The 230,686-nt window shown below is 72.3% G+C and carries 202 protein-coding genes and 4 pseudogenes (1 of these 206 running past the window's edge); 113 read left to right on the top strand and 93 right to left on the bottom strand.

The features are described 5' to 3' along the window. Positions 1–442: the 3' end of a peptide chain release factor 1 gene (gene prfA, locus C6361_RS20595; RefSeq protein ID WP_107260467.1), read on the top strand. It extends 647 nt beyond the left edge of the window; only the last 442 of its 1,089 coding nucleotides appear in the window; the start codon falls outside the window, past its left edge; its stop codon occupies positions 440–442. A gap of 30 nt (positions 443–472) precedes the next feature. Here the strand turns inward: prfA and C6361_RS20600 are convergent, their stop codons facing one another. Further along, positions 473–2,032: a GGDEF domain-containing protein gene (locus tag C6361_RS20600; RefSeq protein WP_107260465.1), complete on the bottom strand. Its 1,560-nt coding sequence runs from the start codon at positions 2,030–2,032 to the stop codon at positions 473–475. 175 nt (positions 2,033–2,207) lie between these two features. Between C6361_RS20600 and prmC the strand changes: the two genes are divergently transcribed. From prmC to C6361_RS20690, 18 genes are all read left to right on the top strand, one after another. Further along, the gene (gene prmC, locus C6361_RS20605; RefSeq protein ID WP_107268703.1) at positions 2,208–3,149 is read left to right on the top strand and encodes a peptide chain release factor N(5)-glutamine methyltransferase; all 942 of its coding nucleotides are present in this window, start codon (positions 2,208–2,210) and stop codon (positions 3,147–3,149) included. 59 nt (positions 3,150–3,208) lie between these two features. Beyond that, on the top strand, positions 3,209–3,853 hold the full coding sequence (locus C6361_RS20610) for an L-threonylcarbamoyladenylate synthase (RefSeq protein ID WP_107264210.1): 645 nt from the start codon (positions 3,209–3,211) through the stop codon (positions 3,851–3,853). After that, a complete protein-coding gene (locus C6361_RS20615; RefSeq protein WP_107260464.1) occupies positions 3,854–4,471 on the top strand; it encodes a phosphotyrosine protein phosphatase in 618 nt (205 codons plus the stop codon). It begins immediately after the preceding gene. A gap of 264 nt (positions 4,472–4,735) precedes the next feature. Continuing rightward, entirely contained in the window at positions 4,736–7,087 is a 2,352-nt protein-coding gene (locus tag C6361_RS20620; protein ID WP_107268704.1) for a transglycosylase domain-containing protein, read from the top strand. A gap of 127 nt (positions 7,088–7,214) precedes the next feature. After that, positions 7,215–8,534, top strand: coding sequence for a serine hydroxymethyltransferase (gene glyA / locus C6361_RS20625; RefSeq protein ID WP_304598401.1), 1,320 nt, complete (start codon positions 7,215–7,217; stop codon positions 8,532–8,534). Further along, positions 8,527–9,042, top strand: a complete 516-nt coding sequence (locus tag C6361_RS20630) for a hypothetical protein (RefSeq protein ID WP_369930230.1) — start codon at positions 8,527–8,529, stop codon at positions 9,040–9,042. Before glyA ends, C6361_RS20630 begins: the two co-directional genes overlap by 8 nt. Before the next feature lie 217 nt (positions 9,043–9,259). After that, complete coding sequence (locus tag C6361_RS20635) at positions 9,260–9,490, top strand: AtpZ/AtpI family protein (RefSeq protein WP_107268705.1); 231 nt, start codon at positions 9,260–9,262, stop codon at positions 9,488–9,490. Between the two features lie 12 nt (positions 9,491–9,502). After that, positions 9,503–10,303 (top strand): F0F1 ATP synthase subunit A, encoded by an 801-nt coding sequence (gene atpB, locus C6361_RS20640; protein ID WP_107268706.1) that lies wholly within the window; start codon positions 9,503–9,505, stop codon positions 10,301–10,303. Between the two features lie 92 nt (positions 10,304–10,395). Beyond that, positions 10,396–10,635: a F0F1 ATP synthase subunit C gene (locus tag C6361_RS20645; RefSeq protein WP_107268707.1), complete on the top strand. Its 240-nt coding sequence runs from the start codon at positions 10,396–10,398 to the stop codon at positions 10,633–10,635. Positions 10,636–10,661: 26 nt separating this feature from the next. Further along, entirely contained in the window at positions 10,662–11,237 is a 576-nt protein-coding gene (locus C6361_RS20650) for a F0F1 ATP synthase subunit B (protein WP_107268708.1), read from the top strand. After that, positions 11,237–12,058, top strand: a complete 822-nt coding sequence (locus C6361_RS20655) for a F0F1 ATP synthase subunit delta (RefSeq protein WP_107268709.1) — start codon at positions 11,237–11,239, stop codon at positions 12,056–12,058. Before C6361_RS20650 ends, C6361_RS20655 begins: the two co-directional genes overlap by 1 nt. Positions 12,059–12,142: 84 nt before the next feature. Continuing rightward, positions 12,143–13,795: a F0F1 ATP synthase subunit alpha gene (atpA, locus tag C6361_RS20660; RefSeq protein WP_107260452.1), complete on the top strand. Its 1,653-nt coding sequence runs from the start codon at positions 12,143–12,145 to the stop codon at positions 13,793–13,795. A 9-nt stretch (positions 13,796–13,804) separates the two neighbouring features. Further along, positions 13,805–14,743 (top strand): F0F1 ATP synthase subunit gamma, encoded by a 939-nt coding sequence (locus tag C6361_RS20665; RefSeq protein ID WP_107260450.1) that lies wholly within the window; start codon positions 13,805–13,807, stop codon positions 14,741–14,743. Continuing rightward, positions 14,743–16,179 carry a F0F1 ATP synthase subunit beta gene (atpD, locus tag C6361_RS20670; RefSeq protein WP_107260448.1) on the top strand — a complete coding sequence of 479 codons (1,437 nt, stop codon included), beginning with the start codon at positions 14,743–14,745 and terminating at the stop codon, positions 16,177–16,179. Before C6361_RS20665 ends, atpD begins: the two co-directional genes overlap by 1 nt. Positions 16,180–16,437: 258 nt before the next feature. Beyond that, positions 16,438–17,661, top strand: a complete 1,224-nt coding sequence (locus C6361_RS20675; RefSeq protein WP_234358915.1) for an LCP family protein — start codon at positions 16,438–16,440, stop codon at positions 17,659–17,661. A 279-nt stretch (positions 17,662–17,940) separates the two neighbouring features. Then, positions 17,941–19,089 (top strand): LCP family protein, encoded by a 1,149-nt coding sequence (locus tag C6361_RS20680; protein ID WP_369931445.1) that lies wholly within the window; start codon positions 17,941–17,943, stop codon positions 19,087–19,089. A gap of 103 nt (positions 19,090–19,192) precedes the next feature. Next, positions 19,193–19,474 carry a F0F1 ATP synthase subunit epsilon gene (locus C6361_RS20685; RefSeq protein ID WP_107260444.1) on the top strand — a complete coding sequence of 94 codons (282 nt, stop codon included), beginning with the start codon at positions 19,193–19,195 and terminating at the stop codon, positions 19,472–19,474. Between the two features lie 12 nt (positions 19,475–19,486). Next, the gene (locus tag C6361_RS20690; protein ID WP_107260442.1) at positions 19,487–19,927 is read left to right on the top strand and encodes a DUF2550 domain-containing protein; all 441 of its coding nucleotides are present in this window, start codon (positions 19,487–19,489) and stop codon (positions 19,925–19,927) included. A gap of 60 nt (positions 19,928–19,987) precedes the next feature. On the opposite strand, the gene C6361_RS20695 is transcribed toward C6361_RS20690, so the two are convergent. Then, the gene (locus tag C6361_RS20695) at positions 19,988–20,677 is read right to left on the bottom strand and encodes a class I SAM-dependent methyltransferase (RefSeq protein WP_199853029.1); all 690 of its coding nucleotides are present in this window, start codon (positions 20,675–20,677) and stop codon (positions 19,988–19,990) included. 130 nt (positions 20,678–20,807) lie between these two features. Between C6361_RS20695 and C6361_RS20700 the strand changes: the two genes are divergently transcribed. The 3 genes from C6361_RS20700 to C6361_RS20710 all read left to right on the top strand — a co-directional run bounded on the left by C6361_RS20700 (position 20,808) and on the right by C6361_RS20710 (position 23,771). Then, positions 20,808–22,040: a sensor histidine kinase gene (locus C6361_RS20700; protein WP_159079396.1), complete on the top strand. Its 1,233-nt coding sequence runs from the start codon at positions 20,808–20,810 to the stop codon at positions 22,038–22,040. After that, the gene (locus C6361_RS20705) at positions 22,037–22,792 is read left to right on the top strand and encodes a response regulator transcription factor (protein WP_107260438.1); all 756 of its coding nucleotides are present in this window, start codon (positions 22,037–22,039) and stop codon (positions 22,790–22,792) included. The genes C6361_RS20700 and C6361_RS20705 overlap by 4 nt, the downstream gene beginning before the upstream one ends. Positions 22,793–22,904: 112 nt before the next feature. After that, complete coding sequence (locus C6361_RS20710) at positions 22,905–23,771, top strand: DedA family protein (RefSeq protein ID WP_107268712.1); 867 nt, start codon at positions 22,905–22,907, stop codon at positions 23,769–23,771. Here C6361_RS20710 and C6361_RS20715 read toward each other — a convergent pair. Beyond that, positions 23,748–24,182: a VOC family protein gene (locus C6361_RS20715; RefSeq protein WP_234359641.1), complete on the bottom strand. Its 435-nt coding sequence runs from the start codon at positions 24,180–24,182 to the stop codon at positions 23,748–23,750. The genes C6361_RS20710 and C6361_RS20715 overlap by 24 nt on opposite strands. Positions 24,183–24,213: 31 nt before the next feature. Then, entirely contained in the window at positions 24,214–24,786 is a 573-nt protein-coding gene (locus C6361_RS20720; RefSeq protein ID WP_107271065.1) for a cob(I)yrinic acid a,c-diamide adenosyltransferase, read from the bottom strand. Between C6361_RS20720 and murA the strand changes: the two genes are divergently transcribed. After that, positions 24,785–26,227 carry a UDP-N-acetylglucosamine 1-carboxyvinyltransferase gene (murA, locus tag C6361_RS20725; RefSeq protein WP_107260432.1) on the top strand — a complete coding sequence of 481 codons (1,443 nt, stop codon included), beginning with the start codon at positions 24,785–24,787 and terminating at the stop codon, positions 26,225–26,227. The two genes, C6361_RS20720 and murA, sit on opposite strands and share 2 nt — an antisense overlap. A 17-nt stretch (positions 26,228–26,244) precedes the next feature. Here murA and C6361_RS20730 read toward each other — a convergent pair whose 3' ends face one another. Further along, positions 26,245–26,739 (bottom strand): MarR family winged helix-turn-helix transcriptional regulator, encoded by a 495-nt coding sequence (locus C6361_RS20730; protein ID WP_107271066.1) that lies wholly within the window; start codon positions 26,737–26,739, stop codon positions 26,245–26,247. Positions 26,740–26,845: 106 nt separating this feature from the next. Here C6361_RS20730 and C6361_RS20735 point away from each other — a divergent pair, with 106 nt between their 5' ends. After that, complete coding sequence (locus C6361_RS20735; RefSeq protein WP_107260428.1) at positions 26,846–27,406, top strand: NADPH-dependent FMN reductase; 561 nt, start codon at positions 26,846–26,848, stop codon at positions 27,404–27,406. Between the two features lie 155 nt (positions 27,407–27,561). Continuing rightward, entirely contained in the window at positions 27,562–28,410 is an 849-nt protein-coding gene (locus tag C6361_RS20740) for a 3-hydroxyacyl-CoA dehydrogenase family protein (RefSeq protein WP_107260426.1), read from the top strand. Between the two features lie 11 nt (positions 28,411–28,421). Here the strand turns inward: C6361_RS20740 and C6361_RS20745 are convergent, their stop codons facing one another. The 4 genes from C6361_RS20745 to C6361_RS20760 all read right to left on the bottom strand — a co-directional run bounded on the left by C6361_RS20745 (position 28,422) and on the right by C6361_RS20760 (position 31,857). Then, positions 28,422–29,273 (bottom strand): ABC transporter permease, encoded by an 852-nt coding sequence (locus tag C6361_RS20745; RefSeq protein ID WP_107268714.1) that lies wholly within the window; start codon positions 29,271–29,273, stop codon positions 28,422–28,424. Positions 29,274–29,275: 2 nt separating this feature from the next. Further along, complete coding sequence (locus C6361_RS20750; protein ID WP_107260422.1) at positions 29,276–30,124, bottom strand: ABC transporter ATP-binding protein; 849 nt, start codon at positions 30,122–30,124, stop codon at positions 29,276–29,278. Between the two features lie 79 nt (positions 30,125–30,203). Next, positions 30,204–31,154, bottom strand: coding sequence for a polysaccharide deacetylase family protein (locus C6361_RS20755; protein ID WP_234358916.1), 951 nt, complete (start codon positions 31,152–31,154; stop codon positions 30,204–30,206). Positions 31,155–31,224: 70 nt separating this feature from the next. Further along, complete coding sequence (locus C6361_RS20760) at positions 31,225–31,857, bottom strand: DUF4126 domain-containing protein (protein WP_107260420.1); 633 nt, start codon at positions 31,855–31,857, stop codon at positions 31,225–31,227. 73 nt (positions 31,858–31,930) lie between these two features. Here C6361_RS20760 and nucS point away from each other — a divergent pair, with 73 nt between their 5' ends. Further along, positions 31,931–32,590 (top strand): endonuclease NucS, encoded by a 660-nt coding sequence (gene nucS / locus C6361_RS20765; protein WP_107260418.1) that lies wholly within the window; start codon positions 31,931–31,933, stop codon positions 32,588–32,590. 39 nt (positions 32,591–32,629) lie between these two features. Here nucS and C6361_RS20770 read toward each other — a convergent pair whose 3' ends face one another. Further along, positions 32,630–33,820 carry a winged helix DNA-binding domain-containing protein gene (locus C6361_RS20770; RefSeq protein WP_107268715.1) on the bottom strand — a complete coding sequence of 397 codons (1,191 nt, stop codon included), beginning with the start codon at positions 33,818–33,820 and terminating at the stop codon, positions 32,630–32,632. A gap of 200 nt (positions 33,821–34,020) precedes the next feature. Between C6361_RS20770 and C6361_RS20775 the strand changes: the two genes are divergently transcribed. From C6361_RS20775 to C6361_RS20785, 3 genes are all read left to right on the top strand, one after another. Continuing rightward, a complete protein-coding gene (locus C6361_RS20775) occupies positions 34,021–34,431 on the top strand; it encodes a hypothetical protein (RefSeq protein ID WP_107260414.1) in 411 nt (136 codons plus the stop codon). 13 nt (positions 34,432–34,444) lie between these two features. Next, complete coding sequence (locus C6361_RS20780; protein ID WP_107260412.1) at positions 34,445–35,047, top strand: cell wall protein; 603 nt, start codon at positions 34,445–34,447, stop codon at positions 35,045–35,047. Positions 35,048–35,115: 68 nt separating this feature from the next. After that, entirely contained in the window at positions 35,116–35,958 is an 843-nt protein-coding gene (locus C6361_RS20785; protein ID WP_107268716.1) for a MauE/DoxX family redox-associated membrane protein, read from the top strand. 9 nt (positions 35,959–35,967) lie between these two features. Here C6361_RS20785 and C6361_RS20790 read toward each other — a convergent pair whose 3' ends face one another. Together C6361_RS20790 and C6361_RS20795 are read right to left on the bottom strand one after the other, a co-directional pair. Then, a complete protein-coding gene (locus C6361_RS20790; RefSeq protein WP_107268717.1) occupies positions 35,968–36,627 on the bottom strand; it encodes a class I SAM-dependent methyltransferase in 660 nt (219 codons plus the stop codon). A gap of 79 nt (positions 36,628–36,706) precedes the next feature. Continuing rightward, positions 36,707–38,203 carry an aldehyde dehydrogenase family protein gene (locus C6361_RS20795; RefSeq protein ID WP_107268718.1) on the bottom strand — a complete coding sequence of 499 codons (1,497 nt, stop codon included), beginning with the start codon at positions 38,201–38,203 and terminating at the stop codon, positions 36,707–36,709. Positions 38,204–38,416: 213 nt separating this feature from the next. On the opposite strand from C6361_RS20795, the gene C6361_RS20800 reads away from it, so the two are divergent. The 3 genes from C6361_RS20800 to C6361_RS20810 all read left to right on the top strand — a co-directional run bounded on the left by C6361_RS20800 (position 38,417) and on the right by C6361_RS20810 (position 42,040). After that, positions 38,417–38,923, top strand: a complete 507-nt coding sequence (locus tag C6361_RS20800; protein ID WP_199853030.1) for an FHA domain-containing protein — start codon at positions 38,417–38,419, stop codon at positions 38,921–38,923. A 156-nt stretch (positions 38,924–39,079) separates the two neighbouring features. Then, a complete protein-coding gene (locus C6361_RS20805) occupies positions 39,080–40,129 on the top strand; it encodes an alpha/beta fold hydrolase (RefSeq protein ID WP_107268719.1) in 1,050 nt (349 codons plus the stop codon). Between the two features lie 219 nt (positions 40,130–40,348). Continuing rightward, positions 40,349–42,040 carry a 3-hydroxyacyl-CoA dehydrogenase family protein gene (locus C6361_RS20810; RefSeq protein ID WP_304598497.1) on the top strand — a complete coding sequence of 564 codons (1,692 nt, stop codon included), beginning with the start codon at positions 40,349–40,351 and terminating at the stop codon, positions 42,038–42,040. On the opposite strand, the gene C6361_RS20815 is transcribed toward C6361_RS20810, so the two are convergent. From C6361_RS20815 to C6361_RS20840, 6 genes are all read right to left on the bottom strand, one after another. Continuing rightward, positions 42,018–43,109, bottom strand: coding sequence for an FG-GAP-like repeat-containing protein (locus C6361_RS20815; RefSeq protein ID WP_107268720.1), 1,092 nt, complete (start codon positions 43,107–43,109; stop codon positions 42,018–42,020). The two genes, C6361_RS20810 and C6361_RS20815, sit on opposite strands and share 23 nt — an antisense overlap. A 166-nt stretch (positions 43,110–43,275) precedes the next feature. Continuing rightward, positions 43,276–44,376, bottom strand: coding sequence for an FG-GAP-like repeat-containing protein (locus tag C6361_RS20820; protein WP_159079397.1), 1,101 nt, complete (start codon positions 44,374–44,376; stop codon positions 43,276–43,278). Positions 44,377–44,422: 46 nt separating this feature from the next. After that, positions 44,423–45,532, bottom strand: coding sequence for an FG-GAP-like repeat-containing protein (locus tag C6361_RS20825; RefSeq protein ID WP_159079398.1), 1,110 nt, complete (start codon positions 45,530–45,532; stop codon positions 44,423–44,425). A 40-nt stretch (positions 45,533–45,572) separates the two neighbouring features. After that, positions 45,573–46,700, bottom strand: a complete 1,128-nt coding sequence (locus C6361_RS20830; RefSeq protein ID WP_107268723.1) for an FG-GAP-like repeat-containing protein — start codon at positions 46,698–46,700, stop codon at positions 45,573–45,575. A gap of 455 nt (positions 46,701–47,155) precedes the next feature. Beyond that, a complete protein-coding gene (locus tag C6361_RS20835) occupies positions 47,156–48,274 on the bottom strand; it encodes an Ig-like domain-containing protein (protein ID WP_107268724.1) in 1,119 nt (372 codons plus the stop codon). 74 nt (positions 48,275–48,348) lie between these two features. Beyond that, positions 48,349–49,443 carry an Ig-like domain-containing protein gene (locus tag C6361_RS20840; protein ID WP_107268725.1) on the bottom strand — a complete coding sequence of 365 codons (1,095 nt, stop codon included), beginning with the start codon at positions 49,441–49,443 and terminating at the stop codon, positions 48,349–48,351. 474 nt (positions 49,444–49,917) lie between these two features. Here C6361_RS20840 and C6361_RS20845 point away from each other — a divergent pair, with 474 nt between their 5' ends. Continuing rightward, on the top strand, positions 49,918–50,199 hold the full coding sequence (locus tag C6361_RS20845; RefSeq protein ID WP_369931446.1) for a hypothetical protein: 282 nt from the start codon (positions 49,918–49,920) through the stop codon (positions 50,197–50,199). 83 nt (positions 50,200–50,282) lie between these two features. Next, the gene (locus C6361_RS20850) at positions 50,283–51,083 is read left to right on the top strand and encodes an alpha/beta hydrolase (protein WP_107268726.1); all 801 of its coding nucleotides are present in this window, start codon (positions 50,283–50,285) and stop codon (positions 51,081–51,083) included. Between the two features lie 10 nt (positions 51,084–51,093). Here the strand turns inward: C6361_RS20850 and C6361_RS20855 are convergent, their stop codons facing one another. Genes C6361_RS20855 through C6361_RS20880 form a run of 6 tightly spaced genes read right to left on the bottom strand, consistent with a single transcriptional unit; the run spans position 51,094 to position 57,538 of the window. Then, positions 51,094–52,080 (bottom strand): glycosyltransferase family 2 protein, encoded by a 987-nt coding sequence (locus tag C6361_RS20855; RefSeq protein WP_159079399.1) that lies wholly within the window; start codon positions 52,078–52,080, stop codon positions 51,094–51,096. Then, the gene (locus C6361_RS20860) at positions 52,077–52,937 is read right to left on the bottom strand and encodes a glycosyltransferase (RefSeq protein WP_107271069.1); all 861 of its coding nucleotides are present in this window, start codon (positions 52,935–52,937) and stop codon (positions 52,077–52,079) included. Before C6361_RS20860 ends, C6361_RS20855 begins: the two co-directional genes overlap by 4 nt. Next, positions 52,934–53,785, bottom strand: a complete 852-nt coding sequence (locus C6361_RS20865) for a glycosyltransferase family 2 protein (protein ID WP_107264201.1) — start codon at positions 53,783–53,785, stop codon at positions 52,934–52,936. Before C6361_RS20865 ends, C6361_RS20860 begins: the two co-directional genes overlap by 4 nt. Before the next feature lie 58 nt (positions 53,786–53,843). Continuing rightward, entirely contained in the window at positions 53,844–55,250 is a 1,407-nt protein-coding gene (locus C6361_RS20870) for an O-antigen ligase (RefSeq protein WP_159079400.1), read from the bottom strand. Positions 55,251–55,303: 53 nt separating this feature from the next. Next, on the bottom strand, positions 55,304–56,275 hold the full coding sequence (locus C6361_RS20875; RefSeq protein WP_107268728.1) for a hypothetical protein: 972 nt from the start codon (positions 56,273–56,275) through the stop codon (positions 55,304–55,306). 42 nt (positions 56,276–56,317) lie between these two features. After that, a complete protein-coding gene (locus C6361_RS20880; RefSeq protein WP_159079401.1) occupies positions 56,318–57,538 on the bottom strand; it encodes a glycosyltransferase family 4 protein in 1,221 nt (406 codons plus the stop codon). 500 nt (positions 57,539–58,038) lie between these two features. On the opposite strand from C6361_RS20880, the gene C6361_RS20885 reads away from it, so the two are divergent. From C6361_RS20885 to C6361_RS20910, 6 genes and pseudogenes are all read left to right on the top strand, one after another. Then, the gene (locus C6361_RS20885; protein ID WP_107268730.1) at positions 58,039–60,933 is read left to right on the top strand and encodes a PQQ-dependent sugar dehydrogenase; all 2,895 of its coding nucleotides are present in this window, start codon (positions 58,039–58,041) and stop codon (positions 60,931–60,933) included. A 162-nt stretch (positions 60,934–61,095) separates the two neighbouring features. Continuing rightward, complete coding sequence (locus C6361_RS20890) at positions 61,096–63,966, top strand: PQQ-dependent sugar dehydrogenase (protein ID WP_107268731.1); 2,871 nt, start codon at positions 61,096–61,098, stop codon at positions 63,964–63,966. Between the two features lie 436 nt (positions 63,967–64,402). After that, positions 64,403–65,083: a uridylate kinase gene (locus tag C6361_RS20895; protein WP_199853031.1), complete on the top strand. Its 681-nt coding sequence runs from the start codon at positions 64,403–64,405 to the stop codon at positions 65,081–65,083. Between the two features lie 85 nt (positions 65,084–65,168). Continuing rightward, positions 65,169–65,592: pseudogene (locus C6361_RS20900) on the top strand (DUF4865 family protein). 65 nt (positions 65,593–65,657) lie between these two features. After that, positions 65,658–66,161 (top strand): excisionase family DNA-binding protein, encoded by a 504-nt coding sequence (locus C6361_RS20905; protein ID WP_234358917.1) that lies wholly within the window; start codon positions 65,658–65,660, stop codon positions 66,159–66,161. Next, entirely contained in the window at positions 66,158–66,697 is a 540-nt protein-coding gene (locus C6361_RS20910) for a DUF6036 family nucleotidyltransferase (RefSeq protein WP_107271072.1), read from the top strand. The genes C6361_RS20905 and C6361_RS20910 overlap by 4 nt, the downstream gene beginning before the upstream one ends. A 41-nt stretch (positions 66,698–66,738) precedes the next feature. On the opposite strand, the gene C6361_RS20915 is transcribed toward C6361_RS20910, so the two are convergent. Genes C6361_RS20915 through C6361_RS20930 form a run of 4 tightly spaced genes read right to left on the bottom strand, consistent with a single transcriptional unit; the run spans position 66,739 to position 71,493 of the window. Then, entirely contained in the window at positions 66,739–68,301 is a 1,563-nt protein-coding gene (locus C6361_RS20915) for a lipopolysaccharide biosynthesis protein (RefSeq protein ID WP_159079402.1), read from the bottom strand. Position 68,302: 1 nt separating this feature from the next. Beyond that, on the bottom strand, positions 68,303–69,235 hold the full coding sequence (locus tag C6361_RS20920) for a glycosyltransferase family 2 protein (RefSeq protein WP_107260369.1): 933 nt from the start codon (positions 69,233–69,235) through the stop codon (positions 68,303–68,305). 12 nt (positions 69,236–69,247) lie between these two features. Next, positions 69,248–70,465, bottom strand: coding sequence for a class I SAM-dependent methyltransferase (locus tag C6361_RS20925; protein ID WP_107260368.1), 1,218 nt, complete (start codon positions 70,463–70,465; stop codon positions 69,248–69,250). After that, a complete protein-coding gene (locus C6361_RS20930; protein ID WP_107268733.1) occupies positions 70,462–71,493 on the bottom strand; it encodes an NAD(P)-dependent oxidoreductase in 1,032 nt (343 codons plus the stop codon). Before C6361_RS20930 ends, C6361_RS20925 begins: the two co-directional genes overlap by 4 nt. Before the next feature lie 179 nt (positions 71,494–71,672). Here C6361_RS20930 and C6361_RS20935 point away from each other — a divergent pair, with 179 nt between their 5' ends. Genes C6361_RS20935 through C6361_RS20955 form a run of 5 tightly spaced genes read left to right on the top strand, consistent with a single transcriptional unit; the run spans position 71,673 to position 77,092 of the window. Continuing rightward, positions 71,673–72,902 (top strand): class I SAM-dependent methyltransferase, encoded by a 1,230-nt coding sequence (locus C6361_RS20935; RefSeq protein ID WP_107260364.1) that lies wholly within the window; start codon positions 71,673–71,675, stop codon positions 72,900–72,902. Next, positions 72,902–73,771: a glucose-1-phosphate cytidylyltransferase gene (locus C6361_RS20940; protein WP_234358919.1), complete on the top strand. Its 870-nt coding sequence runs from the start codon at positions 72,902–72,904 to the stop codon at positions 73,769–73,771. The genes C6361_RS20935 and C6361_RS20940 overlap by 1 nt, the downstream gene beginning before the upstream one ends. Further along, positions 73,771–74,406, top strand: a complete 636-nt coding sequence (locus C6361_RS20945) for a PIG-L deacetylase family protein (protein ID WP_107260362.1) — start codon at positions 73,771–73,773, stop codon at positions 74,404–74,406. The genes C6361_RS20940 and C6361_RS20945 overlap by 1 nt, the downstream gene beginning before the upstream one ends. Then, positions 74,403–75,737, top strand: coding sequence for a polysaccharide pyruvyl transferase family protein (locus C6361_RS20950; RefSeq protein WP_107268734.1), 1,335 nt, complete (start codon positions 74,403–74,405; stop codon positions 75,735–75,737). Before C6361_RS20945 ends, C6361_RS20950 begins: the two co-directional genes overlap by 4 nt. After that, on the top strand, positions 75,737–77,092 hold the full coding sequence (locus C6361_RS20955; RefSeq protein ID WP_107268735.1) for a Coenzyme F420 hydrogenase/dehydrogenase, beta subunit C-terminal domain: 1,356 nt from the start codon (positions 75,737–75,739) through the stop codon (positions 77,090–77,092). The genes C6361_RS20950 and C6361_RS20955 overlap by 1 nt, the downstream gene beginning before the upstream one ends. Here the strand turns inward: C6361_RS20955 and C6361_RS20960 are convergent. The 5 genes from C6361_RS20960 to C6361_RS20980 form a co-directional block, all read right to left on the bottom strand. After that, the gene (locus tag C6361_RS20960; RefSeq protein ID WP_107268736.1) at positions 77,077–78,423 is read right to left on the bottom strand and encodes a hypothetical protein; all 1,347 of its coding nucleotides are present in this window, start codon (positions 78,421–78,423) and stop codon (positions 77,077–77,079) included. The genes C6361_RS20955 and C6361_RS20960 overlap by 16 nt on opposite strands. A gap of 285 nt (positions 78,424–78,708) precedes the next feature. Continuing rightward, positions 78,709–79,875 (bottom strand): AI-2E family transporter, encoded by a 1,167-nt coding sequence (locus tag C6361_RS20965; protein WP_234358920.1) that lies wholly within the window; start codon positions 79,873–79,875, stop codon positions 78,709–78,711. A 149-nt stretch (positions 79,876–80,024) separates the two neighbouring features. Then, on the bottom strand, positions 80,025–82,247 hold the full coding sequence (locus tag C6361_RS20970) for a hypothetical protein (protein ID WP_107268738.1): 2,223 nt from the start codon (positions 82,245–82,247) through the stop codon (positions 80,025–80,027). Positions 82,248–82,439: 192 nt separating this feature from the next. Further along, a complete protein-coding gene (locus C6361_RS20975) occupies positions 82,440–83,711 on the bottom strand; it encodes a cell division protein DivIVA (protein ID WP_107260351.1) in 1,272 nt (423 codons plus the stop codon). Between the two features lie 191 nt (positions 83,712–83,902). Next, positions 83,903–84,943: a TIGR03621 family F420-dependent LLM class oxidoreductase gene (locus C6361_RS20980; protein ID WP_107268739.1), complete on the bottom strand. Its 1,041-nt coding sequence runs from the start codon at positions 84,941–84,943 to the stop codon at positions 83,903–83,905. A gap of 153 nt (positions 84,944–85,096) precedes the next feature. On the opposite strand from C6361_RS20980, the gene C6361_RS20985 reads away from it, so the two are divergent. Further along, complete coding sequence (locus C6361_RS20985; RefSeq protein ID WP_234358921.1) at positions 85,097–86,026, top strand: hypothetical protein; 930 nt, start codon at positions 85,097–85,099, stop codon at positions 86,024–86,026. A gap of 12 nt (positions 86,027–86,038) precedes the next feature. On the opposite strand, the gene mce is transcribed toward C6361_RS20985, so the two are convergent. Beyond that, positions 86,039–86,509 carry a methylmalonyl-CoA epimerase gene (gene mce / locus C6361_RS20990; RefSeq protein ID WP_107268740.1) on the bottom strand — a complete coding sequence of 157 codons (471 nt, stop codon included), beginning with the start codon at positions 86,507–86,509 and terminating at the stop codon, positions 86,039–86,041. A 65-nt stretch (positions 86,510–86,574) separates the two neighbouring features. Here mce and C6361_RS20995 point away from each other — a divergent pair, with 65 nt between their 5' ends. Further along, entirely contained in the window at positions 86,575–87,774 is a 1,200-nt protein-coding gene (locus C6361_RS20995; protein ID WP_107260343.1) for an acetyl-CoA C-acetyltransferase, read from the top strand. Positions 87,775–87,905: 131 nt separating this feature from the next. Continuing rightward, on the top strand, positions 87,906–88,850 hold the full coding sequence (gene meaB, locus C6361_RS21000) for a methylmalonyl Co-A mutase-associated GTPase MeaB (protein ID WP_107271073.1): 945 nt from the start codon (positions 87,906–87,908) through the stop codon (positions 88,848–88,850). A 32-nt stretch (positions 88,851–88,882) separates the two neighbouring features. Here the strand turns inward: meaB and C6361_RS21005 are convergent, their stop codons facing one another. After that, a complete protein-coding gene (locus C6361_RS21005; RefSeq protein ID WP_107260341.1) occupies positions 88,883–89,335 on the bottom strand; it encodes a DUF2000 domain-containing protein in 453 nt (150 codons plus the stop codon). A gap of 213 nt (positions 89,336–89,548) precedes the next feature. On the opposite strand from C6361_RS21005, the gene C6361_RS21010 reads away from it, so the two are divergent. The 6 genes and pseudogenes from C6361_RS21010 (at position 89,549) to C6361_RS21035 (ending at position 95,638) form a co-directional block, all read left to right on the top strand. After that, complete coding sequence (locus C6361_RS21010; RefSeq protein WP_107268741.1) at positions 89,549–89,983, top strand: Asp23/Gls24 family envelope stress response protein; 435 nt, start codon at positions 89,549–89,551, stop codon at positions 89,981–89,983. A gap of 185 nt (positions 89,984–90,168) precedes the next feature. Next, the gene (locus tag C6361_RS21015; RefSeq protein WP_107260337.1) at positions 90,169–91,857 is read left to right on the top strand and encodes a methylmalonyl-CoA mutase; all 1,689 of its coding nucleotides are present in this window, start codon (positions 90,169–90,171) and stop codon (positions 91,855–91,857) included. A gap of 103 nt (positions 91,858–91,960) precedes the next feature. Further along, complete coding sequence (locus tag C6361_RS21020; RefSeq protein ID WP_107268742.1) at positions 91,961–92,899, top strand: tetratricopeptide repeat protein; 939 nt, start codon at positions 91,961–91,963, stop codon at positions 92,897–92,899. Between the two features lie 66 nt (positions 92,900–92,965). Beyond that, a pseudogene (locus C6361_RS21025) lies at positions 92,966–94,024 on the top strand (arginase family protein); the annotation flags it as partial. Between the two features lie 716 nt (positions 94,025–94,740). Beyond that, positions 94,741–95,298: a TetR/AcrR family transcriptional regulator gene (locus C6361_RS21030; RefSeq protein ID WP_199853032.1), complete on the top strand. Its 558-nt coding sequence runs from the start codon at positions 94,741–94,743 to the stop codon at positions 95,296–95,298. A 106-nt stretch (positions 95,299–95,404) separates the two neighbouring features. Beyond that, positions 95,405–95,638 (top strand): TM2 domain-containing protein, encoded by a 234-nt coding sequence (locus tag C6361_RS21035; RefSeq protein WP_107260331.1) that lies wholly within the window; start codon positions 95,405–95,407, stop codon positions 95,636–95,638. 82 nt (positions 95,639–95,720) lie between these two features. Here C6361_RS21035 and C6361_RS21040 read toward each other — a convergent pair whose 3' ends face one another. After that, on the bottom strand, positions 95,721–97,685 hold the full coding sequence (locus tag C6361_RS21040) for a penicillin-binding transpeptidase domain-containing protein (protein ID WP_107268743.1): 1,965 nt from the start codon (positions 97,683–97,685) through the stop codon (positions 95,721–95,723). 393 nt (positions 97,686–98,078) lie between these two features. Here C6361_RS21040 and C6361_RS21045 point away from each other — a divergent pair, with 393 nt between their 5' ends. Continuing rightward, the gene (locus C6361_RS21045) at positions 98,079–103,130 is read left to right on the top strand and encodes an NAD-glutamate dehydrogenase (protein WP_107268744.1); all 5,052 of its coding nucleotides are present in this window, start codon (positions 98,079–98,081) and stop codon (positions 103,128–103,130) included. 100 nt (positions 103,131–103,230) lie between these two features. Here the strand turns inward: C6361_RS21045 and C6361_RS21050 are convergent, their stop codons facing one another. From C6361_RS21050 to C6361_RS21065, 4 genes are all read right to left on the bottom strand, one after another. Beyond that, a complete protein-coding gene (locus C6361_RS21050) occupies positions 103,231–103,974 on the bottom strand; it encodes a class F sortase (protein ID WP_107268745.1) in 744 nt (247 codons plus the stop codon). A 1-nt stretch (position 103,975) separates the two neighbouring features. Beyond that, positions 103,976–104,722 carry a hypothetical protein gene (locus C6361_RS21055; protein ID WP_159079403.1) on the bottom strand — a complete coding sequence of 249 codons (747 nt, stop codon included), beginning with the start codon at positions 104,720–104,722 and terminating at the stop codon, positions 103,976–103,978. 250 nt (positions 104,723–104,972) lie between these two features. Next, the gene (locus tag C6361_RS21060) at positions 104,973–105,737 is read right to left on the bottom strand and encodes a class F sortase (protein ID WP_107268747.1); all 765 of its coding nucleotides are present in this window, start codon (positions 105,735–105,737) and stop codon (positions 104,973–104,975) included. Next, entirely contained in the window at positions 105,721–106,824 is a 1,104-nt protein-coding gene (locus C6361_RS21065; RefSeq protein WP_107268748.1) for a hypothetical protein, read from the bottom strand. The genes C6361_RS21060 and C6361_RS21065 overlap by 17 nt, the downstream gene beginning before the upstream one ends. A 935-nt stretch (positions 106,825–107,759) precedes the next feature. Between C6361_RS21065 and C6361_RS21070 the strand changes: the two genes are divergently transcribed. Continuing rightward, positions 107,760–109,511 (top strand): glycoside hydrolase family 6 protein, encoded by a 1,752-nt coding sequence (locus C6361_RS21070; RefSeq protein ID WP_107271074.1) that lies wholly within the window; start codon positions 107,760–107,762, stop codon positions 109,509–109,511. A gap of 123 nt (positions 109,512–109,634) precedes the next feature. On the opposite strand, the gene C6361_RS21075 is transcribed toward C6361_RS21070, so the two are convergent. The 5 genes from C6361_RS21075 to C6361_RS21095 form a co-directional block, all read right to left on the bottom strand. Next, positions 109,635–110,003, bottom strand: a complete 369-nt coding sequence (locus C6361_RS21075; protein ID WP_107268749.1) for a hypothetical protein — start codon at positions 110,001–110,003, stop codon at positions 109,635–109,637. A 211-nt stretch (positions 110,004–110,214) separates the two neighbouring features. After that, positions 110,215–110,493: a hypothetical protein gene (locus C6361_RS21080; RefSeq protein ID WP_107268750.1), complete on the bottom strand. Its 279-nt coding sequence runs from the start codon at positions 110,491–110,493 to the stop codon at positions 110,215–110,217. 64 nt (positions 110,494–110,557) lie between these two features. Further along, positions 110,558–112,189 (bottom strand): sodium:solute symporter family protein, encoded by a 1,632-nt coding sequence (locus tag C6361_RS21085; RefSeq protein WP_107271075.1) that lies wholly within the window; start codon positions 112,187–112,189, stop codon positions 110,558–110,560. A gap of 224 nt (positions 112,190–112,413) precedes the next feature. Next, positions 112,414–113,883, bottom strand: a complete 1,470-nt coding sequence (locus C6361_RS37095) for a hypothetical protein (RefSeq protein WP_159079405.1) — start codon at positions 113,881–113,883, stop codon at positions 112,414–112,416. Positions 113,884–113,897: 14 nt separating this feature from the next. Then, a complete protein-coding gene (locus C6361_RS21095; protein ID WP_107260311.1) occupies positions 113,898–114,488 on the bottom strand; it encodes a hypothetical protein in 591 nt (196 codons plus the stop codon). A gap of 537 nt (positions 114,489–115,025) precedes the next feature. Here C6361_RS21095 and C6361_RS21100 point away from each other — a divergent pair. The 6 genes from C6361_RS21100 to C6361_RS21125 all read left to right on the top strand — a co-directional run bounded on the left by C6361_RS21100 (position 115,026) and on the right by C6361_RS21125 (position 122,630). Beyond that, a complete protein-coding gene (locus C6361_RS21100) occupies positions 115,026–116,516 on the top strand; it encodes a catalase (protein WP_107268752.1) in 1,491 nt (496 codons plus the stop codon). A 240-nt stretch (positions 116,517–116,756) separates the two neighbouring features. After that, positions 116,757–118,094: an MFS transporter gene (locus C6361_RS21105; protein ID WP_107268753.1), complete on the top strand. Its 1,338-nt coding sequence runs from the start codon at positions 116,757–116,759 to the stop codon at positions 118,092–118,094. Between the two features lie 295 nt (positions 118,095–118,389). Beyond that, positions 118,390–121,242 carry a nitrate- and nitrite sensing domain-containing protein gene (locus C6361_RS21110; RefSeq protein ID WP_107268754.1) on the top strand — a complete coding sequence of 951 codons (2,853 nt, stop codon included), beginning with the start codon at positions 118,390–118,392 and terminating at the stop codon, positions 121,240–121,242. After that, positions 121,243–121,665, top strand: coding sequence for a roadblock/LC7 domain-containing protein (locus tag C6361_RS21115; RefSeq protein WP_107260304.1), 423 nt, complete (start codon positions 121,243–121,245; stop codon positions 121,663–121,665). Continuing rightward, positions 121,655–122,047 carry a DUF742 domain-containing protein gene (locus C6361_RS21120; RefSeq protein ID WP_107268755.1) on the top strand — a complete coding sequence of 131 codons (393 nt, stop codon included), beginning with the start codon at positions 121,655–121,657 and terminating at the stop codon, positions 122,045–122,047. Before C6361_RS21115 ends, C6361_RS21120 begins: the two co-directional genes overlap by 11 nt. Next, positions 122,028–122,630, top strand: coding sequence for an ATP/GTP-binding protein (locus C6361_RS21125; protein WP_107260300.1), 603 nt, complete (start codon positions 122,028–122,030; stop codon positions 122,628–122,630). Before C6361_RS21120 ends, C6361_RS21125 begins: the two co-directional genes overlap by 20 nt. Before the next feature lie 49 nt (positions 122,631–122,679). Here the strand turns inward: C6361_RS21125 and C6361_RS21130 are convergent, their stop codons facing one another. The 4 genes from C6361_RS21130 to C6361_RS21145 are packed head-to-tail and all read right to left on the bottom strand — an operon-like array spanning position 122,680 to position 126,255. Further along, positions 122,680–123,333, bottom strand: coding sequence for an LUD domain-containing protein (locus C6361_RS21130; protein ID WP_107268756.1), 654 nt, complete (start codon positions 123,331–123,333; stop codon positions 122,680–122,682). Next, complete coding sequence (locus C6361_RS21135) at positions 123,333–124,802, bottom strand: lactate utilization protein B (protein ID WP_107268757.1); 1,470 nt, start codon at positions 124,800–124,802, stop codon at positions 123,333–123,335. Before C6361_RS21135 ends, C6361_RS21130 begins: the two co-directional genes overlap by 1 nt. Beyond that, the gene (locus C6361_RS21140; protein WP_107268758.1) at positions 124,799–125,542 is read right to left on the bottom strand and encodes a (Fe-S)-binding protein; all 744 of its coding nucleotides are present in this window, start codon (positions 125,540–125,542) and stop codon (positions 124,799–124,801) included. The genes C6361_RS21135 and C6361_RS21140 overlap by 4 nt, the downstream gene beginning before the upstream one ends. Further along, entirely contained in the window at positions 125,533–126,255 is a 723-nt protein-coding gene (locus C6361_RS21145; RefSeq protein ID WP_234358923.1) for a GntR family transcriptional regulator, read from the bottom strand. The genes C6361_RS21140 and C6361_RS21145 overlap by 10 nt, the downstream gene beginning before the upstream one ends. 146 nt (positions 126,256–126,401) lie before the next feature. Here C6361_RS21145 and C6361_RS21150 point away from each other — a divergent pair, with 146 nt between their 5' ends. From C6361_RS21150 to C6361_RS21160, 3 genes are all read left to right on the top strand, one after another. After that, positions 126,402–127,454: a lactonase family protein gene (locus C6361_RS21150; protein ID WP_107268759.1), complete on the top strand. Its 1,053-nt coding sequence runs from the start codon at positions 126,402–126,404 to the stop codon at positions 127,452–127,454. A gap of 240 nt (positions 127,455–127,694) precedes the next feature. Next, positions 127,695–129,407, top strand: a complete 1,713-nt coding sequence (locus C6361_RS21155; RefSeq protein ID WP_234358924.1) for a substrate-binding domain-containing protein — start codon at positions 127,695–127,697, stop codon at positions 129,405–129,407. 267 nt (positions 129,408–129,674) lie between these two features. Beyond that, positions 129,675–131,159 (top strand): sugar transferase, encoded by a 1,485-nt coding sequence (locus C6361_RS21160; protein WP_369930251.1) that lies wholly within the window; start codon positions 129,675–129,677, stop codon positions 131,157–131,159. Positions 131,160–131,190: 31 nt separating this feature from the next. Here the strand turns inward: C6361_RS21160 and C6361_RS21165 are convergent, their stop codons facing one another. Continuing rightward, complete coding sequence (locus C6361_RS21165; RefSeq protein ID WP_107260287.1) at positions 131,191–132,315, bottom strand: PP2C family protein-serine/threonine phosphatase; 1,125 nt, start codon at positions 132,313–132,315, stop codon at positions 131,191–131,193. A 116-nt stretch (positions 132,316–132,431) separates the two neighbouring features. On the opposite strand from C6361_RS21165, the gene C6361_RS21170 reads away from it, so the two are divergent. Continuing rightward, positions 132,432–132,908, top strand: a complete 477-nt coding sequence (locus C6361_RS21170; protein WP_107260285.1) for a MarR family winged helix-turn-helix transcriptional regulator — start codon at positions 132,432–132,434, stop codon at positions 132,906–132,908. A gap of 426 nt (positions 132,909–133,334) precedes the next feature. On the opposite strand, the gene C6361_RS21180 is transcribed toward C6361_RS21170, so the two are convergent. After that, positions 133,335–134,609, bottom strand: a complete 1,275-nt coding sequence (locus C6361_RS21180; protein WP_234358925.1) for an ROK family protein — start codon at positions 134,607–134,609, stop codon at positions 133,335–133,337. A gap of 133 nt (positions 134,610–134,742) precedes the next feature. Between C6361_RS21180 and xylA the strand changes: the two genes are divergently transcribed. The 6 genes from xylA to C6361_RS21210 all read left to right on the top strand — a co-directional run bounded on the left by xylA (position 134,743) and on the right by C6361_RS21210 (position 143,623). Further along, a complete protein-coding gene (xylA, locus tag C6361_RS21185; RefSeq protein WP_107260281.1) occupies positions 134,743–135,930 on the top strand; it encodes a xylose isomerase in 1,188 nt (395 codons plus the stop codon). Between the two features lie 104 nt (positions 135,931–136,034). Further along, positions 136,035–137,450 (top strand): xylulokinase, encoded by a 1,416-nt coding sequence (xylB, locus tag C6361_RS21190; RefSeq protein ID WP_107268760.1) that lies wholly within the window; start codon positions 136,035–136,037, stop codon positions 137,448–137,450. A gap of 145 nt (positions 137,451–137,595) precedes the next feature. Beyond that, entirely contained in the window at positions 137,596–139,053 is a 1,458-nt protein-coding gene (locus tag C6361_RS21195; RefSeq protein ID WP_107268761.1) for a hypothetical protein, read from the top strand. A gap of 144 nt (positions 139,054–139,197) precedes the next feature. Beyond that, the gene (locus C6361_RS21200; RefSeq protein WP_107260278.1) at positions 139,198–140,256 is read left to right on the top strand and encodes a hypothetical protein; all 1,059 of its coding nucleotides are present in this window, start codon (positions 139,198–139,200) and stop codon (positions 140,254–140,256) included. A 60-nt stretch (positions 140,257–140,316) separates the two neighbouring features. Further along, positions 140,317–141,819, top strand: a complete 1,503-nt coding sequence (locus C6361_RS21205; RefSeq protein ID WP_159079406.1) for an oxidoreductase — start codon at positions 140,317–140,319, stop codon at positions 141,817–141,819. 181 nt (positions 141,820–142,000) lie between these two features. Continuing rightward, positions 142,001–143,623: an amidase family protein gene (locus C6361_RS21210; protein WP_199853033.1), complete on the top strand. Its 1,623-nt coding sequence runs from the start codon at positions 142,001–142,003 to the stop codon at positions 143,621–143,623. Between the two features lie 59 nt (positions 143,624–143,682). On the opposite strand, the gene C6361_RS21215 is transcribed toward C6361_RS21210, so the two are convergent. Then, positions 143,683–143,871 carry a DUF397 domain-containing protein gene (locus tag C6361_RS21215; protein WP_107268763.1) on the bottom strand — a complete coding sequence of 63 codons (189 nt, stop codon included), beginning with the start codon at positions 143,869–143,871 and terminating at the stop codon, positions 143,683–143,685. A 464-nt stretch (positions 143,872–144,335) separates the two neighbouring features. On the opposite strand from C6361_RS21215, the gene C6361_RS21220 reads away from it, so the two are divergent. Beyond that, positions 144,336–144,611 (top strand): DUF6458 family protein, encoded by a 276-nt coding sequence (locus tag C6361_RS21220; protein WP_107268764.1) that lies wholly within the window; start codon positions 144,336–144,338, stop codon positions 144,609–144,611. Positions 144,612–144,737: 126 nt separating this feature from the next. Here C6361_RS21220 and C6361_RS39025 read toward each other — a convergent pair whose 3' ends face one another. Further along, the gene (locus C6361_RS39025) at positions 144,738–146,792 is read right to left on the bottom strand and encodes an ABC transporter ATP-binding protein (protein ID WP_304598498.1); all 2,055 of its coding nucleotides are present in this window, start codon (positions 146,790–146,792) and stop codon (positions 144,738–144,740) included. A gap of 137 nt (positions 146,793–146,929) precedes the next feature. Between C6361_RS39025 and C6361_RS21230 the strand changes: the two genes are divergently transcribed. Then, entirely contained in the window at positions 146,930–148,399 is a 1,470-nt protein-coding gene (locus C6361_RS21230; protein WP_107268765.1) for an MFS transporter, read from the top strand. Positions 148,400–148,597: 198 nt separating this feature from the next. Here the strand turns inward: C6361_RS21230 and C6361_RS21235 are convergent, their stop codons facing one another. The 6 genes from C6361_RS21235 to C6361_RS21260 form a co-directional block, all read right to left on the bottom strand. Continuing rightward, on the bottom strand, positions 148,598–150,226 hold the full coding sequence (locus tag C6361_RS21235; protein ID WP_199853522.1) for a glycoside hydrolase family 13 protein: 1,629 nt from the start codon (positions 150,224–150,226) through the stop codon (positions 148,598–148,600). A gap of 164 nt (positions 150,227–150,390) precedes the next feature. Further along, on the bottom strand, positions 150,391–151,416 hold the full coding sequence (locus C6361_RS21240) for a LacI family DNA-binding transcriptional regulator (protein WP_107268767.1): 1,026 nt from the start codon (positions 151,414–151,416) through the stop codon (positions 150,391–150,393). A gap of 104 nt (positions 151,417–151,520) precedes the next feature. Then, entirely contained in the window at positions 151,521–152,489 is a 969-nt protein-coding gene (locus C6361_RS21245; protein WP_107260263.1) for a carbohydrate ABC transporter permease, read from the bottom strand. Position 152,490: 1 nt separating this feature from the next. Further along, positions 152,491–153,558: a carbohydrate ABC transporter permease gene (locus tag C6361_RS21250; RefSeq protein WP_107264191.1), complete on the bottom strand. Its 1,068-nt coding sequence runs from the start codon at positions 153,556–153,558 to the stop codon at positions 152,491–152,493. Between the two features lie 76 nt (positions 153,559–153,634). Beyond that, on the bottom strand, positions 153,635–154,978 hold the full coding sequence (locus C6361_RS21255; RefSeq protein WP_107260261.1) for an ABC transporter substrate-binding protein: 1,344 nt from the start codon (positions 154,976–154,978) through the stop codon (positions 153,635–153,637). Between the two features lie 170 nt (positions 154,979–155,148). Beyond that, complete coding sequence (locus tag C6361_RS21260) at positions 155,149–155,904, bottom strand: HD domain-containing protein (protein WP_107268768.1); 756 nt, start codon at positions 155,902–155,904, stop codon at positions 155,149–155,151. A 127-nt stretch (positions 155,905–156,031) separates the two neighbouring features. Between C6361_RS21260 and C6361_RS21265 the strand changes: the two genes are divergently transcribed. After that, the gene (locus C6361_RS21265) at positions 156,032–156,811 is read left to right on the top strand and encodes a M23 family metallopeptidase (protein WP_234358926.1); all 780 of its coding nucleotides are present in this window, start codon (positions 156,032–156,034) and stop codon (positions 156,809–156,811) included. A gap of 175 nt (positions 156,812–156,986) precedes the next feature. Here C6361_RS21265 and C6361_RS37670 read toward each other — a convergent pair whose 3' ends face one another. The 4 genes and pseudogenes from C6361_RS37670 to C6361_RS21280 all read right to left on the bottom strand — a co-directional run. Next, positions 156,987–157,133 carry a GPGG-motif small membrane protein gene (locus C6361_RS37670; RefSeq protein WP_199853034.1) on the bottom strand — a complete coding sequence of 49 codons (147 nt, stop codon included), beginning with the start codon at positions 157,131–157,133 and terminating at the stop codon, positions 156,987–156,989. Positions 157,134–157,136: 3 nt separating this feature from the next. Next, on the bottom strand, positions 157,137–157,910 hold the full coding sequence (locus C6361_RS21270) for a metallophosphoesterase (protein ID WP_107268769.1): 774 nt from the start codon (positions 157,908–157,910) through the stop codon (positions 157,137–157,139). Positions 157,911–157,923: 13 nt separating this feature from the next. After that, positions 157,924–158,199, bottom strand: coding sequence for a hypothetical protein (locus C6361_RS21275; protein WP_107260253.1), 276 nt, complete (start codon positions 158,197–158,199; stop codon positions 157,924–157,926). Between the two features lie 65 nt (positions 158,200–158,264). Continuing rightward, positions 158,265–158,837, bottom strand: a pseudogene (locus tag C6361_RS21280) (nucleotidyltransferase); the annotation flags it as partial. 270 nt (positions 158,838–159,107) lie between these two features. Between C6361_RS21280 and C6361_RS21285 the strand changes: the two are divergent. Then, a pseudogene (locus C6361_RS21285) lies at positions 159,108–159,758 on the top strand (dTMP kinase); the annotation flags it as partial. A gap of 256 nt (positions 159,759–160,014) precedes the next feature. On the opposite strand, the gene C6361_RS21290 reads toward C6361_RS21285, so the two are convergent. Beyond that, entirely contained in the window at positions 160,015–160,722 is a 708-nt protein-coding gene (locus C6361_RS21290) for an SDR family NAD(P)-dependent oxidoreductase (protein WP_107260249.1), read from the bottom strand. A 337-nt stretch (positions 160,723–161,059) separates the two neighbouring features. Between C6361_RS21290 and C6361_RS21295 the strand changes: the two genes are divergently transcribed. From C6361_RS21295 to C6361_RS21315, 5 genes are all read left to right on the top strand, one after another. Next, a complete protein-coding gene (locus C6361_RS21295; protein WP_107268770.1) occupies positions 161,060–161,968 on the top strand; it encodes a MurR/RpiR family transcriptional regulator in 909 nt (302 codons plus the stop codon). A gap of 117 nt (positions 161,969–162,085) precedes the next feature. Continuing rightward, complete coding sequence (locus C6361_RS21300; protein WP_107268771.1) at positions 162,086–163,156, top strand: N-acetylmuramic acid 6-phosphate etherase; 1,071 nt, start codon at positions 162,086–162,088, stop codon at positions 163,154–163,156. Between the two features lie 458 nt (positions 163,157–163,614). Then, entirely contained in the window at positions 163,615–164,613 is a 999-nt protein-coding gene (locus tag C6361_RS21305) for an RNA polymerase sigma factor RpoD/SigA (RefSeq protein ID WP_369930258.1), read from the top strand. Between the two features lie 224 nt (positions 164,614–164,837). Then, complete coding sequence (locus C6361_RS21310) at positions 164,838–165,692, top strand: helix-turn-helix transcriptional regulator (RefSeq protein ID WP_159079407.1); 855 nt, start codon at positions 164,838–164,840, stop codon at positions 165,690–165,692. 16 nt (positions 165,693–165,708) lie between these two features. Continuing rightward, the gene (locus C6361_RS21315) at positions 165,709–165,915 is read left to right on the top strand and encodes a DUF397 domain-containing protein (protein ID WP_107260240.1); all 207 of its coding nucleotides are present in this window, start codon (positions 165,709–165,711) and stop codon (positions 165,913–165,915) included. 53 nt (positions 165,916–165,968) lie between these two features. On the opposite strand, the gene C6361_RS21320 is transcribed toward C6361_RS21315, so the two are convergent. Then, positions 165,969–167,084, bottom strand: a complete 1,116-nt coding sequence (locus tag C6361_RS21320; protein WP_107268772.1) for a DUF1648 domain-containing protein — start codon at positions 167,082–167,084, stop codon at positions 165,969–165,971. Beyond that, positions 167,081–167,491, bottom strand: coding sequence for a GntR family transcriptional regulator (locus tag C6361_RS21325; RefSeq protein WP_234358927.1), 411 nt, complete (start codon positions 167,489–167,491; stop codon positions 167,081–167,083). Before C6361_RS21325 ends, C6361_RS21320 begins: the two co-directional genes overlap by 4 nt. 194 nt (positions 167,492–167,685) lie before the next feature. On the opposite strand from C6361_RS21325, the gene C6361_RS21330 reads away from it, so the two are divergent. From C6361_RS21330 to C6361_RS21340, 3 genes are read left to right on the top strand one after another with little or no spacing between them, the layout of a single operon-like run. Continuing rightward, positions 167,686–168,066: a hypothetical protein gene (locus C6361_RS21330; RefSeq protein WP_107268773.1), complete on the top strand. Its 381-nt coding sequence runs from the start codon at positions 167,686–167,688 to the stop codon at positions 168,064–168,066. Continuing rightward, complete coding sequence (locus tag C6361_RS21335) at positions 168,063–168,836, top strand: ABC transporter ATP-binding protein (RefSeq protein ID WP_107268774.1); 774 nt, start codon at positions 168,063–168,065, stop codon at positions 168,834–168,836. The genes C6361_RS21330 and C6361_RS21335 overlap by 4 nt, the downstream gene beginning before the upstream one ends. Next, on the top strand, positions 168,833–169,630 hold the full coding sequence (locus C6361_RS21340) for an ABC transporter permease (RefSeq protein WP_107260232.1): 798 nt from the start codon (positions 168,833–168,835) through the stop codon (positions 169,628–169,630). Before C6361_RS21335 ends, C6361_RS21340 begins: the two co-directional genes overlap by 4 nt. A 53-nt stretch (positions 169,631–169,683) precedes the next feature. On the opposite strand, the gene C6361_RS21345 is transcribed toward C6361_RS21340, so the two are convergent. Further along, a complete protein-coding gene (locus C6361_RS21345) occupies positions 169,684–170,361 on the bottom strand; it encodes a hypothetical protein (RefSeq protein WP_107260231.1) in 678 nt (225 codons plus the stop codon). Positions 170,362–170,513: 152 nt separating this feature from the next. Here C6361_RS21345 and alr point away from each other — a divergent pair, with 152 nt between their 5' ends. Both alr and C6361_RS21355 read left to right on the top strand, forming a co-directional pair. Beyond that, complete coding sequence (gene alr, locus C6361_RS21350) at positions 170,514–171,692, top strand: alanine racemase (RefSeq protein WP_234358928.1); 1,179 nt, start codon at positions 170,514–170,516, stop codon at positions 171,690–171,692. Continuing rightward, positions 171,685–172,719 carry a D-alanine--D-alanine ligase family protein gene (locus C6361_RS21355; RefSeq protein WP_304598499.1) on the top strand — a complete coding sequence of 345 codons (1,035 nt, stop codon included), beginning with the start codon at positions 171,685–171,687 and terminating at the stop codon, positions 172,717–172,719. Before alr ends, C6361_RS21355 begins: the two co-directional genes overlap by 8 nt. A 68-nt stretch (positions 172,720–172,787) precedes the next feature. On the opposite strand, the gene C6361_RS21360 is transcribed toward C6361_RS21355, so the two are convergent. After that, the gene (locus C6361_RS21360) at positions 172,788–173,750 is read right to left on the bottom strand and encodes a C40 family peptidase (RefSeq protein ID WP_107260229.1); all 963 of its coding nucleotides are present in this window, start codon (positions 173,748–173,750) and stop codon (positions 172,788–172,790) included. A 670-nt stretch (positions 173,751–174,420) separates the two neighbouring features. On the opposite strand from C6361_RS21360, the gene C6361_RS21365 reads away from it, so the two are divergent. Further along, positions 174,421–174,960 (top strand): DUF6232 family protein, encoded by a 540-nt coding sequence (locus C6361_RS21365; RefSeq protein ID WP_234358929.1) that lies wholly within the window; start codon positions 174,421–174,423, stop codon positions 174,958–174,960. 85 nt (positions 174,961–175,045) lie between these two features. On the opposite strand, the gene C6361_RS21370 is transcribed toward C6361_RS21365, so the two are convergent. Continuing rightward, positions 175,046–175,912 carry a helix-turn-helix transcriptional regulator gene (locus tag C6361_RS21370; protein ID WP_107268776.1) on the bottom strand — a complete coding sequence of 289 codons (867 nt, stop codon included), beginning with the start codon at positions 175,910–175,912 and terminating at the stop codon, positions 175,046–175,048. 311 nt (positions 175,913–176,223) lie between these two features. Between C6361_RS21370 and C6361_RS21375 the strand changes: the two genes are divergently transcribed. Then, positions 176,224–176,409, top strand: a complete 186-nt coding sequence (locus C6361_RS21375; protein WP_107268777.1) for a DUF397 domain-containing protein — start codon at positions 176,224–176,226, stop codon at positions 176,407–176,409. Positions 176,410–176,564: 155 nt separating this feature from the next. Here the strand turns inward: C6361_RS21375 and C6361_RS21380 are convergent, their stop codons facing one another. Together C6361_RS21380 and C6361_RS21385 are read right to left on the bottom strand one after the other, a co-directional pair. After that, positions 176,565–176,876 (bottom strand): DUF3817 domain-containing protein, encoded by a 312-nt coding sequence (locus tag C6361_RS21380; protein ID WP_107268778.1) that lies wholly within the window; start codon positions 176,874–176,876, stop codon positions 176,565–176,567. A gap of 3 nt (positions 176,877–176,879) precedes the next feature. Then, complete coding sequence (locus tag C6361_RS21385; protein WP_107260222.1) at positions 176,880–177,302, bottom strand: hypothetical protein; 423 nt, start codon at positions 177,300–177,302, stop codon at positions 176,880–176,882. A 136-nt stretch (positions 177,303–177,438) separates the two neighbouring features. On the opposite strand from C6361_RS21385, the gene C6361_RS21390 reads away from it, so the two are divergent. The 3 genes from C6361_RS21390 to C6361_RS21400 all read left to right on the top strand — a co-directional run bounded on the left by C6361_RS21390 (position 177,439) and on the right by C6361_RS21400 (position 178,747). Next, positions 177,439–177,801, top strand: coding sequence for a DUF6158 family protein (locus C6361_RS21390; protein WP_234358930.1), 363 nt, complete (start codon positions 177,439–177,441; stop codon positions 177,799–177,801). Continuing rightward, the gene (locus C6361_RS21395) at positions 177,795–178,136 is read left to right on the top strand and encodes a hypothetical protein (protein WP_107268779.1); all 342 of its coding nucleotides are present in this window, start codon (positions 177,795–177,797) and stop codon (positions 178,134–178,136) included. The genes C6361_RS21390 and C6361_RS21395 overlap by 7 nt, the downstream gene beginning before the upstream one ends. A 95-nt stretch (positions 178,137–178,231) precedes the next feature. Continuing rightward, positions 178,232–178,747 (top strand): DUF1360 domain-containing protein, encoded by a 516-nt coding sequence (locus C6361_RS21400; protein ID WP_107268780.1) that lies wholly within the window; start codon positions 178,232–178,234, stop codon positions 178,745–178,747. A gap of 43 nt (positions 178,748–178,790) precedes the next feature. Here the strand turns inward: C6361_RS21400 and C6361_RS21405 are convergent, their stop codons facing one another. The 9 genes from C6361_RS21405 to C6361_RS21445 all read right to left on the bottom strand — a co-directional run bounded on the left by C6361_RS21405 (position 178,791) and on the right by C6361_RS21445 (position 192,311). Then, complete coding sequence (locus C6361_RS21405; RefSeq protein WP_107260218.1) at positions 178,791–178,985, bottom strand: hypothetical protein; 195 nt, start codon at positions 178,983–178,985, stop codon at positions 178,791–178,793. 24 nt (positions 178,986–179,009) lie between these two features. After that, positions 179,010–179,240, bottom strand: a complete 231-nt coding sequence (locus C6361_RS21410; RefSeq protein ID WP_199853526.1) for a hypothetical protein — start codon at positions 179,238–179,240, stop codon at positions 179,010–179,012. Between the two features lie 300 nt (positions 179,241–179,540). Continuing rightward, entirely contained in the window at positions 179,541–181,982 is a 2,442-nt protein-coding gene (locus C6361_RS21415; protein WP_107268781.1) for a penicillin-binding protein, read from the bottom strand. A 229-nt stretch (positions 181,983–182,211) separates the two neighbouring features. Then, complete coding sequence (locus C6361_RS21420; protein ID WP_107260212.1) at positions 182,212–183,306, bottom strand: 3-deoxy-7-phosphoheptulonate synthase; 1,095 nt, start codon at positions 183,304–183,306, stop codon at positions 182,212–182,214. A gap of 250 nt (positions 183,307–183,556) precedes the next feature. Continuing rightward, positions 183,557–184,030: a TspO/MBR family protein gene (locus C6361_RS21425; protein WP_107268782.1), complete on the bottom strand. Its 474-nt coding sequence runs from the start codon at positions 184,028–184,030 to the stop codon at positions 183,557–183,559. Between the two features lie 538 nt (positions 184,031–184,568). Beyond that, positions 184,569–186,014 (bottom strand): glycoside hydrolase family 43 protein, encoded by a 1,446-nt coding sequence (locus C6361_RS21430; protein WP_107268783.1) that lies wholly within the window; start codon positions 186,012–186,014, stop codon positions 184,569–184,571. A 19-nt stretch (positions 186,015–186,033) separates the two neighbouring features. Next, on the bottom strand, positions 186,034–187,431 hold the full coding sequence (locus C6361_RS21435) for a family 43 glycosylhydrolase (protein WP_199853035.1): 1,398 nt from the start codon (positions 187,429–187,431) through the stop codon (positions 186,034–186,036). A 237-nt stretch (positions 187,432–187,668) separates the two neighbouring features. Continuing rightward, positions 187,669–189,555, bottom strand: coding sequence for a hypothetical protein (locus C6361_RS21440; protein ID WP_199853036.1), 1,887 nt, complete (start codon positions 189,553–189,555; stop codon positions 187,669–187,671). Further along, positions 189,552–192,311 (bottom strand): Tat pathway signal sequence domain protein, encoded by a 2,760-nt coding sequence (locus C6361_RS21445; RefSeq protein ID WP_107268785.1) that lies wholly within the window; start codon positions 192,309–192,311, stop codon positions 189,552–189,554. The genes C6361_RS21440 and C6361_RS21445 overlap by 4 nt, the downstream gene beginning before the upstream one ends. 155 nt (positions 192,312–192,466) lie before the next feature. Between C6361_RS21445 and C6361_RS21450 the strand changes: the two genes are divergently transcribed. Together C6361_RS21450 and C6361_RS21455 are read left to right on the top strand one after the other, a co-directional pair. After that, complete coding sequence (locus C6361_RS21450; RefSeq protein ID WP_107268786.1) at positions 192,467–194,422, top strand: DUF2264 domain-containing protein; 1,956 nt, start codon at positions 192,467–192,469, stop codon at positions 194,420–194,422. A gap of 56 nt (positions 194,423–194,478) precedes the next feature. Then, positions 194,479–195,546 (top strand): LacI family DNA-binding transcriptional regulator, encoded by a 1,068-nt coding sequence (locus C6361_RS21455; RefSeq protein ID WP_107258825.1) that lies wholly within the window; start codon positions 194,479–194,481, stop codon positions 195,544–195,546. A 24-nt stretch (positions 195,547–195,570) separates the two neighbouring features. On the opposite strand, the gene C6361_RS21460 is transcribed toward C6361_RS21455, so the two are convergent. The 3 genes from C6361_RS21460 to C6361_RS21470 are packed head-to-tail and all read right to left on the bottom strand — an operon-like array spanning position 195,571 to position 199,122. Beyond that, positions 195,571–197,211 (bottom strand): extracellular solute-binding protein, encoded by a 1,641-nt coding sequence (locus C6361_RS21460; protein WP_159079408.1) that lies wholly within the window; start codon positions 197,209–197,211, stop codon positions 195,571–195,573. 28 nt (positions 197,212–197,239) lie between these two features. Continuing rightward, positions 197,240–198,139: a carbohydrate ABC transporter permease gene (locus C6361_RS21465; protein ID WP_107268788.1), complete on the bottom strand. Its 900-nt coding sequence runs from the start codon at positions 198,137–198,139 to the stop codon at positions 197,240–197,242. Beyond that, positions 198,136–199,122 (bottom strand): sugar ABC transporter permease, encoded by a 987-nt coding sequence (locus C6361_RS21470; RefSeq protein WP_234358931.1) that lies wholly within the window; start codon positions 199,120–199,122, stop codon positions 198,136–198,138. Before C6361_RS21470 ends, C6361_RS21465 begins: the two co-directional genes overlap by 4 nt. Before the next feature lie 163 nt (positions 199,123–199,285). Between C6361_RS21470 and C6361_RS21475 the strand changes: the two genes are divergently transcribed. After that, positions 199,286–200,293 (top strand): hydroxyacid dehydrogenase, encoded by a 1,008-nt coding sequence (locus C6361_RS21475; RefSeq protein WP_234358932.1) that lies wholly within the window; start codon positions 199,286–199,288, stop codon positions 200,291–200,293. A gap of 84 nt (positions 200,294–200,377) precedes the next feature. Here C6361_RS21475 and C6361_RS21480 read toward each other — a convergent pair whose 3' ends face one another. Then, on the bottom strand, positions 200,378–200,893 hold the full coding sequence (locus C6361_RS21480; protein WP_107271084.1) for a MarR family winged helix-turn-helix transcriptional regulator: 516 nt from the start codon (positions 200,891–200,893) through the stop codon (positions 200,378–200,380). Positions 200,894–201,186: 293 nt separating this feature from the next. Between C6361_RS21480 and C6361_RS21485 the strand changes: the two genes are divergently transcribed. From C6361_RS21485 to C6361_RS21530, 10 genes are all read left to right on the top strand, one after another. Beyond that, the gene (locus C6361_RS21485) at positions 201,187–203,307 is read left to right on the top strand and encodes an acetate--CoA ligase family protein (RefSeq protein WP_107268789.1); all 2,121 of its coding nucleotides are present in this window, start codon (positions 201,187–201,189) and stop codon (positions 203,305–203,307) included. Further along, a complete protein-coding gene (locus C6361_RS21490) occupies positions 203,304–204,134 on the top strand; it encodes a citryl-CoA lyase (RefSeq protein WP_107268790.1) in 831 nt (276 codons plus the stop codon). The genes C6361_RS21485 and C6361_RS21490 overlap by 4 nt, the downstream gene beginning before the upstream one ends. Next, the gene (locus C6361_RS21495) at positions 204,127–205,092 is read left to right on the top strand and encodes a MaoC family dehydratase N-terminal domain-containing protein (protein ID WP_159079409.1); all 966 of its coding nucleotides are present in this window, start codon (positions 204,127–204,129) and stop codon (positions 205,090–205,092) included. Before C6361_RS21490 ends, C6361_RS21495 begins: the two co-directional genes overlap by 8 nt. A gap of 5 nt (positions 205,093–205,097) precedes the next feature. After that, on the top strand, positions 205,098–206,579 hold the full coding sequence (locus C6361_RS21500) for an NAD-dependent succinate-semialdehyde dehydrogenase (protein WP_234358933.1): 1,482 nt from the start codon (positions 205,098–205,100) through the stop codon (positions 206,577–206,579). Between the two features lie 132 nt (positions 206,580–206,711). Then, positions 206,712–207,881 carry an ABC transporter substrate-binding protein gene (locus tag C6361_RS21505; RefSeq protein WP_107268792.1) on the top strand — a complete coding sequence of 390 codons (1,170 nt, stop codon included), beginning with the start codon at positions 206,712–206,714 and terminating at the stop codon, positions 207,879–207,881. A gap of 11 nt (positions 207,882–207,892) precedes the next feature. Further along, positions 207,893–208,777 carry a branched-chain amino acid ABC transporter permease gene (locus C6361_RS21510; protein WP_107258832.1) on the top strand — a complete coding sequence of 295 codons (885 nt, stop codon included), beginning with the start codon at positions 207,893–207,895 and terminating at the stop codon, positions 208,775–208,777. Continuing rightward, the gene (locus C6361_RS21515; RefSeq protein WP_107258833.1) at positions 208,777–209,751 is read left to right on the top strand and encodes a branched-chain amino acid ABC transporter permease; all 975 of its coding nucleotides are present in this window, start codon (positions 208,777–208,779) and stop codon (positions 209,749–209,751) included. Before C6361_RS21510 ends, C6361_RS21515 begins: the two co-directional genes overlap by 1 nt. Then, a complete protein-coding gene (locus tag C6361_RS21520; protein WP_107258834.1) occupies positions 209,748–210,530 on the top strand; it encodes an ABC transporter ATP-binding protein in 783 nt (260 codons plus the stop codon). The genes C6361_RS21515 and C6361_RS21520 overlap by 4 nt, the downstream gene beginning before the upstream one ends. Beyond that, entirely contained in the window at positions 210,527–211,366 is an 840-nt protein-coding gene (locus C6361_RS21525) for an ABC transporter ATP-binding protein (RefSeq protein WP_107268793.1), read from the top strand. Before C6361_RS21520 ends, C6361_RS21525 begins: the two co-directional genes overlap by 4 nt. Next, positions 211,366–212,601, top strand: coding sequence for an iron-containing alcohol dehydrogenase family protein (locus C6361_RS21530; protein ID WP_107268794.1), 1,236 nt, complete (start codon positions 211,366–211,368; stop codon positions 212,599–212,601). The genes C6361_RS21525 and C6361_RS21530 overlap by 1 nt, the downstream gene beginning before the upstream one ends. A 77-nt stretch (positions 212,602–212,678) precedes the next feature. Here the strand turns inward: C6361_RS21530 and C6361_RS21535 are convergent, their stop codons facing one another. Further along, positions 212,679–213,419, bottom strand: coding sequence for a polysaccharide deacetylase family protein (locus C6361_RS21535; RefSeq protein ID WP_107268795.1), 741 nt, complete (start codon positions 213,417–213,419; stop codon positions 212,679–212,681). 330 nt (positions 213,420–213,749) lie between these two features. Here C6361_RS21535 and C6361_RS21540 point away from each other — a divergent pair, with 330 nt between their 5' ends. Genes C6361_RS21540 through C6361_RS21560 form a run of 5 tightly spaced genes read left to right on the top strand, consistent with a single transcriptional unit; the run spans position 213,750 to position 219,685 of the window. After that, positions 213,750–214,502: an AfsA-related hotdog domain-containing protein gene (locus tag C6361_RS21540; protein ID WP_159079410.1), complete on the top strand. Its 753-nt coding sequence runs from the start codon at positions 213,750–213,752 to the stop codon at positions 214,500–214,502. After that, positions 214,499–215,146 carry an isoprenylcysteine carboxylmethyltransferase family protein gene (locus C6361_RS21545; RefSeq protein WP_107268797.1) on the top strand — a complete coding sequence of 216 codons (648 nt, stop codon included), beginning with the start codon at positions 214,499–214,501 and terminating at the stop codon, positions 215,144–215,146. Before C6361_RS21540 ends, C6361_RS21545 begins: the two co-directional genes overlap by 4 nt. A gap of 5 nt (positions 215,147–215,151) precedes the next feature. Then, complete coding sequence (locus C6361_RS21550) at positions 215,152–217,806, top strand: PEP/pyruvate-binding domain-containing protein (protein WP_107268798.1); 2,655 nt, start codon at positions 215,152–215,154, stop codon at positions 217,804–217,806. Beyond that, on the top strand, positions 217,803–218,765 hold the full coding sequence (locus C6361_RS21555) for a hypothetical protein (RefSeq protein WP_107268799.1): 963 nt from the start codon (positions 217,803–217,805) through the stop codon (positions 218,763–218,765). The genes C6361_RS21550 and C6361_RS21555 overlap by 4 nt, the downstream gene beginning before the upstream one ends. Beyond that, positions 218,753–219,685: an NAD(P)-dependent oxidoreductase gene (locus C6361_RS21560; protein WP_159079411.1), complete on the top strand. Its 933-nt coding sequence runs from the start codon at positions 218,753–218,755 to the stop codon at positions 219,683–219,685. The genes C6361_RS21555 and C6361_RS21560 overlap by 13 nt, the downstream gene beginning before the upstream one ends. A 162-nt stretch (positions 219,686–219,847) precedes the next feature. Here C6361_RS21560 and C6361_RS21565 read toward each other — a convergent pair whose 3' ends face one another. The 8 genes from C6361_RS21565 to C6361_RS21600 form a co-directional block, all read right to left on the bottom strand. Beyond that, the gene (locus C6361_RS21565; protein WP_107258841.1) at positions 219,848–220,063 is read right to left on the bottom strand and encodes a hypothetical protein; all 216 of its coding nucleotides are present in this window, start codon (positions 220,061–220,063) and stop codon (positions 219,848–219,850) included. A 61-nt stretch (positions 220,064–220,124) separates the two neighbouring features. Further along, positions 220,125–220,493, bottom strand: a complete 369-nt coding sequence (locus C6361_RS21570) for a hypothetical protein (RefSeq protein ID WP_107268801.1) — start codon at positions 220,491–220,493, stop codon at positions 220,125–220,127. A gap of 238 nt (positions 220,494–220,731) precedes the next feature. Continuing rightward, complete coding sequence (locus C6361_RS21575; RefSeq protein ID WP_107268802.1) at positions 220,732–222,141, bottom strand: ABC transporter substrate-binding protein; 1,410 nt, start codon at positions 222,139–222,141, stop codon at positions 220,732–220,734. 41 nt (positions 222,142–222,182) lie between these two features. Further along, complete coding sequence (locus C6361_RS21580) at positions 222,183–223,013, bottom strand: carbohydrate ABC transporter permease (RefSeq protein ID WP_107268803.1); 831 nt, start codon at positions 223,011–223,013, stop codon at positions 222,183–222,185. Further along, a complete protein-coding gene (locus C6361_RS21585) occupies positions 223,010–223,834 on the bottom strand; it encodes a carbohydrate ABC transporter permease (protein WP_199853037.1) in 825 nt (274 codons plus the stop codon). The genes C6361_RS21580 and C6361_RS21585 overlap by 4 nt, the downstream gene beginning before the upstream one ends. A gap of 211 nt (positions 223,835–224,045) precedes the next feature. Beyond that, positions 224,046–224,864 carry an endonuclease/exonuclease/phosphatase family protein gene (locus tag C6361_RS21590; protein WP_107268805.1) on the bottom strand — a complete coding sequence of 273 codons (819 nt, stop codon included), beginning with the start codon at positions 224,862–224,864 and terminating at the stop codon, positions 224,046–224,048. A 156-nt stretch (positions 224,865–225,020) separates the two neighbouring features. After that, entirely contained in the window at positions 225,021–225,227 is a 207-nt protein-coding gene (locus C6361_RS21595; RefSeq protein WP_107271086.1) for a DUF3072 domain-containing protein, read from the bottom strand. Positions 225,228–225,347: 120 nt separating this feature from the next. After that, positions 225,348–226,070: a class I SAM-dependent methyltransferase gene (locus C6361_RS21600; protein ID WP_107268806.1), complete on the bottom strand. Its 723-nt coding sequence runs from the start codon at positions 226,068–226,070 to the stop codon at positions 225,348–225,350. Positions 226,071–226,786: 716 nt separating this feature from the next. Here C6361_RS21600 and C6361_RS21605 point away from each other — a divergent pair. The 4 genes from C6361_RS21605 to C6361_RS21615 all read left to right on the top strand — a co-directional run bounded on the left by C6361_RS21605 (position 226,787) and on the right by C6361_RS21615 (position 230,212). Continuing rightward, entirely contained in the window at positions 226,787–227,641 is an 855-nt protein-coding gene (locus C6361_RS21605; RefSeq protein ID WP_159079412.1) for a CBS domain-containing protein, read from the top strand. A 1-nt stretch (position 227,642) separates the two neighbouring features. Beyond that, a complete protein-coding gene (locus C6361_RS37100; RefSeq protein ID WP_159079413.1) occupies positions 227,643–227,870 on the top strand; it encodes a hypothetical protein in 228 nt (75 codons plus the stop codon). A 205-nt stretch (positions 227,871–228,075) separates the two neighbouring features. Next, a complete protein-coding gene (locus C6361_RS21610; protein ID WP_107268808.1) occupies positions 228,076–229,206 on the top strand; it encodes a hypothetical protein in 1,131 nt (376 codons plus the stop codon). Between the two features lie 637 nt (positions 229,207–229,843). Next, positions 229,844–230,212 carry a conjugal transfer protein TraR gene (locus tag C6361_RS21615; RefSeq protein ID WP_107268809.1) on the top strand — a complete coding sequence of 123 codons (369 nt, stop codon included), beginning with the start codon at positions 229,844–229,846 and terminating at the stop codon, positions 230,210–230,212. The last annotated feature ends 474 nt before the right edge of the window (positions 230,213–230,686 follow it).

The following is a 230,686-nucleotide window of genomic DNA, read 5'->3' on the forward strand; positions in this document are numbered from 1 at the left end:
CATCGACCCGAACGAGTTGCGGATCGACGTGTTCCGCTCCTCCGGGCCGGGCGGCCAGTCGGTGAACACCACCGACTCGGCGGTGCGGATCACCCACCTGCCGACCGGGATCGTGGTCTCCTGCCAGAACGAGAAGTCCCAGTTGCAGAACCGGGAACAGGCGATGCGGATCCTCCGGGCCCGGCTGCTGGCCAACGCGCAGGAGCAGGCCGACGCCGCCGCCTCGGACGCCCGCCGCTCCCAGGTGCGTACCGTCGACCGCTCCGAGCGGATCCGGACGTACAACTTCCCGCAGAACCGGATCACCGACCACCGGATCGGCTACACGGCGTACAACCTCGACCTGGCGCTCGCCGGTGAGCTGGACGGGGTGCTCGACGCGCTCGCCGAGGCGGACCGCTCGGCCCGGCTGGCCGGCGAGACGGAGCTGTCCCGCCGCTGAGCCGCGCCCGGTGGCGCCGCCGGCACCCGCTCAGCGTGCCGTCGCCGGCCCGGTCGCGGCCTGCGGTCGCTCCCCGGCGGCCAGCTCGAAGGCGGCGCGCAGCGCGTCCCGTGGCCCGGCGCCCGAGCCGTGCACCTCGGCGAAGCCGACGCTCACCCCGACCCGGATGCCGGGGACGATCGACTCCCAGTCCTCGGCGGCGACCGCCGCGCTGATCCGCCGGCCCACCTCACCCGCCTCGGCCATCCCGGCGCCGGGCAGCACCACCACGAACTCGTCGCCGCCGTACCGGGCCACGAAGTCGCCGCGCCGCATCACCCGGTTGATCACTCCGGCGATCCGTTGCAGCACCAGGTCGCCGCAGTGCCGGCCGTGCGCGGTGTTCACCGCCCGGAAACCGTCGAGGTCGCAGACCCCGATCACGGCCCGTTCGCCCCGGCCGGCCATCCCGGCAACGTACCGCTCCAACCGGCGGCGGTTCGGCAGCCCGGTGAGCGGGTCGGTCAGCGCCTCGCCCTCGTGCCGGACCGCCTCCCGGCGCATCTCCTCGTGCTCGATCCGGGCCGCGATGCCGTCGACGTAGACGTCCCGGAGCCGGTCGTTGCGCTGGGTCGCCAGCCGGAACGCGTACCGGTCGGCCCGGTGCGCCGCCGCGTGGTCGCCGACCCCGGCGTACGCCAGGCTGGAGAGCCGGGCGTGCTCGGCCGCGCCCAGCGTCTCGGCCGAGACGTGCACCGTCTCCAGCCGGGCCAGCGCCTCGGCGGGCCGGCCGGCGGCGATCGCCAGGCACGCCCCGCCGAGCTGCCGCATGTCCCGGGTACGCGCGCTGTCCCCGCCGTCGCGGAGCAGCCGGTCGGGGTCGAGTTCGGGTACGGCCGACCGGCCGGTCGTGGCGCCGAGGGCAGCCCGCCGGGCGAGCGCGTACCCGTACGCCGCCCGGCCGCTCGGCCGCAACCGGCCCGCCGTGCCGGCCCCGACGAAGCGTTCCAGGTCGGCGCCGACGTCCCTGAGCACCCGGAGGCAGCCGTCGCTGTCCCCGTGGTGGTCCAGCGCGACCGCGTTGCGCAGCCGGATGCCGGGTGCGGCGAAGGTCTCCTCGGGGATGCCGACGGCCAGCCCCAGCCGGCGGGCCCGCTCGATGGCGCCGAGCGCGTAGCCGTGGAAGCCGAGGTAGGAGTAGGCCATCGCCAGGTCGTGCCAGCCCCAGGCGGTCTCCCGGTCGGGCTCGTCCACCGAGCCGAGCGCCCGGGCGCCCCGGACCAGGTGGGTGACGCAGCGGTCCAGCGCGCCCTGGTTGTGCGCGGCCAGCGCGGCCAGCGCGTGCAGGTGGCCGTGCAGGTAGGGGTCGGGCAGGTCCCGGGCGGCGTCGAACGCCTGCTCCACCGCCCGGGTGTACTCGGCGGTGCGGCCCAGGTTGAGGATCGCGGAGAGTCGCTGGAGCAACGCCTCGGCCCGGGAGTACGGGTCGTCGGTGGTGTCGAGCACGCGTTCGAAGACCAGGCACGCCTCGGCGGAGCGGCTGCTCTCCATCAGGGAACGGGCGTGTCTCAACTCCTCGGCCCGGTCACCGACCCGGTCGAGCCAACTCACGCACAACCTCCATCGCCGTCGCCAGCCAGACCCCCGCGAAAGTCGAGGAGCCGACCGGTCGCCCGGAGGCACGGTGCCCTCCGGGGACGCTCGACCGGTCTGAGCACCCAGTCGATCCGGGTCGGAAACGCGCCCGCGACGCGATGATTCCCGGCCGACGTTTCATGATTATGTCGTGACGCGTATTCCCCGGCATCCCCGTGAAGCGACAGAACGGACCCGACCGTCGGTCGCGGTCGCGGCGGCGACGTCCGCGCTGGCCCGGGCCGGCGTCGGGCCGGCCAGGACCGAGGCGGAGCTTCTGGTGGCGTACGTCCTCGGCGTGTCGCGCGGGGCGCTGGCCGTGGCCGGGCCGCTCACCGGCGAGCAGTACGACCGGCTGACGGAGCTGGTCGAGCGGCGTACCCGGCACGAGCCGTTGCAGTACCTGCTCGGCTCGGCGGCGTTCCGCTACCTGGAGCTGGCGGTCGGCCCCGGGGTCTTCGTGCCCCGGCCGGAGACGGAACTGCTGGCCGGCTGGGGCGTCGAGCAGGCCCGGCGGCTCGGCGGACCCGGGACCGGCAGCGACCCGGCCGGGGCGGGACCGCTGGTCGTCGACCTGTGCAGCGGCAGCGGCGCGATCGCGCTCTCGGTCGCCGGGGAGGTGCCGGCGGCCCGGGTGGTCGCGGTGGAGCGGTCCGCGGCGGCGCTGGACTGGTTGCGCCGCAACGCCGCCGAGCGGGCCGCTGCCGGCGACCCGCCGATCGAGGTGGTGGCCGGGGACGTCGCCGACCCGGAGCTGCTGGCCGGGTACGCCGGCCGGGTGGACGTGCTGCTCTGCAACCCGCCGTACGTGCCGGACGACACCCCGGTACCCCCGGACGTGGCCGGGCACGACCCGGCGGACGCGGTCTTCGGCGGCCCGGACGGGCTGGCGGTGATCCGGCTGGTACTCGACCGGGCGGCCGGGCTGCTGCGCCCCGGCGGGGTCTTCGGGGTGGAGCACGACGACACGCACGGCACGGCGGTTCCGGAGCTGCTGCGTGCCGACGGCCGGTTCGTCGAGATCGCGGACCATCCCGACCTGGTCGGGCGGCCCCGTTTCGCCACCGCCCGCCGGGCCGACGCCGTCCCGTAACCGGCCGGAAGTCCCCGTGCCACGGTGGGCGCTCCGGCGTGGCAGACTGGCTCCTCGTGATGCTCTACGACTGCCGGTCGCTGGCGGACCGTGACCGAGGCATCGCCGCGGCCGTCGAGGCGGTCAAGAACGGCGAGCTGGTCGTGATCCCGACCGACACGGTCTACGGGGTCGGCGCGGACGCGTTCACCCCCTACGCCGTCAAGGCGCTGCTCAACGCGAAGGGTCGGGACCGGCAGCATCCGCCGCCGGTGCTGGTCGGCTCCCGGCGCACGCTGGACGGGCTGGTCTTCATGCTGCCGAGCACCGCCCGGGACCTGGCCGACGCGTTCTGGCCCGGCGCGCTGACGATCGTCGTCGAGCACTCGCCCAGCCTCCAGTGGGACATCGGCGACACCGCCGGCACGGTCGCGGTGCGGATGCCGCTGCACCCGGTCGCCCTGGAGGTGCTCCGGGAGACCGGGCCGATGGCCGTCTCGTCGGCGAACAAGACCGGCCAGCCGGCGGCGGTGACCGCCGAGGAGGCGCGCGAGCAGCTCGGCTACGCGGTGCGGGCCTACCTGGAGGCCGGGCCCTGTCCGGAGCCGGTGCCGAGCACCATCGTCGACGTGACCGGCGAGGTGCCCCGGGTGCTGCGCCAGGGCGCGATCCCGCTGGAGAAGCTCCGTGACGTCGTACCGGACATCCAGGGCCAGGTGACCTGAGTGCCGCCGTTCACGGTCCTGCACGTCTGCCTGGGCAACATCTGCCGGTCGCCGATGGCGGAGCGGCTGCTCGCGCTGGCCGTACGGGAACGGTTGGCCCGCCGGGGTGCGGACGACGCGGACGACGCCGACCGGCTGGTGCACAGCCACAGCGCCGGCACCGGCGGCTGGCACGCGGGTGAGGAGATGAACCCGCCGGCCGCCCGCCAGGTGCGCTCCCGGGGCGGGGACGTCGCCGACTTCGGCGCCCGCAAGCTCCGCTCGGAGCACATCGACGCGGCCGACCTGGTGTTGACGGCAACCGCCGACCAGCAGGAATACGTGGTGGCGCTGCGTCCCGACGCCGCCGACCGCACCTTCGTGCTCGGCGAGTTCGGCCGGCTGCTGCCCACCGTGGACGCCGCGGTCCTGCCTCCGGCCGACCTGGCCGACCCGGACGCGGTCTACGCCCGGGGCACCGCGCTGGTGGCCGCGGTGGCGGCGGCCCGGAGCGGGTCGTCCCCGCTGCCCGGCGACGACCTCGACGACCCGTGGGGCCGGGGCGACCAGTGTTTCAGCCGGGTCGCCGACGAGATCGAGGACGCCGTCCGGCCGCTCGCCGCCGTCCTGCTGCCCTGACCCGGGGCGCAGCCCGCCCCTGAGGCGACGCGGCGGCCCTGAACCGCGCACGGTCCGCTCTGACGCGACCCGGCCCGCCCTGACGCGGGCGCGGCCCGCCCTGCGGCGGGGGAGATTCCGCCGTGGTCACTCCGGCTTGTGAATCTGAACCGGTTTGCCGTGAAACGGGTGCGGCGCCCGAAATCAGCCGGCAGGCTGACGGAGTCCCCGAGCCCGGCCGTTTGTCCGGGTCGCGTCGATCGTGTCCCGCCCGGGAGGTACCGCATGCTCCGGCTGCGGCTGAACCAGCTCTGGACCCTGACCCTGGCCGGAATCCTGGCCGGGACGATCCTGGCCGCCGCCGCGCTGCCGGCCTCGGTCCTGGCGGCGGTGGGGCTCAAGTCGATCGGCGCCCGCTACGAGGACCTGCCGCAGGACCTGCGTACCCCGCCGACCGCCCAGCGCTCCTACCTCTTCGCCGCCGACGGCCGTACCCCGATCACCTCGTTCTACGACGAGAACCGGACGAACGTGCCGCTGTCCCAGGTCGCCGAGGTGATGCGGCAGGCGACGGTGGCGGCCGAGGACGCCCGCTTCTACTCGCACGGCGGCGTCGACCTGAGGGGTGTGCTCCGGGCCGCCGTGGCAAACCGGGTGGGTGGCGAGGTGCGGCAGGGCGCCTCGACGCTGACCATGCAGTACGTCCGCAACGTGCTCAAGAGCGACCCCGGACTCACCGCGAAACAGCGTGCCGAGGCGACCGAAACCAGCGCCGGCCGCAAGATCCAGGAGATGCGGTACGCGCTCGCGCTGGAGCGCCGGCTCAGCAAGGACGAGATCCTCAGCCGCTACCTGAACATCGCCTACTTCGGTGCCGGGGCGTACGGCGTCGCCGCCGCCAGCCAGCGGTACTTCTCCAAGCCGGCCGGGCAGTTGACCCTGGCCGAGGCGGCCCTGCTGGCCGGGCTGGTCCGCTCGCCGGAGACGGACAGCCCGATCGGTGGCGACACGGAGGCCGCGCTGGCCCGCCGGGGCTACGTACTGCGGCAGATGGCGGAGACCGGGGTGATCTCCGCCGAGGCCGTCACCCGTACCCAGTCGGAGCCGATCAGGCTGCGGCCCGGCGCCGAGCCGAACGACTGCGCCGGCATCCCGGACGGGCGCTCCGACTGGGGCTTCTTCTGCGACTACTTCCGGCAGTGGTGGAACGCGAACCCGGCGTTCGGGCTCACCGTCGACGAGCGGCAGCAGACGCTGCGCCGGGGCGGCTACCGGATCACCACCTCGCTCGACCCGGCGATCCAGGCCACCGCGCTGCGGCAGACCCTGACCGTCTACGACTACGCCGACCGCCGGGCCGCGCCGATGGCCGTGGTGCAGCCCGGCACCGGCCGGGTACTCGCGATGGCGGTCAACCGGCACTACTCGCTCGATCCGAACCCCCGGGGGCAGCGCAACCACCCGAACACGGTCAACCAGTTGATCGCCGGTGGCGGCGGCATCGACGGCTACCAGGCCGGCTCCACGTTCAAGATCTTCACCATGCTGGCCGCGCTGGAGGAGGGGATGCCGCTGGCCTCGGGCTACCTGGCGCCGTCCCGGCTGGTGACCAGCTATCCGGTCGACGGGCCCAACGCGTGCGGCGGCTACTGGTGTCCGGCCAACGCCAACCCGGAGTGGATGAACGGCCACCGCACGATGTGGACCGGTTTCGGGCGGTCGGTCAACACCTACTTCGTGGCGCTGCAACAGCGGATCGGCGCGGACCGTGTGGTGCGGATGGCCGAGCGGCTGGGCATCGTGTTCCGGGCCGACAACGACGCGCGGCTGGCCACGTACGGGGCGGAGGGCTGGGGGGCGTTCACCCTCGGGGTCTCCGCCAGCACGCCGCTGGACCTGGCGAACGCCTACGCGACGCTGGCGGCCGAGGGGACGTACTGCAAGCCGCTGCCGGTGCTCTCGATCGTCGACGCCACCGGCCGGGCGCTGCCCGCCGCCGCACCGAGCTGCGGAAAGATGCTCAGGGCGGAGGTGGCGAGGGCGGCGACCGACGCGGCCCGCTGCCCGGTCGGCGGCCAGTCGGCGTACGCCCAGTGCGACGGCGGCAGCGCGCCCGAGGTGACGAGGATCCTCGGCGACCAGCCGGTGGCCGGCAAGACCGGCAGCGCGGAGGGGTACGCCACGGAAACCTTCGTCGGCTTCACCCCGCAGCTCGCGGCGGCGGCCATCGCCGCGAACCCGGACGACCCGAGTGACGCGGTCGGCCAGCCGGTGCAGCGGAAGGTCATCGCGGCGGTCGCCACCACCATGGCCACCGCGCTGAAGGGCAGCCCCCGGCGGGACTTCACCCCGCCGGGGCGGGAGATCGCCTTCGGTGACGGCCCGGACGACCTCGGTCCCGCCCCGGCCGGGCCGGGGCAGGACCCGTTCGCCCCGGCCCCGGTGGTGCCGGCGCCCGTGCCGGCGCCGCCGGCCCCGGCGCCCACCGCCGTGGTACCCCGGCCGACGCCGCCGCCGGTCCCGCCCCGGCCCACCGCCACCGTGCCGCGTCCGGTACGCCCGGTGCCGACCTCGCCCCGGCCGGGGGTGGTACCCAGGCCGACGCCGCCGGCCCCGCCCCCACCCACGTCCCGCTGAGCGGCCCCGCCCCCGGCTGAGCGGCCCCGACTCGTCGGCGGGTGCCGGCAGGTCGTCGGGCGTCCTCCCGGGTGCCCCCATAGACTCGGAGCCGGCCCAATGCCGAGCGCGACGAGAAGGTGCCGGGGTGAGCGAGCTAATCGAGCGGGCAGGTCGGCCCGGTGCGGGGGAGCCGACCTTCTGGGGGCCGGACTTCGACGAGCTGGCCGGCACCGATCCGGAGATCGCCGAGGTGCTGCTGGACGAACTCGACCGGCTGCGCGGCGGGTTGCAGTTGATCGCCAGCGAGAACCTCACCTCGCCGGCGGTACTGGCGGCGCTCGGCTCGACCCTGACCAACAAGTACGCCGAGGGTTATCCGGGCCGGCGCTACTACGGCGGCTGCGCCGAGGTGGACCGGGCCGAGCAGATCGGCATCGACCGGGCCAAGGCACTCTTCGGGGCCGAGCACGCCAACCTCCAGCCGCACTCCGGGGCGAGCGCCAACCTGGCCGCGTACGCCGCGCTGGTGCAGCCCGGCGACACGGTGCTGGCGATGGACCTGCCGCACGGCGGCCACCTGACCCACGGCAGCCGGGTCAACTTCTCCGGCAAGTGGTTCGCCCCGGTCGGCTACCAGGTGCGCCGGGACACCGAGCTGATCGACTACGACGAGGTACGCGAGCTGGCCCTGGCACACCGGCCCAAGATGATCATCTGCGGTGCCACCGCGTACCCGAGGCTGATCGACTTCGCCCGGTTCCGGGAGATCGCCGACGAGGTCGACGCCTACCTGATGGTGGACGCGGCGCACTTCATCGGGCTGGTCGCCGGGCGGGCGATCCCGTCCCCGGTGCCCTACGCCGACGTGGTCTGCGCCACCACGCACAAGGTGCTGCGGGGGCCCCGGGGCGGCATGATCCTGTGCCGGGAGTCACTCGCCGAGCGGATCGACAAGGCGGTCTTCCCGTTCACTCAGGGCGGCCCGCTGATGCATTCGGTGGCGGCCAAGGCGGTCGCGCTGCGCGAAGCGGCGTCTCCGGCCTTCCAGGCGTACGCTGCCCAGGTGGTTTCGAACGCGCAGGCGCTGGCCGCCGCCCTCGCCGCGGAGGGGATGCGTCCGGTCTCCGGTGGCACCGACACCCATCTCGCGCTGATCGACCTGGGCGAGGTCGGGATCACCGGTAGGGACGCCGAGGCGCGCTGCGACGCCGCCGCGATCACCCTGAACAAGAACGCGATCCCGTACGACCCGCAGAAGCCGATGGTCGCCTCCGGCATCCGGGTCGGCACCCCGAGCGTCACCACCCAGGGCATGGGGGTGGCGGAGATGCGCCGGATCGCCGACCTGATCTCCCGTGCCGTCCGGACCGACCCGGCCGCGCCCGGCGGTACCGCCGCGCTGGCGGAGATCCGTGCCGACGTCGCCGATCTGGTGGCCGCGTTCCCGGCGTACCCCCGTGGTTGAGCGGGAGCCGGTCGAGGTGGCCGACCGGCCGGCGGAGCCGGACCTGACCGCTCCGGACGCCCCCGCCGGCTCGCCGACCCCGGCCGCCGGCCCCGGCGCGGCGGACCGGCACTGGCGGCTGGCCCACCTGCCGGTGGTGCTCGGCGCCTCGGTCGGGCTGCTCCTCCTCGCCACCGCGCTCGGTGCGCTGCTCGGCGGTGGAATCGGCGCGGCCGGAGCCGCGGCCGGGGTCGGGGTGGTGACGGTGAGTTATCTGGCCTCCACGCTGGTGATCGCCTGGGCCGACTCCGTCAACCCGGCCCTGGTGCTGCCGTTCGGCGTGGCGATGTACGTCGCCAAGTTCAGCGTGCTCGGTGTGGTGATGGCCGGGGTCGCCGGCCGGGGCTGGGCCGGGCTGGAAGCGTTCGGCTGGGGCGTCGTCGCCGGTGTGGTGGCCTGGACCGGCGCGAACATCTGGTGGATCGTCACCGTGCACGCCGTACGGACGCACCGGCCGCCGCAGGCGTGATCCCAGGCGTGATCCAGGTCACCCACCTCAGGGCGGACCTGGGCCGAGTCCCGTGCACGGGACGGCACAGGAAACTGTCAGTGATCGGTCATTTTCCCGGTGGCGGAACCGGAGTAGCGTGCCCACAGACGACGCGCCCGCCCACCGGCCCACACAACCACGTTGTGCGGGGGGTGAGGCACAGCCTCGTATCCCCGGCTGATATCGTTCGGCCGTCATGACCGGTGACCAAACCCCCCAACCCCCCGGCGGCTCGGGCGCTCCCGAAGCCGGCGAGGGTTGGACCGCGCTGGCATACCTCATCGGAGGTCTGACGGTGTGGGGCTTCATCGGTTGGTTGGTCGACCAGTGGCTCGAAACCGATGGCCTGGCCACCGGGATCGGGTTCCTGCTCGGCGGGGCCGGGGGCGTTTACCTGGTCATCCGCCGGCTCGGCACCCCTAGCTAGGGAAGGGACGCGGTGATCGGACAGTCGGTCGTCCTCGCGGAGGGCGAAGTTCCGTTTCCACCCAGCGTGGAAGACTTCTTTCTGCCGAGCATCGTGCCGTGGGGCGCGCACAACTCATACTGGATCACGAAGTTCACCGCGCTGATCTGGCTGGGCGTCGCGCTGCTGATCATTTTCTTCCTGGTCACGTACCGGAAGCCGAAGTTGGTGCCGACGAAGGGCCAGTGGATCGCGGAGTCGATCTACGGATTCGTCCGGAACAACATCGCGGTCGACATGATCGGTCACCGGGGTGTGGCCTTCGCGCCGTACCTCACGACGCTCTTCCTCTTCATCTTCATCAACAACCTGTGGCAGATCATTCCGTTCGTGCAGATCTCGCCGATGGCGCACATCGCGTTTCCGGCGTTCCTGGCGATCATCAGTTACGTGATGTTCATCTGGGTGGGCATCCGGCACCACGGTTTCGCAAAGTTCTTCAAGCATTCGCTGATGCCGCCGGCGCCGTGGTTCATGCAGCCGCTGCTGATTCCGATCGAACTGTTCTCCACGTTCATCGCCCGGCCGGTGTCGCTGGCGCTGCGGTTGTTCGCCAACCTGTTCGCCGGGCACATCATCCTGCTGGTCTTCACCCTCGGCGGCTTCGTCCTGCTGAACGCGGACTCGTTCTTCCTGAAGCCGATCTCGGTGCTCTCCTGGGCGGTGTCGATCGCGATCACCTTCCTGGAGGCGCTGGTCATCGTCCTGCAGGCCTACATCTTCACCGTGCTGACCGCCAGCTACGTGCAGGGCGCGCTCGCCGACGAACACTGAGCCGCACCCGACGAACACCGACCCGCACACAACCGCACACCCGTTGTCGTCCCGCGTGAGCCGTCACGCGTGATTTCAGGAGGAACCAACCAATGTTGTCGTCGACCCTCGCCGCCGTCGAAATTACCGGCAGCCTCAGCGCCATCGGCTACGGCCTCGCGGCCATCGGTCCGGGTATCGGTGTCGGCCTGGTCTTCAGCGCCTACATCCAGTCGACCGCCCGGCAGCCGGAGTCGTCCCGGATCACCCTGCCGTACGTCTGGATCGGCTTCGCCGTCATCGAGCTGCTGGCACTGCTGGGCATCGCCTTCGGCTACGCCTTCGGCGCATAACCGTCCCCTCGAAACGGGAGGTTCCGATGTATTTCATCTTCGCCGCGGAGGGCGGCACCGAGCACAATCCGATCATCCCGCTCTGGCAGGAGATCGTCGTTGGCTCGATCGCCTTCGCCATCCTCTGCTTCATGCTGATGAAGTTCGTCTTCCCGCGGATGGAGCAGACCTTCCAGGCTCGGGTGGACGCGATCGAGGGCGGGATCAAGCGCGCCGAGGCCGCCCAGGCCGAGGCCAACCAGCTCCTCGAGCAGTACCGTGCGCAGCTCGCCGAGGCGCGGACCGACGCGGCGAAGATCCGCGACGACGCCCGGGCCGACGCCGAGGGCATCCGGCAGGACGTCCTGGCCAAGGCCCGGGAGGAGTCCGACCGGATCATCGCGGCCGGCAAGGAGCAGCTGGCCGCCGAGCGGGCCACCATCGTGCGCGAGCTGCGTACCGAGGTGGGCACGATCGCGGTCGACCTGGCCAGCCGGATCGTCGGCGAGTCGCTGGCCGACGAGGCCCGCCGCAAGGGCACCGTCGAGCGGTTCCTGACCGACCTGGAGAGCGTCGGCGCCGGCAACGGCTCGCCCAACGGCTCTGCCGTACGGACGAGCTGATGCAGGCCGCCAGCCGGGAGTCGTACGCCGCCGCACGGCAGCGTCTCGACGCGTACGCCGGCCAGACGGACGGGGACCGGATCTCCGTCACCGGTGACGAGCTGGGCTGGGTCGCCGGGCTGCTGCGGCGTGAGCCGAGGCTGCGCCGGGCGCTCTCCGACCCGGCGCGCTCCGGCGAGGACCGGGCCGCGCTGCTGGAGTCGCTGGTCGGCGACAAGGTGGGCCAGGACGCCAGGGAGCTGCTCGGCGTGCTGGTCTCCGGCCGCTGGTCGGCGCCGTCCCAGCTGCTCGAGGCCACCGAGCGGCTCGGCGTGGAGGCGCTGCTGGCCAGCGCCGACCGGGCCGGTGAACTGGGTGAGGTCGAGGACGAGCTGTTCCGCTTCGGTCAGGTGGTCGCCGCCGACGCGGAGCTGAGCAACACGCTCTCCGACCCGATCGCGCCGGTGGCGCAGCGGGCCGAGCTGACCGGCGCGCTGCTGCGCGGCAAGGCCAGGCCAGTGACGGTCAAGCTGGTCGAGGTGGCGCTCGCCGGGTTCGGCGGACGTTCCTTCTCCGGCGGGTTGACCCGGCTGGTCGAACTGGCCGCCGACCGGCGGGACCGTCAGGTGGCGTACGTCACCGTAGCGGCCCCGTTGGTCGAGGAGGAGGAGCAACGGTTGGGACGCAAGCTCGCCGCGCTATACGGTCGAGAGGTCACCGTCAAGCAGACGGTGGACCCGACCGTACTGGGCGGGCTGCGTGTCCAGATCGGTTCCGATCTCTACGACGGCACGATCCTGCGCCGCCTCACCGACACCAGAAACGCGCTCGCGCGGGGCTGAGCAGCACCGACGCCTCATGCGCAGCGCCGAGAAAGACATCCACGCCGTTCCGGTTAACCGGGCCCTGAATAGAGGAAGAAGAGGATGGCCGAGCTGACCATCTCGTCGGAGGAGATCCGCGGCGCGCTGGAGCGCTACGTCTCCTCCTATTCGCCCGACGTCTCCCGTGAGGAGGTCGGCACCGTCGCCGACGCCGGTGACGGCATCGCCCACGTCGAGGGCCTCCCCTCGACCATGACCAACGAGCTGCTGGAGTTCGAGGACGGCACCCTCGGCCTGGCGCTCAACCTCGACGTCCGGGACATCGGCGTCGTGGTGCTCGGCGACTACGGCGGGATCGAGGAGGGCCAGCGGGTCAAGCGCACCGGCCGGGTCCTCTCGGTGCCGGTCGGCGACGCGTTCCTCGGCCGGGTGGTCAACCCGCTCGGCCAGCCGATCGACGGCCTCGGCGACATCGCCAACGAGGGCTACCGCGAGCTGGAGCTCCAGGCGCCGAACGTGATGGCCCGGCAGAGCGTCAGCGAGGCGCTGCAGACCGGCATCAAGGCGATCGACGCGATGACGGCGATCGGCCGGGGCCAGCGGCAGCTGATCATCGGTGACCGGCGGACCGGCAAGACCACCGTCGCGCTGGACACCATCCTCAACCAGCGGGACAACTGGCGCTCGGGCGACCCGGCCAAGCAGGTGCGCTGCATCTACGTGGCGATCGGCCAGAAGGGCTCGACCATCGCCTCGGTGAAGGGCCTGCTCGAGGAGCAGGGCGCGATGGAGTACACCACCATCGTCGCCTCGCCCGCCTCGGACCCGGCCGGCTACAAGTACATCGCCCCGTACGCCGGCTCGGCCATCGGCCAGCACTGGATGTACGCCGGCAAGCACGTCCTGATCGTCTTCGACGACCTGACCAAGCAGGCCGAGGCGTACCGCGCGGTGTCGCTGCTGCTGCGCCGGCCGCCGGGCCGCGAGGCGTACCCGGGTGACGTCTTCTACCTGCACTCCCGGCTGCTGGAGCGCTGCGCGAAGCTCTCGGACGAGATGGGCGGCGGCTCGATGACCGGCCTGCCGATCATCGAGACCAAGGGCAACGACATCTCGGCGTTCATCCCGACCAACGTGATCTCGATCACCGACGGCCAGATCTTCCTGGAGACCGACCTCTTCAACCAGGGTGTCCGGCCGGCGATCAACGTCGGTACCTCGGTCTCCCGGGTCGGCGGCGCCGCCCAGGTGAAGCCGATGAAGAAGGTGGCCGGCCGGCTCCGGCTGGACCTGGCGCAGTACCGCGAGCTGGAGGCGTTCGCCGCGCTCGCCTCGGACCTGGACAAGGCGTCGCAGGACCAGCTCAGCCGGGGTGCGCGCCTGGTCGAGCTGCTCAAGCAGACCAACTACTCGCCGTTCCCGGTGCAGGAGCAGGTGGTCTCGGTCTGGATCGGCACCGAGGGCAAGCTGGACGACGTCCCGATCGGCGAGGTCCGGCGCTTCGAGTCCGAGTTCCTGGAGTTCCTCCGCCACCAGTACAAGCCGACGATGCAGTCGATCGCCGACAACAACTGGGACGACGACATCATCAACGCGCTGAACGAGGCGGTCGCCCGGTTCAAGCAGATGTTCCTCGGCAAGGAGGACGAGGTGCGGATCAACGAGGCACCGGCCGAGGCGATGGAGGGCGAGCAGGACCGGGAGACCGTGACCCGGTACCGCGACAGCGCGCCCGCCCAGGCCGAGAAGCAGTAGGGCCGACCGGTGGCTGCCCAGGTACGCGTTCTTCGTCAACGGATCCGCTCGGCGAAGTCGATGAAGAAGATCACCAAGGCGATGGAGCTCGTCGCGACGAGCCGGCTGGCCAAGGCCCAGTCCCGGGTCGCGGCCTCGTTGCCGTACGCCCAGGCCATCACCGGCGTGCTCACCGCGCTGGCCTCCAACGCGGCCATCGACCACCCGCTGCTCACCGCCCGGCCGAAGGTCCGCCGGGCCGGGGTGGTCGTGGTCACCAGCGACCGGGGCCTGGCCGGCGGTTACACCTCCAACGCGATCAAGGCGGCGGAGTCGCTGGTCGCCCGGCTGAAGGCCGACGGCAAGGAGCCGGTGCTCTACGTCATCGGCCGCAAGGGCGTCGGCTTCTACCGGTTCCGGCAGCGGAAGGTGGAGGCGAGCTGGACGGGCTTCTCCGAGCAGCCGACCTTCGCCGACGCCAAGCAGGTGGGCGAGACGCTGATCAAGGCGTTCGTCTCCGGCGCGGACGACATGGAGGGCGGCGACCCGGGGATCGACGGCGTGCTCGGCGTCGACGAGCTGCACATCGTCTACACGCAGTTCAAGTCGCTGATGTCGCAGACCCCGGTGGCCCGGATCATCGGTCCGATGGAGGTCGAGGACCGGCCGCGCTCCGAGGCGAAGGGGCTGCTGCCGGCGTACGAGTTCGAGCCGGAGGCGGACGCGCTGCTCGACGCGCTGCTGCCGAAATACATCAACACGCGGATCTACGCGGCGTTGCTCGAATCGGCGGCCAGCGAGTCGGCCTCGCGTCGTCGGGCGATGAAGAGCGCGACGGACAACGCCGAAGAGATGATCGAGACCTACACGCGTGAGATGAACTCGGCCCGTCAGGCCGGGATCACCCAGGAGATCAGTGAGATCGTCGGCGGCGCGAACGCGCTGGCCGCGTCGGGAAGTGAAGTGTGATGACTGCTCCTTCAGAGACCAAGACCGCGACGGGCCGCGTGGTCCGGGTCATCGGCCCGGTCGTCGACGCCGAGTTCCCGCGCGACGCCATGCCGGAAATCTTCAACGCCATGCACGTCGACGTGACCCTCTCCGGGGGCACGAAGACGCTGACCCTGGAGGTCGCCCAGCACCTGGGCGACAACATGATCCGGGCGATCTCGATGCAGCCGACCGATGGTCTGGTCCGGGGCACCGAGGTCCGGGACACCGGCTCGCCGATCACGGTGCCGGTCGGTGACGCGGTCAAGGGCCGGGTCTTCAACACCATCGGCGAGGTGCTCAACCTCAAGGAGGGCGAGACCTTCCAGGCGGCGGACCGGTGGCAGATCCACCGCAAGGCGCCGGCCTTCGCCGACCTGGAGCCGAAGACCGAGATGCTGGAGACCGGCATCAAGGTCATCGACCTGCTCGCCCCGTACGTCAAGGGCGGCAAGATCGGTCTGTTCGGCGGTGCCGGCGTGGGCAAGACGGTGCTGATCCAGGAGATGATCACCCGGGTCGCGAACAACTTCGGTGGTACCTCGGTCTTCGCCGGGGTGGGTGAGCGGACCCGTGAGGGCAACGACCTCATCCACGAGATGACCGAGTCCGGCGTCATCGACAAGACCGCGCTGGTCTACGGCCAGATGGACGAGCCGCCGGGCACCCGGCTCCGGGTGGCGCTCTCCGCGCTGACCATGGCGGAGTACTTCCGGGACGTGAACAAGCAGGAAGTGCTGCTCTTCATCGACAACATCTTCCGGTTCACCCAGGCCGGTTCGGAGGTCTCCACCCTGCTCGGCCGGATGCCGAGCGCGGTGGGTTACCAGCCGACCCTGGCCGACGAGATGGGCGAGCTCCAGGAGCGGATCACCTCGGTCCGGGGCCAGGCGATCACCTCGATGCAGGCGATCTACGTGCCGGCGGACGACTACACCGACCCGGCGCCGGCCACCACCTTCGCCCACCTGGACGCCACCACCAACCTGGAGCGGTCGATCTCCGACAAGGGCATCTACCCGGCGGTGGACCCGCTGGCGTCCTCGTCCCGGATCCTCGCGCCGGAGTTCGTCGGCGCCGAGCACTTCGCGGTCGCCTCCGAGGTGAAGCGGATTCTCCAGCGCTACAAGGACCTCCAGGACATCATCGCCATCCTCGGTATCGAGGAGCTCTCGGAAGAGGACAAGCTGACCGTCGGCCGGGCCCGCCGGATCGAGCGGTTCCTCTCCCAGAACACGTACGCGGCCGAGGTCTTCACCGGCATCAAGGGCTCGTACGTGCCGGTCAAGGACACCGTCGAGGCGTTCCGGAAGATCAGCGAGGGTGAGTACGACCACTTCCCCGAGCAGGCCTTCTTCATGTGCGGCGGGCTCGACGACCTGGAGCGCAACGCCCGCGAGCTGATGAAGGACTAGTTCGCGGCGATTACTCAGACAGCCGCACCGGCAACCGCCGGTGCGGCTGTCGTCGTCTTCACCCGCTGTTCACCCGGGCACCTGGTCGATTTGCTCGGACTTGATCTAGTTCCGGTGCTTTGGTGACGCAGCTTCGCCGGGTACCGTCGTGGGCGGCCCGCGACCTCCCGGCCGCACGGCGACGTCTCGCCGTGCCGCGTCGGCGCTGGTCACGGGCGCGACGAACGGAGATGTCCGGTGGGTGAAGGCGGCAGGGGCGTGGGTCGGTCGGGCGGCAGTGCCCACCGGCTGGGCCGGCAGCGGGGTGACTCTTCCGGCTACCCGGATGCCGCAGCGGCGGCCGAGCAGGGGCCGCAGCGCTCCGACGGCGGCCGGCGGCGGCGCAACAGGTCGCGCGCGCCGCGCTGGGCCCGGGTCTGCACGATGCTCGGTGCCCTGCTGGTGCTGGTCAGCGGCGCCGGGCTGGTCGGCTTCGAGGCCGTGCTCGCCCGGTACGAGGGGTCGGTGCAGGAGGCCGACCTCTTCGGCGACGAGGCGGCCGGCACGGTGCCGGAGAAGAAGTCGGACATCAAGGGCCCGTTGAACATCCTGCTGGTCGGGATCGACCCACGTACCAAGGAATGGTCGCCGCTGGCCGACTCGATCATGGTGCTGCACGTGAACGAGACGCTGGACTCGGCGTACCTCTTCTCGCTGCCCCGGGATTTGCTGGTGCGGATTCCGGCCTTCGACAAGGCCGACTACCGGGGCGGTACGGAGAAGCTCAACGCCGCGATGGCGCACGGCAGCGAGGTGCCCGGCGAGAAGCTGCCGAGCGCGGCCCAGGGCTTCGAACTGCTCTCCAGGACCGTCTCGGAGGTCACCGGCATCGAGCGCTTCGACGCCGGGGCGATCATCAACTTCAACGGCTTCCAGAAGATCGTCGACGCGATGGGCGGCGTCGACATGTACATCGACACGAACGTCAAGTCCGAACACCGCCAGCCGAACGGCAAGATGCGCACGCTGAAGCCGGGTGGTGGCGGTTACACCGGGCCGCAGGCGCAGTACCGCAAGGGTGACGCGCACCTGTCGGGCTGGCAGGCGCTGGACTACGTCCGGCAGCGGTACGGCCTGCCGAACGGTGACTACGACCGGCAGCGGCACCAGCAGCAGTTCGTCCGGGCCATGGCCGACCAGGCGCTGAGCAAGGACGTGGTGACCAATCCGATCAAGCTGGACTCGGTGCTCCGGGCGGCCGGCGAGTCACTGATCTTCAACGGCCGTGGTCACGACCTGGTGGAGTTCGCCTTCGCGCTGCGCGGGCTCCGGTCGGACTCGATCCAGATGATCAAGCTGCCGGGCGGCGGGGTCACCCAGGGCGGCTCCTACCAGGGCGAGCGGTTCCAGCCGATCGCCGAGGAGTTCTTCGCCTCGATCAGGACCGGCACGGTCGACAGCTTCGTCATCAGCAACCCGGAACTCCTGAACAAGGCCAGGTAGCCGCCGCGCGGCGGAGTCGGCCGGGGAGCGGTCCCCGGCCGGCCCGGGTCGATCGGGTACCGGCGACGCAGGCACCAGGATCCATCGTTAGTCTCTGCAACGATTCCGCCCCGTCCGCCCGTCTCTATTGACGGGCGCAGAATTCGCGAGGCGCGCGACGGATGGAGACGCATGAGCGAGGGTGGCAAGGGCGCTGGCCGGTCCACCAGCCGGACGGGTCGGCCGGCACGCGGCCGGGACGGCGGCGCCGGGCTGATCGACGACAGCTCGGTGGGCGACCTGTCCAGCGGCGGGCGGCCGATCAGGGAGGGTCGGCGCAGGAAGTCCGCCGTCCCGACCTGGGCCCGGCTCTGCACGATCTTCGGTGCCGTACTGGTGGTGCTCAGCGGCGGCGTGCTGGTCGGCCTGGAGGCGGTGCTGGCCCGCTTCGAGGGCGCGGTGACCGAGGAGGACCTCTTCGGCGACCAGGCCGCCGGGGCACCGGCGGCGGAGAAGAGGGCCGACATCAAGGGCCCGTTGAACATCCTGCTGGTCGGCATCGACCCGCGTAAGCCGGAGACGCCGCCGCTGGCCGACTCGATCATGGTCCTGCACGTGACCGAGACGCTGGACTCGGCGTACCTCTTCTCGCTTCCCCGGGACCTGCTGGTCGACATCCCCCGCTTCGACAAGGCCGACTTCCCGGGCGACCGGACGAAGCTGAACGCCGCGATGTCGTACGGCAGCAAGGTGCCCGGCGAGAAGCTGCCGAGCGCGGCCCAGGGCTTCGAGCTGCTCTCCCTGACGGTGTCGAAGGTGACCGGGATCAAGCGGTTCGACGCGGGCGCGATCATCAACTTCGGCGGCTTCCTGAAGATCGTCGACGCGATGGGCGGCGTCACGATGTACATCGACCAGAACGTCAAGTCGGAGCACCGCCGCCCGGACGGTACGCACCGGACGTTGAAGCCCGGCGGTGGCGGCTACCTCGGCCCGCAGGCGCAGTACAAGAAGGGCACCCGGCACCTGGAGGGCTGGCAGGCGCTGGACTACGTCCGGCAGCGGTACCCGGAGAACGGGGTGACCGACGGTGACTACGGCCGGCAGCGGCACCAGCAGCAGTTCGTCCGGGCCATGGCCGACCAGGCGCTGAGCAAGGACGTGGTGACCAACCCGATCAAGCTGGACAAGGTGATCCGGGCGGCCGGCAAGTCGCTGATCTTCAGTGGTCGCGGGCACAAGCTGATCGACTTCGGCTTCGCGCTGCGTAACCTGAGGTCGGACTCGATCCAGATGATCAAACTGCCGGGCGGTGGTGTCGGCACCGGCAGCAACTACAAGGGTGAGCGGCTACAGCCGATCGCGAGCGAGTTCTTCGCCTCGATCAGGGCGGGCACGGTGGACAGCTTCGTGATCAACAATCCGGAGTTGTTGAACAAGCTCAAGTGAGCGGCCCCGGACGGAGCCACCCGGACGGAGCCACCCGGCTGGGGGCGGCGGCGGGAGCCGGACTAGACTTTCCACAATCCCGCCGCCGCAGCAAGGAGACAGCGTGGCACAGCTTCAGGTCGAACTCGTCGCCGTCGAGGAAAAGATCTGGACGGGCGAGGCCGAGATGGTCGTCGCACGGACGACCGAGGGCGAGCTCGGAGTGCTGCCGGGACACGCGCCGCTGCTCGGGCAGCTCGCCGAGCCCGGTCAGGTACGCATCAAGTTGGCCGGCGGCGAGCAGTTGACCTACGACGTCAACGGCGGCTTCCTCTCGGTGACCGGAGCCGGTGTCACGGTCCTGGCCGAGAGCGCCAGCCCGGTGACCGAGTCCACGAGCCGCTGACCCGACACGTCGATGCTGGTCTTGCGTTGGATCGGAATCGGCGTCCTGGTGCTGCTCCTCGCGGTTGCGGCACTCTTCGTCCGGCGTGCCCTGATGACCCGTTCCGGCGGCATCATCCGGCTCAGCGTGCGGGTCTCGACGATCCTCGACGGCCGTGGCTGGTCGCCGGGCTTCGCCCGGTTCGCCGAGACCGAACTCCGCTGGTACCGGATGTTCAGCTTCGCGCTCCGGCCGAAGCGGGTGCTCTCCCGGCGTGGCCTCGCGGTGGAGCGTCGGCGGCTGCCCGAGGGGCAGGAGCGGCTCATCATGCCCGCCGACTGGGTGATCCTGCGATGTGTCAGTCACCAGGCGCCCGTGGAGATCGCGATGGCGAAGTCCACGGTCACCGGCTTTCTCTCCTGGCTCGAGTCCGCCCCTCCGGGGGCGGTTTCTCATTTGGTCCTCCGGGACTGATGCTCCTACCCGACTGAGCGCGGCCCCGGTGTCGACCCGGTGCGGCCGGGGCGAGCGCGATCAGGGGCGGCTCGGCTCCGGCCCGCGCGAGACCGGACGGGTTCCGGGCCGGACCGGTCCGGGGTGCCGGCCGGGTCCGCCGCGCTCCTCGACGGCCGGCTGCCGGATCGGCCGCCGGCAGTGGTAGACCACCGCGGGTGGCAGGTTGGCCCAGACCGTACCCCCGACCACGACCTCCTCGAAGAGTTCCCGCAGGTTGCGGTGCAGTCGCCGGGCCGGTGGCGACCAGCGGGCGTGCTGGTAGGCGAAGGTGGTGAAGACGCCGTCGTCGGCGAGCGCCGCGACGACGGCGGCGAGGATCTCCCGCTGCCGCTGCGCGGTGAAGACGGCCCAGGGCAGTCCGCTGACGATCACCTGGGCCGGCGGCAGGTTCCGTTCGGAGAGCAGCCCGGCCAGTGCCCCGGCGTCGGCCTGGAGTACGTCGACCGCCGGATGCTCCCGGGCCAGCCGGTCGGCGAAGGTGGCGTTGACCTCCACCGCGAGGTGCCGGCCCTGGCCGGCGAGCCGGCGCTGGATCACCCGGGTGAACGCCCCGGTCCCGGGGCCGAGTTCGACCACCAGGGGTTGCCCGCTCCGGGGGATCGTCGCGGTGATCCGCTCGGCGAGCGGTGTTCCGCTGGGTGCGATGGCACCGACCGCCCGGGGGTCACGGGCCAACTGGGCCAAAAACGAGATCATCTCGGTGGGCACGGACCGAAGCTAGGCGACGTGATCAATCTTCGACGTCGTTCGGCCGGTCGGTGTACCGGCCACTCGGAGGAGGCGCCGTGACCGGTGGCAGGAGTCGCAGCCGGAGTCGCGGCTCCGTATCGTTGCCGGCGTGCGGGGACGGCGGAGATGGTGGCCCGATGTGCTGATGGGCCTGGTCGGCGGCGCCTTCGGGCTGGTCAAACTTGGCTGGCCCGTGGTGCAGAGCAGACCGTTGCCACTGCTGGTGACGGTGGCCGCCGGACTGATCCTGGTGGCGGCCCGCCGCTGGCCCTGGCCGGTACTGCTGATCGAGTGCCTGCTGCTCAGCTCCGCCAACTGGACCGCACCGCTGGGCGGCGACGTCGCCCAGTTCGGCGCCCTGACCGCGCTCGGGATCATCGCGTACGCCGCCAACTGGCCGGCCACCGCCGTGGCGCTGGGGCTGTCGTACGCGGCGTCGCTGGTGCACCTGATCGGCCCGGACAGCGAGGGGCTGCTCCCCGGGCAGCAGGGCTTCGTCCAGCTCGCCGGCTTCTTCGGGATCTCCGTCGCCCCGGTCGCCCTGGCCCGCTACCTCGGCGGGGTGCGCCGGGTGGCCCAGTCGGCCGAGGAGCGCGCCCGGGAGGTGGAGGCGCAGCAGGAGGTGCAGACCCGGGCCGCGCGGCTGGCCGAGCGGGCCGCCATCGCCCGTGACCTGCACGACATCGTCGCGCACCACGTGGGAGCGATCGCGTTGCAGGCCGGCGCGGCGCAGTACGCGGCCCGGCGTACCGGCCGGGTGGACGACGCCGTGCAAGCGCTGGGGGAGTTGCGGGTCACCGCCGGCCAGGTGCTCGACGAGCTGCGGGCGCTGCTGGAGGTGCTGCGTGACCCGGACGCGATCGTGGCGGGCGGGCCGCCGATCGAGCCCGAGCAGTTGATCATGGATGCGGAGCAGCGGGTCCGGGCGGCCGGGGTGGCGGTAGAGATGAACCTGGCCAGCGACGTGGGCGAGGCGCCGCTGGTGGTGCGTACCACCGCCGCCCGGGTGGTGCAGGAGGGGCTGACGAACACGCTCAAGCACGCCGGACCGGGCACGACCGCCTCGGTCGACATCCGGCCGGACGGCACCGGCCTGCTGGTCGAGGTGCTCGACAACGGCCCGGAACAGCCCCGGCCGTCGCTGCTGCCGCCCTCCGGGCACGGACTGGCCGGCATGCGCGAACGGGTCCGGCTGCTCGGCGGCACGCTGCTCGCCGGCCCCACCGGCAGCGGCGGCTGGCGGCTCGCCGCGCACCTGCCGATCCGGGAGAAGACCGCGGCGATCTGCGCGAAGCCGACGACCCGGGCCGTGGACGCGGAGCCGACCGGGCGGTCCCGGTGACCGTACGAGTCCTGGTCGTCGACGACCAGGCCCTGGTCCGGGCCGGCGTGACCCTGCTGCTGCGTACCGCCGGCGGGTTCGACATCGTCGGCGAGGCCGGCGACGGGCGGGAGGCGGTTCGGCTGGCCGAGCGGCTCCGCCCGGACGTGGTGCTGATGGACCTGCGGATGCCCCGGATGGACGGCATCGAGGCGACCCGGCGGATCCTCGACCAGCACCCGGCGACCCGGGTGCTGGTGCTGACCACCTTCGCCGACGACGCCAACATCTACGGGGCGCTCGGCGCCGGTGCGATCGGTTACCTGGTCAAGGACGGCGCCCCGGAGGATCTGGTGGACGCGGTCGGCCGGGCGGCCCGGGGCGAGCCGCTGCTCGCGCCGGCCGTACTGGCCCGGATCGTGCACCGGGCGTTGCAGGCGCACACCGAGGACACCGAGCGCGGCTCGGAGGACGTACGCCCGTCGGGGCGCCGGCTGCTCAGCGGCCGGGAGCGCGAGGTGCTGGCCCTGGTCGGCGCCGGGCTCTCCAACGCCGAGATCGCCGCCCGGATGCACCTGGGGGTCACCACCGTCAAGACGCACGTCTCGGCGGCGATGGAGAAGCTCGGGCTGCGCAACCGGGTCCAGGCCGCGGTGGTGGCGCACCGGCTCGGTCTGGTCGACGACGACTTCCGGCCGATCGTCCTGGACGGGCCGGGCCGGGACGAGAGCCCCTCCGGCGCCGCCGGTGCCGTCCCGCCGGGGCTCCGGTGATCCCGACGGGGTCTGCCCCTAGGGGCCGACGGTCGGGAACCGGCCAGTCGGCGGAGCCGGTGCGGCTTGCGGCACGACGCCGACCGGTGGACGTACCGGGCACGGTGTAGGGGTGGATCCCGCCGTCGGACTCGTCGACCGGCTCACCGGCCTGCCGCCGGGCTGGTTGTATCTGGCCGCCGGGGCGCTGCTCGCCGCCGAGGTGGGCGTGCTGGCCGGCATCCTGGTGCCGGCCGCCGGCACGATGCTGGCGATCGGACTGCTCGCCCGGAGCGGCTATCTGGACCTGGTCACCGCGCTGGTCGTCTGCACCGTGGCCGCCTTCGCCGGTGACCAGCTCGGCTATCTGCACGGCCGGCTGGCCGGCGCCCGGGTCCGGGCCGGTCGGCTCGCCCGGTGGATCGGTGTCGAGCGCTGGCGACGGGCCGAGGCGTTGGTCCTCGACCGGGGCGGCCCCGCGATCCTGCTCGGCCGGTGGCGGGCGTTCGGGCGTACCCTCGTGGCCCGGGTGGCCGGCGCGGCCGGAGTGCCGTACCGGCGGTTCGTGCTCTTCAACGCGGTCGGGGTCGCGGTCTGGGTGCCCGGCACCGTCCTGCTCGGCTACGGGGTCGGGATCTCCTACGCCGGGCTCACCGCCGTGGTCGGGCCGGTCGCCGGGCTGGTGCTGGTGGCCACCGCCGTGGTGGCGGCCGGGGGCTGGCTGCACCGTCGGCTCCGGGCCGGCCCGTCCGGGTACCCCGCAGGCCGGTCCCGGCCCGCCGGTGGCGCTCGACCGGCCGCTCCGGGCCGGGGTGGCCGGCAGCCGCGTCGGGGCGCGCCGAGGTCCGGGCCGGCGGTGCGGGCCCTGCCCCGACGGCTCCGGTCGGCCCGCTTCTCCCCGCTGCGGCAGCCGCCCCGGCCGACCGGTCCGGCGGGACGGCGGCGTGCCCCGGGCGGCCGGGAGACGCCGGGCCGGTCAGCCGCCGGGGACGGGGAGTGACGAGGCGCAGAGTTCCACCTCGTACCCGGAACCGTCGGTCAGGTAGCCGGCGTAGCTCTGCGGCCCGCCCGCGTACGGGTGGCGGTCGGCGAAGAGCAGCGACCAGCCGTACCCGGGGGCCAGCGCGACCAGCCGGTCCACGGCGGCGGGCGGGCCGGCGTGGAAGGCCAGGTGGTTGAGGCCCGGCGCGAGCCGGTCGTGTCGCCGGGAGGAGAGCGCCGGGGACTCCTCCAGCACCAGGTAGGTCGGGCCGTGCCGCCAGGATCGGCCCGCCGGCCAGCTCTGGTACGCCGTCCAGCCCAGCTCGCCGAGCAGCCACCCCCAGCTCGTGGCGGCCCGGTCGAGGTCCGGCACCCAGATCTCCACGTGGTGCAGCCCGCCGGACGGGCCGGGCGGGTGGTCCGGGGTCACGCCGCCCGGGGCGTCACCGGACTCGGCCGGGTCAGCGCCCGCCACCCGGCACCCATAGCACATCGCCGGCCGGATTCGCGGTTCTTGCCAGGATGAAGAGCAGATCCGAGAGACGGTTGAGATACTTTGCCGGGAGAGGGCTGGTTCGATCTGGTTCTGCGCTGACCAGGGCCCATGCCGAGCGCTCGGCCCGCCGGGCGGTGGTGCGGGCCACGTGCAGCAGGGCCGCTCCCGGAGTGCCGCCGGGCAGGACGAAGGAGTCGAGTTTGGCCAGTCGCGCGTTGTACCGGTCGCACCACTCCTCCAGGCGCGCCACGTACTCCTCGGTGACCCGCAGCGGCGGGTACGCCGGCTCCGGCTCGACCGGGGTGGCGAGGTCGGCGCCGACGTCGAAGAGGTCGTTCTGGATCGTGCCGAGCACGGCGCGGACGTCCTCGTCGAGCTGGCCGAGGGCCAGCGCCACCCCGAGGGAGGCGTTGCACTCGTCGACGTCGGCGTACGCGCCGATCCGCGGGCCGGTCTTCGGGACCTCTTCGTTGTTGCTGAGCCTGGTCGTGCCGGCGTCGCCGGTCCTGGTGTAGATGCGGGTGAGGTGGACGGCCATGACGAACAGCGTACGGACGTCGACGGCGGCCGAGACGGCCCGGCCCGAGCCGGGTACGGGGCAGGGCTGGCCCGACGGCACCGGGCCGGGTGGGGCGGACGACTCTACGATTTGCGACGTGGACGTGATCAGAGTCAGTGGCGGCGCCCGGCTGGAGGGCCGGGTGCACGTCGTGGGTGCCAAGAATTCCGCGCTGAAACTGATGGCCGCGGCGCTGCTCGCACCGGGACGGAGCGTGATCACCAACGTACCCCGGATCACCGACATCGCGATCATGGCCGAGGTGCTGCGCCGGCTGGGCTGCGCGGTCTCGTTCGCCGACGACGAGGGTGCCGACGGTGGGGACGACGGCCCGCCCCGGTCCTGTTCGGTGACGATCGACGTGCCGACGGATCCGGGTACCGAGGCGGACTACGACCTGGTACGCCGGCTGCGCGCCTCGATCTGCGTGCTCGGCCCGCTGCTGGCCCGGCGCGGGTACGTCCGGGTGGCGCACCCCGGCGGCGACGCCATCGGCTCACGCGGGCTGGACATGCACGTGGCCGGGTTGGCCCGGATGGGTGCGGAGATCTCCGGTGAGCACGGCTTCGTGATCGCCTCGGCACCCCGTGGGCTGCACGGCGCGACGATCTGGCTCGACTTCCCCAGTGTCGGCGCGACCGAGAACCTGGTGATGGCGGCGGTACTGGCCAGGGGCGTCACCGAGATCGACAACGCCGCCCGGGAGCCGGAGATCGTCGACATCTGCGAGATGCTGACCCAGATGGGTGCCAGGATCGACGGCGCCGGCACCTCCATGCTGCGCATCGAGGGGGTCCCCGAGCTGCGTCCGGTCCGGCATGCCACGGTCGGCGACCGGATCGTCGCCGGCACCTGGGCCTTCGCGGCGGCGATGACCCGGGGCGACGTCACGGTGACCGGCGCCGACCCGGCCTTCCTGGAGATCGCGCTGGACAAGCTGGTCTCGGCCGGCTGCCTGGTCGAGACCCGGCCGGACGCCTTCCGGGTGCAGTTGGACCGGCGGCCGTCGGCGGTGGACGTGGTGACCCTGCCGTTCCCGGGTTTCGCCACCGACCTGTTGCCGATGGCGATCGGGCTGGCCTCGGTGAGCGAGGGGGCGTCGCTGGTCACCGAGAACATCTTCGACGGCCGGTTCATGTTCGTGAACGAGATGGCCCGGCTGGGTGCGGACATCAAGACCGACGGGCACCACGCCGTCGTCCGGGGGCGGGAGCGGCTCTCCAGCGCCCCCGTGCGGGCCACCGACATCCGGGCCGGCGCGGGTCTGGTGATCGCCGGGCTCTGCGCCGACGGGGTGACCGAGGTCTCGCACGTGCACCACGTCGACCGGGGCTATCCGGACTTCATCGCCGACCTGCGGAGCCTGGGGGTGGAGGTGGAGCGGGCGACCGCTCCCGAAGAGCCGGCGTTCACGTTATGACGGGGCGGCCGGCCCGGTCAGGAGGCGGCCCCGGACTCCGGGGTCGAGTGCTCCGCGCACCGGCCGGTCGTGGCGAACCGGCGCAGCGCGTCCGCGAGCTGCCCGAGGTCCAGCCCGTCGAGGTGGTCGACGATGTGCCGCCGGACGCTGGCCAGGTGGGTCGGGTACGCCGCTTCGAGCCGGGTCAGCCCGGCGCCGGTGAGCACCGCGTTCCAGCCTCGGGCGTCCTCGGAGCAGCGGATGCGTTCGACGAAGCCCTGCTGCTCCAGCCGGGTGACGATCCGGGTCATCCCGCTGAGCGAGAGGTCGCAGGCGGTGGCGAGTTCGTTCATCCGCATCCGGCGGTCGGGCGCCTCGGAGAGGTGCATCAGCGCGCTGTATTCGTTGATCGACAGGCGCTGCTCGCGGGTCAGGTCGGCGTCCAGCGCGCGCGGCACGACGATGATCGCCCGGCCCAGGGCCCGGACGACGGCCTCCTCCTCGCTGCTCAGCGGAGGCAACGGGGCTGTCATGCAGAACACAGTAGCACGGCGATTGCTTGACAAAGCAAGTATCGGGATATTTCCTTGACGCGGCAAGCACGTGGGTGCTGCTCATTCCGGAGGGGAACAACCAGCAATGACCAGAATTGCCATCATCCTCGGCAGCACTCGCCCCGGCCGCAACGGCGAGGCCGTGGCCCGCTGGGTGTACGACATCGCCAGCCAGCGCAGCGACGCCGAGTACGAGCTGATCGACCTGCTGGACTACAAGCTGCCGCACCTCGACGAGGCGATCCCGCCGAGCATGGGCCAGTACGCCAACCCGCACACCCTGGAGTGGGCTGCCAAGATCGCGTCGTTCGACGGGTTCGTCATCGTGACCCCGGAGTACAACCACTCCACCTCCGGGGCGCTGAAGAACGCCATCGACTTCCTCTTCGCCGAGTGGAACAACAAGGCGGTCGGGTTCGTCAGCTACGGCTCGGTCGGTGGCGCCCGGGCGGTCGAGCACCTGCGCCTGGTCGCCGGCGAGCTGATGATGGCCGACGTACGGGCCCAGGTGGCGCTCTCGCTGCACAGCGACTTCGAGAACTACAGCGTCTTCAAGCCCGGCCCGCACCAGGCCGACGCCCTCGGCGCCGTACTCGACCAGACCGTCGCCTGGAGCACCGCGCTCGCGCCGCTGCGCGCCAGCTGACCCGTCGCGGCCCCGCGACGACCGCTCGGGCCGGCGGCACCGCGGACATGCCCCCGCGGTGTCGCCGGCCCGAACCTGTTACCGACCGGTAGCGGTGCCGGGGTCGACCGTTAAGGTGCTCTGCGAGGACACAATCCAGCCGAAGGAGTGAGCACATGGCGGGTCGACTCGCGGTCATCGGGGCCGGTCTGATGGGTTCGGGCATCGCCCAGGTCGCGGCGCGGGCGGGCTGGCAGGTGACCCTGCGCGACCTCGACGACGCCGCCACCCGCCGGGGCCTCTCCGGCATCCGCACCTCGCTGGAGAAGTTCGCGGCCAAGGGCACCATCGGAGCCGACGAGGTCGAGGCGACCTTGGACCGGATCAGCCCGACCACCGAGCTGGAGGCGGCGGCCGACGCCGACATCGTGGTCGAGGCGGTCTTCGAGCGGCTGGAGATCAAGCAGGAGGTGTTCCGGGCACTGGACCGGATCTGCGCCCCCGGCGCGGTGCTGGCCACCAACACCTCGGCCATCCCGGTCACCCAGATCGCCGCCGCCACCGACCGGCCGGAGTCGGTCGTCGGCACCCACTTCTTCTCCCCGGTGCCGATGATGAAGCTCTGCGAGCTGGTCCGGGGCTACAAGACCAGCGACGAGACGCTGGCCACCGTGCGGGCCTTCGCCGAGGAGATCGGCAAGACCTGCGTGGTGGTCAACCGGGACATCGCCGGCTTCGTCACCACCCGGCTGATCACCGCCCTGGTGATGGAGGCGGTCAAGCTGGTCGAGTCCGGGGTGATCTCGCCGGAGGACCTGGACACCGCCTGCAAGCTGGGCTTCGGGCACGCCATGGGGCCGCTGGCCACCACCGACCTGACCGGTGCCGACGTGCTGCTGCACGCGACGAAGAACATCTACGCCGACACCGCCGACGAGAAGTTCTTCCCGCCGGAGCTGTTGCAGCGGATGGTCACCGCCGGTGACCTGGGGCGGAAGACCGGAAAGGGCTTCTACTCGTACTGAGCGGTCGGGGGTCAGCCGTCGCGGCGGCTGGTCCACCGGAAGGTGGTCAGGCAGAGCACCAGGCCGGCGACGCACCAGAGACCGAGGACCAGGGCGACCCGGCCGAGTTCGAAGGAACCGGCCGGCTCCTGGGCGCCGAACGACCCGGGCAGGAAGACCGAGCGCAGGCCCTGGCACATCCACTTCAGCGGGAAGATCGCCGCGACCTGCTGCATCCAGCCCGGCAGGTCGGTGAAGACGAAGAAGACCCCGGAGATGAACTGGAGTACCAGGGCCACCGGGGTCACCGTGGCGGACGCCCCGCGCCCCGTCCGGGGCAGCGAGGAGAAGGCGATGCCGCAGAGCGTGCAGGCGGTGATGCCGAGTACCGAGACCCAGAGCAGGGTGAGCCAGGCGTCGGCGGACTGCGGCAGGGTGAGGTCGAAGAGCAGCACGGCGACGGCGAGCAGCAGTACCGTCTCGGCGACGCCGATCACGGCGACCATGATGATCTTGCCGACGAAGTAGACCCACTTCGGCATCGGGGTGCCGCGCAGCCGCTTCAGCACGCCCCGGTCCCGCTCGATCGGGATCTGGATGGCCAGGCTCTGGAAGCCGACCGTCATCAGGCCGGTGGCGATCATGCCGGTGACGAAGTACTGGGTGAACCGGACCCCGCCGCCGATCTCGCCCCGGAAGATCGAGGCGAAGATCAGGATCATCACCACCGGAAAGAGCATGGTGAAGACGACGGACTCGCGGCTGCGCAGGAACTGGCGTACCTCCAGCCGGCCCTGACGCAGGCCGAGCGCGACCGGCCCGACCCGCCGGCCCGGCGCGGCGGCCGGCGGCCTGCTGGCGGTCTCCGCCGCGGTGGTCGACATGCTCATCGGTGCCCGATCATCCGTAGGTAGACGTCCTCCAGGGTGGGCCGGGTCACGGTCAGCCCCGGCACCTCGCCGCCGAACCGCGCCGCCAGCTCCGTGACCAGCGCCGCCGGTGTCGCGGTCTCGACCCGCTCCACGACACCCTCCGGGGTACGCCAGGAGACCGTGGCCAGCGCCTCCGCCCGGTTGCCGAGCCGGGCCGGGGCGGCCACCTCGACCAGCCGCCCGCCGGTGATCACCGCGACCCGGTCGGCGAGCGCCTCCGCCTCGTCCAGGTAGTGCGTGGTCAGCACGATGGTGGTGCCGGCGGCGGCCAGGTCACGGATCAGCTCCCAGAACTCGCGGCGGGCCTCCGGGTCGAAGCCGGTGGTCGGCTCGTCCAGGAAGAGCAGCTCGGGCCGGCCGACGATGCCGAGCGCCACGTCCAGCCGGCGCTTCTGCCCGCCGGAGAGGGTGTGGGTCCGGGCCTTCGCCTTCTCGGCCAGCCCGACCCGTTCGAGCACCTTGTCCGGATCGTCCGGGTCGGGGTAGAAGCCGGCGAAGTGGTGCACCACCTCGGCCACCGTCAGGTCGTCGAACTCGCCGGTGCCCTGGAGCACGATGCCGACCCGGGACCGCCACTGCCCGTCAGCCCGGTCCGGATCGACACCGAGCACGCTGACCTCGCCCGCGTCCCGGCGCCGGTAGCCCTCCAGGATCTCCACCGTGGTGGTCTTGCCGGCGCCGTTCGGGCCGAGCAGGGCGAAGACCTCGCCTCGGGACACCGCCAGGTCGACGCCGTCCACGGCGACGTTGCCGCCGTACGCCTTGCGCAACCCCCGTACGGAGATCGCGAGCTGCTCTGCCATGCGTCAACTATGCGTGACGGAGCGGTCGTACCGGTCACCGGGTCGGCCGGATCACCCGCCGGTCAGCACCTCCGCCGGATCACCCGCCGGCCAGCACCTCCGACAGCGGCGCCGGGCGCAGCCCCCGGTCCCGCAGCCCGGCGAGGATGTGCGGCAGCGCCTCGTCGGTCATCGCCGCGTTCTCCTCGGTGACGTGCAGCACCACGATCGAGCCCGGCCTGACCTTCGACAGCACCGCCCTGACGATCGGCCGCCAGGCTCCGGCGAAGGGATCGCCGCTGACCACGTCCCCGTCGACCACCGTCACGCCGAGCGGGGCGAGCGCGTCCAGCGCGGCGGCGTCGTGGCAGAGCCCGGGGAACCGGAAGTAGCGGGTCTGCCGGCCGCCGTACGGCTCGATCAGCCGGAACGTCCGCGCCACGTCCTCGGTCATCCGGCCCGGCGGCAGCCGGGGCAGTCCGTAGCAGTCCGGCGTGAAGGCCAGGTGCCCGTACGTGTGGTTGGCGAGCTCGAAGCGCGGGTTGCCGGCCAGCCGCCGGGTCAGCTCCGGATAGCGCTCGACCCACTTGCCGGTCAGGAAGAACGTCGCCGGGACCTGCCGCCGCTCCAGCAGTTCGACGATCCGCAGGTTGGCGTAGGAGCGCGCCCGGCCGGTACGCAGGTTGCCGAGCATCGCGTCGGTCATGTCGGCGTCGAAGGTCAGCGCCACCAGGTTGCCCGAGCGCGGCCCGTGGTCGACCACCGGCGGCCGGGTGCCCGGTCGGGTCGCGCCGGGCCGGATCGCGGGGTCCGGCCGGGGCGTCGCGGCGGTACCGGGGGTCCGGGTCGGGGTGCTCGGCTCCGGGGTGGCCGTCGGCGGGCCGCCGGGTGTGCCGGCGGTCGCCGGGGCGGTGACCCGGACCGGCTCGAACCGGGGCGGGGTCGCCGACGTGGTGCCGTCGCGGACCACGGTCACCACGAGGACGAGCGCGCCGACCAGCGCGGCGGCGGCGACGGTGACCAGGGACACCCGAAAGATCTTCGCGAGCACCCGGACGAGGATGCCAGCCCCGACGCCTCCCCGTGGCCCCGTGACCGTGCGACCCGGTGGCCCCCGGAGGTCAGTAGTCCACCATGGACTCCTCCCGGGCGGCGGCCCTGGCGGCTCTCCGCTCCGCGCGGCGGCGCCGGCGTCGGCGTACCACCCAGACCACGAAGAGCGGCACGACCAGCAGGAAGAGCAGGACCAGCACCGGCAGCAGGATCGCCGAGAGCGAGAAGACCACGCTGGTCGCGTCCTCGGCGGTACTCGCCACCGGGGCGCCGAAGCCGGCCGTACCGGCGTTGATGACCGGCCGGGCGGCGGCCTTGACCCCGTGCACGCCGAGCGCGATCAGCACCCCGATCACCACCGGCACCCACTGGTTGGAGCCGAAGAACTGGCCCGGATCGCTGACCGTGACCGTCTCCGCCCCGGAACCCGCGCCGAAGGCGAGCCCGCCGGCCGTCGGCCGGACGACGGTCTGCACCACGTCGTTGACGTGGTCGACCACCGGTACCTTGTCGGCGACCGTCTCGATCGCGAGGAGTACGACCAGGATCGCGAGTACCCAGCCGTTGGATATCCACTGCCAGCCGCTGGGCAGGTTCACCACGTCGGTGTAGCGGGCGAGCAGCCCCATGGTGAGCAACGGGATGTACGCGTTGAGTCCGGCCGATGCCGCGAGACCGGTTCCGGTGAGGGCTTCCAACACGGTTACCAGGATCGCACCGACTCGCCAGGACGGCGCGCCCAGCGGGATCCGGGCGCTCGGCTACCCTCGTCGGGTGCGGTTGGTGATTGCGCGGTGCTCCGTGGACTACGTCGGACGACTCTCGGCGCACCTGCCGCTGGCGACCCGGTTGCTGATGGTGAAGGCGGACGGGTCGGTCTCGATCCACGCCGACGACCGGGCCTACAAGCCGTTGAACTGGATGAGCCCGCCGTGCCGGCTGGAGGAGGCCCCCGGGGTGTGGCGGGTGGTCAACAAGGCCGGCGAGGAACTGCGGATCACCCTGGAGGAGATCTTCCAGGACACCTCCTACGAGCTGGGTGTCGACCCGGGGCTGCGCAAGGACGGTGTGGAGGCGCACCTCCAGGAGTTGCTGGCCGCCAGCCCGACCGAGCTGGGCGAGGGGTTCACGCTGGTGCGCCGGGAGTACATGACCGCGATCGGCCCGGTCGACCTGCTCTGCCGGGACGGTGCCGGTGCCGCCGTGGCGGTCGAGGTGAAGCGGCGGGGCGAGATCGACGGGGTGGAGCAGCTCACCCGCTATCTGGAGCTGCTCAACCGCGATCCGCTGCTCGCCCCGGTCAGCGGGATGTTCGTGGCCCAGGAGATCAAGCCGCAGGCCCGGGTGCTCGCCACCGACCGGGGCATCCGGTGCGTGGTGGTGAACTACGACCGGCTGCGCGGCATCGAGCGGGACGAGCTGACGCTCTTCTGAGCGCGGACGGCGGTGCTGACCATGCGCGGCGCTGCGCGCTCAGGCGTGCGGGCCGACGGCCACCTCGCCGAGGGTGAGCCGGGGGTCTCCCTCCAGGATCTCGCCGACCCGCTGCACCTGCTCGTCCAGCTCCCGTAGCTGGCGGGCGGTCAGGTCGGCCAGCGACTCCACGGTCACCTCGATCCGCCGGCCGGAGCGGCGCTGGTGCCAGACCCCGGTCACCCGCCCGTCGACCAGCAGCACCGGGAAGTTGCCGGCCTGTCCGCCGGCCAGCGCCCGGGTGGCGGCCGGACCGGGGAAGACCTCCGCGCGGGGAAAGCAGCCCACCGGGTACGCGTCGAAGTACGGCAACAGCCGTACCCCGCGTGGCGGCTCGGCCGGTAGTTCGGTGTCACCGGCGAGTACCCAGGCCGGGGTCTCCGCCACGGTCACCTGCTCCAGTTCGTCGCCGAGCGAGTCGAACAGCTCGGCGGCCCACCGTTTCGGCGCGGCCAGCCACTGCGCGAAGTGCGCCGGGGTGGCCGGCCCGTACGCGTGGAGGTAGCGGCGGAGCACCTCGGCGAGCGCGGTACGCCCGTCGGCGGGCCGGAACCCGGGCAGCCACCGGGCCGGGTTGGTGTACGTCACCAGCCGCCCCCGGTTCGGCCCGAAGCAGAGCGTACCGCGCCGGGTGGCCAGTGACATCGCCTCGACCCAGCGCGGCCACCAGCCCCCGAACGCGGCCAGCGCCGGTTCTCCCGCCCACGGCCCGGTGCGCGCGACCACCGCCTCGGTCAGCTCGTCGGTGGTCAGTTCGGCCTCCCGCAGCGCGTCGGCGATCGCCGTGACGACCTGCTCGGCCTGTTCGTCGGTGAGCAGTTCCAGCGGGCGTACCGGCAGTTCGGAGAGTGCGCCGGTCCAGATCGGAAGGTCGGCGGTGGCCAGCAGGTGCACGGTGAACCGGGGGCCACGGGTCTTGACCAGGGTGCGTCGGTCCCAGAGCGCGGTCCGTACGTCCCGCCGGGTGGTCCCGGCGGTGCGCAGCCCGATCCCGAGTTCGGCGGCGGAGAGGACCTGGGCGTGTACCCCGCCGAGCCGGGCCGGCACGTCGGCCAGGGCGGTCGCGGGCAGCGGCGTGGCCAGCGCGTGCCGGTCGAGGCGTCGGGCGTGGACCTGTGCCGTGCTGAACCGGCGCATCAGCGGGTCCTGCCGGGGCGGGTCGGGCGAGGGGTGGGTGGCCGGCGTCGTCATGCCGGCAGGCTAGCGAAGATTGCGGTCAGCTTCTGGCAGCTATCAGCCGGCGTACCGGGCTGGACCGCCCGTCAGGAGCCGGCCGTGAAGTTGAAGAAAACTTTCAGAAGCATCGATTGACTCTGTGGATTTTCGCCGTAATAATTGTCGTCAATATTGATCAATGTCGTTTCCCTTAACCCCCGAAGGGAGGACCGATCATGGCAGCTGTGACCGGAGAGGTGTCCTGGTTCTGTTGCGGCAGCGCCTGGGGCCCGTGCGCGTCGACCGGCCGGGGCGCCTGCGGCACCTGCACGTCCGGCAACTTCCAGCACGCCTGGCCGAACGCCTCGGCCGCCTGCCTGGCGATCACCCGACCCGACGTCTGCGGCACCCCGCTCTCCCGCCGGACCTGCGGGTTCGTGCACTACACCACCAACCTCTGCACCGGGGCCCGGGTCGGCACCTCGATCGCCGACTGCGGGCCGCAGACCGACCTCTTCTGCGGCGAGCGTGCCTGCTGCGGCTCGGCCTGCGGAACCAACCGCATCATCGACCTGACCCCGGCCGCGTACAGCGCGATCGCCAGCCTCTCCACCGGGCTGCGGCCGTGCTCGGTCGACACGGTGTAGGGAGGAGCACACGATGACGACCACGATGGACCGTCGACGACTGCTCAGCACGGCCGTACTCGGCGGCGCCGGCATCGCCGGAGCCACCGCACTCGGCTCGCTCGCCCCGGAGGCGGCCTTCGCCGCCGAACCGCTGAAGGTGGCACCCGGCGCACCGGACCCGAACTTCGCCGAGGGCCGGGTCACCTCGATCACCGGCAGCGTGGTGCTGCTGGCCGGCTCGGACGGTGCGCTGCACCGGATCCAGGTCACCAACGGCACCAGCATCTGGAAGTTTCAGCCGACCACCTTCGACCGGCTCGAAAAGGGCGACGGGATGTACGTCCGGGGCGTACGGCTGCCCGACGGCACCCTCGCCGCCGACTCGCTCTGGGCCAACATCGTCAACCTGACCGCGCACATCGTCTCGGTCGGCCGGAACCTGCTGCACCTCGACCACCACGGCAAGCGGCTGGTCGGACACGTCGTACCCGGCACCACCGCCGCCGTCTACAACGGCACCCCGGCGATCTCCGACGTCTCGCTGCTGCGGGTCGGCGGGCACGTCCAGGTGATCGGCGCCTGGCACCCGGACACCAACGAGATCAGCATCGCCACGGTCTACGCCGCCAACTGACGCTGTGGGGGAGGGTCCGTCCGCACCGGAGGGGCCCTTCCCGACGCCTGGAACGAGAGGAGGGCATCATGCTCCAGTCCCTGGCGGCGCTCCAGTCCCTGCTGGTCGGCGTCGTGTTGATCTGGTCGGCCCGGATAAAGCTCGTCGACCGGCGGGCCGCCGAGCAGGCGCGTACCTCGGCGCTCGGCACCCTGCTCGGCGCCGAGCGGGCGGTGCCGGCGTACCGGGTGCTCGGCGGGGCCGAGCTGCTGCTCGGCGTCCTGCTGGTGCTGCCGCCGGCCCCGGTCGCCGAACCGGTGGCGGCCGCCGCGCTGGCCGCCGGCTTCGTCGGCTATCTCTGGTACGCCCGCCGCGTCGCGCCCGGCGCCTCGTGCGGCTGCCTGAGCGCCAGGGCCACCCCGGTCACCGGGCGGAGCATCGGCCGGGCCGGCGTGCTGGTGCTGGCCGGGCTCTTCGGCATCGCGGCCGGTGGCGCGTACTGGCTGCCGGCGCTGACCGGCGACCCGGTCGGTTCGGCCGGGCTGCTGCTCGCCGAGGCGGCGCTGATCGTCGCGCTGTCGCCGGAGTTCGACGCGTACTGGCTGCTGCCGCTGCGCCGGCTCCGCGCCCGGCTCACCCATCCGCTGCGCGGCGGTGCCGGGGTACCACTGCTGGCCAGTGTGCAGCAGCTCCAGCTCAGTACCGCGTACCGGCAGGTCGCCGGGCTGCTCACCTCGGACGTCCGGGAACACTGGCTGGAGGAGTCCTGGCGGATGGTCTGCTACTCGGCCCGTTACCAGGGCCGGCCGGCGACGGCGGTCTTCGCGGTACCGGCCGCCGAGGTGGCGCCGGGCCGGGTCCGGGTCGCCCTGGTGGACGACTCGACCGGAGCCACCCTGGTCAGCCTGGCCGACCCGGCGTACGCGAACTGAGCCGAGGTCTCAGCCGGCGCTGCGGACCGCGATCAGCGACTTGATCAGCCCGGCCAGCCGTTCGGCCCGGATCTGCGAGTGCGGGAAGTAGTGCCGCATCTGGGAGCGGTCCACCAGTTCGGTCCAGAGCACCTGCTGGACCGCCGTCTCCCGGCAGTCCGGCCGGGTGTGTGCCAGCGGCCAGTGGCGGGCCAGCGCGATCCGCAGCCGGACCGGGGTGAACTGCATGCCCGGGGCGATCCAGTGCGGCTCGATCGGGAAGTAGCGGTAGGGGGTCTGCACCCAGTGCGCGTCGGCGAGCGCGTGCACCGTCTCGGCGAACCGCAGCCGGCGCTCGTGCCCGCCGACGTGCTCCAGCACGGAGTTGGAGAAGACGAGGTCGTAGCGGCGGTTGGCGATGTGCCGGGGCAGCGCGCAGGCGTCGGCCCGGTCCACCTCCGCCCAGTCCGGTACGTCGGCCGGGGCCTGTTCGAGGTTGACCACGTGGACGTGTTTCGGGCGTACCCCGGCCTGCGCCCAGGTGCTGACCCGTCCGCCGAGGTCGATGACGGACATCTGGGCCAGGTCCGGGAACGTCTCCGCGAGCCAGCCGGCCCGGCGTGCTCGCCGCCGGGCACCCCAGGAGTTCTCGCTGTCGACCAGGCGGAATCGCAACGCGTGCAGCCCCATTGGGCGAACGGTACCGATGCGGGAGGCGGCCAGGGATGTCTTAGTCGTCCTTTTGTCCCTACGATCGGTTAGATCGCTATCACCGCCCGTACATAATTTTGGCGGCCTTCACGATGCGCTCCACCTGCGCCGGAGTCCGCTCGAAGGTCATCGCCGGCAGGAGCGAGCGTCCGCGCCGTCTGGTCACCGCCTTGCTGCGGGCGAACTCGCGCAGCCCGTCGGCGCCGTGGATCCGGCCGAAGCCGGAGTCGCCGATCCCGCCGAACGGAAGTGTCGGCATCCCGACGAAGGTCAGGGTGGAGTTGATCGCCGTCATCCCGGAGCGCATCCGGGCGGCGATCTCTGCCGCGCGACGGCGGCCGAAGACGGCGCCGCCGAGGCCGTACCGGACGGCGTTGGTGCGGCGCAACGCCTCCTCGACATCGGTCACCCGGTTGATGGTGAGGGTCGGGCCGAAGGTCTCCTCGCGGACCGCGTCGGCGTCCTCGGGTACGTCGACCAGGATCGTCGGGTGCACGTACGGCGGCTGCACCGCCTCCGGCCCACCGAGCACGGCCCGGCCGCCGCGCTCGACGGCGTCCTCGATGTGCCGGCGGATCGTGGCGATCTGCCCGGGCATGGTGATCGGGCCGAGGTCGGTGCCGGCGGGGCCGACGGTGAGCCGGCCGGCCTTCGCCACCACCCTGTCGACGAACGCGTCGTAGACCGGTGCGGTGACGTAGGCGCGTTCGATGCCGATGCAGGTCTGGCCGGCGTTGGTCAGCGCCCCCCAGACGCAGGCCTCGGCGGCGGCGTCCAGGTCGGCGTCGTCGTCGACGATCACGGCGTCCTTGCCGCCGGCCTCGACGACGAGCGGGGTGAGCGTCTCGGCGCAGGCCGCCATCACCACCTTGGCGGTACGGGTGGAGCCGGTGAACGCGATCTTGTCCACCCCGGAGCGGCAGAGCGCGGCGCCGACGTCACCGAGGCCGTGCACCGCCTGCAACACCGGCTGCTCCGGAACGATCTCGGCGAAGCTGTCGACCAGCCACTGCCCGACGGCCGGGGTGTACTCGCTGGGCTTGAGCACCACCGCGTTGCCGGCGGCGAGCGCGTAGCCGAAGGCGCCGAGCGGGGTCAGTACCGGATAGTTCCACGGCGCGATCATCCCGACCACGCCGTACGGCCGGTATTCCAGCCGGGCGGAGAACTCCGCCACCACCAGCCGGGAGCGCATCCGGCGGGGCCCGAGCACCCGCTTGGCGTTCCGGGCCGCCCAGTCGAGGTGGTCGATCGCGCTGAACGCCTCGACCACGGCGTCGGCGACCGGCTTGCCGGTCTCCAGGTGGGAGAGCTCGGCGAGTTCGGTGATCCGGTTGGCCAGCAGCGCCCGCCAGCGCAGCAACCGGGCCCGCCGGCCGGCGAAGTCGAGCCCGGCCCACCACTGTCCGGCCTCCCGGGCCCGGTCGACGACCCGGCGGACGGCCTCGGCGTCGGCGACCGGGAACCGCCCGGCCAGCTCTCCGGTGGCCGGATTGGTGGAGACCAGCTCGCCGCCGGCGATTTCGGGTACGCCGGGAGCGTTCACGGTCGTCATGGCGGAAGTCTAGACCCGAAGATTACCCACCGGTAGGCATACGGATCGCCGGGTCCCGATGTCCCCTCGGCCGAACCGGCGAGCCCGGATCCGCTCCCCGGCCAGCGCGACTCGGACCGGCAGGACGTGGAACCGGGCGGGGGTCGGATGGGAAGCTGACCCGGGGGCCGACGTTGCCGCGTCGGTGGGGGGCGAAGCCGGATGGAGAAATCCATGTCCGACCAACTTGATCTGTTGCCGATACTGACCGTGACGAGCGGGCCACTGCGTGGTGCCAGCTTCCGGTTGCGTCCCGGCGTACGCCGGATCGGCCGGGAGGACGGCGCCGACGTACTGCTGGACGATCCGAAGGTCAGCCGCTGGCATGCCACCGTCGAGCTCACCGCCGGCCGGGTGCTGCTGACCGACACCGGGTCGACGAACGGGACCTGGCTCAACGACGAGCGACTCTCCGGGCACACCGAGCTGCGCGACGGCGACCGGATCCGGCTCGGCAACCTGGAGCTGCGGTTCTTCGACCCGGGCGCCGCCGCCACCGACCAGCTGGGGACGTACCGCCGCCAGCTGGCGCCGCCCGCGGACCCGCCGGCCGGCGCGCTCGCCGAGCCGACCCAGTTGATGGGGACGCCCGCGCGGCGGTCCCGGCGGATGCTGTTGATGATCGGCGGTGCCGTCGCCCTCGCCGGCGGGATGACCTGGGCCTACCTCGCCCTCCAGTGACCGCCGGCGGCCGGCCGGGGACACCTCGCCGTGCGGACTGTCGAGCTGGGTGCACGGACGGGGCACCCGTTCGGTGGCGCCCAGCCGCTGTCCGGCCTCCGGATATGGCGGACGGCCACATGTCCGGCGCCCGGACCGGCTGGCATCATCGCTGTGATGGAGATCCGGCGACACCAGATCACGGCGAACGGCATCCGGCAGCGGGTGCTGGTGGCCGGCCCCGAGGACGGCCGACCGGTACTGCTGATCCACGGCAACTGCTCGTCCGCCGACTTCTGGCAGCCGCTGATCCGGCACCTCCCGACCGACCTGCGGCTGGTCGCCCCCGACCTGCGCGGCTACGGCGGCACCGAGGTCGCACCGGTGGACGCGACCCGTGGCCTGGGAGTCTTCGCCGACGACGTCGCCGCGCTGCTCGACGAGCCGGCCCTCTTCGGCGCGGCCGGCGCCCGGCCGGTGCTGGTCGGGCACTCGCTGGGCGGGGGAGTGGCGATGAGGCTGCTGGTCGACCACCCCGACCGGGTCGCCGGGCTGCTGCTGGCGGCACCCGTCTCGCCGTACGGCTTCGGTGGCACCCGGGACCTGGTCGGCACCCCGACCACGCCGGACTTCGCCGGTACCGGGGGCGGCACCGGAAACCCGGACTTCGTCGCCCGGCTCGCCGCCGGGGACCGCAGCGCCGACGCGCGGACCAGCCCGCGCAGCGTACTGCGCAGCGCGTACGTCGCCGACCCGGCCAGCCTCGGCGCCGACGAGGAGCTGCTGCTCGACTCGGTGCTCTCCACCGCGACCGGCAACGACAACTACCCGGGCACCATGGCGCCCAGCGACAACTGGCCGGGAATGGCACCGGGGGACCGGGGGGTGCTGAACACCCTGGCGCCGAAGCACTTCCGGATCGCCGACGAGCTGGTCGCCGTACCGGTCAAGCCGCCGGTCACCTGGGTACGCGGCGACTCCGACGTGATCGTCTCGGACACCTCCCTCTTCGACCTGGCCCAGCTCGGCGCGCTCGGCGTACTGCCCGGCTGGCCCGGTGCGCAGGCGTGCCCGCCCCAGCCGATGGTCGGGCAGACCCGTGCCGTACTGGACCGGTACGCGGCGGCGGGCGGCAGCTACCGCGAGATCGTCTTCACCGGCTGCGGCCACTCGCCCAACATCGAGCGCCCGGTCGAGTTCGCCGCCGCCCTGCTGGACCTGCTGTAGATCCTGCTGGACCTGCTGTAGATCCTGCTGGACCTGCTGTAGACCCTGCTGGACCTGCTGTAGGGCTGCTGGACCTGCCGTAGGGGCCGGCGACCCGGGCGAGATCCTCGGCAGCGCGGCGGCGGCCGGCGGAGGGGCTCCGGTGCGCCCCGTGGCAGACTCGCCACGGTGACCTAGCGGCCGTTCAGTCGGCCGCCGCAACGGAGCAGGAGGCCAAGGGTGGCAGACGAGACGACCGGTGCCGGCGGCAGCATCTCCACCGTCGGCGTCATCGGGCTGGGCACGATGGGCGCCGGAATCGCCGAGGTCTTCGCCCGCAGCGGTCTCCGGGTGGTCGCCGTCGAGATCACCGCCGAGGCACTCGAACGCGGTCGGGACACCCTCGCCCGCTCCACCGACCGGGCGGTGGCCCGGGGCCGGCTGAGCACCGCCGACCGGGACGAGCTGCTCGGCCGGATCACCTTCGCCGTCGGGCTGCCCGCGCTGGCCGAGGTCGATCTGGTGATCGAGGCCGTACCCGAGCGGCTCGACCTCAAGCGACGGCTCTTCGCCGACCTGGACCGGATCTGCCGGCCGACCGCGATCCTGGCCAGCAACACCTCCTCGCTGAGCGTCACCGAGATCGCCGTCGCCACCGGCCGCCCGGACCGGGTGGTCGGAATGCACTTCTTCAACCCCGCGCCGGTGATGCGGCTGGTCGAGGTGGTCCGGACCGTCACCACCTCGGCCGAGGTGGTCGGCGCGGTGCAGGCGCTCTGTGCCCGGCTGGGCAAGGTCGGCGTCACCATCGGCGACCGGGCCGGCTTCGTCGCCAACGCCCTGCTCTTCGGCTACCTCAACCAGGCCGTCGCGATGGTCGAGTCACGGTACGCCGGCCGCGACGACATCGACGCCGCGATGCGGCTGGGCGGCGGACTCCCGATGGGGCCGCTGGCGCTGCTCGACATGATCGGCCTGGACACGGCGTACGAGATCCTGGAGACCATGTACCGGCGGGGCGGCCGGGACCGGCGGCACGCCCCGGTGCCGCTGCTGCGCCAGATGGTCACGGCGGGACTGCTCGGCCGCAAGTCCGGCCAGGGCTTCTACCGGTACGAACGGCCCGGTTCGGGCACCGTCGTACCCGACGGGCAGACCCCGGAGGCGGCGCCGTCGGACGGCGCCCGGCCGGTGCGCACGGTCGGGGTGGTCGGTACGGGTGACGACGTCGCCGGGCTCGCCGAACTCTTCGGCGGGGCCGGCTACGACGTGCTGGTCGCCTCCCCGGGGGAGTCCCTGGCCAAGCTGGCCGACGCCGACCTGGTGCTGGAGTCGGTGGCCGAGGATCTTTCGGTCAAGCGGGCGCTCTTCGCCGAACTGGCCGAGGTCTGCCGGCCGGAGACCGTGCTCGCCACCACCACCTGCACGCTGCCGGTGACCGAGATCGCGATGACCGCCCGGCAGCCGGAGCAGGTGGTCGGGCTGCACCTGCTCGACCCGACCCGGGCCGGGGCGCTGGTGGAGATCGTGCGTACCGTCCGCAGCTCGGCCGAGGCGGTCGGCACCCTCCGGTCGGTCGTCGCCAAACTGGGCCGGACCGCCGTGGTCTGCGGGGACCGGGCCGGCTTCGTGGTGCGGGCGCTGCTCTTCCCGTACCTGAACGACGCGGTGCGGATGCTGGAGGCGTCGTACGCGACAGTGGACGACGTCGACCACGCGATGACGCTCGGCTGCGGCTATCCGGCCGGCCCGTTCGAGATGCTGGACGCGATCGGTCCCGATGTGGTGCTGCGGGTCCAGCGGGCGCTCTACCGCGAGTCCCGGGAGCCGGGGCTCGCCCCGGCGCCACTGCTGGAGCAGCTCGTCACCGCCGGCCGGCGGTTCCGCGAGGTCGCCGCCGGCCCGGAGGTCAGCGGGCGATCCGCAGGCTGACCGCCGCGTTGCTGGTCCGGCCGGAGTCGGTCAGCCGGTAGACGAACCGGTCGGAGCTGGCCCGGTGCCCGGGGTACGGCCGGTAGATGACCGTCCGCCCGGTGGTGACCTGCACCGTGCCGTGCGCCGGCCGGGTCACGATGGTGACCCGGGTGCCGCTGGTGGCGAAGTCGTTGGCGAGTACCGGAATTCCGGTCGCCCGGACCGCGCTGACCCGTGAATTGTCCCGGATCGCCGTCGGGGCCGGCACGAAGCTGCCGGTACCGGTGCCGACGAAGACGCTCTGCGCCCCGGTCACGTCGCTGGTGGTGACCACGTCGAGTCGGCCGTCGCCGTTCACGTCCGACACCGCCACCGTCCAGAAGTCGTCACCGTAGGCGTCACCCTGGAGGTCCACCACCGTGCCGTTGTCCAGCACCACGACCACGCCGGTGAAGTACGCGCCGCACCCCTCGGCGTACGCCAGGGTCACGTCCATCGCGCCGTCTGCGTCGAAGTCGGCGAGGTGGTACTGCGGCCGCCCCGAGCAGTACCGCACCGGGCCGGGGGTCAGGGCGCCGGTGCCGGTGTTGAGATAGGTGCTGAAGCCGTCGCCCTGGTCGGTCCACTCGTAGACGTCCTGCCGGCCGTCGCCGTCGAAGTCGGCCGTGCCGATGTAGCTGGGCTGGTCGATCGTGTCGAAGCCGGCCGAGACGGCGAAGCTGTCCAGCACCAGCAGGGTGTCGTCGATCGACGACGGCGGGCCGGCGAACCAGGTCACCGCCAGTTCGTCCGCGGCGTCGCTGTCGAGGTCGAGCCCGACGCCCATGTCCGGGCAGTACGACGCCGACGTCAGGTACGGGTAGGAGAGCGGTGCGCCGTAGCCGCCGCCGGCCAGCCCGAGTTCGACCCGGACCGCGCAGTCGGAGGTGCCGGGCACGGCGCCCAGGGTGTTCCGGTCCGGGCGGCCGTCGCCGTTCACGTCCGCGATGATCGGCTCGTCCTGCCAGCCGGCCCGGGCGGCCGGTGCGGCCACGCCGGTGGCGGCGATCATCGCGACGGCGAAGGTGCTGATGCGTCGGCCCCACATGGTGTCTCCTCGGACCTCGTTCCCCCGCCCTGCTGACTGTTCTCAGAGGAGACTAGGGGGCATACATCGTGATATAGGGTGCCGTGACCGTAATCTGACACGGGGTTTGCCGGGCTCGTCACGGGGTAGTGCCACCGGTCCGCCGGCCGGCGACCGCACCGGCCGGTCACGGCGCGATCCTGATCGCGACCTCCCCGTCGCTGGTGTGGCCGTCCTGGCTGATCCGGTAGGCGAACCGGTCGACCGGGCCGGAGTCCGGATTTGGGCGGTACACGATCGTCCGGCCCTCGACCCGGACGACCCCGTACGCGGGCGGCACGAGCACGCTCACCCCGGCCCGCCGGGAGGCCCAGTCGTTCTCCAGCACCGCGATCCGGACCGAGCCGCCGGCCGCGACCGTGCGGACGTCCCGGATCGCCACCGGCGACCGGACGAAGGAGCCGTTGCCGGCGGCGAGGAAGGTCCGCCGATCCCCGCTGGGGCGGTGGTACGTCAACACGTCCGGCACGCCGCTGCGATCGGCGTCCAGCACCTGCATCGTCCAGCCCGACCGGCGGCCGACGCTGCGCTGGAGATCGAGCACCCTGCCGTCGCCGTAGAGCACCACGATCCCGTGCGCGCCGTCGGCGCAACCGTCGACGTAGGCGATGGCGACGTCGGTGGCGCCGTCGGAGTCGAAGTCGGCCAGCCGGGGCGTGAGCGGGCCCGCGCAGTACCGCACCGGACCCGGGACGAGGGTGCCGGTGCCGGGGTTCAGGAAGCTGACAAACCCCTGCCCCTGGTTGGTCCAGAGGTAGACGTCCCGCCGCCGGTCGCCGTCGAAGTCGGCCAGCCCGATGAAGTTGGGCCGGCGTAGCGCCGGCAGCGCGGCGGTCACCCGGTAGTCCCGCAAGACCAGCAGGTCGTCGCCGGACCGGCCGGGGTTGCCGCCGTACCACCCCAGCACCAGTTCCGCCGCCGGCACGGGGGCGGCGTCGAGATCTACCGCCACCCCCAGATCGGGACAGCCGGTCGGGGCCCCGGGGCCGGGGAGCCGGTAGGCGTGGCTGTGCGGAGGCAGGTAACCGCCCTCCGGCCGGCCCGACTCCACCAGTACCGCGCAGGAGCGGGTCACGGTGCCGAGCCGGGCGCGGTCGAGCAGGCCGTCGCCGTTCAGGTCGCCGTACAGCGGATCGTTCGGTCCGCCGGCCCGGCCCGGCGGTGCCGCCGTGATCGTCGCGAGCATCGTCGCCGTGGCGGTCACCGCCACGATCGCTCTTCTCCACATGGCGCTCCTCCGTGCGGGTCGAGGGGGCCGGCGCCGGCCGGTCGGGTCAGTCGACGATTCTCAGGCTGACCGCGGCGTTGCTGGTCCGGCCGTCCTCGGTGAGCCGATAGACGAACGTGTCGGTCGCGCCGTGCGTCGGGTTCGGGGTGTAGATGATCGTCCGGTTCGTGGTGACCTTGACCGTGCCGTGCTGCGGCGGGGTCCAGATGGTCACCCTGGTCCGGTCGGTGGCGTAGTCGTTGGCCAACACCCGGATGCCGGTCGCCTTGCGGCCGCTGACCGTGGGATAGTCCCGGACGGCCACCGGCGACCGGACGAAGGAACCGTTGCCGAGGCTGATGAAGGTGGCGATCTCCGCGGTCGACTGGTCGTGGGTGGTCACGTCGACCAGTCCGTCGTGGTTGACGTCGCCGGTCTGCACCGTCCAACTGTCCAGGCCGGCCACGTCGGTGTGCAGGTGGTAGAGGCTGCCGTCGTCCCGGACCACCACCACGCCGCTGAAGTACGCGCCGCAGCCCTCGATGTACGCGATCACCACGTCCATCGCCCCGTTCCGGTTGAAGTCGGCGAGCCGGTGGTCCAGCGGGCCGGAGCAGTGCCGGACCGGGCCGGGCACCACCGTGCCGGTGCCGGTGGCGAGATAGCTGACGAACCCCTCGCCCTGGTCGGTCCACTCGTAGATGTCCTGCCGACCGTCGCCGTCGAAGTCGGCGGTGCCGATGTAGCTCGGCTGGAAGACGGTGTTGAACCCACGGGTGACCCGGAAGTTGTCCAGCACCAGCAGGGTGTTGGGGACGGTCGTCGGCGGCCCGGCGAACCAGGTCACCGCGAGTTCGGCGGCGACGTCCGCGTCCAGGTTGAGCCCCACGCCCATGTCGGCGCAGTTCGGCTCCGCCGCCGGCAGGGTCAGGTAGCCGTACGGCTGCGGCGGGGCGAACCCGCCGCCGGCCAGCCCCAGGCTGACCACCACCCGGCAGGTGGTCGCGGCTCCCACGGTGAGGTCGAGCACCACCCGGTCCGGCCGGGCGTCGCCGTTCACGTCGGCGACGATGGGCTCACCCGGCCCGCCCGCCCGCGCGGGCGGGCCGCCAACGCCAACGCCACCGGCCGTCGCCATGATCATCACCGTTGTCGCGGCGATCCTGCTACCCCTCATGGCACGCCTCCTAAAGGCTCGCCAACCCACCCGGAACGGGCTATCCACTCCACCGGATGTACACGACCGCGCTGCTGCGGCGGGTGCCCTCGGTGAGTTGGTACGTGAACCGGTCGGTCGCGCCATGGTTCGGCCGGGGTGTGTAGATGATCCTGCCGCCGCTGATGACCCGGGCGGTGCCGTATCTCGGCTGGGCGGTGATGCTGACCTGCGCCTGACCGGTGGCGAAGTCGTTGTCCCGTACGGTGATCGTCACCGCCCGGTTGCCGGTGAGCCGTACGGTGTCGCTGTTCGCCTTCGGCGACCGGACGAAGCGGCCGCCGCCGGTGCCGATGAAGTGCTCGACCGCCCCGGTCGGTTGGGAGATGGTACGGATGTCCGGGAACCGGTCCCCGTTCACGTTGACCACCCGGGTCGTCCAGGTCTGCATGCCCGTCGGATCGTGCTGCAACTCCTGCGGCGTACCGTCGTCGAGCACCACGACCACGCCGCTGGCGAAGGTCGCCGAGAGGCAGCGCTGGATGTAGCTGTTCACCAGGTCGGTCCGGCCGTCCAGGTCGAAGTCCCGCAGCTCGTACTCCAGCGGCCGGGCGCACCACTTCTCCGGGCCGTGCGTCAGCGTGCCGTTGCCGAGGTTCAGGTACGTCTCGATCCCCTGGCCCTGGTCGGTGACCGAGTAGACGTCCTCCCGCCCGTCGCCGTTGAAGTCGGCGGTGCCGAGGTAGTAGGGCGCGAAGATCGCCTCCACCAGGCCGAACGACGGCTGGAACGCGGTGTTCAGCACCATCAGGTTGTACGGCACGGTCGGCGGCGGGCCCGGATACCAGGCCACCACCAGCTCCTCGGTCCGGTCGGTGTCCAGGTCCACGGCCACCCCGAGTTCGGGGCAGCGGGTCCCCATTCCGGAGCCGCCCGGCCGGAGGTAGACGTACGCCACGGGTGGGCGGTAGCCGCCGGACGGCATGCCGTACTCGACGATCACCGAGCAGTAGTCCGGCTGGACCAGGCCGAGGGTGACGAGGTCGGTGAGACCGTCGCCGTTGACGTCGCCGAGGATCTGCTCGCCCCGCCCGGCGGCCCAGGCCGGACTCGGCGCGGTGCCCCCGACGCCGCCGACGGTCGCCACGACCACCAACACGACCACCATCGCGGTGCGTCTGCGCCACATGGCCCCTCCTGATGCCTCGACGTTCGACCGGATCAGTCCGGGAACCGGATGGTCACGGTGGCGGTGTTCCGCCCGCGCTCTTCGGTGAGCCGGTGGGTGAAGCGGTCGGTGCGGCCGTGGTCGGCCCGGGGGCGGTGCACGGTGCGGCGGTCGGGCGGGATCGGGCCGGGTTCCGTCGCGGCTCCCGCCGCCGCGCCGGAGCCTCGGCGCGGTCGCCGAGCGGCGGGTCGGGACGAACTCGAAGCCGTCGGACGCGGGGTGGCTGATCGGGGAGGCGCCGGGCGATCTCGTCCCAGCGCAGGAACTCTGCTCCACATAGTGCTCCCCCTATGTAGTGCTATGGCGGACCAACCCGCATTTGGGAGGCTAGACCGATTTTGTGGAGATCGGCCGGTGCTGACCACGATCCGACACCGGACTGGCATGACATAGCCGCAGCTCAGCGGCGTGTCGTGCTAGGGCGAGAACCGGAGGGTCACCGTGGCGGTGCTCCGCCTGCCCTCTTCGACGAGCTGATAGGTGAAGCGGTCGGTGCGGCCGTGGTCGGCCCGGGGACGGTAGACGATGCGGCGGTCGGACTGGACCCGCGTGGTCCCGTACCGGGGTGGGACGGTGACGGTGACGTCGGCGTACCGGCTGGCGTGGTCGTTGCCGAGCACGTCGATGGCGAGTGCCCGCGGCGCGGCGAGGTCGACCCGGTCGGTGTTCGCGTCCGGTGAGGGCACCAGGGCGCCGGCGGACTCCGCACCACGGTTGACGAAGTAGTCGACGTCGCCCGTGCCGCGCTCGACGGTGCGGACGTCCAGCCAGCGGTTCCCGTCGGCGTCCACCACCTGGGCCGTCCAGGTCGTCCGGCCGCCCGGGTCGAGCTGGAGCTGCTCCCGCTCACCCTGCTCGCGGATCCGGACCACGCCGCTGCCGGCGCGCCGGCAGTCGTCGGTGTAGCTGACGACGGCGCTGGCGATCCCGTTCCTGTCGAGGTCGGCGGTCTGCACGACCGGTACGTCGACCGTGCAGAAGCCGATCGCACCGGGACGTACCGTGTCGCCGGAGACGACGAAGCTCTGCACGCCGCCCGGCCCGACGTCGTACGGGCTGAACCGGCCGTCCTCGCCGAAGGCCGCACTCCCGATCTCGCTGGGGCGGGAGATGGGCGAGGTGTACCGGGCCGTGGGCGTGAACCCGGGCGGCTGGAGCACGATCCGGTTGAAGTCCAGGGCCGGCGGCGCGCCCTGGCTCCAACCGATCCAGAGTTCGTCCGCCGGGTCCCCGTCGAGGTTGGCGGCGACCCCGATGTCCGGGCAGATCGGGGTGCCGCCGTTGGGCCGCAGATAGGTGTGCGCGACCGGCGGCCGGTAGACCCCGCCGGGCGAGCCGTACTCGACGATCGTGGAGCAGAGGTCGGGGGCGACGACACCGAGGGTCGCCAGGTCCGGCAGGCCGTCGGCGTTGTAGTCACCCGCCAACTCGGCCCCGGGCTGGTCGGCCGGTGCGACGGTGGGCGGCACGGCGAACGTCGTACCGACCACGGCGACGGTGACGGCGACGAGGAGTTTCGGTGTTCTGGTGCACATGACGATCTCCCGGAATGCTCTGCTCGGCTCGGTGCACCGGCTCCACGTCGGCGCACCGAGCCCGCTGGGCCGGTTCAGCTCGGGAACCGGATGTTGACCGCGGCGCTGCTCCGCTTGTCCTGCCGGCGCAACTGGTAGCTGAACCGGTCGGTTCGCCCGTGGTCCGGGTCGGGGCGGTAGAGGATGCGCCGGTCGGAGAGGACCTGGACGGTGCCGTACCGGGGTGGCACGGTGATCACCACCTCGGTGTCGGAGGCCGCGTAGTCGTTGGCCAGCACGTCGATCGCCAGCGGTCGGACCCTGGTCAGGAAGACGGTGTCGGTGTTCGCGTCGGGTCCCTCGACGAAGCTGCCGTCGCCCCGCCCGATGAAATAGCTGGTCTCGCCGGTCGAGACGTTCTCCGTGCGTACGTCCGGGAACCGGTCGTCGTTGGTCTCCACGACTCGCGCCCGCCAGGTGGTCAGGCCCGCCGGATCGTGTTCCAGGTGCCGGGTCGTGCCGTCGTCGAGTACCACGACCACCCCGTTGGCGCCGTCGGCGCAGCCGTCGGTGTACGCCAGCACCGCGTCCGTGGCCCGGTCCCCGTCCACGTCCCGGAGCTGGAATGCCGGTGCGTCGGCCGAACACCACCGCTCCGGGCCGAGCTGGCCGACACCGTTCACGATCACGTAGGTGGCGAAGCCGCCGGCCCCGACCGAGTACGCCGTCTGCCGGCCGTCACCCCGGAAGTCGGCCGTACCGAGGTAGATGGGGGTGATCGGCGAGCTGAACGTGAGGATGGTCCGCAGGTTGTCGTCGATCACCAGCCGGTTGTAGGTGAGCGAGGGGGGCGGGCCGGCGCTCCAGCCGAGCCAGAGTTCGTCACCGGCGTCGCCGTCGGCGTCGAAGCCCACGCCGATGTCCGGACAGGAGGTGCCGCTGCTGTTCCCGGGCCGGGCGTAGACGGTGGCCACCGGCGGCAGGTAGACGCCCGGGCTGCTGCCGTAGCTCACGATCACCGAGCAGAGGTCCGGCTCGACCGAGCCGAGCACCACGATGTCCTGGAGCCCGTCGACGTTGAAGTCGCCGGCGATGGGGTCACCCGGGCCGGCGGCCCGGGCGGGTGCTGCGGTGACCGTGGCGGCGAGCAGAGCCGCCCCGGCGGTGGTGGCGATGCGTTCGGTCCACATGACTCCTCCTGCACCGGATCGATCAGCTATCCGACCGGTCCTATTTGCGGACGTTAACCCCGCTCGTGGGCCCGATGGCGGTGCTGACCGTGATCCGACAGCCCGGCCGCAGCGGAAGTATTCGCAGCTCAGAGCCGTTTGATGCTCTGCCGTGCCGGTCATCGGGCCGCTGCGGCGCCAGGGCGCGGCGGGCCCCGGCTGTCCGTGATCCGTCCGATCGGCGGCGGGCCGGGACGCGCGCCGCGACCCCTCCGGCCCGGACTGTCCGCCGGTTTCCGCGGTCTCGTACCAGGCGGCCAGATAGCGCAGAAGTAACTCACTTGTCACTCTGGGTGATTGAATGTCCGGATTGTTCGCTAGCCGCCACCCCCGGATCGGTGGGAGCGGCGGTCCCCGGGCGCGCCGCCGCCCGCCCCGTAGGCTGGGAACGTGAGTCCCCGTCGCAACCGTCCGCGTCCCGACGACGCGCCGCCGCTGGACCGTACCCGGCTGGAGCGCGGCGTCGGCTCGGTGCAGACCTGGCGGGACGGCGACTGGCAGGTACGCAACATTCCGGGCAGCGCGGCGACCAAGACGTACCGCTGCCCCGGCTGCGTACAGGAGATCCGCCCCGGGGTGGCCCACCTGGTCGCCTGGCCGGCCGACGGACAGGGCGACCTGACCGACCGCCGGCACTGGCACACCGGCTGCTGGCGCGCCCGGGACCGGCGTGGCCCGGGCGTGGAACGCTCCCGCAGCGCCCCCCGGTACGGCTGACCCGCCGGACGATCCGAGGGATCTTCGTCACGCCGTCCCGGGTTCGCTGCCCTCCCCGGCCGGACCGGGTAAGACTGATCCCTGTGAGTACAGCCATCCGCGCCGCCAGCATCCTGCCCGCCCGCCGGGAGGAGATCGAGTTGCACACCGCCGACGGCCTGCGACTCGTCGGCGAACTGGCGCTCCCCGCCGACCGGGACCCGGTCGCCACCCTGGTCTGCCTGCACCCGCTGCCCACCCACGGCGGGATGATGGACAGCCACGTGTTCCGCAAGGCCGCCTGGCGGCTGCCGGCCCTGGCCGACCTCGCGGTGCTGCGCTTCAACACCCGGGGCACCAGCAGCGTGCGCGGCACCAGCGAGGGGACCTTCGACGGCGGCGAGGCCGAGCGGTACGACGTGGCCGCCGCGATCGAGTACGCCGAGTTCGCCGAGCTGCCGAACATCTGGCTGCTGGGCTGGTCGTTCGGCACCGACCTGACCCTGCGGCACGGCTGTGACCCGGGGATCACCGGCGCGATCCTGCTCTCCCCGCCACTGCGCAGCAGCACCGACGCCGACCTGGCCACCTGGGCCGAGTCCGGCAAGCCGCTGACCGCGCTCGTCCCCGAGTTCGACGACTACCTGCGGCCGGAGGAGGCCCGTCGACGCTTCGCGGCCGTACCCCAGGCCGAGGTGATCGGGGTGCCCGGGGCCAAGCACCTCTGGGTCGGCGACGCCGAGACCGTACTCGACGAGGTGGTCCGGCGGGTCAACCCGGCGGTGCCGGTACCGCTGCCGTCGGAGTGGGACGGGCCGATGGAGACCGGCGACGCCAGCGCGTACGCCGACCGCACGGTGGCGGCCTTCGCCGACCTGCCGGCGCCGGGCGAGGAGCCGGGCTGAACCGGGCGGCTCAGCCCTCGGGGTCGGCGGTGCCGCGTGGGCCGGGCGGCACCGGCTCGGTGACCTCGACCGGCGGCAGCCCGGCCGCCGGTGGCCAGCCCGCCAGCCAGGTACGGCGCTGCCGCCATACCTCCCGCCAGTAACCGGCCCGGCCGGTCAGCCGGGCGGCGGTCGCCCGGGCGGCGATGCCGATCCGCAGCAGTGTCCGGCCCAGCCTCGCCCGGGTCGGTGACCAGCGCAGCCGCTGGAAGGTGACCTGGCCGCGCAGCAGCATCACCCGCTTGCCCGCACTGGTCGAGGCGGCCCCGCCGACGTGCAGCACCCGGGCCGCCGGCACCAGCACCGGGCGGGCGCCGAGCGCGGCCGCCCGCAGGCAGAGGTCGAGATCCTCGCTGTACATGAAGTAGTCCGGGGTGAAGCCGCCGAGCTGGTCGAAGAGGGTCCGCCGGACCAGCAGCAGGCAACCGGAGGCGGCCGGCACCCGGACCGGCGCGGAGCGGTCCAGCCAGGGCAGCGCCTCCCGGTTGAAGAGCCGGGACCGGGGGAAGAGCTTGGACAGTCCGGTGGCGAAGCAGGTGAGCGTCCAGAGCGAGGGTGGCCCGAAGACGGAGCGCCCGTCGTCGCTGCCGTCCGGCGCCAGGGTCCGGCCGACGTAGATGCCGTGCCCGGGCCGGGCCCGGGTGAAGGCGAGCAGTTCGCCGATGACGTTGCCGACCGGTTCGGTGTCCGGGTTCAGCAGCAGCAGCCAGTCGCCCCGGGCAAGGGCCGCGCCGACGTTGACCGCCCGGCCGAAGCCGACGTTGCGGGCCAGCCGCACCACCCGGGCCTCCGGGAAGGCCGCCGCGACCGCCGCCGCCGACCCGTCGGACGAGGCGTTGTCGACCACGATCACCTCGTACGGCTCCGCCGGGCAGGCGGTACGGAGCGTGGCCAGCGCGGTCAGGATCAGCTCGCGGGTCTGGTAGGAGACCACCACCACGCTCACCGCCGGGGTCACGGCGCCGCTCCGGTCACGCCGTCCGCCCCGGCCGCTCCGGGAACCCGGCTGGACTCGTCGCGGCCCCACCGGTCCCGTACCGGTCGGCGTGCCGACGCCGCGGCCAGCAGGGTCAGCCCGAGGTAGCAGAGTCCGGCCGGCAGCAGCCACGGCCGGGGCAGCACCACGTCGACCAGCCAGGAGGTACGGCGGGCCGGGCGTACCCGGTCGTCGGCGGCACGCAGGCTGGCGTTGCCGGCCCGGACCCGGCCGAGCCGGCGCAGCAGGTCGGCGGTGCGCCGGGGCGTGGCCACCACGGTCGCCACCTCGGCCACCTCCCGCTTCTCCGCCTCGGTGAACTGCCCGTCCAGGAAGAGGTCGTCGGCGACCACGTCGGGAAACCGGCCGAACCGGGCCCGACCGGCCGCCGAGAGCGCGATCGCGCCCCGGCCGAAGAGCGCGTTCCGGTACGCCGGATGCCGCGCGTTGATCGCGTAGTAGGCGCGTACCAGCAGGGGCCGCCCGGTGGTGTCGAGCCGGCGGCGCGGCGCGGCGGCCAGCGTCCCCGGCGCGGCGACCGCGGCGGCGAGCGCGCGGGCCCCGGCGGTGGAAAGCGCGATGTCGGCGTCGAGATAGATCCGGGGAAAGCCGGACACGGCCTCGTCCCCGGCGTTGAGCGCGGCCGGCTTGCCCGGCTCGGGCAGCTCCCGCACGAGCACGCCGGGCACCGACCGGGCCACCGCCGCCGTGGCGTCGGTGCAGCCGTTCGCCACCACGACCACCTCGAACTCGCCCGGCTCGGCGTCGGCGAGCAGGGTCCGCAGGTTCCGGCCGAGCACCGCCGCCTCGTCGTGCGCGGCCACCACCACACTGGTCACCACGGCGCCCGCCCGGTCAGCGCGAGCCGGATCTTCCGGGTGGCGTTGCGGCGACGCAGCCGCCAGCCCTGGTATTGCCGCAGGTCGAGCGGGGCGGCCTGGACCACCCGGGCCGAGTGCCGCATCTGCTGCGTCCACTCCGCCACCGTCGTCACCCCGGTACGCCGGGCCGACAGCGGCCGGCGGGCCATGAAGTCGGCGTCGGTGCGGTAGATGGTGTGCGGGCTGCGCGGATCGTCCATGTGGTCCTCGGGCAGGAACGGGTGGTACCAGCCGTTCAGCCAGCCGAGCCGGGCGGCCCGCAGGCACCAGGCGGTGAACGTCTCGTCGCCGGCCAGCGGGCCGACCTGCTCCAGCGTCTCGCGTTTGAGCAGATAGCCGCTGCCCTGCACCCAGTGGTTGCGGAAGAGCTGGTGCCCGTTCGGGTAGTCCGCCAGTTTCGCCGCCACCAGCGCCTCGTCGACGTCCTCCGGCGGGAAGCGCCAGGTGCCGATCACCCCGAAGCCCGGCACGTCCTGGTGTGCCTTGCGCAGGATGGTCAACCAGTCGGGGTCGGGCAGGCAGTCGTCGTCCACCTTGCTCAGGTAGGAACCGGTCGCCTCGGTCCAGAGCCAGTTGGTCGGCTCGGTCAGCCCGGCGTTGACCGGGCTGTGCCGGAACCGGTGCACCCGGGGATGGTGCCGCAGTTCCTCGACCGCCTCCAGGGTCGGCTGGTCGGTGCCGTTGTGCCAGAGCCACACCCGGGCGTCCGGCGGGCAGGTGTCGAAGAGGTGCGGCAGCGACAGCCGGACGTACTCCGGCCGGTCGTACGTGATCATGAGGATGTCGATGCCACCGTCGCCGGTCATCGGACCGTCCACCTCCGCTCGGGTTCCCGGAGCTGGCCGCGTCCCGCGCCCCGCCCCGTCATGCCTGTGCCGCCGCCGGCACCGGCCCGGGTTCGTCGGGTTGCCGCCCCGGCCGGCCCGACTCGATCCGGTTGGTGCGTTCCGCCCTGGTCAGCCGCCACAGCGCGCCGGTCAGCCCGAGCAGCACGTGCACGGTGATGAAGAACGTCGTGAAGTACATCGAGTCGAAGGTGAACCCGGAGACGGCGGCCACCCCGATCGCCACCGCCAGCACCGCCGCCAGGTCGCGGTCCCGTTCGGTACGGGCGAACCGGCGTACCCGGCCGGCGACCACCACTCCGGATCCGAAGAAGACGGTGAGCCCGGCCACCCCGATGATGCCGCCCTGGACCAGGGTGGTGAGCCACTGGTTGTCCAGCAGTTGGTACAGCTCCGGCAGGAAGGTGCCGACCCCGCGACCCAGCCAGGGACGCTCCCGGATGAACGGGGCCACGTAGTCGTAGTCCTCCACCCGGGCCTGCACGCTGGGATCGTTCTCCCCGGCCAGCAGCAGCGACTTGATCGCGGCCAGCAGGCCGGGCCGGGCGACCTGGATCAGCGCGGTCAGGAAACAGCCGACCACCAGCACGTTGAAGGTGGTCCGCAGCGGCCAGACCAGGACGAAGAGCAGGATCGCGGCGCCGAGGGCGAGCACTCCGGTGCGGGAGAGCGAGATCGGGATGACGGCCGCCTGGAACATCGCCAGCGCGCCGTAGATCTGCCGGTCGCGTCGGGTCGACGAGAACCGGGCGAAGTGGATCGCCACCACCAGGCCGATCACCATCAGTACGCTGAACTCGATGTAGTGCCCGGCGGTGCCGGCGACCCGGACCAGCCCGTCGCCGCCCCGGTCGCGGAACCCGACCACCTCCTTGTGGAAGGTCAGCAGCGGCGGCAGCTTCAGATAGGTGGTCAGGTCGATCCGGGTCACGAACTGGACCAGCGCGACGAAGGCCATGAAGCTGGCGCCCCAGCAGAACCAGCGCAGCACCTTGTCGATGCGTTCCCGGGTCAGCACCCCGTCGGCGGCGGCGAGCAGGATCCCGGCTCCGGCGAGCGCCATCAGCAGGGTCCGCTCGGCGCCGTTCGCCTCCAGTACCGGCATCCCGCGCCCCTGCCCGGCGACGTAGGAGAGGAAGAGGCTGACCAGGTAGATCGCCATCGCCCAGCGCATCGGCTGCTGTCCCCGGGTGACCAGGGTGGGGTGCAGCCGGCTCAGCGCCCACCAGACCAGCAGGCCGAACCCGACCATCAGCCCCGGCTTGCCCAGGTCGCTCAGCGGGGGGAAGACCAGCCGGAAGGGGAGCAGGTAGGCAAGCATGATCGACGCGATCACCGCCGCGGTGGCATCCGGGAAGTGGCGTACGGCGGGGGTGATGCCGTCGTACACCGTGTCGGACCGCCGCGCGGATAGGTAGGTCGGCACGTCGCTCGTCTCGTCCGTGCGCCGTCAGCCGGCGCTCGTGGGCTTCCCGGGGATCATCGGCCCGGATCGTCCACGACGTGCCGGGCGGTGGTGGTGAGCAGGATCGTCTCCTCGCTCGGGGTCCCGCCGCCGCGTCCGTTGCCGCCCGGTCCGGGCCCCCGGTCGTCGGCCGGCGGACCGGGGTGGCGATCGTCGGTCGGGTGCGCCGGGATCCGGTCGTCGGCGCCGTGCCGGTCGCGCCGGGAGAGGGACTGGGTCGGCTCGCGGCCGGGACCGGGGGAGACCGGCGCGACCCGGGCCGCCGGGGCCGGCGAGACCGCCGGGGCGGGACCCGGGCGGGGCCCGTTGACCACCGCCTGGCCGGCGTTCCAGGCCATCGGGGTACGCGCGTCGCGGCGCTGGCCGAGCCGGCTGCTCGCCCGGCGGCGGGCCACCGCGTCGTGGACCACGGCGGCGACGGCGGCCAGCAGGAGGCCGATGGCCGTGATCACGACCTGTGCCCGCAGCACGTTTGAGCGGGACGGCACGATGTTCAGCCCGGGATCCAGCACCTCGGTGGTGATCTGCTCACCCGGGTTGGGCTTGTACGGCGCCTGCTGCCCGGCGACCTCGTCGTGGATGAGCTGGGTCACCGCCTCGACGGTCTTCCGGGCGCTCTCCTCGCTCGACGCCGTCACCGCGACGGTCAGGATCGAGCTGCGGGTGACCAGGCCGACCTCGTAGTCGGGGTCACCGCCGGCCGCCGCGATCCTGGTCCGGGCGTCGTGCGCGGAGGTGGAGATCTGCACGGCCTGGGCCATCGCGTTCTCGCCGATCCGCAGCCACGGGTTGCCGGGCCGGGGTGCGGCGTCCTCGTCCGGTGCGGCCGAGGTGGTCGGCGGGACGAGCAGGATCGCCACCTCGGTCTTGTATTCCGGCTGGATCGCCAGCCCGAACGCGAGGGCCGCGCCGAGCGTCACGACGACGATCGGAGCCGAGACGTACCACCGCCGAAACATGAGCTTCAGCAGGTCGAGAAGGTCCATCGGGCGGCCCTTTCGAAAGGTGCGGAAGTACGGTGCGAGTGGTCAGATCGGCAGACGCGCGGCATCGGCCCCGTTACCGTGTGACACTTCGTTGTAGTCGCTGAGCGACGGGCGGAGCAATCGATCCCACAGTCGGATGTACGACTTCACCTGGTGGTCCCAGGCGAGTTCATCGACGAACCGCTGTCTCCCGGTCGCACTCATCGCGGCCCGGGCGGAGTCGTCACTGAGAAGCTGGTCGATCACCTTGGCGAATTCGTCCGGGCTGCCGGTCTGCACATAGCTCGCCGCCGCGTCGGCGGTACGCCGGGTCTCCAGCAGGTCGACCGCGACCACCGGTACGCCCCGGGCGACGTACTCCACCGTCTTGGCCATCGTGTACATCTCGGCCATCCGGCTCGGCCGGTCCGGCTGGATCGCGATCGAGGCGGAGCAGAGCAGCGCGTCGACCTCGTCGGCCTCCAGCCAGCCGGTGAAGCGTACGACGTCGTCCACCCCCCGCTCGGTGGCGAGCCGGCGCAGTTCCGGCATGCTCTCGCCGTCCCCGGCGACGACCAGTTCCCAGTCGTCGGTGCCGCGCAGCCCGGCCAGCCGCTCGGCGGCGAGTACGGTCGCCTCGACGTTGTCCTGCGGGTTGATCACTCCGACGTAGACGACCTTCTGCCGGGCGTCCTCGGTCTCCGGGCCGTCGCCGTGCCGCACCTCGGCCAGGGCCGGGCCGTTGCGCACCACCACCACCTTCTCCGGTGGGCAGCCGCCCCGGCCCATCGCCAGTTCCCGGAACGACTCGTTGGTGGCGACCACGGCGGTGGCGGTACGCCAGGAGAGTCGTTCGAAGAGCCGGAGCATCCACAGCACACTCGGCCGGGGTTGCCCCGCCTTGCACTCGTAGAGTTCCGGGCTCAGGTCGTGGTGGTCGAAGACGAAGGGTCGGCCCAGGGCCCGCATCAGCAGCCCGACCACCCAGAAGACGTCCGGCGGGTTGCACGCCTGGACGGCGTCCACCCGGGTCCGCAGCATCAGCCCGAGCAGCCGGGTGGCGACGGCGATCAGTGCCCAGGCGAACTCGGCGGCGAAGGAGAGCACGCCCTTGCCCGCGAGTGGCTGGGGAAACGAGTGGATCCTGGTGGCGGCGGTGCCGGGTAGCACCGTGAGCCGGCGTGGTCCCCGTGGGCAGATCACCGACGCCCGGTAGCCGGCCGCCTCCAGTGCCTGACACTCCCGGATCACTCGGCGGTCCCGCTCGGCTGGCAGATTTACCACCACGATCACCACGTGGGGGCGTCGATCGGCCATCTCTAACTCCCATCCGCGCAGCTCGGACGACGTTTTCGATGGAAGGTCGCGGCGTATGCGATTACGCCGCGACCCGAATGAGCCTTGCTCTCGCACCCGGCTGTTCCGCTACCGGCCCGGTGCCTACCAAGACATTGCTCTACCGACCCGGCCCGAGCAAGGACCGAGGATTGGTGGATGTGTCGAGTTACTTACAAGGTCGCGACCGATCGTACGATTGTTCCTTCACGGGCTCATCCGCGTGTCAGGGCTCGAACGGCAGGTCAGTGCCCTGATCAACACCAATTCGGCGGCATCGAGGGCGAACCGTCGGGGAAGTGGGTTTCATTGATCTTCGTCCCGATTCGCGATTAGACGCGGCTCGGTCGCAAGTGTTGCGTCGGAGCCTACTCTGTGCCGACAAAGGTGAGCCGCTGTTCACGGTCGGGTTCGGAACTGCCGCTCGCCACGTGGAGAGGAAGTGGGGCATGCGGCTGCGGCGGGGCTTGCGACTGGGTCTGGTGGCGGCGCTGCTGGCGAGCGTACTGGCGCCGCTGGGCGGAGCGCCGGCCTCGGCGGTGACGCTGCCGGCCGGCTTCCAGGAGCAGGTGGTGTTCAGCGGGCTGGACCAGCCGACCAACATCGAGTTCGCCCCCGACGGGCGGGTCTTCGTCGCCGAGAAGGGCGGCCGGATCAAGGTCTACGCCGACCTGGCCGACCCCACCCCGACCGTCTTCGCCGACCTCTCCACCAACGTGCACAACCAGTGGGACCGCGGCCTGCTCGGGCTGGCGCTGCCGGCCAACTTCCCGGCGGACCCGTGGGTCTACGTGCTCTACACCTACGACGCGCCGCCGGGCCGGACGGCTCCGGTGTGGAACGACACCTGCGGCGACGCCAACAACGGCCGCTGCGTGGTCACCGGCCGGCTCTCCCGGCTGCGGGCCAGCGGCGACGTGATGACCGGTACCGAGCAGGTGCTGATCTCCGACTGGTGTCAGCAGTACCCGAGCCACTCGGTCGGCGACCTGCGGTTCGGCGCGGACGGCATGCTCTACGCCACGGCCGGCGACGGGGCCAGTTTCAGCGCCATCGACTACGGCCAGTTGGGCAACCCGGTGAACCCGTGCGCCGACCCGCCGGGCGGCACCATGACGCCGCCGACCGCCGAGGGTGGGGCGCTGCGGGCCCAGGACGTCCGCAGCGCCGCCGACCCCACCGGGCTGGACGGCGCGGTGCTGCGGCTCGACCCGGCGACCGGGGCGGCGGCGCCGGGCAACCCGGCGATCGACGCGGCCGACCCGAACACCCGGCGGATCGTCGGGTACGGCACCCGCAACCCGTACCGGTTCACCATCCGGCCGGGCACCAACGAGATCTGGCTCGGCGACGTCGGCTGGAACAGCTGGGAGGAGGTCAACCGGATCGTCGACCCGAGAGCGGGGGTCAGCAACCTCGGCTGGCCCTGCTACGAGGGTGCCGCCCGGACGGGCAGCTACGACAACGCGAACCTGAACCTCTGCGAGACGCTCTACACCGGTGCCGGGCAGACCCCGCCGTACTACGCCTACCACCACGGCGCGGAGGTGGTGCCGGGGGAGAACTGCGGCTCGGGCGGGGACGCCGTCTCCGGGCTCGCCTTCTATCCGGGCAGCGGCGGCAGCTATCCGGCGACGTACGCGGGGGCGCTCTTCTTCGCCGACTACTCGCGCGGCTGCATCTGGGCGATGCGCCCGAGCAGCCCGGGCGGGCTGCCGGACCCGGCCAACCTCCAGGCGTTCGGGCAGGCCGCCGCCGGGCCGGTCGACCTGGCGATCGGCCCGGGTGCCGAGCTGTACTACGCCGACCTGACCGGTGGCACCGTGCGCCGGATCCGGTACTTCCCCGGCAACCAGCCGCCGACCGCGGTGATCAACGCGACCCCGACCAGCGGCCCCGCCCCGCTCGACGTGACCTTCGACGGCACCGGGTCGACCGACCCGGACCCGGCCGACGCCGGCCGGCTGAGCTACCGGTGGGACTTCACCAGCGACGGTACGGTCGACGCCACCACCCCGACCGCCACGTTCCGCTACCCGAGCGCCGGCCGGCACACCGCGACGCTGACCGTCACCGACACCCTCGGCGTCTCGGCGAGCAGCAGCGTCACCATCCAGCCCGGCAACGCCGCCCCGACCGCCCTGCTGGAGAGCCCGGCGGTCGGCACCACCTGGCAGGTCGGCGACAGATTGAGCTTCGCCGGCCGGGCCACCGACCCGCAGCAGGGCAGCCTGCCGCCGTCCGCGCTGCGCTGGAAGCTGCGGATGGAGCACTGCGAGTCGGTCGGCAACTGCCACACCCACCACCTCCAGGAGTGGGCCGGGGTGGCGTCCGGCTCCTTCGTGGCGCCGGACCACGAGTACCCGTCGTATCTGGAGTTGGAGCTGACCGCCACCGACGCGCAGGGCCTGTCGAACACCGTGGTACGCCGGCTCGACCCGCGGACCGTCGACCTCACCTTCGCCAGCGACCCGCAGGGGCTGCGGCTGACCGTCGGCGCGACCACCGGGACGGCGCCGTTCACCCGTACCGTGATCGTCGGCTCGACCAACACGGTGAGCGCGCCGAGCCCGCAGACGGTCGGCGGGGTGCCGTACTCCTTCACCGGCTGGTCCGACGAGGGCGCGGCGACGCACGTGCTCACCGCGCCCGCGACGGCGGCCACCTACACGGCGACGTACGCCGGGGCGGCCGGCTGCGGGACCACGGCGTTCTACACCTGCGGCACCGCGACGGGCCGGCCCTGGGTGCCGGCCGACACGGTGCTGCCGCTCACCGGCGACGACGCGGTGACCCAGGTGACGCTGCCGTTCCCGGTGCCGTTCTTCGCCGAGACCTACCGCACCGCCTGGGTCTCCGGGAACGGCTTCCTCTCCTTCACCGACCCGGGCGGGCCGCAGCCGGGCAACACGGTGCTGCCGGCGGCCGGCGCGCCGAACGCGGCGCTCTATCCGTTCTGGGACGACCTCTGGGGGCGGGCGGACTCCAGCGTCCGGATCGGGGTGACGGGTACCGCGCCGAACCGCCGGTTCGTGGTGGAGTGGCGCGACAGCGGCATGTACGGTTCCAGCTCCGCACGGATCAGCTTCGAGGCGCTGATCGCGGAGAACGGTGAGATCGTCTTCAACTACCGGGACCTGAACAGCAGCGGGCGGGAGCGCGGCGACTCGGCGACGGTCGGCATCGAGAATCCGGCCGGCACCCTCGCGCTGCCGTACTCGGTCAACCATCCGGCGCTGGCCGACGGCACCTCGGTGGTCTTCCGGCCGGTCGCGTCGCCACCCTTCGTAGCCGACAGGGGTGAGCGTCGCCAGTCGCCGATTCTCGACCGACGGCCCAGGTAGCCGCTGTGCGAACGGTTGACCAGGGAAGCTGATTGGTCGTTAAGTAGCGCCCGGTCAGTTAACCGCCCTGGTCAACCTCGTGACAGCCCGCTCCGCTACGGACGGTGATCCTGGAGCGCGGCAGTCGCCGACCGTTCGGCGGCGCCGTGGAGGGAGGCCGCCATGTCCCGAGCGGTACGGCGAATCTGGGTCCTGACCCTGGCACTCGTGCTGGGCGTACCGGTCGTGGTCGGGCTGCCCCCGTTCGACCCCGAACCCGCGGCGGCGATCCCGCCCGGCTTCACCCAGCAGGTGGTCTTCACCGGGCTGACCCGCCCCACCAAGCTGATCTTCGCGCCGGACGGCCGGGTCTTCGTCGCGGAGAAGAGCGGCATCGTCAAGGTCTTCGACAGCCTCGCCGACAACACCGCCACCGTCTTCGCCGACCTGCGCCCCAAGGTGTACGACTACGAGGACCTCGGCCTGATCGGCCTGGCCCTGCCGCCGAACTTCCCCACCGACCCGTACGTCTACCTCAGCTACACCTACGACGGCGTGGTCGGCGGCGGCGCGCCGACCTACCACGACAGCTGCCCGGTGATCGGGAACTGCAAGGCCAGCGCCCGGGTCTCCCGGCTGCGCGCCGACGGCGACGTGATGACCGGCAGCGAGCAGGTGCTGTTGCACGACTGGTGCCACCAGATCGAGAGCCACTCCATCGGCGACCTCGCGTTCGGCCCGGACGGCGCGCTCTACGTCACCGGCGGCGACGGCGCGTCGGCGACCTTCACCGACTACGGGCAGGCGGGCAACCCGTCGAACCCCTGCGCCGACCCGCCCGGGCCGCCCGGCGCCGCGATGACGCCGCCGAGCGCCGAGGGCGGCGGGCTGCGGTCCCAGGACATCCGTACCCCGGCCGACCCGACCGGGCTCTCCGGCACCCTGATCCGGATCTCGCCGTCGACCGGGGCGGCGCTGCCGGACAACCCGCTGGCGGCGAGCAGCGACCCGAACAACCGGCGCATCCTGGCGTACGGGCTGCGCAACCCGTACCGCTGGACGTTCCGGCCGGGCAGCAACGAGGTCTGGATCGGCGACGTGGGTTGGCGTACCTGGGAGGAGATCAACCGGGTGGTCGACCCGGCGGTCGGACCGGTCCGCAACTACGGCTGGCCGTGCTACGAGGGGAACGCTCCGCAGGGCGGCTACAACGCGGCGAACCTGACGCTCTGCGAGACCCTCTACACCCAGCCCGTCGGCACGGTCACCCGGCCGCACTACACCTACCAGCACAGTCAGCAGGTGGCGGCCGGCGACGGCTGCCCGACCGGCGGCTCCTCCCCGGCCGGGGTGGCGTTCTATCCCGGGTCCGGCGGCGGCTATCCGGCGGCGTACGCGGGGGCGCTCTTCTTCGCCGACTACTCCCGGGGCTGCGTCTGGGCGATGCGTACCGGCGCCGACGGGCTCCCGGACCCGGCCCGGATCGTGCCGTTCGCGATCGCCCCCGGCGTGGTCGACCTGCGGATCGGCCCGGAGAACGACCTGTACTACGTCGACCTGCTCGGCGGCACCGTGCGGCGGTTCCACTACAGCTCCGGAAACCAGTACCCGAGGGCGGTCATCGACGCGACCCCGACCACTGGACGGGCGCCGCTGACGGTCAGCTTCGACGCCGTCAATTCGAGCGACCCCGACCCGGGCGACATCCTCGAATACCGCTGGGACTTCACCAACGACGGCACCGTCGACGCCACCGGGCTGACCGCGACGCACCGGTACCCGGCGGTGGGCAGCTACACCGCCCGGTTGCAGGTGGTCGACTTCGGCGGGCTCTCGCACAGCGCGACGGCGCAGATCAGGGTGGGCACCGCCGCCCCGGTACCGGTGATCGACACGCCCACCGCGGCGCTGCGCTGGGCGACCGGGCAGACGGTCGCGTTCAGCGGTGGGGCCAGCGACCCGGAGCAGGGTGCGCTGCCGCCCTCGGCGCTGCGCTGGACGCTGGTCAACATGCACTGCAGCACGCCGGAGAACTGTCACGGCCACCCGGTGCGCGAGGTGGCCGGGGTCGCCTCCGGGACGTTCGTCGCCCCGGACCACGAGTATCCGTCCTATCTGGAGCTGACGCTGACCGCGACGGACAGCGGTGGGCTGACCGGCAGTACCACGCTGCGGCTGGACCCGAGGACGGTGCAGCTCAAGCTCGCCACCACGCCCGCCGGGCTACGGGTGAACCTGAATGGCCGGAGCCTGACCACCCCGAACGCCGTACAGGTGATCGTCGGTTCCACCAACACGGTCAGCGCGCCGGGGCCGCAGCGGCTCGGGCCGGGGACGTACACCTTCCAGAACTGGTCGGACGGCGGAGCCGCGACCCATGTGATCACGGCGCCGGCCGCCAGCACGGCGACCTACACCGCCAGCTACGACGGCGCGCCGGGTAGCTGCGCGGACGGCTTCGGCTACGCGTGTACGACGCACTCCGGTCGGGCGTACCTGCCGGCCGGCCCCACCGAGCTGCCGCTGACCGGGGACAACGACGTCGCTTCCGTGGCGCTGCCGTTCCCGTTCCCGTACTACGGGCAGAACCACTCCAGGGCGTGGGTGGACGTCAACGGCGTACTCTCCTTTGTGGATCCTCGCGGCTCCTGGCCGACGAACCGGGCACTGCCGTACGCCGCGACACCGAACGCCGCGCTCTATCCGTTCTGGGACGACCTGGTGATGCACCCGGAGTCCCGGGTCCGGACCGCCGTGCTGGGCGCCGCACCGGACCGGCAGTTCGTGGTCGAGTGGAAGGACGTCGGGTTCTCCGGCGCGCCGGCCGCGCGGGTCAGCTTCCAGGTGGTGCTCTCCGAGTGGGGGCAGATCGTCTTCAACTACACCGCGCTGAACGCCGGACGGGAGCTGGGCAACTCCGCGACCATCGGCATCGAGAACCCGACCGGCACGGACGCGGTGCAGTACTCGGTCAACCAGTTGGTACTGGCCAACGGCAAGGCGATCGTCTTCACCCCACCGGCCGCGATCGTCGGGGCGGCACCGACCAGCTAGTGCCTCGTCTCTTTGGAGGTATTCGGCGGGCTGTCCTCCAGCCTCTGTGATCGTCTCGGTGATTCGCCATCCGGATCATCGCTCGGGGCCGTGTGACGTGGCGCCGACATCGCCGGGCGGACGGCCGGCAACCACATGGGCGACCGGCGGCGGAGCCGGGGAGTAGTCGGCGCGGAGACTGTCGAGCTGGGTGCACAGACGGGGCACGGAAACCGGGTCGCCGACGGCGTGCTGCGCTTCGGGTCGACCGGCGGACGGGACCGGGGTTCGGGCAGCCGGGGAGGGTGGGCCCACAAGCGGGGCAGCTCGACAGTCTCCTCGGCGAGTATCCCCACCCCGCTCCCAATCCGACATCAGAAGACCGCCGGCTCGGAGATGCCTGGAAGCACCGGGTACCCGGTCGTACTGTTTCCCTAAACGAGACGGGCTGAGGGTCGTGACCGAGAGCGAGTTCCTGACGAGAGTGGTCGAGTTGATCCGCCCGATGCGTCCCGGGCATCCGCTGCGGGTGGCCGTGGACGGTCCCGACGCCGCCGGCAAGAGCAGCCTGGCGGCGGAACTCGCCCGGCGACTCGCCCCGGTACGGGAGACGATCACCGCCAGCGTCGACGGCTTCCACCGACCCAGAGCCGTACGCCAACGCCGGGGCGGCCTCTCCGCCGAGGGCTACTACCGCGACTCCTTCGACTATCCGGCCCTGCGTGCCGCCCTCCTCGACCCGCTCGGCCCGGGCGGCAGCCGGCGCTACCGCACCGTCGTCTTCGACCACCGGACGGATCAGGTCGTCGACCTGCCGCCGGAGCAGGCCACCGACGACGCCGTACTGCTCTTCGACGGCGTCTTCCTGCTCCGTCCGGAGTTGCGGGAGCAGTGGGATCTCGCCATCTACCTGGCGGTCAGCCCGGCGGAGTCGCTGCGCCGGGCGCTGGTCCGGGACCTGGAACTGTTCGGCAGCGCCGAGTCGGTCCGGGAACGCTACGAGGCCCGCTACCTGCCCGGTCAGCAGCTCTACCGTGCCGAGGCGGATCCGGCCGGCCGGGCGGACGTACTGGTCGACTACGACGACCCGGCCCGGCCGCGCGTACTGCGTTGGCCCGCCGCCCGAGCGTTGCGGTGATGGAAACGGAAGCACCATCGTCGGATAGGAACGGCACGACATGTACGCCAAGCAGTACGAGATCACCCTCCCCGCCGACTACGACATGCGGATCATCCGCAACCGGGTCGCCGAGTTCGGGCACCTGCTCGACGATCATCCGGGACTTCGGGCGGCCCGCCGTACAGCACTGGACCGGGCTGGCGACCGTGGCCGGGCCGGCTCGGGGCGCGGTGCCGAGGGCGGCCTCGCGCCGGCTGACCCCGCTGCCGGCCGACCCCGACGACGACGGCAGCGGGCTGGGGCTGACCCGCCGGATCGAGCGGGAGATCGCCGAGTTGACGGCCCTCGGCGGGCGGGACGGCGTACACACCGCCGCGCTCGCCCTCGACCCCCGGCACTGGCAACTGCTGCGCTTCGTGCTCTGGGCCGACACCGTCGCCGAGGAGGAGGCGGCCACCGAGCGGTACGAGGTCCTGCACCTCTCCGCACCGGCCCTGTCCGGACTGCCCGACGGCCGCCCCTGGTAGCGGACCAGCCAGTGGATCGGTCGTTACGCTTGCGTTTTTGGTGTTTGTTGCCGCATGCTGGAGTTGTGACTGTAGGTGGGGACGATCTTCTGACGACCGGGGAGGCGGCGGTGTTACTCGGGTCGTCCCGGCAGCATGTGGTCGACATGTGCGACCAAGGACTGTTGCCGTACGTCAGGGTGGGATCGCACCGTCGCCTACGCCGGAGCGACGTCGAAGCGGTTCTGCGGCCCGAGTTGACTCGCGATCAACTCAAGGCGCTGTGGCTGCACCGCGCGGTCGCGGGGCGTCTGGTCAGCGACCCCGACGCAGTGTTGGCGAAGGCGGCGGCGAACCTCGAACGGCTACGCTCGGTACACCCGGACGGGATGGCGGCGAAGTGGCTCGAACGCTGGCGGGCAGTCCTCGACGCCGGGGTGGAGTCGGTCTTGACGGTCTTGACCTCCCGGCGCCCTGACGATGTCGAGTTGCGGCAGAACTCACCGTTCGCCGGGGTCCTGTCCGAGACGGAGCGTCGAGCCGTGCTGGCGGCATTCGCGCAGAGATGGCGGAGCGACCGGGCGGCATGAGGCGAGAGCATCTGGAACATGTCCTGCGTGCCGCCTCGCAAATCACTGGCGATCCTGAGGTGCTCGTCATCGGCAGTCAGTCCGTGCTGGGTGGGATCGCTGAGGACGTGCTTCCGCCGGAGGCGACCGCCTCAATCGAGGTAGACGTGGCCTTCTTCGACGACCCCGACGACCGGAAGGCGGATCAGGTTGACGGTGCGATCGGGGAACTCTCCGCCTTCCACGAGATGTACGGCTACTACGCGCAGGGTGTGAGCGTTTCAACAGCGGTGTTGCCGACCGGGTGGCGCGACCGGCTCGTTGTGGTGGAGACTGCCAGCACGGCTCCGGGGCGGGGCTATCTGTTGGATCCACACGACTGCGTGGTGGCGAAGCTCGTTGCCGGCCGGGAGAAGGACTACGTGTTCGCGGCCGCGCTCATCCGACACCGCCTCGTCGAGCCGGCGGTGGTCGCCGCGCGGATCGAGACGGTAGACGTGCCGCTCGCCGTACGGCAGCGGCTCCGGGACTGGATTGCTTACCACCGCGACCGCTGAGCGGCGCGAGCAGGCCGCCGTCCAACAGTGCTCAGGACCAGTCATCCGTCGGTGTCGCCGCCTCTGGCGCTTTGGCGGCGGGGGAGTCGGGTCAGCACGAGTCGGCGTAGCCGGGCGTCGGTGGCCCAGAGCAGCACCCCGGCGACCAGCCCGGCCGCCCCGCCCAGCACCAGCAGCTCGACCACCGGGCCGGCGTCCAGCCCGGTCCGGGCCACCGCCAGCGGCACCAGTGCGGCGGCCACCGCTGCCACGATCGCCGGCACCGTCGGGGCGAGGAAGGCCGCCAGCGACGCGTTCGCGGCCCGGCGCACCGTGACCCAGACCGCGAGGGCGGTCACCACGACCTGCATGCCGACCCCGGCCAGCGCCACCGCCGTCGCCTCGGCCACGTCGCCGTACCCGGTGAAGAGGGTGCCGACGGCGGCCAGGGTCGCCACCCCGAGTACGCCCCGGGTCCAGAGGATCGCGGCGAGCTTGCCCGGCTGGCCGATCGCCTGGAGCGCCGGACCGAGCAGCACCCCGTACACGTTGACGGCGCCGAAGAGGCAGAGCAGCCGGAGCGGCACCTCGGTGCCGGCCCACTGCGGACCCAGGAGCGTGACCAGCGGATGCGCCACCGCCGCGAGTATGCCGAGCACCGGCAGCCCGGCCAGCGCGCCGAGGTGCTGGAGTTGGTTGAGCTGCGCGGCCAGCGCCGCCCGGTCCCGCTGCAACCGGGACAGCGACGGCAGCGCCACCTGCTGGAGCGACCGGACCGTCACGTCGACCAGCATGTCCGGCAGCCGGGCCGCCAGCCGGTAGACCCCGGTCGCCACCGGTCCGAAGAAGAGGCCGGTGAAGAGGATGTCGGCCTTGGAGCTGAGCATCAGCCCCAGCCCGGCGTTGGCCGAGTGCGCGGAGAAGACCAGCAGGTCCCGGATGCCGGCCAGCCGGGGCCGACGGCTCGGCCGCCACGGGCAGACCCACCAGAGCACCACCAGGCCGACCGCCGCGTTCACCAACTGCTGCGCCACCAGGGCCCAGATGCCCGCCCCGGCCAGCGCCAGCACCACCCCGACGGCTCCGCTGAGCAGCGAGGCGAGCAGGGTACGGATGGCGACCGCCCGGAACCGCAGCTCCCGGCGCAGCACCGCCTCGGGCACGATCGACAGCCCCTGCAACAGCACCAGCGGGGATAGCGCGACGCAGATGGCGGTCAGCTCGGGCGCCCGGTTGGCCATCGCCCACAGTGGGCTCGCGGCGGCGGTGAGCCCACCGATCACCACCCCGGCCAGCACCAGCACCACGAAGGCGCCGTCCAGATGCTCCGGGGTGAGCCTGTCCCGCTGCACGATCGCGGAGACCAGCCCCTGCTGGATCAGCGTCTGCGCCACCGTGATGAAGACGGTGGCCATCGCCACCAGGCCGAACTCGCTCGGGCCGAGCAGCCGGGCCAGCAGAAAGGTGACCAGGATCGACGAGCCGATCCGGCCGGCGGTGAGCACGTACGACCAGCCGATCGCCGAGCGCAGCCGGCCGCCACCTTCCGACGGGGAGGACGTGGGGTCGGCGAGCGGGGTACCGGCCGGGTCCGGAGCCGTCCGGGCGGGCTGGACCGGGGCCACCCTAGGCGCTTCCCTTCGCCGCACTGGCCCGCCGCCGGATCAGCCGGCCCAGCCAGACCGGGGCCCGGCGGCGCAGCCGGCCGAGCCGGACCCGGACCCGGCGGGCCCACCAGATGGCCAGGAACGCCACCGCCGAACTGAGCCGGGTGCCGAGCGGCTCGGAACCGGTGGAGAGCGTCCGCAGCGTCTCGGCGAGCATCCGCAACCTCGGCGCCCGGACCCGCTTGCCGCTCTGCGCGAACCAGGCCAGCGCCGAGGCCGGGGTGGCGTCCTTGGCCTGCCGGGTCGAGGCGCCGTGCATCCGGCGCAGGAAGAGCGGCTCGGCCACCTCGTGGATCTCGCCGAGCCGGGCCACCTCGGCGATCAGCGTGTAGTCGGAGGAGAGGAACGGGCGGATCATCCCGGTCCGGCGCAGCGCCGACATCCGGAACACCCCGAAGTGCGCGTGGCAGAGGTTGATGTTCCGGGCCACCCCGGCCACCCGGCGCCACGGCCGCCGGTCGCGCAGGTCCAGCCGGTCGGCGTACGGGCCGATCACCTCGCCGGCCTCGTCGATGAGTACGGTGCGCGGATAGGCGAGTACGGCGTGCGGCCCGGCCGCGTCCAGCGCCGCCACACAGGTGCGCAGGTACGCCGGCAGGCAGACGTCGTCGTACGCCACCCACTTGAACAGCTCGCCCCGGGCCAGCTCGACCACCCGGGCGTAGTTGACGTGCCCGCCGAAGTTGCGCGGATTGCGGTAGAGCCGGATCCGTGGGTCCCGCGCGGCGTAGCGCTGGCAGATCTCCCAGGTCCGGTCGGTGGAGGCGTTGTCGCTGATGATGATCTCGAAGTCCGGGTAGTCCTGGGCGAGCAGGGCGTCGAGGCAGCCTTCGAGGTAGCGCTCGGCGTTGTAGAGGGGTACGCCCAGACTCACCCGTGGCGCTGGCTCCATCGTCTCCTCCGCTCAGGCGACCAGCAGCTCGGCCCGTACGCCGAGCTGGCGCAGCGCGGCGTCGATCTCGTCCCGGTAGGCCGGGTTGGTGATGATCACCGAGCGGGTGCCGGAGCCGGCGAGCGTGGCCGGATCCCGCACCTGGTGCCCGGTCACCGGCAGGTAGCGGCCCCACTTGCGCGGGTTGACGTCCACCACGGCGGCGAGCCGGCCGTCCGGGTCGGCCAGGTGCAGGAACTGCACCCCGCGCGAACCGGCCCCCCAGAGCACCGGCCGGTCACCGGCGGCCACCAGCCGGTCGATGGTGCTCCGCCAGCGCTCCCGTTCGGCGGCGTGCCGGTCGGCGAAGCCGGCGATCGAGGCGAGCTGCCGGTCCCGGTCGGCCGGGCCCGGCGACTCGGCGCCGGGCAGCGCGGTGCCGGTCGCCGGGGGTGCCGCGTTGACCGAGATCTCGACGTACCGGAACATGCCGGAGAAGAGCCGCCCGGTGGCGACGACCCGCCAGCCGGCCCGCTCGACGATCCGGCAGAGCGAGTAGCCGTCGAAGTAGGAGACGTGCGGATAGATCACCTCCCAGCCGGCGGTGCCCAGGTCGTAGCCGGCGTCCGGTACCTCCAGGTAGCCGTGGACCGGCCGGTCGCCGGCCAGCTCGCGGAGCCGGACGAGGAAGGCGTACGGGTCGTCCAGGTGCTCGAACCAGTGCCGGGAGGTGACCAGGTCGAAGGCGGGAGTGTCGGCGTCCAGCGGGGCGTGGCCCCGGACGAAGGTCGCGCCGGAGGGGTCCGGGCCGGGCGGGCCGGCGTACATCGCGTCGTAGCCGACACCCCGGCAACCGGCGACGTGGCACAGCTCGCGGAGGAACTCGCCCTGACCGCAGCCGACGTCCAGCACCGTACCGCCGCGCAGCGGGAACCGCCCGGCGAGGTGCTTGACCAGTTCCGCCGAGAAGACGCCGAAGGCGGGCGAGTGGTGCAGGTTGGTGTCCATGGTGGTGTCGTAGACCAGAACGGCCGGGTCGAAGGCGAGGTTGCGGACGTACCCGCATTCCGGGCAGTACGCCAGCCACATCCGGCCGAGCGGACTCGCCAGCGCCTCGGCCCGGCTGGCCCAGTGCACCCCGCAGTAGACCGGGATCTCGCCCAGGTCGGCGAAGGGCACCAGGTCGTGCCGCCCGCAGGCCGTGCACCGGTGCACCGGCTGCCGGCCGCCGGAGCCCTCGGCACCGGTCACCGTGCCCTCCAGCGCAGCTCGGCGTCGAGCCGACCCGCCTCGATCAGCGCCCGGATCCGGCGCAGCCGCTGGTGCCGCTCGCCCCGGAACGACTCGATGGTCAGCCCGTACCGCTGGTACGCCTCGACCAGCTCCTCGATCCCCTTGCGTACCGTCCAGCGGGGCCGGAAGCCCGGCACCTCGGCGGCGACCAGGTCGCAGCTCACCCGGTAGTTGCGGGTGTCCGCCGAGGCGCCACCGGCGAAGGTGACCCGGGAGCCCGGCACCACCTCGGCGACGAGTTCGGCGACGTCCCGGATCAGGTAGTTCTCCCCGGTGACCCCGATGTTGTACGCCCGGCCGTGCACCCGCTCCCGGGGCGCTTCGAGCAGGGCCAGGAAGGCCGCGCAGATGTCCTCGGCGTGCACCAGCGGCCGCCAGGCCGAGCCGTCGGAGAGCAGCCGTACCTCGCCGGTGAGCAGGGCGTGCGCGGTGAGGTCGTTGACCACCAGGTCGCCGCGGAGCCGGGGCGAGAAGCCGTACGCGGTGGCGTTGCGCAGGAAGACCGGGGAGAAGTCGTCGTCGACGAGCGCCGCGACGTCCAGCTCGGCCCGGATCTTCGACTCGCCGTACGGGGTGACCGGCGCGAAGCCGGCCGTCTCGTCCAGCGGCCGGTCGTCGGTGCCCGCCCCGTAGAGGCTGCACGAGGAGGAGAAGAGGAACCGGCTCACCCGGGCGGCCTTGGCGGCCTCGGCCAGCCGTACCGTCGCCCGGTGGTTGACCTCGTACGTCAGCTGAGGATTGAGGTTGCCGATCGGGTCGTTGCAGAGCGCGGCGAGATGGCAGACCGCGTCGAACCCGGCGAGCTGCTCCGCGCCGACGTCCCGCAGGTCCAGCGGGAGGGAGGGTACGGCCGCCGGTGCGGGACCGAGTAGGCAGTCGGAGAAGTAATCGGTGTCCAGGCCGGTCACGTCGTGCCCGGCGGCGCGCAGCATCGGGGTGAGTACGCCGCCGAGGTAACCATGGTGGCCGGTCACGAGAACACGCACGGCAAAGCTCCCGTCGTCGCCCGGGTGAGAAGGCGAGTTTATGGGTGGCCCACTGACCGGCCGGGCTATTGTCGGACTTTTTACTCAAGCGCTCCCGCCGCGCCGGAGTGCTGGTTAGCGTGGCGCGCAGGCGGGCGGGCGCCGCGCCGGTATTCCGATCATATCGGGGTGGGTGGGGCATGACCGATGCCAAATGCCGGCTGTGTGCGGCGGCATTGACCGAAACGTTTGTCGACCTCGGCATGTCGCCGCTCTGCGAGAGCTATCTCGACGCCGACCGGCTGGATTCGGCCGAGACGTTCTATCCACTGCACGTCCGAATCTGTTCCACCTGTCTGCTCGTGCAACTTCCGGCGTACGTGTCCGGAGAGGAAATCTTTTCCGACTATGCCTATTTCTCGTCGTATTCCGACTCGTGGGTGGCGCACGCCAGGCGGTACGCGGACACGATGACCGAGGCGCTCGGGCTCGGGCCGGACAGCCTGGTGACCGAGGTGGCGAGCAACGACGGGTACCTGCTCCAGCACTTCGTCGCCAGCGGCGTGCCGGTGCTCGGGGTGGAGCCGGCCGGCAACGTCGCCGAGGTGGCCCGGCGCCGGGGCATCCGGACCGAGGTGCGGTTCCTGGGCGCCGAGACCGGTGCCGAGCTGGCCCAGCGCTACGGCCGGGCCGACCTGGTGGCGGCCAACAACGTCTACGCGCACGTGCCGGACCTGATCGGCTTCACCGCCGGACTGGCCGCGCTGGTCAAGCCGACCGGGCTGGTCACCTGCGAGGTGCCGCACCTGCTCCGGCTGATCGAGCGCCGGCAGTACGACACCATTTACCACGAGCACTATCAGTACCTGACGCTGCGTACGGCGATGCGCGCGCTGGCCACCGCCGGGCTGATCGTGGTCGACGTGGACGAACTCTCGTCGCACGGCGGTTCGCTGCGGGTGCACGCCCGGCCGGCCGCGGCGGCGGGGGAGCCGTCCGGCAACGTCAAGTCGGTGCTGGACGCCGAGACCGAGGCCGGGCTGCACACCGTCGCCGGGCACCTCGGCTTCGCCGACGCGGTCTTCGAGATCAAGCGGGAGCTGCTCGACTTCCTGCTCACCGCCCGCGCCCAGGGTCTGAAGGTGGTCGGGTACGGGGCGCCGGGCAAGGGCAACACCCTGCTCAACCACTGCGGCATCCGCGCCGACCTGCTCGAATACACCGTGGACCGGAGCCCGCACAAGCAGGGGAAGTTCCTGCCCGGCACGCACATCCCGATCCACCCGCCGGAGCGGATCGCCGAGGACCGTCCCGACTACGTACTCGTGCTGCCGTGGAACCTGCGCACCGAGATCTCCGCGCAGCTCGCCTACGTACGCCACTGGGGCGGGCGGCTGGTCTTCCCGATCCCCGCCCTGGAGGTGGTCTGATGAAGGTGGTGCTCTTCTGCGGCGGCCTCGGGATGCGGATGCGCGAGGACGCCGCCTCGGCGCCGAAACCGATGGCGATGATCGGGGACCGCCCGCTGCTCTGGCACGTGATGCGCTACTACGCCCACTTCGGGCACACCGACTTCATCCTCTGCCTCGGCTACGGTGCCGTCGCGGTCAAGGACTACTTCCTCCGGTACGACGAGACGCTCTCCAACGACTTCAGCCTGGCCATGCACGGCCGGGACGTGCGGCTGCACTCGGCCGACATCACCGACTGGAACATCACCTTCATCGACACCGGCCTCGGCACCAGCATCGGCGAGCGGCTGATGCGGGTCCGCAAGTACGTCGAGGACGAGCCGATGTTCCTGGCCAACTACGCGGACACCCTGACCGACGCGCCGCTGCCGGAGATGGTCGACCGGTTCCGCTACACCGACGCGGTGGCCAGCCTGCTCGCCGTACCGGTGCAGTCCACCCACCACGTCATCGACATCGCCCCCGGCGACCAGGTCACCCGGGTACGCCCGATCCGCGAGCTGATGCAGTGGGAGAACGGCGGCTACTTCATCCTCCGCCCGGGGATCTTCGACGTGCTCCGCGAGGGGGAGGACCTGGTGCCGCACGGCTTCGACCGGCTGCTGCCGGAGCAGCGGCTGATCGCCCAGCGCTACACCGGGTTCTGGCGGGCCGCCGACACCTTCAAGGACCGGGCCGAGCTGGAGCAGCTCTACCACTCGGCTCGCTGCCCGTGGATGCTCTGGGACGCCAACCGCAACCGGGGCCGCCGGCCGGCGACGCTGGAACCGGTACTCGCCGCCGCCGGCACCGCCGGGGGAGCCCGCGACCTGGGACTGACCGGCTGATGATGCCGCTGCGCCTCTCCGCGGCCCGCTCGGTGGTGCTGCTCGGGGCACATCCGGACGACATCGAGATCGGCGCCGGTGGGCTGCTGCTCGCCCTCGGCGACGTACCCGGGCTCCGGGTGCACTACGTGCTGCTCACCGGAAGTCCCGCCCGGCAGGCCGAGGCGCGGGCGGCGGCCGCGGCCTTCCTGCCCGCCGCCCGGCTCAGCTTCGCCCTGCACGACCTGCCGGACGGCCGGGTGCCGGCCCGCTGGGGCGAGGCGAAGGAGATCGTGAACGCCGCCGCCGCGACCCTGAACGCCGACCTGGTGCTGGCGCCGAGCCCCGACGACGCGCACCAGGACCACCACACACTCGCCGCCCTGGCGCCCACGTCGTTTCGGGACGCCACGGTGTTGTACTACGAGATTCCCAAGTGGGACGGCGACCTGGGTCGGCGCAACGTCTACCTGCCCCTGACCGAGCAGCGGGTACGCCGCAAGGTCGAGTTGCTGCACGCGAGCTATCCGTCCCAGAAGGCCCGGGACTGGTGGGACGACGAGGTCTTCCTCGGGCTGGCCCGGCTGCGGGGGATGGAGTGCCGATCCCGGTACGCCGAGGCGTTCCGGTGCGAGAAAGCGGTGATCGAGCAGTGACCGAGCTGACCGAGACGACCGGGTCGGGTACCCGGACCAGAGCCTTGTCGGCCTGCCTCTTCGGGGTGCCCGGCGCACACCTGAACCTGGGGGTCGGCGCGCTGCGGGCGGCCACCGTGGGCGGACTGCTGGCCCGGGAGCCGGGCGCGGACGTCACCGTCTTCGACGACGGCTGGGGGCAGCGCACCGGGCACGCCTTCGTGGCCGGTCGGCCGGTGCCGATCTCGCTGGCCGGTGCCCGGCACTCGCGCCGCTACCACCGGCCCGAGTCCTATCTGAACATGCGGATCAGCGCCGCGCTGGGCGGGCTCGGCAACGCCGGGCTGGCCCGGATCGACGCCGCCGACGTGGTGCTCGACGTCAGCGGCGGGGACAGCTTCAGCGACATCTACGGCGAGCACCGGTTCCGCACCGTGGCCTGGCCGAAGCGGCTGGCCCTGCTCCGGCGCCGCCCGCTGGTGCTGCTGCCGCAGACGTACGGGCCGTTCCGGTCGGCGCGGCTGCGGGCCGAGGCGGCGGCACTGGTCCGGGGCGCGCGTACGGCCTGGGCCCGGGATCCGGAGAGCTACGCCGCGCTGGCCGACCTGCTCGGCCCCGACCTCGACCCGAGGCGGCACCGGGAGGGCGTGGACGTGGCCTTCGCGCTGGAGCCGAGGGTGCCGGACGAGCCGGCGTACCAGCGGTTGGTCGGATGGTTCGAGGCGGATCCGGGGCCGGTGGCCGGGATCAACGTCAGCGGGCTGATGTCCCGGCCGGAGGGTCGGGTCCAGTTCGGACTCGCCGGGGATACCTCCCGGGTGGCCAACCGGCTCTGCGAACGCCTGCTGGAGCACTCCGACACCCGGGTGATCATCGTCCCGCACGTGCTCACCCCCGGCGGGGCCGACGACGACCGGGTCGCCAGCGAACGGCTCTACGCGGCGCTCGCGCCCCGGTACGGCGACCGGGTCGCGCTCGCCCCCTCCGGCCTCGACCCGCACCAGAGCAAGTGGGTGATCGGGCACACGAGCTGGTTCTGCGGGATGCGGATGCACTCGACGATCGCGGCGCTCTCCTCGGGCGTACCGGCGGCGGTGGTGGCGTACAGCGACAAGGCCCGGGGCGTCTTCGCCAGCGTGGGGCAGCGCCGGCACGTCGCCGACGCCCGGCGGCTCGCCGACGACGCGCTGCTCGACGCCCTCTGGACCTCCTGGACCGGCCGGGCCGAGACCTCGGCCGAGCTGGCGGTGCGTACCCCGGCCGCGGTCGGCCGGGCCGCCGCCCAGATGGACGAGTTCGTGGCGCTGGCCCGGGCCGAGCGGGACCGCCGGGCGCCGGCCGGGGTGCGCTGATGGCGCGGCCCCGCACCGTGCACGACGTCGCGGCCGGCAAGCTCTGCACCGGCTGCGGGGTCTGCGCCTATCTGGCGCCGGACGAGGTGCGGATGGTCGACGTCCTCGACCACGGCCGGCGGCCGTTGCCGATCACCCCGGTCGGGGCGGCGGCCCGGCCGGCGGCGGCCGGCGGCGGCGCGGCGGCTGCCCTGGACTGCTGCCCGGGGGTACGGCTGGAGCACGACAGCGGCCGGCCGGCGCCGGGCGAGATCGCCGAGCTGCGCGCGGCCTGGGGACCGGTCCGGGCCATCTGGGAGGGGTACGCCGCCGACCCGGCGATCCGGTACGCCGGCTCCAGCGGCGGGGTGGCGACCGCGCTGGCCGGATACTGCCTGACCGGCGAGGAGATGGCCGGGGTGTTGCACATCGGCGCCCGGGCCGACGTGCCGTACCTGAACGAGACCCGGCTCTCCCGCACCCCGGCCGAACTGCTCGGCAACGCCGGCTCCCGGTACGCCCCGGCCAGCCCGTGCGACCGGCTGGACCTGGTCGAGTCGGCCGACGGGCCGTGCGTCTTCGTCGGCAAGCCCTGCGACGTGGCGGCGGTCCGGATGGCCCGGCGGGTCCGGCCGGAGCTGGACCGGAAGCTCGGGCTGACCATCGCGATCTTCTGCGCCGGCACCCCGACCACCCGGGGCACCCTGGAGATGCTGGACCGGCTCGGTGTGCCCGACCCGACCCGGCTGGAGTCGGTGCACTACCGGGGGGCCGGCTGGCCCGGCTCCGCCCGGGCCCGGCTCACCGACGACCCGCCGGACGAGCGGCGCGAGCTGAGCTACGCCGAGTCCTGGGGCGACATCCTGCAGAAGCACCGGCAGTGGCGCTGCTACCTCTGCGCCGACCACACCGGCGAGTTCGCCGACGTGGCGGTCGGCGACCCGTGGTACAGGCCGACCGGCGACGACCCGGGCCAGTCCCTGGTGCTGGCCCGCACCGAGCGCGGCGTACGGCTGGTCGAGGCGGCCGTCGCGGCCGGAGCGCTGGTGCTGACCCCGGTGACCGCCGACATCCTGCCCGCCTCGCAGCCGAACCTGCTCCGGGCCCGGGGTGCCGTGTGGGGGCGGCTGCGCACGCTGCGGGCCGCCGGGCTGATGACGCCCCGGCTGCGTCACCTGCCGATGGCCGGGATCTGGTGGCGGCACCTGTCGACGGTCGAGAAGCTCCGCTCCACCCTCGGCACACTGCGCCGGATCGGGCGCAAGCGGCTGCGGGAGCCGGCCGTGCTGGAGGCGTACCGGCCGCCGGTCGGGGGCGGGGCGCCAGCGGTTCCGGCACCCGGCCCGGCGGCCGAGTCGGCTCAGACCACCGGCTGACCGTTGTCGAAGTAGACGTTGGTGGGCCGGTCCCAGGTCACTCCGGGCCGGTTCCAGCCGGAGACCACCCCGTACCGGTAGTCGCGGCCGTACTTGTTGTTCCGGAACAGGATGTTGGAGCCGACCAGCCGGGGACTGATCCCGATCGAGTAGTTGCCGCCGTTGCAGTAGTTGTCCTCGAAGGTCAGGTTCGTCAGCGACGGGGCGGTCTCCGAGCCGATGGTGAGGCAGGAGTTGAACGGGTCCCGGGTCGCCGGGTTGTACGACAGCAGCGTGTTGTGCCGGATGATGATGTTGTTGCCGCCGGTGCTCTGCAGGATGTCGTTGTGCGAGCCGGCGACCCGGGCCAGGCTGTGCAGGTACGAGTCGAAGATCCTGGTGTTGTCGGCCAGCCGTGGGCCGTCGATCATGTTGTAGACGTTGGCCCGGCGCAGGGTGTAGTTGCCGCAGCAGATCGAGGCGGAGTTCTTCGCCATGCCGTTGATCTCGACATCCTGGATCAGCAGGTTCGTCGCCCCGGCCAGGGTGCGGATCGAGTACGTGGTGCTGTTGCAGGTGATCTTGGATTTCAGGATCTGCACGTTGGCGGCGGCGACGGTGACACAGCCGACGATGTTCAGCCCGCTCACCACCTGCCCGGCGGTACGCAGGCTCAGCGATCCGGAGTTGCGCAGCGCCGTACCGGCCGGCACGCCGGTGTTGCCCGGTCCGGGCCAGTACGTGATCGGGGTCGGCGGGGCGGCGGCCGGTGCGTACGGCGGCCGCTCCGCCATCGCCCGGGAGTCGGGGTCGGGCGCGGGTGGCGGTACCGATCCGCTCGGCCCGCTCGGCCCACCCGGGTACGGCTTGCCGTCCTGGGAGGACTCGACGATGGTGGCCGGGTTGGCGTCGGTCTGCCGGAACGCCTGACGGCAGCCGGTGACCCGGACCCGCAGCGCCGAGTATCCGCCCGGCACCACCCCGTCGGTACCGGCGGAGGTGCACCGGATCTCGGTGTCCTCGATCAGGGTGCCGACCACGCCGGGCCGGATCACGATGGCGGCGGTGCCGCCGGTGCGCACCTTCACCCGCCGGATGGTGACGTTGTCGGCCGCGACCTCGATCGGGCGGTCGACCGTCTGTCCCCAGAGGACGCCGGCGGGCTGGTCGAGCACCATCGGCTCGGCCCGGACCGGCTGCCCGGCGACGTTGAGCACGAGATAGCCGCTGGCGGCGAGGAGGGCGGCGGTGGCGCCGAAGGTCGCGGCGACGGTGGCGCGGCGCCGGTTGCGGTGTGGCGGGCGGGCGAGGCTCGCTGGCTCGATCGGAGGTCCGGCGTTGGTGTCGGTCACGGCTACCCCCCACGGGCGCGTCGCACACGAGCGGGGGCCACCGCTCCTGCGCTCCGGGGCGCCCACCGCCGATATCGGCCTGTCGGCGTCGACTCCCCCCGAGTCGACATGATCGTGCGGTCGAGACACCTTCCCTGGTCAGGAGGGGTGCGATCTCGATCGTCTCGATCTACCGGCCATGAATGAATACTACAAGCCGTATTGAAGGGGTTACTATTCTCGATTCAGACGGATTACGGACAGAAGTTGCGGCTCGGCGGGTCAAGATCCCGGCCCGGCGCCGGGTCAGCGGTGTTGCTGGCGGGGGAGGACCACCTCGCGGAGCACCAGTTGGATCGCCGCCACCGCCGGGATCGCCACCAGGGCGCCGATCACCCCGAACAGGGCCACCCCGAGCAGGGCAGCGACGATCGCCGCCACGTCGGCGACCTGCACCGAGCGGCGCATCACCCGGGGATAGACGAGGTAGTTCTCCACCTGCTGGTAGACCAGGAAGAAGACCACGCAGGCGATCCCGGTCGGCACGTCGGTGGCGAAGCCGACCAGGCTGACCACCACCGCCCCGATGGTCGCGCCGATCTGCGGGATGAGGTCGCAGATCGCCACCACCACGGCGAGGGCGAACGGGTACGCCAGGCCGACGACGACGGCGAAGACGAAGGTGCTCACCCCGGCCAGCAGGGCGATCGCCAGCGCACCCACCATGTAGGCGCCGACCTTGGCGAGGATCTCGTCACCGATCAGCCGTACCCGGTCCCGCCGGGTCGCCGGGACCAGGCCGTAGCCGAGGTCGCGGAGCCGGTCGAAGGTGGCCATGAAATAGATGGTCAGCACGATCACGGTGACGATGTTGAAGACCGCGCCGAAGATGAACCCGGCGGCCCCGAAGACCCCGCCCAGGGCCCGGGTGATGTTCTCGGTGGTGGCCGCCGACTCGATCTTGCCCGCCAGGTCGTACTGCTCGATCAGGTCGTCGACGGTGCCGTTGCGGCGCAGTTGGGTGACGTAGTCGGGCACCTGCCCGATCAACTCACCGGTCTGGCTGACCACCGGCGGGACCAGCGCGTACACCGCACCGGTGATGACCGCGAGCAGGGTCAGCGTCACCGCCGCCACGGCGAGGCCCCGGGGCAGCCCCCAGGAGCGCAGCCGGACCACCGCCGGGTGCAGGCCGATCGCCAGGAAGAGCGCGATGAAGACCAGCACCAGCACCGAGCCCGCGTTGCGGACCGCGAGGAAGATCGCGTACGCCACCAGCACGCCCAGCCCGCCGGTGAGCCCGACCAGGAACGGACTGAGCCGCAGCGGCTGCCCCGGTCGGCCGAACCGGCCGGGGTGCTCGTCGGCCGGCTGCTCGTCGGGGCCGGCGTCGGCCGACGGCGGGGGTGTCGTGCGGTCCTCGTCGGCCGGATTGCGGCTCTGCGGAGGTGCGCCGCCGGTTGGCGCGGTCACTCCGGCAGGAGCCTCCGACCCCTCGCCCGGGTCGCCCCGCCGCTCGCCGTGCACCGCTGGTTGCTCGCTTCCCACCCCGACCTCCCACCGATCGTCCCGGCAGAGGTTATCGGGCGGGCGCCAGGGTGGGGCGCCCCGCGCTACGGAACCTACTCCGAGTCGACGGTGACCTTGCTCGACTTGGTGCCCTGGTCCTCGACGGTCGGCTTGCCGCTGCGCTTGCCCGAGTCACCGGTACTGGTGATCCGGGTCGGCATCGGCTCCCGCCCGCCGGTGCCGGGCACCGCCGCCACGGTCGGCTCGCCGTCGATGCCGCCACCGTCGGCCCCGCCGGTCACCGGCTCGGTCACCCGGCCCGGCGCGGCCTTCCCACCGCCCGCCGCGTGCTGGTCGGCGGCGACCTGCTCGGCGGCGGCCTCGACGATCTGCTGCATGTCCGCCTCGGCCTGCGCGAGCTGCTGCTCGGCCTGCTGGGCCGACTGCTCCGTGCCGGTCAACCGGTCCCGCTCACCCGCGAGCTGGTCCCGCGCGGCGGCGAGCTGCCGCTGGATCCGGTCGGACTCCTGCCGGGACGCGACCGTCTCCTGCCGGATGTCGGCGAGCGCCTGCTGCGCCTCGGCGATCTCCTGCATCACCTCGGCCAACTGCTGCCGGCCGGCGGCCGCCTCCTGCTGGGTGCTCGCCAGGTGCTGCTGGGTGGTGGCCAGGTGCTGCTGCGCGGTCGCCATGTACTCCTCGAACTGGCGGCGGGACGTGGCGGCCTGCTCGTCGGCCTGCCGCTGCAACTCGGCGAGGCGCTCCTCGGCCTCCCGCCGGACCTGCTCGGCGTGCTCGTCGGCCTCCCGGCGCACCCGCTCGGCGTACTCGTCGGCCTCCAGGCGGACCCGGTCGGCACCGCCCTCGATCTCCGCCCGGCGGGTCTCGTACGACTCCTCCAGCTCCGCGCGCCGCTGGTCGAACTGCTGCTCCAGCTCGGCCTGCCGCTCCTGGAACTGCTGCTCCAGCTCGGACTTGCGCTGGTTGAACTCCCGGTCGGCCCCGGCCCGGTAGGCGGCGAGTTCCTCCTCCAGCGCGGCCCGGCCGGCGGCGAGTTCCTGCTCGGCCGCGCTCCGCTGGGCGGCGATCTCCGCCTCGGCGGCGGTACGGCGCCGGTTCACCTCCTGCTCGACACCGGACCGCCAGGCGCCCAGCTCCTGCTGCGTCTCCGCCCGCACCTTCTGGGCGTACTCCTCGACCTCGGCCCGGGACTTGCGGACGTACTCGGCGGTCTCCTCGTTGATCCGGGCCGCCTCCTGCTGGGCCTTGGCGTGCGCCGCCTGGCCGGCCTCGCGGAGCTGGGTCGCCTCGTGCTTCGCCTTCGCGTGCAGCCCCTGGCCGGCCTCGCGCAGCCGGGTGGCCTCCTGCTTGGCCAGCTCGATCATGCGGTCGGCCTCCTGGCTCGCCGCGTCGGTGAGCCGCTGCGCCTCCTGCTGGGCCTTGACGTGCGCCGCCTGGCCGGCCTCGCGCAGCCGGGTCGCCTCCTGCTGCGCGGCGTCGCGCAGCCGGTTGGCCTCGTGCTGGGCCGCGTGCCGCAGCCGGGCGGACTCCTGGCGGGCGCGCTCGACGACCTGCTGGCTCTCCCGCTCGGTCCGCTCGGTCAGCTCCTGGGCCTGTCGGGCCGTCAGTTCGGTGAGCCGCTGCGCCTCCTGCTCGGCGGTGTCCCGGAGCTGCTTCGCCTCCTGTACGGCCTTGGCGTGCGCCGCCTGGCTCGCCTCGCGCAGCCGGTTCGCCTCCTCGGCGGCCCGGTTGCGCAGCTCCGAACCCTCCTGCTTGGCCTTCTCCAGCGCGGCCTGTGCGGCCTCGCGGAGCCGGGTGGCCTCCTCGGCGGCGGCGGTGACGGCGGCGTCCGCCTCCGCCCGGCGGGCCGTGTTGACCTTCTCCTCCTCCGCGCGGCGGGCGGCGAGGGCGAGTTCGAAGTCGCGCAGCGCGTCGGCGGCCTGCGTCCGGGCGTCCTCGAGCACCTGCTCCGCCTCGGCCCGGCGGGCCTCGATCTCCTGGAGGGTGTCCCGGTGGATGATCTCGGCCTGTTCCTCGGCGAGGGTCAGGATCTGTTCGACCACCGGACCGAGATGCCGGAACGACGCCCGGTCGACGACGCCGACCTGCCGGCGTACCGCCGTCAGGTCGCGTTGCAACACCTCGACCTGGCCCGCCAGGTTGTGGATCTGGGTGTACGCGTGCTCACGCTGGGCCGCCAGGGTGGCGATCTCGTTCTCTGCGCGAGCGACGTATCGGTCCACCTGCCCCCTGTCGTAGCCCCGAAAGGCCGGCTCGAAGCTCGGCTCCGTAGCCACATCCCCGTTCAGGGCAAACAGTTCCTCGCCGTGCGACATGCTCCCATCCTCACACGCGGTGGCTGGTTCTGCGGCGATACCCGGCGGGGCTGATGGGACGAAGCTCACTGGTGGTGACATTGCCAGATCTATCGGACCGTACGCCGCGCAGCGCTCGGGGCCGTACCGGAACTTCCGGTACGGCCCCGGCCGTGCTGCTGCCCCGCAGTCCGACCCGCGCCCGTCGTCGGGTCAGCTCGTGGCGTCGGCGGGAACCCGCTCCTCCGCCTCGGTCTTCTCGGCGGCGGCGGCCGGCTTGGCCGCCTCGGGCTTGGCGGCCGCCCCACCCACGCCCGGCACGATGCCGGCGAGGCCGGAGAGCATCTGGCCGAGCTGCGAGGTGACGGCGTCCTTCTGCCGGGTGAGGTCCTCGACCTCGCGGCGGGCCGCCTGCGTGGTCAGGTCGGCCTCGGTACGCGCCTCGGTGAGCAGGCGGTGCGCCTCGGCGCGGGCCTCGTTGAGGGTCTTGTCGGCGAGCGCCTTCGCCTTGTCGATCGTCTCGTTGGCGTTCCGCTCCGACTCGACCCGACGGGCCTCGGCGCGCTGCTCGATCTCCTTGGCGCGGTCCTGCGCCGCCCGGGCCCGCTGCTCGGCCTCGGCGACCAGCTTCTGGGTCTGGGCCACCTGCGCGGCGTGCCGCTCCGACTCCTCGCGCTCGGCCTTCTCCCGGCGCTCGGCGAGCTGGAGTTCCAGCGCCTGGAGGTCCTTGTCGCGCTTGTCCCGGGCGTCGGTGAGCAGCTTGGTCGCCTCGGCGCGCTTCTCCTCGGCCTCCCGGGCCGCCTTGGCGCGCTGCTGGGTGATCTCCCGCTCGGCGGTGGCCCGCAGGGTGGCGACCTCCCGCTCGACGGTGGACTTCAGCTCGGCGACCTCGTGGGCGGTCACCGTACGGAGCTGCTTGGTCTCCCGCTCGGCGTCGGCGCGCAGGGTGTCCGCCTCCCGGCGGGCCTGCACCCGGACCTCGGCGGCCTCCCGCTCGGCGGCGGTGCGGACGCTGCCCGCCTCCCGCTCGGCGGAGGCCTTCATCGCGGCGGCCTCGGCGCGGGCCTTGTCGGTGATCTCCCGCGCCTCCAGCCGGGCGGCCGAGAGGATGCCCTCCGACTCGCGCTTGGCCTCGCCGCGGTGGTCGTTCGCCTGCTCCTCGGCGAGGCGGAGGATCTGCTCGACCCGGGTGCCCAGGCCGGAGAGGGTGGGGCGGTTGTTCTCCTCGAGCTGCTTGTTGGTGTCGGTGAGCTTCTGCTCGACCGACGCGAGGCGCTGCTCGGCCTGCCGGAGTCGACGCTGGGCGTCGTTCATCCGCTGCTCGGCCTCGGCGCGGGCCTGCTCGGACTGGTTCAGAGCGGCGTTCAACCGGCCCAGGTGGCTGTTGACCTGCTCACGGTCGTAGCCGCGCAGGGCAACCGTGAAGTCTGGCTGCGAGTTCGCGTTGTCGAAGAACGCGAGAGGGGAGGACTGCTGCTGGGGCATTGGGACATACTTGCAGACTTACCGGGGTGCTTCGCAAGAGCCGTGCCGTACTATCGCGCCCAGTTCACAAGGTCAACTCAACCCGCCGGGCGGCGGTGCTGTTTGCCGGATCTACTGTGCTCGAAGCGCCCCCGGATCATGTCGTCGCGGCCGGTTCCGGAGCACCCCGGTACGCCCGGGATTCGCCGCCGTCATCGTCCCGCCAGCCGGGCCACGATCGGTGCCGCGGCGTCCAGGTTGCCGCCGAGGTGCAGATAGCTGACGCCGTACCGGTCGCGGAGCGCGAGGAGCCTGTCGACGCACTCGTCCACGCTGCCGTGCAACACCGACGGGGAAGCGGCCAGCGTGGCCGGGTCGACCCCTCGGGCGTGACTGGACGAGGCCCGGTGCTCCACGCCCCGGTGCCGCACCCGTACGTCGAACATCCGGGTCTGGAACTCCAGGCCGGCCGGATCCCGCCCGGCGGCCGTCGCGGCGTCCCGGGCCCAGGCCACCTTCCGGGCGAAGCGCTCCGGACTCATCTCGGCGAGCGCGGCGAGCGGGTCGACGTCCGGGGCGAGTCGCGGGTTGATCCCGACGATGTCGGCGCAGCGGCCGGCGAGTTCGAGGATCCGCCGGCTGCCGCCGCCGACCAGCAGCGGCGGCCGGGGGCGCTGTGCCGGAGCCGGCAGCCCGAGCAGTCCGGTGATCCGGTAGTGCCGGCCGGTGAAGTCGACCGGCTCGTCGCCGAAGAGCCGCAGCAGGATCTCGATCGACTCGGCGAGCCGCTCGACGCGTACCGCCGGGGGGTCGAACGGCAGTCCGGCCGCGTCGTGGTCGGCACGCAGCCAGCCGGCGCCGAGCCCGATCTCCACCCGGCCGCCGGAGAAGACGTCGAGGTTGGCCAGTGCCTTGTGCAGGAGTACCGGATGCCGGAAGTCGTTGCAGAAGACCATGCCCAGCACCCGGAGCCGGCTGGTGGCCTCGGCGGCCACCGTCATCGCCACCAGCGGGTCCATCGCCCAGCCGCCGGTGAGGTGGTCGGAGACCGAGACCGAGTCGAAACCGAGGTCCTCGATCCGGCGGATCTCGTCGCGCCACCGCCCCGCCGGCCGGTCCAGCCCGGGCATCGCGGCGGTGAACCGGAAGGGGCGTACCCCGACGGGGCCGGGACCCGGTGCGGCGGACGACCCGGTACGCGGGGTCGGCGGCGCCGGGGCGGCGGTGGGCGCGGGGGACTGCGCGGGCGGCATCGCCCGACTCTATTGGTCCCGGGGCGCCGCACCCGGCGTTCCCGGCCGGTCACCGGGGCGAAGTCGGATTGTCGACACGGGCCCCGGCCCGACCGGACGGCGCATTCCGGGCGGCCGGCCGGCGGCCTACCGTGACCGCTGCGCAGACCCAGCGTGACCCGCTGGGCTCAGACCTACCGGGAGCTACCGCAGGAGGCCGCAGTGACGGTGCTGCACTTCGACTCGCCGATGTCCGACGACGAGCGTCGGGCACGGCTCTTCGCCGGGGACCTGTTCGTCTACTCGCCGACGCCGCACTCGATGGCGCTGGTCGCCTTCGCCCGGCAGATGACCGAGACCGCGTTCGCGCCGTACTTCCCGCCGGAGGCCCAGCACCACCTGGCCGGCCCGGACTACGTCTCGGTGCTGGCCGAGCTGAAGCCCAGCTTCATCAACCACCCGCGCAGCGCCGAACTCGTCCGGGGGCTCCTGGCCGACCTCGGCGCCGACCCGGTGCAGACCTACTTCGACGTACCCCGGCTGCGCTCGATGACCAGCGAATACCTCAACGCCGGGCTGACGCTCCAGTTCGAGTCGCACCGGGACACCTGGTTCTCCGCACCGATGTCCCAGCTCAACTTCTGGATCCCGGTGTACGAGGTGACCGAGGCGAACGTGATGGCCTTCCACCCGAGGTACTTCGACACCGGGGTGCGGAACAGCTCCCGGGACTACAACTACGCGCAGTGGGTGGCGCACGGCCGGACCGCCGCCGCCGCGCAGGTGCACGCCGAGACCCGCAGGCAGCCCGGGCTGGAGCAGGAGCTGGAGCGGGAGCCCGACCTGCGGGTGCTCACGCCGCCCGGCGGGGTCCTGGTCTTCTCCGGTGCCCAATTGCACACCACCGTGCCGAACACGTCGGGCCGGACCCGGTTCTCCATCGACTTCCGCGCGGTCAACCTGCACGACGTACGGGCCCGGGCCGGTGCCCGCAACGTCGACTCGGAGTGCACCGGCACCACCCTCGGCGACTTCCGCCGGGCCACCGACCTGGCGCCGCTGCCGGCCGAGCTGGTCGAGGCGTACGACACCGTGCCGGCCTGAGCCGGAGCCGGGTCAGGAGGCGGCGGGTTCGACCAGTTCCACCAGTACGCCGCCGGCGTCCCGGGGGTGCACGAAGTTGACCCGGGAGCCGGCGGTACCCCGCTTCGGCGTCTCGTAGAGCACCCGTACGCCCCGGTCGCGCAGCGCGGCGCAGGCGGCGTCGACGTCCGCGACCCGGTACGCGACCTGCTGCACCCCCGGCCCGCTGCGGTCCAGGAACTTCGCGATGGTGGAGTCCGGGGTCAGCGGCGCGAGCAGTTGCACGCAGCCGCCGTCCGGTGTCGGGCCGACCTGGAGCATCGCCTCCCGGACGCCCTGTTCGGGGTTGGTTTCGGTGTGCACGCAGCGCATCCCGAAGACCCGCTGGTAGAACTCGATCGTGGCGTCGAGGTCGGCCACCGCCACCCCGACGTGATCGATGCCGAGCAGGCCGATGCCTGTGAGATAGTCGGCAGCCGGGCTGTCCGGGTTGTCGTCGTCCACCAGGATAGTCTGACCTAACCGACGTTAAGGCGCTCCGCCAGGTCCCCCCGGAGGCGACAGTTCCCATGGCATCCGTGATCGTGAACGGCGCCCGTACCCCGATGGGTCGGCTGCTCGGCAACCTCAAGGACTTTTCGGCGACTAAGCTCGGCGGCATCGCCATCCGGGCCGCCCTGGAACGCTCCGGCGTCGCCGCCGACCAGGTGCAGTACGTGATCATGGGGCAGGTGCTCCAGGCCGGTGCCGGACAGATCCCGGCCCGGCAGGCGGCGGTGGAGGCGGGCATCCCGATGTCCGTACCGGCGCTGACCATCAACAAGGTCTGCCTCTCCGGCCTGGACGCGATCGCCCTGGCCGACCAGCTCATCCGGGCCGGCGAGTTCGACATCGTGGTGGCCGGCGGCATGGAGTCGATGACCAACGCCCCGCACCTGCTGCTCGGCCAGCGGGCCGGCTACAAGTACGGCGACGTGACCGTGAAGGACCACATGGCGCTGGACGGGCTCACCGACCCGTGGGACTGCTGCGCGATGGGCGAGTCCACCGAGCGGCACAACGCCCGGCACGCGATCAGCCGGGCCGAGCAGGACGCCTTCGCCGCCGCCAGCCACCAGCGGGCCGCCGCCGCGCAGAAGAACGGCGCCTTCGCCGAGGAGATCGTCCCGGTGACGGTGCCGCAGCGTAAGGGCGACCCGCTGGTGATCAGCGAGGACGAGGGCGTACGCCCGGACACCACCGCCGAGTCGCTGGCCCGGCTCCGCCCGGCGTTCACCCCGGACGGGACGATCACGGCCGGCAGTTCGTCGCCGATCTCGGACGGCGCCTGCGCGGTGGTGGTGATGAGCAAGGCGAAGGCGACCGAGCTGGGGTTGACCTGGCTGGCCGAGGTCGGTGCGCACGGCAACGTGGCCGGCCCGGACAACTCCCTGCACTCGCAGCCGGCCAACGCCATCGCGCACGCGCTGCGCAAGGCCGGGCTGACCGTCGGCGACCTCGACCTGATCGAGATCAACGAGGCGTTCGCGCAGGTGGGTGTCAAGTCCGCCCGGGACCTCGGCGTCTCCGACGAGATCGTCAACGTCAACGGCGGCGCGATCGCGCTGGGCCACCCGATCGGGATGTCCGGGGCCCGCCTGGTGCTCACCCTGGCTATGGAGCTGCGCCGCCGGGGCGGCGGCACGGGCGCGGCCGCGCTCTGCGGCGGCGGTGGCCAGGGTGACGCGCTGATCGTGCACGTGCCGGTACAGGCCGGCGGGCGGGAGTGACGGCGGAGTCCGCCGCGGACCGCCCCGAGCCCAACCCGGCCGGGTCGGCGCGGCCCGAGTCGGAGCCGGCCGGGTCGGTGCGGCCAGAGTCGCAGCCGGCCGGGTCGGTGCGGCGCAGCCGGGACGTGCCGATGCTGGTCGACCGGGCCCGGCAGGGCGATCCCCGGGCGGTGGCCCGGCTGATCACCCTGGTCGAGTCCGGCGACGAACTGCTGCCGCGGGTCGCGGCGGCGCTCGCCCCGCACACCGGGCGGGCCCAGGTGATCGGGCTGACCGGTTCGCCCGGGGTGGGGAAGTCGACCACCACCAACGAACTCGTCCGGGCGCTGCGGGCCCGGGACCACCGGGTCGGTGTGCTCGCGGTGGACCCGTCCAGCCCGTTCACCGGCGGGGCGATCCTCGGCGACCGGGTCCGGATGCAGGACCACGCCACCGATCCCGGGGTCTACATCCGCTCCATGTCCAGCCGGGGACACCTGGGCGGGCTGGCGGCGGCGACCCCGCAGGCGGTCCGGGTGCTGGAGGGGGCCGGCTGCGACGTCGTACTCGTGGAGACCGTCGGGGTCGGCCAGGCCGAGGTGGAGGTCGCCTCGCTGGCCGACACCACCCTGGTGCTGCTGGCGCCGGGGATGGGTGACGCGATCCAGGCGGTCAAGGCCGGCATCCTGGAGATCGCCGACGTCTTCGTGGTCAACAAGGCCGACCGGGACGGCGCCGACGCCACCGTGCGGGACATCAACGGCATGATCGCGTTGGGCGAGCGCGGGCCGGGGGAGTGGCGGCCGCGCGTGGTGCGCACGGTCGCGGCCCGGGGCGAGGGGATCGACGACCTGGTCACGGCGGTGGAGAAGCACCGCGGCTGGCTGGTCGAGCACGGCGAGCTGCGCCGCCGCCGCGAGGCCCGGGCCGCCGCCGAGGTCGAGGCGATCGCGCTGGGCACCCTCCGGGACCGGATCGGTTCGCTCCGCGCGGGTACGTCGCTCGCGGCGCTCGCCGCCCGGGTGGCCGACGGTTCGCTCGACCCGTACGCGGCGGCCGGCGAGCTGCTCGACCAGCTCGGTCGGTCCGCCGGCTGAGCGACACCGCGCTCAGGGGTGCCCGGACGGGCTCAGGGGTGCAGGACGGCGCCCTTGAGCACCCTGTCGACGGCGTTCCTCGGCCCGTGCACGGCCAGTCCGACCAGGTCGAGCCGGTCCCGCCCGACCGCCCGGACGGCGGCCCGGTTGTCCCGGTCGTTGCCGGTGCCGAAGAGCTGCTCGGTGAAGATGGCGACACGCATCCCGCGCGAGACGGCCCGGCGGTGTGCCGCGACGACGACGTCCCGGCCGCCGGTGAAGACCAGCACCGGCTGGCGGAACATCGGCAGGTAGCGGGTGTCGTCGGCATCGAGGTAGTCGGCGCCGAGCAGCTCCGGCTCGGCCCCGGCGACGCCGCTGGTCAGGAAGGCCGTGACGTTGAGCCGTTGCCAGGTCGCGAGGTCGTCCCGGAGCAGAATGGCGATCTTGGTGTCGAAGCGGACCCGGGCCGGCTCCGGTCCGGCCGTCGGGACGGCTGTGGTCATCGAGATTCCCCCTCGGTCGGTCGTCGCTCGATCCTGTCCCCGGTCGGCACCGTGGGTCTTGTACGTTCCTCGCACCCCGCCGCCGGCCGGCGCGGCCAGACTCGACGGAGCCGAGAATGTGTCAGTTCCGCCGCTGGTTCGCCCACGGCGGATAGGCTCCGTCAACGCCGACGGCGCCGTACAGGCCGTCGAGACCAGGGGAGAGAGACGAGAATGACCGAGGTTCAGAACGATTCCGGCCAGGCCACGGAGACGGCACCGGCGGCAGCGCCCGCGGCGGCGCCGAGGGGCGGCACCGAGGTGTCCGAAGAGGTCATCGAGAAGATCGCCGGTACGGCGGCCCGCTCGGTGCCCGGCGTCGCCGATCTCGGTGGCGACGTCGCCCGGTTCTTCAACAGCGTGCTGGACAAGGTCGGCCTGGACGAGGTGGGTGACGCCGGGCGGGGCGTCTCGGCCGAGGTGAAGGGGACCAGCGCGACCATCCGGGTGGTACTGGTGATCGAGGCCGGTCACGTCGTACAGGAGGTGACCGAGGCGGTCCGGGCGAAGGTCATCGAGGCGGTCGAGAAGTACGGCCTGACGGTCGCCGAGGTGAACGTCAAGGTGGACGACATCGAGCTGAAGACTCCGCCGGCCGCCGGGGCCTGACCGCGTGCCGGCCCGGCCGCAATTGCCGTGATCAGGGATCTTCCGCCCGGAAGCCGTACCGCCCCGGTGTCGGAAGGTCCCTGGATCGCGGGACACTCCCGCCTTGATCGCGGGCGACCTTAGCGATCGTTCAGGGACCCCTCTACACTCGGGCTCAGTCAAGGAGCGCGAGGAGGCCCCCTGCGATGAACGCCGAGGAGATAGCCGCCGGCCGAGCCCGCTGGCAGGCCAGGTACGACGCGGCACGCAAGCGGGAGGCGGACTTCACCACCCTCTCCGGGATGCCCGTCGAACCGGTCTACGGCCCGCCCGAGGGGAGCGCGGATCCCCGGTTCGCCCGGATCGGCTGGCCGGGCGAATACCCGTACACCCGGGGGTTGTATCCGACCGGCTACCGGGGACGGACCTGGACCATCCGGCAGTTCGCCGGCTTCGGCAACGCCCGGCAGACCAACGAGCGCTACCGGATGATCCTCGGCGCGGGCGGCGGTGGCCTCTCCGTCGCCTTCGACATGCCGACCCTGATGGGCCGGGACTCCGACGACCCGCAGGCGCTCGGCGAGGTCGGGCACTGCGGCGTCGCCGTCGACTCCGCCGCCGACATGGAGGTGCTCTTCGACGGCATCGACCTGGCCGCCGTCACCACCTCGATGACCATCTCCGGCCCGGCGGTGCCGGTCTTCTGCATGTACCTGGTCGCCGCCGAGCGGCAGGGCGCCGACATCTCCACACTGGACGGCACCCTCCAGACGGACATCTTCAAGGAGTACATCGCGCAGAAGGAGTGGCTCTTCGACCCCGAGCCGCACCTGCGGCTGATCGGCGACCTGATGGAGTACTGCGCCCGGGAGATCCCGCGCTACAAGCCGCTCTCGGTCTCCGGCTACCACATCCGGGAGGCGGGGTCGACCGCCGCGCAGGAGCTGGCGTACACCCTGGCGGACGGGTTCGGCTACGTCGAGCTGGGGCTGAGCCGGGGACTCGACGTCAACGTCTTCGCCCCCGGGCTGAGCTTCTTCTTCGACTCGCACCTCGACTTCTTCGAGGAGATCGCCAAGTTCCGGGCCGCCCGCCGGATCTGGGCCCGCTGGCTGCGCGAGGTGTACGGCGCCACCGACGAACGGGCACTCTGGCTGCGCTTCCACACCCAGACCGCCGGGGTCTCGCTGACCGCTCAGCAGCCGGTCAACAACGTGGTGCGGACCGCCGTCGAGGCGCTGGCGGCGGTGCTCGGCGGCACCAACTCGCTGCACACCAACGCGCTGGACGAGACCCTCGCGCTGCCCAGCGACTCGTCGGCGGAGATCGCGCTGCGTACCCAGCAGGTGCTGATGGAGGAGACCGGGGTGGTCAACGTGGCCGACCCGCTCGGCGGCTCCTGGTACGTCGAGGCGCTGACCGACCGGATCGAGGCGGAGGCGGAGGAGATCTTCGCCCGGATCCGGCAGCTCGGCGGCGACGGTCCGCACCCGATCGGGCCGATGACCTCCGGCATCCTGCGCGGCATCGAGGACGGCTGGTTCACCGGTCAGATCGCCGAGTCGGCCTTCACCTACCAGCAGGCGCTGGAGAAGGGCGAGAAGAAGATCGTCGGCGTGAACTGCCACACCGGCACGGTCGCCAAGGAGCTGGAGATCCTGCGCGTCTCGCACGAGGTGGAGCTGGAGCAGCGCCGGGTGCTCGCCGACCGCAAGGCCGGCCGGGACGCGGCGGCGGTCACCGAGGCGCTGACCCGGATGGTCGAGGTCGCCCGGACCGGCGAGAACATGATCCCGCCGATGCTCGACGCCGTACGCGCCGAGGCCACCCTCGGGGAGATCTGCGACGCGCTGCGCGCCGAGTGGGGCGTCTACCGCGAGCCGGCCCGGTTCTGACCGTCGCGTACACCCGGCCGGTCGGCCGATCGGCCGGGTTGGCATCTGTCGGGCAGCGGCGCTTGGGCAGGGTTCCCGGCGCCGCGTGCGAGACTAGGGAACCATGAGCGACCCACGGATCACCTCGTCGATCTTCACCCGCGGCGCGGTCGACCTCGGCGCACTGCGCGCCGCACAGACACCCGCGAAGCCGGCGGCGGCAGCGACCCCGCCGGGCGGCCCCGGCACCCCCAGCGCGACACCGCCGAGCACACCTCCCGGGGGCGGGGGCGGAGTCGCGGTGATCGACGTCACCGAAGCCACGTTCCAGTCCGAGGTGCTGGAGCGCTCCCTCACCACGCCAGTGGTGATCGACTTCTGGGCCGAGTGGTGCGAGCCCTGCAAGCAGCTCTCCCCGGTGCTGGAACGGCTCGCCGCCGAGGGCGCCGGTGCGTGGGTACTGGCCAAGGTCGACGTCGACGCCAACCCGCGGCTCGCGCAGATGTTCCGGGTGCAGAGCATCCCGATGGTCTACGCGGTGGTGGGCGGCCAGCCGGTCGACGCCTTCGCCGGAGTGGTGCCCGAGGCGCAGTTGCGACAGTGGATCGGCGCCGTGCTGAAGGCCGGCGGGGTCTCGGTGGAGGCACCGGAGGACCCCCGGCTCGGCGAGGCCGACGAGGCGCTGATCAGCGGTGACCTGGACGCGGCCGAGCGGGCGTACAAGAAGATCCTCTCGGACGCGCCGTCGGACGCGGCGGCCGAGGCCGGCCTGGCGCACGTCGCGCTGGCCCGCCGGGTGAGCGGTGCGGACCCGGCGGCGGCGCTGGCCGCGGCCGAGGCGGGCCCCGACGACGTACCCGCGCAGTTGCTCGCCGCCGACATCGAGGTGCTCAGCGGTCAGGCCGAGCAGGCGTACGCCCGGCTGGTCGACCTGGTCCGTCGGACGGCCGGCGATGACCGGGAGGCCGCCCGACAGCACCTGGTGTCCCTGTTCACCATCGCCGGTCCGGACGATCCTGCGGTGGCCAACGCGCGGAGGGCGCTCTCGCGTGCACTCTTCTAGACAATAGGCAGCTACGAGCAGCGCGCGTGCCGGCCTGGCAGCCGCGATACCGGACGGGAGCACAGTATGCGCCGGATCGCCGTCCTGGACGCCCCGTCCAACCTGGGCCTGCGTCCGCCGACCCCCACGTCGGTGCCGGGCTGCGCCAAGGCCCCGGGCGCGCTGCGTGACCACGACCTGATCGCCCGGCTCGCGGCCCGGGACGCCGGCTGCCTCACCCCGCCCCGGTACGACCCGGGCGACTGGCGTCCCGGGGACGGGGTGTGCCACGCCGGCTCGATCGCGCAGTACTCGATGGAGCTGGCCGAGCGGATCGGCGGCATCATCGACCAGGGCGAGTTTCCGCTGGTGCTCGGCGGGGACTGTTCGATCCTGCTCGGCTCGGCGCTCGCCATGCACCGGCTCGGCGAGGCGGTCGGCGGCCGGATCGGGCTGGTCTTCGTGGACGGCCACTCCGATTTCCGGCACCCGGGCAACGCCTCCTACGTCGGTGCTGCGGCCGGTGAGGACCTGGCCCTGGTCACCGGGCGGGGCCAGGCCGACCTGGCCGCGATCGAGGGGCGCCGGCCGTACTTCCGGGACATCGACGTGGTGGTGCTCGGGATCCGCGCGCACGACGAGTACCGGCTCGACCTCCAGGCGGCCGGGATCGTCACCCGGCCGGTGCCGGCGCTGCGGGTCGAGGGGGCGGCCCGGACCGCCCAGTGGGCGCACGACCAGTTGACCGACTGCGCCGGCTACTGGGTGCACGTCGACGTCGACGTGCTCGACCCGGCGGTGATGCCGGCGGTGGACGCGCCGGACCCGGGCGGGATCGCCTTCGCCGAGCTGGAACTGCTGCTGGCCGGGTTGGTCGACACCCCGCACTGCCTGGGCGTGGAGATCACCGTCTTCGACCCCGACTACGACCCGGAGGGGGGCTACGCGGCCGAGATCGTCGACACGCTGGTCGCCGGCCTGGCTCCGGTCGCCGCGCCCGAGGCGGTGCCGCCCCGGTTGCTCCCGAGCCGTCCGGTCGGTCCGGAGCGCGGCCTGACGGTCCCGGGGCCTCGAACGGTCCTGCCCGGCACGCCGTCGACACCGGCCCGGCCGTCGGCGGAACCGCCGGCCGGGGTGGCGGACGAGCCGGCCGCCAACGGCGCCCGGGTCGGGGTACCCGAGCTGGCCGCCCGCTGGTCGGAGCCGGTCGGCCCGCCCGCCTCGGCCGGTCCGGGGCGGCTCCGTCGCAACCCGCCGCCGGCCGAGGATCCGACCGACGGTGCCGCCCAGCCCACCCGCGCCGTCGACGGGGAGCCCGGGGTGTCGGCGGCGGCGCCGACGCCGGACCCCGAGCCGGGGTCGGCGGAGATCGCCTGAACCTCGGCGCACGCTCTCGACCGGTGCTCGGCGAACCCGCCCGCCTGGTCGACAACCCGACCGGGAGACCGGAACTGCTACGCCGGCCCGGCCGGCTCGACACCATTCCGGCGGAAGACTGTCGAGCTGGGTGCACGGACGGGGCACCGGCCGTATCGGGTCGCCGAAGACCTCGGGCGGCCGGACGAGATCGGGCGGACGACCTCGGGTGGCGGACGACCTCGGGCGGCCGGACGAGATCGGCCGGACGACATCGGGCGGCGGACGACATCGGGTGGCGGACGACATCGGGTCTCGCCCGAGCGCGGACGCACCGACGGGGCAGCTCGACAGGCTCGACGAGAGGTGTACTCCCGCGGCTGGCGAACACCCTGCGTAGCCTGGAATTCGGCTCGATTTGACAGCGGGAGCTAGCGTCACTAGCTTTTTGGCTATTGTGACTAGCGAACTGTCGAGCCGCCGACGAGCACCACACGGGCGGTGCGGTGCCTAGGGCCGGGCTCTCCACGGCGGCGGTGGTCAGCGCGGCGATCGAGGTGATCGACGAGCAGGGCGTCGACGCGCTGACCCTGGCGGCCGTCGCCGCACGCACCGGGGTCGCCCCGCCCTCGCTCTACAAGCACGTCGCCGGCCTTGCCGAGCTGCGCACCCTGGTGGGCATCCGGCTGATGACCGAGCTGACCGACCGGGCCGTGGCCGCCGTACTCGGCCGCAGCGGCGACGAGGCGGTGGCGATGCTGTTGCGCGCCTACCGCGCCTACGTCCGCGAGCACCCGGCCCGGTACGCGGCGCTGCCGCCCGATCCGCTGCACGAGCCGGCCATGGTCGAGGCGGGTACCCGGATGTTGCAGGTCTTCCTCGCCACGCTGCGCGGGTACGGGCTCACCGACTCGGCGGCGATCCACGCCGTACGGTGCGGCCGGGCCATCGCGCACGGCTTCTCCTCGCTGGAGGCCAGTGGCGGCTTCGGGTTGCCGGAGGACCTGGACGAGACGTACGAGCAACTGATCGCGATGTTCGTGGCCAGCCTGCCGCGCCGATGACTTTCGGCTGATCAGGACGGCGGACCGGGACAGCGGCTCCGGACGGATTCCGGTAAGGTGCGCGAGCGCTGTGCTCTTCCTGAGAATGTCCTGAAAGGAATAATCCATGTCCACAACCGCCGCCGGTCCGGCCGTCGGGCAGAAGTCCTGGATCGCCGCCCTGCTGCTCTGCCTCTTCCTCGGCACCATCGGCGTGCACCGGTTCTACGTCGGCAAGGTCGGCACCGGCATCCTGATGATCCTGACGTTCGGCGGGTTCGGCATCTGGACCCTGATCGACCTCATCATGATCGCGGTCGGCAAGTTCACCGACAAGCAGGGCCAGGCGCTCGCCCGCTGAGCGGACGCGCAGCGGCCGGGGCGGTCCGGGGGATACCCCGTCGACCGCCCCGGCCGGCGCGTTTCCGGGCCGGTACCCGCACTCAGCGGAGGCCGCGGAGGAACTTCTCGGCGATCGGCACGGCGGTGGCGGTACTCGATCCGCCCTTCTCGACGAAGACCGCGAACGCGACGTCCCCCTGCCAGCCCACGAACCAGGCGTGGGTGTGCGCCGGGTTGTCGTCGTACTCGGCGGTGCCGGTCTTGCCGTACACCGGGTCGCCCGGCACGTCGGCCAGGGCGCTGCCGGTCCCCTTGGTGACCACCTCGCGCATCATCGTGCGCAGCGGCTCGACCGAGCCGGTCTTCAGTTGCGGGCCGGGCGGGGCGGGCTCGCCGGGCGCCGGCTCCAGCACCAGCTTCGGCTGCTGCCACTGGCCCCGGGCGACCCCGGCGGTCGCCGCCGCCATGACCAACGGACTGACCACCGTGGTGCCCTGACCGAACGACGCGGCCGCCCGCTCGGCCGCCGAACCGCCGGCCGACACCTTCCCGGTGAACGCGTCGATCCCGAGCTTCCACTCGGCCTCCAGACCGAGGCTCCGGCCGGCGTTGGCCAACCCGTCCGGCCCCAGCTTCGGCGCCAGCGCGGCGAACGCGGTGTTGCAGGACTTCGCGAAGTCGGTCCGGAACGGCACCGTGCCGAGGGCGAAGTTGTCCGAGTTCTTGAACGAGCGCCCGTCGACGGTGAACGTCTTCGGGCAGGCGACCGGCGCGTCCAGGGTGACCGCCCCGGCGTCGAGCAGGCCGAGCGCGCTGACCATCTTGAAGGTCGAGCCGGGCGGGACCTGGGCGGTGAAGGCGAGGTTCTCGGCGCTGCCGCCGTTCGCCGCGGCGAGTACCGCGCCGTCGCTGATCCGTACCGCGACCAGGGCGGCCCGCTGCCGGGACCCGCGTACCGCGTCGTCGGCGGCGTTCTGGGTGGCCACGTCGAGGGTGGTCTTCAGGGGTACCCCGGCCTGCGGCTCGCGCCGGAACACCTCGGTACCGGTCGGCGTGACCGTACCGTCCGGGCGCTTGCTGGTGATGATCACGCTCAGCCCGGTACCGCCGCGCAACTGCTTGTCGTAGCGGCCCTGGAGGCCGCCGTGTCCGACCAGGTCACCCTCTTCGAAGAGGCCCGGGTTGGCGGCCATGTCGTCGGCCTGCACCGGGTCGACCGAGCCGAGCAGGGCCCGGGCGAAGTCCCGGGTCGGCGCGAGCTCCCGCTCCTCCTCGCGGAACTTCGTGCCCGGGAGTTCGTGGATGCGCGGTTTGATCTGGAGGTACGCCTCCCGGCGCAGGGTCACCACGTCGACGAAGTGTTCCGGTTCCGCCTCCCGGATCCGGGTCGGCAGGTCGGTCAGGTCGACCGGCGGGGTGATCGGCGGGCGGATCGCCTTGAACGCGGCGTCGAGCTGGCGTACCAGGCCGGGTAGGTCGGTGACCTCGTTGGGCTGTACCCCGACCAGCACCACCGGCCGGGGCGCGACGATGGGCTTGCCGGCCCCGTCGGCCACCGCCGCCCGCCTGGCGGGGAGCCGGCGCACCGCCAGCTCGTCTCCGCTGGTGAGGCGCGGCTCGACGACCTTCGGTTCCCAGATCACCTGCCACTCGTCGTCCTCGCCACGCTTGAGGTGGATCTCCGACGGGTACGTCCAGTGCGTGTCGCCGGGCAGTGTCCAGTCCACCCGTACCGTCGCGGTCGCGGTGTCCTCCGTGATCTTCGGGTCCCCCTCCCGACGGAGCTCGGGTGGCGTCTTGGCCAGCTCGCCGGAGAGCTGTTTGATCTCCTCGGCCACCTCGCCGGCGGGTACCCGCTCGCCCGCCGGGTTGCGGAATCCGACCTTGTTGAGGTCGCCGCCGCGCCAACCGGCCAGGAACGCGTCGACCGCGCGGTCGGGGCCGTCCGAGTCCGAGCAGCCGGCCAGGCCCCCGGCGGCGAGCAACACGCCGGCAAGAACGGTGGCCGTCCCTCGACGGGCGGTTTGCCGGAAGTGGGGGCGTTGGGAGGGATTCGGAAAGCGCATGCCGCGGTTACCTTCCAGCTCAAGGCACCGCCGGACGTTGCTCCGGCGGCAGACCGACGGTAGTACGCGATGCCGAATCGGGGCTGCCCCGGTGCGGTCGGGGAGGCGTGCAGCACGGCCGCCGACGGCCCGTCTCGACGCGCTCCGCCGCAGGTCAGGGCATATATGGCTGCCCGGTGGGCGGTCCGGTCACGGGTCCGGCGAGGCGGATCGGGTGATGGCCGAGCGTGCGTGGGTACTCCGGGGCGGGCGTGTCGGGCGTCCGCAACGGATGAAGGGACAGATCTCAGAACCGACATCCGGCCGCCGGTCCACCGGCAGAGGGGCTTATCGGTAGGGCCTAGTCTGGGCGGAGAGTGACCCACGGCGTGGTGGGTCGAGGGGAGTGGCACGATGGACCGGCGTCCGGCGATCAAACCGGAACCCGTTCTCCGGCCGGCGGATGCCGGCCGAGACGACAGTTACGACGCGGCGATCGACGACGACGGGGCGGGCTCTCGACTCGCCTCCGGCGCGACCGGCGTGCCGGGGGCCAGCATCGACACCCTCTATGACCTGGGACTGCCTCCGGAGGCCCTCGCCGACGACGTCGAGGACGCGGATCTGGACGAGCCGGTCCCGAACGCCGAACGGCTGGTGGCCCAGGCGGTGGCGCTGGCCGGTGACGACCACGACGCGGCGACGCTGGTCGACCGGTTCTGGCGGTTCGCCCCGGACGAGGAGCTGATCGGTTTCACCCCGGCGGAGATGCTCGCCGCCGCGAAGGCGCACCGGGATCTCGCCCAGCAGCGGGTGCCGGGCGAGCTCAAGCTGCGGATCCACGAGCCGGACGAGGAGCAGCAGCACACCGTAATTGAGATAGTTACGGACGATATGCCCTTTTTGGTGGATTCGGTCACGGCGCTGCTGACCGGCCACCACCTCGACGTGCACATGCTGGTCCACCCGCTCGTGGTGGTCCGCCGCGAACCACTCGGCCGGCTGACCGAGGTCGCCGCCGACGTCGAACCGGACGACGCGATCGACGGCGACATCGTCGAGAGCTGGATGCGGATCGAGATCGACCCGGTACGCGGCGCCGCGGACCGGGACCGATTGCGCGCCGAGTTGCAGCGGGTGCTCACCGACGTACGCGAGGCGGTGGAGGACTGGCCGAAAATGCGGCAGCGCGCCCTCTCCCTCGCCGACGAGCTGGCCGCCGCACGCACCTCGGAGAACCGCCCACCCGTACCAGAAAAGGACATCACCGACTCGGTGGAGCTGCTCCGCTGGCTGGCGCACGAGCACTTCACCTTCCTCGGCTACCGGGAGTACCGGCTGATCCAGACCGAGCAGGGGCCGGCGTTGGAGGCGATCCTCGGCACCGGGCTGGGCATCCTGCGCCAGGACTCCACCACCCCCCGGGCGCTCTCCTCGATGACCCCCGAGGCGCACCAGAAGGTGACCGAGAAGCGGCTGCTCATCATCACCAAGGCGAACTCGCGGGCCACCGTGCACCGATCGGCCTATCTGGACTACATCGGCTTCAAGGTCTTCAACGCCGACGGCGAGGTGGTGGGGGAGCGCCGCTTCCTCGGCCTGCTCGCCACGGCGGCGTACCGGACCAGCGTCCGCGAGCTGCCGGTGGTCCGGCGCAAGGTCGCCGAGGTGCTGGACCGGTCCGGGCTCAGCCCGCGCAGCCACTCCGGCAAGGACCTGTTGCAGATCCTGGAGACCTATCCCCGGGACGAGCTGTTCCAGATCAAGACCGACGACCTCTACCACGCCGTCGTCGGGGTGCTGCGGATGGCGGGCCGCCGCCAGCTCCGGGTCTTCCTGCGCCGCGACGGGTACGGCCGGTTCATCTCCTGCCTGATCTACCTGCCCCGGGACCGGTTCACCACGCAGAACCGGCTGCGCATGCAGGAGATCCTGCTCCGCGAGCTGAACGGGATCGGGGTCGACTACACCACCCGGGTCACCGAGTCGATGCTGGCCCGGGTGCACTTCATCGTCCGGACCGACCCGGCCAGCCCGCCCGGCGAGGTGGACGCGGACCTGCTCGCCGAGGAACTCGCCGACGCGACCCGGCTCTGGGACGACGACTACCGGCTGGTGCTGGAACGCAAGCTCGGCGACGAGCAGGCGAAGCGGCTCTTCACCCGGTACGCCGACGCGTTCCCGGAGGGCTACAAGGACGGGCACACCCCGTACGAGGCGATGAAGGACCTCGCCAAGCTGGAGCTGCTGGAGGAGCCGGGCCAGCTCGAAATGCACATGTTCCGCAAGCAGCAGCCGGTCCGGCCGGGCGGCCCGGCCCCGGCCACCGCGGTCGAGGACGTCCGGTTCAAGGTCTACCGGTACGGCGAGCCGATGGTGCTCTCCGCGGTGCTGCCGGTGCTGCACTCCCTCGGCGTACGGGTGGTCGACGAGCACCCGTACGAGGTGGACCGGATCGACGGCCGGATCTACCTCTACGACTTCGGTCTCGAACTGCCCGACGGCGCCCGGGACCTGGCCGAGGTACGCCCGCACGTGGAGAACGCCTTCTCCGCCACCTGGCGGGGCGAGGCCGAGGTCGACGGCTTCAACGAGCTGGTGCTGCGCGGCGGACTCACCTGGCGGCAGGTGGTGGTGCTCCGGGCGTACGCGAAGTACCTGCGGCAGGCCGGCACGGTCTTCTCGCAGGACTACATGGAGTCCACCTTCATCGCGTACCCGCAGGTCGCCGCCTCGCTGGTGGAACTCTTCGAGGTGCGGTTCTCGCCGACACTCGGGCTGGGCGCCGAGGAGCGCAACCTGCGGAGCAAGGAACTGGTCACCTCGATCAACCAGCAGCTCGACGACGTGAGCAGTCTGGACCAGGACCGGATCCTGCGGTCGTACCTGACGCTGATCCAGGCGACCCAGCGGACCAGCTTCTACCAGCGGCGTACCGACGGGCGCCCCAAGCCCTACGTGGCGTTCAAGCTCGACCCGCAGATGGTGCCGGACCTGCCGGAGCCCCGGCCGAAGTACGAGATCTTCGTCTACTCGCCGCGCTTCGAGGGCGTACACCTGCGGTTCGGGCCGGTGGCCCGGGGCGGCATTCGCTGGTCGGACCGGCGGGAGGACTTCCGGACCGAGGTGCTGGGCCTGGTCAAGGCGCAGATGGTGAAGAACGCCGTGATCGTGCCGGTGGGCGCCAAGGGCGGCTTCGTGCTCAAGCAGAAGCCGGGCGACCGGGACGAGGCGGTGGAGTGCTACAAGGGCTTCATCTCGGCCCTGCTGGACGTGACGGACAACCTGGTCGGCGGGCAGATCGTGCCGCCGTCCGACGTGGTCCGGCACGACGCCGACGACCCGTACCTGGTGGTGGCGGCGGACAAGGGCACCGCCAGCTTCTCCGACATCGCCAACGAGATCTCGGTGCGCAACGGCTTCTGGCTGGCCGACGCGTTCGCCTCCGGCGGCTCGGCCGGCTACGACCACAAGAAGATGGGGATCACTGCCCGGGGCGCCTGGGAGTCGGTGAAGCGGCACTTCCGGGACATGGGGATCGACACCCAGACCCAGGACTTCACGGTGGTCGGCGTCGGGGACATGTCCGGTGACGTCTTCGGCAACGGGATGCTGCTCTCCGAGCACATCAAGCTGGTGGCCGCCTTCGATCACCGGCACATCTTCCTGGACCCGGATCCGGACCCGGCCGTCTCCTATGTGGAGCGTCGCCGGCTCTTCGACCAGCCGCGTTCCTCCTGGGCGGACTACAACGCCGAGCTGATCAGTTCCGGTGGCGGGATCTATCCGCGTACCGCGAAGTCGATCCCGATCAGCCCACAGGTCCGCGCGGTGCTCGACCTCGGCGCCGGCGCCGAGTCGATGTCGCCGCAGGAGCTGATGAAGGCGATCCTCTCCGCCCCGGTCGACCTGTTCTGGAACGGCGGGATCGGCACCTACGTCAAGGCGTCGTCGGAGTCGAACGCGCAGGTCGGGGACAAGTCCAACGACGCGATCCGGGTGGACGGCCGGGACCTTCGCTGCCGGGTGGTCGGCGAGGGCGGCAACCTGGGCTTCACCCAGGTCGGCCGGATCGAGTACGCCCTCGGCGGCGGCCGGATCTTCACCGACTTCATCGACAACGCGGCCGGGGTGGACACCTCGGACCACGAGGTCAACATCAAGATCCTGCTCGGTGCGGCGGTGGCCGACGGCGAGCTGAGCGTGCCGGACCGGGACGCGCTGCTGGCCGAGATGACCGACGAGGTCACCCAGCTCGTGCTCCGGGACAACTACGACCAGGCCCGGGCGATCGGCAACGCGCTGGCCCAGGCGGCCTCGCTGCTGCCGGTACACCGGCGGATGATCTCCGACTTCGAGCGGGCCGGACACCTCAACCGGGAGCTGGAGGCGCTGCCGCCGGACGAGGAGCTGGCCACCCGTACCGACATCGGGCTGACCGCGCCGGAGTTCGCGGTGCTGCTCGCGTACGTCAAGATCGTGCTGGAGCGGGAGATCCTGGCCGACGGGCTGCCGGACGAGGAGTGGACCTTCGAGGTGCTCTCCAGCTATTTCCCGACTCCGCTGCGCGAGCGGTACGCCGACCGGATGCCGGAGCACCGGCTGCACCGGGACATCGTCACCACCATGCTGGTGAACGAGGCGGTGAACCGGGGCGGCATCTCCTTCATCTACCGGGTGGTGGAGGAGACCGGCGCCACCCCGGCCGACGTGATCCGGGCGTACGTGGTGGTCCGCGAGGTCTTCGGGCTGCGGGAGATCTGGGCCGACATCGAGGCGCTGGACAACCGGGTGCCGACCGAGGTGCAGACCGCCGTCTACCTGGACACCCGGCGGCTGCTCGACCGGGCGGTCCGGTGGCTGGTGACGAACCGCCGGTCCCCGATCGACGTGCCGGCCGAGACGGCCCGGCTCCGCGACGGGGTCTCCCGGCTCCTGCCCGAGCTGGGCAACCTCTTCTACGGCAGCGAGCGCGAGGCGCTGGAGGCGCACGTCGAGATGTGCGTGCGGCGCGGGCTGCCCCGGGAGCTGGCCGAGCGCTCCACCCGGCTGATGTACAGCTTCGGCCTGCTCGACGTGGTGGAGACGGCGAGGGCGACCGGGCGGGACGTCGGCGAGGTGGCGGCGGTCTACTTCGTCCTCTCCGACCGGTTCCGGGTCGACTCGCTGCTGTCGAAGATCTCGCTGCTGCCCCGGGAGGACCGCTGGCAGACGCTGGCCCGGATGGCGCTGCGCTACGACCTCTACGCCGCGCTGGCCGCGCTCACCGCCGAGGTGCTCGGCGGGACTCCCGCCGACCTGTCGCCGGACGAGCGGGTGCAGGAGTGGGAGCGGTCGAACTCGATCTCGATCGGCCGTACCCGAAAAGCGATGGGGGAGTTCGACGAGTCCCGGGCGGATCTGGCCGCGCTCTCCGTACTGCTGCGGCAGATCCGTACCCTGGTCCGGACCTCGGCGGCCGGCTGAGCGGACGGGCCGCGTCGGCGGCGTACCGGGCCGGGTTCTGCCGGTCCGGAACGCCGCCGATCCGGCGTCCGGTCCCCGTCGCCAGCGACCGGGCGTTCGGTCAGGGGATCCGGGTGGCGGAGACGATCACGTTGTTGCGGTAACTGCCCTTCTTGCGGTCGAAGGTGCCGCCGCAGGTCACCACCTGGAGCCGGGCGGTGTCCGCCGAACCGTAGACCAGCTCGGACGGGAAGGACGTCTTCGGGTACGACTTCACCGAGTCCACCGCGAACCGGACGACCCTGCCGTCCTGCCGGGTGACCTCGACCCGGTCGCCGCGCTTGAGCGCCCCGAGTCGGAAGAAGACCGCCGGCCCCATCGCGGCCGAGTCGACGTGCCCGACCACGACCGCGTTGCCGAACTCGCCGGGGCTGGCCCCCAGCCGGTACCAGCCGGCGAGCTGGGCCTGCTTGAGCGGGGGCACCTGCACGGTCCCGTCGTCGTTCACGCCGACCGACATGATCTTCGCGTTCACCTTGATCTTCGGGATGGTGATCCGGACCGGTTCCGAGCGGGGCAATTCGGCCGGCCGGGACGGCTCGACGACCGGGCTGCCGGCGGCCGGGCTGCCCGGCGTGGGCGACGGCGCTACCGCCTGCGGGGTCCACTGGGCCTCCGGGGTCTCCTCGGGCTGCGGCGGCGCCTCGCCGGTCTCGATCTCGGCGGGCTGCGGCGGCTGCGCCGGGGGCGGGTTCAGGCCGGCGGTGAGCAGGGCGGTGCCGCCGAGTGCGAGCAGGACGACCAGGGCGGAGCCGGCGGCACGCCACGGTTTCCCGTGCCGGCCGCCGGCGCGCCTGGTCGACACCTCAGGCGGGTGAGCCATCGGTACGACGCCGGCGGATCATCAGGAAGCCACCGATCGCGGCCGCGCCCAGCATGCCCGCGCCGGCTGCCGCCCGACCCGAGTCCGTGCTGGCGGCGCCGCCGTCACCACCGGGTACGGAACCCCGGGGCAGTACGACGATCTTGCCCGTCGCCTCGCACGCGCCCCAGGCCCGGTAGTGCCCCGGCTTGGTCTTGTACGGCACCTTCGCCCAGGCCCAGTAGACGGCCTCGTCGCCGTAGGCGGCCGCCTGGCCGCCCTGACCGCCGTCGGGCTGCCCGTCGCCCGTCCCCGGCTGGCCGCCCTCCTCGGGCAGCGGTGGCTGCCCACCGTCCGGCGGCAGCGGGGGCTGACCACCGTTCGGCGGAAGCGGCGGCTGCTCGCCGTTCGGCGGGACCGGCGGCTGACCGTCGTCGTCCGGCTGACCGCCGTCCGCCGGTGGGCGCTGCCGCTCCGGTACTCGAACGCCGTCCTCCTCGACGGGCTTGAGCCAGAGCTTGCCGGTGACCTTCGACGACACCCAGGCTTTCTCCACCCGGTGCTCGCACTTCAGGATGACCTTGAACTTGTGTCCCGGCTTCACCCCCTTCGGCACGGTGTGGATGTGGCCGTTGTTCTCCCGCTCGTGTGGGGCGTCGTCCGCCAGAGCGGTTCCGGGCGCGCAGATCAGCAGGGACGCGGCACCGAGACCGGCGACCGCCACCACCTTCCCCAGCAACTTCCTACTCATGACTCGTAGTCACTCCTTCCCCGTTGGTTGTGCTCGACGGCGAGCCGAGCCAGAACCGACGCTAGCTAGTTTGTGAGGAGATGTCGGGATTATGGGTGTTCCTTCGGAAACATCGCCTGTGAGTGGTAGAGAGCTCTTCACATCGGCCCTGTCCGGATCGGGTCCCGCCGCCGGCCCGGGCAGACGGCGACGGGGGACAGCGGCGTACCGCTGTCCCCCGTACCGCCCGGCCGGGCGCCCGGCTACCCGGCTACCCGGCGAGCCGGGCGAAGGCGATGACGTTGTCCGGATAGGAGCCGGTCCGCTCGTCGAAGTCCCCGCCACAGGTCACCAGGCGCAGCCCCGGCGCCTCCGTCGGGCCGTAGACGAGTTCGGTGGGAAACTCGCTCTTCGGGTACGACTTCACGCCCTCCACCGCGAAGGTGGCCAGGCTGCCGTCCTCGCGGATCACCTGGATGCTGTCGCCGGGCAGCAGGGCGCCGAGCCGGAAGAAGACCGCCGGCCCGATCTCCTTCGAGTCGACGTGGCCGACGATCACGGAGTTGCCCGGCTCACCCGGGGTCGGACCCGGCCGGTACCAGCCGGCCAGCTCCGCCTTGGCCAACGGCGGCACCTGCACCATGCCCTCCGGGGTAAGCCCCACGGGCATGATGGTGGCGTTCACCCCGATCTTCGGGATCGTGATCTTGATCGGTTCCGACCTGGTCAGTACCCGTGCGGCGGGCACCGGTGCCGGTGTCGCATCGGGTCCGCCCTCCGGCGCCGTGGTGGGTGCCGGTGCGGCAGGCCCGAGATCGCTCCCGGTGTCACCGGCAGCCGACCGGTCCGGGTCGTGCGATGCGGCACCGGCGCTCGGCTGCGGCGGCGCGACCGGGTCCGGCGCGTTGAGTGCGGCCCCGACCAGGCCGGCGCCGACCAGGGCCAGCAGTGCGACGAGGACGGTGCCGGCGATCCGCCACGGTCTCCCGTGACGGCCGCCGGCACCGCTCGCCGTCGCGTCAGACGGCCGACTCATCGGTGCGGCGCTGCCGCATCAGCACCAACCCGCCGAGCCCGGCCAACCCGAGCATCCCGACCCCGGCGACCGCGAGATTGTCGCTGCTGCCGGAGGTCGCCCCGCCGTCACCGCCGTCGACCCAGCCCTTCGGCAGGATGATCAGCTCACCCTCGCCGCAGGAGCCCTTGAGTTCGTACGACCCCGGCTTGGCGTCCCACGGGATGGTGACGCTGGTCCAGTACTCGTGGCCGGCCTTCTTCTCCGTCCAGCCGCCCTTGCTCTCCTCGGCCTTCTTGCTCTCCTCGGCCTTCTTGCTCTCTTCCCAGCCGCCCTTGCTCTGCTCGGCCTTCTCCCAGCCGTGCTTGCTCTCCTCGGCCTTCCTGTCCTCTTCCCAGCCGTGCCCGCCGTCATCCAGGGCCATTCCGCCGGTACCGCCCGGTGCCGCCGGTTGCCCGCCGGGCGGCTGGTAGCCCCCGGGCTGCTGAGGCTGGCCGCTGGTCGAGGGCGAGGGTGCCGGTACCGCGTCGGCCGACGGGCCGGGTGCCGCGGGCGCCTCCTCGGCGGTCGACGGGGCGGATTCGGCGCCGTACGCCCCGTTCTCCGCCGGGGCCGACCCGTGCTTCTCCTTGTAGCGGCGGTACTCCTGGTATTCCTGGTACTCCTTGTACTTCAGGAACTCCTGGTACTCGCGCTCCTTCTTGTAGTCCTCCCCGCCCTGGTACGCCTCGCCGCCGCTGGAGTGGCCGCCGGACTCCTCGGGCTTCCGGTCGGCCTTGTGGTCGTCCTTCTGCTCGCCCTTGTGGTCGTCCTTCTGATCGGCCTTGTAGTCGTCCTTGTGGTCCTTCGGGGCGAGGTCCACCTTTCCGGTGACCTTCGACCACAGCCACGCGTGCTGTTGCGCCTCGGGGCAGACCTCGATGAGGTCCACCTTCTCCCCGGGCTTCGCGGCGTGTGGTTTCGCGTACGCCCGGCCCGAGCCGTCCCGCTGGTGCCCCTCGGGGTGGTAGCCGCCGTCCGCGAGCGCGGCCGAGGGGGAGAAAACGAGTAGAGAAGCGCCGCCGAGCGCGGCTCCTGCGATCATCCTGCCGAGGAACTTCTTGGACATGACTTTCGTCATCCTTCCCTCTTGCCTCAGCCCGTCGGGAGACGAGCCATGACCGAGATTAGCGAATTTGTGAGCTTTCATCGGATTTTCTCACCATTTCCCCGAACGGGTGCCGAGGCACCGGAAGGGCCGGCTGGGACGTCTGGCGGTTACCGAACGGCTCGGGCCCCGCTGCGTCGGCTCGGCGGGGTCGGGCGGATTCCGCTTCCGGTGTCCCCGCTCGGCCGGAACGGCTGTTGCGGCCGGTAGCACCGCGCTCGGGTCGATCCGGGCGATCGTGCGCACTCGTCCGGTTCCGAGCCCGCCCCGTCGCCCCAGGCATCCCGCGCCGCCCGGCGTCCCGGCGTCATCCCGTGCCGCCCGGCGGCCCGGCGGCATCCGTCGGAGCCGCTGGAGTGCTCGCGCCGCGCCGCCGGGTGTCACGGCAGCGGCGAGGCTCCAGGGTGGACGGAGACGGCGGCCGACCGCCGGGGGCGGCCGTTCTCCGGTCCGCGCCGACCGCGCCCGAGCGTGCCGCTTTCTGTACCCGGACCCGGGCGGGGCGCGAGGTAGGATCCGGTCCGGAGCGGGTCCACTGTGCCCGGCCGGCCACGCCGCCGCAGGTCGTGGCGGTGGCCGGCGACGGACGCCGCGAGCAGGGAATCGTCATCCATCGGTATCGAGGTGTTGTGATGGAAGCGCTCCCATGCAAGAATTCATCCACTGTGCTGGGGGAGCCACACCGCGCAGCGGACGTCGAGGGCAGCCGGTTCGCCGGACGGCGTCGTCACGGTCGCTGACCCGAGCGGCCGGCACCACCACCAGTTCCGCCCGTCCGGGTCGGGCATACCGCAGTCCCCCATGGCGTGCACGGACGTACCCACCTGGCGCGTCGCCGTGTGACCGCCGCGCCGGTTCCGCCTAACGTGACCGGCTGGCTCAAGGAGATCAGTGGCATGAATTTACCGAGTAGATTGTCCGTCCGGCAGAAAGCCGTCGCGGTGGCCGGTGCGAGCGCTTTGGTCGCCGCCGGTCTGGTCACCATCCCGGCGTCCGTGGCACAGGCGGCACCCGGGTGCAGCGTCACCTACAGTGCCAACCAGTGGCAGGGTGGTTTCAGCGCCAACATCACCATCCGGAACGTCGGCGACGCGATCAACGGCTGGACCCTCCGGTTCAGCTTCGCGGACGCGGGACAGCGGGTGACCCAGGGCTGGTCGGCCAACTGGACGCAGTCCGGCACCCAGGTGACCGCCACGAACGTGTCGTGGAACGGCAACCTCGCCACCGGCGCCTCCACCGGCATCGGCTTCAACGGTTCGTTCAGCGGCAGCAACCCGGCGCCGACGTCCTTCAGCATCAACGGGACGACCTGCAACGGCACCGCGCCGACCACCCCGCCCACCGGCGGACCGACGGGCAACCCGACCAACCCGCCGACCACGAACCCGACCAGCAACCCCGCGGCCCGGGTGGACAACCCGTACGCGGGCGCCCGTGGTTACGTGAACCCGGAGTGGAAGGCCAAGGCGGAGAGCGTCTCCGGCGGCAACCGGATCTCCAGCAACCCGACCGGTGTCTGGCTGGACCGGATCGCCGCGATCGAGGGCACCCCGGACAGCAGCTCGAACGGCTCGATGGGCCTGCGGGACCACCTGGACGAGGCGCTGGCGCAGGGCGCCGGCTACATCCAGCTCGTCATCTACAACCTGCCCGGCCGGGACTGTGCGGCGCTCGCCTCCAACGGTGAGCTGAAGGCGGACGAGCTGCCCAAGTACAAGACGCAGTACATCGACCCGATCGCCGCGATCATGGGTGACAGCAAGTACAGCAGCCTGCGGATCATCGCGATCATCGAGATCGACTCGCTGCCGAACCTGGTCACCAACGTGGCGCCGCGGGAGACCGCGACGGCGCAGTGCGACACGATGAAGGCCAACGGCAACTACGTCAAGGGTGTCGGCTACGCCCTGGCCAAGCTCGGTGCGGTCCCGAACGTCTACAACTACATCGACGCCGGCCACCACGGCTGGATCGGGTGGGACGACAACTTCCGGGCCTCCGCGCAGATCTTCGCCGAGGCCGCCCGCGCCGAGGGCAGCACCCAGGCCAACGTGCACGGCTTCATCGCCAACACCGCCAACTACTCGGCCACCGTCGAGCCCTACCTCAACGTGACCGAGCAGAACCGGCTCTCGAAGTGGATCGACTACAACCGGTACGTGGACGAGCAGCGCTTCGCCCAGGCACTCCGTACCGAGCTGGTCTCGCAGGGCTTCAGCTCCAGCATCGGCATGCTGATCGACACCTCGCGTAACGGTTGGGGCGGCTCGGCCCGGCCCACCGGCCCGAGGACCTCGGGCACCGTCGACGAGCAGGTGGACGGCTCCCGGATCGACCGCCGGATCCACCTCGGCAACTGGTGCAACCAGAGCGGTGCCGGCATCGGTGAGCGGCCGCGGTCCGCCCCGGCCAGCGGGATCGACGCGTACGTCTGGATCAAGCCCCCGGGCGAGTCGGACGGCTCCAGCACCCAGATCGACAACGACGAGGGCAAGGGCTTCGACCGGATGTGCGACCCGACCTACACCGGTAACCCGCGCAACAACAACAACATGAGCGGCGCGCTCTCCGGTGCCCCGATCTCGGGTGCCTGGTTCCCGGCGCAGCTCACCCAGCTGATGCAGAACGCCTACCCGGCGCTCTGAACCGGCTGGTAAGACTGGGGTAACAGCACGACATCACCACCAATGGCGGTCCCCGTCCGGAGCGGCAACGCGTCGGACGGGGACCGCCGCGGTGTGCTGCCCCGACGGTTCCGGGTACCCCGGTCAGGGCACCGTCTTCTCCACCGCGGTCGCCGTACCCTCCCGGTCCAGCTCCTCGCCGGCCCGCCGTACGTTCTCCGGTGTCGGGTCCCGGCCCTGTGCCGCCGCCAGGTCCTCCGGGTCCCACGGCTGTTCCGCTCCGGTACGCGCGTCACCCGCGCCCCCCGTACCCTGCCCGTACGGGTCGCCGAGCAGGTCGTCGGTGGGCGGGAAATCGCCCGGAACGTCCTCCGGGTCGACGAAGTCCGGGTTCTCGGCGCCCGGCCCGCCGTCGGCGGCGAGCTGCGGTACGGCGGCGTCGTCCTCGATCGCGGCGGCCACCTCCGGGCTCTCCTCCAGCGGCCGGTTGCGGGTCGGATCGCGCTCGGTCATGCGTGCTGCCCTCCTGTGGCGGATGCGACGTGCGACTGACCGGTCTTCCGGATCGATACCCCGGAGGACCCGCGCCATGCCTGCCGGCCGCCATCGCCCGTCCGACCGACGGGCCGCCCATCCGTCCGCCCGTCTGCCCGTCCGCCCGTCCGCTCGTCCGGCGGCCCGGGGCACCCCGGCGCCGGGAGCCGTGCCAGGTCGGGGCGCCGGCTCACTCCCGGTCGATCGGGCGCAGCCACTGCCAGAGCAGGAAGCCCAGGCCGAGCGCCAGCATGGCGAGCCCGGCCCAGAGGTTGATCCGGATGCCCTGGGCCTTCTCCACCGCCGACGCGCCGTCGAAGACGCCGACCAGGCCGACGATCACGCCGTACGCGACGAAGAGCCCGCCGATCACCCGGCGGATGTCGAAGAGCCGGGCGGCGGCCGACCGGCGCTCCTGCTCGGCGGAGTCCACCGGCGTCCCGGCCGGCGGCCGGTTCTGGTCTTCCATCGCCTCGTCCCTTCTCACTGTCGCAGCTGGCGCGCGTCCCGGTCGGATCCTGCGGTGTGCCGCCTCAGAGCACCGGCAGGTAGAGCAGTGCGGAGAGCACCACCGCGATCCCGCCGAGCAGCAGCGGCGAGCGGTACCAGCGGGCGTCGCCGCCGAGCAGGGCCTGCCGGCCGTCGGTGCCGGCGAGCCCGTACACCAGGCCGCGCAGCTCGTCGTCGGACTTGCGGGCGGTCAGCGGGGTGACGACCACCGCGACGATCGCGACCAGCACGAACGCGACGCCGGCACCCCAGAAGCTCTCCTCCAGGTCGGAGTCGAACGGCAGCACCCCGGCCTGGTAGAGCAGATAGGTGGCGAGCGCGCCGAGGGTGCCGGTCAGCAGCGACCAGAACCCCGCCCAGGCGGTCATCCGCTTCCAGAACATGCCGATGATGAAGGCGGCGAAGAGCGGCGCGTTGAAGACCGAGAAGAGCACCTGGATGTAGTTCATGATGTTGTTGAAGCCGGCCGCGATGAACGCGGTGCCGATCCCGACCAGCACCCCGCCGATGGTGGCGATCCGGCCGATCCGCAGGTAGTAGTCGTCCGGCCGGTCCCTGCGGACGTACGTCTGCCAGATGTCGTAGGTGAAGACGGTGTTGAAGCCGCTGACGTTGGCCGCCATGCCGGCCATGAACGAGGCCAGCAGCCCGGTCACCGCCACCCCGAGTACGCCGGTCGGCAGCAGGTCGCGCATCAGCAGCGGGATCGCGTTGTTGTAGGTCAGGTCGCCGGTCTCCGCGCCGAGCCCGTTGACCGTGACCACCGCGACCAGGCCGGGGATCACCGTGACCAGCGGGATCACCATCTTCGGGTACGCGGCGATGATCGGTGTACGCCGGGCCGCGCTCATGTCCTTCGCCGAGATCGCCCGCTGCACCTCGGCGAAGTTGGTGGTCCAGTAGCCGAACGAGAGGACGAAGCCGAGCCCGAAGACGATGCCGATCCAGCTCGCGCCGAGCGGGTTGTCGGCGCTGCCGGTGTCCGCCCAGGTGTGCAGCCCGGCCTCGCCGAGGTCGGAGCCGCGTACGGCGTCCCAGAGCCCGTCGATCCCGCCGACCTTGGCCAGCCCGATGACGGTGATCGGGACCAGGCCGGCGAGGATCACGAAGAACTGGAGCACCTCGTTGTAGATCGCCGAGCTGAGCCCGCCGATCGTGATGTAGGCCAGCACGATCAGCGCGCCGACCACGATGGAGAGCCAGAGCGGCCAGCCGAGCAGGGCCTGCATGATCAGGGCGAGTGCGTAGAGGTTGACCCCGGCGATCAGCACCTGGGCGACCGCGAAGCTGAGCGCGTTGAGCAGGTGGGCCGGCCGGTTGAAGCGCAGCCGCAGGTACTCCGGCACGCTGCGTACCTTGGAGCCGTAGTAGAAGGGCATCATCACGATGCCGAGGAAGACCATCGCCGGTACGGCGCCGATCCAGTAGTAGTGCAGCGTCATCAGGCCGTACTGGGCGCCGTTGGCGGCCATCCCGATGATCTCCAGCGCCCCGAGGTTGGCGGAGACGAAGGCGAGTCCGGTGACCCAGGCCGGCAGCGACCGGCCGGAGAGGAAGAAGTCCACACTGGTCTTGATCGCTCGCCGGGCGGCGAAGCCGACCCCGAGTACGGTGCCGAAATACAGCGCCAGGATCAGATAGTCCAGTGGGCTCATGTCCAGCCGCAGGCCGCCGTCCACGCCGTCACCTTCGTCCGTACGCTCGGTCCGTGTCCCGGCGACAGGTTCGTCGGGGGCGAGGGGCCTACTACCCGAGGTGAAGAGTTTTCACTCCTGTCCCCGGCGTACCCGGATGCCTGATCGCCGACGGCTCCCCGGCGCCCGCCGGTTGGCGGGCCTCGGGGAGCCGTCGGGAGTCGGGTCGCGCCGGTCGGCGCCGGCTACCGGCCGAGCAGGCGGTCCAGGAAGTCCCGGTGCCGGCGGACCACCATCCGCAGCTGTTCGGTGTCGGCGGCGCCGTCGTCCTGCCAGCCGCCGAGTTCGTCACGCTGCCGGGTCAGGGCGGCGGTGACCGCCTCCACGGACTCCCGGACCAGCCGGTGGGCCTCCTCGGTGGCGCCCGGCGGGTCGTCGACGAAGCGGAGCTGCACGTCCCGCCACCGGTCCCGCAGGCCCCGCACGGTCTCCTCGTCGAGGATCGCGACGATCGGCTCGGCCGGCGCGGCACCGGGCGGCAGGTTGCCGTCCGCCGTCCCCGTCGTGGCCGTGCCGTCCGCCGTGCCGGTCTCGTCCGGCCCGCCGGCCTCCGCCCGGGCAGGGGTACCGCCGGTCAGCGCGTCGGGGTTGCCCGCGCTGAGCACGTCCGGGTTCACCGGGTGCGCCACCCCGACCGCCGAGCCCTCCGGCACGGGCCGGCCGAACGGGTCCGACTCGACCCCGTCGGCGGCCGGTACGCCGCCCCGGTCGGCGGTGGCGGCGTCGGCCGCACCGAGGCTGCGATCCGGTACCTCCTGCGGGGCGACGGCCCGCTCGTCGTCGATCCCGTCGGTCCGCTCGTCGTCGATCCCGTCGATCCGGTCGTCGACCGGACCGTCCCCGGAGCGGACGGTGTCCTCGTTGCGCGGGTCGCGGTGGCTGCCGGCCAGCGCGGAGGCCGCGACCGCACCGCCGACGCTGGTGGCGCCGAAGCTGGTGGGCAGCGGCGCCGGCTCGTGGAACTCCGGCGCACCCGAGCGGTCCCGGGGGTCGCCTCCGGCGTCGTCGGCGTGGTCGGCCCGCGCGGTCTCGTCGGCCGGCGTCTCGTCGACCCGCTCCGGGTCGTCGACCCGGGCGGTGGCGTCCGGGTCGACGACCGCGTCCTTGCCGGCGTCCGCCCCGGCGGTCGCGGGCACCTTCCGGGTGTCGTCCCGGATGTCGTCCTCGTCGGACCCGGCCGCGGGGTCGGCGGATTCGCCGGTACCGGTGCCGCCGGTGACGTCGGCCTGGCTGGCGTGCGCCTGGCTGGCGTCGGCGAGGTCGCCCCGGTCACCGATGCCCGCGCTGTCGCGGTCGGCGTCACCGGAGCGGCCCGCCGGGGAGCGCTCGGTCAGCGCGTCGTCGTCCAGCGCCGCGTCCTCGGCCTCCTCCTCCGCCGACCGGTCCTCGCCGCGCCGGTCGTCCCGGGCCCGTGCCGGTGCGGCCGGGTCGGACGAGAAGGCCGGCCCCGAACCGCTGGTGGCGAGGTCGTTGTCGTAGGAGCCGCGCTCGTCGAGCGCGTCCGGGCCCTGGTCGCCGGTGCCCTCCGGATACCGGTCCCGCTGCCGGCCCTCGGCCCCGCCGGCCTCGACCTGGCCGGGGCCGGTCACGGGTACCGGCTCGGAACGGATCACGTCGGTGCCGCCGTTGTCGGTCTGCTGTTCCTGGTGACGCATGGCGAAGTGCCTCCTCACCGGCTCGGTACGTCCTGCGGGGTGTCCGGACGGGTCCCGTCCGAGGACTGGCGTACGGGGTCCTCGCCGAGCAGGTCGGCGAAGAGTTCCCGGTAGTGCACGACGGCCTGGCGGAGCTGCTCGGTGCTGGCCTCGCCGCGCTCGTTGCGTAGCTGGATCTCATGCGCGTCCCGGTAGTGGGTCAGGGTGCGGGCGTGCTCGACGGAGAGGTGGGCGAGCTGCTCGTCGTACTCGCCGACCGGATAGCCGCGCTCGGCGATCAGCCGGGTGACCAGTTCGTCCGCCGCGCCCACCGCCTCGGCCGGGGAGTCGACGAAACGGGCCTGGATCTCCTCCCAGTCGGCCGCGTACCGCTGGCGGGACTCGGCGGAGAGCGGAGTGAGCGTCAACTCGGCATGGCGGCGTTCACGTTCCCGGAGTTCCTGCTCGGCGGCGGACCGGCTCTGCTGCTCGGCGACCACCCGGTCGTACTCGGGACCGAAGCGGCTGCGCAGGGCACGGCGGCGGCTGGCCACCCAGATGGCCGGTACGGCGGCGGCGACGGCGAGGACCACAAGGATGATGAGGACGACTTCTATGGGCGACATGGCTCCTCCTTCGTCTCCTGCTATTCCCGCTCGGCCCTGATCACCAATCCAGATCTGGCACACTTTCGTGCCCGCCGGCGGGAACCGGCGCGCGGCGGCAGGAACCGGTCGAGGGCTGCCTGACCGGGCAGAACGCCCCGAACCGCCGCGCCGGGGGAGGAGGGTCGCCGCCGACGCCGCGCGGCACCCCCGCGCCGAGCGCCCGGCCGAGTGGCACGCGCGACAAAACTTGACTCATTCCAGAAAACGCGGTTGGCTGGTCTGGTGCCGCTCGGGACGGCACCGGTCGGAGCGTCCGAACCGCCCGTCCCCGACACCCGGCCGGTCGCCCGACCGACCTGCCGGCGACCCCGCCCCGGGACGCACGCCGCCCCGGTGCCGGGGCACCACCTCGGCCACGACGGCGTGCCCGACGATCCGGGCCGTGCGGTGGACGGCCGCGTTGAACCGGACGGAACATCCGCTCTCCGGGCGGACGACGTCGCGTACCCGGCCGTTGCCCGACTGCCAGGAAGAGCACGGACAGGAGGAGACCTGATGAGTGATCCCCAGGAGAAGAAGCCGACGCTCACGACCCGGCAGGGTCACCCCGTACACAACAACCAGCAACAGCGGACGGTGGGCTCGCGCGGCCCGGCCACCCTGGAGAACTACCACTTCCTCGAAAAGATCAGCCACTTCGACCGGGAGCGCATCCCGGAGCGCGTGGTGCACGCGCGCGGCTTCGTCGCGCACGGCGAGTTCGAGGCGTACGGGACGATCGGCGACGAACCGGCCTCGACGTACACCCGGGCCAAGCTCTTTCAGAGCCCCGGCAAGAAGACCCCGGTCTCGGTCCGCTTCTCCACCGTGATCGGCGGGCGGGACTCCTCCGAGGCGACCCGCGACCCGCGCGGCTTCGCGGTGAAGTTCCGCACCGACGACGGCAACTGGGACCTGGTCGGAAACAACCTGCCGGTCTTCTTCATCCGGGACGCGATCAAGTTCCCGGACGTGATCCACGCGCTGAAGCCGGACCCGGTCACCTTCCGGCAGGAGCCGAACCGGATCTTCGACTTCATGTCCAACACGCCGGAGTCGATGCACATGCTCAGCTGGCTGTTCAGCCCGCGCGGCATCCCGGCCAACTACCGGACCCAGGACGGGTTCGGGGTGAACACCTACCGGATGGTCAACGCGGCCGGCGAGGGCGTACTCGTCAAGTACCACTGGAAGTCGCAGCAGGGCATCGAGTCGCTGACCGAGGAGCAGGCCGCCGCCATCCAGGCGACCGAACTGGGGCACGCCTCGAAGGACCTCTACGAGGCGATCGAGCGCGGCGACTACCCGAGGTGGGAGCTGAACGTCCAGATCATGAGCGACGACGAGCACCCCGAACTGGACTTCGACCCGCTCGACGACACCAAGACCTGGCCGGAGGACGTCTTCCCGCTCCGCCCGGTCGGGATGATGACGTTGAACCGCAACGTCGACAACTTCCACAACGAGAACGAGCAGATCGCCTTCGGCACCGGCGTACTGGTCGACGGGCTGGACTTCAGCGACGACAAGATGCTGGTCGGCCGGACGTTCTCCTACTCCGACACCCAGCGCTACCGGGTCGGCCCGAACTACCTCCAGTTGCCGGTCAACGCGCCCCGGCCGGACGTCGCGGTCCACACCAACCAGGACGGTGGGCAGATGTCGTACGGGGTGGACCACCGGGGCGGCAACCCGCACATCAACTACGAGCCCTCCTCGGTGGCCGGGCTGGCCGAGGCCGACGAGTCGTACCGGGAGTACCGGCCGCACGTCTCGGGGCAGGTCATGCGGGCCCCGATCGAGCGGCAGAACGACTACGCGCAGGCCGGCGAGCGGTTCCGCACCATGCCCGACTGGGAGCGGGACGACCTGGTGAAGAACCTGGTCAACCAGCTCGGCCAGTGCGACAAGCACATCCAGGAGCGGATGGTCTGGCACCTGCGGCAGTGCGACGAGGCGTACGGGCGGCGGGTCGCCGAGGGACTCGGGCTGGCCGCCGGCGCCTGATCGGGGCGTACCCGGAAATCACCTCACGGCAGTCGGACGGGGCGTCCCCCGGCGCGAGCACGCGCCCGGGGGACGCCCCCTGCCCGGCTCCCGCCGGGGCCGCCGACCGCCTAGACTGCCCGGCATGACGCACCGACATTAATTCCCCGCCGGAGGCCGGCCCGGCCCGCGCTGCCGGGGCCCGCCCGGGACGTTCGTGACCCGATTTCCGAGTCCGAATCGTCCCCGTGGGAAGGCCTCATGCCCGTCACCTCGTCACCCGCGCCGACCGCTCGTGCGCGGCGTTTGACCACCACCTTCTACCTCTACGCGTTCCTGGACGACTTCGTCCTGCTCTACCCGGTGTACGCGCTGCTCTTCACCGACACCGGGTTGTCGGTCGCGCAGATCTCCTCGCTCTTCGTCATCTGGTCGCTGACCGGGATCCTCCTGGAGGTTCCCTCCGGGGTCTGGGCCGACGCCGTGTCCCGGCGGCTGCTGCTCGCCGTCGCCCCGCTGCTCGGCGCCGTCGGCTTCGGGCTCTGGGTCGCGGCACCCTCCTACTGGGTCTTCGCGCTCGGCTTCGTGCTCTGGGGGGTACGCGGCGCGCTCCAGTCCGGCGCCGCCGAGGCCCTGCTCTACGACGAACTCGACCGGCTCGGCCTGGCCGACCGGTACGGCCGGGTGATCGGCCGGGCCAGCACCGTCAGCCTGCTCGGCGCACTGCTGGCCATCGCGGTCGCCACCCCGGTCTTCGCGGCCGGCGGCTACCCCGCGGTCGGGGTCGCCAGCGTGCTGGCCAGCCTGCTCTGCGCGGTCGTGGGACTGGCGCTGCCGGAACACCGGACGCCGGCACCGGGCGTCGGCGTCCCGACCGGCCCGGAGACCGCCGGCCCCGGGCTCGGCCGGGGGTCCGGTGTCGTCGTCGCCCCGTCCGGGGAGCTGGTCCGGGTCGCCCCGGCACAGCCGGCGACCGAGGACCCGTCGCCCGGCCCCCTCGCGATCCTCCGGGTGGCGCTGGCCGAGGCCCGGAACAGTCGGGCGGTACGCCGGGCCCTGCTGCTGCTGCCGGCGATGCTCGGCATCTGGGGCGGGCTGGAGGAGTACCTGCCGCTGCTGGCCGGCGAGGTCACCCCGACGGCCGGCGTGCCGCTGCTGGTGCTGCTGGTCTGGGCCGGGGTGATGCTGGGCGGCCTGCTCACCCCGCTCGGGCAGCGGCTGACGGCGCGGCGGTTCGGCGCGGCGGTCGGGGCGGCCTCGATCGCCCTGGCCGTGGGGGCGCTGGCCGGCCGGCCGGCGGGCTTCGTACTGGTGGCGGCGGCGTTCTGCGTCCTCCAGATGGCCAGCCTGGTGGCCGACGTACGCCTCCAGGAGAGCATCACCGGACCGGCCAGGGCCACCGTGACCTCGCTGGCCGGGCTCGGCACCGAACTGGTCACCATCGGGGTGTACGGCGGGTACGCCCTCGCCTCGGCGGTCGCCGGGCACGGGGTGGTCTTCGCGCTGCTCGCGTGCCCGTACCTGGTGCTGGCGGTGGCGTTGCGCCGGGCCGGAGCGAGCTGGGACCGGCGGCGGCCGGTGCCCGGCGGGCGGCGCTGACGCCGCCGTTGTGATTTGTCCGGCCGGAATTGCTGGTGGGGGTGGGTCGGTCCGAACGGCCCACCCCCGGTCACCGCATTGGCCCATCGACGGAAGTCGAGATCAATTGGCAAAGACAGTTATCAATTTATTTGCCAGATTGGATCAACCAGAGACCCGTTGTCCGGTAGTGCGCGCGGCTTTGATTACGTATCCTGCCGAAGGCACGCGCGCCCGTGACCCTCGGACTCTGGCCGGAGCCGCGGGCCGCCGGTGCGGGTGTCGACCCTGACACATCCCCTTCCGGCGAGGTCTGATGGAAACCCAGAACTGGCCGATCCGCTCGAAGATCGTCGCGCTGGTCGCCGTGCCGATCCTCGCGTTGTCGGCGCTCTGGATCTTCGCGACCACGCTCACCGTCGGACCCGCGTCGAACCTGCTCGCCACCCAGACCCTGCTGGACGAGGTCGGGCGGCCGGGGGAGACGCTGGTGGTGGAGTTGCAGCAGGAGCGCCGGCTCTCGGTGCGGCAACTGGTCGACCCGAGCGCCGCCACCGTCCTCGCCGAGCAGCGGATCCGCACCGACCGGGCGATCGCCGACTTCCGTCGCCGGACCTCCGACGCCGACCTGCGGGACACCACCGGCGCGCTGCTCGACGCCCGGATCGACCAACTGCTCACCGCGGTCGACGCGCTGCGCTCCGGACGCGTCTTCATCGACCGCCGGACCGTCGACGCCAGCGGAGCGCTCGGCCTCTACAGCGGGATCATCGACGCCGCGTTCCGGACCTTCTCCGCGCTGAACACGCTGCCGGACGAGACGCTGGCCCGGGAGGCCCGGAGCCTGACCGAACTCGGCCGGGCCCGGGAGGTGCTCGCCCAGGCCGACGCGCTGCTCGCCGGGGTGTTCAGCGCGGGGCGCTTCGCGCCGGGCGAGCACGCCCAGTTCGTCCAGATCGTCGGCACCCAGCGCTTCCTCTACTCGGCGGCGACGGCGGAGCTGCCGGACGCCGACCGGGTCGCATACCAGCAGCTCACCGAGGGGGACGCGTACGTCCGGCTGCGCCGGATGGAGGACGACCTGATCGCCCGGGGTGCCGGCGACAGCCTGCCGGTCGACGCCCGACAGTGGCAGAGCAGCTACGACTCGGTCCAGCGGCAACTGCGCGACTTCGAGCTGACCGGTGCCGACGCGCTCGCCGACCGCAGCCGACCGGTCGCCGCCGGCATCCTGGTCCGGTTGGGTCTCGCCGGCCTGCTCGGCTTCGTCGCCGTACTCCTCTCGGCGATCATCGCGCTGCGGATCGGCCGTTCGCTGGTCCGGCGGCTGACCAGCCTGCGGGCCGCCGCGCTGAACATGGCCGACGAGCGGCTGCCCGACGTCGTCGGGCGGCTGCGCAAGGGCGAGGAGGTGGACGTCGAGACCGAGGCGCCACCACTCGACTACGGGCAGGACGAGATCGGCCAGCTCGGTCAGGCGTTCAGCGAGGTGCAGCGCACCGCCATCGCCTCGGCGATCGACGAGGCCGCGCTGCGCCGAGGTCTGCGGGACGTCTTCCTCAACATCGCCCGGCGCAGCCAGACCCTGCTGCACCGCCAGCTCGCGCTGCTGGACCGGATGGAGCGGCGGGCGGCCCAGCCCGACGAGCTGGAGGACCTCTTCCGGCTCGACCACATGGCCACCCGGATGCGGCGGCACGCCGAGGACCTCGTCGTGCTCGCCGGGGCGGCACCCGGCCGGGGCTGGCGCAACCCGGTCTCCATGGTGGACGTCATCCGGGGCGCGATCTCCGAGGTCGAGGACTACGCCCGGGTCGACCTGGTCACGGTGGCACCGGCGGCCACCGCCGGCCGGGCGGTCGGCGACGTCATCCACCTGCTGGCGGAGCTGATCGAGAACGCGACGTCGTTCTCACCGCCGCACACCCGGGTGCAGGTCACCGGGCAGGTGGTCGCCAACGGGTACGCGATCGAGATCGAGGACCGGGGCCTGGGCATGGCCACCGAGGCGATCGAGCAGGCGAACCGCCGACTCGCCGACCCACCGGACTTCGACCCGGCGAACAGCGCCCGGCTCGGGCTGTTCGTGGTCGCCCTGCTCGGCGCCCGGCACGGCGTACGGGTGCAGTTGCGTCCCTCCCCGTACGGCGGGGTGACGGCGGTGGCCCTCATCCCCGGCGACCTCGTGGTACCCGACACCTCCGCCCCGGCGGCCGACCGGGGTGACGGGGCCGGTCCGGAGTCGGCGGGCCCGACCCGGGGCGGCGGTCCCCGCCGGACCGGCGGCGGCGCGGACGGCTCGGAGACGATCGAACTGCCGGCCCAGACCGGCCCGGCCGCCACCGTGCCGGCGGACGCTGCCGAGCCGCCCGCCGGACCCGGCACCACCACCGGGCTGGGGCCACGACGCAAGGCGGGTGCGGCGCTGGCGGCGCTGGTCGCCGCCGGCCGGCCGGAGACACCGCAACCTGACCCGGCGGCCGACGGCGCGGCGGAGCCCGCGGCTCCCCGACGGGACACCCCGACCTCCGACCCGACCGACGCCGGCCAGCCGGACTCCACCGCCGGCCCCGGCGGCGCCGCCCCGGAGGACGGCCCGGAGACCGGCCCGCGATCCGGCGTACGGATGCCGAGGGCCGGTGCGCTGCGCCGACGCGGCGTCGACCCGACCACCGCCCCGACCCCGACCACCGCCCCGACCGGCGCCGCGTCGACCGCCCAGACCACCGCCGCTCCGCCGCCCGCCGCACCGGCCGGTACGACGGCGCCCGCCGGACCGGTGTCCCGCCCAGCGATGGACGACGACACCGTGGTCCTCCCGGCGGTCCCGCCCAGCGGCGGACCGGTACGCCCGGCCACCGGCCCGGTCGGCCCGGACGGCCTGCCCCGGCGGGTCCGGCAGAAGAGTCTCGCGCCGCAACTGCGCAACGGACCCGTGGCCAACTCCGACCGCTCCCCGGGTGCCGCCGCCGGTGGCACCGTCGACGGCGAGTCGGACGAGCCGCAGCCGCGTACCCCGGAGCAGGTGCGGGCGGTGATGGCCGCGTTGCAGTCCGGCACGGCACGGGGACGGCGGGACGCCGAGGAGCTGACGCCGTCCGGCGACACCTCCGATGCCACCGCCCGGGTCGCCGATCCGGGTGTCACGAATTCTGAAGGGGACGGGTGAGTGGTGCACACGACGAAGGCGGGTGCGGACCTCAGTTGGCTGCTCGACGATCTCGTGGAGCGCGTACCGTCCGCGCAGCAGGCCGTACTGCTCTCCGCGGACGGACTGCTGATGGCCGCGTCGCGGGACCTGGGCCGGGAGGCCGCCGAACACATGGCGGCGATGGCGGCCGGCTTCCAGTCTCTGGCGAAGGGGGCCAGCCGGCACTTCCAGGCGGGACCGGTCCGGCAGACCGTGATCGAGATGGAGTCCGCGTTCCTCTTCGTCACCGCCGCCGGTCAGGGCGCCTGTCTCGCCGTACTGGCCAGCGCCGCGTCGGACATCGGCGTCATCGCGTACGAGATGGCGATGCTGGTGACCCGGGTCGGGCAGAACCTGTCCGCGCCGAGCCGAACATCGCGGGCGCCGGCAGATGCGGAGTGACGCACCGGGGCCGCACCACGACTGGCTGGACGACGACGCCGGGCCGGTGGTCCGGCCGTACACCATGACCGGTGGTCGGGTCCAGCCGTCGGCCGGCCGGTTCGACCTGATGGCGTTCGTGGTGGCCGGTCCGCCGGAGGAGGACGGCGACGACGGTCCGCAGCCGCACCCGGAACAGCGGGCGATCATCGCCCGGGCGCAGCAGCCGATCACCGTCGCCGACCTCGCCGCCGACCTCAACCTGCCGGTGGGGGTGGTCCGGGTGCTCCTCGGCGACCTGCTCACCAGCGGCCGGATCTCGATGTACGACCCACCCACCTCGCGCCAGTTCCCCGACGACGACATCCTCAAGGCGGTGGTCAATGGACTCCGGGCTCTCTGACCAGGGGACGGCGAAGCGGCGCATCCCGCTCGCGCTGAAGATCCTGATTGCCGGCGGCTTCGGCGTCGGCAAGACGACCCTGGTGGGCGCGGTGAGCGAGATCCGCCCGTTGCAGACCGAGGAGGTGCTCACCGACGCCGGTGCCGGCACCGACGACCTCTACGGCGTGGAGGGCAAGCAGACCACCACCGTCGCGATGGACTTCGGCCGGATCACCATCAACCCCGATCTCCAGGTCTATCTCTTCGGTACGCCGGGGCAGGACCGGTTCTGGTTCCTCTGGGACGAGTTGGCGTTCGGCGCGCTCGGCGCGGTGGTGCTCGCCGACACCCGTCGGCTCGCCGACTGCTTTCCGTCGGTCGACTACTTCGAGCGCCGGGGGATCCCGTTCGTGGTCGGGGTCAACTGCTTCGACGGGGCGAAGCGGTTCGGTCCCGAGGCGGTGCGCAGCGCGCTCGACCTGGACGCGGACGTGCCGGTGGTGCTCTGCGACGCGCGGAGCCGGCAGTCCGGCAAGGTGGTGCTGGTCGCCCTGGTGGAGCACGTCGCCGCCCGCCGCGCCGAGCGGGTCTCGGCGAACTGAGCGGGCCGGTCCGCCGCCCCGGCCGGTCGATCGCGTCGACCGGCCGGGTTCAGCCGGTGACCACCAGCACGTCCAGCCGGCGTGGCCCGTGCACGCCCTCGACCCGGTCGAGTTCGATGTCGCTGGTCGCCGAGGGCCCGGAGACCAGGGTGATCGGCCGGGTCGGGTCGGCGAGCCGGGCGAGCGCCTCCGGCACCCCGCCGACCACCTGCGCGGCGTGGACCACGCAGAGGTGGTGGTCGGGTACCAGGCTGAGCAGCCGGCGCCCCTGGTCCGGGCCGCCGTCCAGCAGCAGCGTGCCGGTCTGCGCGATCGCCACCGCGCAGCCGGTGACCACGGCCACGCCCGGTGCGTCGAGGTCGGCCACCGTCAGCGGCTCCGGGTCGCCGTCCCGCCGGATCCGGCCGAGGTACGTCGAGAGCCACTCTCCCGGCGCCTGCCCGGGTACGACCACGGTCGGCACCTCGCCCAGCAGGTCGGCCAGCGCCTCGGGCAGCTCCTGCGGCGCGCAGCGGCGTACCGTGGCCCGGTAGTCGACCAGGCGGTCGACCAGCAGTTCGAGCAGCTCCGCGTCGGCGGCTGCCGCCACCTGGTTGCCGGCCGGGGCGGTGCGGTAGTCCCGGGGCACCGGGACGGTCCCGCCGGGCCGGGCGGCGCGGATCCGGGCCAGGATCTCCTCCCGGGCCGACGTGGATGTCGCCATCACCGGTCCTCCTGCTCGCTCGTGCGGTCCCGCCCGGCCCACCAGTCCCGGAAGGTCTGGCTGGCCGGCAGCGGGGCGTCCCGGCTGGCGGTCCAGGCCGACAGTGGCCACGGCAGCCGGCGTACCTGTCCGCGTCGTCCGGCGGCCAGCCGCAGCGGGGCCGCGCCGCGCCGGGCGGCCCGGAGCGCGGCGGCGTACCGGCGGCGGTCCCGCATCGTCCAGGCCAGCGCCCGCATCGCGGTACGTTCCGCCGAGGGTCGGCCCCGGCGGGCGTCCACGCCAACCTGCCGCAGGTGCACCAGCACCTCGGGGATGTCGATCCGGACCGGGCAGGCGTCGAAGCAGGCGCCGCAGAGCGTCGAGGCGTACGGCAGGGTGCGGTTCGCGCCCGCCTCCGGGCCGGTCATCTGCGGGGAGAGGATGGCGCCGATCGGGCCCGGGTAGACCGACCCGTACGCGTGCCCGCCGACCCGCTCGTAGACCGGGCAGACGTTCAGGCAGGCGGAGCAGCGGATGCAGCGCAGCGCCTGCCGGCCCACCGGATCGGCCAGGGTCGCGGTACGCCCGTTGTCGACCAGCACGACGTGCATGGTCTGCGGCCCGTCCCCGGGGGTGACCCCGGTCCAGAGCGAGGTGTACGGGTTCATCCGCTCGCCGGTCGAGGAGCGGGGCAGCAGTTGCAGGAAGACCTCCAGGTCGCGGAAGGTCGGCAGCAGCTTCTCCACCCCCACCACGGAGATCAGCGTCTCGGGGAGGGTCAGGCACATCCGGCCGTTCCCCTCGGACTCCACCACGGCCAGCGTGCCGGTCTCGGCGATCGCGAAGTTGGCGCCGGAGATCGCCACCTTCGCACTGAGGAACTTGGCCCTCAGGTGTCGGCGGGCCGCCTCGGCGAGTGCGGGCGGGTCGTCGGTGAGCGTGTCGAGGTCGACCCCGGGCATCCGGCTGGCGAAGATGTCCCGGATCTGCCGGCGGTTGTAGTGGATCGCCGGTACCAGGATGTGTGACGGGGTGTCGTCGGCGAGCTGCACGATCAGTTCGGCGAGGTCGGTCTCGACCGCCGCGATGCCGGCCTCGTCGAGCGCCTCGTTGAGGCCGATCTCCTGGGTGGCCATCGACTTGATCTTGACCACCTCGGTGCTGCCGGTCCGCCGCACCAGCTCGGTGACCAGGGCACACGCCTCGGCCGAGTCCCGGGCCCAGTGCACGGTCGCCCCGGCGGCGGTGGCGGCGGCCTCGAACTGTTCGAGCAGCTCCGGCAAGCGGGCCAGTACGTCGTCCTTGATCGCCGCGCCGGCCCGGCGCAGCGCCTCCCAGTCCGGCACCTCGCCGACCACCCGCAGCCGCTTGTCCCGGATCGTGTGGGTGGCCCGGCGCAGGTTGGCCCGGAGCTGTCCGTCCGCCAGTTCGCGCCGGGCCGCCGTCGGAAACGGCAGCGGCGTGACGATGTTCCCGGTACCCGTGCTCATGCCCGCTCCCCGGTGCTCGCCAGGATCTCCGCGTAGTGGATGGCGCGCGGGCCGCCTGTCCCGGTGCCGTCGCGCCGGGACAGGCCGCCGCCGATGTGCGCCAGGCAGGAGTTGTCGGCCGCCGCCACGTACGCCGCCCCGGTGTCGCAGACCGCCGCGCACTTGTCGGCCAGCATCGCGGCGGAGACGTCGGCGTTCTTCACCGCGAAGGTGCCGCCGAAGCCGCAGCACTCCTCGGCGCCGGGCAGCGGCACCAGGTCCAGCCCGCGTACCGCGCGCAGCAGCCGCAGCGGCCGGTCGCCCAGCCGCAGCATCCGCAGGCCGTGGCAGGTCGGGTGGTAGGTCACCCGGTGCGGGAAGACGGCGCCGACGTCGGTCACCCCGAGCACGTCGACCAGCAGCTCGGAGAGTTCGTGCACCCGGGGCGCGAGGTCGGCGACCGCCGCCGCCAGGCCCGGGTCCGCCGCGGCGAGCCGGGGGTACGACTCCCGCACCATCGCCACGCACGAGCCGGACGGGGCCACCACGGCGTCGTACCGGCCGAAGGTGTCGACGAAGCCGCGCACCAGGGGCAGCGCCTCGGCCCGGTAGCCGCTGTTGGCGTGCATCTGCCCGCAGCAGGACTGCTCGACCGGGAACTCGACGGTGTGGCCGAGCCGCTCCAGTACGCGTACCACGGCCCGGCCGGTGCCCGGATAGACCAGGTCGTTGACGCAGGTGACGAAGAGAGCTATCCGCATCGGGTTCCTTCGAAGAACGGCAGGTGCCGGTCGGCGGCGGCGAGCAGGTGGTCGCGCATGGCGGTGCCGGCGGCGTCCGGGTCACCGGTGCCGATCGCGTCGACGATCCGCAGGTGCTCCCGGGTGCTGGTCCCGTAGTGCGCGGTGGGGAAGTGCAGCCGGAACAGGTGCAGGTGGGCGCGGAGCCGGACCACGGCCGCGTGCAGCATCCGGTTGCCGGACCGTTCGGCGAGCAGGTGGTGGAAGCGGGCGTCCTGGGCGGTGAAGGCGGCGATCGCGGCGAAGCCCTCGGTCCCGGGTGTCTGGTCGGGCAGCTCGGCCTCGCGGCGGAGTTCGGCCAGTTCGCCGGTGGGCCCGGCCGGGGCGTCGGCGGTGTCGGCGCCGGGCTGTCCGGCGAAGCGTTCGGCCAGCCGCCGCACCGAAGCGGTCTCCAGGACCAGCCGCATCTCCACCAGCTCGTCGAACTCGGTCCGGCTGAGCAGCGGGGCGGCGGTGTAGCCGGCCAGCGGCCGCTTCCGGACCAGTCCGTCGGACTCCAGCCGGGCCAGGGCCTCGCGGACCGGGGTCGGCGAGACCTCGAGCCGGCGGGCCAGCGCGTCGATGTTGATCCGCTCGCCGGGAGCCACGGCATGGTCCATCACGAGGGCGCGTACCGACTCGTAGACGTCGTCGGCGAGGGTGGTCCGGCGAGCCGGTCGGAGCAACCCGTTCACGATCGAAGATCCTATAGGTTCCGGTCCGCAGCCGGAAGATCCTCGGGTCCGACCCGTCGTGATCGCCGGGCCGACGGCGCCGGGCTCTGGTTTGATCGGGCCGGAGCGGCGCGACCCGGGGCGGTCGGCCGGGAACGGAGCGAGGCATGTCGAGCGGTGCCGAGATCGTCTACATCGGCTGCTACACGGCGCAGAGCGGGGGACGGGGCACCGGCATCGTCGCCGCCCGCCGGGACGCCCGGACCGGCGGGCTCGACCCGCTCGGCGTGGTGGCCGGTACGCCGTCGCCGTCGTTCCTGGCCCGGCATCCCCGGCTACCCGTGCTCTACGCCGTCAACGAGCTGCCGGAGGGCACGGTCAGCGCCTGGACGATCCACCCCGACGGCGCGCTGACCCCGCTCGGGGTCCGCTCCACCGGCGGCGCCGAGCCCTGCCACCTCGCCGTCGACCCGGGCGGGGAGTTCCTCTTCGTGGCGAACTACGGCAGCGGCAGTGTCGCCGTACTCCCGCTCGACCCGACCGGGGCGCCCGGTGACCGGACCGACCTGGTCCGGCACGACGGCGCCGGGCCGGTACCGGAGCGCCAGGCCGGGCCGCACGCGCACATGGTCTCGCCCGACCCGGCCGGCACCGGCCTGCTCGCGGTCGACCTCGGCACCGACACGCTCTACCGGTACGACCGGGACCCGCAGGGGCGGCTGCACGCCACCGCCCGGTACCCGACCCGTCCCGGCACCGGTCCCCGGCACCTGGCCCGGCACCCGGACGGTCGGCGCTGCTACCTCGCCGGCGAGCTGGACGCCTCGGTCACCGCGTACGCCTCGGACGGCACCGACCGGCTGGTCGAGCGGGGGCGGGTCGAGGCCAGCCGGCGCCCGGGTCACGTCCAGCCCTCGGAGATCGCGGTCGGCCCGGACGGCCGGTTCCTCTACCTGGCCAACCGGGGTGTCGGCACGGTGAGCGTCTTCGCGCTCGACGACGCGCTGCCCCGGCACCTGGCGGAGGTCCCCGGCGGCGGGGACTGGCCCCGGCACCTGGCGCTGCTCGGCGGGCACCTCTACGTTGCGCAGGAGCGGGCCGACGCGGTGCTGGTCTTCGCGGTGGACCCCGACTCCGGGATTCCGGCCGCCTCGCCCACCGAGGTGGCGGTGCCGAGTCCGACGTGCGTACTCGGGGCCGGGTCCTTAATTCTTGGATAAATATCCATAAGATCTTTTTGGCGGGTGGTGGGCCGATGGCGCCCTGTTGGGCGGCATTCTCGACGTTCCGGGGCCGGCCGACTACCTGAAGTGAACGATCTTCGGAAAGTCTGTGCTGCCTCGGTAACATTCCACCGTTCGCCCCTGGCACGACTTCGCAGAAGCCCTCAAGATGGTCAGGTGCCCGGCCGCCATCGCATGCGTAGAAGTATCCGAGGGGCGGGCGCCATCGCCAGCGCGATGGCGCTCGTCCTCGTCGCGGTGGGAGGGTGGTATGGCTATCAGCAGTGGGCGAGTTCCGACTGCTCCGGAGAGCTGACCCTCACCGTCGCCGCGGCGCCGGAGATCGCTCCGGCCATCGAGAAGACCGCCGCCGACCTGAGCACCGACGAGGTCGAGGTCGACGGTCTCTGCGTCGCCGTCCAGGTCACCGCCAGCGAGTCCGTGGACGTGGCTGCTGCCGTCGCCGGGCAGCACGGCGTGTCGCTCTCCGAGGTCGGACAACCCGGCGGCAGCACCACACTGCCCAACGTCTGGCTTCCCGACTCCTCCACCTGGCTGCTGCGGCTGCGTCAGCAGGCACCCGCGTTCGCGCCGCAGAACAACGCCTCGGTGGCGCGCAGCCCCGTGGTGGTGGCCATGCCGGAGCCGCTGGCCACCACCGTCGGCTGGCCGGAGAAGAAGCTCGGCTGGAAGGACCTGCTCGGCAGGATCACCAGCGGACCGCAGCTCAAGACCGGCCTCGTCGAGCCGAGCCGGGACGCGGCCGGACTCTCCGGGCTGCTCTCGCTGGCCACCGCCGCCCAGTCCGGCGGCGGGGCGCAGGCCCAGCAGAAGACCACGGCCGCCCTGCGCGCCCTGGCCACCGGCGCCTCGGCGGTCCGCGAGGAGCTGATCGCCCGGTTCCCCCAGGCGACCGACCAGACGTCGATCGCCCGGGGACTGGGTGCCGCGGCACTCTCCGAAGAGGACGTCATCGAGTTCAACGCCAAGAAGCCGCCGGTTCCGCTCGCCGCCCTCTATCTGGAGCCCGCACCGATCTCGCTCGACTACCCGTACGCGGTGATGCCCGGCACCGAACCGGCCAAGGCGGCGGCCGCCGAGAAGCTCTTCGCCGCGCTCGACAGCGGAGCCTTCCGCCAGCAGTTGGCCGGGCAGGGGCTCCGGGCGCCGGACGGCACCTGGGCCGACGGCTTCGCGCCGCCCCGGGGCGCGCCGAGCCCCGCCGGCACCCAGCCGGCGCCGACCACCCCGGCACCCAACCCCGGCGGCACGGCCGGCGGCGGCGACGGCGCGACCATCGAGCGGGTGCTTTCGAGCTGGGCCGTCGCCACCCAGTCCGGTCGGATGCTGGCGATCATCGACATCTCCGGCTCGATGGCCGAGAAGGTGCCGACCGCCAACAACGCCACCCGGATGCAGGTGACCCTGGAGGCGGCCAAGCGCGGCCTGGCGCTCTTCGACGACTCCTGGGCACTCGGCCTCTGGGTCTTCTCCACCGAGTTGAACGGCTCCCGCGACTACCGTTCGCTGGTGCCGATCGGCCCGATGTCCGCCCAGCGGGAGCAGTTGGAGAGCAAGCTCGCCGGGATCACCCCCAAGCGGCTCGGCAACACCGGCCTCTTCGACACGATCCTCGCCGGCTACAAGGCGGTGCAGGAGGACTGGCAACCCGGCCGGGTCAACTCGGTGGTGATGCTCACCGACGGGAAGAACGAGGACGAGGACGGGGTCAGCCAGTCGCAACTGCTCGCCGAGCTGAAGCGGATCAACGACCCGGACCGCCCGGTCCAGGTGATCATCATCGGCATCGGGGCCGAGGTCAGCAAGGCCGAACTGGACTCGATCCCCAAGGTGACCGGCGGGGCCGCCTTCGTCACCGAGGACCCGGCCAAGATCGGCGACATCTTCCTTCAGGCGATCGCCGCCCGCAAGGAGTCCGCTCCGCGCTGACGCCGGCTCCGCTCGACCACGCCCGCCGTACCCGGCCAGTGCCGGTACGGCGGGCGTCGCGCTTCTCCGGCCGACGACATCACCGGCCGACAGACATCACCGGCCCGAGAACGTGAGCAGCCGGAGCACCACCGACGCAAACAAATGACAGTAATCTGTCGGAAGCTCTCAGTGATGCCCCCGGTAGGTGAAGATGTCGGGGTGCCTCGGGGCCGCTCTGCCAGGGCGAGTGGCTGACCGGGTGTCCCCTGGAGCGAGGGAGGGCCGGTGACGTCGGCGACACTGCTGAGCCCCACCACGATGCCTCCGGAGCCCACCTCGGGGGCATCCGCCTCGTCATCCCGGACACGTCAGCGCGGCTACATCCGCGCGCTGCTGGCCCTCGACACCGTCATCCTGGTGCTCGCGGTGATCGGTGGCTACTTCGCCCGGTTCGGCGGCGACGAGCCGCGCGGCTCCGACATCCCGTACGTGATCGTCGGGCCGGCCCTGGTGGTCGCCTGGCTGGTCTCGCTCAAGGCGCTGCGCTGCTACGACCACCGGGTGCTCGGCTACGGCGCCGACGAGTACCGCCGGGTCACCTCGGCCAGCCTGCGGCTCGCCGGGGGAGTCGCGATCGCCGGCTACCTCGCCGACGTCGGGGTCTCCCGGGGATTCCTCGGCATCTCGTTCGCGGTCGGCACCGTCGGGCTGGTGATCGCCCGGTTCGCCGCCCGGAAACGACTGCACTGGTCCCGGTCCCGGGGGGCCGGCTGGTCCCGGCGGGTGCTGGCGGTCGGCGACACCGCACACGTACTCGAACTGGTGCACACGCTGCGCCGCGAGCCGTACGCCGGCTACCAGGTGGTCGGCGCCTGCATCCCGGACGCGCTGCTCGCGCCGGTGCCGCAGCGCCTCGGCGACGTGCCGGTGCTCGGCTCGTTCCGGGCGATCGTCGACGCCGCCGCGGCGATCAACGCCGACACGGTCGCGGTGACCGCCTCCAACGAGCTGACCGCCACCCGGCTGCGCCGGCTCGGCTGGCAGTTGGAGGGCACCGGCGTGGACCTGGTGCTGGCCCCGGCGCTGACCGACGTCGCCGGGCCGCGGATCCACACCCAGCCGGTCGCCGGGCTGCCGCTCATCCACGTCGAGGCGCCGGAGTTCCGGGGCGCCCGGAAGGTCGTCAAGGCCTTCGTGGACCGGGCACTGGCCGCCACGGCGCTCGCGGTCGCCCTGCCGCTGCTCGCCGTCATCGCCCTCGCCATCAAGCTGGACAGCCGGGGGCCGGTGATCTTCCGGCAGATCCGGGTCGGCCAGGGCGGCCGGGAGTTCGGGGTGTACAAGTTCCGAACCATGGTGGTGAACGCGGACGCGCTCCTGGCCGAGCTGGCCACCAAGAACGAGACCGACGGCCTGATGTTCAAGATGCGGGTCGACCCCCGGGTCACCCGGGTCGGCCGGATCCTGCGCAAGTGGTCCCTCGACGAGCTGCCGCAGCTCGCGAACGTGCTGTTCGGGCACATGAGCCTGGTCGGGCCGCGCCCGCCGCTGCCGTCCGAGGTGGCCCGCTACGACGGTGACGTCGCCCGCCGGCTGCTGGTGAAGCCGGGCATGACCGGCCTCTGGCAGATCAGCGGCCGCTCCGACCTGAGCTGGGAGGACGGCATCCGGCTGGACCTCTACTACGTGGAGAACTGGTCGCTCGCCGCCGACCTGACCATCCTGTGGAAGACCTTCGGGGCGGTGGTCCGGACCCGGGGCGCCTACTGACCCCGGGTCCGGTACCTCCCCGCCCCCGGGGTCAGCCGCCGTACCAGTCCAGGCAGACCACCACGGCGTCGTCCACCAGATCGCTGCCGACGTACGCCCGCAGGTCGCCGAGGAGCGACCGTACCGCCTCCAGCGGTGCCATCGACCTGGTCCGCCGCACGGACCGGTAGAGCGCGGTGTCGCCGTACCGGCCGGAGCGGGAGGTCGCGTCGAGGACGCCGTCGCTGACCACGAAGAGCCGGTCACCGGGCGTCAACTGGAAACGCTGGGACTGGTAGATGGTGCCGTCGAACATGCCGAGCGGGAACTGGTCGTCCAGCGGCTGGTCGAGCACCTCGCCCTCGCGCAGCACCAGCAGCCGGGGCGAGCCGGCATCCACCGCGGTCACCGCCCCGGTGCGCAGGTCCAGCTCCAGCAGGAGCGCGGAGAGGTGCTGGATGCCCTGGTGGTAGGCGTAGATCGCCTGGTCGGCCAGGGCGGCCTGGTCGGCGAGTTCGAGGCCGGCCCGACGGGCGTTGCGCAGCGCGTTGGTGCCGAGGCAGGTGAGCATCGAGGCGCTGACTCCCTCGCCCATCCCGTTCATCGTGGAGAGCCAGAGCCGCTGGCCGTCGTCGGCCCAGTCGAAGCTGTCGCCGCGCACCGCGTACGCCGGTTCGAGTTGGCCGGCGAGGCTGAACGAGGGACGGATCCGGCTCCGGCCGGGCAGCAGCTCCCACTGCATCTCGGCGGCGAGGGTGAGCCGGCGGGTCCGGGCGCCGACCACGTACTTGTCGGTGCCGGGCCGTACCGTGACCAGCTCGTGCGCCAGCCCGGTCGCCACCTGCGCCAACTCGTCGTGCCGCTGCGGATCCTCCGGTGCCGGGGTGAGCCGGAGTACGCCGAGCCGGTCGCCGCGCATCGTGACCGGGAGATGGAGCGTCCCGTTCTCCAGCACCGGGGTCTGGTGGTCGAAGCACCGCCAGGCCGGGGTGGCGGCCCCGACCACCGGGTCGCCACCGTGCAGCGGCACCAGGGCGGCGAGCCGGTAGTCGACCTGGAGCAGTTCCGTCTCCGTCGTCCCGTACGCCCGGTTCAGCTCGGCGCCGAGCCGCTCGATGACGAGGTCCGCCGGAGCCTCGGCCAGGGTACGGCGGATCTCGGCCAACCTGCCGGTCATCTGCGCCCCGCCGCTTTCGGGGCGGTCCGGAGGTACGGTTCCGGATAATCCGGATGGGCTGTGCCGGAACGCACCGGTGCGGTCGACTGTGTGACGGCGGTAGGGTCAGGATCACCATGGCTGAATCCGGCGGTCCTGGCGGACCGGATCCGACCCTCGCCACCGCGGTGGACACCGCCGCGGCGGCGCTGTTGTCGGTCTGGGACGCGGCCCGGGAGCAGACGAACGGGCGCCTCTCCAGCTCCCAGTTGCGGGCGCTGATGGTGGTCGAGCAGTTCGACGGGATCAACCTCCGGGGCCTGGCCGGGATCCTCGGCATGCTGCTCTCCTCGGCGAGCCGGCTCTGCGACCGGCTCGTCGCGGCCGGGCTGCTGGAGCGGGAGCCGGGCCGGGCGGATCGCCGGGAGATCTCCCTGCACCTCACCACGGTCGGTCAGAAGCTGCTGGCCGAGATCCGCGCCGACCGCCGGGAGCGGCTGGCCGAGACGCTCGCCGGGATGAGCCCGGCCGGCCGGCAGGCGCTGCTGCGTGGGCTCGTCGAGTTCGACCAGGCGTTCCGGGCGAACGTGGAGCCGACCGAACGGTCGGCCTGAGCGGGCCGCCGGCCGCCCGTCGGCGCGGCCCGGACGCCGGGCCGCGGGGAGACCCTCAGCCCGTCCTCCGGGTCGTCGAGGTGTGCGCATCAGCGCTGGCACTCCTGTCGGCGCAGAAGAACCTTCTCGCCCCCTTTGGTCCGTGCGGCCCGCAGGTGGAGGTCGGGCGCGTGCGTCGCGCCGTACAGGTCGAGAAGGTCCGATGGTTGATGATCGGAATAGTTGTCCAGGGGCAACAATAGCGACCAGACGCTCGGCCCCGCCGCCACGGTCGCCCTGGTTGCCGTGGCCGATTCCATGGTGCCCCGGCGGGACCGGCCAGGCGGGGCGGAACGGGTGACGAGCGGCCGGGCGGGCAGGTGTCCGGCGCGCCAGCGGCGGCAGTTCCGGCCCGATCGATGCCGGGCGCCACCCGGGCCGCCCGGGCTACCGGGCGGTGCGGCCGAGCCACCGGGCGGGCTGTTCCAGCACGGTACGGACGACCGAGCCGGCGGCGCCGAGGGCGGCCGCGTCCCCGCCGAGCAGCGCGGCCCGGACGGTCACCGGTGACCAGGCGGCGGTCAGCACCCGGCGGCGGATCTCGTCCTCGACGGTCGGGGCCAGCCAGCGGGCCAGCGGCGCGTAGACGCCGCCGAGCACCACCGTGTCCACGTCCAGCAGGTTGATCACCCCTGCCACGGCGACCCCGAGCGAGGTCGCCGCCTCCACCAGGGCCCGGCTCGCGGCCGGATCCTCCCGGGTGGCCGCCTCGACCAGCCGGGCGACCGCCGCACCCGGGGCCGGTGCCGGTCGATCCCGGGCCGGGTGGGCTCCGGCGGGTGGGTCGGTGAGGCGGGCGGCGGCGAGGATGGCCTCCTGGCCGGCGTACTGCTCCAGGCAGCCGCGACCGCCGCACCGGCAGGGCAGCCCCTCGGGGTGTACCGGCACGTGGCCGAGCTCTCCGCTCCAGCCCCGGGCGCCCCGGAACAGGGTGCCGTTCAGCACGATCCCGGCGCCGATGCCGACCTCGCCGGAGATGTAGATGAAGTTGCCGGACTCGGGCGGGCCGGCGTGCAGTTCGCCGAGCGCGGCGAGGTTGGCCTCGTTCTCCACCCCCAGTCCGCGCCCGCCCAGCGCCGGATGGCCGCCGAGCAGCGCCGGCACGTCCACGTCCCGCCAGCCGAGGTTCGGGGCGAGCCGGACCAGCCCGGTGGCGGTGACCAGGCCGGGCACCGCGAGCGCCGTACCGGCCAGGGTCAGGTCCTGCCGGTCCGCCTCGGCTGCCGCCTCGGTGATCAGTTCGCCGGCCAGCCCCAGGGCCTCGGCGGGAGGCACCGGCCGGAGGTCGACCCGGCGGACCGCTCGGTGTCGTACCGTCCCGGCGAGGTCGACCAGGACGGCGGCCAGGTAGTCGACGTTGATCTCCAGGCCCAGGCCGGCGGGGCCGTGCCCGGCGAGCGTGAGGCCGACGGCGGGCCGACCGGCGCCGGACCGGGGGGTCGGGGCGACCTCGGTGAGCAGCCGTCCGGTGATCAGGTCGTCGACCAGCGCGGAGACGGTGGCCCGGGTCAGGCCGGTGGCGGTGGCCAGGTCGGCCCGGGACGGCGGGCGACCGGCGGTGGCGATCTGCCGCAGCACCAGGGCCAGGTTGTGTTCGCGCAGGCTCGCCTGGCGGACGGCGGTCACCGCCGCGCCGACCGGCACTGCCGCGGGTTGCGCCACGGTATTGACAATGCCATACCACGGCCAAATAATTCAACCGATAAACAAATCGGCCGGGTTGCCGGGGAGTCACCCCGGGGTTACGCACCCGCGCCCCACCTCAACGTCGAGTCGGTTCCCCTGGAGGTCAGCCATGGCAGCCCAACCAACCCCTGCCGACAAGTTCTCCTTCGGTCTCTGGACCGTGGGCTGGCCGGCCCGCGATCCCTTCGGCGACGCCACCCGGGAGGCCCTCGACCCGGTCGAGGCGGTCAACCGGCTCGCCGAGCTGGGCGCGTACGGGATCACCTTCCACGACGACGACCTGGTCCCGTTCGGCTCCGACGACGCCGCCCGCGACCAGCACATCTCCCGGTTCCGCAAGGCGCTGGAGGAGACCGGACTGGTGGTGCCGATGGTCACCACCAACCTCTTCACCCACCCGATCTTCAAGGACGGCGGCTTCACCAGCAACGACCGGGACGTACGCCGCTACGCGCTGCGCAAGGTGCTGCGCAACATCGACCTCGCCGCCGAGCTGGGCGCGGAGACCTTCGTGATGTGGGGCGGCCGGGAAGGCGCGGAGTACGACGCCGCCAAGGACATCCGGGCGGCGCTGGACCGCTACCGCGAGGCGGTCAACCTGCTCGGCCAGTACGTCATCGACCGGGGCTACGGGCTGAAGTTCGCGATCGAGCCGAAGCCGAACGAGCCGCGCGGCGACATCCTGCTGCCGACGGTCGGGCACGCGCTCGCCTTCATCAACGAGCTGGAGCACCCGGAGCTGGTCGGGCTGAACCCCGAGGTCGGGCACGAGCAGATGGCCGGGCTCAACTTCATGCACGGGATCGCGCAGGCGCTCTGGGCCGGCAAGCTGTTCCACATCGACCTGAACGGGCAGCGCGGGATCAAGTACGACCAGGATCTCGTCTTCGGGCACGGCGACCTGCTGAACGCGTTCGCCCTGGTGGACCTGCTGGAGAACGGTGGGCCGCAGGGCGGGCCGGCGTACACCGGGCCCCGGCACTTCGACTACAAGCCGTCGCGTACCGAGGACTTCACCGGGGTGTGGGCCTCGGCGGCGGCGAACATGCGGACGTACCTGCTGCTCAAGGAGCGGGCGGCGGCGTTCCGGGCCGACCCGGAGGTGCAGGAGGCGCTGGCCGCCAGCAAGGTGGCGGAACTCTCGACGCCGACGCTCAACCCCGGCGAGACGTACTCGGACCTGCTGGCGGACCGGAGCGCGTTCGAGGACCTCGACGTGGACGCGGTGGCGGCCCGGGGCTTCGGGTTCGTGCGGTTGAACCAGCTTGCGGTGGAGCATCTGCTCGGGGCTCGCTGAGTCTTCCCTGACCTGGTCGGGGTGCGTGACCAGGGTCGCGCATCCCGACCGACCGTTGTGCTGATCTGCAACAACCGTCCGTGAGCCCAGAAGGAGGGCGTGAGATGGCGCTCGTTGCCGGGGTCGACTCGTCGACCCAGTCGTGCAAGGTGGTGATCCGGGACGCCGAAACCGGGGCGCTGGTCCGCAGCGGCCGGGCGGCGCATCCGGACGGGACCGAGGTCGACCCCGGGGCCTGGTGGGACGCGTTGGGGTCGGCGATCACCGAGGCCGGTGGGCTGGACGACGTGGCGGCGGTCGCCGTCGCCGGCCAGCAGCACGGGATGGTCTGCCTCGACGAGGCGGGCGAGGTGGTCCGGCCCGCGCTGCTCTGGAACGACACCCGGTCGGCGGGGGCGGCGGAGGAGCTGGTCGAGGAGCTCGGCGGTGGCGAGGCCGGGCGGCGGGCCTGGGCGGAGGCGGTCGGCAGCGTGCCGGTGGCGAGCTTCACCGTCACCAAGCTGCGCTGGCTGGCCCGGCACGAGCCGGAGAACGCGGCGCGGGTCGCCGCAGTCTGCCTGCCGCACGACTGGCTCACCTGGCGGCTCGGCGGTGCGACCGGGCTGGACGTGCTGCGTACCGACCGGGGGGACGCGAGCGGGACCGGATACTGGTCACCGGCGACCGGTGAGTACCGGATCGACCTGCTGGAGCGGGCGCTCGGGCGGGCGGTGGCGGTGCCGACCGTGCTGGGGCCGGCCGAGGTGGCCGGGCGGTTGCCGAGCGGCGCACTCCTGGGGCCGGGGACCGGGGACAACGCCTCCGCCGCGTTCGGGGTGGGCGCGGTCGCCGGGGACGTGGTCGTCTCCATCGGTACCTCCGGGACGGTGTTCAGCGTCGCGGACACCCCGGCGGCGGACTCGTCCGGCACGGTGGCCGGGTTCGCGGACGCCACCGGACGGTTCCTGCCGCTGGTCTGCACGCTGAACGCGGCCCGGGTGCTGGACGCGGCGGCGGCGATGCTGGGGGTCGGGCTCGACGAGCTGGCCAAGCTGGCGTTGAGCACGCCGGCCGGCGCGGACGGGCTGGTGATGGTCCCCTACCTGGAGGGCGAGCGGACGCCGAACCGGCCGCTGGCGACCGGGGCGGTGCACGGGCTGACCCTGCGCACCTCGACGCCGGGGCATCTGGCCCGGGCCGCCGTCGAGGGCATGCTCTGCGCGCTGGCGGACGGGTTGGACGCGCTGCTCGCCGAGGGCGCGACGGCGAACCGGATCATCCTGGTCGGTGGCGGGGCCCGCTCCGAGGCGGTACGCCGGATCGCACCCGAGGTCTTCGGCTGTCCGGTCCTGGTGCCGGAGCCCGGCGAGTACGTCGCCGACGGAGCGGCCCGGCAGGCCGCCTGGGTCGTCCACGGTGGAGCGGAGCCGCCCGCCTGGTCGGCCGGGGAGTCCCGGGAGTACGTCGGCGCGGGCGTCCCCCGGATCCGTGAGCAGTACGCCCGCGCCCGTGACCTGATCCTGGACCGGCCGACGACCTGACCAACCGCCGCGCGCCTTCCGCCCGGTCGACCCACGGTCCTACAGGCATCCAAGATTGCCTATAGGACCGTGGGTCGATGTTTGGCACACTGCCTGTGGCCGGAGTTCCGGCCCGACCGGGTGGGTGAGGCTGGGGGGACTGTCGATGGAGGCGCCGGCGGTCGGCGAGGTGCGGGAGGAATCCGGGGCGCGGGCCGAGTCCGCAGAGCCGGCGGACGGGTCGGAGCCGGACCGGGAGCGCTCGGATTCGACGGTGCCGCCGGGTCGGTCCCGGGCGCGGATCGCCGCGCTGCTGGAGTGGCTGCTGCTCGGCGGCGGGATGCTGCTGCTGGCGATCTATCCCCGGCCGCCGATGATGGGGGACGGGCTGGTCCGCTATCAGGCGCTGCTCCAGCTGCTGGAGCAGCGGCAGATGCCGGAGATGGCGTACTCGTTGATCGGGCCGCTCTTCGCGACTCCGCTCTGGATGGTCGGCCGTTGGTACGGCGACCCGCAGCCGGTGCTGGCGCAGTACAACCTGCTGCTCTTCGGGTTCGCGCTGGTGGCGGTGCACCTGTTGCTGCGCGACCGGATGGATCGCCGGCTGCTCCGGCGGTTCCTGCTGCTGCTGGTCGCCGGGAGCATGGCCGCCGCACACGTGCAGGACTTCTACGGCGAGATGTTCACGGCGACGACGGTCGGGGTGGGGCTGCTCGCCGCGACGCTGCCCGGGACGGGCCGTACGACCCGGCTGGCCGGTTGGACCGGGGTGGTGCTCGGGGTCGCCAACACCCCCGCCTCGGTGGTGGCGCTCGGTCTCGTCGTCGGGCTGCTCTGCCTGCGGGAGCGGCGGCTGCGCTACCTGCTGGTGCTGCTGGCGGCCGGGCTGCTCGTCGCCGGGGAGGCGTGGCTGCGCTTCGGCGACCCGCTGCACCGGGCGTACGCGAACAACGGCGGCGGGCAGACCGTGATGCCGTACTCGGGCGAGCCGGGTTTCTCCTACCCGCTGCTGCTCGGGCTGGCGGCGATCCTCTTCTCGTTCGGCAAGGGGTTGCTCTGGTTCACCCCGGGGCTGTTCCTGCCGGTGCGGCGGTGGCTGCCGGAGCGGGCCGGTCGGGACGTCGCCGGGGTCTGGCTGCTCTGGCTGGTCTTCGTGGCCGGGCTGGTGCTGGTCTACGCCTCCTGGTGGGCCTGGTACGGCGGCCTGTACTGGGGGCCGAGGTTCTTCCTGCTCGCCATCCTGCCGGCCAGCCTGGCGCTCGCCGTACGGCTGGGGGCGGCCGAGGCGGGACCCTGGGCGAACCTGGCCACCCTGGCCGCCGTGCTGCTCTCGGTCTGGGGTGCCGCCAACAGCCTGGTCTACGGGCAGCTCTGGCCGTGGACCTGCTACGACAACAACTACTACCTGGAGTCGCTCTGCCACTTCACCCCGGAGTTCAGCCCACTGTGGTATCCGCTGGTGGCGCAGCCGGCGCTGACCGGGTTGCAGCGGGTCGCGCTCGCCGGCCACGCCGTGCTGCTGCTCTGGCTGGTCGGGCCGGTGCTCGGTCGGCTCGCCCGGCAGGCGGGTGCGGCGCTGCGGTCCGGCCGGTCGGCCTGGTCGCCGCGGAACTGGGGCTGGTAGCGCTGATGCCGCCGGCTGCGGACCCGTCGGCGGTAGGCCGGCCGGCGCGCCCGGGGGAGCCGGTCCATACACGGTGGGTAGTCGGATCGCCGCTAGGTGTGTAGCTTCCTTACGGGCCGGTGAAACTGTCCGAGGAGGCCGCTGATGGAGGAGACCGAACGTGTCCGGCGCGCGGCGGTGTGCCGGGACGCATTCGAGCTGTTGCTGACCGGTGAGCCGGAGCCGGCCGCCGCGCAGCTCAAGGGGCTCACGGAGGCGGCGCCCGGCGCCCCGTACCGGACGGAGGCGGCGTTCCTGCTCGCCCTGGCGAAGGCGGTGCCGTACACGCACCGGCAGTTGGCCGGCGGCGCGGACGCGCTGCGGATCGCCGCCGAGGGGGACCATCCGATCTACACCCCGGCGGCCAAACTGCTGCTCGCCGGGCACGCCACCCGGGTCGAGGACTACGAGCTGGCGAACCGGTTCTGGAACCAGCTCGCCGGGCCGTACCGGCTCGGGTACAGCGCGGTGGCGTGGTTCCACATCGCCCTCAACCACGAGCGGGCCGGCGAGCCCGACCGGGCCCGGGACGCGATGGCGAAGGCGCGGGCCACCAGCGATCCGCAGTACGCCCCGAAGGCGATGAGCTGGATGATCACCTACTACAACAACCGGGGCCGGTACGACCGGGTGGAGGCGCTGGCCGAGATCGCGTTCGACTTTCCGGACGATCCACTGGGGCTGGACCGGTACATGCAGCGGAACCACCACGCGGTGATCGGCCGGCAGAAGCTGCTCGACCTGGCCGAGCCGGCCGGGGTGCTGGCCGGTGCCCAGATGCTCGCCCAGGCCAACGGCATCGAGGACGACCCGCTGCCGGTCGCGCTCGCGAACGACCTCCAGTTCCAGCCCACCCCGATGGCCGGGGTCGACCTGCCGTGGTTCGAGCCGTACCTGCGGCACCAGCCCGGCACCGAGGCGCTCTACACCGCCGCGCACCAGGCGCTCGCCTACGCCGACTACGTCTGCACCCAGGCCGCCATCCAGTACCTGGAGCGGAACAACGGGCCGGCGAACAGCTTCCGCAACATGGTGCAGTACCCCACCCGCTTCCCGTGGGGAGCGGTGATGCACGAGAGCATCCGGCAGCGCCTGCTCAACGTGTTGCACGCTCCCGACCACTTCATCCCGACCGACTGGGCGACGGTGCACGACCCGGAGTGACCGCGCCCCGGCCGCCGAGCGGGTACCCGAGCCGGCTCGCCGTCTGGAATTCTCGCTCTCGTGCGGAGTGGATCGTGGCGGTGGAATCCGGCGGAGCGGCGGGTGCGGTCGGCCTTCGGCGGCGGAGACGAGGTCGACCTGCGCGGCACGACGTACCCGGTCCGGGCGGAGGTGCTGGTCGAGCTGCTCACCGGCGGCGCCGACCGGGCCGGGGGCCGGGCCGGGCTGCGCCTGCGGTCGGCCCGGATCGTCGGCCGGCTGGACCTGCGGCACGCCGAGATCACCGTCCCGGTCTCGTTCGGCGGGTGCACCTTCGCCGACGTACCCGAGCTGACCGAGGCCCGGGCGGTCAACCTCGTCCTCGCCGACTGCGCCCTGCCGGGCCTGCGGGCCCGGCTGCTCGAACTGCGCGGCGACCTGGCGCTGCTGCGCTGCGTCGTCACCGGCCCGGTCGACCTGCGGGACGCCCGGATCGGCGGCACCGTCACCCTGAACGGCTCGCGGCTGGCCGATCGGAGCGAGTCGGCCGGTGAGGTCTTCCCGCCGATCGACCCCGGTACGGCGCTGGCGGCGGGCCGGCTGACCGTGACCGGCAACCTGCACGCCCGGCAGGGGTTCGTCGCCGACGGTCAGGTCTGGCTCGGCGGTGCCCAGGTCGGCGGCAACCTCGATCTCGACGGCGCCACCCTGCGGCATCCGACCGGGGCGGCGCTCAGCGCGGACCGGTTGACGGTGGCCGGCAGCCTCACCGCCCGGTACGGCTTCGCCGCCGAGGGTGCCGTACTGCTGATCCACGCCCAGATCGGCAACCAGCTCAACTTCCACCACGGCGCACTGCGCGGGGCGGGAGCGTTCGCCCTGCATCTCGGTGGTGCCCGGGCCGGCAGCGTCTGGCTGACCTTCGCCGAGCGGCCGACCGGGCGGGTCCGGCTCTCCGGTCTCCAGGCCGACTCCATCTTCGACGATCCGCGGACCTGGCCGGCGGAGCTGGACCTGATCGGCTGCACCTACCGGCTGCTGATCGCCCGCGCGCCGTCCCCGCCGGGCGAGCCGTCGCCGCCCGTGCCGGTCAGCGTCCGGCAGCGGCTGGACTGGCTGCGGCGCAGTCCCGAGGGCTACACCCCGCAGCCCTACGAGCAGCTCGCCGAGGTGTACCGGCGAAGCGGCCAGGAGGCGGAGGCCCGCCGGGTACTGCTGGAGCGGCAGCGCCGACGGCGGGCCACCCTGCGGGCTCCGGGTCGGCTCTTCGGCGCCCTGGTCGACGGCCTGGTCGGCTACGGCTACCGCACCTGGCTGGCCGCGATCTGGCTGGTCGCCTTCTGGGCACTGGGGACGCTCAGCTTCGCCCTGGACCCGTCGGTGGCCCGCAATCCGGCCGAGGCGCCGGAGCGGAACGCCGCACTCCAGTCGCTCGACCTGCTGCTGCCGATCGTCAACCTGGGGCACGACAACGCCTGGAAACCGGTCGGCGGCACCGAGTACGTCGCCGCGCTGCTGGTGCTGGCCGGCTGGGTGCTCACCACGGCGGTGGTCGCCGGGCTGACCCGTACCCTCGACCGCTGAGCCGGGGGGCTGGTGGGCGGGACCGCGACGCGGCCGGTGCGCCGCCCGGAAGAAGATCGTTTACCGGATCCGAATCGATCCGTATCGTAGCGATCACATTCCAACCGTGTGCTTCCGAGATCCCCCTCAGGTCCGGGTGTCCGTGGGCCGCCCGGGCGTGGCCTCATGGAAGGGCGTGCAGGTGCATCAATCCGCTGTGCCGACCCGGCCGCGATCCGCGGCCCGGCTCGTCGTACTCGCCACCGTCCTGGTCAGCATCGCCGCGCTGGTCGCCACCTCGCTCGGCGGCCCGTCCGAGGCGACCGGGCGGCACCGGCCGTTCCCGCTCGACCTGGAACGGGCCGGCATCCCGCAGATCCGCGCGGCGCTGGACGCCCGGCGGATCAGCTCGGAGGAACTCGTCCAGGAGTACCTGGAACGGATCCGGGCGCTGAACACCAACGGCCCGGGGCTGCATGCCGTCCGGGCGGTCACCCGGGACGCGGTCGCCCAGGCGAAGCGGGCCGACCAGGAGCGCCGGCAGGGCCGGGCGAAGGGGCCGATGCACGGCATCCCGGTGCTGATCAAGGACAACATCGACCTTGCCGGGCTGCCCACCACCGCCGGGGCGCTGGCGCTGGAGCACTCGTACCCGGCGCGGGACGCCTTCCTGGTCACCCGGCTGAAGGCGGCCGGGGCGATCATCCTCGGCAAGACCAACCTGACCGAGTTCGCCAACTTCACCACCAGCGGGATGCCGTCCGGCTACAGCGGACTCGGCGGCCAGGTCCTCAACCCGTACGACGTCAGCCAGACCCCGAGCGGCTCCAGCTCGGGTTCCGGCTCGGCCGCGGCGGCGGCGCTGGCCACCGTCACCATCGGTACCGAAACCTCCGGCTCGATCCTCAGCCCGTCGGTGGCGAACTCGCTGGTCGGGGTGAAGCCGACCGTCGGCCTGGTCAGCCGGACCGGGGTGGTGCCGATCGCCGCCAGCCAGGACACCGCCGGCCCGATGACCCGGAGCGTCTACGACGCCGCCGCCCTGCTCAGCGCGCTGACCGGGATCGACCCGGAGGACCCGGTCACCGAAACCAGCGCGGGCGTGGTCGGCACCGACTACACGAGGGCGCTCTCCACGACCGCCCTGCGGGGCAGCCGGATCGGTGTCGCCAGCAGCCCGACCGGCAACCAGGGGGCGCTGTTCACCGAGGCCCTGGACGTGCTGCGGGCCCGCGGCGCCACTGTCGTGCCGGTCACCGTCAACACCGGCGGCCTGCCGCCGAGCATCCTGACCTACGAGTTCAAGCGGGACCTGAACGCCTATCTGGCCCGGCTGCCCCGGCACGCGCCGATGGACACTCTCGACGACGTGGTGCGGTGGAACCTGGCGCACGCCGACGAGGGCGCGATCAAGTTCGGCCAGACCCAACTCGTCGCCTCGAACGAGGTCGACCTGACCGATCCGGTGGCGAGGGCGGAGTACGAGACCAACCGGGACGCCGGGATCGCCGGGGCGCGGGAGCGGATCGACTCGGTACTCGCCGCCGAGAACCTCGACGCGATCGTCTTCGTCGGCAGCGGGTCGGCCGGGATCGGCGCGCGGGCGCAATATCCGTCGGTCGCGGTCCCGATCGGGTACGACCCGGCGAACGGCCGCCCGGTCGGGATCTCCTTCCTCGGTACCGCCTACACCGAGGCCCGACTGCTCGCCCTGGCGTACGACTACGAGCAGGCGTCGGCCAGGTGGCGCCCGCCGTCCCAGGTCAACCCGTCGCTCTTCCGGTGCGCCGACTTCGACGACCGGGAGTCGAGCTGCGCACCCTGACGTCCCCTTCGAACGGAGGACGGAGCGTGACGTCGGGGCGTTCGGGCCGGGGGCGGAGGTCAGCCGTGCGACTTCGCCAGGCTGACGAACGCCCGCCAGGCGGCCGGGCCGAAGGTCAACGTCCCGCCGTCGCGGTCCTTGGTGTCCCGGACCAGCACCCGGCCCGGAAGGTTGGCGGCCACCTCGACACAGTTGCCAGACGACCCGTTGGATCGGGTACTTTTCCGCCAAGCTGGTTCATAGCTCATTGATAATCCTCAACATCATGTCTCGGGTCTGGTCGGCGGTCAGCGCCAGCTCGTTCACCGCCTCCCAGACTAGTTCCAGCTCAAGCACGTCACGACGGCACGGACGGGCAGCACGTCCCCACGGAGACGTACGCCTGCCGTGAATGCGAACACGACTGGCCCTGCGCGCCGGCCCGGCTCTCCCTGCTGATCGGGTTCGACGGTGACCGGGTGGGCTTGATGATGTATCTCGCCGCGCACCTCGCCCGCGCCCTGGAGGCGCTGCCCGATCGGCATCCGGCGCTGGTCGTCGGGCAGATCATCTACCGGGTGCCCCGGCGCCGGTAGCACCGGTTCGGCATCCCGGGACGTCGCTACCGGCCCCTACCACCGGCACATCATCGGGGCCGGCACGACGATTCGTCGACTCGGCGACTGGGTAGCAGCACCATGACAGCCAAGCATCCCCCAAGAGGAGGCGTGTCATGGGTATCGGCACCAGCATCTTCCTGATCGCGCTCGGTGCGATCCTCACCTTCGCCCTGAACGTCAGCGTCGGCGGTCTGGACCTGGACGTGGTCGGCTGGATCCTGATGGCGGCCGGCGTACTGGGCCTGATCATGACCATGGTGATCTGGAACAACCGGCGCCGGTCGGTGGTGACCACCACCGAGCCGACCGAGTACCGCCAGGTCACCACGACCGAGCCGACCGAGTACCGGCGGGTGGAGGAGCGGCGCGACGTGCTGCCGCCCCGGTAGTCGGGGCCGGCTGGGGTGTGGCTCGGTGGCTGGGGGCACCGGGCGCACGCCACGCCCCAGCCGGCACCTGGAAATAGCGCCGCAGCCCGGTTCCGCGTCACATCCTCACCAGGGATCAGCGGATTCTCACTCCGTGTAGCCGCTGGCCTGGAGGTCGAAGAGTTCCCGATAGAGCCCGCCGGCCTCGACGAGCTGGTCGTGGTCGCCCTGCTCGATCAACCGGCCGTCCCGCATCACGTAGATCCGGTCGGCGTGCCGCACGTTGGCCAGCCGGTGGGTGATCAGCACGATCGTCCGGTCCGGGTGCCGGCGGAGCTGCTGGAAGAGCGCGTGCTCGGCCCGGGCGTCGAGCGCGGCGGACGGCTCGTCGCAGATCAGCAGCCGACCCTCCCGATAGAGTCCCCGGGCCGCCACCAGCCGCTGCCACTGGCCGCCGGAGAGGTCGTGACCGTCCCGGAAGCTGCGGTCCAGCAGCGTGTCGTAGCCGCGCGGCAACCCGCTGACCATCTCGTGCGCGGAGGCGGCCGTCGCCGCCGCCACCACGGAGGGCCCGGCCTCCTCGGGCCGGTCGTACCGGCCGATCGTGATGTTCTGCCGGGCGGTGAACGGGAACTTCCACCAGTCCTGGCTCAGCACCGCCACCTGCGCGCCGACGGCACCCGGGTCGAGGGTGCCGATGTCCACCCCGTCCCAGCGGATCGCCCCACCGGTCGGCTGGTAGAGCCCGGCGAGCAGCTTGGCCAGGGTCGTCTTGCCGGAGCCGTTCTCGCCGACCAGGGCGATCACCTCACCCCGGCGTACGGTCAGGCTGACCCGGTCCACCGCCGGCCGCTCGGTGTCCGGGTAGTGCAGGCTGACCTCGTCGACCTCGATCTCGTCGAAGCCGGCGACCGCCGCGCCGCCTCCGCCCCGGGTACGCCCGTCGGCCCGCTCCAGGAAGGTCAGGAAGTCGCGGTAGTAGAGCGCGTCCTCGTACAGCCGGTTGGTGGCGTGCACCGTGTTGCCCAGGCTGGTCCGGGCGGCCTGGAGCGCCAGCAGCGCGGTCGCGGCGGCGGCCAGCGGCACCACGCCGGCCAGCAGCAGCCAGCCGAGTACGGCGTAGACCGCGAAGGTGGCCAGCCCGGCGATCGAACCACCGCCCACCCGGGTCGAGGTCTGCGACCGGACCAGCCGGAGCTGGGCCCGGGTCTCCATGGTCATCACCCGGCGGTACTCGCCGAGCAGGAACCCCCGCATCTGGTACGTCCGCACCTCGACCGCGGTGTGCCGGTTCGCCATCAGGGTGGCGAGCATCCAGAGCCGGCGTCGCCGGGTGATCCGGGCCAGCAGCGCGATGTACTCCCGGCGGGCGATCCGGACCGCGGTCACCGCCGACGGCACCGCCGCGACCAGCAGGCAGGGCAGCAGCAGTGGCTGGATGACCGTCACGGCGGCGGCGGTGGCGGCCACCCCGACCAGGCCGGTGATCAGGTTGACGGTGTCGTCGACGATCGACGCCGCCTCGGTCATGCCCCGGTCCCGGGCCCGGTCCATCTCCTCGGCGAAGCCGGCGTCGTCGAAGGCGGCCAGGTCGACCGCGGTGGTCGCCTCGAAGAGCCGCAGCTCGACCCGGTAGTTGATCTGCGGGGCGAGCCGGGCCTGGGCCCAGCCGGCCGCGATGGTCAGGCCGCCCTTGGCCATCACCGCCAGCGCCGCCACCGCCAGGCCGGGCGCGGCCGAGCGGACCCGGTCCGGGGTCGGCCCCGAGGCGAAGAGTTCCCGCAGTACGGTGCTGGTGGCCAGCAGACCGAACGTGATCATCATGCCGGCGACGATGTTGAGGCCGATCGCGGCCAGCGTGTCGGCCCGGCTGACCCGCCAGGCCAGCAGTACCGCCTCCCGGATGATCGCCGGCAGTCGGCGGGCCACCGCCCAGAAACTCGTCTCGGCGAAGGCGGCGCCGTGGTGCATCCAGCCGGCGTCGGCCAGCTCCGGCAGCGCCGCCGGATCGTCCTCGCCGTCCGCCCGGCCGGCGTCCGCGCGATCTTCCGCTGCCCGATCCTCCGCTGACCGATCCTCCGCCGCGCGATCTTCCGCTGCCCGGTCGGCCACCCGCTGGCGTACGTTCGTCCTCGTCGGCTCCAACCAGCACCTCCAGGAATCCGAACCGCTCTCGACGATCCGCCCCAGGCGTCGCGCCATCACGGACAGTCGCGTGCACACTACGATCCCGCACCGACGGCCTCACCGGAATGCCGTACCAACCGGCAGAATTCCCCGATAGCCGACCCGGCGGTACCGTCACCCCGCCGTTACCTGATCCTGGTTGAGTGCCGGACATGACGATCGGTGGCCAGCGAGTCGCCCGAGGCGGGGGACCGGTCCACCGGTTCTACAGCGTCGCGGTCTTCGTGGTGCTCGCCTCGCTGGACAACGTGGCGATCGGACTGGTACCGCCGCTCTACGGCTCCATCGCGCCCGCACTCGACGTCGGCGTCGGCGCCGTCGGCGCGGTTACCGCGACCAGCTTCCTGGTCAGCGCGGTGGCCGCGGTCGGCTGGGCGTACGTCGGGGACCGCACCAACCGCAAGCCGCTGCTGATGGTCGGCACGCTGCTCTGGGCCGCCGGCACGGCGGGCAGCGCGCTCGCCCCCAGCTACCTGGCCTTCTTCGGCGCGCAACTGCTGGCCGCGATCGGCCTCGGCGCGGTGGGTTCGGTCGGCTTCTCCGTGGTCACCGATCTGGTCAGCCCGCGCCGCCGGGGCCTGGTGCTGAGCTTCTGGGGCCTCTCCCAGGGCGTCGGCACCCTGGCCGGCACCCTGGTCGGCGGCGTCCTCGGCGCGCAGGACTGGCGCCGCCCGTTCCTGCTGCTCAGCGTCGCCGGTCTGGTGGCGACCGTGGCATACCTGCTCACCTACGACATCCGGCGCGGCCAGAGCGAGCCGGAGCTGACCGACGCGCTCGCGGTCGGCGGCGACTACGACTACCGGATCAGCCGGAGCGACCTGCCCGGCATCCTGGGCCGCCGGACGAACCGCTGGCTGGTGTTGCAGGGGCTCACCGCGCAGGTGGCCTTCGGCTCGCTGGTCTGGCTGCCGGCGCTGTTCCGGGAGCGGGCCGAGGCCCAGGGGTACTCGTCGGCCACCGCGACCGTCGTGGGCAGCATCTTCGCCGTACTCTTCCAGCTCGGCGGGGTGCTCTCCATCGTCGGCGGGCTCATCGGCGACGCCGCGCAACGGCGTACCCCCCGGGGGCGGGCGATGGTCGCGGCGATCGGGGTGCTGGCGGCCGTACCCTTCTACCTGGTGCTCTTCTTCGTGCCGATCCGGATCGACGTGCCCGACGGCGCCGGTGCCGGCGCGGTGGCCGCGGCGGTCCTCGGCAGCGTCCTCACCGAGCCGACGGTCGGGCTCAGCCTGCTCACCGCCCTGGTCGCGCTCGGCCTCACCTCGGCCAACTCGCCGAACTGGTTCGCGCTGATCGCCGACGTCAACCCGCCGGAACACCGGGGTACGGTCTACAGCCTCGGCAACCTGGTCAACGGGGTGGGCCGGGCGGCCGGCAACGGGCTGATCGGGGTGGCCGCCTCGGCGCTGCGGGTGGCCTTCCCGCCGCCGCTGAACTTCGCGGTCGGGCTCGCCGCCTTCCAGCTCTTCTTCATCCCCACCGGGATCATGTACTGGCTCGCCGCGCGCAGCGCCCCCGGGGACATCCGCCGGGTGCACGAGCTGCTCACCGTACGGGCCGAGGAGGTCACCCCGGACGACATCGGGCCGGCCCGCTCGGCACGGTCGCCCTCCGACTGGTAGTGCTGGGGTCGGGGTGGCTGCCCGGGGGACTGTCGAGCTGCCCCGCTTGTGCACCCACCCCACCGTCCCGCCTGTACACCAACCCACTGTCCCGGGCCGTCCGGGTAACGCGGCAACCCGGCGCTGCGTGCCCCGTCTGTGCACCCAGCTCGACAGTCCCCGGAACGAACTACCTCTGCCCGGACCGGCCGAGCCGGGTCACCCGTCCGTAACGGTCTCCTCCGCGACCCGGATCCAGACCGTGACGTCGGTCGGCACCCGCCCGTCGACGTCGAGCGGGCCGCTGGCGTGCACCAGCTCGGCACCCGCCGGCAGCTCCACCGGTGCGGCACCGAAGTTGGTCAACACCCGCAGCTCCCCGTTGCGGAAGTGGAGCACGTCGTCCGGGCTGGTCAGCCAGTACACCGTGCCGGAGCCGAGCCGGAGTTCCCGGCGCAGCCGCAGGCTGGTCCGGTACAGCTCGTACGTCGAGCCGACCACCCCGCGCTGCCGGTCCAGGGCGTACTCGGCCCAGAGCGGCGGCTGCGGCAACCAGCTCGCGTCCCCCGGCCCGAAGCCGTACGACGGGGCGTCCGCCTCCCACGGGATCGGCACCCGGCAGCCGTCCCGGCCCCGCTCGGTGTGGCCGCTCCGCTGCCAGGTCGGGTCCTGCCGGGACTCGTCCGGCAGCGAGGTGTGCTCCGGCAGTCCCAGCTCCTCACCCTGGTAGAGGTAGGCGGAGCCGGGCAGCGCGAGCATCAGCAGGGTGGCCGCCCGGGCGCGGCGCAGCCCGACGACGGCGTCCGGCTGCGGGTCGCCGACGCCGATGCCCCGGGGCCGGGGCGTGCCGACCGGCAGTCCGAGCCGGCTGGCGTGCCGCAGCACGTCGTGGTTGGAGAGCACCCAGGTGGTGGGGGCGCCGACCGCCGCGCTGGCGGTCAGCGAACGGGTGATCACCGCGTACTGGACCGGGGCGGTCCAGGCCGCCTCCAGGTATTCGAAGTTGAACGCCTGGTGCATCTCGTCCGGCCGGACGTACCGGGCCAGCCGCTCGGCGGGCTGCACCCACGCCTCGGCCACCAGGATCCGCTCGCCCGGGTACTCGTCCAGCACCCGGCGCCATTCCTGGTAGATCGCGTGTACGCCGTCCTGGTCCCACATCGGCGGGCGGGGCCCCTCGGTGCCCTCGCCGGTGACCGGCTCCACCGGCGGGTGCGCGTCGGCCAGGTCGAGCTGCTTGACCAGCCCGTGCGCCACGTCCACCCGGAACCCGTCCACGCCCCGGTCCAGCCAGTACCGCAGGATGTCGTGGAACTCGGCGCGCACCTCCGGGAGGTCCCAGTTGAGGTCGGGCTGGCCACGGTCGAAGAGGTGCAGGTACCACTGCCCGGGGCTGCCGTCCGGTTCGGTCACCCGGGTCCAGGCCGGGCCGCCGAAGACGCTCTGCCAGTCGTTCGGTGGTTCGTTGCCGCCGGGGCCGCGACCGTCCCGGAAGACGTAGCGCCGCCGCTGCGGGCTGCCCGGCTCGGCCGCCAGCGCGGCGGTGAACCACGGATGCGCCGAAGAGGTGTGGTTGGGCACCAGGTCGACGATGAGCCGCAGGCCACGGGCGTGGGTCTCGGCGATCAGCCGGTCGAAATCCGCCAGGGTGCCGAAGAGCGGATCCACCCCACGGTAGTCGGCCACGTCGTAGCCGGCGTCGGCCTGCGGGGACGGATAGAACGGCGACAGCCACACCGCGTCCACGCCCAACTCGACCAGGTGGTCCAGCCGGGCGGTGATCCCGGGCAGGTCGCCGATCCCGTCGCCGTCGGAGTCGGCGAACGACCGCGGATAGATCTGGTAGATGACCGCGTGTCGCCACCAGGGCCCGGCCTCGGCCGGCCCGGTGCCGCTCTGCGCGGGAGTGGGTCCGGTGTCGGAGGAGATGGTCTCGGTGCTGTTCAGGGTGCTCTCCCATCGGTCGCGACTCGCGGGCGGACCCGCCCTGGGCTCCGGGTGAGGGTCGAGGTTCAGTTTGCCCGGGGTGGGCCGGTCGAATCCCGTACGACGAGCCGGGTGGGCAGGATCACCGGGGCGGGTTCCTCCCCGGTCCGGGCCCGGCCGGCCAACGGGCCCAGCAGCGTACCGGCGGCGAGCCGGCCCTGTTCGGCCGCCGGCTGGGCGACGGTGGTCAGGCCGAACGCGCCGGCCAGGTCGTGGTCGTCGATGCCGATCACGCTGACCTGCTCCGGCACCCGGATCCCGGCCGTCCGCAGCGCGTTCAGCACGCCCATCGCCACCTCGTCACAGCTGGCGAAGATCGCCGTGGGCAGCTCGCCCCGGGCGATCAGCCGCTCGGTGGCCAACCGGCCCCCCTCGGCGTCCGCCCGGGCCTGCGCGCCGAGCCCGGGGTCGGGTCCGATGCCGGCGGCGTCGAGCGCCTCCCGGTAGCCGCGGTACCGCTCCAGGTGGGCCGGATGCGCGAACTCGTCGGCCGGGTCACCCCGGACACAGGCGATCCGGCGGTGGCCGAGGCTCAACAGGTGCTCGGTGGCGGTCCGGCCGGCCGCCACGTCGTCGATCCGGATGCTCGGCCAGCCCGGTACCACCGTGCCGGAGCTGACCGTCACGCCCGGCAGCGCCAGGCTGGCGATCGTGGCCAGGTCGTCGGCGCGCATCGGGGTGGCGACCAGCATCACCCCGTCGACCCGCTTGGGCAGGTTGGACTTGTGCAGCAGGCGCGTCCGGGCGTGCTCCCGACCGCCGACGTTGTAGAGCAGCAGGTCGTAACCGGCGGCGTGTAGGACCTCCTCGGCGGCCTCCACCACGGCACCGACGAACCAGGGGGTGATCCGGGGGACGATCACGGCGACGGTGCCGGTCTTGCCGCCGGCCAGCCGGGAGGCGCTGGGCGAGACGGCGTAGTCGAGTTGCTCGGCGGCGAGGAGTACCCGGATCCGGGTCGTCTCGGAGACCGTCGGCAATCCGCGCAGCGCGCGCGAGACGGTGGCGGTGGAGACCCCGGCCAGCCGGGCCACGTCGTCGATTGTGGTCACAGTGCCATCCTGATCCGGCCGTGCCGCCGGCCACGGCTGCCGGGCCCGGGCCCCGGCCGCCGGGCGGAGCCTCCCGCCCGGCGGCCGTCGCCCGGGACGGCCGGTCAGCCCTTGACGCCGCCGGCGAGCAGGCCACGCACGAAGAAGCGCTGGAGGGACAGGAACACGATCAGCGGTACGACGATCGAGATGAACGCGCCGGAGGTGAGGCGCTGCCACTCGTTGGCCCGGGTACCGGCCAGCTCCGCCAGGCGTACGGTCAGCGGTGCGGTCTCGCTGCCGCCCCCGGCGAAGATCAGCGCCACCAGCAGGTCGTTCCAGACCCAGAGGAACTGGAAGATGCCGAACGCGGCCAGCGCCGGCACGATCAGCGGCAGCACGATCGAGCGGAAGATCTTCGGATGGGTGGCGCCGTCCACCCGGGCCGCCTCCATCAGGTCCTTCGGTAGCTGCGAGATGAAGTTGTGCAGCAGGAAGACGGCGACCGGCAGCGCGAAGCAGGTGTGTGCGAACCAGACCTGGACGAACTTCTCCTCGTCGTCGAGGTTCCACGCCGGCATCAGCTCGACCCCGCCCAGGCTGACCCCCTCGGAGAAGAAGCTGAGCAGCGGTACCAGCGCCATCTGCAACGGCACGATCTGCAACGCGAAGATGCCGATGTAGATCCAGTCCCGTCCCCTGAAGTTGATCCACGCCAGGGCGTACGCGGCCAGCGCGGCGAAGGCCAGCGGGAAGAGCACCGACGGGATCGTGATCACCAGGGAGTTGACGAAGTAGCCGGCGAGCTGCCCGGAGGAGGCCGAGCGGCCGAAGAGCACCTCCTGGTAGTTGTCCAGGGTGAACTGCGGGTTGGTGAACGCCGTCCACCAGCCGGTGGTCTTGATCTCGTCCTCGGGGCGGAACGAGGAGACGAAGAGGCCGAAGGTGGGGACCGTCCAGAGCACCGCGATCAGGATCGACGCGGCGGTGGCGTACGGGTTGTTGAGCCGGCGGCGCACCCGGCCGGCCCGGGTGACCGGCGGGGTGGCCACGGACTGTGTGCCGGCCAGCGCGGGAGGCGTGGTGGTGGTCATCTCATACCTCCCGCTGCTTGCGCAGGTTGCGGACCTGGTAGATCACGATCGGGATCACCAGGACGAAGAGGAAGACGGCCAGCGCCGACCCCTGGCCGGTCTGGCCGAACCGGAACGCCTGGTTGTACATCTCGTTGGCGATCACGCCGGTGTCGAAGTTGCCGTTGGTGGTGGTCCGGACGATGTCGAAGACCTTGAGCGTGGCGATCGAGACCGTGACCACCACGACGATCAGGGCCGGCCGGATGCTCGGCAGGGTGATCTGCCAGAACATCTGCCAGGGGTTCACCCCGTCCAGCCGGGCCGCCTCGACGACGTCGCCCGGGATCGCCTTGATCGCGGCCGAGAGGACCACCATCGCGAAGCCGGCCTGGATCCAGATCATGATCACGATCAGCAGCAGGGTGTTCAGCGGCGGGTCGTTGAGCCACTGCCGGGGCTCGCCGCCGACCATCACCCAGACCTGGTTGAGCAGGCCGATCTGGTCGTACTCGCCGGAGCGGTAGGCGTAGACGAACTTCCAGATGATGCTGGCGCCGACGAACGAGATGGCCATCGGCATGAAGATCAGCGCCTTGGCCACGGACTCGAACCGGGCCCGGTCGACCAGTACGGCGTAGACCAGTCCGATCGTGGTGGCCACCAGCGGGACCAGGACCACCCAGATCAGGGTGTTGGTGAGGATGCCGAAGATCTCGTCCTGGGCGAACATCCACCGGTAGTTGACCAGCCCGACCCAGTTCTCGCTGCCGCCGTCCATGAAGGAGAGCACGGTGGTCCGGACGGCGGGCACGACCAGGCCGATCGCGAGCAGCGCCAGGGTGGGCAGCAGGAAGAAGAGCGCGAGCGCGCCCTCCGGGCGGTTCGCCACGGAGCGGCGGCGCGGTCGGGGACCGGCGGCGGCCGCCGGCCCGCCGGCCGAGGCCGCGACCAGCGCCGCCTCGCGGCGCCGGGCGAACCAGTTGGGTACGACGTCGAGCAGCACGAGCAGTCCGCCGACCACGACCGCGAAGGCGGCCAGGCCGTAGAGCAGCATGAGCAGCTTCGGTGTCTCGTCGGCGAAGTCCATCAGCGCCTCCAACGCCACAACGTTCGGGAAGCCGACGGTCCGGCCCGCAGCGGCGCGGGCCGGACCGTCAGGGGTGTCACTTCGGCCAGGAGCCTTCGACGAAGTCGAGGGTGCTCTTGGTGTCCTTGCCGTTGACCCAGTCGATCATGCCCTTCCAGAGGGTGCCGGAGCCGACTGCGGCGGGCATCAGGTCCGAGCCGTCGAACCGGAAGACGGCGCTCTTGTCGAGCAGCACCTCCATGGAGAGCTTGTCGACCGCCTGCTCGACCTTGCTGACGTCGAGCTTGTTGTTCGGCGTGATCCAGTTGCCCAGCGCCGCCCGCGAGTTGGCGTACTCGCCGGTCATAAGGTATTGCCGGACGGCCTGCACCGCCGGCCCGTCGGTGAAGGCCACGGTGAACTCGCCGCCGCCGAGCACCGGCTTGCCCCTGGCCGGGTCGACCGCCGGGAAGTAGAAGGCGTAGATGTCGCCGTCCGGGCCGATCTTGGTGCCCTCGGGCAGGTAGTTGGCGTAGAAGTTCGCCTGCCGGTGCATCGAGCACTGGCCCTGGAGGATCGGCAGGCCGCCCTCCTGGAACGGGGTGGTGGTCAGGCTCTTGACGTCACCGTAGCCGCCGTTGACGTACTTCGGGTTCTTCAGGACCTGGCCGGCCTGGTCGACCGCCTGGAGCACCCGGGGGTCGTTGAACGGGATGGCGTGGCTCGTCCACTGGTCGTAGACCTCCGGGGTCTGCGTACGCAGCATCAGGTCCTCGATCCAGTCGGTCGCCGGCCACCCGGTGGCCTCGCCCGACTCCAGCCCGACGCACCAGGGCTTCTGGTTCTTCGCCGCGATCTTGTCGCTCAGCTCCATCAGCTGCTGCCAGGTGGTCGGCACCTGGTAGCCGTTGTCGGCGAACGCCTTCGGCGAGTACCAGACGAAGGACTTCACGTTCGCGCCGAGCGGCGTGCCGTAGAGCTGCCCACCGGCGGTGGCGTACTTGAGCCAGTCGGCCGGGTAGTTCGCCTCGGCCAGGCTCTTCTGCTCCGCCGTCATCGGCTTGAGCTTGTTGGCCTGGGCGAACCGGGCGAGCAGACCGGGCTGCGGGATGAAGGCCAGGTCGGGCGGGTTGCCGCCGTCGACCTGGACCTGGAGCTGGGCCTCGAACTCGCCGCTGCCGTCGTAGTCGATCTCGATGCCGGTGCAGTCCTCGAACTGCTTCCACGACTGCCGGAGCAGGTCGGCCTCGGCGTCCCGGATCGACGCGTAGATGGAAACGCTCTCGCCGTCGTGACCCTGGTAGGCGGAGTACGGTGCGCACTCCGCGGAGTCGGGGTCGAGCCCGCTCTCACTGTCGCCGGAACAGGCGGTGGCGCCGAGTGCCAAAGCCAACACACCGGCGATCGCGAAGGCCTGGCGTGGTCTGGACTGGACCGCCATGCCGTCCTCCTTTCGTGCCGGCGTGCCGGTTGCCTGTGGCTTCCGAGCCGGCCTGTGGGCGTCACCACATGTAAGCGCTTGCAGCCAGGGGCGTCCAGACCCGGTGAGCCACGAGGCCGTAACGATTCGGAAACCCGGCGGTCGCCGCCGGGCCGGCCGGCGGGTGGCGGCTACTCGGCGACCGGCAGCGCCGGGGCGGCCTCGGGCTCGTCGAGGATCGCGGCGAAGCGCTGCTCGGCGAGGTCGAGCTGACCGAGGATGTGCGCCCGCGCCTCGGCGCCGAGCGGGGTGTCCGGCCGGGTGACCAGGTCGCGGAAGAGCGGCACCAGCGGGCGGTACTTCCGGGCCGAGCGGTGCACCCGGTCCCCGGTGGTGTGGATGACTCCCACCCCGTTGTCGGTGAAGTCGGAAACCTTGATCACCCGGGCCCAGGGTTCCCGGTCCAGGCTCTCCGCCAGGTGCGCGCGGTACTGCTCGTCCCGGTCCCGCTCCGGGTCGTACTCCGGATTGGTGACCGCCGCGATCAGCCGGGCGACTCGGGGGTTGAACCGCCGGGCCACCTCGGCCAGCGCCGCCTCGGTGGCCGCCGGGCCGGTCGTCCCGGCCGGCAGGCCGGCGAGTTCGGCCGGATGGTCCTCCACCGCGTCGTGCAGCAGCGCCGCCGCGATCACGTCGACGTCGGTCACCGAGTAGTAGCAGATGATCCGGATGGCCACCCGGAGCAGGTGGTTGAGATAGGGCTCGCGGACCCGGCGGTCGTCGCGGTGCAGCGTGCCGGCGAGGTCCAGCGCCGCCGCCAGCCGGCTCCGCTCGGCCGGGGCGAAGCGCTCCGCCTCCAGCGCGAACCGGTCCCGCAGGCCGGCCTCGCCGTAGACCTCGGTCACGGCGTGCAGCGGCATGCTCCTCAGGTACGTCGGCGAGGCCATGTCGTCCAGGTATACCGGATCGGCTCCACGGCCGGGTCGCCCCCGCGCCCGGCTCCGCTCTTCCGTCGAGTGAAGTTTTCTGCCACGATCCATTCGTACATAGAAAACTTTCGCCATGGGAGGTCTCGTGCGCTTCCGCCTGTTCGCTTCCGTCGGTGCCGGCCTACTGGTGGCCGCCGCGGTACTGGTCCCGGCCTCGCCGGCCGCCGCCGCACCCACCTTCAAGGTGCCCTTCCCCTGCGGCCAGTCCTGGTCCGGGCAGACCCGGACCAACCACAGCCCGACCAACGCCGTCGACTTCAACCGCACCGACGACCAGGGCGACCCGGTGGTGGCCAGCGCCCCCGGCACCGTCGACGTCGTCACCGACCTCGGCAACACCAGCTACGGCAAGTACGTCCGGATCAACCACGGCGGCGGGTACACCACCTACTACGCCCACCTGAACAGCTTCAACACCGCCGTCGGGCGGACCGTCGGCTACGGCACCGTGATCGGGTACGTCGGCACCACCGGCGGATCCACCGGTCCGCACCTGCACTACGAGCAGCGCCTGAACGGCTCCGCCATCCAGGTGCGGTTCAACGGCACCCTGGCGCTCTACTGGGGCACCCGCACCTACACCAGCGACAACGCCTGCTCCGGCGGCGGCACCGGATCCGGCACGGTGAACACCGCGGGCAGCCCGCTGACCGTCCGGTCCGGCCCCGGCACGGGCTACTCCTCGGTCGGCACGGTCGCCGACGGGGCCACGGTGACCATCGGCTGCCAGACCACCGGCACGACGGTGACCGGCACCTACGGCACCAGCAACATCTGGGATCGGATCGGCACCGGTCGGTTCATCTCCGACGCGTACGTGCTGACCGGTTACGACGGCTTCATCCCCGGCGTGCCCCGCTGTTGACGCCTCGGCCGCCGGTAGGCCGGAAAGACGAATCGCCGGGGCCGCCGAGCCCGGGTCATCCAGGGGGAGAGGGAGACCCGGGCGCGACGACCCCGGCTTGCCTGTGGGGGTCTTGTTCTCGTAGTGACAGGGGTTGGTGATCCGAGGCCGGCGCTGCGCCTACGTCGGCCTCGGATCAACTGCTGAAGATGCTGACGCCGAAGGGTCCGACGAGCAGCCCGACGATGATGAGCACCACACCCCAGAGGATCTGCCGCCGGAACAGTGCCAGCACACCGGCGACCACCAGTACAACCGCGAGGATCCAGAGCAAGAATTCCATGGCTCAGGAAATACCCCCCGCGCTGATCGCGGAAACCTTGCCCGCGGTCCCCCCCGCGAAGGGCGGGTGCAGGTGGAACACGCTGTACGCCTGCTTGATCACCGGGTGCGCGACGTTGCGGACCCGTACCCCGCCCGGAGTGGTGCCCCGCTCGCTGCCGGCGTGCGCGTGCCCGTGCAGCGCCAGCTCGGTCGGCGCGGAGTCGATGGCCTGACCGAGCAGGTACGAGCCGAGGAACGGATAGATCTCCAGCGGCTCCCCGGCCAGGGTGTCGGGCACCGGGGCGTAGTGGGTCAGCGCGACCCGTACGTCGCAGTCCATCTCGCGCAGCGCCTCGCCGAGCTGCTCGGCGATGTCGCTGGTGGTCCGGACGAACGCCTTCATCTCCGGTTCGCCGAACTCGCTGGCGCACCGGCCGGCGAAGCCACCGCCGAAGCCCTTCGCGCCCGCGATGCCGAGCCGTACCCCGGAACACTCCAGCACCACGTTGGTGCCCTCCAGCACCAGGATGCCGGCGTCCTCGAGTACCCGGATCACCCCCGGCACCTCGTTGCAGTGGTGGTCGTGGTTGCCGAGCACCGCGACCACCGGTACGCCGAGGTTGCCGAACTCGGTCGCCACGCAGCGTGCCTCGGACTCGGTGCCGTGCCGGGTCAGGTCCCCGGCCAGCAGCAGGACGTCGGCGCTCTCCGGCAACCGTTCCAGGGCGGGCCGGAACCGTCCGACCACGTCCTGGTCCATGTGCACGTCGCCGACGGCCGCGATCCGGATCACCATGTCGTCGCCTCCCTCACCGCAGCTCCTCCACCTCGGTCGGTGCCTGGGTGCGGATCAGTCCGATGTCGACGGTCACCGGCACCTCGGGAAAGTGCTCCAGCACGATGCGGAGGATCTCCTCGCGGCGCTGCGCGCTCTCCACCTCGCCGCAGAGCACCACCGAGTGGTCCCGGCGGCTCACCGTGATGCCCTGCTCGGCGATCTCGGTGCGTTCGGTGAGCAGGCGCTGGATCGCCGCCTCCAGATAGTCGTCCGGCGGCTCGGTACCCGCCGTGCCGCGCTGGTTCATGTCGCCACCTCGCTCCGCTCGTCCATGCCGGTCATCCCCTTCTCCGCGCCGGCCCGGGAAAACCGCTTCTCCTCGCCGCCCGACGAGTAGGGCACGACGTCCAGCCGGTCCAGCAGCACCAGGAACGCCTCGGCGTACGGCGAGTGCGCCGTCTCCTTGCGGACCCGGTCCCAGTCGATCTGCTCGCGCAGCGAGCGGGCGAGCGGCAGGCCACGGGCGAAGTCGCAGTAGTGCTGGGAGAAGCTGAGCAGCTTGTGCACCATCAGGTGGGTGGCCGACAGCACCGGCATGTGGATGGCGTCGACCGGGCGCACCACGGTGTCCCGGAAGGTCTCGTCGGTGACCGGGGTCTCGATCGGGCGGTGGATCAGGTCCACCATCCGGTCGTTGTCCCAGACCTTCACCAGCCAGTCCTCCGGGGGGCGTTCGGCGGTGAAGCCAACCTCGACGAGCGCCTCCAGGGCGCGCTCGACGTCCTGCTCCCGGATGAGGAAGTCGACGTCGTGGTCGCTGGAGTGGCCGCCGTGCGCGTACACCGCGAAGCTGCCGCCCAGCGCGAAGGGGATCTCGGACTGCTTCAGGACGGCGGCGACCCGCTTGAGGGTGGCAAGGAGGGTCTCGTCGCCGTTGTGATCCATCGGGTCTCCCGGGTCAATGGCCATTGGGCATCTGGTCAATGGGGTGGAGATTTACCGGTACCCGGCACTTCGTTCCTTCACACCTGGGCCGGGACACACCTGGGTCGGGATCCGGCGGCTCCGCCCGATCCGGAACCGGACGCGGCGGCACGGACCGGCGGGTCGGTGCCGGCGGGACGGTCCGGCCGGTACGGCTCATCCGGCGGCGGGCGGGACCCCGGCGGCGTTGCCGGGCCGGGGGGCTGCGGGCGCCGGGTACCGTTGCTGAGCGTGGCCCGAACTCTGCTCCAGCGGCGGCACGGGGGACGGCTGCGGTCCGTGGCCCTGGTCGGAATCGACGGCTCGGGCAAGACCACCCAGGCACACCGGCTCGCGGACGCGCTGACCGCGAGCGGCGTTCCGGCGACGTACTGGCAGAACGCGGGCGGTCGGCGCTGGTTCAGCCGGCTGGCCCGCAAACTGGGCCGTCGGGACGCCCAGCGCCTGTTGGGCCGCAACGGGATGCTGCTGGCCGAGTCGGTGCTGCGCTGGCTGGCCATCGGGCGGGCACTGCTCCGGTCCCGACTCCGCTCCCGGGTCGCCGTGATGGACCGCTACTCGGTCTGCCAGTACGCCAGCATCCGGGCGCACGGCGGCGGACGCCGCTGGGAGAGCCTCGCCCGGTTGCTGTACCGGATCTTCCCGCCGCCCGACCTCACCTTCCTGCTGGCGGTGGACCCGGGTGAGGCGTACCGGCGGATCGAGGCCCGGGGCACCGACCACGAGGACATCAGCTACCTGGCCGCCGGGGCGGCGGCGTACCGGTCGCTGCCGGAGGCCGCCACGTTCGTGGTGGTGGACGCCAACCGCTCGCCGGACGAGGTGACCCGGGCGATCCAGGCCGGTGTGCGGGCGTGGCTGCCGGGCGACCACCCGCTGCCCGGGTTCGGCACCGCCGCGCCGGCTCCGTCCGACGGATCCGGCGCCGCGCCGGCCGGCCCCGGCCCCGCGCCGGCAGACCCGGACCCGGACCCGCCGGCTCCGACCGTCGGCGTTCCGGAGTCCGCCGCCCCGACCGGTCCGCCCGACCCGGCCGGCTCGCGCGGTGCGGCGGATCCGCCGGGTACGCCGGATCCGGCCGGCCGGTCGTCCGAGCCGGACGAGGCGGACGAGGCGGAGCCGGCCACCGCCGGATCGGTCAGGCCCGGCCGTACACCGGTATCGTCGCGCCGCTCGTCGGCGCCGACTCGTCACTGGCCAGGAAGCGGATCACCCCGGCGATCTCCGCCGGGGCCACCCAGCGGGAGTGGTCCGCGCTGGGCTGCGCCGCCCGGTTGGCCGGCGTGTCGATGACGCTCGGCAGCACCGTGTTGCAGCGCACCCCCGCCTGCCGGTACTCGACGGCGACCGCCGAGGCGAAGGCGAGGACCGCCGCCTTCCCGGTGACGTAGCCGGCGGCACCGGGGAACGGGGAGAGTGCGGCCCGGGAGGAGACGCAGACCACCGAGCCGCCGCCGGCCTCCAGCAGGTACGGCAGCGCGCTCCGGGTGACCAGGTAGGTCGGGCGCAGGTTGCGGGCGATCATCTGCTCGAAGTCGGCGACCGGGGTCTCGTGCACCAGGCCGCCGGCCGCGTACCCGCCGGCCAGGTTCACCACCGCCCGCAACGGTGCCCCGGCGTCGCCGCCGGCCACCTCGACCGCCCGGGCGACCTGTTCCGGGTCGGTGAGGTCGGCCGCCACCCGGAGCACCCCGCCGCCCGGCTCGCCGGGTACGCCCACCGGCGCCGCCCCGCCGACCGGCCGTACGGGTACCACCACCCGCCAGCCGGACGCGACGAAGGCGGCGGTGACCGCCCCGCCGAGCCCACCCGCTCCGCCGCTGACCAGTACAGTGCGATCCGCCATGCCTGCCACGCTATCGGCAGCGGCGGGCGCGCCGCCGGCACACCGCCCCGGCCGTGCCCGGCAGCACCCGGCGGCCGGCCCGGTCCGATCTGGACGGTCGGGGACGCCCGTTTCCGGCCCGCCGGCGGAGCCGTTCCGGTAGCCTATCGATCGATGACTATTCACCCGGACGCCGTCCGGCGTTGCGGGCTCGGTCACCCCGCTGAGCCGAAGGTGTGGTGGGAATGGCACGCTCGGCTGGGCTGACCGGCCGCAATTTCCCACCGGTTGGGCGTACTTTCGCAGGTGTAGCGCGTCATGGTTGACGCTCCCGCCTCCGTGAAAGTAAGTTTCATCCGTGGTGAAGACTGCGAAGGTTTCTGCGAGTCACGAGACAGGTGGGCTGATCGTCCATATCAGCGGCCTGCTCCCGTCGCTGTCGCCCGCCGAACAACGGGTCGCCAGACTCGTCGTGGCGGATCCCGCGGACGCCGCTCGCCGGACCATCACAGACCTCGCGACCGCCGCCGAGACCTCCGAGGCCACCGTCATCCGGTTCTGCCGGTCGGTCGGCATGGACGGCTACCCGCAACTCCGGATCCGGCTCGCGGCCGAGGCGGCCCGCCGGGTGGAGCCACCGGACGCCCGGGTGGTCGGCGGCGACATCCCGCCCGGCGCCGACCTGGCACAGATCATCGCGACCATCGCCTTCAGCGACGCCCGGGCGGTCGAGGAGACCGCGGAGCAGCTCGACGCGGCGGTCTGCGAGCAGGTGGTCGAGGCGATCAGCGGCGCCGGCCGGATCGACATCTACGGTGCCGGGGCGAGCGGCTTCGTCGCCTCCGACTTCCAGCAGAAACTGCACCGGATCGGCCGGACCGCCTTCTACTTCCCGGACGTGCACACCGCGCTCACCTCGGCGGCCCTGCTCGGCAAGGGCGACGTGGCGATGGGCATCTCGCACACCGGCACCACCCTGGACGCGGTCGAGGTGCTGGAGCAGGCGCGGGCCCGGGGGGCGACCACGGTCGCGCTGACGAACTTCCCCCGGTCGCCGATCACCGACGTCGCGGACCACGTGCTCACCACGGCGGCGCGGGAGACGACGTACCGGTCGGGCGCGATGGCCAGCCGGCTCGCCCAGTTGACGGTGGTCGACTGCCTCTTCGTCGGAGTGGCCGCGCGCAACCGGGCCAGAGCGAAGAAGGCCCTGGAGGTCACCGCCGAAGCGGTGCAGCCGCACCGGGTCAAGGGGAGGCGGGCATGAGCGGCGGACGGACCGGCCGGGCCGGCGCGACGGTGCCGCGAGGCGTCGTCGCGTACGGCGAGGCGGCCGGGAGATGAGCGACGGGCTCGGCGGTGGCCGAGCTGCTGGGGGGCGGACATGACGGCCGGACGGGTCGAACCCGGTGCACCACCCGCCGCCACCCCGCGTCCGGATTCCGACGCGGGGTCCTCTTACCCGCCGGTCGAGCCGGGTTACCCGGCCGACGGTACGGGCGGACGGGACGGCGGCGCGGGTGCGGTCGACGGGCGAGCGCCGGAACCGCGCGCGGTGGTCCGGGTCAGTTCCCCGACCGAGCTGCGCAACCCGCGCAGTCTCGACCTCGACCTGATGTCCGTCCGGGACGTCCTCAAGGTGATCAACGAGGACGACCGGCGGGTGCCGGCCGCGGTGACGAAGGTGCTGGACGAGATCGCGGTGGCGGTCGAGCTGGCCGTGACCGCGCTGCGGGCCGGCCGCCGGGTGCACTACTTCGGCGCGGGCACCTCGGGCCGGCTCGGTGTGCTCGACGCCGCCGAACTGGCGCCCACCTTCAACACCCCGGACCGCTGGTTCTGCGCACACCTCGCGGGCGGGCCGGACGCGATGTGGCGGGCCGTGGAGGACGCCGAGGACGACGAGACCGGCGGTGCCGAGGAGGCGCGCGGCTGCGTGTCCCCCGGTGACCTCGTGGTCGGCTTGGCCGCCAGCGGCCGTACCCCGTACGTGCTCGGGGCGCTCGGCGCGGCGACCGGGCTGGGCGCGGACACCGTGCTGATCTGTGCCGACCCGGGTGCCGTGGCGGCCCGCTCGGTGACGGTCTTCATCGGGGTGGAGACCGGCCCCGAGGTGGTTACCGGTTCGACCCGGATGAAGGCCGCGACCGCCCAGAAACTCGTGCTGAACGGTTTTTCCACCGCCGTGATGGTGCGGCTCGGGCGGGTCTACTCAAACCTGATGATCGACATGGTCGCCACCAACGCGAAACTGCGGGGACGAATGATCTCGATCCTCGTGGAGGCGACGGACTGCACCGAGGAGGTCGCGCAGCACGCGCTGACCGAGGCCGACGGTGACCTGAAGGCCGCCCTGGTGTCGCTGCTGTCCGGCGCGGCCGTCGCCGACGCCCGGGCCGCGCTGGACCGCTCGGCTAACCAGGTACGCGGCGCGATCGCCCTGCTCGCCGGCTGACCTCCGGGCGCTCCTCGGCCGGGTCCCGAAACGGCGGCAGGACGTCCGGGGGCCCGGCGCACGGACCCCGGGACTATCCCCGGGTCCCGGATTGTTGCCCAGGCGGAGGGGTAACCCTGGGGCGGCGGATGAACCGACCGGCCGCGCCGCGCGTGTATCGAAGCGTGACGAGCATCGCAGCAATCGGGTGACGTGGATCGCTGTGTGTCGTTGCGTGGCGATGATCCGATATCGGGTGCAGAGCCGTCGCAAGGCCCCGTAGCTGCGCCATCGCCGGCTCCGACATGCCCCGATCGGGACGACTGACAGCAAACGTCGATCGTGCTTTCAGCAACTACTCAGGCATTCGTGACACTTTCGACTCACCAGATGGAATCCCCAACGCGTCTCAACTGTTGTGTAGGTGTCAGCACCGCGGGGCACAGCGGAAGTTACGGGGAGGGCTGATGAACGTGGGGATGGCAGGAGCAGGAACCCGGGCCACCGGGAGGAACGACGAGGGGACCGTGGGGAACGTGGAGAAGAAGATCGTGATGCGGACCGACGAGGTCGCCGAGGAGCGCGACCTGGTCGGCGTGTACCTGCACGAGATCTCCCGCACACCGCTGCTCGACGCCGCCGCCGAGGTCGACCTCTCCAAGGCCATCGAGGCTGGCCTCTACGCTGAGCACCTGATCGACGAGGAGAAGCTTCCGGAGGGCGTCAGCCGCGCGGAGCTGGAGCGGCTGGTGGTCGAGGGGGAGCGGGCGAAGGACCTCTTCATCCGGGCCAACCTCCGGCTGGTCGTCTCCATCGCCCGCCGGTACGTCCGCTCCGGGATGCCGATGCTGGACCTGATCCAGGAGGGCAACACCGGTCTGGTCCGGGCGGTCGAGAAGTTCGACTACGAGCGGGGATACAAGTTCTCGACGTACGCGACGTGGTGGATCCGGCAGGCGATCAGCCGGGCGATCGCCCAGCAGGAGCGCACCGTACGGCTGCCCGTGCACCTGGTCGAGGACGTCAACCGGATGCGCAACGTGGCTCGCCAGCTCACCCGTGAGCTGGGCACCGACCCGGAGCCGGAGCAGATCGCGGCGGCCCTGGGCGTACCGGTGGAGCGGGTGCACGAGCTGGTCCGCTGGTCGCAGGACACCGTCTCGCTGGACACCCCGGTCGGCGACGACGGGGACACCAACCTCGGTGACCTGGTCGCGGACAGCGACGCCCCGTCGCCGGAGGAGATCGTGCTCACCGGCCTGGAGCGGCAGCGCATCGAGGGTCTGTTGAACCACCTCGACGACCGGTCGGCCGGGATCATGCGGGCCCGGTACGGCCTGGAGGACGGTCGCGAGCACTCGCTGACCGAGGTCGCGTCCCGGTTCTCGCTCTCCCGGGAGCGGATCCGGCAGCTGGAGATCCAGGCGCTGGGCCGGCTGCGCGAGCTGGCCCGGGCCGAGGGGCTACAGGCGGCCTGAGCCAGCGCCACTTCGACACACCGGCGAGCGGCCGGCGTCCCACGGGACGCCGGCCGCTCGCCGTATCCCAGGGCCGGACGTCGCCGGGTGCCTGCGGAGCGCGGTACCAACATCAACCATTAGGGTGACCGGCATCACGACAGTGAGTTCCGCTCGCGTCGGCAGGCGCGCCGTCCCCGACGGCCGGCACGCCCACCGCCGACGGAGGAATCGGGGAGGACTCCGTGCCGATCAGTCCGACCGCCCGGCGTCGCCGGCTCGGCATCGAGCTGCGCCGCCTGCGGGAACGGGAGCAGCTCACCCTTCTCCAGGTGGCACAGCGGATGAAGTGCTCCGATGCCAAGATCTCCCGGATCGAGGCGGGCAAGCACTCGACCCGGACCCGCGACGTCCTCGCGCTGCTCGACATCTACCGGGTGGCCGACGAACGGACCCGCGAGGTGCTGGCGACCCTGGCCAAGCAGTCGACCCAGCGCGGCTGGTGGGTCACCTACGGCGGGGCGATCCCGGACTGGTTCGAGGTGTACGTCGGGCTGGAGTCCGAGGCGACCGAGATCCGTACCGTGGAGACCCATCTGGTGCCCGGCCTGTTGCAGACCGAGGCGTACGCCACCGCGCTGATCCGGTCCACCCAGCCGCTCGCGCCGGCCGAGGAACTGACCCGTCAGGTCGAACTCCGACTGGCCCGGCAGCGGCGGCTGCACGAGCACGACCCGATGCGGCTGCGGGTGGTGCTCGGCGAGGCGGTACTGCGGTGCCGGGTCGGCGACGATGCGGTGATGCGCGACCAGCTCGGTCACCTGGCGGTGCTCGCCGAGCGGTCCCACGTCGAGTTGCGGGTGGTCCGGTTCAACAGTCCGGCGTACACCGCCTTCGGCCGGCCGTTCGCGATTCTCGGCTTTCCCGAGCCCACCGATCCGGGCCTCGTCTACACCGAACACCGGACCGGCGCGCTCTATATCGACGAGCCGGCCCAGATCGCCTCCTTCGCGCTTGCCTTCGACCACCTGGTTGCGGCAGCGTTGTCGCGGAAAGAATCGGCTCGGCTGCTCAGGGAGACGGCGGCCTTCTGGACGTGAGGGAGGGCCGGACGGAATGCGGCCGGAGGAAACTACGCTGAGCTGGCAAAAGAGCAGCCGATCTGGTGGCGAGGGCGGCAACTGCGTCGAGGTGGCCCGGCTCGCCAGCGGCGTCGCCGTACGTGACTCGAAGGACACGGAGGGCCCCGTGCTCCGGTTCGTGCCGACCGCCTGGGTGGCCTTCGTCACGGCCCTCGGCCCGGATGGCGGGGTCCCGGGCTGACCCGCTGGCGGCTCCCCGAACGGGCCGATCCCCGGGCGGTCCGCCGCGCCGGGTCAGACCAGCGCGGGCACCAGGACGCCGGCCAGCAGTGCCGCCAGGACGGCGGTCAGCAGCAGCAGGCTCCGGGGGTTGCCGAAGTTGAAGGTCCAGCCGATGCCGATCCGCTTCTGCACCAGGATCGCCGGGTCGTCGCGGTTGACGTAGCAGAGGCCGGCGAGCCGCCAGTACCGGTCGTCGTCGGCGTGCGCGGTGTCGGGGCGTTCGGCCGCCGGGGCGGCGACGGTGGAGATCCGGCTGCCGCCCTGGCCGGCGCGTAGCGCCACGACCACCAGGTAGACCGTGCCGAGCAGCGTGCAGAGCACCATCGCGGCGGTGGCCAGCGGGCCGGGTGCCCGCCCCTGCCACATCGGCAGGAAGGCGAAGAGCACGGTGAGGTTCCCACAGGCGGCGAGCACCAGCAGGGCCCGGGAGATGCGCCGGAGGAAGAGCCGGTGCTGGGTGGCCGAGCGCTTCGGCGCGGAGGGATCCAGATCGGCCCGGCTCCGGTAGGACCAGGCGAGCAGGCCGACCAGCAGGACCGTGGTGGCCAGTTCGAGTATCACCGGTACTGCGACCACCCAGGGCGACTTCGTCTGCCAGGCGACCACTGTGGAGCCGTTGGTGCGCATCGGCACCCGATCCGGCATCTCGGGATAGCTGGCGATTCCGGCGGCGAGCGTGATCAGCGGGACGAGCAGCGCGGGGAGTACCCACGGCCAGGGCAGCCGTTCGGGTCCGGTCCGCAGCGAGGTGTCCACCGCCACCCGCTGGCTGACGCCGCTGTACCAGCCGTCCTCGGCCTTCACCCGCTGGATCGCCTGGCGGGCCCGCAGGTAGCAGAGCCCGACCAGCAGCATCAGTGCCACCATCGGCACCAGGCCGACCAGCGCCACGGTCTCCTCGTCGCCGTCCACGGTCAGCATCAGCGGGATTCCGGCGAGCAGCCCGAGAAGTCCACCGACGGCGACCCTGCTCCGGAAGCTGCGGATCTGACCGGCGATGGCGGCGTCACCGGCCCGCTGGGCGGGCACCCGTACGCCGAACGGCAGCGTCGGTTGCTGGACCGCGGGCATGATCCAGGCGGAACCGGCGATCGTGAACAGCGCCACGCTGATCCAGGCGACAGTCATCGCGACTCCTCCTGTCCCTCGTCGAACGTGGTCAGCACCGTGCGGCAGATCTCCAGCACCTCTTCCCGGGTCAGGCCGTGCGCGGTCGCCTCGGCCAGCAGCGTGGTGGCCCGGCCGGTCCAGTCGGCGACGAACTCCGGTGCCGGTGGACCGGAGTGCGCGTCCCGGAGCACCACCGCGCCCGACTTCCGGTTGATCCGCAGCAGGCGCTGCTGGCGCAGCAGGTCGTAGCCCTTGTTGACGGTGTGGAAGTTGATGCCGAAGTCGGTGGCCAGGGCACGGGTGGAGGGGAGCGGGCTGCCCTCCCGGAGGGCGCCGCTGGCGATCGCCTCGACCACCCGGTCGCGGAGCTGCTGGTAGATCGGGACCTCGCTGTTCGGGTCCACCTCGATTATCACGCCGGCCACCCTCCCTGTTCCACAAGTTATAGAACAGCTCGGGTACCCGTGACAAGCCCGCCGCCCCCCGATCGTGGTGAGCCTGCGCACCCTGCGACGTCCGACTGCCGCTCGCCTTCCGCTTTGACATCTGCTATACAACTAATAGAACAGATGCCGCTCAGGTTCAGAGGCGGTCGACGAGGAACGCGGGGTGGAAACCGATGGCGACGATGAGGATCTCCGGCGACGCACTGGCCTTCGAGTTCGAGGGACTGGAACGACTCTGGCTCGGTCGACGGGCCCTGACCGTGCCACTGCGCTCCGTACGGCAGGTGGCGTACGTCGAGCGGCCGCTGCGGCTCGCCTCCGGTGCCCGCCGGGGGCTGGTGGTCACCGGCATCGCCAAGATGGGGGTGTGGGGGATCTTCGGCGGCCCGCGTCAGCTGGTCTACGCCCGCCACGGCATGCCGGGCCTGCACCTGCGACTCGACCGCAGCATGGTGCCGGGGGCCTTCGACGAGGTGGTCTTCGCCACCCCGGATGCGGCCCGACTCGTCGCCGCCGTCCAGCGGCGCGTCGCCGACACCGGGGACCGGGCATGAGCCGGCCGGGCGTCCCGGTCGAGGTCTCCGGGCTCAGCAAGCGGTTCGGCACCGTCACCGCCGTACGGGACCTCAGTTTCACCGTCCGGCCCGGGGCGGTCACCGGCTTCCTCGGCCCCAACGGCGCCGGCAAGACCACGACGTTGCGGATGATCCTCGGCCTGGTGAGGCCGAGTTCGGGTACCGCGACGATCGGCGGCCGGCGCTACCGGGACCTGGACCGGCCCTCCGGCACCGTGGGCGCGGTCTTCGACGCCTCGGCCTTCCATCCCGGGCACACGGCCCGGGACCACCTCCGGACCTACGCCGCGATGGGCGGCTACCCGGACAGCCGGGTCGAGGAGCTGCTCCGGCTGCTCGGGCTGGCCGACGCGGCCCACCGCCGGACGAGGACCTTCTCCACCGGCATGCGGCAACGGCTGAACCTCGCCACCGCACTGCTCGGCGACCCGCCGGTGCTGCTGCTGGACGAGCCCGGCAACGGGCTCGACCCGGAGGGCATCGCCTGGCTGCGGGACTTCCTGCGCGGGCTGGCCCGGCAGGGCCGGACCGTACTGATCTCCAGTCACGTACTCAGCGAGGTGCAGCAGATGGTCGACGACGTCGTGGTGATCCGGGCCGGACGGCAGGTGGTGGCCGGCCGGCTCGTCGACCTGGTCGGCGCGTCGGGAAGCCTCGAACAACTCTTCCTCCGGCTCACCGCCGCCGCACCGGACGGCGACGGCGGAGGTACCGGTGACCGGGCCGCGCAGATCGGAGGGGTCCGATGAACCGCCTGATCCGGGCCGAGTTCCGGCGGCTGCTGGCCAGCCGGCTCTGGCTGGTGGCGCTCGCGATCGCCGTACTCTGCGGCGCCGGGCTGATCGGTCTGCTGACCCTGCTCGGGCCGGAGAACTTCGACCCGCCGATGCCGGGACTCGACACCGAGACGGGGGTACGGGCCGTCCTCGGCATGGTCGGCTACACCATGTTCATCCCGGCGGTGCTGGGCACGCTCGCGGTCAGCGCGGAGTACCGGCACCGGACCGTCGACTTCACCTTCCTCTTCGCGCCCCGGCGCTGGCAGGTGCTGGTGTCGAAGCTGGTCGCGTACGGCGTCGCCGGGCTGGCGTACGGCCTGGTGCTCACCGGCTCCGGCGCGGCGGTCCTCTTCGCCGGGGCGGCGGCCCGGGACGTCACCCCGGGACTGGGCACCGGGTCGATCCTGGAGCTGTTCGCCCGGCTGGCCGTCTCGATGGCCGTGTACACGCTGCTGGGCGTCGGGATCGGGGCGCTGGTCGGCAACCAGGTGGCGGCCCTCGGCGTGGTGGTCGGCTACTTCTACCTGCTCGAACCCCTGCTCGCGATCGTCCCCGGCGTGAGCCAGCTCTATCCGTACCTGCCGGCCGGGGCGACCGCCTCGCTCACCGGGTTCAGCTATGTCGTCGACGCGGCCGCCGAGGAGCTCGGCACCACACCGGTCCAGCTCGTGTCACCGCTCGGCGGCGGGCTGCTGCTGCTGGGCTACGCGGCGGTGGCGGCGGTGCTCGCGGTCGCCGTACCCATGCGGCGGGACGTCACCTGAGCGGTGCCGGACGCCGGCACGCGGACTCGGCGACCGGTGCGGCTCGGCGGGGCTCAGCCGTCGAAGCGGGCGATCAGGTCGCCGATCCGTGCCGTCGGCTGGGCGTCGCAGAGCTGGTCGACGGCGGTCATCACCAGCGGACTGTCCACTCCGGAGATGCCCTTGGCCAGCCCGATCTGCCGGATCGCCGCGACCCGCTCCTCCGGCGGGGCCTGCTGGTATTCCTCGCAGCTGGAGTCGGCGGTCAGCCCGCCGGCCTCGCTGAGCCCGCCGAGCACCGCGCGGACCACCAGGCCGCCCACCGCCAGCAGCAGCACGACCGCGCCGAGGGCGACCCAGGGACCGTACCGGCGGGGCCGTCGACCGCCGCCCGATCCGGGTACGGCCCCGACCGGCTCCCGGGGCTCCGCCGGGGTGGCCGGCCGGTCCGCCACGACCGGTGCAGCGGCCGCCGCCGGCAGGGCTCCGACGGCGGCGGCCAGCTCGGCCGCGTACCCTGGATCCTCGGTCGCCGCGGTGCGCAGCAGGCGCTTGACCAGCGAGTTGTTCCGGGGCTCCCGGACCAGGTCGGCCAGCGCCTCGGCCTCGCCGAGGGCGCGCAGGCGCGCCGCCACCAGCTCGTAGAGTGGCCCGGCCGGCCCCGGCCCACCGGCCGAGGCGGCCTCCGGCAGGTGCGGGGCGAGGCGGTCGAGCACCACAGCGGCGAGCTTGCCGGCCTCCGACGGAGTCATCCCGGCAGGTTAGCGCCCGGCCGGCCCCGGCGCCGGCTCGGGCACCGCGTCGAGCCGGACCGGTCGGGGCGAGCCCGGTCGGCACGTGGTCGAACGGTTCTCGCACCTCGCCTTCACGAAAACCGCACAGACGCCTCCTAGTCTCACGCAACGTGATCAAACTCGGCGGAGCAGGTGGCCTGACACCCCTCGCGGAGGCGGTGGTCGACCTCGACGCGATCGCGCACAACACCCGTACCCTGGCCGGCCGGACCGGCGCGGAGCTGCTCGCCGTGGTCAAGGCGGACGGGTTCGGACACGGTGCCCTGCCGGTGGCCCGGACCGTGCTGGCGGCCGGCGCGCGGTGGCTGGGCGTGACCTCCCGGGCCGAGGCGCTCACCCTGCGGGCCGGCCGCGTCGACGCGCCGGTGCTCTGCTGGCTGCACGCCGAGGACGAGGATTTCGCCCCGGTCGTCGCGGCCCGGATCGACCTGTCGGTCGCCTCCGTGCCGCACCTGCGGGGGATCGCCGCCGGTGCGGCCCGGGCCGGCGTACGGGCCGAGGTGCACCTCAAGGTCGACACCGGACTCTCCCGCAACGGCGCCACCGAGGGCGAGTGGCCCGAGCTGGTACGCCTGGCGCGCGGCTTCGAGGCCGTCGGGCGGATCCGGGTACGCGGGGTCTGGTCCCATCTGGCCGGCGGGGAGTTGCCGGCCGACGCGCGGGACAGGACGCAGCTCCGGCGGTTCGGCCGGGCACTGGCGCTGGCCCGGTCAGCCGGGCTCGCGCCCGACCTGGTGCACCTGGCCAACTCGGCCGCCCTGGTCGGTCGCCCGGAGACGCACTTCGACCTGGTCCGGGCCGGCATCGCCGTCTACGGCGTGGAGCCGCTGCCGGGACTGCCCGCCGGACTGCGCCCGGCGCTGACCCTGCGCTCCCGGGTCATCCTCACCAAGCGGGTCGCGGCGGGCACCGGCATCTCCTACGGGCACGACCACGTCACCGCCGTGCCGACCACCCTGGCGCTGGTGCCGGTCGGCTACGCGGACGGGATCCCCCGGGCCGCCGCCGGGGCGGCCGAGGTCTGGATCCAGGGCCGCCGGTGCCGGATCGCCGGCCGGGTGACCATGGACCAGATCGTCGTCGACGTCGGTGACCTGCCGGTGCGTACCGGCGACGAGGTGCTGCTCCTCGGTCCCGGTGACCGGGGCGAGCCGACGGTCGTCGACTGGGCCGGTTGGGCCGGTACCAACCCGCACGAGATCTTCACCGGCATCGGATCCCGGGTCGGCCGGCGCTACCTGCCGGTGCGGGCCGGACTGGGCAGCGGACGGGAGCGGGTCAGTGTCTGAGTCACCCCTCAGTGTCGCGGTGTCACCCCTCGGGGTCGCGGTGTCACCGATCAGGGTCGCGGTGCTCTCCGGCGGGCGCAGCGGCGAGCACCGGATCTCCCGGCGGTCGGCGGCGAGCGTGCTGGCGAACCTGGACCGGGCGCGCTACCGGCCGGAACCGGTGTTGATCACCCGTACCGGGCAGTGGGTCTTCGGCACCGGGACCCCGGTCACCGTCTTCGAGGCGATCGAGCGGCTGCGTACGACCGACGTGATCTTTCCGACCCTGCACGGCCCGTACGGCGAGGACGGCACCCTCCAGGCGGTGCTGGAACTGACCGGCGTGCCGTACGTCGGCAACGGCGTGCTGGCCAGCGCCGCCGGGATGGACAAGGAGTTCACCAAGAAGCTGCTCGCCGCGGAGGGGATCCCGGTCGCCGACGCGGTGGTGTCCAAGCCCACCGATCCGGAGTGCGTGCCGCCGCAGGCGGAGTTGCGCCGGCTCGGCCTGCCGGTCTTCGTCAAGCCCGCCCGGGCCGGCTCCAGCCTCGGGGTGACCCGGGTGACCGACTGGACCGAACTGCCGGCCGCGCTGGAGTGGGCCCGGTCGAGCGACCCGAAGGTGCTCGTCGAGGCGGCGGTCCCCGGTCGCGAGATCGACCTGGCGGTGCTCGAACGTCCGGACGGCCGGCTGGAGGTCGGTCCGCCGCTGGAGATCCGGGTCACCGGGGAGCGGCCCTTCTTCGACTACGACGCCAAGTACGACGACCCGGAGACGGTCTTCGAGGTCCCGGCCCGGCTGGACGGGGCGGTGACGGCCGAACTCTCCGACCTCGCGGTGCGGGCGTTCCGGGCGCTCGGCTGCGCCGGGCTGGCCCGGATCGACTTCTTCCTCCGCGACGGCGTGCACCCGGTGCTGAACGAGGTCAACACCTTCCCCGGCTTCACCCCGGTGTCGCAGTACCCCCGGATCTGGCAGGTCGCCGGGATGGACTATCCGGAGCTGCTGGACGTACTGGTCGACAACGCGCTCGCGCGCCGGAGGTGACCCCTCCGGCGCGCGAGCAACACCGAGCTGAACCGAGCTGGGCTGAACTGAGCTGAGCTGCGGCTGGGCTAGCGGACGCGTCCGTAGCCGTACGGGTTCATCATGTCCACGTCGGCCAGCTTGACGCTCTCACCGGCCCGGGGCGCGTGGATCACCTTGCCGCTGCCCACGAAGAGCGCCACGTGGCCGAGTCCACTGTAGAAGACGAGATCGCCGGGTTTCAGCTCGCCACGGCCGATGTGTGCCACCCTGTCCCACTGCATCGCGGCGTTGTGCGGCAGGGACTTGCCGGCGGCCCGCCAGGCGGCCAGGGTCAGCCCGGAGCAGTCGTAGCCGTTCGGCCCCTCGGCCGCCCAGACGTACGGCTTGCCGATCGCGCCGTAGGCGTACCGGACGGCGACGCCGGCCTTGCCGGAGACGGCCGGGACGCTGCCGGTGTACCTGCTGCCGGAGGAGGTCGCCGACCCGTACGCCTCGCGGCGCATCTCGTAGAGCTTGGCCAGCTCGCCCTCGATCCGCTTCTTGCCGGCGGCCAACTGCTTCGCCTGGGCGGTCTGCCGGGCCAACGTGGCGTCGAGCCGGGCCTTCTCCTCGGTGTACTGCCGCTGCGTCGCCTCGAACCCGGCGATCTGCCGGTCCCGGTCCCGGGCCAACTGCTCCAGCGCACCGAGCCGGTTCACCAGGGTGTTGGCGTCGCCCCGGTTCAGCAACGCGCTCGCCGTGCTCAAGCCACCGAGCTTGTACGCCCGGCTGGCGAGTTCGGCCACCTCGGCCCGGCTCTGGTCCGCCTGCTGTTGCAGCGGTCCGATCCGGGCGCTGAGTGTCGCCGCGGCGGCCTTGCTCTCCTTGATTTCCTCGTTGAGCTTGTTGTAGGACTCGACGACCTGCTCCAGTTCGGCTGAGGCCTTGTTGATCCGCTGCGTGAGTTCGCCGGCCGAGGGTTCGGCCCGGGCCGCCGACATCGGGGCGAGAAGTGCCGCCGAGAGGCCGGCCGCGACGAGGGTACGCAGCAGGATCCGCACCGAAGACAACGTGTGCAGAACCCTTCTTCCTTGCGCCACCGCAATCCAGCCGGTGGCGGCCTTGCGCCACCGCGACTGCTGCCTGCGGCGACACCGGGCCGGCGCCACCCGGGGGGATGACTGACGACCGGGCCGGCCGGTTCAACGTAGCCCGGGGTCGGCATTACCGACAGTGGCGGGCGGGTGAGATGCGGCAGTGGCGAGCGATAACCCGAATGTCGTGATCACTGAACGTGCCGCACTCCGTCCGAGCCGTGATGTCGGGCGGCGGCGGGCGGCTTCTCCGGCCGCTCTCCGGCTCTTCGCCCGATAGGTCGGTGTTGGCGGATGGCGGCCCGGGCTGAGTATGGGCAAACCACCACGGAACCGGGCACAGGGCGACGGGAAGCCCGGCTGCCGCCTGGAAATCTGCCAGGTGGCTGTCTGCGTCCCTTCCACTTGCTGGTGTGCCCTTCGCACAATGAATGCGGGAGTCGACAAGGCTTTCCGGGGTCCGGCGTAGCAGTACACGGCGTAGTCGCCAGCAGGGGGGCGAGGTCGCGTGCAATGAATCAGCCGTAGTCCCGGGCGGCCAGCCTGCGCCCCGCACGCCCGCAAGACGATCGGCATCCGGCTGCCACCAGATGCCGATCTCTACGAACCATCCACACAGCCGCCTCAGGAGCCGTTGGAGGCAAGAATGGAGCCTACTCGCCCCCAGGTCCACCTGCCAGACGCGTCATTCGAGGTATCTGGACTGGCCCGTCCCCGCCCCGTCGACATCTACCGGGAACCCGGCGTACGGATCACCAACGAGGCGTTCATCGTCGCCGGCCGCAGGTTCACGATCTCCGAACTCACCCACCTACAGACCGCCCGCGGGCCGCACGACCGGCTGACGCTGCGCGCGGTGCTGGTCACCGCCGCGGTACTGGTCGGCATCGGGGTCGCGCTGGGCTACACCGGTGACCTCTACCGGCTCCCCGCCACCACCTACGCCGGGCTCGGGCTCGCCGCCTTCGTACCGGTCGGCCTCGCCCTGGTGGGCCACCGGTGGCGGCCGCCGGCCTACGAGCTGTGGGGAAAGTACCGGGGCGAGACGGTGCTGCTGTTCAGCTCCGACCACGAGCGGCAGTTCGGTCAGGTGACCCGGGCACTGATCCGCGCCCGGGAAGCCGCCCGACTGGGCGGGTTGGCGTACCCGCCGGCCTCGGACACCCCTTACGAGCCGATGTCCTAGCCGGGACCTGGCGAGGCGCGGTCCGCCGGACCCTCGACGGGGTCCGGCGGCGGCGCCCGCCGGACCGGCCGGTGGTTGACGCTGGTCAGCCGGCGAAGTCGGCGGCGATCTCGGAGATCCGGCGCATTGACTCGGCCGGGCTCAGTGCCGCCTCGCGGAGCCCGGTGAAGGTCCGCAGGTGCGCGGTCACCGCGTCGGGGTCGTCGAGTACGTCCTCCAGGCCGGTGCTCTCCAGATAGACCACGTCCGCGTCCTCCCCACCGGCGAAGCGCACGATCACGAACTGGCCGAGCGGGGTGTAGACGGTGGAGGTGAACGGCAGCACCTGGACGGTGATCCGGCCTGATTCGGCGAGGCCGACCAGATGCAGGAGCTGTTCCCGGATGACCGCCGGTCCGCCGGTCTGCCGGTGCAGTGCCGCCTCGTCGAAGACCACGACGATGTTCGGCGGATCGGGGCGACCGAGCATTTCCTGCTGGCGGCGCAGCCGCAATGCGACGGAGGTCTGTGCCTCGTCGGGATCGTCGAGTTTGGGAATTGCCGTCTTGAGGACCGCCTGCGCGTACGCCTGGGTCTGAAGCAGTCCCGGCATGCCGACGGACTGGTAGAAATAGAGTTCGGAGGACTCCGCCTCCAGACCGATGTACGAATAATAGGCCGGTGGCAGTGCGTCACGATATTGCGACCACCAGGTGCGTTGTCGGGAGACCCGGGCCAGTTGCACCAGTTCGGCGACCTGTGCGGGATCGCGCACCTGATAGTAATTGAGCAACGCCTTGACGTCGTTGGTGGATATCGAGACGTATCCCGCCTCTATCCGGATCAGCTTGGACAGCGACCAGTCCATGGCGAGCGCCGCCTGCTCCTGGGTGAACCCGGCGGCTTCCCTGGCCCGCCGGATCGCCGAACGGAGCTTGCGGCGACCCACGGTCGGGCCGTACGCCGTAGTCATCGGGAACGCTCCCTTCAAACGGCGCCCCGGCGGCCGAGCGAGGGTGGACCCGGCTCATTCTGATCCCGGCAACCTGCCACCTGGCTACCGGCTACCTGCCGGATTGCCAGACTTTTGTGCAGGCTACACGGGCCCGCCCCGTTCCACCAGCGTCCCTGCTTGCCGCGACCACGCCATCACCGTTTGTGTCCATTGTCGACACGCACATCATAATCGCGATATTCCGGGCTGTGCGGAATGGGGGGTGACGGGTAGCCTCTGTCCGTTGTCGCGGCATCTGCCGCAACAGTATTAGTTGCCGGGGAGGGCGCATGTCACAGACTGGTTCCGCCGAGCTCGTCTGGCGGAAGAGCACTCGATGCGAATCGCAGCATTGTGTCGAGGTCGCTCAGGTCGCCGGCGGTGCCGCCGTCCGCGACTCGGTCGATCCGGAGTCGTCGCTGCTGTTCGGCACGACGGCCTGGCGGGCATTCGTCGACGGGCTCCGCAACACGTGAAAAGCGACCCGGCGGCGTGATTCATTCACGTTCCGGTCCATCCGGTGTCGCCGAGCACGCGGTTTGACCTCGCCTATCGCGAGACATTCGAATGAATAAACGGCCCGATGGACGAACGGGGCGGCCCGCGATCGGCGGCCGCCCCGCGCCGGGGTTCAGCCGGCCACCGGCTCCGGCTCGCGTACCTGCCGGGTGACCGCCCGCTCGGCGAAGAACGAGACGAACGGGATCGTCCCGGCGAGCATGACCAGCACCATCCGGCCCAGCGGCCAGCGCGCCCGGCGACCCAGGTCGAAGGTGGCCACCAGATACACCATGTAGAGGAAGCCGTGCGCCGGGCCGACCGTCTCGACGACGATCGGATCGTTCCCGAGGTACTTGAGCGGCATGCCCACCACGACGAGCGCGATCAACACGACGCCGACGACGTAAGCGACCACACGGTAGCGGGTCAGGGCTGCGCCCACGGTTCATCCTTCCTGCTGCCGGCCCAGGCCGGGATAGTCGGCGGGCCGGGCGCCGGGATTGGCGTTCAGCCACGCGAGGTAGTGGTTGTATTCGGTCAGCGCCGGATCCTCCGGGCCCTCGGCGGCCAGCCGGGGCCGGGCCGTCCGCACCGGTCGGCGTACCCCCGGGGTGCCCGGCCGGGCCGGCGGAGCTGCCGGCTCGGCGGCCGGCGGCCGGCCACCGCGCAGCGTGTAGCGGACCTCCCGCACCCAGAGGAAGACGACGAACCCGGCGAAGATCGGCCACTCGAAGGCGTACGCCCAGCTCAGGGTGTTGCCCGCCAGCGCCCGGCTGATCTGCCACCAACCGAGGGCCAGGAAGCCGACGACCACCGCGACGGTGAACACGTGACGCAGGATCCACGCCGGTGTGCACAGCCGTTTCATGCCCCCGAGCGTACCGGGCGGGCCGGTGTCGTCTCCGACGCGGCGTCGTAGTGTCGCCGCGCCGGGGCGGGGTTTGGCGGTACCCGGTTTGGGCAACCGTCTAGTCGTCCACCCAAACGAGTTATCGGGGGCGACGATGTCCGAATCAGTACGCCACGACGAGTTCTCCCCGGCCGACGTCGGGGCGCCGATCGACGCCAGCCCGGAACAGCGGGTCGGCCAGTGGGACGGCGACCCGGTCCGGCGCGGCGGCACCGCCAGCGACTTCGTGAGCGCCGAGGAGGAGACCCTCGGTGTCGACCCGGCCGAGCTGAGCGACGAGGACCTGTTCCGGGAGATGCACAGCCTGCACCGGACCAGACTCGACACCCTCCGGCACGCCGCCGACACCGCGCTCGGCAACCACCTGCGGCGGACCGCCGAACTGGAGACCGAGTACCTGACCCGGCACCCGGGCCGGGAGGTCGACCCGAGCCGCCTGCGGGACGGCGGATGGTGACGGGCCGCGCCGAGCGGGGCATGTCCGCCCCGCCGGAGGTGGTGTTCAGTACCGCCACCGACCCGGACCGGGTCTCGGCCTGGCTGCCCGCGCCGCTGCGCGAGGACGGCGGGCCGCGGCCGGAACTCTCCGCCGCCGACCTGCGGGCCCGGTGGCGCAGCGCCGGCTCCCCGGACTGGTCGGCCCGGTTGCAGGTCTCACCGGTCGACGCCGGGGGAGCGACGGTACGACTCGAACTGGAGGGCGAGCCCTCCGAGCAGCGGTTGCACGAGATCGCCGACGAGTCGCTGGCCGGCCTCGCCCGGGAGGTCGACGACAACCTCACCCCCGGGTGAGCCGCACGCACGCGGGGGAAGCGGGGATGGCCGTGCCCCGGAGCGGACGGCGGGCGGCAGCATCGGACGGCACGCGGAACGCGGAACGAGGCGGGATGAAGGTACGGGACAGGGTGGCGCGACTTCGGCAGGCGTACGCGCCCGACGAGCACCGGCCGCTCGGCGGCTACCTGGCGACGATGGGCACCTACGCCGGGGTGGCGCTGGCGCTGGGCATCGCGGCGAAGACGACCGGGCGCCGGGTACCGGAGCGGCCGAGCGTCTCCGACGTCGTACTGCTCTCGGTGGCCACCCACAAGCTCAGCCGGCTGCTCTCCAAGGACGCCGTGACCAGCCCGCTGCGAGCGCCGTTCACCCGCTACGACCGGCCGATCGGCAGCGGCGAGGTGATGGAGCAGGTACGCGACGAGGGGAGTTCGGCCAGGCACGCCGTCGGCGAACTGCTGAGCTGCCCCTTCTGCCTGGCCGTCTGGGTCTCCACCGGGCTGACCGGTGGCCTGGTGCTGGCCCCCCGGCTGACCCGGCTGGTGGCCACCGCCTTCACCGCCGTGGCCGCCTCCGACTTCCTCCAGATGGGCTACGCCGTCGCACAGCGGGCCGCCTCCCGGTAGCGGGGGCGGCCCGTCGGGGCGGGTCGGCCGTGGTGCGGAGAAGTCAGCGCTGCATGCCGGACCAGCCCCGGGGCGACTCCGGCTCACGTTCCGTGTCGCTGTCGGTGATGATCTCCTCGTCCACCGCCGTCTTGTCGTGCTCGGCGGTGAAGTCCGGATCGTCCTGCGGATCCGTCTCTCCGGGCGGCTGGCCGAGCGGAGCCAGGCGAGCCTGCTCTGGCCGGTCGTCTTCGGTCATCGGTTCTCTCCTCGCCCTCCGGGGTCAGCCGGCCGTACCGCCGAGCAGGTCGGCAACCTCGTCGACCGCGTACTCGCCCTCGGGAAGCGCGGTGATCCTGGTCAGCAGCTCGGCGGAGACGTCCGCGGCGACCGCCCGTCGCTGGATCTCCGCCTGGGTGAGCCGCTCCTGACCGGAATAGAGGTCGTCGAGCAGGGCGTCGAGTTCCGGACTGGTCGACTCGTCCGGGGCCGGTTGGTCGGTCACGGAGATCAGCTACCCGGTGTCGGATCGGCCAAACCCGTACCGATGCGCACCCGCCGTCCGGTTTCCGCAGCTGGTGACGTGCGTCACGGCCAAGGTCGGAACACCGGGCCCGGATCCGAGGTTGACTAGGACTGTCGGTGTGTCCAGTGTCCCCGGGCCTCACCCTATTGCCTTCGCGGAATACCGTCCGGCTGGAGCCGCGTCGTGCCACTCGCCGAGAGGCGACCTGCACACCGACACCGCGCCGCCCATGGCTCTCGCCATGGGCGGCGTACCCATCTCCGGGGCCGGTCAGCCCCGGAGTCGGCGTCAGCCGCGTCGTCCGGGCCGGTCGCTGACCGTACCCCCGGTGGTGCCGCCCTCGGTCGAGGGCCGGCCGCCGCCGGGACCGTTGGTCGAGGGCTGGCCGTTGCTGACCCGCAGCATCACCACGCCGCCGGAGACGGTCCGGCCGTCCGGGTCGGTGCCGGCGACCGCACCGGCCGGGCAGTTCGAGGCCACCCGGTTCGGGTCGACCTCGACCTTGAAACCGGCGTTGCGCAGCGCCGAGGTGGCGTCGTCGACCGAGCGGCAGGTGACCGAGGGCACCGACCGCTGGTCCCCGTAGACCAGCTTCTCGCCGGGCCGGGGGAAGTCCTTCTTCGGCTTCCCCTTCATCGCGTCGGCCAGCGTCTCGTAGACGGCCGGGTTGACGATGTCGTGGTCCATGTCGGTGGTGGTCTCCGGCCAGTCCGGGTTGGCCATGATGCCGGCGACCGAGAGCGTCGTGGTCATGGTCACCAGCGACGCGGTCCGCTCGCTGTCCGTGGTACCGGTCTTACCGGCGATCGGATGCCCCACCACCCGGTGCGCGTCCGCCTCCGTCGCGCCGCGGCACCTGCCGTAGGCGGACTGGTCGCCGACCGGGCAGCGGGCAGCGTCGATCGCCGCCCGGGCCACCTCGGGATCCACCGCCTTCTCGCAGTGCGGCTTGGCGATGTCGAGCACCTTGCCGGTGTGGTCCTTGACCTCCTGCACCGGGATCGGCGCGCAGTGCTTCCCGTCGGCGGCCAGCGTGGCGTACGAGTTGGCCAGGTCCAGCGGGGTGGTCGCCGAGACACCGAGGGTGAACGAACCCCAGCCGTCGGCCTGGACCGGGTCCTTGGCGATCGCCGCCTCGCCCGGCTGCCGGAACCTGATGCCGAGCCGCTGCGCCGCGTCGACGACCTTCGCCGCGCCGACCCGCTCCTCCAGGGGTACGAAGTAGGTGTTGACGGAGCGGCCGAACGCGCTCCACATGTCGTGCACGCCGGCCATGCTCGCGTTGTCGTTACCCGGGCACCACCGCTCGGTGCCGGTGCAGGCCGAGTCGGTGCCGCGCTCCGCCGAGTACTTCGACGGGTAGCGCTGCGGGGCGTTGTAGGTGTGGCTCAGCGGGTAGCCCTGCTCCAGCGCGGCCACCATGGTGAACATCTTGAACGTCGACCCGGCCTGATATCCGGCGACGTCGCCGCCACCGGTCAGCAGCGGGTTGGTGGTACGCGGATAGGTCGCCCGCATCCCCGCGTCCGCCTGCTTCGGGTTGCTGGAGATCGGGTTCTTCGGCTTCACCGGGTTGTCCAGCCCGAACGTCCGGTTGGTGGCCAGCGCGCGTACCCGGCCGGTGCCCGGCTCGACGGCCGCCACCATCAGGGCGTCCTTCCGGCCGGTGGGGAGGTACTGCTGCACGTTCTTGTACGCCGCCTTCTGCACCGCCGGGTCCAGGGTGGTGACGATCCGGTACCCGCCGCCCTTGAGCCGCCGCTCCCGGTCGTAGGTGCTGCTGCCGAACGCCTCCTGATCCATCCACCAGCGGTAGAAGAAGTCGCAGAAGAAGCCCCAGTCGTTGTGCACCGAGCTGGTGCAGCCGTTGGCCGGCCGCTGCCCCTTCACCGTCAGCGGTGTGGCGAGCGCCGCCGCCTGCTCCTGCTCGGTGATCGCGCCGGTCTCCCGCATCTGCCCGATCACCCAGTTGCGGCGGTCCACCGTGCGGCCGTAGCCCGGCCCCTTGCTGTCCAGCGCGTCGTAGTAGCTCGGCGACTTGACCAGACCGGCGATCATCGCCGCCTCCGGCACGGTCAGGTTCTTCGGCTCCTTGCCGAAGTAGAACCGGCTCGCCGCGGCCACCCCGTACGTCCCGTGGCCGAACGGCGCCATGTTGAGGTAGCGCTCCAGGATCTGGTCCTTGGTCAGCTTGTTCTCCAGCGCCACCGCCAGGCGCATCTCGCGCAGCTTCCGGGCGTTGGTGTCCTCGCTGGCCGCGACCACGTCGTTCGGGTCGGTCGCACCGTAGGTGATCGACATCCGGACAAGCTGCATGGTCAGGGTCGAGGCGCCCTGCCGGGAGTTGCCGGTGAAGTTCGAGACCAGGGCCCGCATGAAGCCCTTCACGTCGATCCCGTTGTGCCGGTAGAACGAGTGGTCCTCGGCGGCGATCATCGCGTCCCGCATCGCCTGGGAGATCTCGGGCAGCGGAGCGTCCTGGCGGTTCTCGTCGTAGAACGTCGCCATCAGGGTCTTGTTGTCGGCGGCGAAGACCTGGGTCGCCTCCGGCACCTGCGGCACGGTCAACTCGGTGGGCAGGTCCTGGAACGAGTCGGCGCCGGCCTTCGCCGCCAGTCCGGACATGGCCACGGCCGGGAACGCCGCCCCGGCGACCACCACCCCGGCGAGCAGGGCACAGGTGAAGAGCGTGGCGGCCTTGATCAGGCTGCGTCGGCGAAATTTCGGCATGTTCGCGTGAACCTCTGGATGCTGGCGGGCAGGTCGCGGGCGGGGCGGCCGGCGCGAGCACAACCGTACGCGCGTCTTTCGCCCTATTGATCCAGACGCCGCACCGAACCGCACGGTTGCGTCCCGATGGATCTCCCAACTGACTGCTACGTCACACCCGCCAGTCCCGGCGGCGACCTCGGAGGCGTCCCCGGCGGCGGCCTCGAACGGCCGCCGCCGACCCGGACAGTCAGTTCAGGGCGGTACCTGTCGGTGCCGCCACCCGCCGGGCCCGGACCGCCGCCGCCAGGTCCGCCAGCACCTCCTCGGTCTCCGGCCAGCCGAGGCAGGCGTCGGTGATCGACTGCCCGTACTCCAGCGGCCGGGTCGGGTCCAGGTCCTGCCGGCCGGGTACCAGGAACGACTCCAGCATCAGCCCGACGATGCCGCGCTGGCCGTCCGCCATCTGCCGGGCCACGTCGGCGGCGACCACCGGCTGCCGGCGGTGGTCCTTGCCGCTGTTGTCGTGGCTCGCGTCGATCACCAGTCGCTCGGGGAGCCCGGCCGCCCGGAGCAGGGCCAGCGACTCGGCCACCGACTCGGCGTCGTAGTTGGGCTCGCCCCGGCCGCCGCGCAGCACCAGGTGGCAGTCCGCGTTCCCCCGGGTGTGCATGATCGCCGGAGCCCCGGAGACGTCGATGCCGGGGAAGACGTGCGGCACCCCGGCGGCCCGGATCGCGTCGACCGCCGTGCCGACGCTGCCGTCCGGGCGGTTCTTCATCCCGATCGGCATGGAGAGGCCGGAGGAGAGCTGGCGGTGCACCTGGCTCTCGACCGTACGGGCGCCGATGGCGCCCCAGGCCACCGTGTCGGCGATGTACTGCGGGGTGATCGGGTCCAGGAACTCGCAGCCGACCGGCAGCCCCAGCCGCAGGACGTCCAGCAGCAGCGCACGGGCGGCCCGCAGCCCGGCGTTCACGTCGCCGGAACCGTCCAGCCCCGGGTCGTTGATCAGGCCCTTCCAGCCGACGGTGGAGCGGGGCTTCTCGAAGTAGACCCGCATCACCACCAGCAGGTCCTCGGCGTGCTCGGCCGCCGCCACCCGTAGCCGTCGGGCGTAGTCCAGGGCCGCCGCCGGATCGTGCACCGAGCACGGGCCGACGACGACCAGCAGCCGGTCGTCCTCCCGGTCGAGCACCTGGGCGACCGATCGTCGGCCGTCCAGCACGGCATCGGCCAACGCCTGGTCCAGGGGCAGTTCGTGGTGCAGCAGCGCCGGGGTGGTCAGCGGCACGATCCGGTCGATGCGCTGGTCGCTGACCCGACCCATCCCGGTGGTGGTCATCGTCGAGGCTCCCTCTCTGCCGACCGCCACCCCGGGGCCGGCGCCCGGGAGCCGAGCCGGCTGATCACATGGAAAAAGCAGGGACGATGTCCCTGCTTCAGCCGGCTCTGCTGGATCTTGGTGACGTCAGGTCATGGCTGAGTCACCGGCTCCGGAGCCGGCTGACTAAACCATCGATACGAACGCGTCACGCTGGGAACCATACCCGATGCCGGGCCCGACCGGACCCCGCCGCCCACCTGCTGGTACGTCAGCGGCCCGGGTTGCGGGCGGCGATGGTGGCGTTCAGCGCGGTGGCGAAGCCGGTCCAGGCCAGGTAGGGCAGGAGCGCCGCCCCGGCCACCCGGTCCGCCCGCCAGGCTCGGTGCAGCAGGGCGGCGTTGGCCGCGTTCAGCAGGACCAGTTCGGCCAGGGCGAGCCGTGGCCGGCGGGCCCGGAAGAAGAGCGCGTTCCAGCCGGCGTTCAGGACGAGATCGATCGCGTACGCGCGCCGGAGCCTGCCGCGCTCTGCGACGCTGGTGCTGGCGTCGAGGGCGCGGGCGGCGGCGAACGCGATCGAGGCGTAGAGCGGGGTCCAGACGGCGGGGAAGGCCGCCGGAGGCGGCTGCCACGCGGGCTTGTCCAGCGACCGGTACCAGGCGGAGTTGGGGTCGGTGGCAAGCGAGCCGGCGGCGGCGGTCAGCGCGGTGGCCAGTCCGGTCTTGGCGAGTGTCGAACCGTTCATCCCGGTCTGGTACCCGATCGGGAGCCGGTCATCCCCTCAAGGGCGAGGCCAGGCATGGACCTGGCGTCGCCTGTCCCGCCGCCGGCCTCCTGGGGAACCTCTGTGGCCGAGACTGTAGAGCTGCCCCGTTTGTGCCCACCAGGAGCGCGAGGTCGTTCTGGTGGGCAATCTCGTCCTCCGAGGACGTCGCGCCCGCCCTCGATGCGCCTCGGATCGGCTCCGAACCGCGCCTGGTAGACCGGGAGCACAAGCGGGGCAGCTCGACAGTGTCCGCCGCAGACCCATTGCGCTCGGGTCGCACCGTCCAACGTCGGGCTACCCGGGGGGGGGGGGGGGGGGGGGGGGGGGGCGGGGCCGGCGTCCCGGCCCCCACGGGCAAAGGGGGGCGTGCTGTTGCGGTCTCTTGCGCGCAAAGCCGGGCGTTACGGTGGGCCATAGAGACCTCCGGTAGGTATGGGCGTCAGCACCTCACACCTCGCCGGAGGTCTCTCCATCGATCAAGCCGACACGCCGTCAACAACGCTCATGGTCACTACAGCTAGCTGGTCGCCCGGAAGGTGGCATCGCTTCGGCCCTGTGCGTCGCCGATCGGGTCCAGCCGGAGCAGGTAGCCGCTGTGCCGGATGTAGCGGTCGGGGTGGTTGTAGGACCGGTACGAGGTCCAGGCGGAGTTGGCGAGCCCGGCGACGGGTTGGAAGGTCGCGTCGGCCGCGAAGGTGGCGGTGCCGTCGCTGGCCTCCAGTCGGAAGTCGAAGTCGTAGTGCCGCAGGTAGTGGCCGGGGAAGTTCACCGACTCGAACGATCTGGTGTCGGAGCCGCCGGCCAGCCCGGGTACCAGCCGGAACTGGGCGTCCTGCGCCGGGCTGACGTTGGCGTCGAGGCGTACGTCGAAGTCGGCGTGCCGCACGTACCGGTCCTGGTGGTTGTAGGACTGGATCCGGTTGACCGGTGTGCTGTGGCCCCAGCGGGCGAGCACCCGGCTCTCCTCGGCGGCGGTCAGGTTGAGGATCGAGCCGTGCCGTTTGACGGTGCCGCCCATGGCGTACGAGCCGGACGCCGGGATCCGGTAGCCGCCGGGGTTCGACGGGTTGGCGGTCAGCACGGGCAGGTACCCGCGTCCGGAGGAGTACTGGTCGAGATAGAGCGCCCACTCGGTGCGGGTGTTGAACCGCATCCACATCGGCCCCTCGACCTGCGAGCCGGTCAGGCCGATCCCGGCGAGGTTGCCGAGGGTGGTCCAGGTGCCGAGGACCGAGTTGCTTCCCTCGACGGTGATCTGGCCGTCGCCGGAGGCCCGCACGTAGCGGTAGCCGCCGACGCCGGCCGGAACCTCGACGATCTGGGTGTCGATGATGCCCTGCGCACCGGCCCGGTCGATGTACACCTGTGGGGTGCCGATGCTGCGGAAGTTGGTCGTCCGGGCCTGGTAGATGCGGTGTTTCAGCACCCCGTTGCGGGTCGCGTTCGTCGCCCAGTAGAGGACGTAGTCGCCGGTGGCGGGGTTCCAGATCGCCTCCGGCGCCCAGGCGTTGCGTCCGTCCGGAATCGCACCGGCGACGTTGAGCAGCCAGGGCGCCGACCAGTTCACCAGGTCGGTGGACTCCCAGACGACCAGGTTGCGGCTGCCGTTGTTGACGGCGCCGTCCCAGTCCTGTCCGCAGCCGATGCAGAGGTCGGTCGCGATCATCCAGTATCGGTCTCCGGCGGGGGAGCGGACCAGGGCCGGGTCCCGGGCGCCACGGGTGCCGACCGTCGAGCGGAGGACCGGACCTCCGTTGTTGAGGTCGGTCCAGTGCAGCCCGTCCCTGCTGTGTGCGACGGAGATCTGTTGGCCGGCCGCCCCTTCGCCGACGAAGTGCGCCATCAGGTAGCCGGTGAACGGGTCCAGCGCCGCCGCCTGTCCCGGCGCCGCCGCCGACCACGAGGTGAGGAGCAGGCAGGCGGCGCCGAGTACCGCGCTGAGCCGGACGACTGTTCTCGACATGAGGTTCCCTCCGGTGGCCCTAGGCTGTCGGGACGATCGGCCGGATGGTGCCGTCGGCGTTGAACTCCATCCGGTCGATGGTGGTTTCCCGGTTGGTGCCGTTACCGGCCGGCACGGCGAACCGGTGATAGGCGACGTACCAGGTGTCGGTGCCGGGCGCCCGTACCACCGAGTGGTGGCCGGTGCCCCTGATGCCGGCGTCGAGCCGCTTCTGGAGTACGACCCGGCGGTTGGTCCACGGCCCGAACGGTGACGTCCCGGTGGCGTACGCGACCCGGTAGTCCTCGCTGCGGGTGTCGTTCTCGGACCACATCAGGTAGTAGGTGCCGTTTCGCCTGAACACGAACGGCGCCTCGTTGTAGCCGGGTGGGGTGATGGTGCGCACCTGCGCCGGGTCGTACGAGACCATGTCGGCGTTGAGCCGGACGACCCTCGCCACGCCCTGGCCCCAGTACAGATAGGACACTCCGTCGTCGTCGGTGAAGACCATCGGGTCGATCGCCTGACCGCCGGGGAACTGGCCGGCGCGCACGAGTGGATGCCCCAGCGCGTCGCGGAACGGTCCGGTCGGGGTGTCCGCGACGGCGACGCCGAGCTGCTTGGCGGTGTTGCCGCTGGCCGCGCCGCCGCTGAAGTAGAGGTAGTAGCGGCCGTTGCCGGCGGCGACCGCCGGGGCCCAGGCGGAGTCGTCCGCCCACGACACGTCCGGCCCGTGGTCGAGGATCACGCCGTGGTCGGTCCAGTTGACCAGGTCGGTGGAGGAGAACGCCTTGTAGTAGGTGCCGCTCCAGCCGGCGTACCCGTCGGTCGTCGGGTAGAGGTAGTAGCGGCCGTTGAAGGTGGTGAGGTGCGGGTCGGCGAAGAGGCCCGGGATGACCGGCCCCCTGGTGGTCTTCGGCGCCCACGGCGCGGTGAGCCGGAACGCACTCTCCGCCCGGAACGTCGCGGTGTCCTGGTACGGGTCGAGCCAGAGCGCGGAGTCGCGGTGCCGGATCCGCCGGTCGGGGTAGTTGTACGAGGCGAGCGAGACCGACCCGGCGACCGGGCCGTCCACCGGGCAGAAGGTGGCGTCGGCCCGGAACGTCGGGTCGCCGGTGTTGGGGTCGATCCGCAGGCGCCAGTCCCGGTGCCGCAGAAACTGCCCGTTCGCGGCCTGCAACGAGTAGCACCGTGGCGACGCCAGCCCGTTCACCACGGTGAAGGTGGCGTCGAGTCTGGTCTGGGCGCTGCTGCCGCTCGTCACCTCGTCGAGTCGCCCGAGGTGGTCCTGGTGTCGCAGGTACCGTCCGGGCAGGCCGACCGACTCCAGCGACCGCGCGCCGGTGGGCAGCGTCGCCGCCCGCGCGGGCGACCCCGGGACCAGGACCAGGAGGCCGGCCGCCACCGCCGAGAGTGTGAGGACGGGAAGGATGCGCATCACGAGACTCCGATCCGGGTCGGCCGCCGTGGCCGGTGCACACATCGGGACAGGTTCGTCAGCGGTCGGGCGCCCACCGCTCGCACCTGGGGGACCGTGCTGTTAGCGCTGAGTGTTAGCGCTCACATGGCGCCTGTCAAGCTCTCGACGGTTCTCGATGCCGGAGTGGGGCCGGTCCCGGGCCGCTCTGCCGACCCGGGGCCCGCCCCACCCACCGTCCTGCTGCCGGACCCTCGGCTACCGGGCGGCGTAGCTGATGTTCGGCCGGGGCGGGGTGCTCATCCCGGCGCCGAGGAAGTAGTCGACGTGGTGGGACTGCATGTACCCCTTCAGCGTCATCGCGTTGCGATAGGCGGGGTTGTGCGCGAGCGTGTACAGCCGGGTGCCGCTCGGCTGGTTGGTGGTGAAGATGATCAGCTCGTTGTAGCTGGCGTTGGTGTAGACGACCTCCTCGCGCCAGTCACCGAGGATGTCGCCGACGAAGGTGGGCTGGACGCCCTGGCTCGCGTTGACCGCGCCGTAGTTCCAGGTGCTGACCAGCCGGGGCACGCTGCCGCTCGCCGTCGGGCTGTTCGGGTTCCACTTCTCGATCTTGCCGTCGTTGAGCAGCTCCATGGTGACGTCGCCGTCCCACCAGAGCCCGAGCTGCGGCCACGGCTGGAGCGAGGTGTTCGGCTCGGCGAGCCGGTTGGTGGGCGCGTTGTATAGCCCGGAGAAGGACCAGACCTCCATGCCGGGGAAGCGCGGGTCGATGTCACCGGCCATGCCGCGCCCCACGTCGGCGGTACCCGACTCGACGTGCCGCCAGATGATGGAGCCGTTGGCCGCGTCGTAGTAGTACTGGCGCAGCCCGCTGGGGTTGACCTGCTGGACACCGTAGCCCTGTAGACCCGGGCGGTTGGGATCCATCTTGGCGATGTGGAAGCGGTCGCCGTGGATGACACCCTGCGGTCCAAGCGAGTACTTCAGGGTGCCGTTTCCGTTGAGTACGAACCCGATCTCGGCGACCTCGTCCCGGCCGTCGCCGTCGACGTCGATGATCCGGGTGTTGTGCCCGTCCGGGGTGTTCTGGTTGCCGCGCAGCCACTTCCACTGCTGGCTGAGGGACTGGCCGGTGAACCGCCAGGCGGTCATCATCAGGTTGAAGTCGCCGCTGCCGATCCGGTTCTTCATGAAGGCGACCAGGCTCGGGTTGACCCCGTCGAGGTGACCGACGCCGAAGCGGGCGTACATGGGGCCGTCGGCGAGGTAGTCGGTCGGCACCGGTGCGGTGGCCCGGGGCGCCCCGGTCAGGCCGTCGAGGATGGCGATGAACTGCCGGTTGTTGTCGCTGTTGGTGAAGGTGGTGCCGTTGCCGAACCGGACGCCGTTGGCGATCCGCAGGGCGACCTCGGCGCGGCCGTCGCTGTCGAGGTCGTAGACGGTGACGCCGTCGTTGTGGCCGACGTCGATGGTGGCCGAGCCGCCCTCGATGTTGTTCTGGTTGGTGCTGTTCGGGCCCATGTTGACCGACCAGAGGAACTGGCCGTTGCCGCGGTACGCCTCGACGGTCTGCGGGGAGGTCTGCCGGTCGAGCACGTAGTCGTACTCGCCGTCGCCGTCGAGGTCGCCGACCCAGACGAACTTGACCGCCCCACCGGCGCGCAACGGCACCCGGACCACCGGTTCGGTGGCGTGGTTGGCGGAGAGCGTGAACGAACGGCTCGGCGCCTGTTCCGCACCGTTGACCACCGGGCGTACGTGGTAGGTGTTCGACTGGCCCAGGTTCGCGCTGCCGTCGGTGTAGTTCGTCCCGCCGGTCAGCGGCGACGGATTGAGTTTCACGGCCGCACCGCCGCCGGTGGCCCGGTAGACGTTGAAGCCGATACCGGCGGGGTCGAGGCCGAGCAGCCGCCAGCTGACCAGCACCTGGCTGCCGCTTGACCGCACGGCGACGACCCCGCGACCGAGGCTCTCCATCCGACGGGGGTCGGCCGGCAGCCGGCTCGGGTCGCCCGCCGTGACGCCGGGCCCGCCCCCGGACCGGACCGGCGCGGCCGCCGCCCCCAGCGCGACCACCACTCCGGCGCCGGTCAACAGGGTCGTCACGGCCAGCACTGCGCAGAACTTCGTCCTCGGTCTCATCGCTCCTCCTGAGCGGGTAGGTGGTCGCCGACCAGCGCCAGGCACTGGATCGCGGCCAGGCCGTACTGGGAACTCGCGTTCGTGGAGACGAAGCTCGCCTCGTCGACGGGTTTCAGCACGGCCGGACCCTCGACCCGGACGGAACGCCAGTCGAGGTTGCGTGGATAGCCGGCGTGGCCGGTGTGGAACTCCTGCCAGGCGCGGGCGGCCAGCGCCGGGTTGCCGGTCCGGGCGGCGGCGTACGCGGTGAGCCGGGCGTGCGCCTGGCGCAGGTTGAGGCTGCCGAACGACTGCCCGGTCTCGGCGATCTGCTCGGCGGCGGTGCCGTTGTAGAGCCGGCAGTACTGCAACCAGGCGTCGGTGAACTCCGGCAGGTCGAGCAGGTCGACGAGTTCGGCGCAGATCTCGACCAGGCCGAAGACGGCGCCGAGCGAGCCCACGCTCACCTTCGGCGGGCCGATCGCGAACAGCCCGGTGTCGAGGTCGTAGAGGCCGTCGCCCTGGATGAAGCCGTTCGGTTGGGCGGCGATCGAGCGGGCGGTGTTGACCAGCTTGGTCCGGGCGACCGGGTCGCCGTCGCGCTCCCACTCGGTCAGCCAGGCCGCCGCGAGGCCGCTCCAGTCGGTGCCGAACCCGATCCCCAGCGCATGCGGGTCCGGCTCGTACGGCTCGGTGCGGATTTTGCGGATCGGGTCCAGGGCCAGGAAGGTGCGGTCGGCGTCGACGAGGTCACGCATCAGGTCGCCGACCCGCTCGTCGGCGGTGAGGAAGTAGTAGAAGCGCCGGTACGCGGCACTGCTGATCCGCAACTGCTTGGCGCTGTCGGCCCAGTGCAGCACCCCGTGCCGGGTGCCGAGGTCGCGGTATTTACCGAGGTGGTAGACGTCGACCTCGCCGGTGTGCCGGGTCATCGCCTCGGCGAACCGGAACACGTCCGCCCGGCCCGAGCGCAGGTACTGGTACCAGAGCCACAGGTCGGGGGAGAGTTCGGAGTTGGCCCAGGCGTACCCGCCGACGTCGTACCGCCAGACGTGCCGGTCCGGGTCGTAGCTGTGCATGATGTCGCCGTAGTTCCAGAATCCGTACCAGGAACGCTGCTCGACCTGATCGCGGTGGAAGTCGACGAGGAAGTCGAGCCGGTCCTCGATCTCCCGCCGTGCCGGGGTGCTCCGGTCGACCGGACTCCAGTCGCCGAAGACGCCGGCCGCGTGTAGCTGGGCCGGCGGGGCGACGATCAGTGGCGGGGTCCGGACGGCCGCGGCGAGCTGGGCGAACCGCTCGGCGGAAGGCGTGCCGCCGAGCGCCCAGAAGTACATCTCGGTGGTGCGCGCGATCCCGTACGGGCTGCCGAAGCCGGGCTCGTAGTCCTCGTACGTGATCTCCAGCCCCTCCAGCTGCTCCGGATAGCTGTCCTGGCCCATCCCGTCGTGGTAGAAGCGCAGGTCCATCGGGGTGGCGTCGGGTGACCAGAGCCAGACGGTGACCTCGGCGCTCTCACCGGCCGCGCCCCGGACGTCGAGCTGGGTCGGGTGCAGCTGCCAGAAGTCCTTCATGCCGAAGGCGAGACCGCCGGAGACGCCACCCAGATAGCCGAGGCCGCCGGCCCGCCGACCGGTGTCGACCTGCACCCAGCCGTGCCCGGCCCGGGTGCGTTTGCGGATGTCGAAGCAGCCGTCGGAGAGCTGCCGCAGGCTGTAGTCGCCCCAGGCCGGCACGAGGTGCAGCCGGCCGCTCACCCGGGTGTCCCAGCTGGCCACGTCGGGGGTCCGCTCGCCGGCGACCTGCGCCTGCCGGACCGCCGCACCCGGGTCGCGGCGCAGGCCGGTGATCCCGCGAACGGCCTCGCCGAGGATCCCGTCGCCGTCCCCGGCGAACCGCACGTGCCGGTCGTGCGGCTGGTCGGTCATCGGTACCTGGAACCGGACGCCGAGGCCGCTGACGAAGTCCCTGCGCTCGTCGCCGTCGAAGACGAAGGTGTGCACCATCCGGATGCCGTCGCTGCCGGCGTAGAGGTAGAGCCGGATCGTGAACGGCAACCACTCCCGGCGACCCCGGACGGCCCGGTGCCGACCGTCGACCCGGACCACCGCCCGGACCGGGCCGCGCTGCTCGACCCGTACCTCGTGGATCTCGGCGCTGAACCGCTGCTGCCGGACGGTGCCCGCCTCGTCCTCGCCGGTGGCGTCCCGGCGCAGGCAGACGAGGGTGCCGTTCGCCGCGACGGTGCGGTCGCCGCGGACGATCGAGGGCACCAGCACCCGACCGCGCCGGGCGATCCGGCAGCGGACGACGCCGGTGTCCACCTCGATCACCCTGGCGGTCTCGGTGACCCGCAACGGGACGTCCGGTGCGGCCGGCTGGCCGGGCCGGAGCAGGTAGTCGTCGGCGGGTGGTACCCCGGTGCCGATCGCGTGGGCGGTCCACTTGACCGTGCCGTCCGGCCAGAATCCGGTCGGCCAGGACTGCACGGGTACGGGCGTGCCGGCGGCGGTGGTCAGGGCGAGTTCCTGGCCCCGGGGCAGGGCGCCGCGCGGCCACGGCACACCCCAGGTCGCGCCGACCAGGGCGCGGGGTGCGTCGCCGTCGAGCCAGCGCAGCGGCACCCGGGCGTCGGGGTTGGCGGCGGGGGGCGTTTCGGGTCGGGCCGGTGCGACCCGGGGTGGGGCGGCGGCGGCCGGTCGGGGGCCGGGGAGTTGGGTCGCGACGCCGGCCATCGCGACGCCCATCAGCAGGCTGCGTCTGGGCAGTTGGGGCATAGCGCACTCCACTTCGTCGGGTCGCGGCCGGGGCCGCTGTGGAAACGCTTACTATGTCGTGCAGGTAACCAGAGAGTTGCATCGATGTCAATGAGAGGAGCTCGCGGCTGGTCGCGCTGGTACAAGGGAGTTGATCGTGATCAGGGCGGTGACCTATGCTCGTCCGCATCGGTACAAACGCTTTAACTAAGCCTCCGGCTGTCGATGGTTGGCTCTCGCCGTACACCGGGTGGACCCGGGCGCACTGGGAGGCCGCCGCCGACCGCCTGCTCGACGCGGTGCTGCCCTACGCGGTGCCGGGCTTCGCCCAGGTGCGCCTGCCCGGGCGGCCGGGCAGCGCCGGCCTTTCCTGCGACGGCCTGGAGGGGTACGCCCGGACGTTCCTGCTCGCCGCGTTCCGGATCGCCGGTGCCGGCGGTGACGTGCCGGCGGCCCTGATCGAGCGCTACGCGGACGGCCTCGCCCACGGCACCGACCCCGCACACCGGTACGCGTGGCCGGCCCCGGCCGACTGTTCCCAGCAACTCGTCGAGGCGGCCTCGATCGCCCTCGCCCTGCACGAGACCCGGCCGTGGCTCTTCGACCGGCTCGACCCGCCGGTGCGACAGCGGGTGGTGGAGTGGCTGGCCGGAGTCGCCGGCAAGCGGACGTGGCAGAGCAACTGGGTGCTCTTCCCGGTGGTGGTCCAGCAGTTCCTGGCCACCGTCGGGGCGCCGCACGATCCCGCCGAGATCGACGCCGGGCTGGACCGGATCGAGCAGTGGTACGTCGGGGACGGCTGGTACACCGACGGCGCCGGGCAGTGCTTCGACTACTACGCGGGCTGGGCGATGCACCTCTACCCGCTGCTCTGGGCCCGGATGTCCGGCGACCGGGCACGCGGCGACCGGTACCGGGAGCGGCTGCGCGCCTTCCTGGGGCAGTACCAGCACATGTTCGGCCGGGACGGCGCGCCGGTGCACCAGGGTCGGTCGCTGTGCTACCGGTTCGCCAGCGTCGCCCCGCTCTGGCTCGGCGAGCTGACCGACGCCACCACGCTGCCGCCGGGCCGGACGCGCCGGATCGCCAGCGGGGTGCTGCGGCATTTCCACGAGCGGGGCGTGCCGGACGAGCGGGGGCTGCTCGACCTCGGCTGGTACCAGCGGTTCCTGCCCTGCACCCAGCCCTACTCCGGGCCGGCGTCGCCGTACTGGGCCAGCAAGGCGTTCCTCGGCCTGCTGCTCCCCGCCGACCATCCGGTGTGGACGGAGCGGGAGAGCGCCGCCCCGATCGACGATGCCGACCGGGTCGTCGCGCTGCCCGCACCCGGCTGGCTGCTGCACGCCACCCGGCACGACGGGATCGTGCGGCTGGTCAACCACGGCAGCGACCGGGCCCGTCACCTCGGCGCCGACGGGTTGGAGGACCCGCACTACACCCGGTTCGGATACGCCTCGCACGCCGCCCCGGAGACCGGCGAGGAGGCCCGGGCCCGTGCGGTGGACGGCCACCTCGCCGTACTCGCGCCGGACGGCACGATCTCCCGCCGCCGCCGGATCGAGCCGATCGCCGTACACGACCGGTTCGCCGCCTCGGCGTACGCCGACGAGTTGCCGGGCGGCCCGGTACGGGTGCAGACGGCATCGGTGGTGCGCGGGCCGTGGGAGCTGCGGATGCACCGGGTGACCGCGCCACCGGGCTGTCGGGTACGCGAGGGCGGGTACGCACTCGCCGCTGCCCGCCCGCCGAGCGTCGACACCGGGCCCGGGTGGGCCTCGGTGCGGCGGCCGGACGGACTGGCCAGCGTGGCGATCGCCCGGTACGGGTTGCGGGACGCCGCCGTGGCCCACGCCCTGGACGCGAACGCGTACGGGGTCTGCTCCGCCACCCCGTACCTGACCGCGCCGGAGCATCCCGGCGGTAGCGCGGTCTACGTCTGCCTGGTCGCGCTCACCGGCGACCGCGTCGACCCGGCCGCGGTCGCCGAGTCGGTCACCGTGCTGGTCGACGGCGACCGGGTGGCGGCGACCTTCCCGGACGGCGAGCGGGTCGAGGTGACCCTCGGCGCCGAACCCGGATACGCCCGCTTCCCGGCCGGCGGTGGCGCGCCCCTGCGATGGCCCGCGGGTTGACACGGCGACCTGTTTCTGTAACCGTTTTCCGGAACACCTGCCCGGGATGGAGGACGATGGCGCGGCGGACGGCTGAACCTGCGGGTGGGCGGCGGCGGTCCACGATCCGCGAGGTCGCCGACCGGGCCGGCGTCTCGGTCGCGACCGTCTCCCGGATCCTCAGCGGCAGCTACCCGGCCGCGCCGGCCACCCGGGCCCGGGTGATGCGCGCGGTCAAGGAACTCGACTACGTCGCCAACGCGCACGCCCGGGCCCTGGCCGGCACGCCCAGCAAGAGCGTCGCCATCGTGCTCAACTCGGTGATCTCGCCGCACTACGCGCACGTCGCCCAGGGGGTGGAGACCCAGACCGCCGCCGAGGGCCGGCTCTGCCTGATCGGTACCACCGGCGGCGACCCGGAGCGCGAGCTGGCGATGGTGAAGTTCATGCGGGAGCAGCATGCCGAGGCGGTGATCCTGGTCGGCAACGTGGTGGCCGACGAGAAGTACCGCGAGCGGATGAGCCAGTACGCGCACGCCCTGGCCGCGATCGGTTCCCGGCTGGTGCTGTGCGGCCGGCCGCCGCTCGGCCCGGACGTCCCCGCCGTGGTGGTGGAGTACGACAACGCCGGTGGCGCCTTCGCGGCCACCAGCCACCTGCTCTCCGCCGGGCACGAGCGGATCCTCTTCGTCGGCCGCCGCCCCGGCTACACCACCGCCGACGGGCGGCTGGCCGGCTATCGGCGGGCGCTGGAGGCGCACCGGGTGCCGCACGACCCGGCGCTGGAGGTCGAGGGCACGATGGAGTGGCACGAGGGCTACCGGATGATGAAGGAGCGGCTGGTCGCCGGTCCGCCGGACTTCACCGCCGTCTTCTGCGTCAACGACCTCCTCGCCGGTGGTGCCCACAGGGCGCTGGCCGAGCACGGGCTGCGGGTGCCCGACGACGTGTCGATGGTCGGCTTCGACGACCTGCCCCCCTCGCTCGACCTCGGCCTGACCACCGTGCACCTGCCGCACGAGGAGGTGGGGCGCACCGCCGTGCGACTCGCGCTGGAGCACGAGGCGCGCGGCGGCACCCCGCCGCACGTCACCCTCGGCACGCACCTGGTCGTCCGCGACTCGGTCCGCCCCCGCTTCCGGTGACAACCCCGGTGACGACGCCGGTCGTCACTTCGCCGCCGCGTACTCGACGGCGAGTTCCTCGGCGACCCGGTCGCCGCCGGCCTGGCGCCACTGGCTGACCGCGTCCTTCCAGGAGGAGACCGCCCGGCGGCCGAACACGATCGCCGAGACCGCGTCGCCGGCGATCCGGCTCAGCTCGGCGCCCTTGCTGCTCACGGTCGCCGAGCGCAGCCCCACCTCCGGGTTGGCGACGCTCTTCGGCAGGACCGCCTTCTCCCACTCGTGGGCGGCCCGGGCCGCCTCGGGAAAGCCGGGGAGATACAGCACGGAGGGTGCGACCCCGAGGTACTTGACCGGCAGGTTGGTGTTGTTCTCCACCTTGTACAGCTCGGTCGTCCTGATCCCGTCGGCGTCCTTGGTGTGGTGGACGCCCTCGACGCCGTAGTTCGCCAGCTCGAATTCGGCGGTGCCGAACGGGGCGCTGAGATAGTCGCTGATCCGCAGCAGCATCCTGACCCGGTCGGTGCTCGCCTTCTTGAAGGTGACGTAGCCGAAGAGGCTGTTGCCGCGCCACGGCGTCGGGTTCGGCCCGTACGGCCGACCGAGGTCGAACTCGAACCGACGGTCGATCTTGGAGATGTTCGACAGCGCCACGGTGCCGAACCCGTCGGTGATCGACACCACCGTGCCGTTGTACCAGAATGTCTGGAGGTCGGTGGCGCTCAGCGTGAGGGTGTCCGGGTGGTACGCGCCGGCCTCGGCGAGGCGCCGCATGACGCCCAGCGCCTCCTCGAACTGCGGGGTGGTCAGGGTACTGACGAACTTCCCGTCCTCCACCCGCCAACCGTTCGGGGCGCCCATCGACCCGGCGTGGTAGGTGACCGCGCCGAGGCCGCCGAAGAGCGACTTGGAGCCGGCGATGCCCCACCGCCGGCCGCCGGTGACCTTCCTCGTCCCGGCGACGTACCCCTCGACGTCCCAGTCCTTCGGCACGCCCGCCTGGTTCAGCGCGGTGCGGTTGACGAAGAGGCTGTTGCCGGGGACGGGCCGTTCCAGCGGGACGCCGTAGATCCGGCCGTTGATCCGGCCCATGCCCTGCCAGGTGCGGGTCGGGATGTTGGCCAGGTTGGGATAGTCCCGGACCGCGTCGCCGCCGACCAGGTCGGAGAGGTCGGCGCAGCGGGCCTGGACGAACTCCGCGGCGCGGGGCAGGGCGAGGTTGGTGAACATGATGATGTCCGGCAGGTCGTCGCCGGAGGCCATCAGGGTGGCCATCTTCTGGCCGTACTCGGCGTCGGGTACGACCACGACCCTGAGGTTGACGTTGAGCGCCTTGTTGATCGCCTGCCAGTACCTGTTCGCCTCCACCGGCCTGGGCGGTGCGCCGTACGTGATGACCATCGCGGTGACCTCGGAGCCGTCCCCGACGGTGTCGGCGACCGACCGGACCACCTGCTTCGGGTAGCTCAGGTAGAGCGGCTGCACGCCGGTCTCGTCGCCGGGCGCGTCCGGTGGCGGGCCGGCGAACGGCAGGTAGGTGGGCCAGGGCACGAGGTCCTTGCCGGCGTTGCCGACGTCGCCGCCGGAGCCGTCGCCGCAGCCGGTGAGCAGCGGTCCGGCGGTGCCGGCGAGCGCGCCGACGCCGGCCAGCTTCAGCACCGACCGCCGGGTAGCGTGCAGAGTCATCACGTCCGTCCTCTCGGGAGGGTGGAGATCAGGCCTTGAGGGCTCCGGTGAGTACGCCCTTGACGAAGTAGCGCTGGAGGAACGGGTAGACGCAGACGATCGGCGCGGTGGCGAGCACGACCACGGCCATCTGGGTCGACTGGGGCGCGGCGACGGCGGAGGCCTCACCGGTGATGTCGGCCCCGCTGGTGACGTACTGCCGCAGGACCGTGCCGATCGGCCACTTCGACTGGTCGTTGAAGTAGATGATGGCCTCGAAGAAGCGGTTCCAGTAGGCGACCGCGTAGAAGAGCCCGACGACCGCGAGTACCGCCTTGGACAGGGGCAGCACCACCCGCCACAGCACCGCCCAGTCGCCGGCACCGTCGATCCGGGCCGCCTCCAGCAGCTCGGCCGGGATCGACTGGAAGAACCCCCGCATCACCACGAGGTTGAAGACGTTCACCAGGAACGGCAGGACCAGCGCCGCGTACTGGTCGAACAGCCCGGTGCTGCGCACCACCAGGAACAGCGGGATCATCCCGGGCGGGAAGAGGAACGTGAAGAGCACCAGCAGCAGCACCGGCCGCCCGCCGTAGCGGCCGGGGCGGCTCAGCGCGTAGGCGAGGGCGACCGTGCAGGCCAGGCTCAGTGCCGTGCCGACCACGGTGACGCCCGCGCTGACCAGCAGCGCCCGCGTCACGATGCCGCCGTCGAGGATCTCCGCGTACGCCTCGAAGCTGACCCGCCGTGGCCAGACCACCCAGCCGCCGTTCGCGATCACGTCCTGCGGCTCGGCCAGACTGGTCGCCACCACCGTCCACATCGGAAAGAGCACGAGCAGCACGACGACGGCCAGCGCGACCGCCTTGGCGATCCGGATCCCCGGCCCCGGCCTGCCCTGCCAGGCGGGGTAGCTCGCCCGGCTCTGCCGGACCACGGCTCTCATCGGTGGTACACCCCCTGCTCGCCGAGCCGGTGCGCGACCTTGTTCGCGGTGTAGACCAGGGCCACCCCGATGACCCCCTTGAACAGGCCGGCGGCGGCCGCGTACCCGAACTCGCCGTTGGCGAAGCCGGTGAAGTAGACGAAGGTGTCGAGCACCTCGCCGGCCTCCGGGCCGACCGCCTGGCGCTGAAGGAAGAACTGCTCGAAGCCGACGTCGAGGAACTCGCCGAGCCGCAGCACCAGCAGCAGCACCAGTACCGGGCGGATGCCGGGCAGCGTCACGTGCCACAGTCGCCGCCACCAGCCGGCACCGTCCAGCGCCGACGCCTCGTACTGCTGCTCGTCCACCTGGGAGAGTGCGGCCAGGAAGATGATCGTGGCCCAGCCGCACTCCTTCCAGATCAGCTGCGCGACGACCAGCGGCCGGTAGGTGTCGGGGTTGCCCATCACGTGTACCGAACCGAGGCCGAGTTCGCCCAACCAGCCGTTGAGCACGCCCGCGCCGCCGAGCATGTGTTGGAAGAGGGCCAGGACGATCACCCAGGAGAGGAAGTGCGGCAGGTAGACGACGCTCTGCACGAACCGCTTGACGGTGCTGCCCACCAGGCTGTGCAGCAGCAGCGCCAGGGCGAGCGGGGCGGGGAAGAAGAAGACGAGCTGGAGCACGGCGATCACCAGCGTGTTGCGTACCGCGTTCCAGAACTCGGGGTCGCCGAACATCTGCCGGAAGTTGTCCGGCCCGACCCACTCGCTGCCGGCCAGTCCCAGGAACGGCACGTAGTCGACGAAGGCGAGCGTGTTGCCGAAGAGCGCGCCGTAGTGGAAGACCAGGAAGTAGGCCACCCCCGGCGCCATGAGCAGCAGGAGGACCAGATCGCGCCGGATCCGCTGGCGGTGGCCGAGCCGGCGCCGGGGACCGGTGGCGGCGGCGGAGCGCCCGGCATCCCGGATCTCCGACGGCCGCCTGGTATCGGTGGCACTCACCCGGCGGCCTCCCATCATCACGATCGTCATGTGACCGAAACAAGGTGGCACGAAGATAAAGCGTTTACCTAGGCGAGTCAACCCATAGACCTCTTGCCCTCTGTCTGCCTAGGCTCCTGCTTAGGTAACCGTTTACACCACAGCCAGCTCAGGAGACCGATCCGTGCCGGACCGCCCCGCCGCCGCCCTCGCCATGCAGCCCTGGGCGCTGCCCGCCCTCTTCCCCACGGATCTGCTACAGCGGCTGCGGACGCTGGTCCGACTGGCGCCGGACGCGGTCCTCACCTCGTTCGACACCCCGGCGGCCCGGGCCGCGCTGGGCGAGATCGAGGTGCTGGTCACCGCCTGGGGCTGCCCGCCGATCGACGAGCGGGTGCTCGCGGCCACGCCCCGGCTGCGCGCCGTGGTGCACGCCGCCGGCTCGGTGAAGAGGCACGTCACCCCGGCCGTCTTCGAGCGCGGCATCGCCGTCTCCTCGGCAGCGCAGGCCAACGCCGTACCGGTCGCCGAGTACACCGTGGCGGCCGTCGTATTCGCCGGCAAGCGGGCGCTCGTCCGGGCCCACTGGTACGCCCACGACCGGACCGGCGGCGATTGGCGCTCCGGCACCGGCACCGGCCTGTACGGCCGGACGGTCGGGGTGATCGGGGCGTCCCGGATCGGCCGGCTCGTCCTGGAGCGCCTGCGCGCCTTCGACGTCCAGCCGCTGCTCGCCGACCCGTACCTGAGCACGGCCGAGGCGCGACAGCTCGGCGCCGAACTCGTCGACGCCGACGAACTCTGCCGCCGCAGCGACGTGGTCAGCATCCACGCGCCCGAGCTGCCGGAGACCCGCCACCTGCTCGACTCCCGGCGACTGGCCCTGCTGCCGGACGGCGCGACGGTGGTCAACACCGCCCGGGGCTCGCTTGTGGACACCGCCGCCCTCACCGAGCACTGCCGCAGCGGCCGGATCGACGCGGTGCTCGACGTCACCGAACCGGAGCCGCTGCCGGCGGACCACCCGCTGCTGCGGCTGCCGAACGTCCTGGTCACGCCCCACCTGGCCGGCTCGCAGGGGCACGAGCTGAGGCGGCTCGGCGAACACGCGGTGGCCGAGGTGGCCCGGCTGGCCAACGGTCAACCGCTGGCGGGCCGGGTACGCGGTCGCGACCTGGACCGGATCGCCTGAGCTACGCCTGCCGGCCCTCTCCGGTCCGACCCGGCCGGCTCGCGCGTCCTCTCCGGGACCTGGCGGCCGGGGCGACCGACGGGATCACCGCCCGATTTCCGTGGTCGGGCCGCCGTCGCAGCCCGGCCCGGCCCGCTCCATGCCGATGGCGAGGGTCGCGAGCTTCTCCAGCGCGCTGTTGAGATGGACGATCTCCTCCTCGGTGAGGGCGGAGAGGAACGCGGTGTTCCGGGCCCGCGCCGCGGCGATCAGACCCCGGTAGGTGCGCAGGCCGGCCGGCGTCAGGGAGAGGGGTGAACTGTTGCCGGGGCCGCTGGAACGAACGACGAAACCGCGGTCGGCGAGTTTGGTGACGATGCGGCTCATTTGAGCGGGGTCGATGCCGGCGAGTCGGGCAATGCGATTCGTGGTGCTCGCCACCCCGCCTCCGAGCAGCGCCAACGCTCGCCATTCGCCGAGGCTGACATCGAATTCCCGGCGGAAGAGCAGGGCCGCACTGCGCTCGAATGCGTTGACCACCCGGTGCAGCCGAAATGAGAGCAGCTCGGTAATCACCAGATCCGGCGCCAGGGTCTCCCCGCCTGCGGTCGCGTCCACCATGCGGGCAAGTTTGCCACGCCGGATCCGGACCGCTCCGGGCCGGCCGTGCCGGGCGGTGCCGGTCACGGCCGGGCGTCCGGTCGATCTTCGCGGGCCCGGCGCGCGCAGCCGCGTCGATGTCCGGGAATCGGGCGTGGTCCGTGCCGTCGCCGCAGGCCGTCCCGCCGACGAACGACCTGGCGCGAGACTGTTGACATTCACAACACCCGGTGCACATACTCTGCGATCATCACCACCGGCCCTGGCCCCGTTCGTCCTGGCTGCGGGCGGTCGGCCCCTGGAACGGAGAATCCATGCAGACTCCGCGGTACGAGTCGATCCGCTACCTGTTGCGGCCGTCGAGCATCGCTGTCGTCGGCGCGTCCGACCGGCCCGACCGGATCGGCGGCCGCCCGCTGCGCATCCTCGCCGACCGTGGCTACCGAGGGTCGGTCTACCCGGTCAACCCCAAGTACGAGTCGGTGCAGGGCCTCCGCTGCTATCCCGACATCGCCGCGCTGCCGGCGGATGTCGAGCTGTTCGTCATCTGCATTCCGGCGGAGGCGGCGGTCGCCGCGCTGGAACAGGCGGCCGAGCGCGGGGCGCGGGCGGCCGTGGTGTTCGGCGGCGGATTCGCCGAGACCGGCGCCGACGGAAAGGCGCTCCAGGATCGGCTGTCCCGCATCGCCGAATCGGCCGGAATAGCGCTCGCCGGACCGAACAGCCTCGGGCTCGCGTCGTTCGCGCACCGCTCTTTCGCGACGTTCGCGACGACCCTGGAAACCATGCCGGCGATCGAGCCGGGCGGGGTGGCGCTGGTCTCGCAGAGCGGCGGCACCGCCTTCAACCTGCTGACCGAGGCGTACTGGGCGGGCGGCCGCTTCTCACACGTCGTCGCCACCGGCAACGAGGCGGGGGTGACCTTCCCCGACTACCTCCGCTACCTCGCCACCGACCCGGCCACCTCGGCCGTGCTCGGCTACGTCGAGGGCGTCGCCGACGGCGACCAGTTGGCGGTCGCACTCGGCGAGTTGCAGTCCGCCGGCAAGCCGGTCTTCCTGCTGAAGTCCGGCGCGTCCGAGCGGGGGAGCCGGTCGGTCGCCTCGCACACCGCGCAGTTCTCCGGTGTGGACAGTGCCTTCGACGCCGTCTTCGACCGGTTCGGCGCGGTCCGGCTGGCGAGCATGGACGACGCCGTCGACGTCGCCCGCGCCCTGACCATCGAGACCCCGGTCGACGGGCTGGCGGTGGCGACCAACTCCGGCGGCGCGGCGGCGTACCTGTCGGACGCCTGCGACCGGTACGGCGTACCGCTGACCGACCTCGCCGACGAGACCATGCGGGAGCTGCGGGCAGCACTGCCGGCGTTCGCCGGACTGACGAACCCGATCGACTTCACCGCCCAGGTGATCAACGACGTCGACCTGATGGCGAACACCCTGCGGATCCTCGACCGCGACCCCTCGGTCGACACGCTGCTGGTCTTCCTGGGCAGCATGGAGTACCTCGGGGAGAAGCTGATCGACATCCTCGTCCGCACCCGTGCCGAACTGCGCAGCCCGCTGGTGCTCTCCTGGCTCGGCGTCAGTGACCGGATCCGCCTCGCGGCCGCCCAGGCCGGCCTGGTGGTCGGCGCCGACCCGGCCCGGGCACTGCGCGGGATGGGGCTCGTCCGCGCCGGTCGACACGGCCAGCGGCAGGCACCCGGCCGGTCCGGTCCGGCGACAACGGTCGACCTCGGCGGGGCGCTGCGGGACGACCTGCCGTGGCTCGGGGACGGGCAGCGGCACGGCCTCGACGAGGCGCGCACGATGGCGCTGCTGGACCGGCTGGGCGTACCCACACCGCGCCGGGTCGGGGTCGGCAGCGCGGCGGAGGCGCTCACCGCGGCCGACGAGATCGGGTACCCGTGCGTGCTCAAGCTCGTCGAGCCCTTCCTGGCGCACCGCGCCCGGCAGGGAGCGGTCGAGGTCGGGCTGGACGGCCCGGACCGGCTCGCGGCGGCGTACCAGCGGATGGCCGGGCAGTTCGGCATGACCAGGGCACTCGTCGTCGAGCAGGTACCGGCCGGGCCGGAGCTGATCGTCGGGGTGCTGTCCGACGCGACGTTCGGCAGCCGCGCCGTGCTCGGCAGCGGCGGGATCTGGGCGAACGAGATCGACGACGTACGGACCCTGGTGCCGCCGTACGACCCGGGGTACGTCGCACACGAGCTGCGGCGGCTCAAGCTCCGGGCACAGTTCGAGACGCCGACGTCGGTCGACGTGCCGGCACTGGCCGAGCAGCTCGCTGCCGTACTGGCCCGGCTCGACGCCGTCGTGCGGGACGGCACGGCGGGGATCGGCGAGATCGAGTGCAACCCGATCCGGGTGGTCGACGGCCGGATCGTGGTCCTCGACGCGCTGGCCTTCACCACCGGCGGGGCCGGCCGATGAGCGAGGCGACCTCCGAACCGGCGCTGCGCCGCCCGGACCTCGGCATCTCCACCAACGTCGGACACGCCAACGCGCAGCGGATCGAACTGCGCCGGTACGACCTGGTCGAGGAGCTGATCGGGCACACCTCGTACACCGAGACCCTGCTGCTCACCGTGACCGGCCGGCGGCCCTCGGCCGCGCAGGTCCGGGCGGTCGACGCCGTGCTGGTCAGCCTGGTCGACCACGGGATGCAGCCGAGCGCCCTGGCCGCCCGGCTCACCTACTCGGCGGCGCCGGACGCGCTCCAGGGCGCCCTGGCCGCCGGGGTGCTCGGCGCCGGCAGCTCGCTGCTCGGCTCGATGGAGCAGGCCGGCAAGCTGCTGGCGGAGATCGGCGCGCGGATACGGGCCGGCACCGGCCCCCGGGTCGCGGCCGAGCACGCGGTCGGCCGGATCCTCGACGACGGCCGCCGGGTACCCGGCTTCGGGCACGGGCTGCACCGGACCGGTGATCCCCGGGCGATCCGGCTGCTACAGGTCGCGTCCGAGCTGGACGTGGCGACCGAGGAGACCGGCTGGCTCGCCGAGGTCGGTGCCGCGATCGAGGAGCGCAGCGGCCGGCGGCTCGTGGTGAACGCCACCGGAGCGGCGGCGGCGATCCTGCTCGGGGCCGGCGTCCCCTGGCACCTGCACCGGGGGATGGCGATCGTCAGCCGTACCGCCGGACTGCTCGCACACATAAACGAGGAACTCGACCAGCCGATCGCCCCCCGGGTACGCAGCGCGCTGCGCGAGGCGAGCTGGCTGGACGAGGAGCGCGACCCGGCGGGTGGCCCCGATGCGTGATCCGTCGACGATCGTCGGCAACAGCACCGGCTGGGCGCCGTTCGTCTGCGAGCGCTGGCGGGCCGAGCGGGTCCGGCAGGTCTCCGGGCTCGCCCAGCACCCCTACCTGCCGGCCGACGGCCAGGCCGAACTGGTGCCACCGTCCTTCCTGAGCGCGCAGTACGTGGACGCCTTCGCCCTGGGCGTCCCGGACGCGCCCGCCCGGCTCAACGGCGGCAACGCGTGCCGCTGGCTGGCGGACGTCCGGGTCGGCGACGCGCTCGAACGGAACTCCACGGTGATCGACGCCGAGGTCAAGAACGGCCGGACCGGCCGGCTGGAGATCTACACCATCGAGACGGTGTACCGCCGGGCCGACACCCCGGTCGAGGTGGCGAGGCTGCGGTACACCGCGATCCGGCGGTACCCGGAGTCGTCGGCAGTACCGCCGGCACCGCCGACGGCGACCGGAGCGCGGCCCGCCGCAGCCGGTCGGCCCACCGGGGCGGAACTGCCCGGGGACGCGGTCCGGGTCTTCTCCGCCACCGTCTCCAGTCGGGACGTCGTGCAGTACGCGGTCGCCACCGACGACCTCTACGAGGCGCACTACGACGAGTCCTACGCGCGGGCCAGCGGCCTGCCCGGAACCATCGTGCACGGCCTGCTGAAGCTGGCCTGGCTGGCCCGGGGCGCGCTGGAGTACGGCGGCACCGGCAGCGTGCTGCGGGAGCTGTCGGCGTCGTACCGGGGGATGGACCTGGTCGGCGCGGACTTCACGGTCTGGGTCGAGCCCGACCCGGCCGGCGGCGACGGCGGGACGAGACTCCGGCTCTACGGCCAGTCCCAGGGCGGTCCCGTCTCCACCGTCGGCACCGCCCTGCTCGAACCGGCGCCGGCCGCGTCGGCATCCACCGCGCTCCGGCCGGACCCGGACCGCGCGGCTACGCAGACCCGATCCCCAACCCAGGAAGAGGAGTGAGTGTCGTGGCTCAGCCCGTCACCGCGGAATTCGACGCCGGCCTGCTGCCCGGCGAGCCCGGTCGGACCCTGCTCATCGCCGGGAAGTGGACGACCGCCGAGACCACCTTCGACGTGCTCGACCCGGCGACGCTCGACGTCGTCGGACGCGCCGCCGACGCCGGGGAGGCGGAGGCCCGCGCCGCGGTCGAGGCGGCGGTGGCCGCCTACGACGGCTGGCGTACCGAGGCGGCCGAGGCCCGGGCCGGCCGGCTGCGCGCCGCCGTGCAGGCGATCCGCGCCCACGCCGAGGGGCTCGCCCGGCTGCTCTCGGTCGAGAACGGCAAGCCGTACGCCGAGGCGCACGGCGAGATCCTGCGGGGCGCCGCCATGCTGGAGTGGGGGGTCGAGGAGGGGCGCCGGGCGTACGGCCGGATCACCCCCTCCTCGGCGAACGGCCGAGGCGTCGTCCTCACCGCCCCGGTCGGTCCGGCGTTGCTGGTCACGCCCTGGAACTTCCCGGCGAGCATGCTGATGCGCAAGATCGGTCTGTCGCTCTCGGTCGGCTCGCCGGTGGTCGCCAAGCCGGCCGAGCAGACCCCGCTGATCGCGGTCGCGGTGACCAGGCTGATCAACGAGCAGCTTCCGCCGGGCGTGCTCAACGTCCTCACCACCTCGCGGCCGGCCGAGGTCGTCAACGCGGTCATGGACGATCCCCGGATCCGCAAGGTGAGCTTCACCGGCTCCACCGAGGTCGGGCTGAGCCTGGCCCGCCGGCCGGGTGCCGTGCTGCGGCGCGTCTCGCTGGAGATGGGCGGCCACTCGCCGGCCATCGTCTTCCCGGACGCGGAGCTGGACAGCACGGTCGACAACCTGATGTTCGCGAAGTTCCCCAACGCCGGCCAGAGCTGCATCTCGATCAACCGGCTCTTCGTGCACCGGTCCCTGCTGGCCGACCTGACCGGCCGACTCGCCGAGCGGATCGCCGCGCTGCGCCTCGGGCGCGGGCTCGACGCCGGGGTGACGACCGGTCCGCTGATCGACTTCGCCGGCCTGGCCAAGGTCGAGCGGCACGTCGAGGACGCGGTCGCGAAGGGTGCCACCGTGCTGGCCGGCGGCGGGCGCTGGACGCCGGACGACCCTCGGCTCAAGGGCGCCTTCCACCAGCCGACCCTGCTGACCGACGTGCACGAGGGGATGCAGATCGCCCACGAGGAGACCTTCGGGCCGGTGCTCCCGGTCTACCCGTTCGACGACGGCGACGACGTGGTCGCCCGGGCCAACGACACGACGTACGGGCTGGCCGCCTACGTGTTCGGCGCGGACTTCAACCGGCTCTGGGACGCGATGGAGCGGCTGGAGTTCGGCGTCATCGGGGTCAACGACGCCATGCCCAACCGGCCGGAGCTGCCCTTCGGCGGCTTCAAGAACAGCGGCCAGGGCCGGGAGGGCGGCACCGAGGGGATCGAGGACTACGTCGAGACGAAGGCCATCGCGATCAGGCGATGACCGCGTCCGGCTCCTGGGGATGAGCGCCGGCACCGCCCGGCGGTGCCACACCGAATTGCGACGTTCCACCACCCCGCCCGGCTCGGGCGCAGAGGCCAGCCGCCACACCGGCCGGCCGGAATAGGAGACCTGATGTTCCACCGCAGGCGACCCCCACGATGGATATCCGCGAGCACCCGCACCACCCTGGCCCTTGTCCTCGCCGCCGGGGCGCTCTCGGCCTGCTCACTCGACTCCGGCAGCGTCACCGCCGCCGGTGAGGAGTCGGCCTCCGGCGAGGTACTGGTCGGCGTCGCGCTGCCGTTCTCCGGCGCGGTGTCCCGGACCGGGAACCTGTACCGCAAGGGCATCGAGCTGCGCCTGAAGCAGGCCGAGGAGTCCGGCGAACTCGGCGACATCTCCGTCAAGGTCGACTTCCAGGACGACGCGAACAACCCCAGCGAGGCGGTACCGCTGGTGACCCGGTTCGCCCAGGCCGGCGCGGTCGCCATGTTCGGGGCGCACTCGTCGCCGGTCGCGCTCGCCCAGGCGAACGCCGTCGAGGCGGCCGGGCTGCCCGAGTTCGTCTTCGGCGCCAGCAACTCGATCAAGAACCCGTTCCAGTACCAGGTGAACGCCCGGGACTCGGAGCAGATCAGGAACGTCATCAACTTCGCCGCCCGGAACAACTTCCGCCGGGTCGGCATCTTCACCGACACCGGCGCGTACGGCACCTCGGCGAAGCAGCAGCTCGACGCCATTCTCGGCGCGTCCGACCTGGAGATCGTCGGGTCCGAGACGTTCGAGCCGACCGCCTCGAACCTGGCACCGCAACTCGTCTCGCTGCGGCGCAAGAATCCCGACTTCGTGGCGATGTTCAGCTTCGGCACCCCGTACGCGGCGGTGGTGAAGGGCAAGGCGGAGATCGGCTGGAACGTGCCGATCGTCGGCAACGTGGCCGCCGGTGACATCGCGGTCGGCGAGATCGCCGGCAAGGACGCCGACGGCCTCTACTTCATGACGCCGCTGGGCGACGAGTCCGAGGCCAGCCGGGCCCTCGCCGAGTCCTGGGCGAAGGCGTATCCGGACGACCCGCTGACCTTCGAGGGCGCGACCGCGTACGACGCGATGACGGTGCTGATCCGGGCGTTCAAGCAGGGCGGCACCAGCCGGCAGGCGGTGCAGGAGTGGCTGTCGAAGGCGACCGCGATCGAGGGTCTGGCCTGCGGCAGGTCGCCGTGGAACCTGACCGAGCGGGCACCGATCAAGGCTGACGACCTCGCGTTCCGGCTCTGGAAGACAGGAGAGACGGTCGCTGTCTGACCGCACCGGAGATGACTGAGCTACTTTATTTCACGATCATCGGGCTCTGCATCGGCTGCGGCTACGCGCTGGTGGCACTCGGCATCTCGACGCTGTTCAACGGCACCGGCGTGCTGAACTTCGCCCAGGGTGACATCGTCATGCTCGCGGCGCTCTTCGTCGCCGTCCGCACCACCGCCGGTGGGGGATACCTCAGCGGCTTCCTGGAGGCGGTCGCGGTGGTGCTGGTCGCCAGCGTGCTGCTGGGGCTGCTCTTCGTCCGGCCGGCGATGGCCCGGCGTCGGGACATCGACCTGATCATCGTCGGCACGATCGGCGTCTCGACGGTACTGGCGAATCTCGCGAACAACGTGCTCGGCTCCGAGACGTACCGGCTGGCGAGCCCGGTCACCGCCCAGGCGGTCAGGCTGGAGTCGTTCAGCATCTCGTTCGACTACTTCGCGATCCTGCTCGCCGCCGGGCTGCTGATGGCCGCCTTCTTCGTCTTCTACCGGAAGACCGACATCGGGTTGCAGATGCGCGCGATGTCGGCCGACGTGGACGCCGCGCGGCTGTCGGGGGTGCAGGTCGCCCGCCTGACGGTGGTCGGCTGGGTCTTCGCCGGCATCGTCGGGGTGTTCGCGGGCGTACTGCTGGGCACCGTGCTGCTGGTCAGCGCCAGCATGGGTGTGGCGCTGACGATCAGCGGCTTCGCCGCCGCGATGATCGGTGGGCTCCGGCACCCGTACGGCGCCGTCGTGGGTGGCGTGATCATCGGCCTCGCCGAGAACTACGCGGCGGGATACCTCAACACCGCCGCCCGGCAGGCGATCGCGCCGCTGATCATCATGGCCGTGCTGCTGGTGCTGCCGCAGGGCATCCTGGCCGGCCGGGGCGTCAAGGCGAGGGTGGTCTGATGGCGGCGGCACGCGGTGCGGCACGGGCGACCCGGCAGGGCGTGCACCTCGGCGAGGCGGCGGCGATCGCGGCCGGTGCGGTCGCGCTCGCGGCGGTGCTGGGCCCGCACGAGGCCCAGATCGCGGCGATGACCGCGATCTTCGCCCTGGCCGGCGTCGGGCTGAACATCCTCGTCGGGTACACCGGACTGGTCTCGCTCGGCCACGTCGTCTTCTTCGCCATCGGCGCGTACGGCTGGGCGAGGCTGACCGAGTCCGGTTCGCCGGCGCTGGCGGTGCTGGTCCCGATCCTCGTCTCGCTGGTGGTGGCGGCGCTGATCGTGCTGGTCACGTTGCGGGTCGTCGGCTACTACTTCGGCATCACGACCCTGGCCATCGGCCTGCTGTCGGTCGTCGTGGTGCAGAACGCGACCCCGCTCACCGGCGGGTACGCCGGGATCAGCGGCATCCAGCAGATCGCCGTACCGGGATTCGCCGGTCCGGGGCAGGTACTGGTGATGTCCGGCCTGGTGCTCGCCGTCGCGTACTACCTACAGAGCAGCCTGCGGGAGTCACCGCTCGGGGCCGCGATGCTGGCCACCCGGTTCGACGTACCCGCGTCCCAGTCGCTCGGCCTCTCGGTGGCCTGGATACGACTCCTCGCCTTCATGATCAGCTCGGTGCCGGTCACCATCGCGGGCGCCTTCCTCGCCCAGCTCGTGCACTACATCGGGCCGGACCAGATGTCGCTGGAGACCTCCATCCGGCTGATCGCGATCGCCATCATCGGCGGCCGGGGCTGGCGCTGGGCGCCGGTGCTCGGTGCGGTGGTCGTGGTGACCCTGCCCGAGCTGCTCCGGCCGCTGGCCGAATACCGGCTGGTCTTCTACGGCGTCGCGCTCGCCTTCGTGGCACTGTTCATGCCGCGCGGGCTCAGCCAGCTCGTGACCTGGGTCGGCGGGCGGATCCACGCGCTGAGAGGAAGCACCGGATGAACACCGTTCGACTCTCCGTACGCGAGATGACCGTGCGGTTCGGCGGCGTCGTCGCGGTCGCGCGGCTCAGCCTCGACGTCACCGGCGGCGAGATCCTGGCCCTGATCGGGCCGAACGGCGCCGGCAAGAGCACCGCGATCAACGGCCTTTCCGGGTTCGTGCCGGTCACGGTGGCGGCGCTCTCCGTCCGGTACGGCGACGACGTCGTCGACCTGACCCGACTGTCGCCGCCGCAGCGCAGCCGGCTCGGCATCGTGCGTACCTTCCAGACGCCACGGCTGATCCCGGAGCTGACGGTCTGGCAGAACGTCGCGATGGGCTCGGTCGCCGGCGACGTGCGCCGCCGCTGGTTCGAGCTGCTCGGCGGGCCGGGGCTGTCCCGGGGCGCCCGGGAGCGGCGCGACCGGGCGGTCACCGCACTCGCGGCGCTCGGGCTCGACCGGCTCGCCCAGGACAGTCCGGGCGAACTCAGCCTCGGCGAGCAGCGCCTCGTGGAGATCGCCCGGGCGATGGTCTCCGGCGCCCGGGTGCTGCTGCTCGACGAGCCGTTCGCCGGACTCTCCTCGGTGGAGCAGCAGCGGCTGGCGGCCGAGATCGACAAACTGAGGTCCGCCTCGGTCGCCGCGCTGCTGGTGGAGCACAACCTCGAACTGGTCCGGTCGCTGGCCGACACCGTGGTGGCGATGGACCAGGGGGCCGAGTTCGCCCGTGGGGACGCGGCCACGGTCCTGGACTCGCACGAGGTCCGCGAACGGTACCTGGGTGAGGTGGCGCGATGAGTGACGATCCGACCCGACAACCGGCGGCGCTGGAGCTGACCGGCTTCTCCGCCTACCACGGCGCGGTGGCCGCCGCGAAGGACGTCTCGCTCCGGGTCGAGCGGGGCAGCGCGGTCGGGGTGCTGGGCCCGAACGGGGCCGGGAAGTCGACGCTGTTGCTGGCCGCCGCCGGTTTCGTCCGGACCACCGGCGAGGTGTCGATCGGCGGACAGGTCGCCAGCCGGCTCTCCCCGGCCCGGCGGCGCCGGCTCGGCCTGGCGATGGTGCCGCAGGAGCGGGCCGCCGTCCTGGAGTTGTCGGTCGCCGAGAACCTGCGGCTATCCTGGCTCACCGGCCGGCGGGCCACCCCGTACGAGCAGGCGCGGGAGTCGGTGCTGGAGATCTTCCCGGTACTGGCGGACCGGCTCGGCGACCCGGCGGGCAACCTCTCCGGCGGCCAGCGCCAGATGCTCGCGGTCTCCCGCGGGCTGATGGCGACCTGCGACGTACTGCTGCTCGACGAGCCCACGGCCGGGCTGTCGCCGAAGCTCATCTCCGAGCTGGTGGCGGCGATCCGCACCCTGAACGAGCGCGGCATCACCGTCCTGCTCGTCGAACAGAACTTCTCGGTCGTCGAGCGCACCTGTTCGTACCTGCACGTGTTGAACGGCGGGCGGATCGTCTGGCACGGCCCGACGAGCGCCATCGACCGGGACAGCATCGGCGACCTGTACTCGGGAGCCCGTCGGCCGCAGCCGCCGGTTCCCGGGGCGGCGGATCCGGCGCGGGAACCCCGCGTCCGGGCGGAGGCGGACCGGGCCGTACCGGCCGGATCCGGTGAACTGGGGGAGTCCTGATGGAGACGGTGTTCCTACCGGCGAGCGGCTCGACCGCCGAGTTCGTCTCGCCGGCCACGGTGGTCAGCGGCCGGGGCAGCTCCGCGCTGGTCGCCCGGGTGCTGTCGTCCCGGCTGCACCTGCCCGACGGCGCCTCGGTGCTCGTCGCGGTCGACGACGTCGTCGCGGGCGCCGGACTACTCGGGTCGATGCTGGACGCGCTGAACGCCGGGTACCGGGTGACGGTCGTCGGCGGGTTCGGCGCCGAACCGGACGACGACCGCATCGACCGGGCGGCGGCGCGGGCCCGGGAGGTCCGCGCGGACGTCGTCGTCGCGGTCGGCGGCGGCTCCGTGCTGGACGCCGCCAAGATGGTCGCGCTGCTGTTGCGCAACGACGGCGGCGCCGCCGACTGGCTCGGCCCGGTCGCGCCGCCCGGCGGCGTCGCTCCGCTCGTCATGGTGCCGACGACCTGCGGTACGGGCTCCGAGGCGACCCGGGCCGCGATGGTGACGGTGGCCGGGGCGAAACGCATCTCGGCCACCCCCGGGTACGTCGGCACGGCCGTCGTGCTCGACCCGGCGCTGCTGGACGGGCTGCCCGGACGGATCGTCGCGATCACCGGGATGGACGCGCTGTCGCACGCGGCCGAGTCGCTGATGTCCACCGACCGCTCGCCGATGACGGTGCACCACGCCAGGGCGGCGATCGCCCTGCTGGTCGGGAACCTGGAGGCGGCCTGCCACGGTGACGTCGAGGCCCGGGCCGCCTGCCTCTGGGCGTCGCACCTGTCGGGTCAGGCGCTCAACGCGGGTGTGCTGCTGGGGCACTCGCTCGCGTACTGCGTCGCGCACGAGCGGTCCGTACCGCACGGCGTCTCGTCGGGGCTGGCGTTGCCGTACTGCATCGCGTTCAACGCCGGTGGGCTCGAGCCGGACTGTGCCCGTACCCTCGCCCGGGCCCTCAGCTCGGACCGCGGCGACGACCTGCTCGACGCGGCGGAGGCGGTCCGGGCCCTGCTCGGTCGGCTGGAACTGCCGAGCACCCTCGCGGAGCTGGGCATCGGCGCGGAGGCGGACGACCGGATCGCGCAGCGGTGTGCCGCGGAGTACCCGCGCGCGAACAACCCGACGCCGATGACCGTGGACGCGCTGCGGCGGCTCGTCCCGGCGATGCGTACCGGCGATCTCGGCGCGGCGTTCGCGGCGGGCTCGACCGAGACGGCGACGGCGGGGTCGCGGACAGGGCTCGGCTAGCCTCGGGCGCACGGGCCGTCGACGCCGCCGTCGGCGTACCTCGGACGTGGCGCCCGGATTCCCGGACCCGGGTCGGCCTATTCGGCCTCGCCGACGGGAGCCAGCGGGAGCGCTGCGGCAGCCGACGTGTCGAGCCAGACGCGCCAGTCCGGGGTGCCGGTGCTCAGCGCGCGTCCGAGCGACGTCGGGACCAGATCCTGCGCGCCGATCCGGGACAGGATGGCGGCGGTGACCGCGCCCCGGTCGACGGCCGGCGGGTCGAAGGGCTCGGCGCCGTCGTCCGGGAGCGCGACGGTGTCGTGCGCGAGCACGACCATGCCGGGTTGGAGGTGGTCGAGTTCCGCGAACGCCAGGTCGGGGGCGACCGTGTCCCAGTCGCGGCACTCCCGCTGCCACACCACCGGGACCAGCCCGGCATCCACGGTCGCCTGCCAGACCAGGGTGTTCTGCGCGCCGTAGGGAGGGCGGAAGAACCGGACCGGTAGCCCGGTGAGGTCCTCCAGTTCGGCGCGGGCGTCGCGGAGCAGCGCCGGCACCACCGCCGGGTCGGTGCGGGTGAGTCGACGGTGGTCGAAGCCGTGCAGCGCGACCTCGTGCCCGGCGGCGACGATCTCGGCGAGGAGCAGCCGTTCGCGGCGGACCCGGACGAGGAGGGTGAAGAAGGTCGCGTACGCGCCGGCGTGTGCGAGCTGAGCGAGAACCGGGTCGGTGTCACCGCTGCGCGGCCCGTCGTCGAAGGTCAGCGCCACCGTACGCTCGCCGGTTCTGACGCCGTGCAGTGACGAACCGATCTCACCGGGTACGAGGGATCCCTCCATGGGCCCGAATTCTATCGACAGCCGTCGTCGCGGCGGGCGTTGCTCGGAGCCGGGCGGGCGGTGGGTGTGAGGTGCGGCGACGACCGGCCGCTCCGGTACGTCCGGCTTCGGGTCACCGTCCACACTCGACGCCTCGTCACAGATCGACTACTATCAGTCGCAGACGCCATGGACCTCGGAGGCGACGGTGCGGCGTGCCCGCGCCAGCGACGAGCCGAGGCTGCGGCCGGCGGAGGCATGCACCCAGGACACCTTTGCAGACACCGGCCACGACGCTTCCGCACCGGCTGGCGGATCCTCTGCGCTCCAGACAGATCAGGGGGGAATCCTATGCAGCGCATGCTGGTGGTCGGCGACCGCTTCGCCACCTCGACCAACCGTCCCGACGTCCGTGGGCTGTCCCAGTTCCTCGCCGAACTTCGCGGCGGCCGATACGACGACCCGCAGGAGCGACGACAGATCATCCTCGGCCAGTGCCTGGACGGCACCGCCCGGGAGCGGATCGAGCAGGAGCTGTCCCGGCGCGGCCTCACCGGCCGGATCACCATCCCGGACCGGCAGCGGGACGTGGTGCACCCGTCCCGGGTGCACAAGCGGCGACAGGAGAACGTCCTGCTCGCCGACGTGGAACGGATCGAGCCGGAGCGGTTCCGGGCCCGGCTCTCCATCGACGTGGACAACGAGCTGGTGCTCGACCACGTCAGCGGCTGGCACGTCTCCGGGATGGTGATCAACGAGGCGGCTCGGCAGATGATCCTCGCCGTGACCGAGGGGTTCTACGCCGCCGAGCGGTCCGGCCCGGGTCTGCAGTACCTGCTGCACTCCTGGACCACCCGGTTCGACCGGTTCCTCTTCCCGGTCGACGCCACGGTGCTCTACACGGTCGACCGGCTGGACGCCCGGCGACCGGACCGCCTACGGTTCGACGTCAGCGTCGACATCGTGCAGAACGGCGCCCGCGCGGCCCAGTGCACGATGACGTTCAGCGCGATGAACGCGACCTCGTTCACCGCGATCGAGAAGCGGATGGCGAACGAGCTTCTCGACGACATCCTCCGGGCACCGGCCGAGGTCGTCCGATGACCGGCGCGCTACGCCGCTTTCCGGTCATCGCACTCGGCGTCATCGGCCTCACCACCAGCCTGGCCCTGGTGCACGCGCTCACCCGGTGGTCATCGCCGCAGTACCGGGTGGCCGTGTTCTTCCTGGCCGGCTACCTGGTCTGGCTGGTTCTGGAGGCGCACGTCACGGTACGCAGCGCCCGGGAGGACCCCCGGACGACCGACCGGGGCACCGTGCTGCTCTACGGGCTCGCCCGGGTCGTCCTCGTGCTCGCGGCGCTGCTGATCCCGCCCAGCTGGGACTCGTACCGGCCCTGGATGCCCCTGCTGCTGGTGCCCTTCGTCGGCGGTGTCGCGCTCCGGCTGTGGGCGATCCGGACGCTCGGCCGCTTCTACAGCCACAAGGTCCGCACCGTCACCGACCACCAGATCGTGCGCACCGGCCCGTACCGGCTCGTCCGGCACCCCGCGTACGCCGGAATGCTGTTGGCACACCTGGCCTTCGTGCTGTTCTTCCTCAGCAACGCCAGCGCCGCCGCCCTGGTCGTACTCCTGGCGCCGGCGGTGGTGGTGCGGATCCTGGTCGAGGAGCGGCTCCTCCTCGACACCACCGAATACGCGGGGTACGCGACCGGGCTGCGCCGCCTCGTGCCGTTCGTGTGGTGAGGCCGATGCGCCGGATCGTCACCGGACGGCACCTGCGGGCCGTGGCCGCCGTCGGACCGAAGTTCGCCCGCCAGGCCGAGATGGCCGCAGCGGGCCTGCCCGTCCCGCCGTTCTTCTGCCTCTCCACCCGCTGCTACACCGAGATCCTGCGTCCCCACCAGCCGGAGATCACCGACCGGCTGGGCCGGATCGACTACTCCGACCCGGCCAGCCTGGCCGAGCACGCCGCCGCACTGCGGAGCCTGGTCGCCGACGCCACCATCCCCGCCGACCTCGCCGCCGCGACACTGCGCACCTTCGACACCACCTTCGGCCCGGACGCGGCCGTCGCGGTCCGGGCGTCGGCGGTCGGGGCAGCTCCCGGCGACAGCGAGGACTCCACCGACGACGCGTTCGCCGGGCTCAGCGACAGCTTCCTCTACGTGACCCGGGACCGGCTGCTGGAGCGGGTCCGACACTGCTGGGCGTCCGCCTTCAACCCGGAGAGCCTGCTGTACCGGCACGCCGTGGCCGGCGGTCGGGCCGGACCCGCCGGCACCGGTCGACCGGCGGTGGCGATGGCGGTGGGTGTCCAGCGCATGGTGTTCGGGGAGCGGTCGTTCGTGCTCTTCACCGCCGACCCCCGCCTCGGCAGCCGGGACACCGTCATCGCGGCGGGACATGGCATCGGCGAGGGGATCGTCCAGGAGAAGGTGCCGGTCGACCACTACTTCGTCGACCGGGCCACCGGCGAGGTCCGGTCGCACGTCGCCGAGCGCGCCGAGGCACCCGGCCCGGTGCTGCGCGGGTCGCGGCTGACCGAACTGGTCCGGCTGGGCCACCGCATCGAGGACCTATTCGGCGTACCACAGGACATCGAAGGGACCATCACCGCGGACGGGCGGGTGCACGTGTTGCAGAGCCGGCCGATCGTGCTCGACTGGGCGCGGCAGCGACTCTGGAGCAACGCGAACATCACCGAGAGCTTTCCCGGGGTCAGCACGGTCCTCACATACTCCTTCGCGCAGCGGTTCTACCGGGCCATCTTCACCGACCTCTACCGCCGGTTCGGGGTGAGCGCCGCCGAGCTTCGCCGCCGCGAGCCCGATCTCGACCGCATGATCGGGCGGCTGCGGGGCCGGATCTACTACTCGCTCTCCGCCTGGTACCGCCTGCACCGCGGCACCGCGCTCTTTCCCCTCTGGCGGGCGGCCTGGGAGCGGATGATGGGCCTGGAGCGGACGGCACCGGACGCCCGGCGCGACCGGCTTCCGGGTACCCCGACCGGCATCTACCGGTCGGTGCTGGCCGGACTGCGGCTGGCCGGACTGGCGGTGACCCACGACCGGGCGATGCGCGACTTCGGGCGCTGGTGGGCCGGGGTCGCCGGACCGCGCCGGGGCTGCCCACTCGACTCGACCGACCCGCTCGGACTGATCGACGACTTCCACCACGTCTGGGCGGAGGTGGGCCGGCACTGGGGCCGGACGCTGGTCAACGACCTCCTGCTGACCAGCACCGCCGGTGCGACCACGGCGCTCTTCGCACGCTGGTTGCCGGACGCCGACCCCGGACTGCTCAGCGACCTGCTCTGCGGCGACGAGGAGAACCAGAGCATCCGGGCGCTCATGTCCATTGTCGACATCGCCGAGCGGGTCCGGGCGGACCCCCGGTTGGCGGCGGCGGTCGCCCGTGGCCCGGACGACGAGGTGTGGCGTGCGATGGCGGGCGGCGCGTACGGTGACGCGCTCGTGCTCCGGCTGCACGAGCACGTCGAGCGCTACGGCGACCGGGGACTGCACGAACTGAAGCTGGAGCAGGCCAACCCCCGGCAGCGGCCCGAGCAACTGGTCCGGGTCGTCCGGTCGTATGCGGAACAGAGCATGACGGTCGCCGGGCTGCGGGACGCCGAGCGCGCCGCCCGCGACCGGGGCGACCGCCGGCTCGCCGAACTCCTCGGAACCGGCTCGCCCCGGCGGTTGATCCTCGCGGTGCTGCTGGCCCGCCAGCGGCGCTACATCCGGTACCGGGAGGACTCCCGCTACTCCCGCAGCGAGTTGTTCGGCTACGCCAAACGCACCTTCTCGGCGCTGGGCGACGCCCTGGCCGCCCGGGGAGTGCTCGCGGATCCGGCCGATGTCGTGCACCTGACCCAGGACGAGATCTTCGGGTACTTCGACGGTACGGGGTCGACCGACCAGCTCGACGCACTCGTCGCGGTGCGCCGGGCCGAGTACGAACGCTCGGGGCCGGAACTGCCGATGCACTTCGCCACCATGGGGCCGGTACGGGACACCTGGCCCGATCCCGGCCGTGACCCGACCCCGGTCAACGGCGACGGTGCCGGCGGGCGGGCGCAGTTGCGCGGGCTGGGATCCAGCAGCGGCAGGGTCCGTGGCACCGCCCGGGTCGTCCGGGACCCGCACGCCCGGGTGGACGCGTGCGACGACATGATCCTGATCGCCCGGGAGACCGATCCCGGATGGCTCTTCCTGATGATGTCGGCCCGGGGCATCGTGGTCGAGCGCGGCACCATGCTCTCGCACACGGCCATCACCGGCCGCAAGTTCGGCATCCCGACCGTCGTGTCGGTACCCGGCGCGACGGACCGGATTCCCGACGGCGCCCCCATCGAGATCGATGGCGCCGAGGGCACCGTGACGCTTCTGGAGGAGGCATGACGGCAGGCATGACGGCAGGCATGACGGAGAACATGACGGGTGCGGCAGGCCGGCTGCTCTCCTTCGCCCGGGAACGCTTCCCGGTGCGGATCTACGGCAGCTACGCGGTGCTCTGGGTCCTCGCCCTCGACGGCTCGATCTCGCTGGTCCAGCCGAACATCGGGCGGTGGCAGCTCAGCCCGTACCTCCTGGTGGAGATCGCCTCGGTGCTGATGACGCTGCTCTTCATCCGGATCGTCGACGAGCAGAAGGACCTGGCGTACGACCGTGAACACCACCCGGACCGGCCGCTGCCCCGGGGCGCGGTACGGCTCGGCGAGGTGCGTGCGGCGACGGTGGCCTGCGGACTGGCCGTCGTCGCCGTCAACCTGGCGATCTCCCCCTGGCTCGCCGGCTGGTCGCTGCTCAACCTCGGCTACGTCTGTCTGCTCGTCGGATGGGAACGCGCGGCGCCCCGGGCCAGCGCGCGGCTCTTCCTCAACCTGACGGTCAGCTATCCGGGTCAACTGCTGGTGAGTGGCTACATCTGGCTGGCCCTGTTGATCCGCACCGACGCCGAACCGACCTGGCACGCCGTACCGGTCCTGCTGATGTTCGCCGCCGTCTTCCTGCACTTCGAGTTCGCCCGGAAGACCAGTTGGACCCCTCGGGACGAACCGAACTACTACTCCAACGTCGTCGGCGGACGCGGCAGCGCGGGCCTGGCGATCGGTTCCGCACTCGGGGCGGTGGCGATCGCCCTGGTGATGTTCCGGCCCTGGCGGGCCGAGGGTCTCGCGGCGTTCGCGGCATGGTTTCCGCTCTCCGCCGGTGGCTTCCTGTGGGCCGGCGGCGAGCGGTTCCTCTCCCGGTCCGTACCGGTCTGGCCGACCGCGCCGGCAAGGGGATTCCTGGCCTGGTTCTACCTCGGGCTGATCGTCCAGGCCCTCGCGGTCCAAGAGGTCGGGTGGCCCTGGTGAGTGGCGGCATCCTGCTCACCGGGAGTACCGGCTTCGTCGGCGCCGCCACGCTGCGGGCACTGCTCACCACGGTGCAGGCCCGACGCGTCCGCCTCCTCGTGCACCGCCGTGCACCCGAGATCGTGGGCGGCGACGGCGTGCGGCTGGTCCCCGCCGACCTCGGGCAACCCTCGTCGCTGCACGGCATCTGCGACGGAGTGGAGACGGTCGTGCACCTGGCGGCCCGGATCGGCGGCGACGAGGAGACCTGTCAGTTGGTCAACCACCACGGCACCGCCGCACTGCTCGCGGAGGCGCGTCGCGCCGGGGTACGCCGGATCCTCGCCCTGAGCACCGCCGCCGTCTACGGCGACGGGGTGCACCGGGGCCCGACCGAGGACCAGCTCGACCCTCGACCGGTTTCCCCCACCAGCCGCTCCCGGTACGACGCCGAACGGCTGGTACGCGCCGCGGGCGGCGTCGTGTTCCGTCCGATGTTCATCACCGGCCCGGGCGACACCTGGTTCCTGCCGACGCTGCTCGACCTGGTACGCGCGCTGGGCGCCTGGGTCGACGACGGTCGGGCCTGGCTCTCCACGATCCGGGTCGAGCACCTCGGCACGGTCATCGCCACCGCCGCCACCCGCACCCCGCTGACGCCCGGCGGGGTCTACCACGCCACCGATCCGTGTCCGGTACGGGTCCGGGACCTGGTCACCCGCCATGCCAACAACCCACTTCCGGCCGAGAGCATCAGCCTGGACGAGGCCGAACGGCGGCTCCCCGCCCCGTTCACGCCCCGGCAACTGCGGCTGCTCTTCACCGACCACTGGTACGACAGCTCACGACTGTGGCGAACCCTCGACCTACCGGAACCCGGCGGCGGCACCGGCTGTGGCCGATCCTGTCCGGCGTGCCGGTCACGTGTCGCGGACGGGTGACCGGCGACCGCGCGGCCCTCGGCCGACTCGGGCGTGGCGGGGGCGGCCGACGGGACGACCACGGACGGCACAGGGCCGGACTCGGAGGGCCGATGGCGAAGCACGCTCCACCCGTCGAGCTGAGGGCCGAGGCCGGATGCGGCCCGCCCCGGTCGACGCTGCTCAGGCCGGGCCGGAGGGCCTCGGCTGTGGTGCCGCGCTGCGGGCGCCGCCGGACCGTACGCCGATGTCGAGTCCCAACGATCCGGCCCACACCTCGGTGTCCGTCGTCAGTACGTCGAGGGTGCTTTCCGCCGAGCGGACGGTGAGGTGCACGCCGGCCGCCGAGGCGACGGCCCGCAGCGCGATGGCGTACGCGTCGTCGAGACAGATCGCCACCGCCGCCCCGTGGGGTGCCCGGTCAGGGTGGTTCGGTCGGTGCGTTCACCATCCGCCTCCGCTATGCGAAATCGAGCTGGCTGGCGGGAATTCCCAGCCGGGCCCCGTACTCCTTGACCTGCTCGTATCCGGAGGTCGAGGGGTCGACCCGGAACACCCGGTGCCGGAAGATCACGTAGTGCGCGTCCGGTGACCTGAAGTCGACGTACCAACTGCCGGGGTGAGCCGGGTCGATGGCCTCGCTGATCCGCTGCGCCACCTCGTCCACGCGCTCGTCGTCGACCTCGATGTCGTGGCGGGTCCAGACCGTGAGCCACGGCGTCCGGTGCGCCTCCGTCACCTCTTCGACGACGGTGTTGGTGACGCTGACCTCGGCCAGTACGTCGAGTCTCTCCAGGCTCTCCCGGATGATCGACCCCGAATAGGTCATCTCAGCTCCACGAACGATCGTGACAGGTAAGGCCGCGAACTCGCCCGAGCCCGAATTTACCGTGCGTACCCCCGCAGCCGCGCCTGCCCGACAGGTCCGGTCGGCGGGTTCCGCCGCCGCCGACGACCGGGCGGGAGATCGGCGGCCGCCGGGGCAGTGGGCCGGCGGACGACCGTCGAGACAGGTCGCGGCCTGCCCGCCGGCCGCCCGCCGGCCCTCGTCACTGCCACCGACGAACTCAGCCGACCGACTTGTTGTAACTCTCGATCTCCGGCTGGACGCTCGCCGCGGCGTCCTTCAACGCCTGTTCGGCCGGCTTCGCGCCGACGATCGCGGCCTCCAGGCCGTCCTCGGAGGCCTTGCGCGCCTGCGGCATCACCCCGAGCAGGCAGCCGGCGGAGGCGACCGACGGCGGGAGCGCGTGCAACTGGTCGACCGCGGTCCGGAACTGCGGGTACTGGGCCACCCAGTCCTTGTCGATCTGCTCCTCCAGGGCCTTCGGGTTGATCGGCACGTAGCCGGTCCCGGTGTGCCACTGGGCCTGCTGGGCCGCCCCGGAGGCGAACTTCACGAACTCCCAGGCTCCGCGCTTCTCGGCGTCGCTGTGCCCGACACCGTTGATCCAGAGCGAGGCGCCACCGATGATCGGTCCACCGGCGGAGGCGTCGGAAACCTTCGGGTACGGCGCGGTGAGGACGGTGAACCGGCCCTTGGCGGCGTCGACGTACCCGCGCAGCACGCTGGTCGATTCGAGGTGCATCGCGACCGTACCGGCCTTGAAGGCGGCCTGGGCGTCGTCGGTCTTCCGGCCGGTGTTCGTCGCGTACCCGTTGCGGACCAGGTCGGCCCACCACTGCGCCACCTGCACGCCGGTGGCCTGGTCGAACTGCACCTTCGTCGCGAGCTTGTCCCGCCCGTTGCCGTTGTCGCAGTACTCCTTGCCGTCGGTGGCGAGGAGTTGTTCGAGCAGCCAGCCGTAGATCGCCGCGCCGAAGCCGTACTGGATGGTCTTGCCGCTGCTGTCCTTGACGGTGAGCTGCCTGGCCAGCTCGCCGATCTCGGCGAGGGTCTTCGGCGGCTTGGTCGGGTCGAGCCGGGCCCGCTCGAACGCCTCCTTGTTCAGATAGAGCAGCGGGGTCGAGGAGTTGAATGGCATCGACCAGAGCTTGCCCTCGACCGAGTAGTAGCTGGCGATGTTCGGCTCGATGTCGGCGGTGTCGAAGCCGTCCTTCTCGATGAACTTGTACATCGGGACGACCTGCTTGGAGTCCACCATGAACCGGCTGCCGATGTCGTAGACCTGGACCAGGGCCGGGGTGTTCTTCTGCTGCACCGACGCCTTGTATTTGGCGATCGTCTCGTCGTAGCTGCCCTGGAAGACCGGTTTGACCTCGACCTTGCCGCCGCTCTGTGCGTTGAAGTCGGCGACCAGCTTGTCGACCGCGGCGGCGTTCGCGCCCTTCATGGCGTGCCAGAACTCGACGGTCGTCTTGCCGTCGGCATTGTCGAGCACCTCGGCGCCCGGTGCGTTCAGAGCCTCGGCCGAGTCGCCCTCGTCGGAGCCCGAGCCGCACCCGCCGACCAGCGCGGTGGCGACGAGCAGGGCGACGGCCGCCACACCCGTCCGGCGTAGCCGCGAATTTGCCATTTCTACTCCTTTTGAGAGATGCGATGGTCCTCGTCGGGGGCTTACCGCAGTGCGCCGGCGGTGAGTCCGCGCACGATGTACCGCTGGCCGAAGACGACCACGGCCAACGTGGGGAGCAGGGAGAGCGCGACGCCGGCCAGGACCAGGCCGGGCTGGGCCGCCTCGGCGTCGTTGAGCTGCGAGATGCCGATCTGGAGGGTCTGGAACTCGGCGTCCCGGATCAGGATCAGGGGCCAGAAGTACTGGTTCCAGGCGGAGAGGAAGACGTAGACCCCGACCGCGGCGATCGAGGGCTTGGAGAGCGGTACGACCACCCGCCACAGCAGCCGCCAGTGGCCGCAGCCGTCGATCACCGCCGCGTCCCGCAGCTCGGCCGGGAACTGGAGGAACGCCTGGCGCAGCAGGAAGGTGCCGAACGCCGAGGCGAGGAAGGGCAGGACCAGCCCGAGGTAGGTCAAGCCGCCCCGGGTCAGCCCCCAGTCCGAGATCGCCAGGTAGTTCGGGATGATGATCGCTTCCCACGGCACCATCAGGGTGGCCAGGAAGAGACCGAAGGTCACGGCCTTCGCCGGCATTCGCAGGAACGCGAAGGCGTACGCGGCCAGGATGCTGGTCACCACCTGGGCGAGGGTGATCACGCCGGCCTGTACGGCGGAGTTGAGGTAGAACCGGCCCAGTGGCACCGAGCGGAAGACGTCGCCGAAGTTCGCCCAGTGCAGGGCGCTCGGCACCAGCGCCGGCGGATAACTGGCCAGGTCACCGGGGCCCATCACGGCACCGGCGAACGCGTAGTAGACCGGGAAGAGCACCGGGATCAGCGCCAGCCCGAGGACGACGTAGACGACGATCCGGCCGGGGTTCGGTTTTCTCATCGGTAGTGCACCCGCCGCTCCAGGATGCCGAACTGGATCGCCGTGCAGATCAGCATGATCACCAGCAGTACCACCGCCTGGGCGCTCGCCCCGCCGAAGTCGGACGCTCCGAAGGCGAACGCCCGTTCGTAGATCGAGTACACCAGGGTGGTGGTCGCGTCGTCCGGGCCGCCCTTGGTGAGGATGTGGATCTGACCGAAGCTCTGCAACGCGTGGATCGTGGAGACCACGACCAGGAAGAAGAGTTGCGGGGAGAGCAGCGGGATGGTGATGCCGGTGGCCAGCCGCCAGCCGGTGGCGCCGTCGAGCCGAGCCGCCTCCACCACCTCGGGCGGGATCGCCGCGACCCCGGCGGAGAGCACCAGCACGTTGTAGCCGAGGTTCATCCAGACCGTGGCCAGACCGACGGCGGGCAGCGCGATCGACGGGTCGGTGAGCCAGTTGACCCGGTCGATCCCGACCGCTCCGAGCAGGCCGTTCGCGATCCCGATCGCCGGGTTGTAGATGACGGCGAAGACCACCGACGCGGTCGCCACGGAGAACGCGAACGGGAGGGCGAAGGCGGTCCGCAGCACCCGTACGCCGCGCAGCCGCGCCTCCAGCAGCAGTACCACGACAAGCGCGCCGATCACCGCGGGCAGCACGCTGATCAGCGTGAACAGCGCCGTCGTGGCCAGTACCTCGCCGAACTCGCCCGACAGCATCTCGGTGTAGTGGTCGAGACCGACATAGGCACTCGGCGCACCGAAGATGTCGTTGCCGTGCGCGGAGAGGTAGAAGGTGCGGGCGAGGGGCCAGAAGATGAACAGCGCGAAGACCACGACCGACGGCAGTAACAGCAGCCAGGAGAGCGAAGCCTCACGTCGTGGCCGGCCGCGGGTTGGTGTGGGGGGATCCGCGGTGGCGCCGGCCGGGGCGCGTTCGGCAGCTAGCGGGGGAGACACTGCCGCACAGTACCAACGCATTCGTCCTGTTGGTATTGTTCCGGCTCGATCTTGATCTGGCAGTTACCGGTGCCTGCCGCCGCACTGGTCAGCCGCGCCAGCGCAGGTCTGCGACCACCGCCCGGTGGTCGGAGGGATGGACGCCCTCGACCGGCTCGCCGGCCAGCCGCACCCCCTCGACCAGCACCTGCTGGTCCTCGCGGCCGGGGCGGAAGAAGATGTGGTCGATGCGCTGGTCGATCATCTGGGGTCCGGCCTCCAACGGCGCGGACGGATGGGTCGACGGCAGGGTGACCGCGTCGGCGGCTCCGTTGCCGGCGCTCCAGGCGTCGGTCAGCACGTCCCGTACCGGCCGCAGCACCGGGGAGTCGACGGCCGCGTTGAGATCGCCCATCAGCAGCACCGGGCAGGGGCCGTCGAAGCGGGGGTCGGTGGCGAGATCTGCCACGAAGGCCCCCTGCGCGATGCGGTCGTCGGTGTACGGGACGCCGTAGTCGAGGCAGGCCGCCACGACGGGCAGCGGGCCGGCAGGGTGGTCGACCCGGACGCTGAGCGCGACCGGATCCCAGCTGCGGTGCCGGGCCGGCATCACCGGCGCCTCGTGATCGAGGATCGGCCACCGGCTCAGTACCGCGATCCCGAGATCGATGTCGTCCTGGTCGGCCGCGTCCGGGTCCCTCGGCGCGGGTGGGTAGGAGGGTGCGGCGAAGACGGCGTGCATCCGCAGCGCGTCCGCCAGCTCGTGTGCCTGGGTGGTGCCAGCACCGGCCCAGACCTCCTGGAGCGCCACGACGTCGGGGCGAAACCGTTCCAGCGTCGCGCGGATGCCCGGCTGTCGGTCACGCCAGCGCGGTCCGAACCGCCACCAGATGTTCCACGTCATCGCCCGGACCATGCTGTCGACCATCAGCGAACCTCCGTTGCCGTGACCTTTTCATGATCCGTATTGCCCGGCGGCGGTGACGACCATGCGAAGCGTCGGGGTCCGGGGCGGTGGGCCCGGACGGGGCTCGGCCCGTCCAGGCCCACCTCCGGTGCACGGTCGGGTCGGCGAGCGGGTGGGTCAGGAGCGGCCGCCGCGGCCGGTCTGCTCCTGCAACTCGTCGATGAGCTGCGAGGCCTCCGCCTTGGTCAGGTTGTCCGGCACATCCCGGCCAGCCTCGCGGGCCAGGGTGGCCAGGTACGACTCCTGCGGTCCGGTCGGCGGCTCGTCGCCGGTCACCCACTGCTCGGGGTCCTTCTCCGGGTTGTGATCGGTCACGGTGCTCATCTCCTCTTTCTCGAACGCCTGTCCCATTACCCCGACGTCCGGCGCGCCGAACATCACCCGTGCGGTGCGGTGCCGACCGCCACGAGTGGGGGGAGCGGAGCCGGCACCCCGCGGCGGGGATCAGCGCGGGTCCGCGGGCTTTCGCGCGAGGAAGAGCTGGTACCGGGGCTTGCCGTTGCGGTGCCGGCCCAGGACGGCCAGGGGCACGGCCGTCGTGACGAAGCCAGCCGCGGTCAGGTCGTCGTGGAGTGCGCGGAGCGGCGTGCTGCGGTAGTACATGACGAACGGGGGGCGCCACACGGCGTTGCGGACCCGCATCGCCAGGTCGAATCCGAGCGTCGCCCAGTGCCAGACCGAGGTCGGCGGCGACGGTGTGCTGATCGCGAAGGTGAAGAGCCCGCCCGGACGCAGTGCCCGGTACACCCCCTCGAAGAGGGCAGGTCGTTCGGCGGGCAGGAAGTGCCCGAGCGCCCCGAAGTTGACCGCCAGGTCGAAGCCCTCGGCGAAGGGCAGCGCCCGGGCGTCGGCGCGTACCCAGGAGGCGTCCGGATGCGCGATCCGGGCCTGCGCGAGCATGCCGGCGCTGAAGTCGACGCCGGTGATCCCAGCTCGGCAGACGGACCTGAGCACCAGCATACCCGCGCCGGTACCGCAGCAGACGTCCAACCCGTCGTCGAACGGCCCGAGCTCGGCCAGCGCGTGGGCGCTCGCGTCGAGGATCCGTTCCGGGGTGCGGAACGGGGTGTGGTCGAACTTCGGGGCCAGCAGGTCGTAGCCGCGCTCGACCGAGGACATCGCCTGGACCCAGAGTTCGCGCAGAGACGGGCCTTGGGGCGAGAACACCCGCCGAGGGTACCCGCCGGACGACGGCCCCGCCGGCCGAGCGCGCTCCGTACCTGCGCCTTCGGACGGTCGTACCGTCAGAAGAGGGTCTGCGTCCGGTGACCGCCGCACCGGCGTCCTGGTCTCGTTGCCGACCACCGGCAGGTTAACCCTGATCGTGTCTGCGCGCCGCGGCCCTGTCCGGGCCGGTCGGGCCGGGCGAGCATGGAGACACGGCACGGCCCCCGGACCGAGGCGCCGGGGAGTGGGCGACGCCCGCGAGCGCCGCCCGCCGTGATCCAAGGAGCTGTTCGTGGGTGGGAGGTTTCGGTTCGCCCTGATCCTCGCGGCCGGTGCCGCGGCGGTGCTGGCGGGGATGTTGGCCGTCGGGTACGCCGTGCTCGACCGGGTGCTGATGGTCGCGATCGTGGCCGTACTGGGTTGGTGCGTATCTGTCGCGCCGTTCCGCCCGCCGCGCCTTGCGCTGCGGGACGACACTCGTCGACCCGACGGAGCCCCCGGCGACCCGGTCCCGGGCCGAGCGGCGGCGCGGGTGCGGTCCTCGCCGGGCCGGGCTCCACTGCCCGGACCCGACGGAACCGGGTTCTCCGCCCCACCCGGGCCGGGCGGCGCACCCGGGCCGGGCGGCGCACCCGGGCCGGGTGGCGGGGCTCGGCCGACCACGGCTGGCGGGGCTCGGCCGACCACGGCTGGCGGGGCGCCGGCAGGAGTTGCTGATGACGACACCGCTTCCGGTGCCTGATCGATCGGACAGGAGGAGCACCATGCAGTGGCGGGTACGCGATGTGATGACCACCGATGTGATCACGGTGCGCGACGACGCGCCGGTAGCGCAGATCGCGTCCGTGCTGACCGAACGGCAGATCAGCGCCGTCCCGGTCGTCGATCGATTCGACACCGTCACCGGCGTGGTGTCCTGGACCGACCTGCGCGACACCGTGCGGACCGACGAGGCCGGAAACGACACCAGGGGCCGCTGGTGGCCCCTGCGGTCCCCCCGGCTGCGCTGGCCCGAGACGGACGCGGTGGACGTGATGAGCGCCCCACCGGTGACCGTCCCGCCCGACGCGTCCCTGGCGGCGGCGGGCCGGCTGATGCGTCGCCGGGAGGTCGGCCGGCTGCTGGTCGTCGACGACCGGAACCGGTTGCTGGGCATCGTCACCCGCAGCGACCTGTTGAAGGTGCACGACCGACTGGACGCGGTCATCCGTGCCGAGGTGACCCAGCGGGTGCTCCAGCGCGGCCTGATGATCCCCGCCGATGACGTCCGCGCCGAGGTGGACGACGGCCGGGTCACCCTCACCGGCCGTACCCGGCGCAGGACGACCGCGATGGCGGCGGTCGCGATGACCGCGATGGTTCCCGGCGTCACCGACGTCGTCGACCTGATCACCTACGACGCCGACGACGTCCCACCGGCGGCGAAGCCGCCGACCTCCGACGGGTCACCCGCCGGATGGCAGCAGGGCGGCCCGATACCGATCAACCGGTCGCACCGGTTGCGGCGTCCCGGGTACGACCACAACGTAGCCGCGTACGGCGACAGCGGCGGATCGAAGACACGGAGATGACATGACCAGCCGAGCCGTGGCCACCGCTACCCCAGCACACGTCCCGCTGCCCCAGGCACCCGTCGACCGGGTACGCCCATCCGGCCAGCGCGTGCCGGCGTCGCTCGTCGACGCGCCGTACGGCGCTCCGGTGACCCCTGCCCCGGTCGCCCCGGGCGGGCCCGTCGACATCGTCGACCAGTGGGGGGAGCAGTCCTTCCCGGCCAGCGACCCGCCGGCCAACTGGTAGGTCGATCCCGACGCCGTAGCCACGACACCCACCGTCCCAGCCGGCCCGAGCGGTGCCGGCGTGCCCGGCGCGGCCCGGGTGGCACCGGGGTGCCGGGCGCCGGACTTCGCCGCCGGTACGTAACGACCGGTCGCCGGAGCCGAAGCCGCGCCGGCCACGGCGGCCGGGGTTCGCTGCGCCCGTGAACTGTCTGACTGGAGCCGAGATGGATCTGCTGACCGCGCCGGATCTCGCGGAGCTGGCGAGCAGCCGCGGTGGCCTGCGAATCTCGCTGTACGTGCCGACCCAGCGCGGCGGGCCGGCGACGGTCCGGAACCGGATCCGGCTGCGGAATCTGCTCCGGCACACCGAGCGGGTCCTTCGCGCCGACGGTATCGGCGTGGGACGGCTCGACGCCGTGCTCGGACCGGCGTGGCAGCTGCTGGACCTGCCCCGGTCGTGGGACCAGCCCAGCGACGGCCTGGCGGTGTTTCTCGGCCCGGACGAGGTCCGGCAGTTGCGCGTGCCGCTCCGGCTGCCCGAGTTGGTCACCGTCGGCGACCGGTTCGTGGTACGGCCTCTGCTGCCGTTGCTGAGCGCGAGCGGCCGGTTCTGCGTACTCACGCTCACGCACGACGAGATCCGGCTCTTCGAGGGGACCCGTCGCGGCCTGGACGAGGTGGCCCTGGAAGGTCTGCCGCTGGCGGTCTGGCTGACCATGCCCCGGCCGCAGCAGCACGCCCACGCGTTCCTGGCCGGTGGGGCCGGAGCGGGTGGCGGGACGCTGTTCCACGACGGTGGCGACCAGGAGACGACGCAGCGGGTGCTACAGCACTTCCAGCGGGTCGACCAGGCCCTCGGCGACCTCTGCCACCAGGGGCAGGTGCCGCTCGTCCTGGCCGGCGTCCGTTCCCTCCAGGCGCTGTACCGCAGGGCGAACACCTATCCACGGCTGTTGCCGACCGGGGTGGACGGCAGTCCGCGTGGGATGCCCGTGGACGTCCTGCACCGGCGGTCGTGGGCACTCGTCGAGCCGATGCTGCGCCGCGACGAGGCCGCCGCCGCGGCGACCTACCGACGGTTGCGCGGCACCGGACGTACCACCGTCGACCCTCGCGAGGTGCTCACCGCCGCGCAGCAGGGCCGGGTCGAGGCGCTGTTTCTCTCCACCGACGCGCCCGGCCACGCCACCGGCGTGGATGCCGGCCCGCTGGTCCGGCTCGCCGAGACGTTGCAGCCGGCCGACGAACTCGACCTGGCCTGGGTGGCGACGCTGCGCCACCGAGGAGAGGTACACGCGCTGGCACCGTCCCGGATGCCGGAGCGCGGCCCGGTGGCCGCGACGCTGCGCGACTGAGGGCACGGACCGGTCCACCGCGTCGCCGCAGCCGACCCGTTCGGCAGACCCTGCCCGCCTGGGCGGCCCGAGCCGCCGATTGCCGAGGTATGGCAACGACAGCCCCGGCACGCTTCCGGCCGGTGCCGGTGCGGTGCCGGCAGCCCACGGGCAGGCTTGGAGTCAGACGTACGGCGAATGATCTGCGAAAGCGAGCCGGCGGGCGTTGACAAGTTTCAGGGCGGGCGCCCGCGCGGCAGGCCGGGCAGCGGCTGACGACGGGGTCAGCCGCTGCCCCGGCGACTACTCCGGGCACCGTGCCGCCGGTGGCGTCACCGGACGCGCGGAGCCAGCAGAGGCTCCGGCCCCAGCGGTCGGCGTCGAAAGCGGCCGGGTCGCGGTTCGCGGGCCTGGCCAAGCGTCGGGGGCCGCGCCAGACCCCGGGTCTGTCGCGGCGCCCGGCCGCTCGACGGGACGGCGCGCGGGCAGGTTCTCGCGACGGTTTCCGTCACCCGGTCATCGGGCGGGCGCGTGCACGTTCGGCTGGCAGCCCTGCCGGCCCCGCGTCGCGGGTCGGCCCTGCGTGGCGGCGGCCGTCTCCCGGCCGCGACGGAAGGAACCCGCGTCGTAAGCCCAGTCCGGTGAAGGGACGAGCGTCATGACCCGCACCGTGTACGACCCGAGCAAGGCCACCCGCACCGCGTACGACCCGATCGAGGCCCGCACCGGGTACGACCCGATCGAGGCGCTGCGCGAGACCCTGGAGGCGCAGTTCCAGCGGCACACCGACAAGCTCGCCGACCTCACCGTGCGGAGTGGTCCGCCCGGTCGTCGCCGCGACGACCCCGGCCTCGCCGCACAGATCGCCGCCACCCGGCAGGCGATAGCGGATACCGCGCACGCGCTGCAACGGATGGCCGAGGGCAGCTACGGCACCTGTGGCCGTTGCCGGGCGAGGATCAGCATCGAATGGTTGCGAAACCAGCCGCACGCGCAGTTCTGCGAACCATGCGAGCGCAACGGATAGCCCGACAGCGCGCCCGTCGCGCCGGCCATGGCCCGGCTTCGCCGTGGCCGCCGCGCTCGCCCTGGCCGTACGCCTGGGCACGATTCGGCACCTGCTCTGCCGAGCGGGCGGTCAGCACGGATGTGCCGCCTGAACCGGTCTGGTCCGGCGACCGCTCATCTCGGTCCGGCGACGGCCGTACCGTGGCCGGTCGCGCCGGCCCCACCGTCCTTTCCGGACACTTCTGCCGCCTGTTCCGCCGGTCCGTCCGCGTCTCCGGCCGGGCGAGTATGCGAATCGCACCGGGCCGGGCGGGTCGCCGGGACCGGTTCGCGCACGGTCGCCGGGTCCGCTCTTGCGGGTGGTACGGCCGCTCTCCACCAGGTCTGCCGCCCCTGGAGTACGAGCGATCAGGTGCAGGCCGACCGGGGCGAGCGCGAGCCCGGCCGCCAGTACGAAGCCGTGTCCGGTCCGCATGCCGGTCACTGTCAACGC

This window comes from Plantactinospora sp. BC1 (genome assembly GCF_003030345.1).
Classification (GTDB): Bacteria; Actinomycetota; Actinomycetes; order Mycobacteriales; family Micromonosporaceae; genus Plantactinospora.

Coding starts and splice junctions, on each gene's coding strand:
- C6361_RS20610 (WP_107264210.1), top strand. CDS start 3,209: ATGCTCTACGACTGCCGGTCGCTGGCGGACCGTGACCGAGGCATCGCC.
- C6361_RS20620 (WP_107268704.1), top strand. CDS start 4,736: ATGCTCCGGCTGCGGCTGAACCAGCTCTGGACCCTGACCCTGGCCGGA.
- C6361_RS20635 (WP_107268705.1), top strand. CDS start 9,260: ATGACCGGTGACCAAACCCCCCAACCCCCCGGCGGCTCGGGCGCTCCC.
- C6361_RS20645 (WP_107268707.1), top strand. CDS start 10,396: ATGTTGTCGTCGACCCTCGCCGCCGTCGAAATTACCGGCAGCCTCAGC.
- C6361_RS20650 (WP_107268708.1), top strand. CDS start 10,662: ATGTATTTCATCTTCGCCGCGGAGGGCGGCACCGAGCACAATCCGATC.
- C6361_RS20655 (WP_107268709.1), top strand. CDS start 11,237: ATGCAGGCCGCCAGCCGGGAGTCGTACGCCGCCGCACGGCAGCGTCTC.
- atpA (WP_107260452.1), top strand. CDS start 12,143: ATGGCCGAGCTGACCATCTCGTCGGAGGAGATCCGCGGCGCGCTGGAG.
- atpD (WP_107260448.1), top strand. CDS start 14,743: ATGACTGCTCCTTCAGAGACCAAGACCGCGACGGGCCGCGTGGTCCGG.
- C6361_RS20690 (WP_107260442.1), top strand. CDS start 19,487: ATGCTGGTCTTGCGTTGGATCGGAATCGGCGTCCTGGTGCTGCTCCTC.
- murA (WP_107260432.1), top strand. CDS start 24,785: ATGACGAACAGCGTACGGACGTCGACGGCGGCCGAGACGGCCCGGCCC.
- C6361_RS20720 (WP_107271065.1), bottom strand. CDS start 24,786: ATGGCCGTCCACCTCACCCGCATCTACACCAGGACCGGCGACGCCGGC.
- C6361_RS20730 (WP_107271066.1), bottom strand. CDS start 26,739: ATGACAGCCCCGTTGCCTCCGCTGAGCAGCGAGGAGGAGGCCGTCGTC.
- C6361_RS20735 (WP_107260428.1), top strand. CDS start 26,846: ATGACCAGAATTGCCATCATCCTCGGCAGCACTCGCCCCGGCCGCAAC.
- C6361_RS20740 (WP_107260426.1), top strand. CDS start 27,562: ATGGCGGGTCGACTCGCGGTCATCGGGGCCGGTCTGATGGGTTCGGGC.
- C6361_RS20745 (WP_107268714.1), bottom strand. CDS start 29,273: ATGTCGACCACCGCGGCGGAGACCGCCAGCAGGCCGCCGGCCGCCGCG.
- C6361_RS20750 (WP_107260422.1), bottom strand. CDS start 30,124: ATGGCAGAGCAGCTCGCGATCTCCGTACGGGGGTTGCGCAAGGCGTAC.
- C6361_RS20770 (WP_107268715.1), bottom strand. CDS start 33,820: ATGACGACGCCGGCCACCCACCCCTCGCCCGACCCGCCCCGGCAGGAC.
- C6361_RS20775 (WP_107260414.1), top strand. CDS start 34,021: ATGGCAGCTGTGACCGGAGAGGTGTCCTGGTTCTGTTGCGGCAGCGCC.
- C6361_RS20780 (WP_107260412.1), top strand. CDS start 34,445: ATGACGACCACGATGGACCGTCGACGACTGCTCAGCACGGCCGTACTC.
- C6361_RS20785 (WP_107268716.1), top strand. CDS start 35,116: ATGCTCCAGTCCCTGGCGGCGCTCCAGTCCCTGCTGGTCGGCGTCGTG.
- C6361_RS20790 (WP_107268717.1), bottom strand. CDS start 36,627: ATGGGGCTGCACGCGTTGCGATTCCGCCTGGTCGACAGCGAGAACTCC.
- C6361_RS20795 (WP_107268718.1), bottom strand. CDS start 38,203: ATGACGACCGTGAACGCTCCCGGCGTACCCGAAATCGCCGGCGGCGAG.
- C6361_RS20800 (WP_199853030.1), top strand. CDS start 38,417: ATGTCCGACCAACTTGATCTGTTGCCGATACTGACCGTGACGAGCGGG.
- C6361_RS20805 (WP_107268719.1), top strand. CDS start 39,080: ATGGAGATCCGGCGACACCAGATCACGGCGAACGGCATCCGGCAGCGG.
- C6361_RS20815 (WP_107268720.1), bottom strand. CDS start 43,109: ATGTGGGGCCGACGCATCAGCACCTTCGCCGTCGCGATGATCGCCGCC.
- C6361_RS20820 (WP_159079397.1), bottom strand. CDS start 44,376: ATGTGGAGAAGAGCGATCGTGGCGGTGACCGCCACGGCGACGATGCTC.
- C6361_RS20825 (WP_159079398.1), bottom strand. CDS start 45,532: ATGAGGGGTAGCAGGATCGCCGCGACAACGGTGATGATCATGGCGACG.
- C6361_RS20830 (WP_107268723.1), bottom strand. CDS start 46,700: ATGTGGCGCAGACGCACCGCGATGGTGGTCGTGTTGGTGGTCGTGGCG.
- C6361_RS20835 (WP_107268724.1), bottom strand. CDS start 48,274: ATGTGCACCAGAACACCGAAACTCCTCGTCGCCGTCACCGTCGCCGTG.
- C6361_RS20840 (WP_107268725.1), bottom strand. CDS start 49,443: ATGTGGACCGAACGCATCGCCACCACCGCCGGGGCGGCTCTGCTCGCC.
- C6361_RS20865 (WP_107264201.1), bottom strand. CDS start 53,785: ATGACCGGCGACGGTGGCATCGACATCCTCATGATCACGTACGACCGG.
- C6361_RS20875 (WP_107268728.1), bottom strand. CDS start 56,275: ATGGACCTTCTCGACCTGCTGAAGCTCATGTTTCGGCGGTGGTACGTC.
- C6361_RS20885 (WP_107268730.1), top strand. CDS start 58,039: ATGCGGCTGCGGCGGGGCTTGCGACTGGGTCTGGTGGCGGCGCTGCTG.
- C6361_RS20890 (WP_107268731.1), top strand. CDS start 61,096: ATGTCCCGAGCGGTACGGCGAATCTGGGTCCTGACCCTGGCACTCGTG.
- C6361_RS20910 (WP_107271072.1), top strand. CDS start 66,158: ATGAGGCGAGAGCATCTGGAACATGTCCTGCGTGCCGCCTCGCAAATC.
- C6361_RS20920 (WP_107260369.1), bottom strand. CDS start 69,235: ATGGAGCCAGCGCCACGGGTGAGTCTGGGCGTACCCCTCTACAACGCC.
- C6361_RS20935 (WP_107260364.1), top strand. CDS start 71,673: ATGACCGATGCCAAATGCCGGCTGTGTGCGGCGGCATTGACCGAAACG.
- C6361_RS20940 (WP_234358919.1), top strand. CDS start 72,902: ATGAAGGTGGTGCTCTTCTGCGGCGGCCTCGGGATGCGGATGCGCGAG.
- C6361_RS20945 (WP_107260362.1), top strand. CDS start 73,771: ATGATGCCGCTGCGCCTCTCCGCGGCCCGCTCGGTGGTGCTGCTCGGG.
- C6361_RS20955 (WP_107268735.1), top strand. CDS start 75,737: ATGGCGCGGCCCCGCACCGTGCACGACGTCGCGGCCGGCAAGCTCTGC.
- C6361_RS20970 (WP_107268738.1), bottom strand. CDS start 82,247: ATGTCGCACGGCGAGGAACTGTTTGCCCTGAACGGGGATGTGGCTACG.
- C6361_RS20975 (WP_107260351.1), bottom strand. CDS start 83,711: ATGCCCCAGCAGCAGTCCTCCCCTCTCGCGTTCTTCGACAACGCGAAC.
- C6361_RS20980 (WP_107268739.1), bottom strand. CDS start 84,943: ATGCCGCCCGCGCAGTCCCCCGCGCCCACCGCCGCCCCGGCGCCGCCG.
- C6361_RS20995 (WP_107260343.1), top strand. CDS start 86,575: ATGGCATCCGTGATCGTGAACGGCGCCCGTACCCCGATGGGTCGGCTG.
- meaB (WP_107271073.1), top strand. CDS start 87,906: ATGCTGGTCGACCGGGCCCGGCAGGGCGATCCCCGGGCGGTGGCCCGG.
- C6361_RS21005 (WP_107260341.1), bottom strand. CDS start 89,335: ATGACCACAGCCGTCCCGACGGCCGGACCGGAGCCGGCCCGGGTCCGC.
- C6361_RS21010 (WP_107268741.1), top strand. CDS start 89,549: ATGACCGAGGTTCAGAACGATTCCGGCCAGGCCACGGAGACGGCACCG.
- C6361_RS21015 (WP_107260337.1), top strand. CDS start 90,169: ATGAACGCCGAGGAGATAGCCGCCGGCCGAGCCCGCTGGCAGGCCAGG.
- C6361_RS21020 (WP_107268742.1), top strand. CDS start 91,961: ATGAGCGACCCACGGATCACCTCGTCGATCTTCACCCGCGGCGCGGTC.
- C6361_RS21035 (WP_107260331.1), top strand. CDS start 95,405: ATGTCCACAACCGCCGCCGGTCCGGCCGTCGGGCAGAAGTCCTGGATC.
- C6361_RS21040 (WP_107268743.1), bottom strand. CDS start 97,685: ATGCGCTTTCCGAATCCCTCCCAACGCCCCCACTTCCGGCAAACCGCC.
- C6361_RS21045 (WP_107268744.1), top strand. CDS start 98,079: ATGGACCGGCGTCCGGCGATCAAACCGGAACCCGTTCTCCGGCCGGCG.
- C6361_RS21055 (WP_159079403.1), bottom strand. CDS start 104,722: ATGAGTAGGAAGTTGCTGGGGAAGGTGGTGGCGGTCGCCGGTCTCGGT.
- C6361_RS21060 (WP_107268747.1), bottom strand. CDS start 105,737: ATGAGTCGGCCGTCTGACGCGACGGCGAGCGGTGCCGGCGGCCGTCAC.
- C6361_RS21065 (WP_107268748.1), bottom strand. CDS start 106,824: ATGTCCAAGAAGTTCCTCGGCAGGATGATCGCAGGAGCCGCGCTCGGC.
- C6361_RS21070 (WP_107271074.1), top strand. CDS start 107,760: ATGAATTTACCGAGTAGATTGTCCGTCCGGCAGAAAGCCGTCGCGGTG.
- C6361_RS21075 (WP_107268749.1), bottom strand. CDS start 110,003: ATGACCGAGCGCGATCCGACCCGCAACCGGCCGCTGGAGGAGAGCCCG.
- C6361_RS21080 (WP_107268750.1), bottom strand. CDS start 110,493: ATGGAAGACCAGAACCGGCCGCCGGCCGGGACGCCGGTGGACTCCGCC.
- C6361_RS21085 (WP_107271075.1), bottom strand. CDS start 112,189: ATGAGCCCACTGGACTATCTGATCCTGGCGCTGTATTTCGGCACCGTA.
- C6361_RS37095 (WP_159079405.1), bottom strand. CDS start 113,883: ATGCGTCACCAGGAACAGCAGACCGACAACGGCGGCACCGACGTGATC.
- C6361_RS21095 (WP_107260311.1), bottom strand. CDS start 114,488: ATGTCGCCCATAGAAGTCGTCCTCATCATCCTTGTGGTCCTCGCCGTC.
- C6361_RS21100 (WP_107268752.1), top strand. CDS start 115,026: ATGAGTGATCCCCAGGAGAAGAAGCCGACGCTCACGACCCGGCAGGGT.
- C6361_RS21105 (WP_107268753.1), top strand. CDS start 116,757: ATGCCCGTCACCTCGTCACCCGCGCCGACCGCTCGTGCGCGGCGTTTG.
- C6361_RS21110 (WP_107268754.1), top strand. CDS start 118,390: ATGGAAACCCAGAACTGGCCGATCCGCTCGAAGATCGTCGCGCTGGTC.
- C6361_RS21120 (WP_107268755.1), top strand. CDS start 121,655: ATGCGGAGTGACGCACCGGGGCCGCACCACGACTGGCTGGACGACGAC.
- C6361_RS21125 (WP_107260300.1), top strand. CDS start 122,028: ATGGACTCCGGGCTCTCTGACCAGGGGACGGCGAAGCGGCGCATCCCG.
- C6361_RS21130 (WP_107268756.1), bottom strand. CDS start 123,333: ATGGCGACATCCACGTCGGCCCGGGAGGAGATCCTGGCCCGGATCCGC.
- C6361_RS21135 (WP_107268757.1), bottom strand. CDS start 124,802: ATGAGCACGGGTACCGGGAACATCGTCACGCCGCTGCCGTTTCCGACG.
- C6361_RS21140 (WP_107268758.1), bottom strand. CDS start 125,542: ATGCGGATAGCTCTCTTCGTCACCTGCGTCAACGACCTGGTCTATCCG.
- C6361_RS21150 (WP_107268759.1), top strand. CDS start 126,402: ATGTCGAGCGGTGCCGAGATCGTCTACATCGGCTGCTACACGGCGCAG.
- C6361_RS21155 (WP_234358924.1), top strand. CDS start 127,695: ATGGCGCTCGTCCTCGTCGCGGTGGGAGGGTGGTATGGCTATCAGCAG.
- C6361_RS21165 (WP_107260287.1), bottom strand. CDS start 132,315: ATGACCGGCAGGTTGGCCGAGATCCGCCGTACCCTGGCCGAGGCTCCG.
- C6361_RS21170 (WP_107260285.1), top strand. CDS start 132,432: ATGGCTGAATCCGGCGGTCCTGGCGGACCGGATCCGACCCTCGCCACC.
- xylA (WP_107260281.1), top strand. CDS start 134,743: ATGGCAGCCCAACCAACCCCTGCCGACAAGTTCTCCTTCGGTCTCTGG.
- xylB (WP_107268760.1), top strand. CDS start 136,035: ATGGCGCTCGTTGCCGGGGTCGACTCGTCGACCCAGTCGTGCAAGGTG.
- C6361_RS21195 (WP_107268761.1), top strand. CDS start 137,596: ATGGAGGCGCCGGCGGTCGGCGAGGTGCGGGAGGAATCCGGGGCGCGG.
- C6361_RS21200 (WP_107260278.1), top strand. CDS start 139,198: ATGGAGGAGACCGAACGTGTCCGGCGCGCGGCGGTGTGCCGGGACGCA.
- C6361_RS21215 (WP_107268763.1), bottom strand. CDS start 143,871: ATGAGCTATGAACCAGCTTGGCGGAAAAGTACCCGATCCAACGGGTCG.
- C6361_RS21220 (WP_107268764.1), top strand. CDS start 144,336: ATGGGTATCGGCACCAGCATCTTCCTGATCGCGCTCGGTGCGATCCTC.
- C6361_RS39025 (WP_304598498.1), bottom strand. CDS start 146,792: ATGGCGCGACGCCTGGGGCGGATCGTCGAGAGCGGTTCGGATTCCTGG.
- C6361_RS21230 (WP_107268765.1), top strand. CDS start 146,930: ATGACGATCGGTGGCCAGCGAGTCGCCCGAGGCGGGGGACCGGTCCAC.
- C6361_RS21245 (WP_107260263.1), bottom strand. CDS start 152,489: ATGACCACCACCACGCCTCCCGCGCTGGCCGGCACACAGTCCGTGGCC.
- C6361_RS21250 (WP_107264191.1), bottom strand. CDS start 153,558: ATGGACTTCGCCGACGAGACACCGAAGCTGCTCATGCTGCTCTACGGC.
- C6361_RS21255 (WP_107260261.1), bottom strand. CDS start 154,978: ATGGCGGTCCAGTCCAGACCACGCCAGGCCTTCGCGATCGCCGGTGTG.
- C6361_RS21260 (WP_107268768.1), bottom strand. CDS start 155,904: ATGGCCTCGCCGACGTACCTGAGGAGCATGCCGCTGCACGCCGTGACC.
- C6361_RS37670 (WP_199853034.1), bottom strand. CDS start 157,133: ATGGAATTCTTGCTCTGGATCCTCGCGGTTGTACTGGTGGTCGCCGGT.
- C6361_RS21270 (WP_107268769.1), bottom strand. CDS start 157,910: ATGGTGATCCGGATCGCGGCCGTCGGCGACGTGCACATGGACCAGGAC.
- C6361_RS21275 (WP_107260253.1), bottom strand. CDS start 158,199: ATGAACCAGCGCGGCACGGCGGGTACCGAGCCGCCGGACGACTATCTG.
- C6361_RS21290 (WP_107260249.1), bottom strand. CDS start 160,722: ATGGCGGATCGCACTGTACTGGTCAGCGGCGGAGCGGGTGGGCTCGGC.
- C6361_RS21300 (WP_107268771.1), top strand. CDS start 162,086: ATGACGGCCGGACGGGTCGAACCCGGTGCACCACCCGCCGCCACCCCG.
- C6361_RS21305 (WP_369930258.1), top strand. CDS start 163,615: ATGGCAGGAGCAGGAACCCGGGCCACCGGGAGGAACGACGAGGGGACC.
- C6361_RS21315 (WP_107260240.1), top strand. CDS start 165,709: ATGCGGCCGGAGGAAACTACGCTGAGCTGGCAAAAGAGCAGCCGATCT.
- C6361_RS21320 (WP_107268772.1), bottom strand. CDS start 167,084: ATGACTGTCGCCTGGATCAGCGTGGCGCTGTTCACGATCGCCGGTTCC.
- C6361_RS21330 (WP_107268773.1), top strand. CDS start 167,686: ATGGCGACGATGAGGATCTCCGGCGACGCACTGGCCTTCGAGTTCGAG.
- C6361_RS21335 (WP_107268774.1), top strand. CDS start 168,063: ATGAGCCGGCCGGGCGTCCCGGTCGAGGTCTCCGGGCTCAGCAAGCGG.
- C6361_RS21340 (WP_107260232.1), top strand. CDS start 168,833: ATGAACCGCCTGATCCGGGCCGAGTTCCGGCGGCTGCTGGCCAGCCGG.
- C6361_RS21345 (WP_107260231.1), bottom strand. CDS start 170,361: ATGACTCCGTCGGAGGCCGGCAAGCTCGCCGCTGTGGTGCTCGACCGC.
- C6361_RS21365 (WP_234358929.1), top strand. CDS start 174,421: ATGGAGCCTACTCGCCCCCAGGTCCACCTGCCAGACGCGTCATTCGAG.
- C6361_RS21370 (WP_107268776.1), bottom strand. CDS start 175,912: ATGACTACGGCGTACGGCCCGACCGTGGGTCGCCGCAAGCTCCGTTCG.
- C6361_RS21375 (WP_107268777.1), top strand. CDS start 176,224: ATGTCACAGACTGGTTCCGCCGAGCTCGTCTGGCGGAAGAGCACTCGA.
- C6361_RS21385 (WP_107260222.1), bottom strand. CDS start 177,302: ATGAAACGGCTGTGCACACCGGCGTGGATCCTGCGTCACGTGTTCACC.
- C6361_RS21390 (WP_234358930.1), top strand. CDS start 177,439: ATGTCCGAATCAGTACGCCACGACGAGTTCTCCCCGGCCGACGTCGGG.
- C6361_RS21395 (WP_107268779.1), top strand. CDS start 177,795: ATGGTGACGGGCCGCGCCGAGCGGGGCATGTCCGCCCCGCCGGAGGTG.
- C6361_RS21400 (WP_107268780.1), top strand. CDS start 178,232: ATGAAGGTACGGGACAGGGTGGCGCGACTTCGGCAGGCGTACGCGCCC.
- C6361_RS21405 (WP_107260218.1), bottom strand. CDS start 178,985: ATGACCGAAGACGACCGGCCAGAGCAGGCTCGCCTGGCTCCGCTCGGC.
- C6361_RS21415 (WP_107268781.1), bottom strand. CDS start 181,982: ATGCCGAAATTTCGCCGACGCAGCCTGATCAAGGCCGCCACGCTCTTC.
- C6361_RS21420 (WP_107260212.1), bottom strand. CDS start 183,306: ATGACCACCACCGGGATGGGTCGGGTCAGCGACCAGCGCATCGACCGG.
- C6361_RS21425 (WP_107268782.1), bottom strand. CDS start 184,030: ATGAACGGTTCGACACTCGCCAAGACCGGACTGGCCACCGCGCTGACC.
- C6361_RS21430 (WP_107268783.1), bottom strand. CDS start 186,014: ATGTCGAGAACAGTCGTCCGGCTCAGCGCGGTACTCGGCGCCGCCTGC.
- C6361_RS21435 (WP_199853035.1), bottom strand. CDS start 187,431: ATGCGCATCCTTCCCGTCCTCACACTCTCGGCGGTGGCGGCCGGCCTC.
- C6361_RS21440 (WP_199853036.1), bottom strand. CDS start 189,555: ATGAGACCGAGGACGAAGTTCTGCGCAGTGCTGGCCGTGACGACCCTG.
- C6361_RS21445 (WP_107268785.1), bottom strand. CDS start 192,311: ATGCCCCAACTGCCCAGACGCAGCCTGCTGATGGGCGTCGCGATGGCC.
- C6361_RS21450 (WP_107268786.1), top strand. CDS start 192,467: ATGCTCGTCCGCATCGGTACAAACGCTTTAACTAAGCCTCCGGCTGTC.
- C6361_RS21455 (WP_107258825.1), top strand. CDS start 194,479: ATGGCGCGGCGGACGGCTGAACCTGCGGGTGGGCGGCGGCGGTCCACG.
- C6361_RS21460 (WP_159079408.1), bottom strand. CDS start 197,211: ATGACTCTGCACGCTACCCGGCGGTCGGTGCTGAAGCTGGCCGGCGTC.
- C6361_RS21465 (WP_107268788.1), bottom strand. CDS start 198,139: ATGAGAGCCGTGGTCCGGCAGAGCCGGGCGAGCTACCCCGCCTGGCAG.
- C6361_RS21480 (WP_107271084.1), bottom strand. CDS start 200,893: ATGGTGGACGCGACCGCAGGCGGGGAGACCCTGGCGCCGGATCTGGTG.
- C6361_RS21485 (WP_107268789.1), top strand. CDS start 201,187: ATGCAGACTCCGCGGTACGAGTCGATCCGCTACCTGTTGCGGCCGTCG.
- C6361_RS21490 (WP_107268790.1), top strand. CDS start 203,304: ATGAGCGAGGCGACCTCCGAACCGGCGCTGCGCCGCCCGGACCTCGGC.
- C6361_RS21495 (WP_159079409.1), top strand. CDS start 204,127: ATGCGTGATCCGTCGACGATCGTCGGCAACAGCACCGGCTGGGCGCCG.
- C6361_RS21505 (WP_107268792.1), top strand. CDS start 206,712: ATGTTCCACCGCAGGCGACCCCCACGATGGATATCCGCGAGCACCCGC.
- C6361_RS21510 (WP_107258832.1), top strand. CDS start 207,893: ATGACTGAGCTACTTTATTTCACGATCATCGGGCTCTGCATCGGCTGC.
- C6361_RS21515 (WP_107258833.1), top strand. CDS start 208,777: ATGGCGGCGGCACGCGGTGCGGCACGGGCGACCCGGCAGGGCGTGCAC.
- C6361_RS21520 (WP_107258834.1), top strand. CDS start 209,748: ATGAACACCGTTCGACTCTCCGTACGCGAGATGACCGTGCGGTTCGGC.
- C6361_RS21525 (WP_107268793.1), top strand. CDS start 210,527: ATGAGTGACGATCCGACCCGACAACCGGCGGCGCTGGAGCTGACCGGC.
- C6361_RS21530 (WP_107268794.1), top strand. CDS start 211,366: ATGGAGACGGTGTTCCTACCGGCGAGCGGCTCGACCGCCGAGTTCGTC.
- C6361_RS21535 (WP_107268795.1), bottom strand. CDS start 213,419: ATGGAGGGATCCCTCGTACCCGGTGAGATCGGTTCGTCACTGCACGGC.
- C6361_RS21540 (WP_159079410.1), top strand. CDS start 213,750: ATGCAGCGCATGCTGGTGGTCGGCGACCGCTTCGCCACCTCGACCAAC.
- C6361_RS21545 (WP_107268797.1), top strand. CDS start 214,499: ATGACCGGCGCGCTACGCCGCTTTCCGGTCATCGCACTCGGCGTCATC.
- C6361_RS21550 (WP_107268798.1), top strand. CDS start 215,152: ATGCGCCGGATCGTCACCGGACGGCACCTGCGGGCCGTGGCCGCCGTC.
- C6361_RS21555 (WP_107268799.1), top strand. CDS start 217,803: ATGACGGCAGGCATGACGGCAGGCATGACGGAGAACATGACGGGTGCG.
- C6361_RS21570 (WP_107268801.1), bottom strand. CDS start 220,493: ATGACCTATTCGGGGTCGATCATCCGGGAGAGCCTGGAGAGACTCGAC.
- C6361_RS21575 (WP_107268802.1), bottom strand. CDS start 222,141: ATGGCAAATTCGCGGCTACGCCGGACGGGTGTGGCGGCCGTCGCCCTG.
- C6361_RS21580 (WP_107268803.1), bottom strand. CDS start 223,013: ATGAGAAAACCGAACCCCGGCCGGATCGTCGTCTACGTCGTCCTCGGG.
- C6361_RS21590 (WP_107268805.1), bottom strand. CDS start 224,864: ATGGTCGACAGCATGGTCCGGGCGATGACGTGGAACATCTGGTGGCGG.
- C6361_RS21595 (WP_107271086.1), bottom strand. CDS start 225,227: ATGAGCACCGTGACCGATCACAACCCGGAGAAGGACCCCGAGCAGTGG.
- C6361_RS21605 (WP_159079412.1), top strand. CDS start 226,787: ATGACGACACCGCTTCCGGTGCCTGATCGATCGGACAGGAGGAGCACC.
- C6361_RS37100 (WP_159079413.1), top strand. CDS start 227,643: ATGACCAGCCGAGCCGTGGCCACCGCTACCCCAGCACACGTCCCGCTG.
- C6361_RS21610 (WP_107268808.1), top strand. CDS start 228,076: ATGGATCTGCTGACCGCGCCGGATCTCGCGGAGCTGGCGAGCAGCCGC.
- C6361_RS21615 (WP_107268809.1), top strand. CDS start 229,844: ATGACCCGCACCGTGTACGACCCGAGCAAGGCCACCCGCACCGCGTAC.